The 229,886-nt window shown below is 64.4% G+C and carries 203 protein-coding genes, 5 tRNA genes, 3 rRNA genes and 2 pseudogenes (1 of these 213 only partly in view); 143 read left to right on the top strand and 70 right to left on the bottom strand.

Annotation, left to right across the window (positions count from 1 at the left end):
- Positions 1–31 precede the first annotated feature (31 nt).
- From modA to CUTER_RS04295, 6 genes are read right to left on the bottom strand one after another with little or no spacing between them, the layout of a single operon-like run.
- Entirely contained in the window at positions 32–778 is a 747-nt protein-coding gene (modA, locus tag CUTER_RS04270; protein ID WP_047259372.1) for a molybdate ABC transporter substrate-binding protein, read from the bottom strand.
- Between the two features lie 49 nt (positions 779–827).
- A complete protein-coding gene (gene narI, locus CUTER_RS04275; RefSeq protein ID WP_047259373.1) occupies positions 828–1,610 on the bottom strand; it encodes a respiratory nitrate reductase subunit gamma in 783 nt (260 codons plus the stop codon).
- Positions 1,603–2,322 carry a nitrate reductase molybdenum cofactor assembly chaperone gene (gene narJ, locus CUTER_RS04280; RefSeq protein WP_047259374.1) on the bottom strand — a complete coding sequence of 240 codons (720 nt, stop codon included), beginning with the start codon at positions 2,320–2,322 and terminating at the stop codon, positions 1,603–1,605. The genes narI and narJ overlap by 8 nt, the downstream gene beginning before the upstream one ends.
- The gene (gene narH, locus CUTER_RS04285) at positions 2,319–3,923 is read right to left on the bottom strand and encodes a nitrate reductase subunit beta (protein ID WP_047259375.1); all 1,605 of its coding nucleotides are present in this window, start codon (positions 3,921–3,923) and stop codon (positions 2,319–2,321) included. Before narH ends, narJ begins: the two co-directional genes overlap by 4 nt.
- Positions 3,923–7,636, bottom strand: a complete 3,714-nt coding sequence (locus CUTER_RS04290; protein ID WP_047259376.1) for a nitrate reductase subunit alpha — start codon at positions 7,634–7,636, stop codon at positions 3,923–3,925. The genes narH and CUTER_RS04290 overlap by 1 nt, the downstream gene beginning before the upstream one ends.
- Before the next feature lie 9 nt (positions 7,637–7,645).
- Positions 7,646–8,983 carry a nitrate/nitrite transporter gene (locus CUTER_RS04295; protein ID WP_047259377.1) on the bottom strand — a complete coding sequence of 446 codons (1,338 nt, stop codon included), beginning with the start codon at positions 8,981–8,983 and terminating at the stop codon, positions 7,646–7,648.
- Positions 8,984–9,148: 165 nt separating this feature from the next.
- Here CUTER_RS04295 and CUTER_RS04300 point away from each other — a divergent pair, with 165 nt between their 5' ends.
- Positions 9,149–9,658, top strand: coding sequence for a MogA/MoaB family molybdenum cofactor biosynthesis protein (locus CUTER_RS04300; protein ID WP_047259378.1), 510 nt, complete (start codon positions 9,149–9,151; stop codon positions 9,656–9,658).
- A 45-nt stretch (positions 9,659–9,703) separates the two neighbouring features.
- On the opposite strand, the gene CUTER_RS11040 is transcribed toward CUTER_RS04300, so the two are convergent.
- The 6 genes from CUTER_RS11040 to CUTER_RS04330 all read right to left on the bottom strand — a co-directional run bounded on the left by CUTER_RS11040 (position 9,704) and on the right by CUTER_RS04330 (position 15,850).
- Positions 9,704–10,837, bottom strand: a complete 1,134-nt coding sequence (locus tag CUTER_RS11040; RefSeq protein WP_052844030.1) for an HNH endonuclease signature motif containing protein — start codon at positions 10,835–10,837, stop codon at positions 9,704–9,706.
- 62 nt (positions 10,838–10,899) lie between these two features.
- On the bottom strand, positions 10,900–11,472 hold the full coding sequence (gene mobA, locus CUTER_RS04310; RefSeq protein WP_052844031.1) for a molybdenum cofactor guanylyltransferase: 573 nt from the start codon (positions 11,470–11,472) through the stop codon (positions 10,900–10,902).
- Positions 11,465–11,944 (bottom strand): cyclic pyranopterin monophosphate synthase MoaC, encoded by a 480-nt coding sequence (gene moaC, locus CUTER_RS04315; RefSeq protein WP_047259379.1) that lies wholly within the window; start codon positions 11,942–11,944, stop codon positions 11,465–11,467. Before moaC ends, mobA begins: the two co-directional genes overlap by 8 nt.
- 12 nt (positions 11,945–11,956) lie before the next feature.
- A complete protein-coding gene (locus tag CUTER_RS04320; RefSeq protein ID WP_047259380.1) occupies positions 11,957–13,126 on the bottom strand; it encodes a molybdopterin molybdotransferase MoeA in 1,170 nt (389 codons plus the stop codon).
- Positions 13,127–14,146, bottom strand: a complete 1,020-nt coding sequence (gene moaA / locus CUTER_RS04325; protein ID WP_047259381.1) for a GTP 3',8-cyclase MoaA — start codon at positions 14,144–14,146, stop codon at positions 13,127–13,129. It lies immediately after the preceding gene.
- A gap of 42 nt (positions 14,147–14,188) precedes the next feature.
- Positions 14,189–15,850, bottom strand: coding sequence for a long-chain fatty-acid--CoA ligase (locus CUTER_RS04330; RefSeq protein WP_047259382.1), 1,662 nt, complete (start codon positions 15,848–15,850; stop codon positions 14,189–14,191).
- 243 nt (positions 15,851–16,093) lie between these two features.
- Here CUTER_RS04330 and rho point away from each other — a divergent pair, with 243 nt between their 5' ends.
- From rho to CUTER_RS04420, 18 genes are all read left to right on the top strand, one after another.
- Positions 16,094–17,644, top strand: a complete 1,551-nt coding sequence (gene rho, locus CUTER_RS04335; protein ID WP_236684783.1) for a transcription termination factor Rho — start codon at positions 16,094–16,096, stop codon at positions 17,642–17,644.
- Positions 17,644–18,717, top strand: coding sequence for a peptide chain release factor 1 (prfA, locus tag CUTER_RS04340; RefSeq protein WP_047259384.1), 1,074 nt, complete (start codon positions 17,644–17,646; stop codon positions 18,715–18,717). The genes rho and prfA overlap by 1 nt, the downstream gene beginning before the upstream one ends.
- Positions 18,717–19,523: a peptide chain release factor N(5)-glutamine methyltransferase gene (gene prmC, locus CUTER_RS04345; protein WP_407919177.1), complete on the top strand. Its 807-nt coding sequence runs from the start codon at positions 18,717–18,719 to the stop codon at positions 19,521–19,523. Before prfA ends, prmC begins: the two co-directional genes overlap by 1 nt.
- A gap of 4 nt (positions 19,524–19,527) precedes the next feature.
- Entirely contained in the window at positions 19,528–20,184 is a 657-nt protein-coding gene (locus CUTER_RS04350) for an L-threonylcarbamoyladenylate synthase (RefSeq protein WP_047259386.1), read from the top strand.
- On the top strand, positions 20,181–21,311 hold the full coding sequence (locus tag CUTER_RS04355; RefSeq protein WP_047259387.1) for a glycosyltransferase family 4 protein: 1,131 nt from the start codon (positions 20,181–20,183) through the stop codon (positions 21,309–21,311). The genes CUTER_RS04350 and CUTER_RS04355 overlap by 4 nt, the downstream gene beginning before the upstream one ends.
- A gap of 11 nt (positions 21,312–21,322) precedes the next feature.
- The gene (locus CUTER_RS04360) at positions 21,323–21,739 is read left to right on the top strand and encodes a hypothetical protein (protein WP_082121262.1); all 417 of its coding nucleotides are present in this window, start codon (positions 21,323–21,325) and stop codon (positions 21,737–21,739) included.
- A gap of 355 nt (positions 21,740–22,094) precedes the next feature.
- Positions 22,095–22,892, top strand: a complete 798-nt coding sequence (gene atpB / locus CUTER_RS04365; RefSeq protein WP_047259388.1) for a F0F1 ATP synthase subunit A — start codon at positions 22,095–22,097, stop codon at positions 22,890–22,892.
- A gap of 107 nt (positions 22,893–22,999) precedes the next feature.
- The gene (locus CUTER_RS04370; RefSeq protein WP_047259389.1) at positions 23,000–23,239 is read left to right on the top strand and encodes an ATP synthase F0 subunit C; all 240 of its coding nucleotides are present in this window, start codon (positions 23,000–23,002) and stop codon (positions 23,237–23,239) included.
- A gap of 68 nt (positions 23,240–23,307) precedes the next feature.
- Positions 23,308–23,877: a F0F1 ATP synthase subunit B gene (locus tag CUTER_RS04375; RefSeq protein WP_047259390.1), complete on the top strand. Its 570-nt coding sequence runs from the start codon at positions 23,308–23,310 to the stop codon at positions 23,875–23,877.
- A 5-nt stretch (positions 23,878–23,882) separates the two neighbouring features.
- Positions 23,883–24,698 carry a F0F1 ATP synthase subunit delta gene (locus tag CUTER_RS04380; RefSeq protein ID WP_047259391.1) on the top strand — a complete coding sequence of 272 codons (816 nt, stop codon included), beginning with the start codon at positions 23,883–23,885 and terminating at the stop codon, positions 24,696–24,698.
- Between the two features lie 28 nt (positions 24,699–24,726).
- Complete coding sequence (atpA, locus tag CUTER_RS04385) at positions 24,727–26,400, top strand: F0F1 ATP synthase subunit alpha (protein WP_082121263.1); 1,674 nt, start codon at positions 24,727–24,729, stop codon at positions 26,398–26,400.
- A 56-nt stretch (positions 26,401–26,456) separates the two neighbouring features.
- On the top strand, positions 26,457–27,431 hold the full coding sequence (locus tag CUTER_RS04390; RefSeq protein ID WP_047259393.1) for a F0F1 ATP synthase subunit gamma: 975 nt from the start codon (positions 26,457–26,459) through the stop codon (positions 27,429–27,431).
- Positions 27,432–27,433: 2 nt separating this feature from the next.
- A complete protein-coding gene (gene atpD / locus CUTER_RS04395) occupies positions 27,434–28,879 on the top strand; it encodes a F0F1 ATP synthase subunit beta (protein WP_047259394.1) in 1,446 nt (481 codons plus the stop codon).
- 11 nt (positions 28,880–28,890) lie between these two features.
- Positions 28,891–29,265: a F0F1 ATP synthase subunit epsilon gene (locus CUTER_RS04400; protein WP_047259395.1), complete on the top strand. Its 375-nt coding sequence runs from the start codon at positions 28,891–28,893 to the stop codon at positions 29,263–29,265.
- A 140-nt stretch (positions 29,266–29,405) separates the two neighbouring features.
- Positions 29,406–29,867, top strand: coding sequence for a DUF2550 family protein (locus tag CUTER_RS04405; RefSeq protein ID WP_047259396.1), 462 nt, complete (start codon positions 29,406–29,408; stop codon positions 29,865–29,867).
- A gap of 10 nt (positions 29,868–29,877) precedes the next feature.
- Positions 29,878–30,570: an endonuclease NucS gene (gene nucS / locus CUTER_RS04410; protein WP_047259397.1), complete on the top strand. Its 693-nt coding sequence runs from the start codon at positions 29,878–29,880 to the stop codon at positions 30,568–30,570.
- An 8-nt stretch (positions 30,571–30,578) separates the two neighbouring features.
- A complete protein-coding gene (locus CUTER_RS04415; RefSeq protein ID WP_047259398.1) occupies positions 30,579–30,833 on the top strand; it encodes an LIM domain-containing protein in 255 nt (84 codons plus the stop codon).
- Positions 30,834–30,843: 10 nt separating this feature from the next.
- Positions 30,844–31,152 carry a thiamine-binding protein gene (locus CUTER_RS04420; protein ID WP_047259399.1) on the top strand — a complete coding sequence of 103 codons (309 nt, stop codon included), beginning with the start codon at positions 30,844–30,846 and terminating at the stop codon, positions 31,150–31,152.
- Here the strand turns inward: CUTER_RS04420 and CUTER_RS04425 are convergent.
- From CUTER_RS04425 to CUTER_RS04435, 3 genes are read right to left on the bottom strand one after another with little or no spacing between them, the layout of a single operon-like run.
- Positions 31,149–32,324, bottom strand: coding sequence for a metallophosphoesterase family protein (locus CUTER_RS04425; RefSeq protein ID WP_047259400.1), 1,176 nt, complete (start codon positions 32,322–32,324; stop codon positions 31,149–31,151). The two genes, CUTER_RS04420 and CUTER_RS04425, sit on opposite strands and share 4 nt — an antisense overlap.
- A gap of 41 nt (positions 32,325–32,365) precedes the next feature.
- Positions 32,366–34,534 (bottom strand): 1,4-alpha-glucan branching protein GlgB, encoded by a 2,169-nt coding sequence (glgB, locus tag CUTER_RS04430; RefSeq protein ID WP_047259401.1) that lies wholly within the window; start codon positions 34,532–34,534, stop codon positions 32,366–32,368.
- Between the two features lie 54 nt (positions 34,535–34,588).
- Positions 34,589–36,589, bottom strand: a complete 2,001-nt coding sequence (locus CUTER_RS04435) for a maltotransferase domain-containing protein (protein ID WP_047259402.1) — start codon at positions 36,587–36,589, stop codon at positions 34,589–34,591.
- Positions 36,590–36,685: 96 nt separating this feature from the next.
- Here CUTER_RS04435 and CUTER_RS04440 point away from each other — a divergent pair, with 96 nt between their 5' ends.
- Genes CUTER_RS04440 through CUTER_RS04450 form a run of 3 tightly spaced genes read left to right on the top strand, consistent with a single transcriptional unit; the run spans position 36,686 to position 39,458 of the window.
- Entirely contained in the window at positions 36,686–37,504 is an 819-nt protein-coding gene (locus tag CUTER_RS04440; protein ID WP_236684764.1) for an ABC transporter ATP-binding protein, read from the top strand.
- Positions 37,505–37,513: 9 nt separating this feature from the next.
- Positions 37,514–38,377: an NUDIX hydrolase gene (locus tag CUTER_RS04445; RefSeq protein WP_047259403.1), complete on the top strand. Its 864-nt coding sequence runs from the start codon at positions 37,514–37,516 to the stop codon at positions 38,375–38,377.
- The gene (locus tag CUTER_RS04450) at positions 38,358–39,458 is read left to right on the top strand and encodes a THUMP-like domain-containing protein (RefSeq protein ID WP_047259404.1); all 1,101 of its coding nucleotides are present in this window, start codon (positions 38,358–38,360) and stop codon (positions 39,456–39,458) included. Before CUTER_RS04445 ends, CUTER_RS04450 begins: the two co-directional genes overlap by 20 nt.
- Here CUTER_RS04450 and CUTER_RS04455 read toward each other — a convergent pair.
- From CUTER_RS04455 to pflB, 3 genes and pseudogenes are all read right to left on the bottom strand, one after another.
- Positions 39,448–41,292: a purple acid phosphatase family protein gene (locus tag CUTER_RS04455; protein WP_047259405.1), complete on the bottom strand. Its 1,845-nt coding sequence runs from the start codon at positions 41,290–41,292 to the stop codon at positions 39,448–39,450. The genes CUTER_RS04450 and CUTER_RS04455 overlap by 11 nt on opposite strands.
- 117 nt (positions 41,293–41,409) lie before the next feature.
- Complete coding sequence (pflA, locus tag CUTER_RS04460; protein WP_047259406.1) at positions 41,410–42,276, bottom strand: pyruvate formate-lyase-activating protein; 867 nt, start codon at positions 42,274–42,276, stop codon at positions 41,410–41,412.
- Positions 42,277–42,367: 91 nt separating this feature from the next.
- Positions 42,368–44,716, bottom strand: a pseudogene (pflB, locus tag CUTER_RS04470) (formate C-acetyltransferase).
- Positions 44,717–44,978: 262 nt separating this feature from the next.
- Here pflB and CUTER_RS04475 point away from each other — a divergent pair.
- The 3 genes from CUTER_RS04475 to CUTER_RS04485 are packed head-to-tail and all read left to right on the top strand — an operon-like array spanning position 44,979 to position 47,856.
- The gene (locus tag CUTER_RS04475; protein ID WP_047259409.1) at positions 44,979–45,770 is read left to right on the top strand and encodes an electron transfer flavoprotein subunit beta/FixA family protein; all 792 of its coding nucleotides are present in this window, start codon (positions 44,979–44,981) and stop codon (positions 45,768–45,770) included.
- A gap of 25 nt (positions 45,771–45,795) precedes the next feature.
- Positions 45,796–46,743: an electron transfer flavoprotein subunit alpha/FixB family protein gene (locus CUTER_RS04480; RefSeq protein ID WP_047259410.1), complete on the top strand. Its 948-nt coding sequence runs from the start codon at positions 45,796–45,798 to the stop codon at positions 46,741–46,743.
- Positions 46,744–47,856 carry a cysteine desulfurase family protein gene (locus tag CUTER_RS04485; RefSeq protein WP_047259411.1) on the top strand — a complete coding sequence of 371 codons (1,113 nt, stop codon included), beginning with the start codon at positions 46,744–46,746 and terminating at the stop codon, positions 47,854–47,856.
- On the opposite strand, the gene CUTER_RS04490 is transcribed toward CUTER_RS04485, so the two are convergent.
- The gene (locus tag CUTER_RS04490) at positions 47,853–48,641 is read right to left on the bottom strand and encodes a spermidine synthase (RefSeq protein ID WP_047259412.1); all 789 of its coding nucleotides are present in this window, start codon (positions 48,639–48,641) and stop codon (positions 47,853–47,855) included. The two genes, CUTER_RS04485 and CUTER_RS04490, sit on opposite strands and share 4 nt — an antisense overlap.
- Positions 48,642–48,713: 72 nt before the next feature.
- Here CUTER_RS04490 and mnmA point away from each other — a divergent pair, with 72 nt between their 5' ends.
- The 3 genes from mnmA to CUTER_RS04505 all read left to right on the top strand — a co-directional run bounded on the left by mnmA (position 48,714) and on the right by CUTER_RS04505 (position 52,029).
- A complete protein-coding gene (gene mnmA, locus CUTER_RS04495) occupies positions 48,714–49,796 on the top strand; it encodes a tRNA 2-thiouridine(34) synthase MnmA (RefSeq protein ID WP_047259413.1) in 1,083 nt (360 codons plus the stop codon).
- Positions 49,793–50,737, top strand: coding sequence for a uroporphyrinogen decarboxylase/cobalamine-independent methonine synthase family protein (locus tag CUTER_RS04500; RefSeq protein ID WP_047259414.1), 945 nt, complete (start codon positions 49,793–49,795; stop codon positions 50,735–50,737). The genes mnmA and CUTER_RS04500 overlap by 4 nt, the downstream gene beginning before the upstream one ends.
- A gap of 161 nt (positions 50,738–50,898) precedes the next feature.
- Entirely contained in the window at positions 50,899–52,029 is a 1,131-nt protein-coding gene (locus CUTER_RS04505; protein ID WP_144412256.1) for an HNH endonuclease signature motif containing protein, read from the top strand.
- Here the strand turns inward: CUTER_RS04505 and CUTER_RS04510 are convergent.
- Entirely contained in the window at positions 52,016–52,687 is a 672-nt protein-coding gene (locus CUTER_RS04510; protein ID WP_047259416.1) for a 3'-5' exonuclease, read from the bottom strand. The genes CUTER_RS04505 and CUTER_RS04510 overlap by 14 nt on opposite strands.
- Positions 52,688–52,725: 38 nt before the next feature.
- On the opposite strand from CUTER_RS04510, the gene ligA reads away from it, so the two are divergent.
- Positions 52,726–54,774 (top strand): NAD-dependent DNA ligase LigA, encoded by a 2,049-nt coding sequence (gene ligA, locus CUTER_RS04515; RefSeq protein ID WP_047259417.1) that lies wholly within the window; start codon positions 52,726–52,728, stop codon positions 54,772–54,774.
- Here ligA and CUTER_RS04520 read toward each other — a convergent pair.
- Positions 54,749–55,399, bottom strand: coding sequence for an ACT domain-containing protein (locus CUTER_RS04520; RefSeq protein WP_047259418.1), 651 nt, complete (start codon positions 55,397–55,399; stop codon positions 54,749–54,751). The two genes, ligA and CUTER_RS04520, sit on opposite strands and share 26 nt — an antisense overlap.
- A 130-nt stretch (positions 55,400–55,529) precedes the next feature.
- Here CUTER_RS04520 and gatC point away from each other — a divergent pair, with 130 nt between their 5' ends.
- The 9 genes from gatC (at position 55,530) to mgrA (ending at position 66,634) form a co-directional block, all read left to right on the top strand.
- Entirely contained in the window at positions 55,530–55,829 is a 300-nt protein-coding gene (gene gatC, locus CUTER_RS04525; RefSeq protein WP_047259419.1) for an Asp-tRNA(Asn)/Glu-tRNA(Gln) amidotransferase subunit GatC, read from the top strand.
- Positions 55,829–57,316, top strand: coding sequence for an Asp-tRNA(Asn)/Glu-tRNA(Gln) amidotransferase subunit GatA (gene gatA, locus CUTER_RS04530; RefSeq protein ID WP_047259420.1), 1,488 nt, complete (start codon positions 55,829–55,831; stop codon positions 57,314–57,316). Before gatC ends, gatA begins: the two co-directional genes overlap by 1 nt.
- Positions 57,317–57,403: 87 nt before the next feature.
- A complete protein-coding gene (locus CUTER_RS04535; RefSeq protein ID WP_047259421.1) occupies positions 57,404–58,513 on the top strand; it encodes a malic enzyme protein in 1,110 nt (369 codons plus the stop codon).
- Positions 58,514–58,570: 57 nt separating this feature from the next.
- Positions 58,571–60,190 (top strand): ABC transporter transmembrane domain-containing protein, encoded by a 1,620-nt coding sequence (locus tag CUTER_RS04540; protein ID WP_047260607.1) that lies wholly within the window; start codon positions 58,571–58,573, stop codon positions 60,188–60,190.
- An 11-nt stretch (positions 60,191–60,201) separates the two neighbouring features.
- Positions 60,202–61,017, top strand: coding sequence for a siderophore-interacting protein (locus tag CUTER_RS04545; protein ID WP_047259422.1), 816 nt, complete (start codon positions 60,202–60,204; stop codon positions 61,015–61,017).
- A gap of 5 nt (positions 61,018–61,022) precedes the next feature.
- Positions 61,023–62,339 carry an MFS transporter gene (locus tag CUTER_RS04550; RefSeq protein ID WP_047259423.1) on the top strand — a complete coding sequence of 439 codons (1,317 nt, stop codon included), beginning with the start codon at positions 61,023–61,025 and terminating at the stop codon, positions 62,337–62,339.
- A 10-nt stretch (positions 62,340–62,349) separates the two neighbouring features.
- Positions 62,350–63,381, top strand: coding sequence for a 6-phosphofructokinase (locus CUTER_RS04555; RefSeq protein ID WP_047259424.1), 1,032 nt, complete (start codon positions 62,350–62,352; stop codon positions 63,379–63,381).
- Between the two features lie 625 nt (positions 63,382–64,006).
- Positions 64,007–65,512, top strand: coding sequence for an Asp-tRNA(Asn)/Glu-tRNA(Gln) amidotransferase subunit GatB (gene gatB / locus CUTER_RS04560; RefSeq protein WP_047259425.1), 1,506 nt, complete (start codon positions 64,007–64,009; stop codon positions 65,510–65,512).
- Positions 65,513–65,548: 36 nt separating this feature from the next.
- The gene (mgrA, locus tag CUTER_RS04565; protein ID WP_144412257.1) at positions 65,549–66,634 is read left to right on the top strand and encodes an L-glyceraldehyde 3-phosphate reductase; all 1,086 of its coding nucleotides are present in this window, start codon (positions 65,549–65,551) and stop codon (positions 66,632–66,634) included.
- Here mgrA and CUTER_RS04570 read toward each other — a convergent pair.
- The 3 genes from CUTER_RS04570 to CUTER_RS04580 are packed head-to-tail and all read right to left on the bottom strand — an operon-like array spanning position 66,631 to position 68,836.
- Positions 66,631–67,107, bottom strand: a complete 477-nt coding sequence (locus tag CUTER_RS04570; protein ID WP_047259427.1) for a MarR family winged helix-turn-helix transcriptional regulator — start codon at positions 67,105–67,107, stop codon at positions 66,631–66,633. The genes mgrA and CUTER_RS04570 overlap by 4 nt on opposite strands.
- Positions 67,108–67,126: 19 nt before the next feature.
- A complete protein-coding gene (locus CUTER_RS04575) occupies positions 67,127–67,741 on the bottom strand; it encodes a LysE/ArgO family amino acid transporter (RefSeq protein WP_201775050.1) in 615 nt (204 codons plus the stop codon).
- 21 nt (positions 67,742–67,762) lie between these two features.
- On the bottom strand, positions 67,763–68,836 hold the full coding sequence (locus CUTER_RS04580; protein WP_047259428.1) for a glutathione S-transferase family protein: 1,074 nt from the start codon (positions 68,834–68,836) through the stop codon (positions 67,763–67,765).
- 162 nt (positions 68,837–68,998) lie between these two features.
- On the opposite strand from CUTER_RS04580, the gene CUTER_RS04585 reads away from it, so the two are divergent.
- From CUTER_RS04585 to CUTER_RS11265, 4 genes are all read left to right on the top strand, one after another.
- Positions 68,999–69,661 carry an HNH endonuclease family protein gene (locus tag CUTER_RS04585; RefSeq protein ID WP_236684765.1) on the top strand — a complete coding sequence of 221 codons (663 nt, stop codon included), beginning with the start codon at positions 68,999–69,001 and terminating at the stop codon, positions 69,659–69,661.
- A gap of 3 nt (positions 69,662–69,664) precedes the next feature.
- Positions 69,665–70,435 carry a DoxX family protein gene (locus CUTER_RS04590; RefSeq protein WP_047259429.1) on the top strand — a complete coding sequence of 257 codons (771 nt, stop codon included), beginning with the start codon at positions 69,665–69,667 and terminating at the stop codon, positions 70,433–70,435.
- A gap of 135 nt (positions 70,436–70,570) precedes the next feature.
- The gene (locus tag CUTER_RS04595) at positions 70,571–70,888 is read left to right on the top strand and encodes a hypothetical protein (protein WP_144412258.1); all 318 of its coding nucleotides are present in this window, start codon (positions 70,571–70,573) and stop codon (positions 70,886–70,888) included.
- Positions 70,881–71,216 carry a transcriptional regulator gene (locus tag CUTER_RS11265; RefSeq protein ID WP_082121268.1) on the top strand — a complete coding sequence of 112 codons (336 nt, stop codon included), beginning with the start codon at positions 70,881–70,883 and terminating at the stop codon, positions 71,214–71,216. The genes CUTER_RS04595 and CUTER_RS11265 overlap by 8 nt, the downstream gene beginning before the upstream one ends.
- Here the strand turns inward: CUTER_RS11265 and CUTER_RS04600 are convergent.
- A complete protein-coding gene (locus CUTER_RS04600) occupies positions 71,119–72,417 on the bottom strand; it encodes a glycosyltransferase 87 family protein (protein WP_047259431.1) in 1,299 nt (432 codons plus the stop codon). The two genes, CUTER_RS11265 and CUTER_RS04600, sit on opposite strands and share 98 nt — an antisense overlap.
- 100 nt (positions 72,418–72,517) lie before the next feature.
- Between CUTER_RS04600 and dhaK the strand changes: the two genes are divergently transcribed.
- The 3 genes from dhaK to dhaM are packed head-to-tail and all read left to right on the top strand — an operon-like array spanning position 72,518 to position 74,814.
- Entirely contained in the window at positions 72,518–73,510 is a 993-nt protein-coding gene (gene dhaK / locus CUTER_RS04605) for a dihydroxyacetone kinase subunit DhaK (protein WP_047259432.1), read from the top strand.
- A 24-nt stretch (positions 73,511–73,534) separates the two neighbouring features.
- A complete protein-coding gene (gene dhaL, locus CUTER_RS04610; protein WP_201775051.1) occupies positions 73,535–74,170 on the top strand; it encodes a dihydroxyacetone kinase subunit DhaL in 636 nt (211 codons plus the stop codon).
- Entirely contained in the window at positions 74,167–74,814 is a 648-nt protein-coding gene (gene dhaM / locus CUTER_RS04615) for a dihydroxyacetone kinase phosphoryl donor subunit DhaM (RefSeq protein WP_047259434.1), read from the top strand. The genes dhaL and dhaM overlap by 4 nt, the downstream gene beginning before the upstream one ends.
- Here dhaM and ilvD read toward each other — a convergent pair.
- The 3 genes from ilvD to CUTER_RS04630 are packed head-to-tail and all read right to left on the bottom strand — an operon-like array spanning position 74,811 to position 78,572.
- Positions 74,811–76,631, bottom strand: coding sequence for a dihydroxy-acid dehydratase (gene ilvD / locus CUTER_RS04620; protein ID WP_201775052.1), 1,821 nt, complete (start codon positions 76,629–76,631; stop codon positions 74,811–74,813). The genes dhaM and ilvD overlap by 4 nt on opposite strands.
- Positions 76,632–76,645: 14 nt before the next feature.
- Complete coding sequence (locus CUTER_RS04625) at positions 76,646–77,137, bottom strand: PH domain-containing protein (RefSeq protein ID WP_047259436.1); 492 nt, start codon at positions 77,135–77,137, stop codon at positions 76,646–76,648.
- 22 nt (positions 77,138–77,159) lie between these two features.
- Positions 77,160–78,572: a mechanosensitive ion channel family protein gene (locus CUTER_RS04630; protein ID WP_052844033.1), complete on the bottom strand. Its 1,413-nt coding sequence runs from the start codon at positions 78,570–78,572 to the stop codon at positions 77,160–77,162.
- A 282-nt stretch (positions 78,573–78,854) separates the two neighbouring features.
- Between CUTER_RS04630 and CUTER_RS04635 the strand changes: the two genes are divergently transcribed.
- The 11 genes from CUTER_RS04635 to CUTER_RS04685 all read left to right on the top strand — a co-directional run bounded on the left by CUTER_RS04635 (position 78,855) and on the right by CUTER_RS04685 (position 92,864).
- A complete protein-coding gene (locus CUTER_RS04635) occupies positions 78,855–80,726 on the top strand; it encodes an acetolactate synthase large subunit (protein ID WP_047259437.1) in 1,872 nt (623 codons plus the stop codon).
- Positions 80,727–80,737: 11 nt separating this feature from the next.
- Complete coding sequence (ilvN, locus tag CUTER_RS04640) at positions 80,738–81,247, top strand: acetolactate synthase small subunit (RefSeq protein WP_047259438.1); 510 nt, start codon at positions 80,738–80,740, stop codon at positions 81,245–81,247.
- Positions 81,248–81,366: 119 nt separating this feature from the next.
- Positions 81,367–82,383, top strand: a complete 1,017-nt coding sequence (ilvC, locus tag CUTER_RS04645; protein ID WP_047259439.1) for a ketol-acid reductoisomerase — start codon at positions 81,367–81,369, stop codon at positions 82,381–82,383.
- Positions 82,384–82,463: 80 nt separating this feature from the next.
- On the top strand, positions 82,464–84,254 hold the full coding sequence (locus CUTER_RS04650; RefSeq protein WP_047259440.1) for a DUF262 domain-containing protein: 1,791 nt from the start codon (positions 82,464–82,466) through the stop codon (positions 84,252–84,254).
- Entirely contained in the window at positions 84,241–85,113 is an 873-nt protein-coding gene (locus CUTER_RS04655) for a hypothetical protein (protein WP_047259441.1), read from the top strand. The genes CUTER_RS04650 and CUTER_RS04655 overlap by 14 nt, the downstream gene beginning before the upstream one ends.
- Before the next feature lie 76 nt (positions 85,114–85,189).
- Positions 85,190–86,782, top strand: coding sequence for a phosphoglycerate dehydrogenase (gene serA / locus CUTER_RS04660; RefSeq protein WP_047259442.1), 1,593 nt, complete (start codon positions 85,190–85,192; stop codon positions 86,780–86,782).
- Positions 86,783–86,905: 123 nt separating this feature from the next.
- Positions 86,906–89,179, top strand: coding sequence for a carbon starvation CstA family protein (locus CUTER_RS04665; RefSeq protein WP_047259443.1), 2,274 nt, complete (start codon positions 86,906–86,908; stop codon positions 89,177–89,179).
- Positions 89,179–89,361: a YbdD/YjiX family protein gene (locus tag CUTER_RS04670; RefSeq protein ID WP_047259444.1), complete on the top strand. Its 183-nt coding sequence runs from the start codon at positions 89,179–89,181 to the stop codon at positions 89,359–89,361. The genes CUTER_RS04665 and CUTER_RS04670 overlap by 1 nt, the downstream gene beginning before the upstream one ends.
- A gap of 82 nt (positions 89,362–89,443) precedes the next feature.
- Positions 89,444–90,469, top strand: a complete 1,026-nt coding sequence (locus tag CUTER_RS04675) for a 3-isopropylmalate dehydrogenase (RefSeq protein ID WP_047259445.1) — start codon at positions 89,444–89,446, stop codon at positions 90,467–90,469.
- A gap of 13 nt (positions 90,470–90,482) precedes the next feature.
- Positions 90,483–92,060: a hypothetical protein gene (locus CUTER_RS04680; RefSeq protein WP_047259446.1), complete on the top strand. Its 1,578-nt coding sequence runs from the start codon at positions 90,483–90,485 to the stop codon at positions 92,058–92,060.
- Between the two features lie 54 nt (positions 92,061–92,114).
- Positions 92,115–92,864 (top strand): fumarylacetoacetate hydrolase family protein, encoded by a 750-nt coding sequence (locus tag CUTER_RS04685; RefSeq protein ID WP_047259447.1) that lies wholly within the window; start codon positions 92,115–92,117, stop codon positions 92,862–92,864.
- A 71-nt stretch (positions 92,865–92,935) separates the two neighbouring features.
- Here the strand turns inward: CUTER_RS04685 and CUTER_RS04690 are convergent, their stop codons facing one another.
- The gene (locus tag CUTER_RS04690) at positions 92,936–94,048 is read right to left on the bottom strand and encodes an isochorismate synthase (RefSeq protein ID WP_047259448.1); all 1,113 of its coding nucleotides are present in this window, start codon (positions 94,046–94,048) and stop codon (positions 92,936–92,938) included.
- A gap of 86 nt (positions 94,049–94,134) precedes the next feature.
- Here CUTER_RS04690 and gltX point away from each other — a divergent pair, with 86 nt between their 5' ends.
- Positions 94,135–95,616, top strand: a complete 1,482-nt coding sequence (gene gltX, locus CUTER_RS04695) for a glutamate--tRNA ligase (protein WP_082121269.1) — start codon at positions 94,135–94,137, stop codon at positions 95,614–95,616.
- Here gltX and CUTER_RS04700 read toward each other — a convergent pair.
- The 4 genes from CUTER_RS04700 to CUTER_RS04715 are packed head-to-tail and all read right to left on the bottom strand — an operon-like array spanning position 95,613 to position 99,147.
- Positions 95,613–96,236 carry a response regulator transcription factor gene (locus CUTER_RS04700; RefSeq protein ID WP_047259450.1) on the bottom strand — a complete coding sequence of 208 codons (624 nt, stop codon included), beginning with the start codon at positions 96,234–96,236 and terminating at the stop codon, positions 95,613–95,615. The two genes, gltX and CUTER_RS04700, sit on opposite strands and share 4 nt — an antisense overlap.
- The gene (locus tag CUTER_RS04705; protein WP_047259451.1) at positions 96,223–97,392 is read right to left on the bottom strand and encodes a sensor histidine kinase; all 1,170 of its coding nucleotides are present in this window, start codon (positions 97,390–97,392) and stop codon (positions 96,223–96,225) included. Before CUTER_RS04705 ends, CUTER_RS04700 begins: the two co-directional genes overlap by 14 nt.
- Positions 97,393–97,421: 29 nt before the next feature.
- The gene (locus CUTER_RS04710; RefSeq protein ID WP_047259452.1) at positions 97,422–98,231 is read right to left on the bottom strand and encodes an ABC transporter permease; all 810 of its coding nucleotides are present in this window, start codon (positions 98,229–98,231) and stop codon (positions 97,422–97,424) included.
- A gap of 4 nt (positions 98,232–98,235) precedes the next feature.
- Complete coding sequence (locus CUTER_RS04715) at positions 98,236–99,147, bottom strand: ABC transporter ATP-binding protein (RefSeq protein WP_047259453.1); 912 nt, start codon at positions 99,145–99,147, stop codon at positions 98,236–98,238.
- Between the two features lie 182 nt (positions 99,148–99,329).
- Between CUTER_RS04715 and CUTER_RS04720 the strand changes: the two genes are divergently transcribed.
- The 3 genes from CUTER_RS04720 to mmuM all read left to right on the top strand — a co-directional run bounded on the left by CUTER_RS04720 (position 99,330) and on the right by mmuM (position 100,449).
- Positions 99,330–99,401 (top strand) — tRNA-Gln (locus CUTER_RS04720).
- Between the two features lie 21 nt (positions 99,402–99,422).
- Positions 99,423–99,495 (top strand) — tRNA-Glu (locus CUTER_RS04725).
- A 78-nt stretch (positions 99,496–99,573) separates the two neighbouring features.
- Complete coding sequence (mmuM, locus tag CUTER_RS04730) at positions 99,574–100,449, top strand: homocysteine S-methyltransferase (RefSeq protein WP_047259454.1); 876 nt, start codon at positions 99,574–99,576, stop codon at positions 100,447–100,449.
- Here mmuM and CUTER_RS04735 read toward each other — a convergent pair.
- Complete coding sequence (locus CUTER_RS04735; protein WP_047259455.1) at positions 100,409–101,800, bottom strand: amino acid permease; 1,392 nt, start codon at positions 101,798–101,800, stop codon at positions 100,409–100,411. The genes mmuM and CUTER_RS04735 overlap by 41 nt on opposite strands.
- A 133-nt stretch (positions 101,801–101,933) precedes the next feature.
- Here CUTER_RS04735 and CUTER_RS04740 point away from each other — a divergent pair.
- Positions 101,934–102,006: transfer RNA gene (locus CUTER_RS04740), tRNA-Glu, on the top strand.
- Between the two features lie 501 nt (positions 102,007–102,507).
- Here CUTER_RS04740 and CUTER_RS04745 read toward each other — a convergent pair.
- Positions 102,508–103,206 (bottom strand): IclR family transcriptional regulator, encoded by a 699-nt coding sequence (locus CUTER_RS04745; protein ID WP_144412259.1) that lies wholly within the window; start codon positions 103,204–103,206, stop codon positions 102,508–102,510.
- A gap of 84 nt (positions 103,207–103,290) precedes the next feature.
- On the opposite strand from CUTER_RS04745, the gene leuC reads away from it, so the two are divergent.
- On the top strand, positions 103,291–104,718 hold the full coding sequence (gene leuC / locus CUTER_RS04750) for a 3-isopropylmalate dehydratase large subunit (protein WP_047259457.1): 1,428 nt from the start codon (positions 103,291–103,293) through the stop codon (positions 104,716–104,718).
- 18 nt (positions 104,719–104,736) lie between these two features.
- The gene (gene leuD, locus CUTER_RS04755) at positions 104,737–105,327 is read left to right on the top strand and encodes a 3-isopropylmalate dehydratase small subunit (RefSeq protein ID WP_047259458.1); all 591 of its coding nucleotides are present in this window, start codon (positions 104,737–104,739) and stop codon (positions 105,325–105,327) included.
- 7 nt (positions 105,328–105,334) lie between these two features.
- Here the strand turns inward: leuD and CUTER_RS04760 are convergent, their stop codons facing one another.
- Positions 105,335–106,345: an NUDIX hydrolase gene (locus tag CUTER_RS04760; RefSeq protein ID WP_047259459.1), complete on the bottom strand. Its 1,011-nt coding sequence runs from the start codon at positions 106,343–106,345 to the stop codon at positions 105,335–105,337.
- A gap of 117 nt (positions 106,346–106,462) precedes the next feature.
- Here CUTER_RS04760 and CUTER_RS04765 point away from each other — a divergent pair, with 117 nt between their 5' ends.
- The gene (locus CUTER_RS04765) at positions 106,463–107,461 is read left to right on the top strand and encodes an NAD(P)H-dependent glycerol-3-phosphate dehydrogenase (RefSeq protein ID WP_047259460.1); all 999 of its coding nucleotides are present in this window, start codon (positions 106,463–106,465) and stop codon (positions 107,459–107,461) included.
- Between the two features lie 19 nt (positions 107,462–107,480).
- Positions 107,481–108,563 (top strand): D-alanine--D-alanine ligase family protein, encoded by a 1,083-nt coding sequence (locus CUTER_RS04770; RefSeq protein WP_047259461.1) that lies wholly within the window; start codon positions 107,481–107,483, stop codon positions 108,561–108,563.
- Here CUTER_RS04770 and CUTER_RS04775 read toward each other — a convergent pair.
- Positions 108,560–109,525, bottom strand: a complete 966-nt coding sequence (locus CUTER_RS04775; RefSeq protein ID WP_047259462.1) for a DUF3515 domain-containing protein — start codon at positions 109,523–109,525, stop codon at positions 108,560–108,562. The genes CUTER_RS04770 and CUTER_RS04775 overlap by 4 nt on opposite strands.
- 33 nt (positions 109,526–109,558) lie before the next feature.
- Between CUTER_RS04775 and CUTER_RS04780 the strand changes: the two genes are divergently transcribed.
- From CUTER_RS04780 to CUTER_RS04825, 10 genes are all read left to right on the top strand, one after another.
- Positions 109,559–110,521, top strand: a complete 963-nt coding sequence (locus CUTER_RS04780; protein WP_236684766.1) for a thiamine-phosphate kinase — start codon at positions 109,559–109,561, stop codon at positions 110,519–110,521.
- A gap of 5 nt (positions 110,522–110,526) precedes the next feature.
- The gene (locus CUTER_RS04785) at positions 110,527–111,195 is read left to right on the top strand and encodes a uracil-DNA glycosylase (protein ID WP_047259464.1); all 669 of its coding nucleotides are present in this window, start codon (positions 110,527–110,529) and stop codon (positions 111,193–111,195) included.
- The gene (locus CUTER_RS04790; RefSeq protein WP_047259465.1) at positions 111,188–112,732 is read left to right on the top strand and encodes a DAK2 domain-containing protein; all 1,545 of its coding nucleotides are present in this window, start codon (positions 111,188–111,190) and stop codon (positions 112,730–112,732) included. Before CUTER_RS04785 ends, CUTER_RS04790 begins: the two co-directional genes overlap by 8 nt.
- Complete coding sequence (locus tag CUTER_RS04795; RefSeq protein ID WP_047259466.1) at positions 112,733–114,844, top strand: ATP-dependent DNA helicase RecG; 2,112 nt, start codon at positions 112,733–112,735, stop codon at positions 114,842–114,844.
- Between the two features lie 28 nt (positions 114,845–114,872).
- Complete coding sequence (locus CUTER_RS04800) at positions 114,873–115,082, top strand: biotin/lipoyl-containing protein (RefSeq protein ID WP_047260611.1); 210 nt, start codon at positions 114,873–114,875, stop codon at positions 115,080–115,082.
- Complete coding sequence (gene rsmD / locus CUTER_RS04805) at positions 115,079–115,651, top strand: 16S rRNA (guanine(966)-N(2))-methyltransferase RsmD (RefSeq protein WP_047259467.1); 573 nt, start codon at positions 115,079–115,081, stop codon at positions 115,649–115,651. Before CUTER_RS04800 ends, rsmD begins: the two co-directional genes overlap by 4 nt.
- A gap of 26 nt (positions 115,652–115,677) precedes the next feature.
- Positions 115,678–116,157: a pantetheine-phosphate adenylyltransferase gene (gene coaD / locus CUTER_RS04810; protein WP_047259468.1), complete on the top strand. Its 480-nt coding sequence runs from the start codon at positions 115,678–115,680 to the stop codon at positions 116,155–116,157.
- Positions 116,158–116,372: 215 nt separating this feature from the next.
- On the top strand, positions 116,373–116,636 hold the full coding sequence (locus CUTER_RS12050; protein ID WP_047259469.1) for a MauE/DoxX family redox-associated membrane protein: 264 nt from the start codon (positions 116,373–116,375) through the stop codon (positions 116,634–116,636).
- Positions 116,637–116,736: 100 nt separating this feature from the next.
- Entirely contained in the window at positions 116,737–118,065 is a 1,329-nt protein-coding gene (locus CUTER_RS04820; RefSeq protein ID WP_236684767.1) for an ISL3 family transposase, read from the top strand.
- A 45-nt stretch (positions 118,066–118,110) separates the two neighbouring features.
- The gene (locus tag CUTER_RS04825) at positions 118,111–118,320 is read left to right on the top strand and encodes a hypothetical protein (RefSeq protein ID WP_047259470.1); all 210 of its coding nucleotides are present in this window, start codon (positions 118,111–118,113) and stop codon (positions 118,318–118,320) included.
- 10 nt (positions 118,321–118,330) lie between these two features.
- Here the strand turns inward: CUTER_RS04825 and CUTER_RS04830 are convergent, their stop codons facing one another.
- From CUTER_RS04830 to CUTER_RS11875, 4 genes are all read right to left on the bottom strand, one after another.
- Positions 118,331–119,098, bottom strand: a complete 768-nt coding sequence (locus CUTER_RS04830; protein ID WP_047259471.1) for an amino acid ABC transporter ATP-binding protein — start codon at positions 119,096–119,098, stop codon at positions 118,331–118,333.
- Between the two features lie 14 nt (positions 119,099–119,112).
- A complete protein-coding gene (locus CUTER_RS04835) occupies positions 119,113–120,039 on the bottom strand; it encodes an amino acid ABC transporter permease (RefSeq protein WP_047259472.1) in 927 nt (308 codons plus the stop codon).
- A 5-nt stretch (positions 120,040–120,044) separates the two neighbouring features.
- The gene (locus tag CUTER_RS04840; protein ID WP_144412335.1) at positions 120,045–120,923 is read right to left on the bottom strand and encodes an ABC transporter substrate-binding protein; all 879 of its coding nucleotides are present in this window, start codon (positions 120,921–120,923) and stop codon (positions 120,045–120,047) included.
- Positions 120,924–121,164: 241 nt separating this feature from the next.
- A complete protein-coding gene (locus CUTER_RS11875; RefSeq protein ID WP_047259474.1) occupies positions 121,165–122,280 on the bottom strand; it encodes a prolipoprotein diacylglyceryl transferase in 1,116 nt (371 codons plus the stop codon).
- Between the two features lie 717 nt (positions 122,281–122,997).
- On the opposite strand from CUTER_RS11875, the pseudogene CUTER_RS11820 reads away from it, so the two are divergent.
- Positions 122,998–123,451: pseudogene (locus tag CUTER_RS11820) on the top strand (transposase); the annotation flags it as partial.
- A 158-nt stretch (positions 123,452–123,609) separates the two neighbouring features.
- Here the strand turns inward: CUTER_RS11820 and CUTER_RS04850 are convergent.
- Positions 123,610–125,823: a hypothetical protein gene (locus CUTER_RS04850; protein WP_144412261.1), complete on the bottom strand. Its 2,214-nt coding sequence runs from the start codon at positions 125,821–125,823 to the stop codon at positions 123,610–123,612.
- Positions 125,824–126,176: 353 nt separating this feature from the next.
- A tRNA-Leu gene (locus CUTER_RS04855) sits at positions 126,177–126,250 on the bottom strand.
- Positions 126,251–126,357: 107 nt separating this feature from the next.
- Here CUTER_RS04855 and polA point away from each other — a divergent pair.
- Together polA and CUTER_RS04865 are read left to right on the top strand one after the other, a co-directional pair.
- A complete protein-coding gene (polA, locus tag CUTER_RS04860) occupies positions 126,358–129,018 on the top strand; it encodes a DNA polymerase I (RefSeq protein WP_047259476.1) in 2,661 nt (886 codons plus the stop codon).
- A 149-nt stretch (positions 129,019–129,167) separates the two neighbouring features.
- A complete protein-coding gene (locus CUTER_RS04865; RefSeq protein ID WP_047260613.1) occupies positions 129,168–129,905 on the top strand; it encodes a DUF2786 domain-containing protein in 738 nt (245 codons plus the stop codon).
- Here CUTER_RS04865 and CUTER_RS04870 read toward each other — a convergent pair.
- A complete protein-coding gene (locus CUTER_RS04870) occupies positions 129,902–130,681 on the bottom strand; it encodes a class I SAM-dependent methyltransferase (protein ID WP_047259477.1) in 780 nt (259 codons plus the stop codon). The two genes, CUTER_RS04865 and CUTER_RS04870, sit on opposite strands and share 4 nt — an antisense overlap.
- A 223-nt stretch (positions 130,682–130,904) precedes the next feature.
- Between CUTER_RS04870 and rpsA the strand changes: the two genes are divergently transcribed.
- Positions 130,905–132,356 (top strand): 30S ribosomal protein S1, encoded by a 1,452-nt coding sequence (gene rpsA / locus CUTER_RS04875; RefSeq protein ID WP_047259478.1) that lies wholly within the window; start codon positions 130,905–130,907, stop codon positions 132,354–132,356.
- Positions 132,357–132,452: 96 nt separating this feature from the next.
- Positions 132,453–133,049 (top strand): dephospho-CoA kinase, encoded by a 597-nt coding sequence (gene coaE, locus CUTER_RS04880; RefSeq protein ID WP_047259479.1) that lies wholly within the window; start codon positions 132,453–132,455, stop codon positions 133,047–133,049.
- Positions 133,050–133,167: 118 nt separating this feature from the next.
- Here coaE and CUTER_RS04885 read toward each other — a convergent pair whose 3' ends face one another.
- Complete coding sequence (locus CUTER_RS04885) at positions 133,168–134,034, bottom strand: hypothetical protein (protein WP_047259480.1); 867 nt, start codon at positions 134,032–134,034, stop codon at positions 133,168–133,170.
- Between the two features lie 263 nt (positions 134,035–134,297).
- On the opposite strand from CUTER_RS04885, the gene uvrB reads away from it, so the two are divergent.
- From uvrB to CUTER_RS04900, 3 genes are all read left to right on the top strand, one after another.
- Entirely contained in the window at positions 134,298–136,400 is a 2,103-nt protein-coding gene (uvrB, locus tag CUTER_RS04890) for an excinuclease ABC subunit UvrB (RefSeq protein ID WP_047259481.1), read from the top strand.
- 79 nt (positions 136,401–136,479) lie between these two features.
- On the top strand, positions 136,480–136,935 hold the full coding sequence (locus CUTER_RS04895; protein WP_047259482.1) for a universal stress protein: 456 nt from the start codon (positions 136,480–136,482) through the stop codon (positions 136,933–136,935).
- Positions 136,936–136,995: 60 nt separating this feature from the next.
- Positions 136,996–137,439 (top strand): universal stress protein, encoded by a 444-nt coding sequence (locus CUTER_RS04900; RefSeq protein WP_047259483.1) that lies wholly within the window; start codon positions 136,996–136,998, stop codon positions 137,437–137,439.
- Positions 137,440–137,448: 9 nt separating this feature from the next.
- On the opposite strand, the gene CUTER_RS04905 is transcribed toward CUTER_RS04900, so the two are convergent.
- The 3 genes from CUTER_RS04905 to CUTER_RS04915 all read right to left on the bottom strand — a co-directional run bounded on the left by CUTER_RS04905 (position 137,449) and on the right by CUTER_RS04915 (position 141,465).
- Positions 137,449–139,659 carry a HelD family protein gene (locus CUTER_RS04905; protein WP_047259484.1) on the bottom strand — a complete coding sequence of 737 codons (2,211 nt, stop codon included), beginning with the start codon at positions 139,657–139,659 and terminating at the stop codon, positions 137,449–137,451.
- A 149-nt stretch (positions 139,660–139,808) separates the two neighbouring features.
- Positions 139,809–140,786 carry a DoxX family protein gene (locus CUTER_RS04910; RefSeq protein ID WP_047259485.1) on the bottom strand — a complete coding sequence of 326 codons (978 nt, stop codon included), beginning with the start codon at positions 140,784–140,786 and terminating at the stop codon, positions 139,809–139,811.
- A 70-nt stretch (positions 140,787–140,856) separates the two neighbouring features.
- On the bottom strand, positions 140,857–141,465 hold the full coding sequence (locus CUTER_RS04915) for an MBL fold metallo-hydrolase (protein ID WP_047259486.1): 609 nt from the start codon (positions 141,463–141,465) through the stop codon (positions 140,857–140,859).
- A 100-nt stretch (positions 141,466–141,565) separates the two neighbouring features.
- Here CUTER_RS04915 and uvrA point away from each other — a divergent pair, with 100 nt between their 5' ends.
- The 23 genes from uvrA (at position 141,566) to tyrS (ending at position 166,201) form a co-directional block, all read left to right on the top strand.
- Complete coding sequence (gene uvrA / locus CUTER_RS04920; RefSeq protein ID WP_047259487.1) at positions 141,566–144,418, top strand: excinuclease ABC subunit UvrA; 2,853 nt, start codon at positions 141,566–141,568, stop codon at positions 144,416–144,418.
- A 4-nt stretch (positions 144,419–144,422) separates the two neighbouring features.
- Positions 144,423–145,301 (top strand): serine hydrolase, encoded by an 879-nt coding sequence (locus tag CUTER_RS04925; RefSeq protein WP_144412263.1) that lies wholly within the window; start codon positions 144,423–144,425, stop codon positions 145,299–145,301.
- Between the two features lie 298 nt (positions 145,302–145,599).
- Entirely contained in the window at positions 145,600–146,124 is a 525-nt protein-coding gene (gene infC / locus CUTER_RS04930; protein WP_082121272.1) for a translation initiation factor IF-3, read from the top strand.
- 48 nt (positions 146,125–146,172) lie between these two features.
- Positions 146,173–146,367 (top strand): 50S ribosomal protein L35, encoded by a 195-nt coding sequence (gene rpmI / locus CUTER_RS04935; protein WP_047259489.1) that lies wholly within the window; start codon positions 146,173–146,175, stop codon positions 146,365–146,367.
- 74 nt (positions 146,368–146,441) lie between these two features.
- The gene (rplT, locus tag CUTER_RS04940) at positions 146,442–146,825 is read left to right on the top strand and encodes a 50S ribosomal protein L20 (RefSeq protein ID WP_047259490.1); all 384 of its coding nucleotides are present in this window, start codon (positions 146,442–146,444) and stop codon (positions 146,823–146,825) included.
- Positions 146,826–147,074: 249 nt separating this feature from the next.
- Positions 147,075–147,320: a TM2 domain-containing protein gene (locus tag CUTER_RS12055; protein ID WP_407919178.1), complete on the top strand. Its 246-nt coding sequence runs from the start codon at positions 147,075–147,077 to the stop codon at positions 147,318–147,320.
- Positions 147,321–147,383: 63 nt separating this feature from the next.
- Positions 147,384–148,205 (top strand): TrmH family RNA methyltransferase, encoded by an 822-nt coding sequence (locus CUTER_RS04945; protein WP_047259491.1) that lies wholly within the window; start codon positions 147,384–147,386, stop codon positions 148,203–148,205.
- A 102-nt stretch (positions 148,206–148,307) separates the two neighbouring features.
- Entirely contained in the window at positions 148,308–149,354 is a 1,047-nt protein-coding gene (pheS, locus tag CUTER_RS04950) for a phenylalanine--tRNA ligase subunit alpha (protein ID WP_047259492.1), read from the top strand.
- Between the two features lie 24 nt (positions 149,355–149,378).
- Positions 149,379–151,898, top strand: coding sequence for a phenylalanine--tRNA ligase subunit beta (pheT, locus tag CUTER_RS04955; RefSeq protein WP_047259493.1), 2,520 nt, complete (start codon positions 149,379–149,381; stop codon positions 151,896–151,898).
- Between the two features lie 138 nt (positions 151,899–152,036).
- Entirely contained in the window at positions 152,037–152,507 is a 471-nt protein-coding gene (locus CUTER_RS04960; RefSeq protein WP_047259494.1) for a hypothetical protein, read from the top strand.
- A gap of 48 nt (positions 152,508–152,555) precedes the next feature.
- Entirely contained in the window at positions 152,556–153,599 is a 1,044-nt protein-coding gene (gene argC, locus CUTER_RS04965; protein ID WP_047259495.1) for an N-acetyl-gamma-glutamyl-phosphate reductase, read from the top strand.
- A gap of 84 nt (positions 153,600–153,683) precedes the next feature.
- The gene (argJ, locus tag CUTER_RS04970) at positions 153,684–154,835 is read left to right on the top strand and encodes a bifunctional glutamate N-acetyltransferase/amino-acid acetyltransferase ArgJ (RefSeq protein ID WP_047259496.1); all 1,152 of its coding nucleotides are present in this window, start codon (positions 153,684–153,686) and stop codon (positions 154,833–154,835) included.
- Positions 154,836–154,902: 67 nt separating this feature from the next.
- Positions 154,903–155,814 carry an acetylglutamate kinase gene (gene argB / locus CUTER_RS04975; protein ID WP_047260615.1) on the top strand — a complete coding sequence of 304 codons (912 nt, stop codon included), beginning with the start codon at positions 154,903–154,905 and terminating at the stop codon, positions 155,812–155,814.
- Complete coding sequence (locus CUTER_RS04980) at positions 155,814–157,010, top strand: acetylornithine transaminase (protein WP_047259497.1); 1,197 nt, start codon at positions 155,814–155,816, stop codon at positions 157,008–157,010. Before argB ends, CUTER_RS04980 begins: the two co-directional genes overlap by 1 nt.
- Before the next feature lie 22 nt (positions 157,011–157,032).
- Positions 157,033–157,995, top strand: coding sequence for an ornithine carbamoyltransferase (argF, locus tag CUTER_RS04985; RefSeq protein ID WP_047259498.1), 963 nt, complete (start codon positions 157,033–157,035; stop codon positions 157,993–157,995).
- Positions 157,996–158,034: 39 nt separating this feature from the next.
- A complete protein-coding gene (locus CUTER_RS04990; protein WP_047259499.1) occupies positions 158,035–158,538 on the top strand; it encodes an arginine repressor in 504 nt (167 codons plus the stop codon).
- Positions 158,539–158,587: 49 nt separating this feature from the next.
- Complete coding sequence (locus CUTER_RS04995; RefSeq protein ID WP_047259500.1) at positions 158,588–159,793, top strand: argininosuccinate synthase; 1,206 nt, start codon at positions 158,588–158,590, stop codon at positions 159,791–159,793.
- A gap of 47 nt (positions 159,794–159,840) precedes the next feature.
- Positions 159,841–161,292 (top strand): argininosuccinate lyase, encoded by a 1,452-nt coding sequence (gene argH, locus CUTER_RS05000; RefSeq protein WP_047259501.1) that lies wholly within the window; start codon positions 159,841–159,843, stop codon positions 161,290–161,292.
- A gap of 45 nt (positions 161,293–161,337) precedes the next feature.
- On the top strand, positions 161,338–162,492 hold the full coding sequence (locus CUTER_RS05005) for a hypothetical protein (protein WP_047259502.1): 1,155 nt from the start codon (positions 161,338–161,340) through the stop codon (positions 162,490–162,492).
- On the top strand, positions 162,492–164,087 hold the full coding sequence (locus CUTER_RS05010) for a vWA domain-containing protein (protein WP_047259503.1): 1,596 nt from the start codon (positions 162,492–162,494) through the stop codon (positions 164,085–164,087). The genes CUTER_RS05005 and CUTER_RS05010 overlap by 1 nt, the downstream gene beginning before the upstream one ends.
- Positions 164,074–164,715: a hypothetical protein gene (locus CUTER_RS05015; RefSeq protein WP_047259504.1), complete on the top strand. Its 642-nt coding sequence runs from the start codon at positions 164,074–164,076 to the stop codon at positions 164,713–164,715. The genes CUTER_RS05010 and CUTER_RS05015 overlap by 14 nt, the downstream gene beginning before the upstream one ends.
- Positions 164,716–164,725: 10 nt before the next feature.
- On the top strand, positions 164,726–164,926 hold the full coding sequence (locus CUTER_RS05020) for a Trm112 family protein (RefSeq protein ID WP_047259505.1): 201 nt from the start codon (positions 164,726–164,728) through the stop codon (positions 164,924–164,926).
- 3 nt (positions 164,927–164,929) lie between these two features.
- The gene (tyrS, locus tag CUTER_RS05025; protein ID WP_047259506.1) at positions 164,930–166,201 is read left to right on the top strand and encodes a tyrosine--tRNA ligase; all 1,272 of its coding nucleotides are present in this window, start codon (positions 164,930–164,932) and stop codon (positions 166,199–166,201) included.
- 77 nt (positions 166,202–166,278) lie between these two features.
- On the opposite strand, the gene CUTER_RS05030 is transcribed toward tyrS, so the two are convergent.
- Together CUTER_RS05030 and CUTER_RS11590 are read right to left on the bottom strand one after the other, a co-directional pair.
- Positions 166,279–167,046 (bottom strand): DeoR/GlpR family DNA-binding transcription regulator, encoded by a 768-nt coding sequence (locus CUTER_RS05030; RefSeq protein WP_047259507.1) that lies wholly within the window; start codon positions 167,044–167,046, stop codon positions 166,279–166,281.
- 257 nt (positions 167,047–167,303) lie between these two features.
- Positions 167,304–167,726 carry a hypothetical protein gene (locus CUTER_RS11590; protein ID WP_144412264.1) on the bottom strand — a complete coding sequence of 141 codons (423 nt, stop codon included), beginning with the start codon at positions 167,724–167,726 and terminating at the stop codon, positions 167,304–167,306.
- An 8-nt stretch (positions 167,727–167,734) separates the two neighbouring features.
- Between CUTER_RS11590 and CUTER_RS05035 the strand changes: the two genes are divergently transcribed.
- From CUTER_RS05035 to der, 22 genes are all read left to right on the top strand, one after another.
- A 16S ribosomal RNA gene (locus CUTER_RS05035) occupies positions 167,735–169,264 on the top strand.
- A gap of 430 nt (positions 169,265–169,694) precedes the next feature.
- A 23S ribosomal RNA gene (locus CUTER_RS05040) occupies positions 169,695–172,770 on the top strand.
- A 137-nt stretch (positions 172,771–172,907) separates the two neighbouring features.
- Positions 172,908–173,026: ribosomal RNA gene (gene rrf, locus CUTER_RS05045) — 5S ribosomal RNA — on the top strand.
- Together the 16S, 23S and 5S rRNA genes form the textbook arrangement of a ribosomal RNA operon.
- Positions 173,027–176,605: 3,579 nt before the next feature.
- Positions 176,606–178,171 carry an ABC transporter substrate-binding protein gene (locus tag CUTER_RS05055; protein WP_047259509.1) on the top strand — a complete coding sequence of 522 codons (1,566 nt, stop codon included), beginning with the start codon at positions 176,606–176,608 and terminating at the stop codon, positions 178,169–178,171.
- Positions 178,172–178,209: 38 nt separating this feature from the next.
- A complete protein-coding gene (locus CUTER_RS05060) occupies positions 178,210–179,157 on the top strand; it encodes an ABC transporter permease (protein WP_047259510.1) in 948 nt (315 codons plus the stop codon).
- Between the two features lie 5 nt (positions 179,158–179,162).
- Entirely contained in the window at positions 179,163–181,253 is a 2,091-nt protein-coding gene (locus CUTER_RS05065) for a dipeptide/oligopeptide/nickel ABC transporter permease/ATP-binding protein (protein WP_047259511.1), read from the top strand.
- Positions 181,246–182,049, top strand: coding sequence for an ABC transporter ATP-binding protein (locus tag CUTER_RS05070; protein WP_047259512.1), 804 nt, complete (start codon positions 181,246–181,248; stop codon positions 182,047–182,049). The genes CUTER_RS05065 and CUTER_RS05070 overlap by 8 nt, the downstream gene beginning before the upstream one ends.
- 120 nt (positions 182,050–182,169) lie before the next feature.
- Positions 182,170–183,243 carry a tetratricopeptide repeat protein gene (locus CUTER_RS11285; protein ID WP_082121274.1) on the top strand — a complete coding sequence of 358 codons (1,074 nt, stop codon included), beginning with the start codon at positions 182,170–182,172 and terminating at the stop codon, positions 183,241–183,243.
- A 16-nt stretch (positions 183,244–183,259) separates the two neighbouring features.
- Positions 183,260–184,246 carry an HAD-IIA family hydrolase gene (locus CUTER_RS05080; RefSeq protein WP_047259514.1) on the top strand — a complete coding sequence of 329 codons (987 nt, stop codon included), beginning with the start codon at positions 183,260–183,262 and terminating at the stop codon, positions 184,244–184,246.
- A gap of 10 nt (positions 184,247–184,256) precedes the next feature.
- The gene (locus CUTER_RS11595; RefSeq protein ID WP_236684768.1) at positions 184,257–184,436 is read left to right on the top strand and encodes a hypothetical protein; all 180 of its coding nucleotides are present in this window, start codon (positions 184,257–184,259) and stop codon (positions 184,434–184,436) included.
- 3 nt (positions 184,437–184,439) lie between these two features.
- Positions 184,440–185,264, top strand: coding sequence for a TlyA family RNA methyltransferase (locus CUTER_RS05085; RefSeq protein WP_047259515.1), 825 nt, complete (start codon positions 184,440–184,442; stop codon positions 185,262–185,264).
- 29 nt (positions 185,265–185,293) lie between these two features.
- On the top strand, positions 185,294–186,181 hold the full coding sequence (locus CUTER_RS05090; RefSeq protein ID WP_047260616.1) for an NAD kinase: 888 nt from the start codon (positions 185,294–185,296) through the stop codon (positions 186,179–186,181).
- 9 nt (positions 186,182–186,190) lie between these two features.
- Entirely contained in the window at positions 186,191–187,915 is a 1,725-nt protein-coding gene (recN, locus tag CUTER_RS05095; protein WP_047259516.1) for a DNA repair protein RecN, read from the top strand.
- A 48-nt stretch (positions 187,916–187,963) separates the two neighbouring features.
- A complete protein-coding gene (steA, locus tag CUTER_RS05100; protein ID WP_047259517.1) occupies positions 187,964–189,178 on the top strand; it encodes a putative cytokinetic ring protein SteA in 1,215 nt (404 codons plus the stop codon).
- Positions 189,175–190,125 carry a copper transporter gene (locus CUTER_RS05105; RefSeq protein WP_047259518.1) on the top strand — a complete coding sequence of 317 codons (951 nt, stop codon included), beginning with the start codon at positions 189,175–189,177 and terminating at the stop codon, positions 190,123–190,125. Before steA ends, CUTER_RS05105 begins: the two co-directional genes overlap by 4 nt.
- A complete protein-coding gene (locus CUTER_RS05110) occupies positions 190,122–190,784 on the top strand; it encodes an NUDIX domain-containing protein (RefSeq protein ID WP_047259519.1) in 663 nt (220 codons plus the stop codon). Before CUTER_RS05105 ends, CUTER_RS05110 begins: the two co-directional genes overlap by 4 nt.
- Before the next feature lie 5 nt (positions 190,785–190,789).
- The gene (gene xerD, locus CUTER_RS05115) at positions 190,790–191,713 is read left to right on the top strand and encodes a site-specific tyrosine recombinase XerD (RefSeq protein WP_047259520.1); all 924 of its coding nucleotides are present in this window, start codon (positions 190,790–190,792) and stop codon (positions 191,711–191,713) included.
- Between the two features lie 98 nt (positions 191,714–191,811).
- The gene (locus CUTER_RS05120; protein ID WP_047260617.1) at positions 191,812–192,675 is read left to right on the top strand and encodes a ParA family protein; all 864 of its coding nucleotides are present in this window, start codon (positions 191,812–191,814) and stop codon (positions 192,673–192,675) included.
- A gap of 12 nt (positions 192,676–192,687) precedes the next feature.
- Positions 192,688–193,494, top strand: a complete 807-nt coding sequence (locus tag CUTER_RS05125; RefSeq protein WP_047259521.1) for a segregation and condensation protein A — start codon at positions 192,688–192,690, stop codon at positions 193,492–193,494.
- Positions 193,495–193,505: 11 nt separating this feature from the next.
- Positions 193,506–194,051 carry an SMC-Scp complex subunit ScpB gene (gene scpB, locus CUTER_RS05130; RefSeq protein WP_047259522.1) on the top strand — a complete coding sequence of 182 codons (546 nt, stop codon included), beginning with the start codon at positions 193,506–193,508 and terminating at the stop codon, positions 194,049–194,051.
- 75 nt (positions 194,052–194,126) lie between these two features.
- On the top strand, positions 194,127–195,047 hold the full coding sequence (locus CUTER_RS05135) for a pseudouridine synthase (protein WP_047259523.1): 921 nt from the start codon (positions 194,127–194,129) through the stop codon (positions 195,045–195,047).
- Positions 195,047–197,161: a bifunctional cytidylate kinase/GTPase Der gene (gene der / locus CUTER_RS05140; RefSeq protein WP_047259524.1), complete on the top strand. Its 2,115-nt coding sequence runs from the start codon at positions 195,047–195,049 to the stop codon at positions 197,159–197,161. The genes CUTER_RS05135 and der overlap by 1 nt, the downstream gene beginning before the upstream one ends.
- A gap of 15 nt (positions 197,162–197,176) precedes the next feature.
- Here der and CUTER_RS05145 read toward each other — a convergent pair whose 3' ends face one another.
- Positions 197,177–197,959: a class I SAM-dependent methyltransferase gene (locus CUTER_RS05145; protein WP_047259525.1), complete on the bottom strand. Its 783-nt coding sequence runs from the start codon at positions 197,957–197,959 to the stop codon at positions 197,177–197,179.
- A 35-nt stretch (positions 197,960–197,994) separates the two neighbouring features.
- Between CUTER_RS05145 and CUTER_RS05150 the strand changes: the two genes are divergently transcribed.
- The 4 genes from CUTER_RS05150 (at position 197,995) to CUTER_RS05165 (ending at position 202,744) form a co-directional block, all read left to right on the top strand.
- Positions 197,995–199,428, top strand: a complete 1,434-nt coding sequence (locus CUTER_RS05150) for an ABC transporter transmembrane domain-containing protein (protein ID WP_047259526.1) — start codon at positions 197,995–197,997, stop codon at positions 199,426–199,428.
- Positions 199,421–201,169 (top strand): ABC transporter ATP-binding protein, encoded by a 1,749-nt coding sequence (locus CUTER_RS05155; protein WP_047260618.1) that lies wholly within the window; start codon positions 199,421–199,423, stop codon positions 201,167–201,169. The genes CUTER_RS05150 and CUTER_RS05155 overlap by 8 nt, the downstream gene beginning before the upstream one ends.
- Positions 201,170–201,255: 86 nt before the next feature.
- Positions 201,256–201,714 carry a hypothetical protein gene (locus CUTER_RS05160; protein ID WP_144412267.1) on the top strand — a complete coding sequence of 153 codons (459 nt, stop codon included), beginning with the start codon at positions 201,256–201,258 and terminating at the stop codon, positions 201,712–201,714.
- 46 nt (positions 201,715–201,760) lie between these two features.
- Complete coding sequence (locus CUTER_RS05165; RefSeq protein WP_047259528.1) at positions 201,761–202,744, top strand: diacylglycerol/lipid kinase family protein; 984 nt, start codon at positions 201,761–201,763, stop codon at positions 202,742–202,744.
- A 127-nt stretch (positions 202,745–202,871) separates the two neighbouring features.
- On the opposite strand, the gene CUTER_RS05170 is transcribed toward CUTER_RS05165, so the two are convergent.
- Together CUTER_RS05170 and CUTER_RS05175 are read right to left on the bottom strand one after the other, a co-directional pair.
- A tRNA-Pro gene (locus tag CUTER_RS05170) sits at positions 202,872–202,945 on the bottom strand.
- A gap of 83 nt (positions 202,946–203,028) precedes the next feature.
- Positions 203,029–203,442 carry a YchJ family protein gene (locus CUTER_RS05175; RefSeq protein WP_047259529.1) on the bottom strand — a complete coding sequence of 138 codons (414 nt, stop codon included), beginning with the start codon at positions 203,440–203,442 and terminating at the stop codon, positions 203,029–203,031.
- 269 nt (positions 203,443–203,711) lie between these two features.
- Between CUTER_RS05175 and CUTER_RS05180 the strand changes: the two genes are divergently transcribed.
- The 6 genes from CUTER_RS05180 (at position 203,712) to CUTER_RS05205 (ending at position 208,899) form a co-directional block, all read left to right on the top strand.
- A complete protein-coding gene (locus CUTER_RS05180; protein ID WP_047259530.1) occupies positions 203,712–203,936 on the top strand; it encodes a hypothetical protein in 225 nt (74 codons plus the stop codon).
- A 78-nt stretch (positions 203,937–204,014) separates the two neighbouring features.
- Complete coding sequence (gene secA2, locus CUTER_RS05185; RefSeq protein WP_047259531.1) at positions 204,015–206,285, top strand: accessory Sec system translocase SecA2; 2,271 nt, start codon at positions 204,015–204,017, stop codon at positions 206,283–206,285.
- 117 nt (positions 206,286–206,402) lie between these two features.
- The gene (odhI, locus tag CUTER_RS05190) at positions 206,403–206,825 is read left to right on the top strand and encodes an oxoglutarate dehydrogenase inhibitor Odhl (RefSeq protein ID WP_047259532.1); all 423 of its coding nucleotides are present in this window, start codon (positions 206,403–206,405) and stop codon (positions 206,823–206,825) included.
- A 75-nt stretch (positions 206,826–206,900) separates the two neighbouring features.
- The gene (ftsR, locus tag CUTER_RS05195; RefSeq protein ID WP_236684769.1) at positions 206,901–207,632 is read left to right on the top strand and encodes a transcriptional regulator FtsR; all 732 of its coding nucleotides are present in this window, start codon (positions 206,901–206,903) and stop codon (positions 207,630–207,632) included.
- A gap of 34 nt (positions 207,633–207,666) precedes the next feature.
- A complete protein-coding gene (locus CUTER_RS05200) occupies positions 207,667–208,215 on the top strand; it encodes a bifunctional nuclease family protein (protein WP_047259533.1) in 549 nt (182 codons plus the stop codon).
- Positions 208,216–208,356: 141 nt separating this feature from the next.
- A complete protein-coding gene (locus CUTER_RS05205; RefSeq protein WP_047259534.1) occupies positions 208,357–208,899 on the top strand; it encodes a MerR family transcriptional regulator in 543 nt (180 codons plus the stop codon).
- On the opposite strand, the gene CUTER_RS05210 is transcribed toward CUTER_RS05205, so the two are convergent.
- The 4 genes from CUTER_RS05210 to gndA all read right to left on the bottom strand — a co-directional run bounded on the left by CUTER_RS05210 (position 208,896) and on the right by gndA (position 213,523).
- Positions 208,896–209,723, bottom strand: a complete 828-nt coding sequence (locus CUTER_RS05210) for a hypothetical protein (protein ID WP_144412268.1) — start codon at positions 209,721–209,723, stop codon at positions 208,896–208,898. The two genes, CUTER_RS05205 and CUTER_RS05210, sit on opposite strands and share 4 nt — an antisense overlap.
- Before the next feature lie 40 nt (positions 209,724–209,763).
- Entirely contained in the window at positions 209,764–210,621 is an 858-nt protein-coding gene (locus CUTER_RS05215) for a hypothetical protein (RefSeq protein ID WP_047259536.1), read from the bottom strand.
- Complete coding sequence (locus tag CUTER_RS05220) at positions 210,618–211,931, bottom strand: DEAD/DEAH box helicase (RefSeq protein WP_047259537.1); 1,314 nt, start codon at positions 211,929–211,931, stop codon at positions 210,618–210,620. Before CUTER_RS05220 ends, CUTER_RS05215 begins: the two co-directional genes overlap by 4 nt.
- A gap of 131 nt (positions 211,932–212,062) precedes the next feature.
- Positions 212,063–213,523 carry an NADP-dependent phosphogluconate dehydrogenase gene (gndA, locus tag CUTER_RS05225; protein ID WP_047260620.1) on the bottom strand — a complete coding sequence of 487 codons (1,461 nt, stop codon included), beginning with the start codon at positions 213,521–213,523 and terminating at the stop codon, positions 212,063–212,065.
- A gap of 140 nt (positions 213,524–213,663) precedes the next feature.
- On the opposite strand from gndA, the gene CUTER_RS05230 reads away from it, so the two are divergent.
- Positions 213,664–214,122 (top strand): PaaI family thioesterase, encoded by a 459-nt coding sequence (locus tag CUTER_RS05230; RefSeq protein ID WP_052844040.1) that lies wholly within the window; start codon positions 213,664–213,666, stop codon positions 214,120–214,122.
- A 9-nt stretch (positions 214,123–214,131) separates the two neighbouring features.
- Here the strand turns inward: CUTER_RS05230 and CUTER_RS05235 are convergent, their stop codons facing one another.
- Positions 214,132–215,193, bottom strand: coding sequence for a magnesium and cobalt transport protein CorA (locus CUTER_RS05235; RefSeq protein WP_047259538.1), 1,062 nt, complete (start codon positions 215,191–215,193; stop codon positions 214,132–214,134).
- A gap of 64 nt (positions 215,194–215,257) precedes the next feature.
- Between CUTER_RS05235 and CUTER_RS05240 the strand changes: the two genes are divergently transcribed.
- The gene (locus CUTER_RS05240; protein WP_047259539.1) at positions 215,258–215,845 is read left to right on the top strand and encodes a class I SAM-dependent DNA methyltransferase; all 588 of its coding nucleotides are present in this window, start codon (positions 215,258–215,260) and stop codon (positions 215,843–215,845) included.
- Here the strand turns inward: CUTER_RS05240 and CUTER_RS05245 are convergent, their stop codons facing one another.
- Complete coding sequence (locus tag CUTER_RS05245; RefSeq protein ID WP_047259540.1) at positions 215,846–217,240, bottom strand: NAD(P)/FAD-dependent oxidoreductase; 1,395 nt, start codon at positions 217,238–217,240, stop codon at positions 215,846–215,848.
- 134 nt (positions 217,241–217,374) lie between these two features.
- Between CUTER_RS05245 and CUTER_RS05250 the strand changes: the two genes are divergently transcribed.
- Positions 217,375–218,664: an SAM-dependent methyltransferase gene (locus CUTER_RS05250; RefSeq protein WP_047259541.1), complete on the top strand. Its 1,290-nt coding sequence runs from the start codon at positions 217,375–217,377 to the stop codon at positions 218,662–218,664.
- A gap of 21 nt (positions 218,665–218,685) precedes the next feature.
- Here the strand turns inward: CUTER_RS05250 and CUTER_RS05255 are convergent, their stop codons facing one another.
- From CUTER_RS05255 to CUTER_RS11295, 3 genes are all read right to left on the bottom strand, one after another.
- The gene (locus CUTER_RS05255; protein WP_047259542.1) at positions 218,686–220,056 is read right to left on the bottom strand and encodes an MFS transporter; all 1,371 of its coding nucleotides are present in this window, start codon (positions 220,054–220,056) and stop codon (positions 218,686–218,688) included.
- Positions 220,057–220,281: 225 nt separating this feature from the next.
- Positions 220,282–220,977 carry a YceI family protein gene (locus tag CUTER_RS05260; protein WP_047259543.1) on the bottom strand — a complete coding sequence of 232 codons (696 nt, stop codon included), beginning with the start codon at positions 220,975–220,977 and terminating at the stop codon, positions 220,282–220,284.
- 5 nt (positions 220,978–220,982) lie between these two features.
- A complete protein-coding gene (locus CUTER_RS11295; RefSeq protein WP_082121276.1) occupies positions 220,983–221,306 on the bottom strand; it encodes a hypothetical protein in 324 nt (107 codons plus the stop codon).
- Between the two features lie 105 nt (positions 221,307–221,411).
- Here CUTER_RS11295 and CUTER_RS05265 point away from each other — a divergent pair, with 105 nt between their 5' ends.
- Positions 221,412–221,792 carry an RNA polymerase-binding protein RbpA gene (locus CUTER_RS05265; protein WP_082121277.1) on the top strand — a complete coding sequence of 127 codons (381 nt, stop codon included), beginning with the start codon at positions 221,412–221,414 and terminating at the stop codon, positions 221,790–221,792.
- Between the two features lie 12 nt (positions 221,793–221,804).
- Here the strand turns inward: CUTER_RS05265 and CUTER_RS05270 are convergent, their stop codons facing one another.
- Genes CUTER_RS05270 through CUTER_RS05285 form a run of 4 tightly spaced genes read right to left on the bottom strand, consistent with a single transcriptional unit; the run spans position 221,805 to position 225,973 of the window.
- Complete coding sequence (locus CUTER_RS05270) at positions 221,805–222,800, bottom strand: polyprenol monophosphomannose synthase (RefSeq protein WP_082121278.1); 996 nt, start codon at positions 222,798–222,800, stop codon at positions 221,805–221,807.
- 25 nt (positions 222,801–222,825) lie between these two features.
- On the bottom strand, positions 222,826–224,313 hold the full coding sequence (gene lnt / locus CUTER_RS05275; RefSeq protein WP_047259545.1) for an apolipoprotein N-acyltransferase: 1,488 nt from the start codon (positions 224,311–224,313) through the stop codon (positions 222,826–222,828).
- Positions 224,314–224,317: 4 nt separating this feature from the next.
- The gene (locus tag CUTER_RS05280) at positions 224,318–224,764 is read right to left on the bottom strand and encodes an FxsA family protein (protein WP_047259546.1); all 447 of its coding nucleotides are present in this window, start codon (positions 224,762–224,764) and stop codon (positions 224,318–224,320) included.
- A 24-nt stretch (positions 224,765–224,788) separates the two neighbouring features.
- Positions 224,789–225,973, bottom strand: coding sequence for a lipase family protein (locus CUTER_RS05285; RefSeq protein ID WP_052844042.1), 1,185 nt, complete (start codon positions 225,971–225,973; stop codon positions 224,789–224,791).
- 54 nt (positions 225,974–226,027) lie between these two features.
- Between CUTER_RS05285 and CUTER_RS05290 the strand changes: the two genes are divergently transcribed.
- Positions 226,028–226,714 carry a hypothetical protein gene (locus tag CUTER_RS05290; protein WP_052844043.1) on the top strand — a complete coding sequence of 229 codons (687 nt, stop codon included), beginning with the start codon at positions 226,028–226,030 and terminating at the stop codon, positions 226,712–226,714.
- Here the strand turns inward: CUTER_RS05290 and CUTER_RS05295 are convergent.
- The 4 genes in view from CUTER_RS05295 to CUTER_RS05310 are tightly spaced (at most 10 nt apart) and all read right to left on the bottom strand, a layout consistent with a single transcriptional unit that may run on beyond the window.
- A complete protein-coding gene (locus CUTER_RS05295; RefSeq protein ID WP_047259547.1) occupies positions 226,711–227,418 on the bottom strand; it encodes an SDR family NAD(P)-dependent oxidoreductase in 708 nt (235 codons plus the stop codon). The two genes, CUTER_RS05290 and CUTER_RS05295, sit on opposite strands and share 4 nt — an antisense overlap.
- Positions 227,415–228,188, bottom strand: a complete 774-nt coding sequence (ygiD, locus tag CUTER_RS05300; RefSeq protein WP_047259548.1) for a 4,5-DOPA-extradiol-dioxygenase — start codon at positions 228,186–228,188, stop codon at positions 227,415–227,417. Before ygiD ends, CUTER_RS05295 begins: the two co-directional genes overlap by 4 nt.
- Before the next feature lie 8 nt (positions 228,189–228,196).
- Positions 228,197–229,255 (bottom strand): M24 family metallopeptidase, encoded by a 1,059-nt coding sequence (locus CUTER_RS05305; RefSeq protein WP_047259549.1) that lies wholly within the window; start codon positions 229,253–229,255, stop codon positions 228,197–228,199.
- A 10-nt stretch (positions 229,256–229,265) separates the two neighbouring features.
- Positions 229,266–229,886: the final stretch of a DEAD/DEAH box helicase gene (locus tag CUTER_RS05310; RefSeq protein WP_047259550.1), read on the bottom strand. 2,022 nt of this gene lie beyond the right edge of the window; the window shows 621 of its 2,643 coding nt (coding positions 2,023–2,643); its start codon lies off the right edge, out of view; its stop codon occupies positions 229,266–229,268.

The following is a 229,886-nucleotide window of genomic DNA, read 5'->3' on the forward strand; positions in this document are numbered from 1 at the left end:
GCAGGCGGCCAGGCGGGCCGCAGCTGGGACATCAGACGGCCGGGGCGAACCCGGCGTCAGTGAGCGCATCGCGCAGCTCAGCGGAGGTGAGGACCGCCAGGACTCGTTCGGCGGCCTCGGGGTGCGCCGCGTTCGTCGTCACCGCCGCCCACACCTGCGTCGGATACTCCTTGGCGCCCGGGATGTCGACGGCGTCGACCACTTCCGACAGCGCAACCGCGTCGGTGCGATAGACCAAACCCGCGTCGGCCTCGCCATTAGCCACCTTCCCGGCCACATCGGCCACCCGCGCCTCCCACGACGCCGGATTGAGCTGAACCCCGGCCTGATCGGCCAGCTGGCGGGCCAGGACGCCGCAGGGCACCGACGGGTCACACGCCACTACGGTCAGATCCGAGCGCTCCTCAAGGTCGGCGAGCCCGGCGACGCCGGCCGGATTGCCCTCGGCGACGATAATGACCATAGAGTTCGACGCCACTGACACCGGGTCGACGACGCTACCGTCGGCGACCGCCCGGTCCATCGTCGCGGTGTCGGCGGTGATGAGAAGATCAGCCGGGGCGCCCTCCCGCAGCTGGCTGACCAGCGCCCCGGAACCGTCGTTATTGAACACGAGGTCAACGCCGCCGGCGAGTTCGACGATCCGGTCGTTGAGCACCCGGGTCGACGACGCCCCGAAGACCGTCACCCCCGTTGCGTCGCCAGCACCGCCACAGCCAGTCAGAACGACGGCGGCGGCCGACAGGGCGGCCCCAGCCTTGATTGCGCGATCCACCATGAACCCCTTCGTGAGCAGTCGATAACCCCTCAGCTTACCCGGGGTATGGTCACGCCCCGCGAGACGGCGCCTCCCCGCGCGACAGCTGCTCCGTGCGAGAACGGATCGGCTCCCACGCGTCCGGCATGCGCTGCACACCCCGGGACGTGTCCCGGGACCGGTAGACCACGTAGGGCCGCGACACATAACCCACCGGGGCGGAGAAGGCGTGGACCAAACGCGTCCACGGCCACACCGCCAACAAGGTGAAACCGGCGATGACGTGCATCTTGAACGCCACCGGCACGTCGGCCATCAGCTCCGGCTGTGGGTTGAACACGAACAGCTGCCGCAGCCACGGCGAGATAGTCTCCCGATAGTCGTAGCCGTGCGCCCCGCCAAACACCTGGTGGATCACCGTGGCCGCGAAACCGGTCAGGATCGCGCCGCACAGGAACACGTACATCACCTTGTCGGAGCGTGACGTCGACAAAAACACCGAGCGCTTGACCACCCGTCGGTACAGCAACCCGATCAGGCCCAACACCGCCGCAACGCCGGCCACCGTGCCCGGAATGGTTGCCAGCAGGTGATAAGCGTGATCGTTGATGCCCACCGCCCGGGTCCACGACTTCGGAAACGCCAGCCCCATGAGGTGGCCGACGACGACGAAAAGCATGCCGTAGTGGAACAGGGGGGAGGACAGCCGCAGAAGCTTCGACTCGTAAATCTGTGAGGAATGGGTGGTCCAGCCGAATTGGTCGGTACGCCACCGCCATATGACGCCGACGAGGAACGCTGCGCTTGCCAGCCACGGAAACGCAACCCAGAGGAACAACTCGAGATTAAACATGGTGATCGCCTTTCAACATGGGTGGATACGCCGTGCGAATCGGGTCGGGCAGCGGGATACCGAGCTGCTCGACGCCCACCACCTCGGCGGGTGGACCGGCGGTGATAAGAGTGACGTAGCGGTCGACGGTCGAGGCATCAATCTCCGGGAGAACCATCGCCACCGCCCGGACGACGTGAGCGTAGGCAGAGCCCACCGCGTCGAGCGCGCTTTTCAGCACCTCCACGCCCTCTCGGTGAGCGGCCACGAGTTCAACCGCGGCCTCGTGGTGAGCGTCGTCGGCGAGCGCGAGCGCCTCCAGCACGACGCACAGGTGATCCGGCAGCTCCTCCGAGATCTCGACAATGCCTAGATCCCGCAAGCGGTCACGGAAAGCTAGGATGGCGGCACCGCGCTTGCGGGTATCACCCGCCAGATAATAGGAAAGAAACAGACAACACCGTCGACGCTGGTCGAAGGTTTCCACATAGTGGGCGGCCAACTCCCGCGCCGACAGGGCATGGGTGGCCGCGAAGAAGGCCTCGAACTCGGCCCGCACCGCCGCCGGCAGCGTGTGCAGCTGCTCCGATACCGCCTCGAAGCGCGCCGGTGCCTCCTCCGGATCCGGGTAGGCCAGCAGCAACGCCGCGGCCATCGCCGTCACCCGGCGCTGCTCGATGCTGACCTCCACCGGGGCCGTCACCTCGGCGACGGCGGCACCTAGGGGTCTCATAAGCGCTCCTGTGGGAACATCGCCTCCGGGCGTTCGCCCTGCCACGACAGCAGCGAGACCTTACCGCTAGCGGGTGCCGAGGTGCCGCACCCGGACGAACAGGCCTCCGGGGCGCCGATGCCGAGATCCGGGAAGGAATCCAGGGCCTTGTGGGGTTCCTGGTCGCCAAAAGGATCCAGGGAGGCAATACCTCGCGGGGTCTCCGGGGACGTCGTGGGGATCACGTAACGGTCGTCGTACTTCGCGATAGCCAGGAGGCGGTACAACCGAGTGATGTCCTTGCCTGTCATGCCGACGGCGGCCGCGATCTCCTCCTGCGGATCCTGGCCCAAGTGAAGGTCGCGCATGTACGACCGCATAGCAACCAGCCGGCGCAGCGAACGCTCCACCGGGGCGGTGTCACCAGCCGTAAACAGACCCGCCAGATACTCCAGGGGAATGCGCATATTCGACAGGGCAGAGAACAGAATCCGGTGATCCTCCCCGTCACCGCCAGCCGCCGTCACCTCGTCGACCACTGGAGACAACGGCGGGATGTACCACACCATCGGCAGCGTTCGGTACTCCGGATGCAGTGGCAGAGCCACCTCGAAGGTGGAGATCAGCTCGTAAATGGGGGACTGCTGGGCGGCGTCCAACCACGACGGCGGGATGCCTTGTGCCAGCGCCTCTCGCTGGACCTGGGGGTCGAAAGGATCGAGCAGAAGGCTGCGCTGCGCCTCATAGAGATCATGCTCATCAGGGGTTGCGGCGGCCTCGGCGACCCGATCCGCGTCGTAAAGCACCACCCCCAGATAGCGCAACCGGCCCACGCAGGTTTCCGAACACACCGTGGGCTGACCCACTTCCAAGCGCGGATAACACAGCGTGCACTTTTCCGCCTTGCCGGACTTGTGGTTGAAGTACACCTTTTTATAAGGGCAGCCTGACACACACATGCGCCACCCTCGGCACTGGTCCTGGGCGACGAGCACGATGCCGTCCTCAGCCCGTTTGTACATCGCGCCCGACGGACACGACGACACGCACGTCGGATTGAGGCAGTGCTCGCAGATGCGGGGCAGATAGAACATGAAAGAGTCCTCGATCTGCTTCTTCACCCGGATGCTCGCCTGGCGCAGCGTCGGGTCCTCATCCAGCGTCTCCGCGGAGCCGCCCAAATTATCATCCCAGTTCGACGACCAAGAAATCGTGTCGATCGGATTACCGTCGATCTGAGACACCGGCCGGGCCGTGGGCTGCGTCGACTGCCCTTTAGGCGCCGAGAGCAGCTTGTCGTACTCGTAGGTCCATGGTTCGTAGTAGTCGGAGATGGTCGGCAGCTTCGGGTTGTGGAAGATGGTGGCGAGCTTCTTAATCCGACCACCCGAGCGAGGAGTGAGTTGCCCGCGGGAATTGAGCGCCCAGCCGCCTTCCCATTTCTCCTGGTCTTCCCAACCCCGGGGGAACCCGACGCCGGGGCGGGTTTCGACGTTGTTGAACCACATGTACTCGGTGCCCTGACGGTTCGTCCACGCCTGCTTGCATGTCACCGAGCAGGTGTGGCACCCAATGCACTTGTCCAGGTTCATGATCATGGCGATCTGCGCCATAACTCGCATTAGAACTGCACCTCCTGAGAGCGGCGACGAATGCGGGTGACCTCGTCGCGGTTATTACCGGTCGGGCCAATGTAATTGAACCCGTAGGTGAGATGGCCGTACCCGGCGGCCACGTGAATCGGCTTAATCATGATCCGGGTGAGCGAATTGTGGGTACCTCCGCGGCGCCCCGTGCGTTCATTCAGCGGCGTTCCCACCGTCCGCTCCTGCGCGTGATTCATGATGAGCGTGCCCTCCGGGATGCGGTGGGAGACAATAGCCCGGGCGGAGACCACACCGTTGCGGTTGTACACCTCCACCCATTCGTTGTCTTTCACCCCAATCTTCTCGGCGTCCTTCTGAGACATCCACACCACTTGGCCGCCGCGGGAAATCGACAGGATATGGAGATTGTCGAAATACTGCGAGTGAATCGACCACTTGTTGTGGGTGGTCAGGTAGCGCACCGTCACCTCCGGATCGCCACCTTCGCCCGTGAGTAGCTCCCCGGGGCGGTGTTCACCGTTGAGGTGAAGCTTGTCCAACGGGGGTCGGTACACCGGAAGCTGCTCGCCGTAATCCATGAACCAATCGTGATCCAGGTAGTAGTGCATCCGGCCGGACAGCGTGTGGAAGGGCTTGTCCCACTCAACGTTGATGGAGAACGCGGTGTAGCGCCGTCCGTCACGCGTGTCGCCCGTCCACTCGGGAGAAGTGAGGATCTTGGTCGGACGTTCCTTAATGGCGTCCCAGTTAATACGCGTGTGTTCGCTGCCCGCCACCAGGGGGGACATATCAACTCCGACTCGCCGACCCTGGTTTCGGAACCCTTCGACGGCAACCTCTCCGTTGGACACCCCGGACAGATGCAGAATCATCTCAATGACCTTGGTGTCTTTATCGAGCCTCGGTCGAGGCCCCACGGCTGTATCGCCGACGCCGTTAATGATCGCCAATTCCTCGCACTGCTTGGCCACGTTGTACGGGGTTCCGTGGACACCAGTGCCCAGTTGCTCAGTCTTGGGACCCAGGTGCTTCCACTTCTCGAACACCTTGGTGTAATCCCGCTCCACGGGGATCAACTTCGCCATGTTCTTGCCCGGGCGGAGCCCCTCCTCGGTGAGGTTGGGGACCACGCCATTGGGCATGCTCAGCTCATCCGGGGAATCATGGCCCAGCGGCGCGGTGATGAGGTCACGTTGAACGCCCAGCCACCGCACCGCCATCTGCGAAAAAGCATCGGCGAGATCACGGAACACCTGGAAATCGGTGCGTGCCTCCCACGGCGGATTAATCGCCGCATTAAAGGAATGGATGAACGGATGCATGTCCGTGGTAGACAAATCATGCTTTTCGTACCACGTGGCGGCCGGCAGCACAATATCCGACACCAGCGTCGTCGACGTATTGCGGAAATCCGTCGTCAACATGAGATCGAGCTTGCCTTGCGGAGCCTCTCGCCACGAGATCGTCGACGGGCGCTCCTCCGGGCTGAGTTCCTCGGCCGTAGCATCGGAATCGACGCCGAGCATGTGCCGGAGGAAAAACTCCGTGCCCTTCGCCGAGGAACCCATGAGATTTGTTCGCCAATTGAGCAGAATCCGCGGCCAATTCTCCGGCGCATCAGGGTCCTCACACGCAAAGCGAAGGCGACCCGACTCCAGCTCCTCGACGACGTAAGACTGAACGTCCAGGCCCTTCTTATCGGCCTCGTCTGCCAGCAGTAGCGGATTCCGGTTGAACTGCGGGTACGACGGCATCCACCCGCGCTTCATCGATTCGATGAGGGTCTCCGACAGCAGTTTGTCGCCCACCGTCCCTCGGTTCGCCAGGGGCGAAGCCAGGCGCGACGCCTTCGAATTGTCATAGCGCCACTGGCACGTCGTCAAGTAGTAGAAGCCGGTGGTGATCATCTGCCGCGCCGGGCGTTGCCAGTCCAGCGCAAAGGCGTACTGGGACCAGCCGTTCATCGGACGCAGCTTTTCTTGGCCCACGTAGTGAGCCCAACCGCCGCCGTTGACACCCTGGGTTCCGCACATCGACGTCAACGCCAAGAACGTGCGGTAGATGGAGTCTGCATGGAAGTAGTGGTTGACACCGGCGCCCATAATGATCTGCGAACGGCCCTGGGAATCCGCGGCGTTCTGGGCAAACTCCCGGGCAATACGAATTGCTGCCTGGGCCGGCACACCCGTGAGGCCCTCCTGCCAGGCCGGAGTGCCGGGAGAGTCGGCGTCGAAGAAGTCCACAGGCCAGTCGCCCGGCAACCCAAGGTCGGGGCGATTGACGCCATAGTGGGCGAGCATGATGTCGAAAACCGTCGTCAGGAGGCGATCGCCCACGCGGCGAACCGGGACGCCGCGCGTGATCACCCCGGCGCCGATCGGGCCGTCACCACCGACGTCCGCCGGGTCGGCATCAAGGTCGAAGCGAGGAAAGAGCACCTCAGCGGTATCGAAGCCGTCAGTCTCCGCGATGGACAACACCGGGCTGACGCCCTCGAGCTTCAGATTCCACTTCCCCTCACCGTCGGGGCCGAAGTGATCGGCGGCCGTTCCGCCCGGGTCAACGACGCCCCCGTCGTGTTCCATGACAAGGAGGCGGTGGGTGGCGTTGGGGGTGGCACGCAGCGCGTCGTCGGAGGCATTCGACGCCGTGTGGAACTTGCCGGGCGTGAACGTGCCGTCGCCGCGATCGTCGAGTTCCACAAGGAAGGCCGCATCCGTGTACTTCTTCATGTAGTTGAGGAAGTAGGGCTCCTGGCGTCCCACATGGAATTCCGACAAGATGACGTGGCCCAGGGCGAAAGCGAGGGCCGCGTCGGTACCCGGATCGATTCGCAACCACTCGTCCGCGTGAACAGTATTGTCCGCAAAGTCCGGTGAAACTACCACCACCTTCGTGCCCCGGTAGCGAGCCTCCACCATGAAGTGAGCATCCGGGGTTCGCGTGACCGGAATATTAGAGCCCCACATCATGAGGTATGAAGAGTTATACCAGTCACCCGATTCGGGAACGTCCGTCTGATCGCCGAAGGTCTGCGGAGACGCCGGCGGAAGATCTGCGTACCAATCGTAGAAGGAAAGGGCCACGCCGCCGATCATCTGCAAGAAGCGAGTACCAGCGCCGTAGGACACCTGACTCATTGCTGGGATGACCGTAAAACCGGCAATCCGATCGGGACCCCACTGGCGCACGGTATACACATGAGCCGCCGCAGCCATTTCGATCGCTTCGGTGTAGTCAATGCGAACGAGACCGCCCTTACCGCGTTGAGAAACGTAGGCGTGACGCTTCTTCGGATCCTCCTGGATGGAACGCCAGGCGAGGACCGGATCGCCGAACTGTTTCTTAGCGGCCCGGTACATGTCCACCAGCACGCCGCGGGCGTAGGGATAACGAATGCGCGTCGGCGAGTAGGTGTACCACGAGAAGGACGCTCCGCGGGGACAACCGCGGGGCTCGTAGTCGGGCATATCCGCCCCCGTCGACGGGTAGTCGACCGCCTGGGATTCCCAGGTGATGACGCCGTCTTTGACGTACACCTTCCAGGAACAGGAACCGGTGCAGTTAACCCCATGGGTCGAACGAACCATCTTGTCGAAGGACCAGCGGTTGCGATAAAAGGCGTCAGCATCGCGGCCGCCGGTAAGAAAGAGCTGCTGCCCGGAGTCGCTGGTTTCTCCGCGTCGAGCGTAGGCGCCCAGCTTAAACAGGGGGTTGGAAACTGTCATGGTGAACTCCTATCCGGGGAACGGGGCGTTAGGCCGGGCGTAGTAGATCCACACCAGGACGGCGGTGACCGCAAAGAACACGACACAACCGATGAAGAAGGTGGTAGGCGCCAACAGGGAGAGCAAGATGCCCATAATGAAGGGGCCGAAGGCACCCATGGCGCCGGTCCATCCGATGACGCCACCAGCTTGGCGCTTCGTGAAGATCATCGGCATCTGCTTGAAGGAACCGGCGTTAACCAGGCCGGAAAATACGCCCATGATCATCATGAGCACGAAGAACCAATAGAAGTCAGAGGTGCTGTCCGGGCGGAGGAACAGCGCGGCAGCTCCCGTGAAAATAGCCATGCCGACCAGGCCAATAAAGGACCAGATGGCGCCTCCGAAGCGGTCGCACAGCGGACCCGACAGGGCCCGGACACCCGCGCCGATGAGCGGGAAAACGAAGGCGAATGCCGCACCCTTGGGCAGCTGGTCTGCCGGCACTGTTTCGGCGAGGGCGGAGGAAGCACCGAAGTTGTCGTTAATGAGTAGAGCCAGGGAGGCGGAGAAGCCCGAAAAAGCGCCAAACCCGGCGACGTACACCAGGGTCATGATCCAGGTATTGCTGTTTCCGAAGATGTCGATCTGCTGGCGGAAGTTCGCCTTGACCGGGACGTCCTTCAACAGTGCGAAAGCCACGACGGCCATAACAATGGACCACGGCACCATGATGATCGCCGGGTTGTGCACGAAGAGGGCCTCCCCGGTCTCAACGTGGCGTTGCGGAGCTACAAAGCCGATGCCGAGGAGGGAGAACCCCATCAGCCAGGGACTGAGCAACTGGATGAAGGACATGCCCATGTTCGACAGGCCGGCCTGCAGGCCGAGGGCGGTGCCTGACTTCTTCTTCGGGAAGAAGTACCCCGTCGAGGGCATGAAACCGGAGAAGACGCCGCCGCCGATGCCCGAAATGAAGGCCAGGGTGAGCAGCCACCAGTAGGGTGTCGTCGGGTCCTGGACGGCGAAGAACCACCCGAACATCGGCAGGACAAAGAGCAACGACGAGACGGAGACCAGCTTGCGGGTTCCGATGATGGGCGGCAGGAACATGAAGACGAGTCGGAGTAGACCGGTCGACAGGCCCGGGATAGCCGTGAGCCAGTAGAGCTGGCCCTTGGTGAGAGAGAAGCCAATCTGGTTCAGCATGGGGGCGATTGCCGATACCAGGAACCAGGTGCAGAAGCCCAGGAACAGGGCGATGGTGGAGATCCACAGGGTGCGCCAGGCGATGCCGGCGTTCCACTTCTGTGGGTCTTCCGGGTCCCAGCCATGGAGCACCCGCTGGGAGGTATCAAGTGACGACATTCAGGTCCTTCCGAGTAACGGGCCACGCCCATCGAGTTTGTATCCTTAGATTTATTTAATCAGTCCGTCACCAGCGGAGTCCACTTTTTCTCCGGAAAAATCCGTGTATAATTACGCAACGAAAGTGTTTGGAAAATCGAGCCCTGCGAAAGGACAGCGAAAAGCATGGTCGATCAATCGTTAGCAAAAAACGAGGCGACCCGAGCCGCCGTCATCGTCTCCTCACACCGCGTCCAAACCGGGGTTAAGCCGAACCACGCCGGCGCACTAGCCAAGGAGATGCTGGCCGCCAGCGGATATGCCGTCGACGAACCCCGCGTCATCGGGGAGGGGCGCGACGACGTGTCCGAAGCTCTCGACCAAGCTCTCGCAACCGGGGCACGCATCATCCTGATCAGCGGGGGCACCGGCTGCGGGCCCACCGACTACACCCCGGAAGTGGCCATGGAACGCATCCACGTACGGCTCACCGGAGTTGAGACCCAGGTGCTCCTCGCCGGCCTCGCGTCCTCCTCGAAGGCCGGCCTGTCCAGAGCCGTCATCGGGTTGACGAGCCGAGAACCCGACGCAACCCTTATCGTCACCGCGCCGAGCTCCGCCGGCGGCGTGCGAGACACCCTCGGCGTCGTCCTGCCGCTCGTCGATAGCATCACCCGTAAGCTGGCAGGCTGCTAAAAACCAGACGCTCGACACAGTTCGTAGCGCCCCCGAAGGCAGTTGCTAGCGCCGGATGAGGGCGGCTGCCGAGTAGTCCTTAATGGGATGATGGTTGGTGTCCGGTGGCCCACCGTCGGGCGGCATCCACACGACCCGTCCCTCAACCCTGGTGACGTGGCCGTAGCGGGGTGCCTCGCGGCGGTCATCGTTTCGACCGTTATGGGTCGGGCAGAGCTTCGTGATGTTATCTACGGATGTCTCACCGCCGGCCGCCCACGCAGTGAGGTGATGATTCTGGCATTGGTCGGCGGGTGTGGAGCATCCAGGCCATTCGCAGACGATGGACTCGGCGTCGGCAAGCACGCCCATTTTCGGAGAGTGGTGCCGCTTGGTCCGATAGAGGTTGACAGGGCCTTCCACCGGATCGTAGAGGCCTACGAGGTGCTCCTCGGATACCAGGTGCTCGACGAGCTGGGCGCCGGTCATCTCAATGCCACCGGTGGTTGCGAGGACGACGTCGTCGCCTTCGCCGCGCAGGACTCGGGCCCAGTCGGGTAGGGATATGACGACTAAGGCGGTAGCCCGGAGCTGGCTGGCGGGTTTGTCGGTCCCGCCGAGGATAAGGGCCTTGAGGGCGTCGAATCGTGCTTGCTCGTAGGTGAGGTTCCGGTCGCGGGCTCGTAGTGAGACGGCCCGTGAATGGACGACGGCGAGCATGCGCTGGATATCGGATTCGGGCCCGGTGGTGGTGAAGGTACGGCACCCTGCGCCGTCGGTGTTTTTGCCTCCCTTGACTCCGCGGAGGCGGTGAGCAGATTCTTCGCTGGGATCTACCTTGCGGTTTTCTTGCCTTACTATCGCAGCGGCGGCGCGCGCGATGTCGTCGACGCTTCCGGTGAGGGCGCAGAGCCGTGCGCGCACACCCCAGGTATCAGCCTTGGGGGACAGCTTGGTCATCTGCTTTTCGATGGCGAGCAGTCCGTGCAATGACATGTGTGCTGCGCGGGCGGTATCGCGGCAGGCGCGTTGCTTGCGCCGTGCCCGGCGGGGACCGGCATAAATGTCTACGAGGCTGCGAAGCCTGACTCGCTGGGAGCGGCTCAGCAGGGTGGCGGGCAGCTCGCCGTGCTCGCTGAGAGAATCAAGAAGACCGATCCCATCTGCGAGGCACTCGTTGAGCTGCGAAGCAACGTTCATGCCTCGGACACTAGAGCACTAGCTTCTGGCGCGGAATACCCCTGTGGATAACTTAAGGGTGGCTAGTCGACAGTGCCGATTTCCCGAAGTTCTTCAAGGGTGTCGTAGTCGGTTTCGTCGCCATTTCCGTCAATTGTGTAAACTGTCTGGCCCTCCAGCAGGGAGCGGGCGGACCGGTCCTGGACGCTGTCGAGATCGCTGATGCGTTGCTGAAGGGCCGGGGTGGACCAGACGGCACACAGGGGTTGGCCGTCGACGCAGGCAGCGTCACCGTCATCGAGGGCGTCGATGAGGTCCGGCACGAGGGCGGCGGAGGCCGGGGCGTCGACGGCGAGGATAGCGGTTGTTGTCGACGGCTGGCCGGCGGCGGCTGCCAGTCCGGCGGCGATGGCGGCAACCGGGCCGGCGAAGGCGGGATCCTCGGCGACAACTTTCACTCCGGGGCGCACGTCGAGACCTCGGGTGGTAACGACGATGACCTGCATGAGGCCGTCGAGCAGCGATACTTCGTCGAGTAGGAGGTCGATGAGCCGTTCTCCGTTGACACGTACGGTGGCCTTGTCGCGCCCGCCCATCCGGCTACCGCGGCCGCCGGCGAGAATAATGACGTCGAGGCCGGGGGTGAAATTAGTCACGGGGCAGCTCCCGGGACCAGTCGCCGGAGCGGCCACCGGACTTGGCAGTGATGCCCTGGCGTCGAATGTAGGCGGAGCGATCCACACCCTTGACCATGTCGATGACGGCGAGGGCGGCGACGGAGACGGCGGTGAGAGCCTCCATTTCGACACCGGTTCGGTCGGCGGTGCGGACGGTGGCGGTGATCGCAATGTGGTCGTCGCGAAGGTCGAGGTCGACTGCGGCGCCGTGGACCCCGATGGTGTGAGCCAGGGGCAGCAGCTCGGGTACCTTCTTGGCGGCGTTGATGCCGGCGATGCGGGCCACGGCGAGGACGTCGCCCTTGGGGACGGTGCCGTCACGGAGGGCAGTCAGGACTTCGGGGGAGCAGGCTACCTCCCCGTAGGCAGTGGCGCTGCGGACGGTGGGGGTCTTGGCGGTGACGTCGACCATGCGGGCGGCGCCGGAGTCATTGAGGTGGGTGAGTTTCATGGTGTTTCTGGGCTATCCGGTGTAGATGACAGGGATGGTGTTGTCGCTGTGGTTAGGCGGAATCAGCGCGAGGCCGGTGGTACCGCCGAGGGAAGCGACCCGGTGGCTCGCGCCATCGCCGAGACGGGCGGTGCCGTCGGACAGGTTGACGATACAGGGGATGATGGTCGTGTGGTGAGGTCGGCGGCGGACTTCCCCTTCGGCGCGAAGGTGCAGGATTTGATGGCGGGGGTCGCGTCCGGCGAGCGCCCGGATGGCGGGTGCGGCATAGAGATGGAAGGAGACGAAGGCGGCGACCGGGTTTCCCGGGAGGCAGACGACGGGCGTGGCGCCGTAGCGGCCGGTCCCCTGCGGGGCGCCGGGGCGCTGTGCAACCTCGCCGAACCAGCAGGTGTCCGAAAGAGCGGCGCGGACCGGGTCGAAGGCGCCGGCGGAGATCCCTCCGGAGGTGATGAGCAGGTCGGCGTTACTCGTGGCTTCAAGGAACTGCGTTGGGTCATCGGGTCGATGGTCGGTCTGCACGTGGGCGGCGCCGGCGTCGGCGGCGAGCTGGGCGAGCATGGGTAGGTTGGAGTTTGGGATCTGACCTGGGCCGAGCGGCGCGCCGGGTGGTGCGAGTTCGTCGCCGGTGGCGATGATCCGTACGCGAGGTGCGGGGTGAGCGAGAACGGTGTCGATGCCGGCGGCGACGGCGGCGGCGATGCGGCCCGCGTCGAGGCGTTGCCCAGCGCGAAGGAGGGGGTGCCCGGCGGGAATGTTGTCTCCGCGGTCCCGGATGTGGGTGCGGTCGCCGGGTAGGTCGCGGATGGTGACGGTGGCGGGTGTCGGCTGGGGCCCGGGTGGAATGTCAGTGAGTTCGACTGGGATAACGCGCTGCCGGCGGTGGTCCTCGGGGACAGGTGCGCCGGTCATGATGCGCACGGCCTGCCCCGGTGCAGCTGAGCGGGGTGGGCTGCCAGCGGGAACGTCGGCGACGACGGTGAGGACGTCGCCAGCCTGGGTGGTGTCGTGGACGAGGAAACCGTCCATGGCGGAGTTTGCGAAGGGCGGGACGGCGAGCACTGCGGAGGCGTCGGTGGCGAGCACGAGGCCGGCGGCGTCAACGGTGCGGTGACGCCGAGCCGGGAGTGCGGGGCCGACGGTGGCAAGGACGCGCGCGAGGTGGTCGTCGATGGTGTCCATTTATCCTCCGATGGCGGACATGGGTCGTTCGGGTTGAAGGAAGCCTTCGTCGTCGATGCCGTGACCAGGCTTCTTGGCCCACATGGCGTTGAGCCAGGCGTCGACGATTGCCTCGTCGTTGGCGCCGTCGCGCAGGAGGTCGCGGAGTGAGAATTCCTCGTGGGCGAAGAGGCAGTTTCGGATGGCGCCGTCGGCGGTCAGCCGGGTCCGGTCGCAGGCTCCGCAGAAGGAGTGGGTGACGCTGGCGATGATGCCGATGGTGCCGCTCAGGCCGTGTCCGGTGACGTTCCACAGGGCGGCAGGCGCCGACCCTCGGGGTTCGGAGGCGGGGGTGAGGGTGAAGGCGCTGCGCAGTTCCCGGAGGATGTCTTCGGCGGTGACCATGTGGGTGCGATCCCATTGGTCCCGGGGGCCAAGGGGCATCTGTTCGATGAAGCGGAGTTGGGCGCCTCGTTGCAGGCAGAAGGCAGCTAGGTCGATGATGTGGTCGGAGTTGATGCCCGGCATGGCGACGGCGTTGATCTTGACGGGGCGCAGCCCGGCGTCGAGTGCGGCGTCGATGCCGGAGATGACGTCGGGGAGACGGTCTCGTCGGGTGAGCTGGGCATAGGTGGCGCGGTCGACGGTGTCGAGGGAGATGTTGACTCGCTGGAGCCCGGCGTCGGCGAGGCCGCTGGCACGCCGGGCGAGCCCGAGGGCGTTGGTGGTCAGCGCGGTGGTGGGGACGCGCCCGTCGTCGGTGCGTAGGGCGGTGGTAGCGGCCACGATCTGCTCAAGTGACTTGCGCAGGAGAGGTTCCCCGCCGGTGAAGCGGACATTTCGGATTCCCAGGCGGGTGACGCCGATGCGGATGAGGCGAATGATCTCTTCGTCGGTGAGGGTGCTCTCCTTCGGCAGCCAGTCGAGACCCTCTGCCGGCATGCAATAGGTGCAACGGAGGTTGCACCGGTCGGTGAGGCTGACCCGAAGGTCGCGGCCGATACGGCCGTAGCGGTCGGTGAGAAGCAGCGGAGGTGTCATTATCCGCTTTAGTTTAGGGATTTTCGGTATCTATTCCAAGCGTCATCGATCGCCCGGGCTGGGAAGGGTGATGACGTCGAGGAGGCCATCGGCGAGATGTTGACGGAGGTCCTTTTTGTCAAACTTGTCGACGCTTGTCTTGGCTATGTGGTCGACGAAGGCCCAATATTCGGGGATCATCCAATTCGGCAGGATGGCACGGAGCTCTGCCCGGATGGCGCGGGCGGTGTCGGCAGTGGGCGGATACCCGGGGTAGGTGACGGCGACGGCGAGGGGGCGTTCGCCCCACTTAACGTGAGGGATGCCGACGACGGCGCATTCTAAGATGGCGTCGGATTCCATGATGACGTTTTCCAGCTGCGCGGAGTAGATCCATTCGCCGCCGGAGCGAATAACGTCGCGGGCCCGGTCGGAGATGGAGAGGAATCCGTCGGAGGTGACGGTGCCGACGTCGCCGGTGCGCAGCCAGCCGTCTTCGGTGAAGCTGGTGGCGCGGGCGGTGTCCGCATCGTCGGGGAGGTAGGACGCGGTGACGAGATTGCCCCGGACTTGAATTTCGCCGGGACGGTACTGGTCTGGGGTGACGATGTCTCCGTCGTTAACGACGCGGTAGTCGAGGGAGGGATCGAATCGGCCTTGGGAGACGCGGTAGGCGGTGCGTTGCTCCCCGGAGGAGCCGGCCGGCGGGCGGGCGACGGTGCCGACGGTGGTGGTTTCGGTCATGCCCCAGACGTGGATGATGTCGACTCCGAAGCTCTCCTCCCAGGTGCGGATGAGCCAGTCGGTGGCGGGGGAGCCGCCGACGAACACCTCGGTGAGGCTCATGCGGTGCGGCGGGTGTTCGAGGTAGTGAACCATGAGCTGGTTCCACAGGGTGGGGACGCCATTGGCTTTGCGGGGTTGGGCGGTGGCGATGATGTCGGCTAGCCGGGGCGCGCTGAGGTCGGCTGCTGGCAGTACCAAGGGGGTGCCGGACATCCAGGCGGCAAAGGGGACGCCCCAGCTCAGCACGTGGTAGATGGGTACGCAGCTGAGAAAGGCCTCGCCGTTTGAGATCCCCAGGGAGTCCGCTGCGCGCAGCGTGAGCGCCTGCAGGTAGAGGGAACGGTGGGAGTAAGCGATCGCCTTCGGTGCTCCCTCGGTGCCGGTGGAGTAGCACAGGGCGGCGGCGGTGTTGTCCGGTAATTCGGGCCAGGCATAGTCCGTGGGGCGACCGTCGAGCAGCGCTTCGTAGGAGAGTGCGGGAACGCCGCCGATGGCGTCGGGGATGCCGTCCGTGCCAGTGATGATGACGGTGCGTAGCTCGGAGGCGTCGGGAATGAATTCGGTAAGTTTGTCGACCAGCCGGGGGTCGACGACGATGACCTCCACGTTGCAGTGGCGGACGATGTGGCGAAGCTGAGCGTCGAGCAGCTGTTTATTGAGGGGCACAAAGACCGCGCCCATCGCCGTGACTGCGAACATGACCTCGAGATGCTCGGCGCTGTTGAACATGAGGGTGCCGACGCGCTGGTCATCGGTGATCCCGAGCTCCTCGCGCAGGGCGTGTGCGAAGGCGGCACTGCGCGACCCGATGGCGCCGAAGGTGGTGGTCTCGGGCTCGATGGTTCTAAAGGTGGTGACCGTCGTGCTGGCGTGCACACGGGAGCCGTAAGACACGATGTGCCCAATGGAGAGGGGGACATCCTGCATGGTCGAGAGCATGCGGTTTACTCTAGCGCGGGTAAATACCGTCGGGGCGTCGGTCGTGCGCTAGACTGGCTCCCGATCGTCGGTGAGTCCGAGCCGAATTACGGCCGCCCCAGGTTCGAGGGCGCTACGAAGATTCGCGGCCCGCGATCGTCAAAGAGCGAACAAACCGTGCGTTGCCCCGTTGCTAGTGAAGAGCCCGGGCCATGCTACGAAAGGATTTCCGTGAGCGATACGGACACCACTGACTTGAGCGCGATGAAGCTCACCGAGCTTCGCGCTCTCGCTGCCAGCCGAGGGCTGAAGGGGATCTCGGGTTTGCGGAAGGGGCAGCTGGTGGCTGCTTTGTCCTCCGGCGCCCCGGTCCGGCAGGAACCGGCCCGAGAGCAGCCGGCCCGACCGGAACCGACCCGGGAAGAACCGCCCCGGGAGGAATCCCCCCGACCGGCCGTAGCCTCCGTAGCCTCGGAAGAAACGACGCCGGCGGAGAAGGCTGAGCACGACCGTGACGGGTCTTCTCGCCCCAACCGGGGGCGGCGCGGCCGCCGTAACCGACGCAACCGTCGAAACCGGGAGCAGCGTGACAACGCCAACGCCGAGCAGCAGAACGGCCACCAGCGCGAACCGGAGCCGGAGGAGCTGGAGTCGGTGGCGGGCATTCTCGACGTGGTCGATAACAATGCCGCGTTCGTCCGCACGACGGGCTACCGCTCGGCACCGTCTGATGTGTTCGTCAACAACAACATGGTGCGTCGCTTTGACCTGCGCTCCGGCGACGCGATCGTTGGCCAGGTCAAGGTCGGCGGGGGTGGACACACCCACGGAAACGGCCGAAACCGCCGGAAGTACAACCAGCTGGTCCGGGTGGATTCGGTCAATGGGATGCACCCGGAGGAAGCCCGAAAGCGCCCCGACTTCCACAAGCTCACCCCGCTGTACCCGAACCAGCGGCTGCGCCTGGAGACCCAGCCCAACATCCTTACGACGCGCGTGATCGACTTGGTCATGCCGATCGGTAAGGGCCAGCGTGCGCTCATCGTCTCGCCGCCTAAGGCTGGTAAGACGACGATTTTGCAGAACATTGCGAACGCGATCGCCACGAATAACCCGGAGTGTTACCTCATGGTGGTGCTCGTCGACGAGCGCCCCGAGGAAGTCACCGACATGCAGCGCTCGGTCAAGGGCGAGGTCATCGCGTCGACCTTCGACCGCCCCCCGGCCGAGCACACTGCCGTCGCCGAGCTCGCCATCGAGCGGGCGAAGCGGCTGGTGGAGATGGGCAAAGACGTCGTCGTCCTGCTCGACTCGATCACGCGACTGGGCCGTGCGTATAACAACTCCTCGCCGGCGTCGGGGCGCATCCTTTCTGGTGGTGTCGACTCGAACGCGTTGTATCCGCCGAAGCGTTTCCTCGGCGCGGCGCGCAACATTGAGCACGGCGGTAGCCTCACGATCATCGCCACCGCCATGGTCGAGACTGGTTCGGCGGGCGATACGGTCATCTTTGAGGAGTTCAAGGGCACCGGCAACGCGGAGCTGAAGCTGGATCGCAAGATCTCGGAGCGTCGGGTGTTCCCGGCCGTCGATGTCAATCCGACGGGTACGCGCAAGGATGAGTTGCTCATGCCGCCGGACGAGTATCGGGTGATGCACAAGCTGCGCCGTATTCTCTCCGCGCTGGATTCGCAGGCGGCGATTGATCTGCTCATCAAGCAGCTGAAGAAGACGAGGTCGAATGGCGAGTTCTTGATGCAGGTGGCGTCGAGCGCTCCCATGGCCGCCGATAAGGATGTCGAGGAGTACCTGTAATGGCGAAGGAAGTTTCTCTGGTCGACGACTACGTCGCCGAGTACCAGGGCATCGAGGCTCAGATGGGCGACCCGGAGGTGGCCGCTGATCAGCACCTGTTCCGCAAGCTGTCGAAGCGTTATTCGGAGTTGCAGCCGATCATCCGGGCGAACACCGAGCTCACCCGGGCCCAGGAGGACCTCGAAGTAGCCCGCGAGATGGCCTACGAGGATCACGACTTCCAACCCGAGGTGGAGCGCCTAGAGCAGGAGACCGTCGAGCTGGAAGAGAAGCTGGCGGATCTGCTGGCTCCGCGGGATGAGCGCGACGGCGACGACATCATCATGGAGATCAAGGCCGGCGCCGGCGGCGAGGAGGCTGCCCTGTTCGCCGGTGACCTCGCGAAGATGTATCAGAAGTACGCCGAGAAGCGGGGCTTCACGTGGGATGTGCTGGGCCTGTCGGAGTCGGACCTGGGCGGAGTCAAGGATATGACTGTGTCCATCAAGGCGAAGACCCCCTCGCGTGATGGGGTGTGGAGTTTCTTGAAGTTTGAGGGCGGTGTGCACCGCGTGCAGCGCATCCCGGTTACGGAGTCGCAGGGCCGGATCCAGACGTCCGCCGCCGGCGTGTTGGTGTACCCGGAGCCCGACGAGGTGGGCAGCGTAGAGATCGACGACAAGGACATCCGCGTCGACGTTTACCGGTCCTCCGGTAAGGGCGGACAGGGCGTTAACACGACGGACTCTGCGGTGCGTATCACCCACCTGCCGACGGGCCTGGTGGTGACCTGTCAGAAGGAGCGCTCCCAGATCCAGAACAAGGCCCGCGCGCTGCAGGTGCTGCAGGCCCGGCTGGATCAGATGGCGGCTGAGGCCGCGGATGCGGAGGCCGCCGAGGGGCGTGCCGCGCAGGTTCGGACCATGGACCGTTCGGAGCGCATCCGCACCTACAACTGGCCGGAGAATCGCATCAGCGATCACCGCATCAACTACAAGGCGAACAACCTCGATACGGTCCTGGGCGGGGCGATGGATGATCTCATCACCGCGCTGCAGGCGGCGGAGCGAGCCGAGCGGCTAGAGGCGGAGTGATCCTCCGCGACGCGCTCGCCGCGGGTGCGGCCCGACTAGCCGCGGCGGGGTGCCCGTCGCCGGAGGTCGACGCCCGCTTGCTCGCGGCGCATCTGTTGGGCGTCCCGGCACTGTCGATGGACCGGTGGGGACCGGCACCTGCCGGATTCGATGAGCTGATCGAGCGTCGCGTGGCCCGGGAACCGTTGCAGCACATTACGGGCAGCGCCGCCTTCGGCCACCTGGATCTCGCGGTAGGCCCGGGTGTCTTCATCCCCCGTCCGGAGACGGAGCTGCTCGCCGACTGGGCGGTGACGCACGCGAAGCGTCGGGCTGCGCCTGTAGTCGTTGACTTGTGCACCGGCAGCGGAGCCATCGCCCAATACGTGGCCTCGATGTGCCCGGATGCCACGGTGGTGGGGGTGGACGCCTCGGCGTCGGCGTTGGAATTCGCTCGGCGTAATGCGCCGGATGTCACGCTGGTTCAGGCAGATGTCAGGGAACTGATCCTCCCCGAGCTGCACGGCCGGGTGGATGTGGTGGTTTCTAACCCGCCTTATGTGCCGCTTGACGACGGCCTGGAGCCGGAGGTGTACCACGATCCCCCGGAGGCCGTCTTTTCCGGGGCCGATGGCATGGACCTCATCCGGGCGTTTATGCCTTTGGTGGTGGCGCTGGCGGCCCCCGGCGCGGTGGTGGGCGTCGAACACGATGACTCTACGTCGGCGGCGGTGGTTGATACCTTCCGCGACGCCGGCTTGGTCAATGTGGAGGCCATGACTGACCTGGCGGGTCGTCCCCGTTTTGTCACCGCGGCTAAAGTGTAGCCCCATGAGCAAGATTTACTCCATGGCCGATCCCACCTCGCGACAGCAGGGCATCGCGGCGGCCGTCGAGGCTGTTCGCGCCGGCCGCTTGGTGGTGCTGCCGACCGATACGGTGTACGGCCTTGGGTGCGACGCGTTTGACAACGAGGCTGTGGCGAAGCTGCTCGCCACGAAGCGCCGCGGTCCGGACATGCCGGTCCCCGTGCTGGTCGGATCGTGGACCACCATCCAGGGGCTTACTCAGGGCTTGAGCGAGGACACGAAAACGCTGGTTGAGGCTTTTTGGCCGGGTGGGTTGTCGCTCGTCGTTCCGGAGGCGCCGAGCCTGCCGTGGAACCTGGGAGACACCCGTTCGACGGTGATGCTGCGGATGCCACTGCACCCGGTGGCTATCGAGCTGCTCCGGGAGGTGGGGCCGATGGCGGTGTCTTCGGCCAACATATCGGGTCAGCCGGCTCCGACGACGGCGACGGATGCCAAGCAGCAGCTGGGACGCGCTGTGTCCGTGTATCTGGATGGCGGGACGGCTGAGATCGGCGAGGCATCGACGATCGTGGACATGTCCGGGCCACGTCCGGTCATCCTGCGAGAAGGAGCGATTACCGCCGAGCGCATCGGGGAGGTTCTGCGGGTTCCGGCGGAGGACCTGCGGCGCCGATGACCCCGGTGGGGCTTCCTCTGCGTGAGCTGGCAGTAGTCATCCTCGTGGGGGCTGCGGTGACTTTCGTGTTAACCGGAGTCGTGCGGGTGGCGGCAATCCGCAGTGGCTTCGTCGCCGAAATCCGCCAGCGCGATGTGCACACCCAACCGACGCCGCGGCTGGGTGGCGTCGCTATGTTTACGGGCTTCGGCGCGGCCGTCTTCCTGGCCAACCAGCTACCGGCGTTAACCCGGGGCTTCATGCCCGTCACCCCGGAGATGACGGCGGTGATTGCCGCCGCCTTTGTCATCGTGGTGGTGGGCATCGTCGATGACCTCGTGGAACTATCGGCCCCGGTGAAGCTGGTGGGCCAGGTGGTTGCGGCAGTGCTGATGTCTCTGCTGGGGTTGTCCTGGTCGCTGCTGTTTGTGCCCTGGGGTGGCGGTACCACTGTGGTACTGGACCAGGCCTATTCGGTGCTCGTCACCACGGTGGTCACGGTGACCTTGATGAACGCGGTGAACTTCATCGACGGCCTCGACGGGTTGGCGGCCGGGGTGGGAATGGTCGCCGGCGGGGCCATTCTGGTCTACGCCCTCACGGTCTTGCATGACCTTGGTGGCGCGGTGAGCGCTTATCCGCCGGCCCTTATCGCCGCTGGTCTGGTCGGGGTGTGCGCCGGTTTCCTGCCGCATAACTTTGAGCCCGCGAGGATCTTTATGGGCGACTCGGGCTCGATGCTCATCGGGTTGCTCCTGGCGGCGTCAGCGACGAGCGCCTCGGGCAAGATCGACCTGTCGCTGTACGGCGCAGTGGATCTCATCGCGCTGATTAGCCCCCTGCTCGTCGTAGCGGCGGCGGTATTCGTGCCGGTGCTGGATCTCTCGATGGCGGTGGCGCGACGGGTGGCCAGGGGCGCGAGTCCCTTCACGGCGGATCGACAGCACCTTCACCACCGGTTGTTGGCGATCGGCCATAGCCACCGTCGAACTGTGCTCATCCTCTATTCGTGGGTGTCCGCGGTGGCTTTCGGCGCAGTGAGTTTTTCCATCGTCGCACCCCGCTGGGCACTGGCGGCGACGGTCGCGGCCCTGGTATGCGCCGGAGTGTTCACGGCGCGTCGAAGCTCGCCGCCACGGCTACGGTAGGCTTTCTGGGTGTGACTTCGCAGTACAGTGACCACACTCGCCCCCTTAACCGAGCGCTTCGTTTCGGCACCCTGGCCCTAGGGGTCATCGTGGTGGTGTCGCTGGCTGGTTGGGGCTATGCCCGGGATCTTCCTGGTATCTGGGGAGTTGTGATCGGGGCGGCGATCGGCGGGAGCTTCGTGCTGACGACGGCTCTGAGCGTGCGCCTGACGGCCCACTCCACGCCGGCGAATACGATGGCCGTGGTCTTGGGCAGCTGGCTGTTGAAGATAGTTGTGCTCATCGTGGTCTTGGTCATCCTTCGGCCCTTGGCCTTCTACGACACGTTGGCGCTGTTCAGCACGGTCGTTGCGGTGTTGGTGGTGGTTCTCGCCGGGGAAGTGTGGGGCATCGTCACCACCAATGTCACATTCACGGGATCGGATTAGTCGTGATCTCCTCCTTCGTGATTACCTCTGTCGGGGGTATGTGACGAAGAGTACATTGTCATTTTTCGGGCGTTCGACGCCGGGTTGTCGCAGGTAGGCGCTTCTGGGTGGGCAGGGGACAGGCTCGGGCAGCATCCTCAGCGGGGGAACTTTTTAGGCAACTGATAAGGTTCTACTCGGGTCCGGCGTCGTCCCACGAGGTGGGAGCGTGGTGCCCCTGCCACCGCGAGCGCAGATGTGCGACGGAGTCCGCTGCGGTGGTGGTGAGAGTATTGAGACGTCCATCGCACCGCGTGCGCAATCCGTGTTCGCGGCCCGAGAACGGGAGAGAACGCTGAGCGTTACAACCTTGGCCATGAAGGGGCACTTCCATGCCCCCGAATTGGATCCTGAATTTTTCCCGGGGCAAACCTATGACCAGATGCTGTTGGAAGACTTTGCCAACGGCTGGTTCGCACTCGATCGGATTATGCTCGTCCGCCTGTTTATGGCGGCCGTGCTCCTGATCGTCTTCATGGTCGCCTTCCGCAACCCCAAGTTGGTTCCGAAGGGCTTCCAAAACGTCGCTGAGATCGCGGTCGACTTCGTCCGCATCAACATCGCAGAGGACATCCTCGGAAAGAAGGAAGGCCGGCGGTTCCTGCCGCTGCTCGCCACCATCTTCTTCTCCGTGCTGTTCATGAACGTCGCGACGATCATCCCCTTCCTGAACATCTCGCCTAACTCGCGTATCGGCATGCCGATCGTGCTGGCGGTTGCCGGGTATGTGGCGATGGTCTACGCCGGCGCTCAGCGATACGGGTTCGGCAAGTTCGTGAAGTCCTCTGTGGTCATTCCGAATCTGCCGCCGCTGCTGCACCTCCTGGTGGTGCCGATCGAGTTCTTCTCGACCTTCATCCTGCGTCCGGTCACCTTGGCTCTTCGTCTTATGGCGAACTTCCTGGCTGGCCACATCATCCTGGTCCTGCTGTACTCTGCCACGAACTTCTTCTTCTGGCAGCTCAATGCATGGACCTCGTTGTCCGGGTTGACCATTGTGGCGGCGATTCTGTTCACCGTGTACGAGATCATCGTGATCTTCCTGCAGGCGTACATCTTCGCCCTGCTGGTGGCGGTGTACATCGAACTGTCCTTGCACGCCGACTCGCACTGACGCACCCCGCGCGAACCACGCGGTCAATTGAATACCCCTCCATCAACACTCACCGCTAGACCGAACGAACCTACTGCGGACTAGCACCAAGAAAGGGAACGACTTCCATGAACGAGATCATCCTGGCTCAGGCAGCAGAGACCTCCGTCACCGGCCTCGGAGCCGTCGGCTACGGCATCGCCACCATCGGCCCGGGCCTCGGCATTGGCATCCTCGTCGGCAAGACCGTTGAGGCCATGGCTCGCCAGCCCGAGATGGCCGGCCAGCTGCGTACCACCATGTTCCTGGGTATCGCCTTCGTCGAGGCCCTCGCGCTCATCGGCCTGGTTGCTGGCTTCCTGTTCTAAACCAAGAGCGGACTATCAACCCTTGAGGGTGGCGTCCGCGTTACCCTCAAACGAGACTGGAGAGACTCATGACGAACGTCTTTTACTTGCTTGCGGCGGAGGGGGAGTCCCTGCCTCTTGAGGGAGGCAACTCCATCCTCCTGCCCAAGACCTACGACATCGTCTGGTCCATCATTCCGTTCCTGGTCATCCTGATCGTCTTCTGGAAGTACGTACTTCCGAAGTTTCAGGAGGTCCTGACCGAGCGTGAGGACCGGATCAAGGGCGGCATTCAGCGCGCCGAGGCCGCCCAGGCCGAGGCCAAAGCCGCACTTGAGAAGTACAACGCGCAGCTCGCCGAGGCCCGCAACGAGGCAGCCGAGATCCGTGAACAGGCCCGCGTCAAGGGCAAGGAGATCGAGGCTGAGGCTCGCGCCAATGCCGAGGCAGAGTCCAAGCGCATCATCGAGTCCGGCGAGAAAGCTCTGGCGGCGGAGCGGGAACGCGTCGTCGGTGAGCTGCGCGGGGAGCTTGGACAGAACTCGATCAGCCTCGCCGAGAAGATCCTCGGCAAGGAACTCTCGGCCGACGTTAAGCGGACCGAGTCGATCGACTCCTTCCTGTCCGAGCTGGATGCCATCGCCCCGGCCGGAAAGTGAGCGACATGCACGCAGCAAGCCGTGAGGCACTACAAACAGTTGCCAGCAAGGTAGACGAACTGGTCACCGGCGACCACGCCGTGGTCCTGGGGGCGCAAACCGGCATCGAGCTCTTCGAGGTTGTCGGGCTGCTCGACGAGGATCGCGCCCTACGGGTCGCCGTGTCTGATCCGGCGGCCACCGCGCAGCAGCGTGCGGGGATTGCCGACGCTCTCTTCGGCGGGAAGGTCTCCGACCCGACGGCGTCTCTACTCCGCGCTGCGTCCACCGAGCAGTGGTCGAGCAGCAACGAGTTCCGCCGCGGACTGGTTCTGTGCGGTCGCCGCGCGTTGCTGCGCGCCGCCGAAGCCCAGGGACAACTCGAAGCCGTCGAAGACGAGCTGTTCGCGCTGTCGCGCCTGCTCGATCGGGAAGGGGAGCTCACCCAGCTCCTCTCCGACCGCACCGCGGCGTCGAGCGCGAAGCGTGGCCTGTTGGCGAACGTGCTCTACGGGAAGGTCACCATGTTCACCGAGGCGCTCGCGCTGCAGGTGATCGGCCGCCCCGAACGTAACCCGATCGACGACCTGGCCGCTATCGCGGCTCAGGCCGCCGAACTGCGGGGACGTACCGTCGCCCACGTCGTCTCCTCGGGAGCACTGAATGATGGCCAGCAAGCGGCACTAGCCGAGAAGCTGGGACGTATTTACGGCCGGGAGATGGCCATCCACACCGAGGTTGACCCCAGCCTCCTCGGAGGGGTGACCATCCGTGTCGGCGACGAGATCATTGACGGTTCTACCCGGGGCAAGCTGACCCGGATGCGTGCCGCGCTCGCGTAGCCAACATCGGCCACAGTTGAAGTAAGTAATGCTGGAAAATACAACCGAGAGCAGGAAGAACATGGCGGAGCTGACGATCTCCTCCGATGAGATCCGTAGCGCGATAGCGAACTACACCTCGAGCTACTCCGCGGAGGCCTCCCGTGAGGAGGTCGGCGTGGTCATTTCGGCGGCTGACGGTATTGCCCAGGTTTCGGGCCTGCCGTCTGCGATGGCGAATGAGCTGCTTGAGTTCCCCAATGGCGTCATTGGCGTCGCGCAGAACCTCGACACCGACACGATCGGTGCCGTTATCCTCGGCAACTTCGAGACCATTACCGAAGGCCAGGAAGTCAAGCGGACGGGCGAAGTCCTGTCCGTGCCCGTGGGCGAGGAGTTCCTCGGCCGCGTGATTAACCCGCTGGGCCAGCCGATCGACGGCCTGGGGCCCATTAACGCCGAGGAAGAGCGCCCGCTGGAGCTGCAGGCTGCCGGCGTGCTCGACCGTCAGCCGGTGGAGGAGTCCCTCCAGACCGGCATTAAGGCCATCGATGCGATGACGCCGATCGGTCGCGGTCAGCGCCAGCTCATCATTGGCGACCGCAAGACCGGCAAGACCGCGGTCTGCATTGATACCATCCTCAACCAGAAGCGTGCCTGGGAGACCGGTGACCCGGCGCAGCAAGTCCGCTGCATCTACGTCGCCATCGGCCAGAAGGGCTCGACGATTGCTGGCGTTCGCCACACCCTGGAACAGCAGGGGGCGTTGGAGTACACCACCATCGTGGCGGCCCCGGCGTCGGATTCGGCAGGCTTCAAGTGGCTCGCGCCCTTCGCCGGCGCGGCCCTGGGCCAGCACTGGATGTACCAGGGCAAGCACGTCCTGGTAATTTACGATGACCTCACCAAGCAAGCGGAGGCCTACCGTGCCATCTCGCTGCTGCTGCGCCGCCCGCCGGGACGTGAGGCGTACCCGGGCGACGTCTTCTACTTGCACTCCCGCCTGCTGGAGCGTGCGGCGAAGCTCAACGACGAGCTGGGTGCCGGCTCGATGACGGCTCTGCCCATCATCGAGACGAAGGCGAATGACGTCTCCGCCTTCATCCCGACCAACGTGATCTCCATCACCGACGGCCAGTGCTTCCTCCAGTCGGACCTGTTCAACAACGGCGTCCGACCGGCTATCGACGTGGGCGTGTCGGTGTCCCGCGTCGGTGGCGCCGCCCAGACGAAGGGCATGAAGAAGGTCGCCGGTAACCTCCGACTCTCCCTGGCGGCCTACCGCGACCTTGAGGCCTTCGCGACCTTCGCGTCGGACCTTGATCCGGTTTCCAAGCGTCAGCTGGACCGCGGCGCTCGCCTCGTCGAGCTGCTTAAGCAGTCCGAGAACTCCCCGCAGGCCGTCGAGTTCCAGATCGTCTCGATCTGGCTGGCCGACCAAGGCGTGTTCGACATCGTCCCGGTCGAGGACGTCCGTCGCTACGAGTTCGAGTCCCAGGAGTACTTCCGGGGTGCTGTTCCGGAGGTCTACGAGCAGATTGCCGGTGGCAAGGTGCTCTCCGACGAGTCCAAGGAAGCCCTGCTCAAGGCCAACGACGACTTCGCGCACACGTTCACCACCTCTACCGGCGAGTCCCTTTTCGGGGATGTCGACGCCACCGAGGAGGACAGCGTCCGCAAGACCAAGCTCACTGTTTCCCGTAAGACGGCCAAGAAGGACTAGGTATTCGTACCCCTGCCATCACCGTCTAGATCAACAAGAAGGGAGGACAGTGAACAATGGCTACACTTCGCGAAACTCGCGACCGTATTCGGTCCGTTAACTCGACGAAGAAGATCACCAAGGCGCAGGAACTCATTGCGACGTCGCGCATTACCAAGGCGCAACAGCGCGTGGAAGCCGCCTCGCCCTATGCTCATGAGCTGACGGACGTCGTCGCGCGCGTGGCTGGTGCCACCTCGCTCGATCACCCCATGCTCCAAGAGCGCAAGAATGCCAAGGTTGCGGCCATCCTCGTGGTGACCTCCGACCGGGGCATGTGCGGTGGCTACAACCACAACGTGCTCAAGGCCGCCGCCGAGCTGGAGGAAATGCTCAAGGACAAAGGCCTTGAGGTGGTGCGTTTCGTCACCGGCAAGAAGGGCGTTTCCTACTACAAGTTCCGTGACATCGAGGTTGCGGGCTCGTGGACGGGTTTCTCCGAAAACCCCGAGTGGGACATCACCCATGACCCCCGTAACCACCTCATTCGTGGCTTTATGGCCGGCAGTGCGGGCAAGGCCAAGTGGCGCCCGGGGCTCGACGCCCCGGAGGGCGAACCGGTGCCCGGTTTCGATCAGGTTCACGTGGTTTACACCGAGTTCGAGTCGATGCTGACTCAGACTCCCCGGGTCCAGCAATTGCTGCCGGTGCAGGCGGTCTACGAGGACCAGGAGTACAGCGTCGAGTCGGTCACCCAGTCGGGTGGCGACATCAACCCGGATCTGGCTTTCGAACCCGACGCGGAGACCCTGATGAAGGCGCTCATGCCTAACTACGTGTCACGCGTCGTGTATTCGATGTTCCTGGACGCCGCAGCGAGCGAATCGGCCGCCCGTCGTACCGCTATGAAGAGCGCGACCGACAACGCCACGGAACTGGTCAACGACCTCACCCGAGTCGCCAACCAGGCCCGGCAGGCCCAGATCACTCAGGAAATCACAGAGATCATCGGTGGCGCTGGCGCGCTGTCCGATAGCGGAGAAAGAGACTAACTATGACTACAGCTCTGTCTGAGCGCACGGAAGAGCGCACCGGCTCCGCCGGGCGTATCGTGCGCGTCATCGGTGCCGTCGTCGACGTGGAATTCCCGCGCGGCGAGCTGCCGGCACTGTACAACGCCCTCGAGGTGAAGGTGGACCTCAAGGAGATCGCTCGCACGATCGTCCTGGAGACCGCCCAGTTCCTCGGCGACAACTTGGTGCGCGCCATCGCCATGGCCCCCACCGACGGCCTGGTCCGCGGCGCGGAGGTGCTGGACACCGGCAAGCCGATCTCGGTTCCGGTCGGCGATGTGGTTAAGGGCCACGTGTTTAACGCTCTTGGCGAATGCCTCGACGAGCCGGGCCTCGGCCGCGACGGCGAGCAGTGGGGCATCCACCGCGAGCCCCCGGCGTTCAAGGACCTCGAAGGCAAGACCGAGATCCTCGAGACCGGTATTAAGGTCATCGACCTGCTGACCCCGTACGTCAAGGGCGGCAAGATCGGCCTCTTCGGCGGCGCCGGCGTGGGCAAGACGGTGCTCATCCAGGAGATGATTACCCGTATTGCCCGTGAGTTCTCGGGCACGTCGGTCTTCGCCGGCGTGGGCGAGCGCACCCGTGAGGGCACCGACCTCTTCCTTGAGATGGAGGAGATGGGCGTTCTTCCGGATACCGCGCTGGTGTTCGGCCAGATGGACGAGCCGCCGGGAGTGCGTATGCGCGTCGCTCTGTCGGGTCTGACCATGGCGGAGTATTTCCGCGATGTGCAGAACCAGGACGTGCTGCTGTTCATCGACAACATCTTCCGCTTCACCCAGGCCGGTTCCGAGGTGTCGACGCTGCTGGGCCGCATGCCGTCCGCGGTGGGCTACCAGCCGACCCTGGCCGACGAGATGGGCGTGCTCCAGGAGCGCATTACCTCCACCAAGGGCCGCTCCATCACGTCGCTGCAGGCCGTCTACGTCCCGGCAGATGACTACACCGACCCGGCGCCGGCGACGACCTTTGCCCACTTGGACGCCACCACGGAGCTGGACCGTTCGATCGCCTCGAAGGGTATCTACCCGGCGGTGAACCCGCTGACCTCCACGTCGCGCATTCTAGAGCCGGGCATCGTCGGCGAGCGTCACTACGAGGTTGCCCAGCGCGTCATCGGTATTCTGCAGAAGAACAAGGAGCTGCAGGACATCATCGCCATCCTGGGCATGGACGAGCTGGGCGAGGAGGACAAGCTCACCGTTCAGCGCGCCCGCCGCATCCAGCGGTTCCTGGGCCAGAACTTCTTCGTTGCGCAGAAGTTCACCGGTGACGAGGGCTCCTACGTGCCGCTGTCGGAGACCATTGAGGCCTTCGAGCGCATTTGCAACGGCGAGTTCGACCACTACCCGGAGCAGGCCTTCAGCAACCTCGGTGGCTTGGACGACGTCGAGGCCGCGTACAAGAAGCTCTCTGAGAAGTAAGGGATACCGCCATGTCTAGCATCACCACGCAGCTGGTCGCAGTGGACCGTACGCTGTGGTCTGGTGAAGCCAAGCTGGTCACCGCCCAGACCACTGAGGGCGAGATCGGTGTCCTGCCCGGCCACCAGCCGCTGCTCGGCCAGTTGGTCGACAACGGCATCGTGACCATCACTCCCGACGACGGCAGCGAGAAGCTCGTCGCCGCCGTGCAGAGTGGCTTCCTGTCCGTGTCCACGGACAAGATCACAGTCCTTGCCGAGCGGGCCGAATGGGCTTCGGAGATCAATGAGTCCGAAGCGCAGGAGAAGCTGTCTAGCTCGGATCCGAAGGAGAAGGCACGGGCGGAGGCGGCGCTCAAGGCGCTTCGCCGCGATCGTGCTTCCTAGGCCGATAAAGGTAGCCTAGGTCACACTCTTTGGGGCCGCCTCACGGAATCACCGTGGAGGCGGCCCCTCATTTTTCCCCCTTCCATGAGGGACTCATTAAAATATTCTGTTAATACCCATGGACAGTAAGGGGAGTGTGCGTGAGATTCGCTATCGTGCTCGTCGTAGGTCTCGTGCTGGTTGCGGTTGCTCTCGCCGCGTGGCGCTTCCTCATCGTCCGCTCGCAGGGGACCGGCGGCTTGTTTCGCACCTCCTCCACTGGGGTCTGGGGAACCTGGCACTACGCCCTGCTGCGCTACAGCGGGGACGAGCTCCTCATCTACCGGCTCACCTCGCTGCTGCCGGCGGCCGATATTGTCCTGCACCGCACGTTCCTATCCATCAAGAGCCACCGGCGCCCCCAGTCCGGCGAGTTGGATGTCATTGACCCTGACACCGTCTTGATCACCATCGAGCATGGTCAACGCCAGTACGAATTCGCGCTCGAGCATCACGCCGCCAAGGCGATCATCGCCTGGGTGGAATCCGCGCCCTCGGAGCGCCAGGAGCGACGAGACCATCGAGCCCTCCTCATGAAGGCCAGGCGTCAGCGCGGGCGTTAGGCTGGTTCGCATGCGTCTTGTCATTGCTCGTTGTAGCGTCGATTATGTGGGCCGGCTTCAGGCACACCTCCCGCTGGCCAAGCGCCTCATTCTGGTCAAGGCCGACGGTTCGGTGTCCATTCACGCCGACGACCGCGCCTACAAGCCACTGAACTGGATGACGCCGCCGTGCACCCTGACGGAACAACCCATCACGGACCTCGACGGGGAGGATACCGGCGAGTCCTTGTGGATCGTGGAGAACCCGAAGGGCGAGCAGCTGCGCATTACTCTCAGCGAGGTTGAGGTGGATACCTCCGTGGAGCTGGGTGTCGATCCGGGGTTGGTCAAGGACGGCGTCGAAGCCCACTTGCAGGAGTTGCTGGCCGAGCACATCACGACGCTGGGCTCCGGCTACACCCTGGTGCGGAGGGAATTCCCGACGGCTATTGGGCCAGTCGATATCCTGGCCCGCGACGCCGCCGGCCGTGCCGTCGCCGTGGAGGTGAAGCGACGCGGCGGTATCGACGGGGTCGAGCAGCTCACCCGCTATCTTGAGCTGCTCAATCGCGATGACCTCCTCAAGCCGGTAGTAGGAGTTTTCGCGGCGCAGGAGATTAAACCGCAGGCGAGGACGCTGGCGGAGGACCGGGGAATCAGGTGCATCACCCTGGACTACGACGATTTGCGCGGCATCGAGTCCGCCGAGCTGCGGCTCTTCTAGGTGATGTAATGGGACGGAAAAACCGGCGACAGCGCCCCGAGCTACGCCAGCTCCCGGCCGACGGTTCCTCCTTCTACGGCACCCAGCGTGACGGGGACCTGCTGTACCGCCACATGGGATCAGCCCGGGCGGTGAAGTACTACGTCTGCCCGGGGTGCAACCAGAATATCCCACCGGGCATCGCTCACATCGTGGCATGGGAGGACGGCAGAGCCGACTTCCGACGGCATTGGCACCGCGCCTGCTTCGAGCGGAGACGCTAGGCTCAGGGCCATGATTGTTGCATTCTCCGTGGCCCCCACCGTGACTGAATCCCCGACCGCCGAGATGGCCGACGCGGTCGCCCGGGCCGTGAAGATCGTTCGGGAATCGGGCTTGCCGAACGAGACGACGGCCATGTTCACCACCCTGGAGGGGGAGTGGGACGAGGTTTTTGATGTGATTAAGCGGGCCACCGCTGCCGTGGAGGCGGTGAGCCCGCGGGTGTCGCTCGTCGTCAAGGCGGACATTCGCCCCGGCCGGACCGACATGTTGCACCAGAAGGTGCGTTCCCTGGAGGAAGCCCTCCAGGAGCTGGGCTAGTTCACTGGCTGCACGTAATCCGGGAAGGGCAGCGGCGCCTTGAGTGGCTGCTTGATCGGGTTCATGTCCAGGCCCATGTCCTTGGCGAAGACGACCGAGGTGTCCGTGTAGACGCGCTCGGTCTTTTCGTCGAGGTTGAAAATCCGGGCCCCGCGCAGCGTGTGCATGTCCCAGGTGCCATCGCGCAGTCCGTAGGGGCCGAAGCCGGTGCCGGGGCAGTAGCCGAGCTCAACGCCGAAGTAGTTGCCCATGTACGAGTTGATGTGGTCGTGGCCGCAGTAGATGCCGAGGACGTCGCCGCGCTCACGGACAGCGGAGTAGATCCCGGAGTTGATAAGGCCGGTGTAGCAGTCCTCATTCTTGACGCCGATGACCCCGAAGCGCTCGTCGGGGCCGGTTCCCTCGGAGGAGAACTGCTGCCCGAACCACATGTGGTGGTGCTCATAGGTCGGGATGTGGAAGAACATGAGGCCCGGAACCTTGGTGCCGTAGGTTTGCTCTGTCTGCTCGGAGAGGGTGCGGTACCAGTCGATCTGCTGCGGGCGCAGCCAGTCGTAACCCATCATGTCCTTGATTTCCTGCCCGCCGGGATTCTCGGGAGCATAACGGCCGGAGTCGAAGAGCCACACGGCGAACTTCGGGGTACCGGCGGTGCCGTTGACGAGGAGCAGGCCATCGGAGTCACCATAGGTGTCGGTGGCGGCCGGGTTGAGGTTGTGCTTGTACTGGCGGACGAACTCCACCATCTGCGGCTCGTACACGCCCGTGCCGGCGTCCTCGGTGGAGTCTTCGTCGTGGTTGCCGAAGGTGATGGCCCAGGGGATTCCGCGCTCCTCCATGGGCAGCACGACGTTGTTAATGGCCTGGTAGACCTCGGTATTGTTCGTCGGCCCGGAGGAGATGACGTCACCGTTGATGACGACGAAATCCGGCTTCTGCTCGTCGAGTACCTTGCGCTGGAATTCGATAGTGCGTTGGTCGGTCAGGTGATCGTCCTGCGTGTCGTTGAACTGGATAATCCGGAAGGTTCCGTCGTCGCCGAAGCGAAGGCTCGGGGCGGCGGAAGCAGAAGCGGAGGGGTCAATGGGGGCGTTTGCGTTGGCTGCCAGGGGAGCGGCGGCGGCGAGGCCGACGGTCCCGGCAAGAAGATTGCGGCGGGAGAAGGTGGTCACGCTCGGAACGTAGCACGCTTCTCCTCCCGCCGCAGTGCGAGCTAGACCGCCTTATACCACTGGACGGACATGGCCGGCAGGTCGATGGTCAGGGCGTTCTCCTGGCCATCCCACTCCTGTTCCGCAGCCGTCACCTTGGTGGGCAGCGGGTTGCCGGCACCGGCGTAGGCGCCGTCGTCGGAGTTGAGGATGAGCTCCCAGTCCTTCCGCGGAACGCCAAGGGTGTAGCTAGTGTGCGTGGCCCCGGAGAGGTTGATGACCGCGAGCACGGCCTCGCCCTCGTCGGACCAACGGATGAAGGCCAGCACGTTGTGCTCGTAGTCGTCGCCCTTGATCCACTGGAACCCGGCCGGGGTGTTGTCCTGGGAGAACAACGCCGGCTCGGCCCGGTAGAGCTTGTTGAGGTCGCGGACGAAACTCTGGATACCGACGTGGAACTCGTGGCCCCAGCCTTCGAGGTTGGACCAGTCGATGGAGTAGGCCTCGCTCCATTCACCGGTCTGCCCGAACTCCTGGCCCATGAACATGAGGTTCTTGCCGGGGTGGGAGTACATGTAGCCGAAGAGGGTGCGCAGACCGGCGGCCTTGTTCCAATCATCGCCCGGCATCCGACCCCACAGGGAGCCCTTGCCGTGGACCACTTCGTCGTGGCTGAAGGGAAGGATGTACTTCTCGGAGAAGGCGTAGACCATCGAGAAGGTGATCTCGTTGTGGTGGTAGGAGCGGTGAATCGGGTCGAGCTTGAAGTACTCCAGGGTGTCGTTCATCCACCCCATGTTCCACTTCATGGAGAAGCCGAGGCCGTTGTCGGAGGTCAGCGCGGTCACGCCCGGCCACGAAGTGGACTCCTCGGCGATCGTGAGAACGCCAGGGTGCTCACGGTGGACAGTAGCGTTGACTTCCTGGAGGAAACGCACCGCGTCGAGGTTCTCCCGGCCTCCGAATTCGTTCGGCAGCCACTCGCCGTCGTTGCGGGAGTAATCCAGGTACAGCATGGACGCGACGGCGTCGACGCGCAGGCCGTCGATGTGGAACTCTTCGAGCCAGTAGAGGGCGTTAGCGACGAGGAAGTTGCGCACTTCGTTGCGACCGAAGTTGAAGACGTACGTGCCCCAGTCCTTCTGCTCGCCGCGGCGCCAGTCCGGGTGCTCGTAGCACGCAGTGCCGTCGAAGCGGGCGAGGGCCCAATCATCCTTGGGGAAGTGTGCCGGGACCCAGTCCACAATGACGCCGACGCCGGCGGCGTGGAAAGCATCGACGAGGGCGCGGAACTCGTCCGGCGTGCCCCAGCGCGCCGACGGCGCGTAGTAGCCGGAGACCTGGTAGCCCCAGGAACCACCGAAGGGGTGCTCCGCCGGGGGCATGAATTCGACGTGGGTGAAGCCGTTGTCCACCACGTAGTCGACGAGCTCCTTAGCGAGGTCGCGGTAGCCGTAGCCCATCTTCCAGGACCCCAGGTGTACCTCGTAGACGCTCACCGGGGCGTCGATGTTGTTGCGCTCGTCGCGGGTGCTCAGCCACTCGGCGTCGCCCCACTCGTAGGCGGATTCGCCGGCGACGACGGACACGGTCTCCGGCGGCGCCTTCGTGGCCTTGGCCAGCGGGTCGGCCTTGTCGATGCGGTGGCCTTCCTGGGTGTGGATAGCGAACTTGTAGCTCTCGCCGGCTTCGATCCCGGGGATGAACAGCTCCCAGATACCCGAGGATCCGAGAGAACGCATGGGGTACTGGTTGGGGTTCCAAGCGCAGAAGTCGCCAATCACCGCGACACCGGCGGCGTTGGGAGCCCACACCGCAAAGGACGTACCAGAGACGGTTCCCAGTTCGGTCTCGTAGGACCGGGTGTTGGCGCCGAGAACCTCCCAGAGGCGCTCGTGCCGGCCCTCGGAGATGAGGTAGAGGTCGAACTCCCCGAGCGTCGGCAGGAAGCGGTACGGGTCCGCGACCAGGCTGGTTGCCTCCGGGTAGCGGACGTTGAACCGGTAGTCGGGAGCGTAGGTGTCCTCAAGCTCGGCGACGAAGATGTCGTCTCCGATGGGGGTCATGTCCACGTAGGAACCATGAATAAGCAGCTCGACGCGTTCCGCACCCAGCTGACGGGTGCGGACCACGGATCCGCTTGTGGTGGGGTGCCACCCATAGATGTCGTGCGGGGCGTGGTGGCGACAGTGAACAAGGCGGGTTCGGTCGTCTTGATTGATGTGGGTCATACCTCCGACGGTACCCGCGGAGGTGCCCCCCGGGGTTGGTTTTCGAAAAAGTGACTAACCCCGATACTCCGTCATATCGCGCCAGGCCAGTTGCTCGCGACGGTCTTCGGCCACCGGCGGGAGGACGAAGATGTGAGCGACGTCGGCCCGCGGCTCCAGGCGCACGTAGTTGTGCTCGCCCCACGTGTACTGGGCGCCGGTGATGAGGTCGCGGACACCGAAGTAGCCCGGCTTGCGGCCGATGGCGTCGAAGTCGATGTGGACCGTGCCCTCCTGCGGCCAGTAGGAATCCAGGTTCACGACGACGAGGATCGTGTCACCGGTGATCGGGTCTACCTTGGAGTAGGCGAGGATCTGGTCGTTGTCCACCTCGTGGAACCGTAGGGTGCGCAGCTGCTGCAGCGCCGGATGGTCTCGGCGAATCTGGTTGAGCAGGGTGATATACGGCTCCAGGGAATCCCCGTTGGCGAGCGCGGCGTCGTAGTCGCGGTAGCGGATCTGGTACTTCTCGGAGTCCAGGTACTCTTCGCTGCCCGGGGCCACCGGCACGTGTTCGAAGAGTTCGTAGCCGGAGTACACCCCCCAAAGGGGGGAAAGCGTGGCGGCGAGGGCTGCCCGAAGAGCAAACATCGCCCGCCCACCGGTCTGCAGGGACTCGTGGAGAATGTCCGGAGTGTTGACGAAGAGGTTGGGGCGGGAGACATCAGCGGCATCGCGGATCATCTCGCCGAATTCGATGAGATCCTCCTTCGACGTCTTCCACGTGAAGTACGTGTAGGACTGGGAGAACCCGGCCTTGGCAAGACCGAACAGGCGTGCCTGACGGGTGAAGGCCTCGGCGAGGAAGATGACCTCCGGGTGATTCTCGTGGATCTTGGCGATGAGCCAGTGCCAGAAGTTCGCCGGCTTGGTGTGCGGGTTGTCGACGCGGAAGGTGTGGACCCCGTTGTCGATCCAGAACTCGACCACGCGCAGGACCTCGTTGTAGATGCCTTCCGGGTCGTTATCGAAGTTGATCGGGTAAATGTCCTGGTACTTCTTCGGCGGGTTTTCCGCGTAGGCGATGGTACCGTCGGCGAGAACCGTGAAGAACTCCGGGTGCTCAGCGGCCCACGGGTGGTCCGGGGCGGCCTGGAGCGCAAAGTCGAGGGCCACCTCAAGGCCCAGTTCCTCGGCGCGGGCGATCATCGCCCGGAAGTCGTCCATGGTGCCCAGGCGCGGATGGGTGGCGTCGTGCCCACCGTCGGCGGAACCGATGGCCCACGGCGAGCCGACGTCCTCCGGATCCGGGGTGAGAGTGTTGTTGCGGCCCTTGCGGTTGATCTCGCCGATGGGGTGGATGGGCGGGAAGTACACGGTGTCGAAGCCCATCCGGGCGACGCGCTCCAGCGCGACGGCGGTGGTAGCGAAGGTGCCGTGCTCACCCTCGGCGCCGGTGGAGCGGGGGAAGAGCTCGTACCAGGAGCTGAAGCCGGCCTTGGCGCGCTCTACCTTGACCTCGTGGACCTCGCCCTCCACGAGGAGGTCGCGCAGCGGGAATTCGGCGAGCAGCTCGGCGACGTCGGCGCTGAGGCCCACTTCAAGCCGGGCGTTGAGATCGAGGGCGTCGTTGCGCAGGTCTTCCGCGGCCCCGAGCAGAAGGGGACGCTCGCTGGCGGGAACGCCCTTGGCGGCTCGCTCGAACAGGGAGGCGCCGTGCAGCAGGTCGTTGGACATGTCGACGGCAGATTGGCCGGCGTCACGCTTCTTGACGACCGCGTTGCGCCAGGTGGCGACGACGTCGGACCAGGCGTCGATCCGGAAGGACCACAGGCCCACCTCGTCGGGAACGAACACGGCGTGGACATTATCCGGGATGTAGCGTTCCGGCTGCATGAGGATCCGCTCGACTGCCCCGGCGGGGGAGAACACGTTGAGGGTGGCGGCTATCGCATCGTGACCCTCGCGCCAGACGAGCGCGGAGACGGGCACAACCTCGCCGACGACGGCCTTTGACGGCAGCGCGCGGTGAGATACGACGGGGCGGACATCATCGATACCGAGACGACCGATCATGGTTTTTCCCTTTCCTAGAGCATGGGGGTGTGCCCCCAAGATTATCCCAGCTGTGTCACATCCACCGGGATTCTAATTTTCAGTCACAATGGTGGGGTGAGCACTGAAGCACAAGCACTGATCGATTTCCAAGGCGTTTCCCTGCGGCGCGACGGCGCCGTCCTCGTGGGGCCGCTCGACTGGCAGGTGCTGCCGGGTCAGCGATGGATCATCGTCGGGCCGAATGGCGCCGGCAAGACCTCCCTAGTCCGCATCGCCGCCGCAGAGGAATACCCCAGCACCGGCGAAGCCACCATCCTCGGAGAACGCCTCGGCAAGACCGACATGCGGGATCTGCGCACCTTGATCGGCATGTCCTCGGCCGCGTTGGCGCACCGCATCCCGGAGGATGAAAAGGTCGGCGACCTGGTCATCTCGGCCAGCTACGCGGTCTTGGGACGGTGGTTGGAGGATTACGACGAGGTTGACGAGCACCAGGCCGTGGCGATCCTTGAACAGGTGGGGGCCCTGCACCTGGTGGACCGACGGTGGGGCACGCTCTCCGAGGGCGAGCGCAAGCGGGTGCTTATCGCTAGGGCGATGATGGTGAACCCGGAGCTGCTCATCCTCGACGAGCCAAGCGCCGGCCTGGACCTCGGCGGCCGTGAGGACCTGGTCGCCTACCTGTCGGAATTGGCGAACGATGAGGACGCCCCCGCCATCGTCATGATTACCCACCATGTCGAGGAGATTCCCGCGGGCTTCACCCACGCCATGCTGCTCGACGAAGGCGGCGTCGTTGCCCAAGGCCCCATCGAAGAGGTGCTCACGAGCGAGCATCTCACGGCGACGTTCCACCAGCCCATCGAGCTCTCACGCGTTGGGGACCGCTACTTCGCCCGTCGTCGCGCACGCCGAGGCGCCCACCGCAAGTAGGTGTCGGATATGGCGTCCGGGGCGTTGTCGAGCGATGCCGGAGACAGGATCGACCACACCGATCTCACCGGTTACCACGGCGGCCGGCTGGCCGCGACGGTGATCCTCCTCCGCGACGGCGCAACCGGATTGGAAGTGTGGGTTCAAGAACGGGTTACCACCATGCCCAACTACCCCGGGGTGACCGTGTTCCCGGGAGGCGGGGTGGACCAGCGCGACTTCCCCGCCCGTTCCTGGGACTCCGGTTCGCTGTGGTCTGGCCCCTCCGTTGTTTCCCTGGCCCGACGCCTGGGCACTACGAAGTACAAGGCCCACGCCCTCATGTTCGCTGCGGTACGCGAGCTGTATGAAGAAGCGGGCACGCTGTTGGTGACCGACGCCGCCGGTGATCTCCTCTCGGACGCCTCCGAACTGCACGAAGAGCGCGAAATGCTCATCACCCACCGCCGGTCACTGACCGAGGTCTTGCAGCGCCACCACCTCCGGGTACGAAGCGACCTGCTTTTGCCGTCGGCACGCTGGGTCGGTCAGTCCGAGAACGGCACCTGGTTTGACACCTTTTCCTTCGTTTCCCGCCTTCCCGTCGGACAAAGCCCGGACGGGTTCACCTCAGAGGCCGACGACGCCAACTGGTTCTCCCCTCAACTGCTCATCGACGGTTGGCGGGCGGGCCTCGTCCGATTGGTGTTACCCACGTGGGCGCAGTTGTCCCAGCTGACGCGCTATGACAGCGTCGACGAGGTGCTCGCCGCGGCCCGCAACGCGGATCTCAACCCGGTGATCGGGGAGCCGGTGGAGCCGGACTATCATGAGTTTTTCGCCCATACCCCGGAGGATAGGATCGGTAACTACCGTGGCTTTTACAGCCGATGAGCTGGACTTTGTGCTGCGGAACGAGGTGAACCCGGATGGCTTTGCCCTCACTAAGCGGGCGGCCTTCGACGACGCCCGACTCGCCCGCGAGCGCTACGGGGCCTTCGGCCGCGCGGCCCTGGAACTGCTCACCGCCCGCGCCGCGGGGAAGGTGCCGGACAACTGGTTGGTGGATTCGGAAGCCGCCCAACAGGCCACCCCGCCGCCGGTAGCCGCCGAGCGGGCGGCGCGCCTGGCCGGGTACCCCATCCACGACGTCACGTGCTCGGTGGGCACGGAGGGACGTTTCATCGACGGCCCGTGGATTGGCAGTGACCTGGATCCGATCAGGGTGCGGATGGCCGCCCACAATCTGCCGGGCCGGCTCGTCCTGCGCGCCGACGCACTCCACCCCGTGTCCCGGGGGTGCGTCATCGTAGCGGATCCTGCGCGACGCTCGGGCGGGCGTCGCCTGAAGGACACGATCCCGCCGCTTCCCGACCTCTTCGCCGCGTGGCCCGACACCGAGATGGCGATTAAGTGCGCGCCGGGCATTGACTACTCCGGATTCGACGGCGCGGTGGTGGTGTCGAGCGTCGACGGCGGGGTCAAGGAAACGTGCCTGTACACGCCGGGGCTGGCACGGCCCGGGGTCCGCCGCGAGGCGATCATCCATCGGGAAGGTCGCTGCGATCGGCTCGACGACACGCTGCCGGACGACGTTCCCGCCGCTGCTCCGGGGCGTTACATCCTCGATCCGGATGGAGCCATCGTGCGCGCCGGGCTGGTGCGGCACTTCGCAGCCCGGGAAGGACTGTGGCAGCTCGACGAGCGGATCGCCTACCTCACCGGCGACACCATCCCCTCCGGGTATTCCGGCTTCGAGTTCCGCGAGCAGGTTCCCCTCAAGCGCTTGCGCTCGGCCTTGGCTAGACACGACGCCGGGCGCGCGGAGATCCTGGTGCGCGGGGTCGACGTCGACCCCGACGCATTGCGCGCCCGGCTGAAGCTCCGCGGATCAACGGCCGTCACCATCGTCTGCACCCGGATTGGGCGCGACGGCGTAGCCCTCATCTGCGGACCGCGGGAGTTTACTCCTTAACGATGCCGTAGGAGCTGTGCTTGGAGACCGTCCGCTCCTCGCCGCCGTGGAGGTCGCCCTCGACGAGGTAGAAGTCGATCTGGAACCGGCTCTCATCGAAGGTGTACACCGCGAAGGTCTGCACCTCGGACTGGCGGTAGTTGGAGTGCTTGTAGTCGAACTTCGGGGACTTCTCGGGCTGCTCGGCAACGTCGAACAGGCCGTTCCACTCCTCGACGTCGGCGTCGGTCATCCAGTCCAGCTTCGGGCGAACCTTGTGGACGTGGTCGGCGCCCTTCTGGTAAATCGCATCGTAGGTTTTCGTGCCGGAAGTGTTCGGGATGACGTACGTGACGCCCTTGGGGTTGACGTGGTACTCAACGCCGTCGATCTCGCGCTTCTCGGTCTCCTCCACGTCACCGTAGGAGAAGTCGTCCGGGGTGTAGACGAGGGACTTGGTGCGGGTCAGGTTGTGATCGTGGCCCTGGAGGACGACGTCGACGCCGAGCTCGTCGGCTAGTTTGACGAAATCTTCACGGGTGACCTGAACGTCCTCGTCCTGGAGAGAGTGGTAGGACGCGGAGTACACCGGCTTGTGATAGGCCATGATGATCCAGTCGGCGCCGTTCTCGCGCGCCTTGGCGATGTCGGCCTTGGCCCACTCCATTTGGGTCTTGCCGATGGCGCCGCCCTCGGGGTTGTCCTCGGACTCCTCGTTGTCGTTGGTGTTAAGCACCACGAAGTGTGCGCCCGAGTGGTCGAAGGAGTAATAGGAGCCGCCGGAGATGGCGTCGTTGGTAACGGGCACGTTGGTGTGCTCGTTGAAGGCGGTCTCGTCGCTGGTATCGAGGAAGCGGAGGCCGTATTCGTCGTGATTGCCCGGGGCGTACGCGTGCGGCAGGTTCATGTTCTGCTCGCGGGACATGTCAAGGTTGTCCACCCACTCGTCTTCCACCTGGGCGGTTTCGACGAAGTCGCCGGTGTGCAGCGCGAAGTCGGCGTCGGGGGCGACCTCCATGGCGTGAGCCAAGGTGTCCGCGCCGTAGGCGGCTTCGTTGTTGACGTTGGCGTTCCAATACGCGTTCTGGGTGTCGGTGTACTGGATGAACTGGGTCTTCTCACTGCCCTCGGCGGCAGTGCGGAAGGAACCGGTCTCGGTCAGGCCTTCGGCCTCGCTGCCCAGCTGGTAGTAGTACTGCGTGTCCGGGGCCAGGCCAGTGGCCTCGGCCTTATAGACGTGTTCCGTGACGTCCTGCAGCTCCAGGTACGCCAGCTCGGAGCCATCAGAAGTCCACTTGGTGTTGTCGCGAGTGATCTGCTCGTCGGTGAAGTAGCCTTTGACTTCCTCGGGCTTGCCGTTGTCGTCGAGGAGGAACTCGCCTTCGTCGTCGGTGGTGACGGCGGCGTAGATGTAGAAGCCGTCCTTGTCGCGCTCAACATACTCGGAGGTGACTTCCTCGACCTTTGCCGGGAACTCCTTCGCCTGAGACATGTCCTTGTTGGTGGATACACGGACGATGCCGTCATCGAACTTGTCGGTCGTGTACCAGTTGAAGTTCATCTGGGTGGCCGGGTCCTCGGAGATGGACATCGACACGCGGTTCGGCTCGTTATTCGGCTCGACGGGCGCGACTTCCGGCTTCTCGTCCTGAAGGGTGATGAGGTCGAGGCCATTCTTTTCGCCGTAGACCGGATCCACCTCCGACTTTTCGGAGGCGGAAGCGGCGGTGGCGGAGGTGGACGCGGCGGAGGAGGAAGCGGGTGCGGACTGCTCGGTATTGCAGGCAGTGAGAACGGTAGCGGAGGCGGCCAGTGCGAGGATCGCCTTCATTGACTTCTTAGACCACAACGTCATTAGATCATTCCTGTTCAATAGCAATTTACTGGACAGTTTCTGATTGTGGCCTAAGAAGATGACGTGACCCCTTCGCCTAGATGACTACCGGGTGAATATTCGGTGTTGGATGTTCATCTAGGTAGCGATCGCGTTAATTCCGTGGGCTTTAAAGATGTCAACGACATGGTGGACGCTCTCGCGGGTCGGCGGGAGCACGCCGTCAAGCTCATACTCCATACCCAGGGTGTGCCACTTATCGGCGCCCATGTTGTGGAAGGGAAGGACCTCCAGGCGTTCGACGTTCGGCCACCGAGAAACGATCTGCGCGACCTTTTCCACGTTCTCGTCGGAATCCGTCAGGCCGGGAACGAGCACGAAGCGGACCCACACTCGCTTATTCAGGGCCGAAAGACGATCGCCGAAGGCGATGGTCGGTGCCAGGTCCCGGGACGTAACGCGGCGGTACAGCTCCTCGTCGCCCGACTTGACGTCGAGCAGCACCATGTCGATGTTCTCCAGATCCTCGTCCGTCAGCCGAGACCCAAGGTAACCGGAGGTATCGATGCACGTGTGCACGCCCATCTCGTGTGCCCCGGCGAGAATGCGTCGGGTGAACTCGATCTGGAACAAGGGCTCGCCGCCGGAAATGGTCAGGCCGCCATTGGAGGCCTTGAAGACGGGCTGCATACGCTTAATGCGCTTAAGGACGTCCTCGACCTTCTCGACCGTGCCCTCTTTCATGCCCATTGTGTCTGGGTTGTGGCAATACAGGCAGCGCAATGGGCAGCCCGACATGAAGATAGTCATCCGGGTACCCGGCCCATCGACGGCGGTGACCATCTCCCAGGAGTGCACGAGGCCGGCGGAGCCGGACCGCCGGGCGGCGAGGAGGTCGGTGCGGGAGGCTTCAAATTCCGGCGAGCCTAAGCCGATCGCCGCGCCCCGATGGCGAATGCCGTCGCTGGGGGCGATGGTCACGCTACCGGTGACACCATCAGCCATGATGTTCCTTTCACTTTCTTGATGAAGTCTTAATATGCCAAGCGCCGCGCAGCCCGCAAGGGCCCGCGGCGTTGGTGCGAGGGTTGGACTCTTATGCCTTCTGGTGGAAGGTGCGGTCCAGGACGTCGAGCTGCTGCTCGCGGGTGAGCTTGACGAAGTTCACGGCGTAGCCGGAGACGCGAACGGTGAGGTTCGGGTACTTCTCCGGGTGCTCCATGGCGTCCTTGAGGGTGTCCTCCTCAAGAACATTGATGTTGGCGTGGTACAGGCCAGACTCCATGTTGTTCGCGGAACGGTTGGCCTTCATCGAAGCGAGACGCTCGTCGAAAGTCTTGGTAGCCATGGGTTATTCTCCTTCTTCTTCCATGATGAAACCGGCGTCGAGAACGCCGACGAGGTTGGTGACCTGCTCGTCCTTGGAACGGCCCAGGCCAGTCGGGGTGATGGTGTTGGTCAAGGAGATGCCGTCGAGGGCATCCTTGTAGTCGAGCTTGCCGACGGAGAGCATGGAGGCAACCATGCCGTGGGTGTCGGCACCGTTCTCCGGGTTTGCGCCCGGGCTGAACGGGGTTCCAGCCTGGTGACCGGACGGGAACGCGCCGGTCGCCTTGCCGTACACCACGTTGGACGTGATGGTCAGGACAGACTGGGTCGGGATGGCGTCGCGGTACATCGGGATGGCCTTGATCTTCTCCATCACGGTGTGAACGATGGTCGCAGCGATATCATCGGCACGGTCATCGTCGTTACCGTAGCGGGGGAAGTCACCTTCGGTGACGTAGTCCACTACCAGTCCGGTCTCGTCACGCACCGGGGTGACGGTGGCGTACTTGATGGCGGACAGGGAGTCTGCCACGATCGACAGACCGGCGATACCGCAGCCCATAGTACGCACGATGTTGGAATCGTGCAGCGCCATCTCGATCGCCTCGTAGGCGTAGCGGTCATGGCAGTAGTGGATGATGTTGAGGGCTTCGACGTAGGTTCCGACAACCCAGTCCAGCATGTCCTCGTACTTCTGCCAGACTTCGTCGAAGTCCAGCGGGCCGTCGCCCTGGACGGGCTGGAACTCGCCCTCGCCGGTGATCTGCTTGCCGGTCACCTCGTCGCGGCCGCCATTGATGGCGTACAGCAGCGACTTTGCGGCATTGACGCGGGCGCCGAAGAACTGCATCTGCTTGCCCACGCGCATGGGGGAGACGCAGCAGGCGATGGCGGCGTCGTCGCCCCACTGGCCGCGGATCTGCTCGTCGGACTCGTACTGAATGGACGAGGTCTCGATGGAGATCGCGGCGCAGAACTCCTTGTAGCCTTCCGGAAGCTGCGGATCCCAGAAGATGGTGATGTTCGGCTCCGGGGCGGGGCCCAGGTTGCGCAGGGTCTGCAGCAGACGGAAGGAGGTCTTGGTGACCTGCGGGCGACCGTCGGAGGAGAAGCCGGCGTCAGACCAGGTGGCCCAGTAGGGGTCACCCGAGAAGATCTGGTCGTAATCCTCGGTGCGCAGGAAGCGGACGATGCGCAGCTTGATGACGAGGGAGTCGATGATCTCCTGGGCATCGGTCTCGGTGAGGACACCGTTCGCGAGATCGCGCTCAAAGTAGATGTCGAAGAACGGGGAGAGGCGGCCGATGGACATGGCAGCACCGTCCTGGGACTTCACCGCGCCGAGGTAGGCGAAGTAGGTCCACTGAACGGCCTCATGGGCGTTGGCGGCCGGACGGGAGATGTCGAAGCCGTAGGACTCCGCCATCTTCTTCAGCTTCTTGAGGGCCTTGATCTGCTCGGAGTGCTCCTCGCGGTAGCGGGCCCAGTGCTCAGAGAAGCCCTCGGCGGCCGGAGCGTTCTTGGCAGCTTCCTTGTCCTCGATGAGCCGGTCGACGCCGTAGAGGGCGACGCGACGGTAGTCGCCGATGATGCGGCCGCGACCGTAGGCGTCCGGCAGGCCGGTGATGATGTGCGAGGAGCGGGCCGCACGGATGCGCGGGGTGTAGATGTCGAAGACCGCATCGTTGTGGGTCTTGCGGTAGCGGGTGAAGATCTTCTGGACGTCTTCGTTGACTTCCTTGCCCGCCTCGCCGATCGCCTGGCGGACCATGCGCCAGCCGCCGTTCGGCATCATCGCACGCTTGAGCGGGGTGTCGGTCTGGAGGCCGACGATGACGTTGTCGTCCTCGCTAATGAAGCCGGGCGCGAAGGCATCGATATCGCTGGGGATGTCGGTGTCGACGTCGTAGACGCGACGCTGGCGCTCGACGGAGAGATAGTTCTTTTCCAGGTGGTCCCACACGCGAAGAGTCTTCTCGGTGGGGCCGGAGAGGAAGGACGCGTCGCCGGTGTAAGGCGTGTAGTTGCGCTGAATGAAGTCGCGCACGTCGACGGACGTCGTCCAGTCTCCCGATTCGAAGCCTTCCCAGGCGTCGATCTGAATGGCTTGGGTCACAATGCCTACCTTCGTTGATCGATTAAGTTCGCCGCCATGTGGTAATGGCGCGTACGTCGATCAGTCTAGTAACCGGACCGTGAAGTTCCCACTTCCATTGGTAATCCCTTTTAAAATTGCCCCCTCATAGGGGGTAGGAGTGTGACCTGTCGAACAATAATAGACACATTTGGGCGCTCGCTACAGTATGGTAGCCCGACCTAGTAGCATGGTGTAGCTCTGAATTATCCACCAAAAGTTTGCTAGGAAAGGTGACAGCCTCATGCCCACCGCAGTAGTGCTCGTCAAGCACGTTCCGGACACCTGGTCCGTGAAAACCCTCGAAGCGGATCACACCCTGGACCGAGTTTCCGTGGATGCCGTCATTGACGAAGTCAACGAATACGCCATGGAGCAGGCTCTGCGCCTGAAAGATGCCGACCCGTCCCTGACCGTGGTGGCGGCGACGATGGGCCAGGCTAGTGCCGACGAAGCCCTTCGCAAGGCCCTGGCGATGGGAGCTGACGACGCAGTGCGTCTCAGCGATGAAGGCCTCGCCGGCTCCGACGCGATCGCGACTGCGTGGGCCCTGACGAATCTCCTGTCCACTATCGACGACGTTCAGCTCGTCATCACCGGCGCGCAGTCCTCGGACGGCGAAACCGGGCTGGTGCCCGGGCTCCTGGCCGAGTATCGGCAGGTACCGGCCTTGACCGGGGTACACAGCCTGCGGATTGACGGCTCCGACGTGGTGGGCGTCCGCGATGACCAGCGAGGCACCTGGGAGCTTAAGGCCGCGCTGCCCGCATTGGTGTCCGTTACTGATAAGGCGGATAAGCCGCGCTACCCGAACTTTAAGCGGATGAAGGCGGCCAAGGCCCACGAGATTACGGTCCGAGACCTCGCCGGCATCGGAGTGGACCCGGCCCAGGTGGGCTTGGCGGCCTCAGCTACCCGAGTCACCGCGGCGACCGTCCTCCCGGAGCGTACGGCCGGCGACATTATTAATGGCACCAACGCCGAGCAGGCAGCGGTCCAGATCGCCGATTTCCTCGCCGCCAAAGGCCTGATCTAACTCCGAACAGAAAGGAACACAACTGATGTCTCACGTATACGTTCTCGTTGAACACGACGGTGAGAAGCTCCTCGACGTCACGGGGGAACTCATCACGGCCGCCCGGAGCTTGGGCGTTGTATCGGCCGTCGTCGTCGGCGCTTCGGCGCAACCCTTCGCCGCCGAGCTTGCTGCTCTGGGCGCGGAGCAGATTATCGACGCTACCGCGCCGGATTACGCTACTCGTTTCCTGCTGCCGGAGGTCGATGCCCTGCACGCCCTGGGGGCTGCGAACCCGGCGCCCATCGTGGTAGCCGCCACCCCCACCGGCAATGAAATCGCCGGGCGCCTCGGGGCCCGCCTGGCCTCCGGCATCCTCGCCGATGTGGTGGCGATTCACCCGGATCGCAGCGCCACCCACCGTCTCTTCGGCGGCACCGTGGAGACCGTCGCCGTCGTCGGCGGTACCTGCCCGATCTACACCTTGCGACCGGGTGCCGTCGCCGTCGATCCCCGTCCCGCCGCGGGTGCCGTCGCCGAGATGGCACTGCCGGCCGCCACCGCGCGCGATGTCAGCGTTGTCTCCTTCACCCCCGCCGAGCGTGGTGACCGCCCCCCGCTGGGCAGCGCGAAGGTCGTCGTCGCCGGCGGGCGCGGAGTGGGTTCGGCGCAGGCCTTCGCCGACGTCGTCGAGCCGCTGGCCGACGCGCTCGGCGCCGCTGTGGGAGCAACCCGCGACGCTGTCGACGAGGGCTACTACGCCGCCGCCATGCAGATCGGGCAGACGGGTGAGACCGTTTCTCCCGACCTGTACATCGGCCTCGGTATTTCCGGCGCTATTCAGCACCTGTCCGGGATGCAGACGGCGGGCACCATCGTCGTGGTGAACCAGGACCAGGACGAACCTTTCTTCAAGATCGCGGATTTGGGGGTAGTTGGCGACCTCCACGACATCGCCCCCGCGCTGACCGCCGAGCTGGCGAAGCGGGCCTAAATGTCCTATTTCGATCACGCTGCGACGACTCCGATCCGGCAAGTCGCGATAGACGCCTGGTTGGAATACGCGGGCGCTTTCAACCCGGGATCGGCGTATAGCTCGGGGCGTCGAGCCCGCTCCGTCCTCGACGACGCCCGCGAGCGCATCGCCTCGCTCATGGGGGCGGAGCCCATTGAGGTGATCATCACCGCCTCCGGCACGGAGGCCGACAACCTCGCCGTCCAAGGCCTCTTCCGGGCTAGCCCCCGCGCACGGATCGTGACCACCGCGATCGAGCATCCCGCGGTCGGGGAGACGGTGCGGGCCCTGACCGACGACGTCGACATCCTGCCCGTCGGACGAAGCGGGCACATCACCGACCTGTCCGCCCTCGACACTCCGGCCGCTGTGGCCGCAGTCATGCTGGCGAATAACGAGACCGGAGCCATTCAGCCCGTCGAGGAGATTGTCGAGCGGGCTACCGCTGTGGGGACCCCCGTTCACGTCGACGCCGTCCAGGCCGTGGCCAAGGTGCCGATCGATTTTCACTCACTGGGAGCGACCACGCTGGCCAGTTCCGCGCACAAGTACGGCGGCCCCCGCGGGGTGGGTTTCCTCTTGGCGAAACGCTCACCGGCGCCGTCGGCGGTGCTCCACGGCGGCGGTCAGGAGCGCGGCGTGCGCCCCGGGACCGTTGACGTTGCCTCCGCCGCGGCGATGGCCGCCGCACTCACCGAGGCGATCGCGGAGCGAGAGGCGGAAAACGCTCGCGTATCGACGTTGCGGGAGCGGCTGGTGGCCGGTATACGCGCGGCCGTTGACGATGTCATTATCAACACCGTCGAACCAGCTCTGCCCGGACACGCGCACCTGTCCTTCCCGGGTGCGGATGGCGACAGTCTTATTATGCTGCTCGACGCCGCGGGGATCGAAGCCTCGACCGGGTCTGCCTGTCACGCCGGCGTCAATCGCATGTCGCACGTGCTGGAGGCCATGGGCGTCGGACCTGCGGAGGGCCTGGGCTCACTCCGGCTGACTCTGGGGCCCGCGACTCGGGAGGAAGATATCGCCGAGCTGGTGGCGGTACTTCCTGGCATCGTCGACCGGGCGCGGGCGGCAGGCCAGCGTTAGCTGGTCAACCAGCCAGGGTCCGCTACTCGGGCGGGGACGGCACCTCCTAGGAGGCGGCGGCGAAGCTCGTCGGTCAAGTCTAACGGCTTGTTGCTAGCGAGGAAGATGACGTTGCCATAACGTCGGCCCTTGAGCATCGGAGGGTCGGCGATGGCGTCGACGTGTGCGAATACTCGGCGCAGCGCTCGCGCCTCGGCCCTCGCCTCGGCGAGCCCGGCATGGGATCCGCAATTCGCCACGTAGAGGCCGCCGTCGACCAATGCCGCCGAGGCCGCCCGATTGAAGTCCTCGGTGCTCAGGTCCGCAGGCGTCGTCGCCCCGGCGAACACGTCGCGGACCATGACCTCCCGGCTGGCCGGATACATTCCGCGGGTGACCTCCCCGGCCTCGCCGACCCGGATCTTCACCCGAGGTGCACGGGGAATATCGAACTGCTCGCGAGCCAATTGGGCGAGACGGCCATCGATCTCCACCACCGTGTTGCGTGAAGAGGGCCATAATGCTGCGAAATAGCGCGCAAGGGTGCAGCCGGCGCCGCCTAGGTGAGTCAACCGGATCCGCTTGGTATCAAAGCGCCGTTCGGCGATGTCTTCAACGGCCCACGCAATCCAGCGCATGTATTCAAATTCCAACTCCAGCGGCTTGCCGGGCACGATGTGGGAGCTCAGCGCGCCATTGACCTCCAGGATGTACCCATCGCCTCGGAATTCGTCGCGGCGAATCTCGGCGGTACCGGTATCGATGTCGTAACGCCCCTCGCTGGGCAGCGGATTCTGTGCGGCCATGGAATCCATCTTGTCACGGGCCGCGATGGGTGAGGTTGGTTGCACCCGCCAGGCTCGCTTAGGGTGGGACGCATGCGAGTTCTGGCGGCAATGAGTGGCGGTGTCGATTCTTCCGTGGCTGCGGCACGTCTGGTCGACGCCGGCCACGACGTCGTTGGCGTTCACCTGGCCTTGAGCCAAGACGCCCAGCAGACCCGGCAGTCGGCCCGGGGGTGCTGCTCTCTGGAAGACTCCGCTGATGCCCGACGGGTATGCGACAAACTCGGGATTCCCTTTTACGTCTGGGACTTCTCCGACCGCTTCCGTGAGGAGGTCATCGGGGACTTCATCGATTCCTACGCCCGCGGCGAGACCCCCAATCCCTGCCTCCGTTGCAACGAGAAGATCAAGTTCGCCGCCTTACTTGACCGAGCCTTGGCGTTGGGATTCGACGCGGTGGCAACCGGGCATTACGCGGTCGTCGACGACGATGGGTATCTCCGCCGCAGCCCTGATCACCTCAAGGACCAGTCCTACGTCCTCGGGGTCCTGGAGGCGCACGAGTTGGCACATTGCCTGTTTCCGGTGGGGGACACGCCGAAGCCGCAGATCAGGCAAGAGGCCCGCGCTCACGGCCTGGCAACGGCGTCGAAGCCAGACTCCTACGACATCTGCTTCATTCCGGATGGGAACACGCAGGCCTTCCTGGGGCGCTCAATCGGGTTGCGGCCAGGGATGATTGTCGATTCTGACGGTACGGAGCTACGTCCGCATGACGGCGCCTTTAACTTCACGATTGGCCAGCGCAAAGGCCTTGATATTAAGGTCCCGGCAGCTGACGGCCGACCCCGCTACGTCACCGGGATCGACGCCGCGACTGGCACCGTTACCGTCGGGCCGCGCGAGGCGCTGCGAGTTCGCAGCATCCGCGCCGACCGCCTCAAGCGGCTCCATCCGGCGATGAGAGGAGCTTTCGACTGCCAGGTGCAGGTCCGCGCCCACGGTTCCGTCGTGGATTGCACGGCGAACATCGACGGTGACACTGTGGTGCTCTCTCTCCATGAGCCTCTCGACGGCGTCGCTCCCGGCCAGGCCGCGGTGCTTTATTTGCCCTGCGATGACGGTGTGGGCGATATCGTTCTCGGCTCCGGTACCATCTGCGAGACCGCCGCGTGAGTCGCGCGTACGGCTTGGGTCCGTGGCCCGGCAACGACGTCCTAGAGGCCGCCGACGTCATCGTCAGCGAGACTGGTGACCTGCCCCACCTACCTCTTATCGGCGGCGATGCGGTCGGACGTACCGGAGCGATGCTGCCGTTAGCGCTGGATCGCTCAACCCGGGCCTGGCAGCTATGCGCGCGGCCGCAGCGAGCCGGGCGCCGGGAAGTGGATCGCCTGCTTCGCGACCTCGACGTGTGTGAGGCCATGTGGGGGACACGCGAGCTGGTCAAGATCCAAGCGGTCGGCCCGTGGACTTTGGTTGCGGCGATGGAGCTTCCGAACGGTCATCGGGTGATCACCGACCCCGGTGCGACGCGTGAGGTGGCTGAGGCGCTCGTGGAGGGAATACGTGAGCTGGCGGCTTCAGTACGACGGCGGTTCCAGGCGGCAACGATGGTTCAGGTGGATGAGCCACTGCTCGCTGAAGTGATGTCCGGGTCCCTGGCAGGGGTGACCCGTTTCGAGACCATCCGATCGGTGCCAGATGCGGCCGAACGACTCCGCGAAGTGGTCGACGGTGTCGGCACCGTCGTCGCGGAGGTGACGCTCGGAGTCCGAAGCTCCGATGCACCCTGGCAGGCGATCATCGATTCCGGCGTGAGCGGCGTTGTGTTCGATTCCTGTGAGGTGCGTGGAACTCAGGTGCTAGATGCAGTGGCGGCGATGCTGTCAGCGGGAGTGCGCCCGTCATTGGCGATGACATCTTCCGATGCGCGGGCTGAAGCGATCCGCTTAGCTCGATTTTTTGACGAGTTGTCGCTGCCTCGTACGTTATTGACCGGGACAGATGTGCACGCCGGCGATGTTCGAAGGCTCGGTGCTGCTCAGGTGGGCCGGCGGTACGCGGCAGCGCGCGAGTGTGCTGCAATCCTGGAGCGCGACGCCGGGGATCTGTGATTTCTATCACAATGGGATGCGAAATCCTGTTCGGGTAGCTATTCTGGGGTTATCGAACAGATAATCGAGGTATCTCAGGGGGAAGTGCCGTGACAGGGCAACTCGACTACGTGCAACGACTACGGGACTATCGGTCCGCACATGATGGGGCATATTTCAGCGTGAATTCCGCCGACCCGGCGGCCGTGCAATACCGTGCCATGAAGGCCGCATCCAACAGCTTCTGGGCGGCGCACATGCCCTCGTTGGAGGACGACATCGAGCTGGTGATAGCGGATCTTCACCGGGTCACCGGATTGACCGCGCGCGCCATCGAAGGAGCGCTGTTCGGGTTCCTCCGGTTGGCCGAAATGCCGTGTCTGAGTCTGGTCCAGGAGGACACACAGGTCTTAGACCGGACCTACGTCGCTGCCATCGACGAATGTCTCTGCCTGGTGACCGATGCGGCAGTGCTCGCCGAGATTGACTATCGCTTAGCCCGCTACCTCACTGCCCGGACTCCCAACCAGGACTTTCCATCGGTGTCGCGCGTGCGTCGTCGCATTCGGGAGATCATCCGTCAGTTGCTGCCCGACGAGTCCGAGAAGGATCCGCCAGACTCTCCCGCTGAGCCCAAGGTGTGGGTGAATCATCAGGATGACGGAACTAGTCTGGTGGAGATCATCCTGCCTACCGACCGTGCAGTGGAGTTCGACGAGCTCCTGCGCACTCGTGCCCGAGCTCTCGGGGGCAGCAAAATCGACGCCTTTCTCGATATCCTCGCTTCCACCACCGTCACCTCGGTCACGCTGAATGTGTATCGCGCCCACGACGTCCCGGACGCACCGGCCTTCATTTTCGGTGCCGGCTGGCTCAACGCCGCTGTGTCGCGCCGTCTAGCGGAGCGGGTCACCAAGGTCCGCGACATGGACGAGGTCGCGGACAAGACCTCCCGGGCTTATCACACGCCCGACGACATCCGCGCTTATGTAACTGGAAGAGATGGGACGTGCCGGATGCCCGGCCACAACCGTCGGGCGGACACCTGTCAGATGGACCACGTGGCTGAGTTCGACGCGGGTGGCCGGACTCGAGCCAGCAACATCGAGTCCCTCTGTCAACGGCATCACAATATGAAGACCGATGGCCGGGTCATGACGGTGATGTTCGAGGACGGCGTCATCCTGTGGCTCTTCGCTGACGGGCGATGGGAGACCACGGAGCCGGAAGGACCGCTCGCTCCGCGGCAACGCCGGTGGGTGAGGACCTTTGGTCAGCGGATGGCCGGCCGACGGGCGCCTAGCTTTGCATAGGCCAGGCCGTAGAGACCCGGGAGGCGTCCTTACCGTGGGACGTAAGGTACTTCCGCATGCTTTCGGCGAGTTCGTAGAATCCAACAGCCTGGAACTCCATGAGTTCGTCCATGCTTAGCTCAGCGAGCTCGGGGTACTCCCGGACCAGCTTCCACGCCACTCGGGCAGCGGCTAGGGCATCGGCCGTGGCTTCGTGAGCGTTGTCGAGGCCAACGCCGTAGTGGCGTGAGACATCGCTCAGCGTCCGGCGGCCTTTGCGGTAGCGATCCTTGATCCGGTCCACGGTGAACGGATCAAAGACCGGTCCCGTGACGGTGAAATCGCCTGTCAACTGCCGCAGCACCGTGAGATCATAAGGAGCGTTGTAGACGACGAGCACAAAACCGGCCTCCCACCCCGTTTGGATGCGCTCCACCGTCTCCGCCAGAACCTCGTCGTGGGGGCGGCCTTCCGCGCGTGCCTTCTCAGTGCTGATGCCGTGGACCGCTGTGGCCTCCGCCGGGATCTCCACACCCGGGTCGGCGAGCATCTCGATCTTCTCGGTGTGGCTCCCGTTGATGGTCACCAGAGCGCTCGTGACGATGCGGGCCTCTTTGGGGTCGGCTGAAGTGGTTTCCAGATCGAAGGAGAGCATGCGCGAGGCATCGAAATTGGTCATGCGAATCAGCGTAGTGCGCCTCGCTACACTGGGGTCGCGTGACTGACATTCGCGCTACGTGGGAACGCCTCGCTGAGGACGTCCGCCGCCACAGAGCGGCCTACTATGCCGGCGAGCCCAGCATCCCGGACGCCGACTTCGACATTCTCTTCCGGCAGCTCATGGACCTGGAAGCCGCCCACCCTGAGCTAGCAGTACCTGACAGCCCCACCCAGCAAGTGGGGGCACCGTCGCCTGAAGAGTCGACTTTCGAAAACGTCGAACACCTCGAACGCATGATGAGCCTCGACAACGTGTTCAGCGCAGAGGAGCTGGCCGACTGGCTCCTGCGCACCCCGGCTGAGGCCTACGTCACCGAGCTTAAGGTAGATGGGGTCTCCATCGATCTGGTCTACCGCGATGGTGAGCTGGTCCGCGCCGCCACGCGGGGCGACGGTCGGGTCGGCGAGGACATTACCGCCAACGCACGGGTCATCACCGACATACCGCACCGGTTGGTGGGGTCACCGCCGCCATTGCTGGAGGTTCGTGGGGAGGTGTACATTCGCCCGGAGGACTTCCCGGGCATCAACGCCCAGCGAGTGGAGTCAGGTAAGCCGGCTTTCGCCAACCCCCGCAATACCGCTGCTGGAGGTCTCCGGCAGAAGTCCACCGCCGATGTCCGAGCCCGAAAACTACACTTTGTTGCGCACGGCCTCGGAGCCCGGGAAGGGTTTGAGGCCACCAGTCAGCACGCCGCCTACGACGCTCTGGCGTCCTTCGGCCTTCCGGTCTCGCCGTACACGGAGCTGGTATCAACCGTCGAGGACGTCCAACGCAAAGTAGCGTACTGGGCGGATCATCGGCACGACGCCGAATTCGAGATGGACGGGGTAGTCATCAAGGTCGATGACCTGGCGGCCCAACGCGGCTATGGTGCGACGTCACGGGCTCCGCGCTGGGCGATTGCCTACAAGTACCCGCCGGAGGAAGTGACCACCAAGCTCAAGGACATTCAGGTCAGCGTCGGCCGTACTGGTCGCGTCACGCCCTTCGCCATGCTAGAGCCGGTGTTCGTTTCCGGATCGACGGTGTCCATGGCCACGCTTCATAATCCCACCGAGGTGAAGCGAAAGGGGGTCTTCATCGGGGACACGGTCGTCGTGCGAAAAGCGGGGGAGATCATCCCGGAGATCCTCGGGCCGGTGGCGGAGCTACGGGACGGCACGGAGGTAGAGTTCGTCTTCCCCGCTGAATGCCCCAGCTGTGGTGCCACTTTGGCGCCGCAGAAGGAGGGGGATGCGGATTGGCGTTGCCCCAACACGCGTTCGTGTCCCGCCCAGTTGTCGGCGCGGCTGGAGTATCTAGCCGGCCGCGGCGCCTTCGACATCGAGGCCCTGGGGGAGAAGGGTGCCCGGGACTTGATCGCTGCAGGAGTCCTTGTGGATGAGGCGGGCCTGTTCGATCTCACGGAGGAGGATCTCCTGGCCTCGTCGGTGTACACGCGGCGGAAGTCCGCCAAGAAAGAAGACGAGGGTCGGCTCGTCGTCAACGAGGCCGGGCGCAAGCTTCTCGCCAACCTGGAACAGGCCAAACAGGTGGAGCTATGGCGGGTCATCGTCGCATTGTCGATCCGCCACGTGGGACCATCGGCGGCGCGGGCGCTTGCCACACGCTATGGTTCCCTCGCCGCGGCGCGCGACGCCGACGTCGAAGACCTGGCAGGGACCGACGGGGTGGGGCGGGTGATTGCCGAGAGCTTCAAGCATTGGTTCGACGTCGACTGGCACCGGGAAATCGTTCGCCGATGGGCCGCAGCGGGGGTTCGGATGGAGGAAGACTCCACGACTCGCGTCGAGCAGACGCTGACGGGGCTGACGATCGTTGTGACCGGCACCCTGGAGGGCTTCACGCGTGACGGCGCGAAGGAAGCGATCGTCGAACGCGGCGGCAAAGCAACCGGCTCGGTGTCTAAGAAGACGGATTACGTCGTGGTGGGTGCCAACGCCGGATCGAAGGAGCAGAAGGCCCGCGACCTCGGGATCCCCATTCTTGACGAGGCCGCGTTCGGAGAGTTACTCGCTAGCGGCGCAGTAGCCGGCCGGTAATGAGGGCGAGGTTTCCCAAGTGGGTGACCTCGGAGGACAGGAAGTCCGGCCCGCCGACGCGGCCGATAACGAGGACATAATCGGTATCGGCTAGCGGGCAGGCGGCCAGAGCGGTGTCCAAGACGGCCCAGGATTCGGGGATCCACGCTTCCGTCTCCGGGTGGAGGATGCGGGCAGTGCTCACCGCAATGTCCTCGGGCACCGTCCCATCCTCCTCCGGTGCGGCGGCCGAGGCGGCGACGCGAGAGACCGGCCCTCGGGTGTCGAGGATGATCGCCCACGAGGCGGTAACCGTGTGGGGGAAGGCGGCAACCGCGTCGTCGAGCACCCGTGAGGTGGCGATACCAGCCAGCATCTCAATTTGTCCGCGGCGGTCGACCCTCCCCGAGAAGGGACGGATGGAGTCCACCTCCGCGCCGGGAACGGAGTCGACGGCGGTGATTAGCGTGTCTGCCATGGCGGGCTTGGGTAAATCGACCACGATGTCGTCCGTGACCGTGCCGTGCGGACTGGTTTCGACGATGTCCACCGATTGGATGTTGGCGCCCACCATTCCGAGAGCCTCGGCGAGAGCGCCGAGGTTGCCGGGCTCGTCAGGAAGTTGAACTCGAAGCAGGTAAGACATGACACCTCACAGAGGTAGTTGTTTTGTGCTCCTCGCCAGTCTACCCGGCCCGGGATTGGCGAAGACTGTGCAGTACGATATGGCAGACAGTAGATAGTACAACCGACTACGCGCAAAGGAATTGGTTACTGTGCCTGAGATCACGCGTGATGAGGTGGCTCACCTCGCGAAACTCTCCCGGCTCGCGCTGAGCGACGAGGAGTTAACCCACTACGCCGAGCAAATCGACCAGATCGTCGCGACCGTGTCGGCCGTGCAGAACGTCGACACAGCGGGCATTACCCCGATGAGCCACCCGCACGCCATTCCGGCGCAGATGCGCGAGGACGTCGTCGTGCCGCGACTCACCGCCGAACAGGCTCTTGACCAGGCTCCGGCCTCGGATGAGCAGCGTTTCACCGTTCCGCAGATCCTGGGAGAGGGAGAGTAATGACCACCTACACCACCCCGGAGTCCGGTCTCACCTCGATGACCGCCGCCGACCTCGCCACGAAGATCCACTCCCGGGAAGTCAGCTCCCGGGAGGTTGTCCAGGCGCACCTAGACCGGATCGCTGAGGTTGATGACACCATCGGCGCGTTCCTCCACGTCGGTCCGGAACAGGCGCTGGCCGCGGCTGATGCCGTCGACGCCTCTCTCGCCGCTGGCGAGGCGCCGGCATCGCCGCTGGCCGGCGTCCCGCTGGCGCTGAAAGACCTGTTCACCACCACCGACGCCCCGACCACGGCGGCGTCGAAGATGCTGGAAGGCTACCTGAGCCCGTACGACGCGACTCTGACCACCAAGCTCCGCGAGGCGGGCATTCCCATTCTGGGTAAGACCAACCTCGACGAGTTTGCGATGGGATCCTCCACCGAAAATTCGGCCTACCAGGTCACCCGCAACCCCTACGACCTGGATAAGACGCCGGGCGGCTCCGGCGGTGGCTCCTCGGCGGCACTGGCCTCGGGGCAGGCCCCGTTGGCTATCGGCACCGACACCGGCGGCTCCATTCGCCAGCCGGCCGCGTTGACGGGCACGGTCGGCGTGAAGCCCACGTACGGCACCGTGTCCCGCTACGGTCTCATCGCTTGTGCCTCCTCGCTGGACCAGGGCGGGCCAACGGCGCGCACAGTGCTAGACACGGCGCTGCTCCACGAAGTAATCGCGGGCTATGACCCCATGGACGCTACCAGCGTGAATCGGCCGGTCGCGCCGGTCGTTGAGGCGGCCCGGGAGGGCTCGCGAGGCGACCTCACCGGCGTGCGCATTGGCTTGGTCAAGCAGTTTGACCGAGACGGCTGGCAGCCGGGCGTGCTCGAGCGCTACCACGCGGCGGTGGAAACCCTCGTCGAGGCTGGCGCGGAGACCGTCGAGGTGGACTGCCCTCACTTCGACGATGCACTGGCCGCGTACTACCTCATCCTGCCCTGTGAGGTGAGCTCCAACCTGGCTCGCTTCGACGGCATGCGCTACGGCCTGCGCGTGGGCGACGACGGCACCCACTCCGCCGAGCAGGTCATGAGCCTGTCGCGCTCCGCGGGCTTCGGCCCCGAGGTGAAGCGTCGCATCATGCTCGGTACCTATGCGCTCAGCGTCGGCTACTACGACGCCTACTACCTCCAGGCCCAGCGCGTTCGTAGCCTCATCGCGCAGGACTTCGCCGCCGCCTTCGCTAAGGCGGACGTCCTGGTGTCTCCGACGACGCCGACCACCGCCTTCAACCTGGGCGAGCGTGGCGACGACCCGTTGGCCATGTACAACTTCGACCTGGCGACGCTGCCGCTGAACCTGGCGGGGCTGTGCGGCATGAGCGTGCCGAGCGGCCTAGCTGCGGATACGGGGCTGCCGACGGGTCTTCAGATCATGGCGCCGGCCTTCCAGGACGATCGACTCTACCGCGTCGGCGCGGCCTACGAGGCGCGTATGCAAGATTAAAAAAGTCTCACGAAGCGTTCATGGTCATTTCATTGCCGCCACCGATACTGGGTAGAGACAGCCCGTACGTCGGAAAGGAATTACGATATGACCATGACAATGGACGCCCCTCTCAACGAGGCTGCCACCGGACCGCGTCGGACGCTGCCGCTGCCCGGTCGGATTCAATTCTCCTATAACACTCGCTTCACTTCCGCGAAGGTGGCGGCCAATCCGCAGGCCTACCATCTCGTTGCCGGTGAGGACGTCGTCCCGACCCCGGGTGACATCGTCATCGCAAAGGTGACGGAGATCCGTAATCACCGGCGTGTGGAGACGGAAGTGTCCCGCAAGGCCATCCTCTACCGGGAGGCCCTCGTTGCCCTGGCCTACGGCAACCGCTATGCCGCCGATCAGTTTTTGGCGCACGTTCCGGACTCGCTGGAGAATTGCCACCTCGTCGCCGCGGGCGGCATCGCCGGTACGGTGACCGAGGTCCACTCCAAGCTGGCTGGTCCGACGTCTATCGAGCCGCTTGGCCTGCTTGCCACGGATGACGGGGTTGTCAACCTCATCCAGGATGCGCCGCTCAAGAACCTCCCGGTGGGAGAGGTGGCCTTCGAGCGCCCGGAGGTGCGCGCCATCCTCGGCACCTCGATGAACTCCGGCAAGTCCACCGTCATGAGCTGCACGGTCAACGGCTTGACGAAGTCCGGCCTCAAGGTTGGCGCCGGCAAGATTACCGGCACGGGTGCCGGCAACGACCGGATGCACTACTTCGACGCCGGCGCTCACGAGGTGGTGGACTTCACCGACTTCGGCTACGGCACTACGTTCAAGCTCGACTTTGAGGCGATTCGTGCGCTAACCCTCAACATGATCGAGGTCCTGGGTCGCAATAACGATATTGTTCTGGTGGAGATCGCCGACGGTGTTTATCAGGAAGAAACCGCACGCCTGCTGCGCGACGAGCTCTTCCACAGCAGCGTGGATACGGTGGCGTTTGCTGCCGTCGACGCGCTCGGTGCCCGCGCGGGCGTGCACGAACTGCTCGACGCTGGTCTCAATGTGTCGTGTGCTTCGGGCGTGCTGACCTCGTCGCCGCTGGCGACGGCGGAGGCGGCGGCCGTGCTGCGCCCCGTCGGTGTGCCGGTGATCGGGACCTTCGAGCTGACGCAGCCGGAGGTTGCTACTGGCATCGGTGTTCGAGTCGGTTAGTCGATGCCACTAAAATTCCTCACGGTCCCGAACCGGGTCGACGATCCCATCCGCCAGATGCCCACGGTCTGGGCTGGGGAGCGGCGCGGTCAACTCGTCACCCTCGTGGTGCTGGGCCTGCTTGAAGCAGTCCTTGCTGTCTTGCTGTCGTTGCAGGTTGAGGCTCTTCTCACCCCGCCTCGGGACACGGACTGGTGGGACATCGCCTCTGTCGTTGGGTTCATCGGGGGCATTCTCGCCTCCCGGTGGCTGGAGCGAGTCGTGGCGGAAGCCTTGGGGCAGGGTTACGTGTACGAACAGCGCCATCGCTTGCTCATGTCGGCGATCGGCAGCGTGGAGTACTCGGGTTCGCTCGGGGTGACTGTGACACGAGCGTCGAACGACCTCTCGGCGGTGCGTAACTGGATCGCCTTGGGGATCGTGCCGCTGTTGACCGGCGCGCCCCTAATACTTGTCATCCTCGGTGCGCTGTTTGCGCTCGATCTCCAGATTGGGATGGCGGTGTCCATCCCGCTGGCCGTCGTGCTGCTGCTCATTCCGCTGCTTTCGCGGCTCACCTTGCAACGAGCCCGCGAGCTGCGCCGCCAGCGCGGCCGGATGTCAGCCCGCATCGCGGACACCGTGATGGCGGGGGAGTCCGTGCGCGCTTCTGGGGCGGTGCAGCGCGAGATCAACGCCCTGGATAGGCACTCGCAGCGGGTGGCGGACGCGGCAGTGGACCGGGCGTGGGTGTCGGGGTTTACCCGCTCCCTCACGGCGACGGCGACCTCCGCGTGCACGATCGCGGTGGTGCTGGTGTCCGTCCTGGGCTACACCGATACCGCCTCCGTGGCGTCGACGATGCTCCTGCTGGGAATCCTCACGACACCGCTGACGGATCTAGGCCGGGTAGTGGAGTACCGCCAGAATTTCCGTGCCGCTGCCCGGACGTTGGCGCCGGTGCTCACAGACGCGGACGAGTTCAAACGTGAGGAGCGGCGCCGAGCCAAGGGGTGGACCGGCATGAGCGGCAACGGTGAAGTGGAGATTAAGGGTCTTCAGGTGGCGGGGAGGCTCCTTCCGGACCTTCACGCGATTCCCGGTGATCGGGTGCTGCTCACGGCCACCGACCCGCATCAGCTGCGTGCCACCGTCGCGACTCTGGCGTCGCTCTTCGAAGAGGACGTCGTTCACGTCGACGGCGCCGACCTCGGTCAGGCGCCCGGCAAGTACCGCCGCGAGCTGTTCGGTGTCGCCTCGGAAGCGGTGCCCATCGAACGCGGCAGTGTGCATCGGCTGGCGAGCTTCCGGGCCCCGGGGGCGTCTGAGGACGAGATCAAGGGCGTGCTCGACATCGTCGGGCTTAAGCCGGTGCTCGACGCCGACGAGAAGGGGCTAGCCCGGCAGCTGAAGAACGACGGCCAGCCGTGGACCACGAGTCAGGTCATGCAGCTCAAGGTGGCGCGCGCGATTCTGCGCGACCCGCCGTTGCTGGTCCTTGAGGGAGTGGACAACATCCTTGACGACGACTCTGTGGAGTTGCTGCGTGAGCACCTCATGTACTTCCCTGGCGTCGTGTTGATGGTGACGCCGAAGCCGGAGCGATTGGTCGGCTCGTGGCAGGAGTGGGACGTCGATGGCGTCGAGGTTGCTTATGATCCGCAAGCAGGCAAGGAGGGCCTCGACGAGGACGAGTAGTATGGTTAGGCATGTCTAAGAAGAACCGCCCTACTCATCTCGCGACCGTGACCTCTCGCGCCGAAATCGCGCCCAATATGGTGCGTCTCGGCCTCAACGTGCCGACGCTGATCGGCGCGGACTTGGCGTTTACTGATCACTACATCAAGCTCCTGTTCGTCCCCGAGAATGCGAGCTATTCCTGGCCCTTCACCCTCGCCGAGGTGCGAGACAACTACCCGCGCGAGGAGTGGCCGATCCGCCGCACCTACACCCTGCGCCGGGCGGACCCGACCACCGGAGACGTTGAAGTCGACTTCGTCATTCACGGCGAGGAAGGCGTTGCGGGGCCCTGGGCTCGAACCGCCAAGCCCGGCGACCTCATTGCCTTCGCCGGTCCTGGCGGCGCGTGGGCGCCCGGTGATTATCCGCACTTTGTTCTCGTCGGCGATGAAACCGCCAGCCCCGCCATTGCCGCCGCCCTGGAGCGCCTACCCGTTGGGGCCACGGCGGACGTGTTCGTGGAGGTCGAATCCGCGGATCACCACATCCCCATGCCCGAGACCGCAGAGATCACGTGGGTGTACCGTGAGGGCGCCACCCCGGGAACCATGTTGGCGCGCGCCGTTCGGGCAGCCGGAGTCCCCGAGGTCCGCACGGGATGGTTTGTGCATGGCGTAGCCGAGATGATCAAGGATCTGCGTCGTTTCCTTTTCGTCGAGGAGAAGGTGGCCCGATCCGACGTGTCAATCTCCGGCTACTGGCGCCTGGGCATGACGGAGGACGGCTGGCAGTCCTCCAAGCGAGAGTTCGTCCGGACGATGGAGGACGACGAAGCGCTACGATAGCAATCATGTCAACAAAATCTCCTTCGCCGTGGTTGACACTGGCGGCGCTGAGCCTTGGCTTCTTCATGGCCCTCCTCGACCAGTCGACAGTGGCGGTGGTTCTTCCCGCCGTCGCCGAGGACCTCGGGGTGAGTTACGCCGACGCGGCGTGGGTTTCGAGCGCCTACCTGCTCGCGATTGTCGCCCCCATGCTGGTGACGGGCCGGCTGGGCGATCGCTACGGAGCGAAACGGATGTTTCTGATCGGCTGTAGCGTCTTTGTTCTCGCGGCCGTCGGTGCCGCGGTGTCACCGACCCTGCCGATCATCATCGGCTTCCGTTTCATTCAGGGGCTGGGCGCGGCAATGCTCATGCCCCAGACGATGGCGGTGATTAACCAGGTCTTCCCAGCTAGCAAGCGCGGAACCGCGTATGGGCTGTGGGGTGTGGTCGGTGCCGTCGCCAGCCTCCTGGGGCCGGTGCTATCCGGCGTGCTGGTGGAGAACATCGGCTGGCGCTCGGTGTTTCTGCTCAACGTACCGGTGGGAATTGTCGCCGTGTTGCTGGGCACGCGTTGGGTTCCCACATTGCCCACGCAAGCGGTGCGTATCGAATTCGTCTCCGTTGTCTTGTGCTTCCTCGGGCTCATCGCTGTTGTGTCGGGCATCCAGCAGGGACTGAACTGGGTCTGGTTGCTCATCGGGCTCGTGGTCCTGTGGCTGTTTGTTCGCCGGCAGCACGGACCGGATGCCCTCATGCCGCTCCGGCTGTTCCGCTCCCGGAACTTCTGCGTGGGCATGGGCACGCTGCTGCTCATGGGCGTCCTGTCCTCGACGGTGCTGTTGCCGCTAATGAATTGGCTCATTGTTGACCGGTCAATGGCCGCCGATCAGGCCGGCTTCATCTCCGCTCCAATGGCGCTGACCGGCCTGGTCTTTGGGCCCCTCTGCGGGATGCTCTCGGACAAAGTTCAGCCGAAGGTCATGCACCTCATCGGGTTCGGTGGCGTCGCTCTAGCCATGGCCGGCTTCGCCTGGGTCATGTCCGCCGATGGCGCCCTCTGGGGAATCGGCATCCTCGTGGCGTTGTACGGGGTGGCTCAGTCCTTCATCTGGTCGGCGAACGCGGCGGCATCGCTGGCGGACATTGACTCGGAAGACTCCGGGGTGGCCGCCGGCGTGTACAACGTGGCGCGCCAGTTCGGCGGGGTGATTGGCGTCGCGTCGATCGGTGCGGCTGTCGCGGGTGGCGGAAACCTGGTGGCAGTGGTGATCCTGGCAACAGTGGCAGTAGTTGCGGCCGGTTGCTCGCTTGCGTTCACGCAACGGCCGGCAACGCGATAAGCTGACAGGTATGCGCCTTGCAACCTTGACCTCCGGCGGCGACTGCCCCGGGCTAAATGCAGTGATCCGAAGCATCGTACGAACCGCCAGTTCCGAGTATGGATCAACGGTCGTCGGCTACCAGGACGGATGGGTCGGCTTGCTCGAGGATCGCCGGGTGGATCTCTACGACGACGAAGAGATCGACCGCATCCTCCTGCGCGGCGGCACCATCCTGGGCACTGGCCGGCTTCACCCGGACAACTTTAAGGCGGGGATTGACCGCATTAAAGAGAACCTAGCGGACGCGGGCATCGACGCCCTCATCCCGATCGGCGGCGAAGGCACTCTCAAGGGTGCCAAGTTCCTCTCGGACAACGGCATCCCCGTGGTCGGTGTGCCGAAGACCATTGACAACGACGTCAACGGCACCGACTACACCTTCGGCTTCGACACCGCTGTGTCGGTGGCGACCGACGCCATCGACCGCCTGCACACCACCGCGGAGTCCCACGACCGCGTCATGATCGTCGAGGTCATGGGGCGCCACGTGGGCTGGATCGCGCTCCACGCCGGCATGGCCGGCGGCGCCCACTACACCGTCATCCCCGAGGTCCCCTTCGACATCAACGACATCGTCAAGGCGATGCAGCGCCGCTTCCAGATGGGCGAGAAGTACGGCATCATCGTCGTCGCCGAAGGCGCCCTACCGAAGGAAGGCACCATGCAGGTCGAGGAAGGCGAGGTGGACCAGTTCGGCCACAAGACCTTCACCGGCATGGGCCAGCAGATCGCCAACGAGATCAAGCGCCGCGTCGGCCAGGACGTCCGCACCACGGTGCTCGGGCACATTCAGCGCGGCGGCACCCCGACCGCTTATGACCGCGTGCTCGCCACTCGGTACGGTGCCACCGCCGCCATGGCCGCGCACACCGGCCAGTTCGGAACGTGCGTCGCGCTCCACGGCGAGGACATCTCGGTGATCCCGCTGGAGGAGGCCGTCGGCAAGCTCAAGACCGTGCCGCTGCGGCGTTACGAGCGTGCCCAGGCCATGTTCGGCTAGTCTCTGCCGCGCCGCCTGGCCCGGCGCGGTGATAGCATTTCATGCATGACTATCACATTCCGGGCACTCGCTGCCCTTCTCGCCCTGAGCTCGTCAGCGGTGCTGACCGGCTGCTCTGGGGGGGGCAATGCCGCCCCGACGTCAACCGTTGTCCTGACCACGACAGTTAACCCGGCTCCTAGCGATACCGCCGAGGCGGCGTCGGGGGCTGCACAGGCTCAGCAAGCAGCCACAACGTTAACGCCGGTCAGATCGGAGGCAATTGCGGTGTCTCCGCCGAGGGTGTGACGATCATAGCAGAGGCTGCTACGTCCTGCGAGTTTGCCGCGGCTATCTACGACGCGGCGCTGGCGGCAACCTACACTATGTGGAGGCCGGATCCCACGGTGACGTCAATTCCCGTCGCACATATTTCTGCGTACAGTCCGGTGACCGGGAAGACGTATAGCCTCATGTGCACTCCTGGTAGCGACCGTCAACGGGTCTCCTGCTACCAAGAGAACGATCGAAGCGTTGGCGCCTACTTTCCTCGCCCCATGTCGAATCTCATCACCATTCAATAATCCCCGTCGTCTCGCCTAGCCTGAAACCGGCGGCCACGGGCTGTTGTCTAGAATGATGAACCATGACTGCCGCTAGCTATGATCTTCTGGATTACGACGAGGTCCTGGAAAAGTACGACCCGGTGATGGGCTTGGAGGTTCACGTCGAGCTGTCCACCAACTCGAAGATGTTCTCCACGTCGTCGGCCCGGTTCGGCGATGAGCCGAACTCCAACGTCGACCCGACCAGCCTGGGCTTGCCCGGCGCCCTCCCGGTCGTCAACGCGACCGGCGTCGAATACGCCATCAAGATCGGCCTGGCGCTGAACTGCTCCATCGCTGAATCTTCCCGCTTCGCCCGCAAGAACTACTTCTATCCGGATCAGCCGAAGAACTACCAGATCTCGCAGTACGACGAGCCCATTGCGTTCGACGGCTACCTCGACGTCGTACTGGAGGACGGCACCGAGTGGCGCGTGGAGATCGAACGCGCACACATGGAGGAAGACACCGGCAAGCTCACGCACCTCGGCGGCGTCGACGGCCGCATCCACGGCGCGACGGCCTCGCTGGTCGACTGCAACCGCGCCGGCGTGCCCCTCATCGAGATCGTTACCAAGCCCATCGAGGGCGCCGGTGCCCGTGCCCCGGAGGTGGCGAAGGCCTACGTGGGGGCCCTGCGTGAACTCGTCGCGGCCCTGGGCGTGTCCGACGCCCGCATGGATCAGGGCTCTATGCGCTGCGACGCCAACCTGTCCTTGCGTCCGATCGGACAGGAGAAGTTCGGCACCCGCACCGAGACGAAGAACATCAACTCGCTGCGCTCCGTCGAGCAGGCCATCCGCTTCGAGATGATGCGGCAGGCCGCCGTGCTGGAGGAAGGCGGAGAGATCGTCCAGGAGACGCGGCACTACCAGGAGACGGACGGCACTACGTCGAAGGGCCGGCCCAAGGAGACCTCCGAGGATTACCGTTACTTCAACGACCCGGACCTCCCGCCGGTGATCGCCCCGCGCGAGTGGGTGGAGCAGATTCGGGCCACGCTTCCGGAACTGCCGTGGCTGCGGCGTGCTCGGATCCAGCAGGAGTGGCAGCTGTCGGATGAGGAGATGCGCGACCTCGTCAATGCCGGGGCGCTCGATCTCATCGTGTCTACGGTCGAGGCCGGGGCTTCCGCCGACGAGGCCCGCGCCTGGTGGGTCTCTTACCTCGCCGGCAAGGCCAATGAGCAGGGCGTTGAGCTCGGCGAGCTGCCGATCAGCCCGGAGCAGGTAGCCCGCGTCATTGCGCTGGTGCGGGAGGGCAAGCTCACCACCAAGATGGGGCGCAGCGCGGTCGATGGGGTTCTCGCCGGTGAAGGTGGCGTCGATGAGGTCGTCGCTAGCAGGGGTCTTGAGGTGGTGCGTGACGACGGTGCCATCGAGGCCGCCGTCGACGAGGCTCTGGCTGCCAACCCCGACATCGTGGAGAAGTACCGGGCCGGTAACACCAAGGTCACGGGTGCCATCGTCGGCGCCGTGATGAAGGCAACGCGCGGTAAGGCAGACCCGAAGCAGGTTAACCAGCTCATCGCCAAGAAGCTGAGCTAACTGACGCTGGTCACGGGCACTGGCATAATGGCGACTATGAGCTACACCATTGAGCCTTTGCCTGTGTACACCCCGTCTCCTGAGCGTTACGCCGATATGTCCTATCGGCGGGTGGGGCGATCCGGACTGAAGCTGCCTCCAATATCCCTCGGGCTCTGGCATAACTTCGGCGACGATCGCCCCCTAGCCACCCAGAAAGAGATCATCCGTCGCGCCTTCGACCGCGGTGTCACCCACTTCGACCTTGCCAACAACTACGGGCCTACGCCGGGCGCGGCCGAGAAGAACTTCGGCCGGATCCTCCGCGAGGACTTCCACGGCTATCGCGACGAGATGGTCATCTCTACCAAGGCGGGATGGAACATGTGGGCCGGCCCGTATGGTTTTGGCGGCTCGCGGAAATACCTGATGAGTTCGCTGGACCAGTCCCTGGAGCGTCTCGGGGTGGACTATGTGGACATCTTCTACCACCACCGGCCCGATCCGGACACTCCACTGGAGGAGACCCTCTACGCTCTGCGCGACATCGTCGCCAGCGGCAAAGCCCTCTACGTGGGCATTTCCTCCTACGGCCCGGAGCTGACCGGGGAAGCCGCGGACATAATGGCCGAGGAGGGATGCCCGCTGCTTATCCACCAGCCGAGCTACTCGCTGGTTAACCGGTGGATCGAACAGCCGGGGGAGGACGGCACGAGTGTGCTCGACGAGTGTGCCGAACACGGCCTGGGTGTAATCGCCTTCTCCCCGCTGGCACAAGGCCTGCTCACAGACCGCTACCTTGACGGCATCCCGGAAGATTCCCGGGCGGGTATCGGGAAGATGAATAATGATTTCCTCAATGAGGACAACGTGGCGATGGCGCGGCGTCTCAACGAGGTGGCCCAGCGCCGGGGACAGACGTTGGCCCAACTCGCTCTCGCCTGGGTGCTGCGCGACCAGGGAGCCAATACGGTGACGTCCACGGTGATCGGTGCGTCGAGCGTGGCTCAACTGGACTCCAACCTTGATGCCCTCGGCAACCTGGATTTCAGCGCCGAGGAGCTGGCGGAGATCGACGCCATCGCCCACGACGCCGGCATCAACCAGTGGGCGGGCGCGACCGAGTCGAAGCGTCGTGGCTAAGCGCGAGGCATCTGGGGTTGATCGAGCCGGCTAAGAATCTTGGCGAGGATCCGCCCCAGCGCTCGTGTTTCCGCTTCGTCTAACTGATCGAAGACGAGGGAAAGGACCTGCTCGACGTGCCCGGGCGCGGCGGAGGAGATGAAGGCACGGCCCGCGTCGGTGAGGCAAGCAATGTTAGTGCGACGGTCCGTCGACGAGGTTCGGCGCACCGCCCACCCGCGGGATTCAAGTCGATTAAGGACATGGGAGAGCCTCGACGGTGTCATATCGGCGACGGCGGCGAGTTCGCTCATCGTCAATTCCTCGTTGGCGGCCATGGATAGCTGCGCGAGAGTGAAGTAATCGTAAAGATTGACACCCTCATCGCGCTTGAGTTGCTCGTCCAGCCGCTTCGGCAGTAGCTCGGTAACGGACCACAAGCCAAGCCACGTCGACGTCTGCTCCGGGGTAAGCCAGCGGGGGGAAGTGCTCATGGGAAAAGGTTACCGTGGCCTACATCAGCGCCACGCGCACGGCAAGGACGAGGAGCATGACCGCGATGACTCCTTTAAGCACCCGCCACACCGACGGCTTGCTCAGTGGTCCGGACAGCGCAGCCGCCCCATAGCCGAGGAGTGGGAACCAGAGCGCGCTGGCGATCATCGCCCCAATCAGGAAATACCAACGCTGCGGCAGAGGATATTGGTTGGCGATAGAGCCGGCGATGACGAGGGTGTCAAGGAATGCTGCCGGGTTGAGGAAGGTGACGGCGAGGATCGTGCGCACCGGCCCGACCCATCCGCGGGCGGCGTCGCGCAGCTCCTGGGCGGCGTCGAGGGCCGCAGATTTGGGCCACAACGCTTCCCGCACGGACTGCGCAGCCAGCGCTAGTAGGAAGAACACGCCGAGCCAGCGCAGGACCTCCAAGGCCCAGGGGAAAGCGAGAACGAGACCGCTGACCCCCAGGGTGCCGGCGACGTAGAGCACGACGTCCCCGAGGATGCACGTGATGACGATGATGCCCACCGAGCGTCGCCGAATCCCGTAGTTGATGACCATGAGGTTCTGCGGCCCGATAGCCACGATGAGCGATGCGCCCAGCATCAAACCGGCGAGTAGGACCTTCACGCCGGCCAGACTACCCCCGTGCTACTTCTGGAAGTCCTGCGGGTGCTTCACTTTGTCCGTCTCCGGTACGGGGCCGGGCAGAGTGACGCCCTCAGCGAAGGGGGAGCCGCCGAGGCGGTCGCGGTCGTGCGGCGTGGCCAGGTCGCTGAGATCGGGGCCGACGGGGACGATGCGCGTCGGGTTCACGTCGGAGTGCGTGTAGTAGTAGTGTTCCTTGATCTCCTGGAAGTCGGTCGTGTCGCCGAAGCCCGGGATCTGGAAGAGTTCCTTGAGGTAATTGTGCAGATTGGGCATCTGGGAGATGCGATTGCGGGAGCACTTGAAGTGACCAACGTAGACCGCATCGAAGCGCACAAGCGTCGGGTAGAGGTAGATGTCCGCTAGGGTGAGATGATCGCCAACGAGGTAGCGGTGGGTGGACAGGTGATCTTCCAACCAGTCAAGCGCCTTCCACAGGCGGTGGTAGGCGGACTCGTAGGCCTCCTGGGAACCAGCGAAGCCACACCGGTAGACGCCATTGTTGACCTCCTTGAACAACCAGGCGCCGAGGGTGTCGATCTCCTCGCGCAGGGCCTCCGGATAGAGATCGGGGGCGCCCTCGCGGTGGTGTTCGCTCCACTGCGTTTGGAAGTCGATGGGAATCGTGGGGAAGTTGTTGGTGACCACCTTGGCGGTCTCCACTTCGACGATAGCCGGCACCGTGATGCCCTTCGGGTAGTCGGGGAAGCGGTTGAAGTACGCCTCCTGAAGCCGGTGGATTCCGGTAACCGGGTCCTTCTCATCGGGGTCAAGGTCGAACACCCACGAGCGCCAGTCATGCGTCGGACCGGCGAGGCCGAGGGAGATCACGTCCTCCAGACCAAGGAGTCGGCGGGTGATGATGGTGCGGTGCGCCCACGGGCAGGCGCGGGCACCAAGGAGTCGGTAACGCCCGGCTTCGACGGGCCAGTGGAAGGTACCGTCCTCCTGGGCCTGGGGTGAGCTGCCCGGTTCGACGTCGGACACGATGCGGTCGGTGATGTAGCTGGTGTCGCGGACGAATTCGCCGTCCGGGGAGGCGTTCTTTGCGTCGCCGTCCCAATCCTTCTTGGTCATGAGGTCTCCTTAGCCGGTATTGTTTATACGTCAACAAGCTTAGGTGATGGGTATTCGAACGTCAACCATCGTTGGTGTCAGGGTACCGGCCTATGATTTCGAGGCGTTATGAAGAAAAGCTGTGTTGCCCTCGTTGCACTGTGTTGCCTCCTTGCCGCCTGCGTGGCTCCGAACACCTTAAAACTGCCGGATTTTGAGCTGCCAAGTCTTGCCGTGCCGGATCTTGAGCTGCCAGAGGTTGGCGGGCACGCGCAGTTGCTGGCGGAGTTGCGCGTGCAGCCGGACGCCTGGGCCGAAGGCTATGACCGCGATCTCTTCGGTCAGCGCTGGAGCGACGATGTGCGTGTGGCTGGCGGGCACAATGGCTGCGACACGCGCAACGATATCCTCCGTCGAGATCTGAACCCGGCGCATGTGCGGCCCGGGACCTATGGCTGCCTCGTGGAGTGGGGAACGTTGGCTGATCCCTACACGGGCGCCATTATCGACTTCGAGCGCGGTGACGGCCAGGTAGAGATTGATCACGTCGTGCCGCTGGCCGACGCGTGGGCGAAGGGGGCATCGCAGTGGGATGAGCTGACCCGACGCGACTTCGCCAACGATCCCCGCAACCTCCTCGCGGTAAGTGCGGAGGCGAACCGCTCGAAGAGCGCGTCCGATGCGGCCGAGTGGCAGCCTCCCCATGCTGATTTCGCCTGTCGTTATGCGCAGCTTCAGGTTGAGGTCAAGCATGCCTACGGTCTCGCCGTCACTCCGGGGGAACTTGCAGCACTGACGCGCGGCCTCGCCAGCTGCCTGGCCCCGGGTGATCCCGCTACGCTGTGACCTATGAGTGAGAACCCGCAGCGCCCGGATCGGGCTGACGACCTCGGACCCATCGTGCCCACCTATGACGAAACCTCGACGAGAATCTACGACCGGGTCGGCCGGGCCGCTCCGCAGGAGATCAAGCCCACCGACGCCGCCGAGGCCGAGACGACGGTGTTCGCGGCGCCCACCTACGTCCTCGACGATCCCATCGAGGCCGAGCCGGCGCAGCTCGATCGCTACGAAGCGCGGGACAGCCGCGAGGACGGCGCCGACGCTCGGCGCGGGACGATCGACTTCGGCTTGCTCTTGCTGCGTGTGCTCCTGGGAGGCTGGCTCGTCCTGGCGGCCCTGACTACCTTTTTCCGGCTTGACGGCGGCCAGGGCTTGCAAGGGCTGGAGGAGGAATTGTCCTTCCTGCCGGCGGCGCACATCATGGCTATCGCGGTGCCGACCACTCAGCTCGCCGCAGGGCTCTTCCTCATCTTTGGGCTGCTCACCCCGGTGGCCGCAGCTCTGGCACTTGTCGTTAACGCCGTCTATGGCGCCATCCAGGTGCTGTCTATAGGGGAGTGGCACAATCCGCTGGCCATGGGCGAGGCTTCCTTATTCTGGTTCGCCATGGTGGGGCTTTCCGTGGTGGTGCTCTTCACGGGCCCCGGGCTGTATTCGCTCGATTTCGGGCGTGGCTGGGCCCGGCGCCCGCTCGCTTCGTCGTGGGTGTTCTTCTTTATCGCAGCCGTGATTATTGGTCTGGCGTACTGGTTCGGGGCGCGGCCACTGGCGGTCTAACCCTTGCTTTCCATTTTGGAAAGTATTAAAGTTGCCAGTGTGGAAAGCAAGGATGCTCGGCAGATACTAGCGGAGCTCGATGAGCTCACGGAACAGTCACAACAGCGAAGCTTTGAAGCCCTACTGCTATCGGCCATGGTCGCCATATCGGCCTTCAGTGCGGTGCTGTGGCGGGAGCAGACGCCCGTGCTGCTCGCCATCTTCGGAGCGTGCGTCGTCCTGGCGATCGCTTGCGGGATCGCCTCCCGGAAGCGGGGAGTGAGAGCCTCCACTCGGCAACCGGTGCGCCCCGACCCCGCCCTGAACTTTGGGTCCGTCATCCCCCTCATCGCGGCGTACGCCGTGTGGTGGCTGGCGCCGCTGTGGCCAGCCACGTGGTGGGCAGGCCTAGCCTGGGCCGCGCTCGGCGGCGGAGCCTGCTACCTGCTGTCCCGAAAGGCCTACCGTGGCTGAACTTGATCCCGTCATCCACCCCATCGTGCGGCTCAAGATCTGTGCCGTTCTCGCCGCCGCCGGCGCTACCCAAGGCGAGGTGAATAAGGAAATGCGCTTCAGCCACCTGAAGAAAACCCTCGGCGTCAGCGACGCCACCCTATCGAAACAACTCGGATACCTCGAAAAGGCCGGCTACGTTACCCGCCAGCGCGAGTGGGGCTCCACTCGTGCAAAGGACCAGGTGTGGGTCACGCTGACGGCGTCGGGGCTGCAGGCGTTTGAGGGGCATCGAGCGGCGCTACGAGAGATCGCTGGCCTCGAAGGCTCAGAGCCAGCGCAACCATAAACGCCAGGCCCAGCCACACGTAGTCGGAGACCAGAATCGTCTGCCACCACTGAAGGGCCCACAGGTCAATCTGGTCACCAAACCACCACTTTGGCGGCTTCGTCACCAGTAACACGGCCCACACCCCGAGCACCGCCACGAGGGCTCGGGGGACCGGCTTCACGGCTAGCGCGCGGAACGCGAATACCGGAAGCACGAAGACCAGCCACACCCAGTGATGCGACCAAGAAACTGGGGACACGAGCAGCATGATGACGGCGTTGACCAACACGGCGTCGAGCTCCCGGCCGCGACGAAGCAGCGCCACCATGAGCCACCCACCGAGGCCGATGGTGATAAGCACGAGCACCAGCCAGATCGTGGTAGTCAGGGTGTCATGAGACACCACGGCAGCGCCATCCGGGGCGAAGCGCATAATCATGCCCTTGTAGGAGGAGTTGGACTGATACGTCGTGTCCACCCCGATGTCCGAGGAGGTTCCCATTCCCAGAAGGGTGGAAAAGTAGAACTCGACCGTGGCATCAAAGCGAACCAGCGCGGCGAGCAGCGTGCACACCACCGCCGAGGCCGCCGTTACCAGCAAGGACCGAATGTCTCGCCGAATCAAAAAGTACAGCCCGAATGCCAACGGGGTCAGTTTGATTGCCGCAGCAATGCCGACGAGGATTCCCTGGGGGAGGACACGCCGCTGCCGTGGGATAAGGTCCCACATCACGAGCGCCATGAGCACGATGTTGATCTGGGCGAAGCCGTTGTTGAGGTCGACTGGTTCGAAGGTGAGCACGAGTGACCAGGTGACGGCGGCGGCAGCCCAGCGGGTCAGCGCGGAGGAGTGAGGGAGCAACACCGGTGCGATGAGCCTCAGGCAGGCCAGAATGAGCCCGTTCGACATGGCGATCATGATGTTGCCCGCGAGATCGTTGTCCATCCACCCCGGAGTGGTCAGCGGCACCATGACCAGGGCGCCGAACGGGGGATAGATGAAGGGCAGCGCTATGTCCCCGGCGAACATCGGAACCGAGTACATCTCACCTCCGGAGAGGAACGCGCGCACGCCCTCCCGGTAAATGATCATGTCAAGGGGGAAGTCGGTCACGCCAATGTGGCGGGCGGTTTGGCCCAGGCCGGCCAGCAAGCCAGCGAGGGTGGCCAAGAGCGCCAGAAGGCGGCGGAAATCGGGGGAAGAATCTGTCGTGCTCATACTAACGAGTAAGCCTAGGCGAGCAGAACCTGTGCCGTAAGCCGAGCCACCGGATTAGGCTTCAAGAGGAAGCAGCACCGTCGCGTCAAGGAGCCTCTCCATGGTCAAAAAACTGGTCAATGACCCCCATTCCTTTGTAGAAGACTCGCTGCGGGGATTCGCCCGCGCCCATGCCGATCTGGTCGCCGTGGAATCGAACATCGTCATCCGGCGGACGCCGAAGCCCGAAGGGAAAGTAGGCATCATCTCCGGCGGAGGTTCGGGACATGAGCCGCTGCACGCCGGCTTCGTGGGCGTCGGGATGCTCGACGCCGCGGTTCCCGGCGCGGTGTTCACCTCGCCGACGCCGGATCCCATCCTCGCCGCTACCACGGCCGCCGACCACGGTGCGGGCGTGGTCTACCTCGTCAAGAACTACACCGGCGACGTGCTCAACTTTGACACCGCTGCCGAGCTGTCCGAACTATCAGGCATTGAGGTCCGGCAGGTGTTGATTGACGACGACGTCGCCGTGGAAGACTCGCTCTACACGGCCGGTCGGCGCGGAGTGGCCGGCACCTTCCTGGTGGAGAAGGTCGTAGGAGCCTCCGCCGAGCGGGGCGACAGCCTCGATGAGGTGGTTGCGATCGCCGAGCGCGCGGTCGCCAACGTGGCAACGATGGGCTTGGCGCTGGCCCCCTGCACCGTCCCGCACGCGGAGCGCGCCTCCTTCGACCTGGCCGACGACGAGATTGAGTTGGGCGTCGGCATCCACGGGGAACCAGGGCGTCGCACCGCCCCGATGGCGACGGCCGACGAACTCACCGACCAGCTCTTTGACGCCGTCCAGGAGGAACTCGCGCTCACTGCAGGCGAACGCGTCGTCGTGCTCGTTAACGGCCTGGGAGCCACCCCACTCGCTGAGCTATACATCGTGTTCGCGCGGGTGGCGCAGCGACTCGACGAGCTAGGGGTGCAGCTGGTCCGCTCCCACGTCGGCGACGTCGTGACGAGCCTCGACATGGCGGGAGTATCGGTGACGCTCCTGCGGGTCGACGACGAGTTGCTCGATCTCTACGACGCCCCCGCCTGCACCCCGGCGTTTCGCCGCTAACCCCGTAAACCAAGGAGAAAAGTGATGATCGACACGACCTGGGCCATCGACTGGCTCGACCGCTGCGCTGATGTGCTCCACGACCGGCGCGCCGAACTGACCGAATTGGATCGCGCCATCGGCGACGCCGACCACGGCGAAAACCTGGACCGAGGATTCCAGGCTGTTCGCGGGCGCCTGGACCCGGGGGAGTTCGACACCCCGGGGCAGGTCCTCATGATGGCGGCGAAGACGCTCATTTCGACCGTCGGAGGCGCCTCCGGGCCGCTCTACGGCACCGCACTGCTACGAGCAGCGAAGGCCGCGCCGGGGGACGAGCTCGACGCCGCGGGTGTCGCCGCGCTGCTGGCCGCCGCCTGCCAGGGCATCCAGAGCCGCGGCAAGGCCGAGCGTGGAGAGAAAACGATGGTCGATGCGTGGGGGCCCGCCGCCGACGCCGCAGTCGGGGCAGAATCGGCCGTCGCCGCCCTGCGTGCTGCCGCCGATGCCGCCGAACGCGGGGCGGAGGAAACCACCGGGATGCGCGCCACCAAGGGCCGTGCCTCCTACCTCGGGGAGCGTTCAGTCGGGCACAAGGACCCGGGAGCCGCCTCGACGGCGCTCATCCTCCGCGCCGCAGCGGACGCTGCCGCCGACGCCGCAGGGAGGGACGCCTCGTGAGCGTTGCGCTGGTACTCGTGTCCCACTCCGCGGAGCTGGCGAGGGGATTGGCCGAGCTGTGCCAGCAGATGGCCCCGGACGTCGCTATCTCCCCGGTCGGTGGCGATAGCGACGGGGGCTTGGGCACCTCCTATGACGCCATCGACGCCGCGGTGAGAACGCAGCTCGATGCTGGATACGAGGTGCTCGTCATGACCGACCTCGGGTCGGCCACCATGACCGTCGAGGTCGTGCTCGATGACTACAGCGAAGGGGTACGCCTCGCCGACGCGCCCTTCGTGGAGGGAAGCGTGGCGGCCGCCGTGGCGGCTCAACAAGGATCGGATCTCGCCGGTGTCGAGTCGGCCGCGGTGTCCTCGATCGAGGCGTTTCGTCCCCCGGCGGCCGCGGCCGTCGCCGAGGATGCCTACCAGCGGACCGTCGTCGTGCGTGACGCGGATGGATTGCATGCCCGGCCCGCCGCGGTCATCGCGGAGATGGCGGCCGCGGCCGAGGATGGGGTCCAGCTCAACGGGGTTGACGCTGAGTCGGCCCTGCTCATCATGACCCTGGGGTTGCTGGCTGGCGATGAGGTGACCGTCTCCGGTGCGGACCGCGAGGTGGTGGACCGGATCGCGGAGGCGATCGCCGCTGGTATCGACTAGTCGATCTGCCGGACGGCACCCTTATCCGCGGAGGTGGCCATCTTCGCGTAGGCGCGCAGAGCCTTAGACACAGTCCGCTCTCGCTGCGGCGTCCAGGGCTGGTCGCTGGCTTCCATGGCGGCGCGGCGCCGGTCGAGCTCGGCGTCGTCGACGTCGAGGGAGAGCAGACGCTGATGGACATCGATGGTGATCTGGTCGCCGTTTTCGATCAGGCCGATCAACCCGCCGTGGGCGGCCTCTGGGGAAATGTGGCCGACGGACAGGCCCGAGGTGCCGCCGGAAAAACGGCCGTCGGTGATAAGACCGCACTTCTTACCGAGGCCTGCGCCCTTGAGGAAGGACGTCGGGTGCAGCATCTCCTGCATGCCGGGCCCGCCCGCCGGGCCTTCGTAGCGGATGACGACAACCTCACCCTCGCGAACCTCGCGCTTGAGGATCATGGACACGGCGGCCTCCTGGGAGTCCACCACGCGAGCCGGGCCGCTGAAGCGCCACTGCTCCTTCGGCACGCCGGCGGCCTTGACGATCGCGCCGTCGGGTGCGAGATTGCCGCGCAGGACCACGAGTCCGCCGTCGGAAGAGTAAGCGTTGGCCACGGAGCGGATGACGCCGTTGGCGTCGTCGAGGTCGAGTTCCTTCCACCGGGAGTCCTGCGAGAACATCTCCGTCGTGCGGGCGCCGCCCGGGGCCGCGTGGAAGAGTCGGGTGGCATCGTCGGTGGCGTGACCGCCGCGCACGTCGAAGTCCTCGAGCCAGGCTTTCAGGCTCGGGTAGGAGACGGAATGGACGTCATCGTGGAGCTTGCCGGCGCGGTACAGCTCGCCGAGGATGGCCGGGATGCCGCCGGCCCGGTGGACGTCTTCGATATGGGCGGGGCCGTTGGGGGCCACCTTGGTGATGCAGGGAGTGACCCGCGAGATCTCGTCGATGTCCGTGAGATCGAAGTCCACCTCGCCCTCCTGTGCGGCCGCGAGGATGTGCAGGACCGTGTTGGAGGATCCGCCCATGGCCATGTCGAGGGCCATGGCGTTGCGGAAGGCGCTCTTGGTCGCCACCGAGCGGGGCAGGACCGAAGCGTCCTCCTCGCCGTAGTATCGTTGGCACATGTCCATGATGGTTTGGCCAGCCTGCTCGAAGAGGCGCCGGCGGTCCACGTGGGTGGCCAGGGTGGTGCCATTGCCCGGAAGGGACAGCCCCAACGCCTCGGTGAGGCAGTTCATGGAATTGGCCGTGAACATGCCGGAGCACGAGCCGCAGGTGGGGCAAGCGACGGATTCGAGGGCGTCGAGCTCCTCGTCGCTAACCGCCTCGTTGGAAGAGTCAATCATGACGTCGATCAAGTCCAGGCGCTTGTCATCGAGGCGGCCAGCTTCCATCGGACCACCAGAGACGAAAATGGCCGGGATGTTCAGCCGCAGTGCCGCGTTGAGCATGCCTGGGGTGATCTTGTCGCAGTTAGAGATGCACACCATCGCGTCCGCAGTGTGGGCGTTGACCATGTATTCGACGCTGTCGGCGATGATTTCGCGGCTGGGCAGGGAGTACAACATGCCGCCGTGACCCATGGCGATGCCGTCGTCGACGGCGATGGTGTTGAACTCCTTGGGCACGCCACCTGCGGCGCGCACGGCCTCGGCAACGACGCTGCCGACGTCCTTGAGGCCCACATGCCCCGGGACGAACTGCGTGTACGAGTTCACAATCGCGATGATCGGCTTGCCGAACTCATGGTCCTGGGTTCCGGTGGCGCGCCACAGGGCGCGGGCGCCGGCAGCCTGGCGGCCGACGGTCGTCACTGCTGAGCGAAGCGGAAACACGATGGGGAGCTCCTTTACGTGCGGTTTTGGTCTGTCGAATCGAGGTGCTCGTGATACTGGTCTTGCGTCATGAGGACGCTGTGTCCCTCTCGATCGATGACCTCCACCTTACCGTCGGCCGCTTCCGCGGCCGCCGTCACCACGTCCGGAATCCGCCCGCCCGACGCTTCCGACAACGCGGGTAGGCGGCTGAAGGTGATTCCGGGAAGCGCGAAGCGGGAGCCGTCCGTGGCGGTGGCCAGGGCCGTCGACCGGACGAAGGCGATACCTGCGAGCTCAGTCCAGGGCAATGAGCGACTCCGTCGGAAGGCGTAGCGGGTGGATAGGCCCGACTCATCCACCGTGGTGCGCGCTCGCAGCGCCCAGTAGGCGAAGAGTGCCGGCGCGAGGAGAAGCCACCACAGCTTGGCGGGGGCCCAGCCAATAATGATGATCGCGATCATCGCGAGCACGGCGGCGGCGAGCAGGTTCCCGCGATCGGGGCGGAAGGTTACTGCGGTTTTCATGGTTGACCACAGTAGCGGATTGCTAGAACGGCAAGGGCGACGCCGGGGTCGTCGTGGTGGAGGTGAGGGAATCCCTGGTCGGTTCGGCATCGGCGGGCGGGGCCTCAGAGCTGTTGGGCGTCGTCGGAGCCGGAGTTGAGGCCGGCGTCGTCGGCGGCACAGGTTCGGGGCTGGGCTGTGGTTCAGGCGTGGGGGACGTCACCGGCTCAGACGACTCGACGGTGGACTCCGTGGGCTCGACGGTCGTCAGGCCGAACACGGGGGGAGCGAGGATGCCGGAGATTTGTCGGCCATCCTCCACTTCGACGCTGATGACGAGGATGCGCACGAGCAGCAGCGCGGCGAAGGTGAGCAGCAGCCAGACCGTCGAGGTTCGGACTTGGCGCAACGATGAGACGATGGCTCGGTGCCAGGGGACCGGGGTGGTATCCGGCTTCGGAGCCTGTAGCGCCTCCGGCGCGGCGGCCGGGTCTTCTTCGGCGCGGTGGCGGCCGGAGTTGTTGGATTCCGCGCGCGGTGGTGGGGCGACGGCGTGGAACTGCTGGGTCGGGGCCGGGCGGGTGATGGTTTCCCGGACGTGGCCGGTGGCTGTGGTAGCGGAGCCGTACTCCTCCCAGAACTCTTCAAGGATCGCCAGCCGAACCGCGCGTTCGACCATCCACTGGCTGCCGGCGGTGACCTGGATCATGAAGCGCATGTCCACCGTCCAGGGCATGCCGACGGTGGTGGGTGGATTGACGGCCGTCGCGGGCTGGACGATGAGCTCGTCGCGCAGCTCGGCAGCGATGTCCGGGGCGAGCAGTGCTCGACGGGTGGCCTGCTCGGCGCGTTCGGCGGCCTCCTGAGGGCTTCGGGAGCCCAGCAGGGGCACCTGCATGACGACGACGGCGCGGGACCAGTAGTTCGACGCGTTGATGCACACCCGGGCCACGGAATTGGGGATGGTCACCGTTTCCTCCGCCAGCGTGCGAATGGTCGTAGCGCGCATGGTGATGGAAATCACAGTGCCTTCCACCTTGACGCCACTGCCCTCGAAGCGAACCCAGTCGCCGACACCGTATTGCTTCTCCGAGAGGACAAAGAAGCCGGCCAGGAAGTCCGCGATGATGGACTGGGCGCCGAAACCGACAGCAGCCGACACGACGGTGGCGGGGATAGCCGCCCCGGCGAGCGAGAATCCGATCTGCTGGAGAAAGGCCAGCGTGAGAACGAAGTAGAGGATGATCTGGGCGACGTAGATGCCTACCCCGGCGAAGGCGAGGGAGGATTTGGACTCATCCTCGTCCTGTGAATAGGTCACAGACTCCTTGACCACTCGCTCGGCGAAGCGGCCCGCGCGGGGGATGAGCAGCGCCAACATGATGATGAGCGCGAGGTTGATGCCCGTGGACGCCAGCCAGGACCACACGAGGTGGAGGATGTAGCTTGCCAACATGGTCAACAGCTTAAGGGGGCGGCCTGTGAAAAAGTTGGGGGTGTGCTGCCTAACACTGCCGTCCGAGGTGTAATGTGTGGTGCATGATCATCGAGCTAATTCTTGTAGTACCCACTCGGCGCTTGCCGTAGGGGCGACTACCTGAACTCGCTCACCTCGATAAGCGCCCTCGCCAGCACCCACCCTTAGTGCTGAGACGAGGGCATTGTCATTACCTAGGCCGACCAACTCTAGGAACCCCGATCACGACCGTCAGACACGTAAGTTAAGGAGCTTGAGACCGTGGCACCTTCCACCACGCCCACTCCGGCTGATGCCGCCGCTGCACAGCCTCAGCAGTCCACCACGGAGCGCATGAACGGCGCACAGGCCGTCGTTCGATCGTTGGAAAACCTGGGAACCGACGTGGTGTTCGGTCTCCCCGGCGGCGCGGTGCTTCCGCTGTACGACGCCCTGTATGAGTCGACCACGTTGCGCCACGTCCTCGTTCGCCACGAGCAGGGTGCCGGCCACGCAGCCGAAGGGTACGCGCTGGCCTCGGGCCGGGTGGGCGTGTGCATCGCCACCTCCGGGCCGGGGGCAACGAACCTGGTGACGGCCATCGCCGACGCGCAGTTGGATTCCGTCCCCATGGTGGCTATCACTGGCCAGGTCGGTCGGGGGCTGTTGGGGACCGACGCGTTCCAGGAGGCCGATACCCGCGGCGTCACCATGCCCATCACGAAGCACAACATGATGGTCACGGACGCCAGCCAGATTCCCGCCACCATCGCCGAGGCCTTCCACATCGCCGGCACGGGCCGCCCGGGCCCGGTCGTTGTCGACATTCCCAAGGACATCCAGAACGCCGAGTTCGAGTTCAGCTGGCCGCCGGAGCTGAACCTGCCCGGATATAAGCCAGTGACGTCGCCGCATTCGCGGCAGATCGCCCAGGCCGTGAAGATGATTCAGGCGGCCGAGCGCCCGGTGCTCTACATCGGCGGCGGTGTCATCAAGGCCAACGCTTCCGCCGAGCTGCGTGCCTTCGCCGAATACGCCAACATTCCCGTCGTCACCACGCTCATGGCCCTGGGTGCTTTCCCGGATTCGCACGAATTGCACATGGGTATGCCGGGTATGCACGGCACCGTTCCGGCGGTTGCGGCCATGCAGAAGTCGGACCTGCTCATCACCATTGGCGCCCGCTTTGACGATCGAGTCACCGGCGAGACGGAGTCCTTCGCCCCGGACGCCAAGGTCATCCACGCCGACGTCGACCCGGCGGAGATCGGCAAGATCCGCGCCGTCGACGTGCCCATCGTCGGCGACGCGAAGCGGGTCCTGCACACGCTCGACGCCAATTATCGAGCCGCGACCGCCGACGGGGCTCCGTCGCACGCGACGTGGCTGCGTTACCTCGCCGGCCTCAAGGAGCGGTTCCCGCGGGGCTATGAGGAGCAGCCGGATGGCCAGCTCAGCCCGCAGCGCGTCATCGAAACCCTGTCGAAGGAGGTCGGCCCCGACGCCATCTATGTGGCCGGTGTCGGCCAGCACCAGATGTGGGCGGCGCAGTTCGTCGATTTCGAGCACCCCCGCACCTGGCTCAACTCCGGCGGCCTGGGGACCATGGGCTACGCGGTTCCCGCGGCGCTCGGCGCTAAGGCGGCAATGCCGGAGAAGGAAGTCTGGGCGATCGACGGCGATGGCTGCTTCCAGATGACCAACCAGGAGCTGACGACGGCGGCAGTTGAGGGGCTGCCCGTCAAGGTGGCGCTCATCAACAACGGCAACCTGGGCATGGTCCGGCAGTGGCAGACGCTGTTCTACGACGGCCATTACTCGCACACGAAGCTGCGCAACCAAGGCGAGTACGTTCCGGACTTTGTCCGCTTGTCCGAGGGCTTGGGGTGCGCGGCCATCCGCGTGACGAAGGAAGAGGAGATCCTGCCGGCGATCCGTCAGGCCCGGGAGATCAATGACCGGCCCGTCGTCATCGATTTCATCGTCGGCGAGGACGCCCAGGTGTGGCCCATGATCGCCGCCGGGTCGTCGAACTCGGACATCGAGTACGCCCGCGGGCTGCGCCCGGACTTCGACGAGGACTCCGCCGGGGCCTCGCCCGAAGAGATCGATGACGCCCTCGGCGAAGCCATGAACCAGGCAGCAGAGAAGTAAAGGAGAAACCCATGACTGACATCACCCGACACATTCTCTCTGTCCAGGTCGAGGACGTCGACGGCATCATCTCTCGGGTCACGGCCATGTTCACCCGCCGCAGCTTCAACCTCGTGTCGCTGGTGACGGCGAAGACGGAGAACCCGGACCTGCAGCGGCTGACGATCGTCGTGGACGCCGACGACCACTCGATTGAGCAGATCACCAAGCAGCTCAACAAGCTCATTCAGGTCATCAAGGTCGTCCGCCTCGACGACGATAACACCATCGCGCGGGCCCTCATGCTCGTGAAAGTCAACGCGAACAACGCGAACCGGCCGCAGGTCGTGGACGCGGCCAACATCTTCCGCGCCCGGGTCGTGGATGTTGCGCCGGACTCGGTCGTCATTGAGGCCACGGGTTCGCCGGAGAAGCTGCGCGCGCTGCTCGACGTGTTGGAGAGCTTCGGCATCCGTGAGCTGGTCCGCTCCGGTCTCGTGGCGCTCAACCGCGGGCCTAAGACGATGGCCCCGTCACGCTAAACTGTCCACATGGTGAGATAATTTGCGAGGATTGTCTCACCTGATGGATGACTTGTGTGACGATGTGTGGCACAATGGACGAACAATACTCAATCTCAGCGAAAGGTACGACCACAAACATGGCTATTGAGGTTTTCTACGACAACGACGCCGATCTCTCCATCATCCAGGGCAAGAAGGTCGCCGTCATCGGCTACGGCTCCCAGGGGCATGCCCACGCCAAGAACCTGCGCGACTCCGGCGTCGAGGTCGTCATCGGCCTGCGCGAGGGCTCGAAGTCCGCGGCGAAGGCGGCCGAGGCCGGCTTCGAGGTGAAGTCCAATGCGGAGGCCGCCAAGTGGGCCAACGTCATCATGATCCTCGCCCCGGACACCACCCAGGCCGAGCTCTTTGCTGAGGAGATCGAACCGAACTTGGAGCCGGGCGACGCCCTGTTCTTCGCACACGGCCTCAACATCCACTTCGGCAAGATCAAGCCCGCCGAGGACATCATCGTGGCGATGGCCGCCCCGAAGGGCCCGGGTCACCTCGTCCGCCGCACCTACGTTGACGGCAAGGGCGTCCCGGCGCTCATCGCCGTCGCGCAGGACCCGCAGGGCAACGCGAAGGATCTGGCGCTGTCCTACGCCGCCGGCCTCGGTGCCGCCCGCGCAGGTGTCATCTACACCACCTTCAAGGAAGAGACCGAGACCGACCTCTTCGGCGAGCAGGCCGTGCTCTGTGGTGGTCTGGAGAAGCTCATCTCCACCGGCTTCGAGGTCCTCACCGAGGCGGGCTACGCGCCCGAGATGGCCTACTTCGAGGTGCTGCACGAGATGAAGCTCATTGTGGACCTGGTCTACGAGGGCGGCATCGCCAACATGAACTACTCCATCTCCGAGACCGCCGAGCTCGGCGGCTACGAGGCCGGCCCCCGGGTCATCACCGAGGACACCAAGAAGGCCATGCAGGACGTCCTCAAGGACATCCAGGACGGTTCCTTCGTCGAGCGCATGTTCTCCGACGTCGCCGCTGGTCAGCCGCGCATGAAGGCCTACCGTGAGGAGATCGCCGCTCACCCGATTGAGGAGACCGGCGCGAAGATGCGCGACATGATGAGCTGGGTCAAGGTTGACGCCCGCTCCGAAACTGCTTAGGCGCATTCCCAACCATCGCCTGAACCGCCCCCTGCCACGCCGAAGTGGCAGGGGGCGGTTGCGTGGCTACACTAACGGTCATGGCCTTTACCACGCCCAGCTATTACCTGTCGGAACTGTTTGACCGCATCGACCGCGGTGAGCTTCAGCTACCCGACTTTCAACGCAGTTACGGGTGGGATGTAGACAAGATCCGCAACCTGGTCGTCACGGTCCTCCGTGGGTACCCGGTGGGCGCCATGATGGCGCTCGATACTCGTGATGAGCCGGTCCGTTTCCGGTCCCGTCCCCTGACCGGCGCCCCGGCTACCGATAGTGCCCCCGGCATCATGCTGCTCGACGGTCAGCAGCGTCTGACGAGCCTCTACCTCTGCTTCCAAGGCAGCGGGTTGGTCGACACGGTGGACTTCCGCGCCAAGCGCATCCGCCGCCGCTTCTTCGTCAACGTGACCACCGCCGTCTCCGAGGACGTGCTGCCGGACGAAGCCGTGTTCACGGTGGATGAGGATGGCTATGTCACGTCGCACTTTGGCCCGGCGATCGACTACCCGCTGGCCACGCGCGAGCAGCAGGTGGCTGCGGGGTGTGTGCCTGTGGATTCGCTGCTCGGCCAGGAGGGGGCGAACCTCCTCTTCGACATCGCGGTGGACGCCGACGCCGAGGTGCGCGAGGCCATCAAGGTCTTCCACCACCGGATCGTGGCACCGCTGGCCGGTTATTCCATCCCGATGATCCGCCTGTCGCGCGAGACAGCGCAGACCGGCATCGGCGCGATCTTCGCCCACGCGAACTCCCCGGGCCTGGAATTCGATATCTTCGAGCTGCTCACTGCGGTCTTCGCCGTGGAGGATCCCTCCTTCTCCCTGGCCAGCGCCTACGAGGAGATCGTTGCCCCGATGCGCGAGGTGCCGGTGCTTGCCGGGGTTGACCGCACCCAGTTCCTGAAGGCGCTCACCTTGGTCGTCACCGCCCGTCGCGGCGTGCCCGGTGCGCTGCGGGAGGACATCTTGACCATGAGCCTGTCTGACTGGCACGAGCAGGCCTCGGTCGTGGTCCAAGGCTTCCTGCGGGCGGCGCAGTTCCTGACCAAACGGTGCATCTTCACCGCCGACCAGGTTCCCTACATTTCCCAGCTCGTGCCGCTGGCCGCGTGCCTGGCGCTGCTCGACGACGCCGAGGGCCAGCTGTCGCGCCAGGAGATGGAGGACCGGCTCAATCTGTGGTTCTGGTCCGGCGTGTTCGGGGAGCTCTACGGATCCTCCGCCGTGACCATTCGCTCGGCTCGCGACGTCGACGAGCTGTGCACGTGGCTGCTGGTCAGCGACGCGGAAACCCCGAAGACGGTGCGCGATGCTCGCTTCGCGGAGTCACGGCTGTTCTCGGTGGTGCCGGATTCCGGCGTGTGGCGCGGTATCTTCGCACTGCTCATGGCGCGCGGTGCCCTCGATTGGCGCACGGGCAAGCCCTTTAGTGCGGAGACGGTGGAGGAACTCCAGCCCGGTTTCGAAACGATCTTCCCGCTGGCGTGGTGCCAGCGCCACGGAGTTGATTCCGTGCTGGCGGAGTCGGTGCTCAACCGCACCCCGATGAGCAAGCGCACCGAGGCGGTTCTCGGTGGCTACGACCCCACCCGCTACTTGCCGCGAGTGCAGTCGAAGTCGGTCATGGAGGACGATGAGTTCGACGCGGTGCTCGCCTCCCATGAGCTCGACCCGGAGTTGTTGCACCGCTCGCGGGCGGCGGAGACCTTCGAGGAGCGGCGCCGGCGCCTCGTCGGCATGGTGGAGTACGCCATTGACCGCCCGGTAATCCGCGACGTCGATGAGTCTAACTTTGCGGCCGGTTCCGAAGGGCCGAATGCGTTCGGATAGAGCGCGTCGAGCCGGGTTGGCCGTCGCCCTCGTGGCGGCGGCATGCGTCGGCTGTGCCTCAGCCGACGACGGCCCCCTGTCCCCAGCCGAGCTCGCCGTGGTCAACCGCGACCGGCACGTGGATCCAGCCTTCCCCCGTCACCCGGTGGTGGTGGGGGACGTCACTGGCTTGGAAACCTCGCGGCTGTTGTTCGACACGTCGGTGTCGGCGATCGTCGCGGAAAACGATCCGGCCGCGAAGCTGCGGGCGGCCTCTTTGGCCGTCTTCGCGCACTCGCCGATGTTGGTGTATGAGCGTCACCGTCACGCGGACATCATCACAGAGCTGCGACGCCTGGGGGCGTTGCGCATCGTGCTCGTTGGCGAAGTGGGGATCGCTGAATCTTCAGGCACCCCGACGGTGTTTCGAGACCCCGGTGGCCTTGACGCCCTGGGGGACATGACGGCCTTTCGTTTCACCGAGCGCGTCATTGACGATCCGCAGGAAGCCGTAACTGCATTGATCGATCTGGACGGGCGCGAGCCGATTCTCCTACGCACCTCGTGGGACGAGGTCAGCACCGATCCGAACTCCCGCGTTCGGCCGTTGCCGGTCCAGACCCGACGCGACGGCCTCAACTCCCCGGTAGCCATCGCGACGGTGGATACCCCGTTAGCCTCGATCGCTAACGCTCGGGCGTACGGGGCGAAAGTGCGGTTGGTCGACGGAGTGGATCCGCGCGCGTCGTGGACGACTTTCGAAGCGACCGTCGGCTTAAGTGATCAACCCCTGTTGGCCCTGGGCAGGGATTTCGGTACCGACGAACACCTAGCAGCGGCGATCGCCGAAGCAGAGGCGGCGGTGGGGGTACGTCGCTAGCCCCAATCGTGGAAGCGACCGGCGCCGTGTGGTTGGATACCAGGTATTGGATACCGCTATAGAAATTCCAGGAGGGATGATTCCCGTGTCCAAGCCCGTCGTGTTGATCGCCGACAAACTCTCTCAGTCCACCGTTGATGCCCTGGGACAAGGCGTGGAAGTGCGCTGGGTTGACGGTCCCAACCGCGCCGAGCTGCTCGCCGCGGTACCCGAGGCCGACGCCCTGCTCGTCCGTTCGGCGACCACCGTCGACGAGGAGGTCCTCGCGCAGGCGTCGAAACTCAAGATCGTCGGCCGGGCGGGGGTGGGACTCGACAACGTAGACATCGACGCCGCCACCGAGCGGGGCGTCATGGTCGTCAACGCACCCACCTCGAACATCCACTCCGCGTGCGAACACGCCGTCACCTTGCTGCTGGCCACCGCCCGCCAGATCCCGGCGGCGGACAAGACGCTGCGAGCAGGGCAGTGGAAGCGCTCCGCCTTCAAAGGCGTGGAGATCTTTGGCAAAACCGTGGGCATCGTCGGCTTCGGCCACATCGGGCAGCTGTTCGCCCAGCGCTTGCGTGCTTTCGAAACGCAGATCATCGCCCACGATCCCTACGCCAACCCGGCCCGGGCCGCCCAACTGGGCGTCGAGCTGGTGAGCCTGCCGGAGCTGATGGAGCGCTCCGACTTCGTGACCATCCACCTTCCCAAGACGAAGGAGACGGCCGGCATGTTCGGGGCAGAATTGCTGGCGAAGTCCAAGCCCGGACAGATCATTGTCAACGCCGCGCGCGGCGGCCTGGTCGACGAGCAGGCGCTTGCCGATGCGATTAAGGCCGGGCGGATCCGGGGAGCTGGTTTCGACGTCTACGCCACGGAGCCGTGCACCGATTCGCCGCTATTCGGCCTCGACGAGGTAGTCGTTACGCCCCACCTCGGAGCGTCCACCGCGGAGGCGCAGGATCGAGCCGGCACCGATGTCGCCGCGTCCGTGCTCAAGGCGTTAGCGGGGGAGTTTGTCCCGGACGCGGTGAACGTCGTCGGCGGCCCGGTCGGCGAAGAGGTGTCTCTCTGGCTCAACCTTGTGCGCAAGCTCGGGCTCATGGCGGGTTCGCTGCTGCACGGCGCCCCCGACACCCTGGAGGTGCAGGCGCGAGGCGAGCTGTCGAGCGAGGACGTCTCCGTGCTGGGGCTCGCGGCCGTGCGTGGCCTCTTCCAGAGCGTGACCGCGGAACCGGTCACCTTCGTCAATGCGCCGCAGATCGCCGCGGACCGCGGATTGACCTACCGGACGTCGACGGCGGCCGAATCCGTCTCCCACCGGTCCGCGGTGGAGGTCCGGGTCATCGCGGCTGACGGTGAGGCGGTGTCCGTGGTCGGTGCCCTGACCGGGCTCAACCGCCTGGAGAAGATCGTCCGCCTCGGCGGTCGGGGTCTTGACATGCGGGCGATCGGGATCAATCTGCTGCTTAGCTACGACGACGTGCCCGGTGCGCTGGGCAAGGCGGGATCGATCATCGGCGAGCAGGGTATCAACATCGACGCGGCGGCCCTGTCGCAGACGCCGGATGGGGCCGGTGCCACGCTCATCCTGCGGGTGGAGCGGGAGCTACCCGAAGACGTCGTCGCTCGCATTGCAGAAGCCCTCTCCGCAGAGGCTGTTCAAATCGATCTGGATTAAACGGTTGAGTAGCGGAGGAATATCCGGTTAGCTGGCTGGCTATTTGCTGTGGAATAGTAAGGGGGCTGGTTAACGGGCATTACCGTGATGCCCGCCGAATCGAGTAATCGAGGAGACCCCTCTATGACTATTGCTAACCCCCCGCGCCCGGTGGGCGACCGGGGGCGGGAACCCGACGTCGAGTACACCGTCGTCGACGGCGTCGAGCACCCCGTCGCCGTCCGACCGCAGCGGATAATCGGTACGGGAGAAAAAATCTTCCTGGCCGTCGCCGCTATTCTCGCTGCCGCGGGATGGGCTGCCATCGCCCTGGGCCGCGGCGAGACCATCAGCTCCGTGTGGCTGGTGTTCGCCGCAGTCGGTTCCTACATCATCGGCTATTCCCTCTACGCCCGGCTCATCGAATACAACGTCGTCAAGCCGCGTAACACCCGGGCGACGCCGGCCGAGTACGTCAACGACGGCAAGGACTACGTTCCGACCGATCGTCGCGTCCTTTTCGGCCACCACTTCGCCGCCATCGCCGGTGCCGGCCCGCTCGTCGGCCCCGTCATGGCTGCCCAGATGGGCTACCTGCCGGGCACGCTGTGGATCGTCCTCGGCGTGATTTTCGCCGGCGCGGTCCAGGATTACCTGGTGCTGTGGGTGTCTACCCGGCGCCGTGGCCGCTCGCTGGGCCAGATGATCCGCGACGAGATGGGACGCATCGGCGGAACCGCCGGCATTCTGGCCACCCTGGCGATCATGATTATCATCATCGCCGTGCTGGCGCTCATCATCGTCAACGCGTTGGCGGAGAGCCCGTGGGGCGTGTTCTCCATCGCCATGACCATTCCGATCGCGCTGTTCATGGGCCTGTACCTGCGCTACTTGCGCCCGGGCCGGGTCAGCGAGGTGTCCGTTATTGGCGTCGTGCTGCTGCTGGCGTCGATCATCGGCGGCGGCTGGGTGTCCTCCACGGAGTGGGGCATTGCGGTATTCACCCTGAGCAAGGAAGCCCTGGCGGTGTGCATCATCGCGTACGGCATCATCGCCGCCATCCTGCCGGTGTGGCTGTTGCTGGCGCCGCGTGACTACCTGTCTACCTTCATGAAGATCGGTGTCATTGCCCTGCTCGCCATCGCCATTCTGGTGGAGCGGCCCGATGTGCAGATGCCGTCCGTCACCGTCTTCGCCACCTCCGGTGGCGGCCCGGTGTTCTCCGGTAGCCTGTTCCCCTTCCTCTTCATCACTATCGCCTGTGGTGCGTTGTCGGGCTTCCACGCCCTGATCTCCTCGGGTACCACTCCTAAGCTCATTGAGAAGGAATCCCACATGCGTGCCATCGGCTACGGCGGCATGCTCATGGAGTCCTTCGTGGCCGTCATGGCGCTCATCACGGCCGTGGTTATCGATCGCCACATGTACTTTGCGATGAACGCCCCGGCCGCGCTGACCGGCGGCACCGCCCAGGGTGCGGCCGAGTTCGTGGCCGGCCTGCACCTGCCGGGTGATCCGGTGACGGCAGCCGAGCTCGACGCCGCGGCGGCGGCCGTCGGCGAGCACACCATCGTCTCCCGCACCGGCGGTGCGCCGACGCTCGCCTTCGGCATGAGCCAGATCATGACGGACATCACCGGCAACGCGGCCCTGCAGTCCTTCTGGTACCACTTCGCCATCATGTTTGAGGCACTGTTCATCCTCACCACCGTCGACGCTGGCACCCGCGTCGCCCGGTTCATGATGACCGACGCCCTGTCGAACGTCCCGGGCCTCGGTAAGTTCGCCGACACCAACTGGCGGCTGGGTTCGTGGATCGCCACCCTCGCGGTGTGCGCGCTGTGGGGAGCGATCCTCATCATGGGCGTCACCGACCCGCTGGGCGGCATCAACGTGCTCTTCCCGCTGTTCGGCATCGCCAACCAGCTCCTTGCCGCCATGGCGCTGGCCCTGGTCATGGTCATTGTTGTCAAGAAGGGCTACTACCGGTGGGCCTGGATCCCCGGCGTGCCCTTGGTGTGGGATCTCATCGTCACCATGACGGCCTCCTGGCAGAAGATTTTCCATTCCGATCCCTCCATTGGTTACTGGGCGCAGCACGCCCGCTTCAAGGAGGCCGCACAGCAAGGGTTGGAGTCCTTCGGCTCCGCATCGAGCCCGGAGGCGATCGACGCCGTGGTGCGTAACACGTTCATCCAGGGCTGCCTGTCCATCCTGTTCGCGGTGCTGGTGCTCGTGGTGGTCGGCACGGCGGTCGTCGTGTGCCTGCAGGCGATTCGCCAAGGCGACGTCGACGACAGCGAGGATGACGAACACCCGTCGACGCTGTTCCTTCCCGTCGGGATGATGGCCACCCCGCGCGAGAAGGAGGTCATGAAGGCCTACGGTATCGACCCCGTGAGCACGGGAGGCCACTAGTGGTTGCCGCGCTCAAGTCGGTGCTCTGGTACGTCCGTGAGCTCATGGGCGACCATGACTACGAGAAGTACTGCGCTCATCTGCGAGAGCACCACCCGGGGGCGCCGGTACCGACCGAGCGCGAGTACTGGCGGGCGCGCTACGCCGAACAAGACGCGAACCCGGGGGCGCGCTGCTGCTAATACCGCCGATGACAGGTGGGGTCCTTGAGCAGGCCGCTGCTACACTACCGATATCCGGTTAGTGAGAAAGGAATCCCGCAACATGAAACTTGCTGTCATTGGCGGCGACGGCATCGGCCCCGAGGTCACCGCTGAGGCGCTGAAGGTCCTGCGCGCCGTTCGAGACGACATCGAGGTCACCGAGTTCGACCTCGGTGCCCAGCGTTACCTCGCCACGGGCGACCTGCTCACCGACGAGGATCTGGCCGCGCTCAAGGAGCACGACGCCATCCTGCTCGGCGCCGTCGGGCTGCCCGGCGCTGTCCCCCCTGGAGTGCTCGAGCGAGAACTGCTGCTCAAGCTGCGCTTCAGCCTTGACCACCACGTCAACCTGCGCCCCAGCAAGCTGTACCCACGGGCACACTCGCCGCTGAAGAATCCGGGGGAGATCGACTTCGTCGTCGTCCGCGAGGGCACCGAAGGGCTGTACGCCGGCAACGGCGGCTCCCTGCGCGCCGGGACTCCGCACGAGGTGGCCAGTGAGGTGTCGCAGAACACCCGCTTCGGCGCCGAACGAGTGGTGCGTGATGCCTTCGAGCGCGCCATGTCCCGGCGCAAGCACCTCACGCTTGTGCACAAAAAGAACGTGCTGGTCCACGCCGGCGACCTGTGGCAGCGCACCGTCGACGAGGTAGCTGCCGATTACCCCGAGGTCACCGTTGACTACAACCACATCGATGCAGCCACGATCTACATGGTGACCGACCCGTCGCGCTACGATGTCATCGTCACCGACAACCTCTTCGGCGATATCCTCACGGACCTCGCGGGCGCGGTCACCGGAGGCATCGGACTGGCTGCCTCGGGCAACATCGACGCCACGCGCACCAACCCGTCCATGTTTGAGCCAGTTCATGGCTCGGCGCCGGACATCGCCGGCCAGGGCATCGCCGATCCGACGGCCGCCATCCTTTCCGCGGCACTGCTGCTGCGCCACCTGGGCGACGATGATAACGCCGAACGCATCGAGACCGCCGTGGCCGAGCACGTCGCCCAGCGGGGGGAGGGGCCCCTCAACACCGTGGAGATTGGCGACCAAATCGCGGCCATGCTGGCACCGGCTCTGTAACCTGTAGAGCATTATGAAGCTCACACGAATTGTTGCCCTGGCGACCGCCGCGTCGCTCGGCCTTACTCTGGCATCCTGTTCCGACGCCCCGAGCGGCGGCTCCGCGCTCAAGACCTCTGGGCCGGAGGCGATCGCCGACGGCGACAATTCCGGCCTGGCAGTCTCCCAGCGCTTGTTTGACAGCGCCGACACCATCGTCGTCGCCGCCGCGGACCCTGCCGCCCAGCGCGCCGCCGCGGAGCAGGCGATCGCCGACGGCGCCCCGATGCTCGTGGCCACCGGCAGCAACGGCGCACAGATCGTCGAGGAAGCCACCCGCCTGGGGGCGAAAACCATCAAGACGGCGGGTTCCGTCGCCGGCCTGGAGGGAACCGACGCGACAATCGAGCAGATCGAGGTTCCGGCCTACACGCCGGCAACACACCAGCCCGTGCTCGACCCCGGCCCCATCGACGCCCACACGGCCATCGACCTGGAGACCTCTCCCAACCCGGAGGATAACGAGTCGGCGAGCCCGGAGGCGCAGCTGACCACGGATATCGCTGCCCTGGAATCGGACGCGAAGGACTCCATGCCGCCGTTCTTCGCCACAGCCGGCACCGCCGCCGCCTCGGTGGCCACCGCGAAGGCCGCCGGCGCCGACGTTCAACTGCTGAGCTACCCGGATCCCCGCGTGACCTCCGAGTCGATGAAGCTCGCCGCCGAAGGCGACACCATTGCACTCGGTGACGAATTCGGTGACACCGCCCGCTACGCCGCGGCCGTGGACATGGCGGACAACGGCGAACTCCCGGGCGGTGGCGGACTCGTATTCCCCGGCCGGCGCATGATCGCCTACTACGGTCATCCCTCCGGCGACGCCCTCGGGGTCATGGGCAGCCTGCCGCCGGCCGAGGCCGCCCAGGCGGTCAGCGACTTGGCCGCCGAATACCAGCAGTATGAGACGCAGCCCGTCATTCCCGCCTTCGAGGTCATCGTGACGGTGGCGTCGGAGTTCCCCGGCGAAGACGGCGACTACTCCAACTCCGTGCCCACGGACTTCGCGATGGAAGACTACGTCGCCTATATCGACGCCATCACCGAAGCCGGCGGCTACGCGGTCATCGACCTGCAGCCGGGCCGGGCGTCGCTGCTGCAGCAGGCCCAGCTGCATGAGGAGCTCCTCAAGCGGCCGAACGTCGGCCTAGCGTTGGACCCGGAGTGGAAGCTCGGTCCCGACGAGTTGCCGATGACCAACATCGGCCACGTCGAGGCCGCCGAGGTCAATGAGGTGGCCGACTGGCTGGCCCAGTTCACGCGGGAGAACAACCTGCCGCAGAAGGCGCTGGTGCTGCACCAGTTCCAGTGGCAGATGATCCGCGACCGCGAGCAGGTCAACACCGACCACCCGGAGCTCGCCTTCGTCCTGCACGCCGACGGCCACGGCTCCCCGGACCTGAAGTTCGAAACCTGGAACGTCCTGCAGGACGGCCTAGAGGGTGAGTGGTTCATGGCGTGGAAGAACTTCATCGACGAAGACACCCCCACCTTCACCCCGGAGGAGACCTTCAACTGGGTGGATCCGCGCCCCTGGTTCGTGTCCTACCAGTAGCCGAACCCGCGACCGGCCGCCGGGGGTAGCGCGGCGGCCGGTTACCATGTCTCCATGCGCTTTGCTCGAATTGCTGCCCCCGAGGGGCTGACCTTCGCCGTCGTCGACGGCGACGACGTGAAACAGATCGCCGGCACCCCGTTCACCGAGCCGGACTATACGGGCCGCTCGTGGGAGCTCTCGCAGGTGCGCCTACTTGCGCCGACGCTGCCGTCGAAGGTCATCATCGTTGACCATAACCGCGCCGACGGCGGCTCGCTGCCCGGGGTTATGACCCTGAAGCCGGCAACGGCCGTGGTGGGACCCGGGATGCCCATCAAGATCCCCGACTTCGCCACCGACGTCGAATGCTCAGGGGGGCTGGCGCTCGTTATCGGCCGACCCTGCAAGAATGTCAAGGCGCAGGACTGGAAAACAGTGGTTAGGGGCGCGACCATCGGCAACGACGTCACCTCCCGCGACCTGCTAGCCGTTGATGGCGACGCCACCCGCGCCAAGGGCAGTGACACGTTCTGCCCGCTTGGACCGTGGATCGACACGGACCTTAGTGCCCTCGGCCTCGACGATGCGCAGGTCACACTCCGACGCACCCGCGACGGCGCTACCACCGCTGCAACCGCCACGCCGCTCGGTGCGGACTTCGGCCAGATCATCGAGTATGTCACTGCGTCCATGACGCTGCTTCCCGGCGATGTGGTGTGCGTTGGCTCGTCGGCGGGTGCCACATCGGTTGAGCCGGGGGACACGGTGACGGTGGAGATTCCCGGCCTTGGCACCCTGACCAACCCGGTGCAGAAGGGTTAGCTGGGTAGCGGGGCCTCGAAATCAAACTTTTAAAGTTTGATAGCGCAACGGGGCCCATTAGGGCCAAACTTTTAAAGATCCAGAGAACGCAGGATGGTACGCAGCTTTGCTGAGGTTTCAGCGAGCTCCTCGTCCGCATCCGAGTCTGCGACGATGCCCCCGCCCGCCCAGGCGCGCGCACTCCGGCCGTCCCCGGCAACCTCTGCGCAGCGGATGGCCACCATGTACTCGCCGTCGCCGGTGTTGTCGCACCAGCCCACGGCGCCGGCATAGAAGGAGCGGTCGCTCTCGGCGGTTTGGATGAGGGCCTCTGCGGCGTCAGTCGGGGTGCCGCACACCGCCGGTGTGGGGTAGATGCGCAGCGCCAGTTCCAGCGCAGTGGTCGCCGGGTTCGCCAGCTCGCCGACAATCGGGGTCGCCAGGTGCCACATCTCGTTCGTCTTCGTCAGCTCTGGAACTGCCGGGGCGTCGAGCCGGGAGCACAGCGGCCCCAGCGCCGCACGCAGGTGTTCCACGACGTACTGGTGCTCGGAGAGATCCTTGGCTGACTCGGCGAGGAGATAACCGGCCTCGGCGTCGCGAGCGGGGTCCTCGTGACGCGGAGCGGAGCCGGCCAGGGGATAGGCGGAGATGACGCTTCCGTGGCGGCGGACCAGCACTTCCGGGGAGGATCCGACGAGCATGTGGCCGTCAAGACCCGCAGGGGTGAGATCGGCGATAAAGCCATCGCGGTTGTTCGAGCGGTCAATGAGCCGTGCCGCGACGAGCAGAGGGTCCACCGGCGGGTCGAAGGCGATGTTCACCGCCCGCGCGAGCACAACTTTGTCGAGCTTGGAGTTGCGGATCGTTTCAATGGCCGCCTCGATGCGTCGAAGATGCTCGTGTTCGGCGGGGTCCACGTGCTCGATGCGCGCACTCAGCCGGGCGCCCGGTCCGAAGCGATAGTAGGAGTGCGGTTCCAGCGGGCCGGATTCGCGGATGATCTTCTTCGGCACCGTTAGTGCGGCCGGTGCTGAACGCTCGAAGGGCAGCGCCCCGACCACCATGGGGACATCGCCGTCGTGCAGTGCATCCGCGGCCGCCCACGGGTCGGTGAAAGTCTTGCGCGCACCTTGGGTGCGAACCGATCCGTGTGCCCGGGAGAGCAAGAAGTCCGGGGCGGTGGTAGGGCGACGAGCAGACATGGGAATCCACTTTAGTTCCTGGATCGATAACTGCCGACTTTCCCCTGCACGCAGCGTGCCGACCGGTGCCGTCTACTATAAGGACCATGACTCACAGCGATGTACGCGTACGATTCTGCCCTTCCCCGACTGGTACCCCGCACGTCGGGATGGTGCGCACGGCTCTCTTCAACTGGGGCTACGCTCGCCACACTGGCGGCCAGCTCATTTTCCGCATCGAGGATACCGACGCTGCCCGGGACTCCGAGGACTCGTATCAGGCGATCATCGACTCGCTGACCTGGCTGGGGCTCGACTGGGATGAAGGCGTGGTGACGGGCGGACCGCACGAGCCCTACCGCCAGTCGCAGCGGATGGACATCTACGCGGACGTGCTCACCAAGCTCATCGACGCCGGGGAGGTCTATCCCGCCTACTCCACCGCGGAGGAGGTCTCCCAGCGTCACCGCGACGCCGGTCGTGACCCGCAGCTGGGATATGACAACTTCGACCGGGACCTCACCCAGGAGCAGATCGACGCCTACGAGGCCGAGGGCCGCAAGCCCGTGTGGCGCCTGCGGATGCCGGATAAGGTCTGGCGCTGGCACGACCTGGTTCGCGGGGACATGGAGATTCGTCCCGAGACCCAGCCGGATTACGTCGTGGCCCGCTCCACCGGCGCGCCGCTGTACACGCTGGTCAATCCCGTCGACGACTGCCTGATGGGCATCACCCACGTCCTGCGCGGCGAGGACCTGCTGTCCTCCACGCCCCGGCAGATCGCGCTCTACGAGGCCCTTCAGCGCATCGGTATCGCTACCTTCACTCCGCAGTTCGGCCACCTGCCCTTCGTCATGGGTGAGGGCAACAAGAAGCTGTCCAAGCGCGACCCGGAGTCGAACCTCTTCAACCACCGCGACGCCGGGATCATCCCCGAAGGCATGCTCAACTATCTGGCGCTGCTGGGGTGGTCGCTTTCTTCCGACCAGGACATCTTCGGCGTCGACGAGTTCATCGCCGCCTTTGACGTGAAGGACGTCCTCGGTAATCCGGCGCGCTTCGACGAGAAGAAGCTGCTGGCCATCAACGCCGACCACATTCGGTTGCTGGAGCCGACGGATTTCCGCCACCGCCTGCGCGACTACTTCACCGACTACACCGACTTCCCCGTGGACTACCCGGAGGAGAAGTTCGCCCTAGCCGCCGAGCTCGTCCAGACTCGCATCAAGACCCTCGGCGACGCCTACGGTTTGCTGAAGTTCCTGGTCACCGAGGATGAGGAGCTGAAGCTCAACGACAAGGCCGCCCGCAAGAACCTCAAGGAAGACGCGGTTCAGCCGCTCGATGAGGCCATTGCCGCTTTGGAGGCTCTGCGCGACTGGCGGACCGCGGACATCGAGAAGGCCCTGTCCGAGGCGCTCATCGAGCGCCTGGAGCTCAAGCCCCGTAAGGCCTACGGAGCCCTGCGGGTGGCCATTTCCGGCGAGCAGGTCTCCCCGCCGCTGTTTGAGTCCATGGAGTTGCTCGGTCGCGAATCCACCCTGGCGCGCCTGAGGGCTGCCCGGGAGCTCACCCCCTGGGTGGCCTAGAGCCAGCCGTTGTCCCGGGCGGTCGAGGCCGCCTCGAAGCGGTTCGCACTGTTGGTCTTGGCGATGATGGCGGAGAAGTGGTTGCGGACCGTGCCCTGGGTGAGGTGAAGACTGTGGGCAATATCCGCCGTCGACGCGCCCGCTAGGACTAAACGGCAAATGATCTCTTCGCGGGGGCTGAGCGGTGAATCCGGGGTGAACAGGGACTCCTCTGCGACCGTCGGGTCGATGACCCGCAAGCCCCGCGCGACTCGCCGAATGGCCTCCGCGAGCTGGTCAGGAGGCGTGTCTTTGACGACGAAACCGGTGGCCCCGGACGCCAACGCCCGACGGAGATAACCCGGGCGACCAAAGGTCGTGACGATGATGGTGGCAGTTGTCAGTCCTGCCGCCGTTAGTGCCGCGCAGGCGGCGATGCCGTCGACATCGGGCATCTCGATGTCGAGTAGGGCGACGTCGACGAGGTGGGTACGAGCGAGCTCGACTACGTCGGCGCCGGTGCCGGTTTGGGCAACGACCACCATGTCCTTCTCCGTGCCGAGGAGGGCCGCGAGGGCACCGCGGACGAGTGCTTGATCGTCGGCGATGAGGATCCTGATGGGTGGGTCAGCGGTCGGCACGGTCAACCTCCATGGGGACGGCGTCGCGAGTGAGGGTGACGAGGATGCGCGCCCCGCCTAGCTCGCTGGTGGATAGGTGCAGCGCCCCGCCAGCGTCGTGCACGCGCCGGGCCAGCCCGCCCAAGCCGCTGGGTAGCGCGAGTGGGTCGAGGAGTATCGAGGGCGGGAAACCGACGCCGTCGTCGTCGATCTGCAGCTTGTGGGTGGAGCATTGAACAACGACTCGGGCGGCCGCGGAGTGGCGCAGGATGTTCGTCGTCGCCTCCTTAAGAACCCAGGTGAAGAGTTGGGCGTTGCCGCCGGAGACGGCGCCGACACTGTCAGCATCGGGCAGGTCTGCGGAGATCCCGGCAGTGCTCAGGCCGCGGGCAGCGGCTTCGACCTCGCCGGCAAAATCCGGGCTACGCATCCGCGTGACCGTCGACCGAGCCTCTGCCAAAGCGGTGCGCGACAGCGACGCAATGTGGTCAATCTCGCGGCGAGCGGCATCGGGATCGACGGCGACCAGCCGGGAGGCGAGCTCAGCCTTGAGATTCATAACGGTGAGGGTGTGCCCCAACAGATCGTGAATGTCCCGGGCTATGGTCTCGCGCTCGCGGACGAGTTGAAGCTCCTCGCGGGCGTGGCGGGTAGTCTCCTCCAACCGGGAAAAGACGCTGAGCAGCCAGACGAAAGCCGGCCAGAACACCAGGACGATGAAGTAACTGAGCAGGTAGCGGTCATCAAAAGCCCAGGCTGCTGCGAAGACACCCTCGGCCGTCACGGCGACAAGAATACCGCCGGTCCGGTTAGAGAAGCCGAAGGCGAGGTGACTGGCTACGAAGGGGAAGTAAACGATAGACCACTGGTGCAGGAGTGGAATCGCGCTGAGCGCCGAGGCGCTGAGCACAAAAATGGTCAGCACCTGTCGATGCCGCTCCGGCCACCCGCGAGGATAATAATCCGCCGAGCCCACGATGAACCAGAAGAGCGCACCGAAGGCCGCGGCGTGGACGAGGATCGCCACCCGGTGAGGCCAGGCGTTGGCGGGGTTGGCAATGGTCGGGGTCACGGCCGCGATGAGGAAGACCAACCACACCGAGTTGCTCAGCGCAGCGCGGTGATCGAAGCCGCGGAAGGGGCGGCTGAAGGCGCCGCTAAGCGGCGAGGCGGACATGGGGCCTCCTTTCGCTGCTGTGGTCAATGCTAGGCGCGGGCCTTCTCCCTGCGGCTAAGAAGCACAAAGGCGGCGATAAAGATCACAGCCCAGACGATGGTGCTAATCACCGCCGCTGTGAGATCCGAACGGCTCGTGGGCTCGGAATCATGCAGGACAGGCATGTCTTGAAGAATCGGGTGCCGGGCGAGCAGGCTTGGCCCCCACAGCGGGGTGAGGCGTGCGAGGCTCAACCAGCTATCGGGGATCGGGACGAAAAGGTTGCCGGCGAAGGCCAAGAAAGCGACACTAGAGCTCACCACGCCGACGGTGGACGGCCGTGGGGCCAGCGCAGAGGCGGCCATCCCGAGGAAGCCGAAAGGAACGGAGCACACACAGCAGATGAGGTAGGTCACCGCCCAGTGCCGAGCAGGCATCTCAACGCCGGTGGCCGCTCCAGCGAGAAACACCGCCGTGATCGGCAGGATAACCCGGTGCGCGGCGCTGACCACCTCGGTGATGAGGATCTGTGAAGCACTAAGCGGCGTCAACGCCAATTGGCGTCCCCAACCGGTGAGGCGGTCAACCACCTCCAGGGCGCCGCCGGAGACCACTGAGGTGACGCCGCCGTAGAGGGCCATTCCCACCATGAGATAGGCGGCCAGATTCCCGCCGGGTAGCTCAAGGTCGGTCCCGTCGTTGGCGGCGGAGATGAAGAAGTAGAACAACACCGGCAAGCCGATGCTGAAGAAGAGTGTTCCGTAGTCGCTGAGGATGCGGCGCTGGCAGTAGCCGCAGTAGGCCAGAGTCCGGCGAAAGGCACTGCGCTCGGCGGTGAGTGCGGGGGTGGGAGTGGTCATGGGTTTAAGCCTTCCTGCTGGTGAGGGTGAAAAAGACGTCGTCGAGCCCGGCGGTGGCTATGCGCAGGCGTCGCGCCGGGGTGGTTGTGAGCAGAGTGCGGGCCACCGAGTCGGCATCCGTGCAGGTCACCGATATCTCTTCGCCGGCCCGGCGGAGATCCGACACTCCCGGAAGGAGGGCAATCTCGGCGTCGAAGGTGGGCGGGATGTCCGCGTCCAGCACGCTGTGGTTCGTCAACCGCTGGATCTCGGCAACGGGGCCGTCGGCGATGATGCGGCCTTCGGCGAGCAGAACGACGCGCTGGGCGTAGTGCTCCGCCTCCTCTAGGTAGTGGGTGCTGAAGATCACCGTCGTGCCGTGGCGTGCCTCCTCGCTCAGGGCGCCCCAGAATTGACGGCGTTTGACCGGGTCCATGCCGGCCGTAGGCTCGTCGAGAACGATGATCTGTGGTGCCCCCAGCGTCGCCAGGGCGAAGCGGAGGCGCTGCTGTTCACCGCCGGAGCAGCGGGCAATCTTTCGCCGGCGCAGGTCTGTCAGCCCGTGGCGATGAAGGTGCTCTTCCACCGGCCGGTGCCGTGGATAGGTGGCGGCGACGAGGCGGAGGGTGTTGTCGACGGTGAGCTCGCCGAGCAGGCCACCGGTCTGAAGGACCGCGCCGATGAGCGCGTCGTTGATCGCCTCCGCTGGGCTACGCCCGAGGACCGTCACCGTCCCGGAGGTGGGGCGGGTGAGTCCGAGAATCATGTCGATGGCGGTGGACTTTCCAGCGCCGTTCGGTCCGAGGACCGCGACGATCTCGCCGCGCTCGATGGTCAGGGTGACGTCGTCGACGGCGTTGAGGACGCCGGATTCGGCGGTGGCGGAGCGGAACTGTTTGGTCAATCCGGTCAGCGCGATGGCAGGTGTGGAGCTCATACCTTGAGCTAACCGCCTCATCACGGGGGAGACCCATGGCGAGGATCACGGGTTCCCGATGACATTTGTCAGGGCGGAGAAAGCTCCCAAAAGGCGGCGTACGCTGCGGACTTGTGGCCGTTACGCGGTTGTGGTTATAGTATTCCTCGTTCACAGCGCGGGTGACCGCCTGGAGAGAACAATGGCCTATGGTGTAATTGGCAACACTACGGTTTCTGGTACCGTCATTCTAGGTTCGAGTCCTGGTAGGCCAGCTGCGGAGTTTTCTTCGCTGCGCCCCGTTCGTCTAGCGGCCTAGGACGTCGGCCTCTCACGCCGGTAACACGGGTTCAAATCCCGTACGGGGTACGAATAAGACGAGGCAGTCACTCTTCCCGAGTGGCTGCCTCGTTTTCTTATGTCCGCCGCTTAGTAGACTTTGTTGCCATGAGCAGTTTTCTTCAGGCACTGGCAGACGGCACGCCCATCACCCTTGACGGCGGCCTCGGGACCCACCTCGCCGCTCGCGGAAACGACGTCACCGGCCAGCTGTGGTCAGCCGCCATCCTGCGCTCCAACCCGGACGAGGTCCGGGCAGCTCACGCGGATTTCTTCGCTGCTGGCGCTGACGTCGCAACGACGTGCTCGTATCAGGTGACCTTCGACGCCGTGGGCGAGGAGGCCGAGGAGTTGTTGCGTCGCAGCGTCGCCCTCGCCGCGCAAGCGCGAACCCGGCCAGGCCAGTGGATCGCCGCCTCGATCGGGCCCTACGGCGCGGGACCAGGTGCGGGTACGGAGTACGACGGCGCCTACGGCCTCAGCGTCGCCGAGCTGGCCGCCTGGCACCGACGGCGCATCGAGGTCCTTTCCGACACGGAGGCCGACGTGCTCTGGGCCGAGACCGTGCCGAGCATTCTGGAAGTGCAGGCACTTGTCGCCGAGCTGGGCCGCGTGCCGAAGCCGGCGGTGCTCTCCGTCACGGTCGACAGCGCCGGGATGCGTGACGGCACTTCGTTAACGGATCTGGCGGAGGTGGTCTCGACAGCGTCGAACCTGGTGGCCGTGGGGGTCAATTGCAGCAGTGCGGAGGACGCTTTGGCGGCAGTACGTCAGTTGGACCGCGTGCTCGACCTGCCGCTGGCCGCCTACCCGAACAGCGGTGAAGTGTGGGACCACGAGGCGCGGTCGTGGCACCGAGCTGACGATGACGCCCGCGGGTTGCTGGAGTGCGCAGGGGAGCTGCGATCCGCTGGAGTGCGGCTGCTTGGCGGCTGCTGCCGGGTTACGCCTCGGGAGATCGCCGTCCTCGCCGGTCAATCGTGACGTAGTGCACGCCCCAGCACACCAGCACGAAGGGGATACCGAAGTAAAGCGCGGCGACCTGGTTGGGATCGAAGGCGACGGCGACGAGCGAGAGGGAACACGCCACGAGGGCGACGATGGGCACCACCGGGTAGCCGGGGGTGGAGTAGCTCAACGTGGTGGGATCGATCGTGGCTCGCAGCCTCATCTGAGAGACGATAATGACCATCCACACAGCCACGACCGCGAAGCCAGCGATGGACACCAGCGCCAGATACACGGCTCCGGGGGAGACCACGCTGGACACGAGGGCGATGAGGCCGCCGGCCAGCGAGACCGAGAGCGCAAGCAGGGGCACGCCCTGGGCAGTGGTACGACCGAAGGCGGCGGGCAGCTGCCCAGCCCGGGCCATCGAGTACATGAGCCGAGAGCAGGCGTAGAGGCCGCTATTGCCGGCCGAGAGCAGGGCGACGATGATGACCACCGCCATGATGTCGCCGGCGTAGGGGATGCCGACCAGGTCGAAAACGAGCACGAAGGGGCTGTTTTCGACGGATTCGTCGCCACCAATTTCCTTCAGGCGGTCAAAGGGGATGAGTGCCGCGATGACGAAGATAGCGCCGACGAAGAACACCACCAGACGCAGTAGCGTCGCCTTGAGCGCTCGGGGAATGGTGGTGTGGGGATCGCGAGTCTCCCCAGCGGCGATGGCAATGAGCTCGGTGCCGGAGAACGCGTAGAACACCGCGAGGATGGTGATGAACACTCCGGAGGCGCCGGTGGGGAAGAGACCGTCGTCCGTGACAAAGTTACTCAGGCCGGTAGCCTCCCGAGGGCCGAGGCCGGCGATGGCCGCGAAGCCGACGACGATGAGCACAACGATGGCGGCGACCTTGATGAGAGACAGCCAGAACTCCGTTTCGCCGAAGCCGCGGACGCTCACCGCGTTAATGGCGAAGAGAACGCCGGCAAACACGAGGCAAAACACCCACACCTCGACGTCGGGGAACCAGCGCTGCATGAGCAGCCCGGAGGCGGTCAGCTCCGATCCGAGGGCGGCAACCCAGCACAGCCAGTACAGCCACGCAGTGGTGAAGCCGGCGGCCGGGCTGATGGCGCGGTAGGCGTAGACGTGGAAGCCGCCGGATTCGGGGTATTGCACGGCCAGCTCCCCGAGGCACGCCATCACCATCCAGGCGATGAGCGCGCCGACGAGGTAGGCGATAACTGTGCCTAGGGGACCCGCTTGGGTGATCGTGTAACCGGAACTGATGAAGAGCCCGGAGCCGATCACGCCGCCGAGGGCGAGCATCACCAGGTGTCGCGCGCCGAGGCTACGGTGAACGTCGGTGTGGGAAGTATCGGAGGTCATGCCGAGATACTCTAGGCTATCTGTGCGCTCTCACCAGCTGATTTGCGGCGCGGCGCGGTGTTGTTTTAATATTCTTCGAGTCCGCAGCGAGAGCGAATACGGACAGTCTACAGATAAGCTGTAGGTGGTTCTTGCCCCGTTCGTCTAGCGGCCTAGGACGTCGGCCTCTCACGCCGGTAACACGGGTTCAAATCCCGTACGGGGTACAAAGTATAAACGCCCGCTTCCTCCGAAATAGAGGGAGTGGGCGTTTCTCTACCCCATACCAGTCTTCTCTTGTGGGGTGTCGTCCTGCGCTTTTGCGGGATTCGAGGGGAAGACCAGTGGTCGCTTACGGCAGTCACTTTTCTGGGAAAAGATCGGCGTATAGGCTCGGTGTTAACGAAAGAAATGATGCAAAGCCTGATCATTTCGGACGTTGTTACAAGAACTTGATAAAGCCTACCGCGTCTAGGGCCTAGGCCGGGTGCCATAGCGGCACTGCCGCAATCCTCGACGCGGTCTCGAAGACCGTGGCCGTCGCGTCGGATATCGCCCTCGGGCTCCACTGTGAAACCGCGGACGTTATTACGGGTGAGCACTAACCCGGATAACGATACGTTCGCCGATTGTCCGGATGGACAGCCGACGTGACGGTCTCTGGCTCTAAGCCCCGGCCGGCGCCTGCCCGGCCGGGGCTTAGGTGGTTCCTGGGGTGGCGACGACGCCTAGATAATGCTCGAAAGGTGGGCGGCGGCGTCGAGAAGTCGGTTGCCCCAACGCCCGATGGGGCTGGGGCGCAGCCGATCGGCCGGCCCGGAGATGGACAGGACGGCGACGACCGCTCCGGTGGAATCGCGAACCGGGGCGGAGAGACTGGCGAGTCCGGGTTCGCGTTCCGCGACCGACTCGGCAATATCGTTGCGGCGAACCTCCTCGATGTCTTCGGCGGTGAAGGCGGCGCGGGTGAGGATGTCGTCGACGATGTCGTCTTCGGTGAAAGCGAGGACAACCTTGGCCGCCGATCCGTGGGTGAGTGGGAGGCGGGATCCGACGGGCACGGTATTGCGCAACCCGGTGGGTGGCTCCGCGGCGGCTACGCAGGTGCGCGACTGGCCGGTCTGTTGGTATAGCTGGACGGATTCGCCGGTGATCTCTACGAGTTCCTGCATGGTCGGTTTGGCGGCGTCGATGAGCGAGCTGCCGAGGATGCCGAAGCCAGTGCCGAGCTGCCACCACCCTTCCGGGGTGCGGGAGAGGAGCTCGTGAACTTCCAGGGCGCTGGCCAGCCGGTGGACGGTGGCCCGGGGAAGGTCGGTGGCGTCGCAGAGCTGGGCGAGGCTCAGCGGTCCTTGGGCGCAGGCGTGCATAATGGCGACGGCCCGGTCGAGAACCTTAATCCCGGATTCTGCGCTATACTGTCTCATACTGCGGATCATATCATCCCAACGCATGGGATGGAGGTCCGGGCGTACACGCCATTAGACCAAGACCAGAACAGGGAAACGAACATGACGACTGAGAAGACCAGGCTCACGCTCGCCGAAAAGGTGTGGCGTGACCATGTCATCGCCGCCGGAGAGAACGGGCAACCCGATCTCATCTATATCGACTTCCAGCTCCTGCACGAGGTTACCAGCCCCCAGGCCTTCGACGGCCTCCGGCTGGCCGGACGCAGCATGCGTCGTCCCGACCTGCACCTGGCCACCGAAGACCACAACGTTCCCACCGAAGGCATCGCCACCGGATCGTTGCTGGAGATCAAGGAGCAGACTTCTCGCACCCAGGTTGAAACCCTGCGTAAGAACTGCGCCGAATTCGGTGTTCGCCTGCACTCCATGGGCGACGAACAACAGGGCATCGTCCACCAGGTAGGCCCGCAGCTCGGCATCACCCAGCCGGGCATGACCATTGTTTGCGGCGACTCACACACCTCCACCCACGGCGCGTTTGGCGCCATGGCGTTCGGCATCGGCACCTCCGAGGTGGAGCACGTCATGGCCACCCAGACGCTGTCGCTCAAACCCTTCAAGACCATGGCCGTCGAGATCACCGGCACGCTGCGTGAGGACGTCACAGCCAAGGACATCATCCTCGCGGTCATCGCCAAGATCGGCACCGGAGGTGGGCAGGGCCACGTCATCGAGTATCGAGGCGAGGCGATCGAGAAGCTGTCGATGGATGCCCGCATGACCATCTGCAACATGTCCATCGAGGCCGGCGCCCGCGCCGGGATGATCGCGCCGGACCAGACTACGTTCGACTACATCGCCGGCCGGGAGTTCGCCCCCAAGGGCGCGGACTTCGACGCCGCGGTGGCCTATTGGAAGACGCTGCCCACGGACGAAGGCGCCGAATTCGACACCGTCGTCACCCTCGACGCCGACGAGCTCACCCCCTTCGTCACCTGGGGAACTAATCCGGGGCAGGGCGTCGCCCTCGGCGCGACCGTGCCGGACCCGGAATCCTTCGGAGATGAATCCGCGAAGGCAGCCGCCGAGAAGGCCCTGGCCTACATGGACCTCACACCGGGCACCCCCATGCGTGACATCGCCATTGACACCGTCTTCCTCGGCTCCTGTACCAACGCACGCATCGAGGACCTGCGCGCCGCGGCTGAAGTAGTCAAGGGCCGCAGTATCGCCGAGGGCACCCGCATGCTCGTGGTCCCCAGTTCGACGATGGTCAAGCAGCAGGCCGAGCGGGAAGGTCTGGACAAGATCTTCACCGACTTCGGAGCGCAGTGGCGCACCGCCGGCTGCTCCATGTGCCTGGGCATGAACCCCGACCAACTTGCGCCGGGGGAGCGCTCTGCGTCGACGTCGAACCGTAACTTCGAAGGCCGGCAGGGCCCTGGCGGGCGCACCCACCTGGTCAGCCCGCTGGTGGCTGCCGCCACCGCCGTCGCTGGTCATCTCGCCGCCCCGCAGGACCTCTAGGAAGTAGGAAACACAACCATGGAGAAATTCACCACCCACACCGGCGTCGGCGTCCCGCTGCGGGCCTCGAATGTCGACACTGACCAGATCATCCCCGCGGTGTTCCTCAAGCGCGTCTCCCGGACCGGCTTCGATGACGGCCTCTTCGCCAACTGGCGCCGAAGCGAATCCTTCGTCCTCAATCAGGACGCGTTCAAGGACGGATCCGTGCTCTTCGCCGGGCCGGACTTCGGAACCGGGTCCTCCCGCGAGCACGCCGTGTGGGCCCTCATGGACTACGGATTCAAGGTGGTCCTGTCTCCCCGGTTCGCGGATATTTTCCGCGGCAACGCCGGCAAGGCAGGGCTGGTGGCCGGGATCCTGCCCGAGTCCGACGTCGAGCTCATCTGGAAGCAGCTGGAGGCCAACCCCGGTATGGCCGTCACCGTGTCCCTGGCGGATAAGACGGTCCAGGTCGGTGAGAGCCTCTACCGCTTTGAGATTGACGACTACACCCAGTGGCGGCTCATGGAGGGCCTCGACGACATCGGTCTGACCCTGCGCAAGGACGCCGACATCGCCGCCTTTGAGCAGGCACGGCCCACGTTCAAGCCGGCCGTGAAGCGCTAGCTTCCTGCTAGACCACCGGTAGCGGCGACGCGAGATAATCCGCGCCGGTGAGCTGCTCGTTGTTGAACGACAGCACCCACACGCTGGCCTTCTTCGCGGTGATCTCATCGATGGGCAGCCGGCCGTTCTCGGACAGCCAGGCGATCATCCCGGGAATGGTGTCTCCTTGGGAGCAGATCACGGACACGCCGCCCTCCGCGACGACGTCGGTGAAGGCCTGCTTGGCGGCGTCGGTGTCCTCCAACCAGGACTCGTCGCCGAAGTCGGCGTCGACGGTCACCGTCATCCCCAGCTCGTCGGCGAGCGGGGCGAGGGTGGTCTGGCATCGGTCAGGCAGCGCGGAGTACAACCGCTGCGGCTTGAACGCCTCCAGCAGAGGCACGAGCATCTCTGCCTGGCGGCGGCCCTTCTTGTCCAGCGGGCGCAGATTATCGTCTCCGGTGAAGGAACCCCGCTCGTGCGCCCGGGCGTGCCGAACGTAGAGGACCCGGGAGGTGGCCGGCAGTCGGAATCGCTTCTCCGCCTTGCGCAGCACCTGCCGATCCACCTCGTAGCTGAGCAACTCCACGGCCTCGTCGATGGGTAGCCAGCGCAGCTCGTCGACCTCGTCGTTGGGGGTAAACGTGCCGCCGAGCACCCGGCCGGTCCAGTAGTACACGACCTTCGTGCGGTCGCCGACGGGGTACATCACCTTGCCGAGCAGCTTGCCGAGGACAACCTCGTACCCGGTCTCCTCGGAGATTTCGCGGATCGCGGTGGACACGATGGACTCGGCCGGGTCCACCTTGCCCTTGGCGAGCGACCAGTCGTCGTAGTGAGGACGGTGGATAACGCCGACCTCGACGGTGGAAAGATCCGCAAGATCACCGCGCCACAGCACCGCTCCCGCGGCGAGGGTGGGTCGACGCACCCCGTCTGCCGGGTCGCGTGGAATCTTCTGGAGCCTGCCCGTCATTGCCAACGTGTTGCCTCGATCCTTGTCCACCTCGTGCGGCGTGCGGGACTTCTTCTTGGCCATGGCGCTCCTTGTGCGAACTGCTCGACGGTTTCGTTCGGGTTATCTCGAACGATACCGGCTGTCACTACACTGATCGTCGAACACTCCGGTGAAGACGCGAAAGGTTGGTCGCTAGAGATGGTGAACGTAGCAGTGATGGGCGCGGGCTCGTGGGGGACCACCTTGGCTAAGGTATTCGCCGACGCCGGCAATTCGGTGAGCCTGTGGGCCCGGCGCGACGACCTCGCCGACACCATCACCCACACCCATGAAAACCCCCGCTACTTGCCCGGGATCGCGCTGCCGGCGGCGTTGCGGGCATCCACGGACACTGCGGCGGTGCTAGGCGACGCGGACATCGTCGTCCTGGCGGTGCCGAGCCAGACCGTGCGCGACAATCTTGCCTCGTGGCGGTCGCAGATTCCCGCCGAGGCCACCATCGTTTCCATCGCCAAGGGTGTGGAAAAGGCCACCCTGCTCCGCATGAGCCAGGTCATCGAGGAGGTCACCGGTGTGGGCGCTGAACGCATCGTCGTCCTCTCGGGCCCGAACCTCGCGCGGGAGATCGCCGCGGAGCAGCCGGCCGCCACCGTCATGGCCTGCGTGGACGTCGAGCGCGCGCGGTGCGTGCAGCACGCGGCCGCTACCTCCTATTTGCGGCCGTACACGAACACCGACGTCGTGGGCGTCGAACTTGGCGGAGCGTGCAAGAACGTCATCGCCCTCGCCTGCGGCATGGCCTCCGGCATGGGATTGGGCGATAACACCCTGGCTAGCGTCATTACCCGAGGCCTGGCGGAGATAACCCGGCTTGGGGTGGCACTGGGCGCGGACCCGCGCACTTTTGCCGGTCTCGCCGGCTTGGGTGATCTGGTGGCGACGTGCATGTCCCCGCTCTCGCGTAATCGGAGCTTTGGTGCTCGCCTCGGCGCCGGCGCGAGCCTTAAGGAGGCGGCTCAGGCCACGAACGGGCAGGTGGCGGAGGGCGTGATCTCGTCGAAGTCGATCGCCCTGCTCGCCGCGGAACACGGCGTGGATATGCCGATCACTCGCGAGGTGGTGGCCGTGTGTCATGAGGGCGTCGGCGTCGACGAAGCTATCGCCCGGCTCATGGGGCGCACCAAAAAAGCGGAGTAGCCCGGGTAGCATAACGATCGTGACTAATTCGACGAACTCCGACCGCATTCGCGTCGCCGTCATCTACGGCGGGCGCAGCTCAGAGCACTCCATTTCGTGCATTTCCGCCGGCGCCGTCATCGGCCACCTTGACCCGCAACGCTACGAGGTGATTCCCGTGGGCATCACCCGCGAGGGCGCGTGGACCGTCGGCGAAGCCGACCCGGCCGTCACCGACAGTGCCGATGGCCTACCCGAAGTGGGCCTTAAGGAGGAGGTTGCGCTGTCGCTCAACCCCGCTCGGCGCGGCGAGTTCATCCGCGTCGCCTCCGGCGAACCCTACGCCGTAGCCGACGTCATCCTGCCGATCCTTCATGGTCCCTTCGGTGAGGACGGCACCATTCAGGGGCTCTTCGAGATCGCGGGGGTGCCCTACGTCGGCCCCGGCGTGTTGGCTTCCGCCGTGGGCATGGATAAGGAGTACACGAAGAAGCTGGCCTCCGCCGCGGGCCTGCGCGTCGCGCCGGAGGCGGTGCTTGCCGAAGGCGACGAATTCAGCCAGGACGAGCGCGACCGCCTCGGTCTGCCGCTGTTCGTCAAGCCGGCCAATGGTGGGTCCTCGATCGGCATCTCCAAGGTGGAGCGCGCGGAGGACATCGACGAGGCCATTGCGGAGGCTCGTAAGTATGACACCAAGGTCATCGTCGAGTCCATGATCCACGGCGTCGAGGTTGAGGTGGGCGTGCTGCAGTTCCCCGATGGGCGGCTGCTGGCCAGCCCGCCGGCACAGCTCAACGGCACCGAGGACTCCGACGAGGGCTTCTACGGCTTCGAAACCAAATACCTTGAGGACGTGGTGTCCGCCACGATCCCTGCCGACCTGCCGGCAGACACGATCAAGGACCTGCAGGAGATGGCGGTGCGCACCTTCAAGGCCATGGACTGTAAGGGGTTGGCGCGGGTGGACTTCTTCGTTGCCGCCGACGGCCCGGTCCTTAACGAGATCAACACCATGCCCGGGTTCACCCCGATCTCGATGTACCCGCAGGTGTTCAATGCGGCTGGTATCGCCTACGCGGAACTGCTCGATACTCTCATCCACACCGCGCTGGCGCGCGGTTAGTTCGCCGCCGGGTCGTCGGGGATCGCCGCAACGATGGCGGCGGTGAGTTCCGGTAGGGCCTGCCCCGCGGCGGCCTGCGGGGCGGAGACGGCTACGATGGCCTCGCGTCCCAACGCGTACCACTCGGATGCGGTGGAGCCGTTGACCAGCCGGTCGTTTTCGAACCAGGCGACCTCGTCGATCTGGGTGATCCGCTCGCCCGGGGCGTAGTTCGACGGCCCCGCCGCCCCGCACCGCGCGACGATCGGTTCGTAGCCCTCCCGGGTCCACACCACGGTGCCCGTGTCAGGGTCACTGACAAGGCGCTGGTATTGCTCGGCGAGGCCGTCGGGGGCGGCGCCGACGAAGGCGGCGCACACCTCGGACTGGCCGGACCGGCCGGGCTGGTCGGCCATGGTGAGATCGGCCAGCGGAACCGGGTACGGCTGCGGATCAGCGGCCGGCAGATCAGCAACCGCCGCGCTGACGTCGCTGAGCGGGTGTTCAGCGCCGAGCAACCCGGCGGCATCCGCGCTCACCGCTACCGTGGGTTGACGGTTGACCGCGAACCATGTCGACAGCGTCGAATCCGGGGTGGCGTCGGCTACCCGCAGCCATTCGACGCCGTCGATCTCGCGGGTCTGCGAGTACGCCGTGTATTGCAGGGGCAGGTCGATGCCGCACCGCAGCGTCACCCGCTCCTGGGAGGTGCTGTGCCAGACCGCCACCCCGGGCGGGACCGGTTCGGCGATGGTGGCCCGCTCGTGTCCGAGGACCTCCGCGGGCAACGCGTCGGCGAGTGCGAGACACTCGGGGGAGCCGGCGTCCGGCGCCGGCAGTGCGGCGACGGCGACCGGGGCGTGGAGCGCGCGCTCGACGACCATCTTCGCGCCAATAAGTGTGCCGAGTACCAACAGGATCGCCAACCCAAGGCTGACGTAGATCGGTGTCCGATTAAATTGAACAGCGGTACTCGAACTCATGTCTCGAAAGTCTAATGAAAGGCCCACCTGCTCGTGAACCAACCCGCACCCGCTCACCCCACGGTCGGTGACGTCGGGGAACATGCCGTCATCCGGGAGATTACGTCGGCCGCCCCGAGTAGCCGCAACGGCGACGACGCCGCCGTCCTCCTGCCCTCCGCCCCCAACTCGCGAGTGGTGGCCACCACCGACATGCTCGTCGAGGGCCGGCATTTTAACCGGGCGTGGTCAACCCCGGAGGAGGTCGGCATCAAGGCGGTCACCGCCAACTTCGCCGACATCGAGGCGATGGGGGCGCGCCCCATCAGCGCACTGCTCGGGCTATCTCTGCCGGCGGACACCCCGTTGTCCTTCGTCCGGGGGCTGGCCGCCGGCATTCACGAGCAGGTACAGAAGTACTCCGCGGAACTCATCGGCGGTGACATCACCGGCGGCAGTAGCCTGGTCATCTCCGTGACGGCCATCGGGTCCCTCGGCGGAAATCTCCCTGAGCTTTCCCTCCATCGAGCCAAGCCAGGCCAACGCCTGGTCGTTCACGGCCGCCTAGGGTATTCGGCGGCCGGGCTCGCGCTGCTTAAGCGCTACGGCCGCGACGGTGTACCGCACCGCTTCGCCGAGCTGGTATCGGCTCACTGTGCGCCCCAGCTCACCCCGGGCCGAGGAGTCATCGCCCGCGCAACGGGAGCCACGTGTATGACCGACAATTCGGATGGCCTCGTCGTGGATCTGTCGACGATCGCTCGGCGGTCCTCGGTAGGCATTGACGTCTCCGCGGAGGCGATCGCCCCGGACTCACTTCTCGTCGACGCCGGCCGTGAACTCGGCGTCGACCCGTGGCAGTGGGTGCTCGGCGGGGGCGAGGACCACTCACTTTTGGCGACAACGGTCCATGACGCGCCCAGTGGTTTTCGTACGATAGGAAGAACAGTCCGCGGAAGTGGTGTCACCATCGACGGTGCCGCGCCTTCCTACAACTCCGGGTGGGTGAGCTTCTAACAACCATGGCGCTTCCAGTACATCAGTCCTGGCAACCGGTGCTCGCGCCGGTGGAGGATCGCGTGCATGCCCTCGGCGACTTTCTACGCAGCGAACCCTCTTACCTGCCGGCCGGACGGGATATTCTCCGGGCTTTTCAAGATCCCTTCGACGCGGTGAAGGTGCTCATCGTCGGGCAAGACCCGTACCCCACGCCCGGGCACCCCATGGGGCTGAGCTTTTCCACGCAGCCCGGCGTGGCCCCACCGCGATCGCTGGTCAATATCTACCGGGAGCTGCACGAGGACCTCGGGATTGCGCCGAGGACGGACGGCGACCTCACCGGCTGGGCCAGCCAGGGCGTGCTCCTACTTAACCGCGTGCTCACCGTGCGTCCCGGTGAACCCGCCTCCCACCGTGGCCGCGGATGGGAAGAGGTCACCGAGTGTGCCATCCGAGCACTGGCGAACCGAGACGCGCCGCTAGTGGCGATCCTGTGGGGGCGCCAGGCGCAAAGCGCCGCCCAGTTTTTGGGCGACATCCCGCGTATCGAATCAGCACACCCCTCGCCGCTGTCCGCCTCGCGCGGATTCTTCGGCTCCCGGCCATTTAGCCGGGCCAACGACGCCCTCGTTGCGCAAGGCGCCGCTCCCGTGGACTGGGCCGCCGGCCCGGAACGGGGGCAGCATGGTTAACGATGCCTATGTTCGGCTCGACGGGCGGGGTTTGTTCGGCTGGGCGCGCCGGGCCGCCGACCAGCTGGCTACTCGCCGCGCCGAGATCAATGCCCTCAATGTCTTCCCCGTCCCGGATGCCGACACCGGTTCCAACCTCGCCCACACTATCGCCTCTGCCGTCGACGAAGCCGCCGGCCTGCCGGAGAACCTGTGGGACGATTTCACCACCGTCGCCCAGGCTTTGGCCCGCGGCGCCATCCGAGGAGCCCGCGGGAACTCGGGGGTGGTGCTCTCGCAGATTCTGCGTGGAGTGGCGGAGGCGGAAACGGATGACGGTTTCGACGGCGCGGCTCTAGCGGAGAGCCTGCGCATCGCCGTCAGCCTCATCGACGCTGCCATCGTCGACCCGGTGGAAGGCACCGTCGTCACGGTGGTCCGCGCCACGGCTGTCGCCGCCACCGAGGCCGCAGCCAGCGACTCCAGCCTCGACTATGTCCTCGCCGCCGCGGTCGCGGCCGCCCGTACCGCGTTGAGCAATACGCCCTCGCAACTCGAGGCCTTGCGCACCGCCGGGGTAGTCGACGCCGGAGGGGCAGGGTTCGTTGTCCTCCTCGAAGCCCTGGCAACCCAAGTGGGCGCGGAGCTGGGGGACAGCGAACGCTATAGCGCCGGCGCTCCCGATCTCACCCTCGCCGCCGGTACGGATCCGGAACTTGAGGTGATGTTCCTCTTCACCGCCGACGGGGCTGCCATCGACGCTTTGGAGACAGAGTTCACCGGTCGGGGGACCTCCCTGCTCATCGCTCGTGGCGACGGTGAAGCAACAGTCCACATCCACACCCACGTGGCCGGGGCCGTCATCGAGCGCGCCTTCGCCTTGGGCGCCGTCAGTGACTTACGCATCGAGGTGCTGCCCGGATTGCCCCACGTCGACCGGCCGGAGCGGGTGCTCGTCGCCCTCACCCCGCCCGGGTCGGTGGCGACGCTGTATCGGACGGTCGGGGCGCAGGTCGTGGAAGTAGACGCCACCACCATGAGCAGCACCGACATTGTCGGTTCCGTCCTCACCGAGATCCGCCGCAGTCGCGCCGGGGAAGTCATCCTGCTGCCCAATGGGATGCTGCGCCGACGGGAACTCGTCGCCGTAGACAACGCCACCCACGCCTTCGACCAAGCCATCACCCTTGTGCCCACCCGGCGGGTCGTCTCCGGAATCGCGGCGCTGGCCTTACACGAACCCAAGGAGCCACTGGCAACAGCGGCGTACACCATGATGGAAGCCGCCGCCGCCATGCGCACAGCCACCGTCGCCGAGGACCTCACCGTCCGCGCAGAGGGCAACACCTGGACGTCGGATACCCTCCTGGCGGCCGTCACCTCGGCCAGCCGACGGCTCCTCGACGGCGGGGGCGAACTCGTCACCCTCATCACCGCCGAGGCCCTGGCCGCCGAACAGCTCGACGCTTTGGAACACGAACTCGGCGTGGACGTCGTCCACTACGACGGCACCGGGCTGACTAGCGCGGGCCTGCTCGCGGAGATCGGAGTGGAATAGATGCTGGGCTGGCGAGACGACCGGGCATTAGCCGATGTGCTGCCGGCTAGAGAAGCAACTGCGCTGAAGAAGGCTTTCGGCTACACCCACTGCTGGGAACTACTCGAACACTTTCCTCGCCGCTACGTCCGCCACGGCGACGCCTCCAGCCTGTTGCAGGCCGATGACGGTGACGTGGTTTCCGTCATCGCGACCGTCGTCGGCCACAGCGTCTATCACCGAGGTCCGAAGAAAACCGTCTACCGCTTCCAGCTCGTCGAGGAATCCGGGCATCCCATCGACGCCTCATTCTTCAACGGTCACTACGCCGGCCGCGCCCTCGCCGACGGCTCCGTTGCCGCCTTCACAGGGAAGGTGACGTTCTACCGTGGCCAACCCCAGCTGCAGCACCCGGACTTCTTCGTCATCCGCGGCCCCGGCGCCGGCCAGCAGGGCACTGGATCCCTCAAGGCCTTAAGCACGTACGGCAGGCTGCGCGACATCCTCAACGACCACCACTACCTGCCCGTCTACCCTGCGACCTCGACGATCACCACGTGGCGGATCATGGGCGCCGTCATCGAAGTCCTCGACTCCCTCCCGGCGATCCCCGAACCGCTGGGCACACCACCTGCCGGCCTGCCCTCCTTGGACCAGGCGGTGCGCCTCATCCATCAGCCGGACCGCCGCGGCCCCGACGGCCCCCTCACTCGACTCAAATACAATGAGGCTCTCTCGCTAGCCCTGGTCATGGCGCTGCGGCGTGCCGACCACGCCGAACGTCGCGCGCCCAGCCTCCCGCCCGTCGACGCCGGGCAACGTGCCCAGCTGCTTGGCTCCCTGCCTTACTCGCTCACCGAGGGACAACACCACGTCCTCGGCCACATCAGCGACGACCTCGCCGGTACTGTCCCCATGAGCCGGCTGCTCCAAGGAGAGGTCGGCTCAGGCAAAACCGTCGTCGCGCTGCTTGCCATGCTGCAGGCCGTCGACGCCGGCGCGCAATGCGCCATGCTCGTGCCCACCGAGGTCCTGGCCATCCAGCATGCACGTTCACTGACCAGTCAACTGCTCGCCGCCGGTTGCACCGCCACCGTCGTGGCACTCACCGGATCTATGCCCACGGCAGCAAAACGCCAGGCGCTGCTCGATATCGTCTCCGGCCAAGTCGACATCGTGATCGGAACCCACGCACTCATCCAAGAAACGGTGGAGTTCTTCGATCTCGGGCTCGTCGTGGTCGACGAACAGCACCGATTCGGCGTCGAACAGCGTGACCAGCTACGCACGAAGGGCCGGGAAGGAAAGACCCCGCACCTGCTCGTCATGACCGCCACCCCCATCCCACGCACCATCGCCATGACCGTCTTTGGGGACCTGGCCGTATCGACCCTGCGGGAACTGCCGGGTGGGCGGAAACCGATCCAATCCTCCGTCGTGCCGGAAAGCCGGCCGGCGTGGACGCGCCGGGCCTACGAGCGCATCGCCGAGGAGGTCGCCGACGGTCACCAGGCCTACGTGGTGTGCCCCCGCATCGACGGCGAGGGAGGGGTGCTCGAAACCTACGAGTACCTCTCCACGGTCCGCTACCCGGATCTGCGGGTGGGGTTGCTCCACGGCCGGCTGCGTGGGGAGGACAAGGACGCGGTCATGAAGGCCTTCGCAGCCGGGGAGATCGACATACTTGTAGCCACGACTGTCATCGAGGTCGGCGTGGACGTCGCCAACGCCACCGTCATGCTCATCCGCGAGGCGGAAAACTTCGGAGTGAGCCAGCTGCACCAGCTACGAGGACGCGTTGGCCGAGGCGGGCATGCGTCGCTGTGCCTTCTACACACGCTGGCCGACGACGCCAGCCCTGCATTCGCCCGAGTGTCCGCGGTGGCCGCGACGTCGGATGGTTTCGAGCTGGCCACGGTGGATCTCGCCCACCGGCAAGAAGGCGACATCCTCGGCACCTCGCAGTCCGGGCGGGAGAAATCGGTGAAGCTGCTGAGCCTGATCGATGACTACTTGCTCATTGAACGTGCCAACGCCGACGCGGCCGCACTCGTCGAGCGAGATCGGGATCTCGCGAAGCGCCTGGCTGCGGAGATCGCCGAGAACGAACGCGAGTACCTCAACAAAAGCTAGGCGGAAGGTTGTCGCTAACATGAGCGGCATGAAAATCCATGCGCCTTTTGCCGGAATAGTTCGGTACCACGTCGCTCCTGGTCAACAGGTGGCCGCCGGCGATACCCTCGCCACGGTGGAAGCCATCAAGCTTGAGGCCTCAGTGCCGGCCCCGGGGCCGGGGACAGTGGGCGAGGTGTTCCGTGCTGATTTCTCGGATGTCCTCGGCGGCGACGAGTTGTTGGAGTTGGGCCAGTGACGCGCATCATTGCCGGGGAGGCGCGCGGGCGCACCATTGCTGTGCCGCCGACGGGCACCAGGCCGACGTCCGACCGCGCCCGCGAGGGGCTCTTCTCCTCCCTTCAGGTGCGATTCGGCTTCCTTGATGCCGTGGTGCTCGACCTCTTCGCCGGTTCGGGAGCCCTCGGCCTAGAGGCCGCCAGTAGGGGAGCGGCCACGGTACATTTGGTCGATGACGACGCCACCGCCTGCGAGATCATGCGCCGCAACGCGGCCATCGTGAAGCACGACGACGTCCACATCCACCAGCTCAAGGCATCCGCCTACCTGGCGCAGGCCCCGCACGACTACTTCGACATGGTGCTCATTGACCCGCCCTATGCGCTGGCGGACGCATCCGTGGTGGACATGCTTGATGCCCTGCAGCCGTGCTTGCGCGACGGCGCGGCCGTCGTGGTGGAACGCCACCGGGATTCCCCGGAAACGGACTGGCCGGCGGCGTTTACCCCCACGGGGCAAAAGCTGAAGAAGCGAACCTATGGCATCGCGCGGATGGACATGGCAACATTTGAGCGAATGGACCGCTAACCCAACCCTGTAAAAGGAGCGTCACCATGTACAAGGCTGTCTGCCCCGGGTCCTTCGACCCTGTGACCAATGGGCACCTGTCTATCTTCCGTCGGGCCGCGCCTCTGTTCGACGAGGTCACCGTGCTTGTCACCGGCAACCCCAACAAGAAGTCGGGGTTGTTTAGTGTGGAGGAACGCGTGGAACTCATCCGGGAGGTCACGGCAGACATCACCAACCTGCGAGTTGATAGCTGGTCTGGCCTGCTCGTGGACTACACGACCGCCCATGGCGTGCAAGCGCTGGTTAAAGGGCTGCGGTCCTCTCTCGACTTCGACTACGAGCAGCCTATGGCTCAGGTTAACCGCCGCCTCACTGGCGTGGAGACGCTGTTCCTCATGACTGACGAGCAATACGGCTACGTTTCCAGTTCCCTGTGCAAGGAAGTGGTGCGCTTCGGGGGAGACGTCTCTGGCCTGGTGCCCGCGACGGTGCACGAGGCCATGAAGGCGAAGTACGCGGGGTAGGGTGGGGCGGTGAGGTGCTCACAGGTTATAAGTGATGAAAGTCACGATTAGCGTTCCTTGTGGGATTTGCCGGGGGATAGTGTAGGGGCAGGAAGAGGCTCTACGGGCGCAAATCAAACAGGAAAGAGCGGTGCGCGATCTTGTCGTTATATTTCTCGGATATGATGTGTTTGGCCTTATTCTCGACAATTCTTCGCTGTAGCTCTTAGGCAAAAATGCTAGGCGGCATCGCGGTGAGCCAGTCGGTCCTGCGTGATTACGGCGTCCGGCAGCCTTTTCTCAACCGATCTGTGGCCGCACTATTGCCCTTCTGGGAGCTGCTGTTGGCGATCGGGTTACTGGTTCCGGTTTTAAACGGTCCTGCTAAGGTTTCCTGCTCCGTGCTCTTTGCGCTCTACGCAGTCATGCAGGCGGGAACTTTGCTGAGGGGGAAATCTGTCGTAGTAGATTTCTGGCTCTTCGCGTTTGAGTGTGGGTGAGTGTCTCATCCCGGGGTGGGTGTCGTGCACACAATAAGGGCCGAGGCCCTAGCAGGATAGGGGATACCACTCACCAATCCTGAAACGAAGGCCTCGACCCATGTCCGATCCTACAACCAACCCCCAGCAGGCCATCAACCGTGACCCCGCCGGTTACTGTAAGCGATGCGACGACCTCGTCGGGCTAGACGCAATGCACGTCCTTAGCGTCCACGACCGCGACGAGTACCGGGAAATCACGGTCGAATCCGATCCCACACCACGGGCGTGCCCCGACTGTCACGGCCCAGGCGCCGCCCATGGGCGGGTACCCGTAACGCTGGTAGACATTCCCTCTTTCGGTAGGCCGGTGAGGATCTGCTGGCTCAAGCGCCGGTATACCTGCCCCGCACCCGGCTGTGCACGCACGACCTTCGTCGAGCACAATCCCACGGTTGCGCTGCCACGCCAGCGCATAACGGTGCGCGTGGTCGCCTGGGCGTTAGAACAACTACGCCGGGAGCACGCCACCATTAATTCCCTTGCCCGGCAGTTATCAACTGCCTGGTCCACCGTATGGAAGCCGGTCAAGGCTGCTCTTGAGGCCTTAGCTGCTGACCCCACACGCTTCGACGGGGTCAGCGCACTAGGAGTAGATGAGCACATCTGGCACCACACATGCCGCAGCAAACGCGGCCCGAAGGAATTTACGGGGATGGTGGATCTTAGCCGCGATGACCACGGCAAGGTCAAAGCTAGGCTTGTTGACCTGGTGCCAGGACGCTCAGCCAGCGTGCTCGCTGGCTGGCTACGGCAACGAGGGGAGGGTTTTCGTTCCCGGGTGGATATCGCCGCGTTGGATCCGTTCGCCGGGTACAAGCGAGCCATTGATGACACCCTCGACGACGCCACCGCCGTGTTGGATGCTTTCCATGTCGTCAAGCTGGCGGTCACTGCTGTCGATGATGTCCGACGCAGGTTGTGGCAACATATCACCGGCTATCGCGGCAGAAGCGGAGATCCGTTGTACGGCATTCGTACCATTGTGCGTTGTGATCCTCGTCGGCTCACTGAGCGTCAGTGGCAACGCTTTGATGCGGCTATCGCCGCCGATCCGCGTCACGAGGAGTTGTTTATTGCCTGGCAGGCGGCGCATGCCCTGCGGGCGGCGTATCACGAACCGGACATGGCTGCAGGCCGGCGAGCGGCGTGTGAAGCGTTGCGGAGTCTGCCGTCATGTCCGATACCGGAGATGGCCCGGTTAGGCAGAACGTTGCGTAGGTGGAAGGATGCCTTTTTGGCGTACTGGGACACCGCGCGCAGTAACAATGGTGGCACGGAAGCGATCAATGGGCTGATCGAGCTTCATCGCCGCCTGGCAAGAGGGTTTCGCAACCGTGACAACTACCGTCTACGGATGCTGTTGATCGCCGGGGGGCTACGCCTGTGACCCACACTCAAACACGAAGAGCCAGATTTCTGGGGAGCTGTCTTGATGAATGGTACCAAGGCCGCTTTTCTGGTGCTGCCGTTGGATGGATTCGTTGATTGGCAGCACGCCCGGCTCAAGCCCCCTTTTATTGCCCTCTCGTTGGTGGTTCTATCGACTTTTTTCATTGAGGCCACAAAATACTTCTTCACTGATGCCTTGCGGGAGCGTGAGCCGATAGTGGCGAAAAGGGGTGCGCCGGTTTTTCAGGTCTAAAAGGACGCTGCTACAGGATTGACGCCAAGAACTCCTGCGTGCGGGGCTGCTGGGGGTTGGAAATGACCTGCTCGGGGGTACCTGCCTCCACCACGACGCCGCCGTCCATGAACACAACCTGATCGCTGACCTCCCGGGCAAAACCCATCTCGTGGGTGACCACCAGCATCGTCATTCCCTGCGCCGCCAACGACCGCATGACCCCGAGCACCTCGCCGACCAGCTCCGGGTCGAGGGCAGAGGTAGGCTCATCAAACAGCATGAGCTTGGGCTTCATCGCGACCGCCCGGGCGATAGCAACGCGCTGCTGCTGACCGCCGGAAAGCTGATTCGGGTAGGCATCTGCCTTGTGCTCCAAACCCACTAGGGCCAACAGCTCTCGGGCGTGGGCGCGGGCGGCCTCGGGGTCTTCCTTCTTCACCTGAATCGGCGCCTCGATGATGTTCTCGATGACCGTGCGGTGCGGGAAGAGGTTGAAGGACTGAAACACCATGCCGATATCGGCACGCTGCCGGGCCGCTTCGCGCTCGGAGATCTCATGGAGCACGCCATCCTTCTCCTTGTAGCCGATGAGCTCGCCGTCGACGTAGAGCCGGCCGGCGGTCACCTTTTCGAGGTGGTTGACGCAGCGCAGAAAAGTCGACTTACCCGAGCCGGATGGGCCGATAAGGCAGGTGACCGACCCTTTGGGGACGGTGAGGTCGATGCCCTTGAGGACGTCGAGCCGCCCGAAAGACTTCCAGACCTGCTGCGCTTCGATCATGGGCTGATCATTCATGACGCTAGTCCTTTCTAGTGGCTGTCCGTCACGCGGACATTGCGGGGGATGGTGCCCTCGGCGTCGGCCAAGGCAGCGAGTTGGCGGGAAGTTAGCTCGCGGGTGGCGCCGCGCTCGAAGTACTTCTCCAGGTAGTACTGCGCCACCATGAGCAGCGACGTGATGGCCAGGTACCAGGTGGCAGCGACGATGAGCAGGGGCACCGGTTCAAACAAGGCCGCCGAGATGTCAATGGAGCGACCATAGAGTTCATGGGTGTAGGGAATGGCCACGACAAGAGAGGTGGTCTTGAGCATGGAGATGAGCTCGTTGCCTGTCGGCGGAATGATAATCCGCATCGCTTGCGGCAGTACGGTTCGACGCATCGTCATCCACCAGCCCATGCCCAATGCCTTCGACGCCTCCAGCTGTCCCTCAGGAACCGAGGAGATGCCTGAGCGAACGATTTCCGCCATGTACGCTGCCTCGTTCATGCCCAGACCGACGAAAGCCAGGACGAAGGCATTCGACAATACGCCTTCGAGGGAAATATTCGCCACACCAACGTTAATCGACTGATAAATAGCCCCCAGCAGGCCCCAGAACACCAGCTGAACGTACACCGGCGTGCCTCGGAAGATCCACAGATAACCCCAGGCAATTGCCCGTAAAACCGGATTCGGCGACATTCTGAGCACCGCGAGGATCGCTCCGCCTACTACGCCGATGAGCATGGCCAAGACGGTAATGGCCAGCGTGTGCAAGGCAGCAAGAGCCACGCGGGTATCCAACAGGTAGGCACGGTAGGTGTCCCACCCGTAGGCCTCCCGTCCGAGAGCATCAATGATAAACAACCCAGCGATGAGAGCGAGCGCAATGGCAAAGACCCAGCGCCATGGGTGGCGAAGCGGCTTAGCCTTAATCAGTTCAGGCTTGGGCTCGGCAGTTGTGTGTGTAGTCATGCTAGTTATGACACCCCTTCCACGGGTTCTTCGTTAATGAGGGCCTCATCCACCAAGCCTTCGGTGATACCCCACTGCTCGAGGATGCGTGCATAGTCTCCGGTATCGATGAGATGCTGGAGGGCCGCGGCAACGGCCGGGCCCATCGCGGAGTCCTTGTTTACCGCCATGCCGTACGGAGCTGCCTGGGAGATATCGCCCACCAGCTCGAGGCGGCCGTCGGAACGCTCAACCGCCCAGGCCGTCACCGGGGAGTCCGCGGAGAAAGCATCCGCACGGCCGATCAAGGCGGCCAGGGCCGCGTTGTCCGAGGTGTCGTAAGACAGGACGGTAATCTCCTCCTGGCCTGAGTCGATGCACTCCTGGGCCTTGGGCCGAACATCGTCAGTGTCTGAGACCGTGGTTCGCTGAACCGAAATGCTCAATCCACACGGATCAGAGGGAGTAGCATCGCCACCGGCGGGACGTGCCCACTGGATTCCGGCGTAGAGGAAGTCCACGAAATCGAAGTTTTGACGGCGCTCGTCGGTGTCCGTAAAACCCGAGATTCCCATGTCCACCGTACCGGCCTGCACCGACGGAAGAATGAGGGAAAAGTCCTGTTCGACTGCCTGGTATTCCAATCCCATGACGCTAGCTATGGCCGCGCCTAGGTCCATCTCCATGCCGATGACGTTTCCCTGAGAATCCTTGAACTCAAAGGGGGCAAAGGGAGGGTTGGTGCCGGCGGTCAGGACTCCGTCCGCGGCCACCTCCTCGGGCACCATAGCAGCGATCTCTGGAACCTCGGCGGGCAGGATTGGCTTCCACCCTTCTGGGGTACCGCCCTCAGTATTCGTCACACAGGCGGTCAGGTTGGTGGCTGCCAGCGCAGCGACCCCCATCACGCCTAGTGCACGCCTGTTCATTCGCATGGGATAACCGTACAAGAAAATACGGTAGAGTGCATAATTTGCAGTTTTGGATGAGGTGCGTGCTGTGGGTCAGCGACCAAGGTTCCCGCTAGACGCTCGCGCATCCGAAAAGGCTCGCCTCCGACCCTAGAACGGATCGGAGGCGAGCCTCGAGTAGGGGAGACCAGGTGACCTGGCCTCTGGGGCTATGGCCTAGAGCAGCCGGTGAAGGCTACTTGGCAGGGCCAGCGAAGAACCACGCGGCGATGCCCACAGAGGAGCCGACAACCACCGCGGAGTCGTCGTCCGTGCTCGACAGCTGCTCATCTGCGGCATCGGGCGCGGGCTGGGCCGGCGTTTCCGGAGCGGCCGGCGTGAACAGATCGACCAACGCGGCGAAGAATGCCCGGACAGCCGACACGAAGGCATCCAGGACCGAGTTCGACGAGGTCTGATCAGCCACCGAGGCACCCGGGGCCGGGGCCGGAGCCGGATCCTCCGGCTTGGTCTCTTCCGGCTTGGTCTCTTCCGGCTTGGTCTCTTCCGGCTTGGACTCCTCCGGCTTGGACTCCTCCGGCTTGGACTCCTCCGGCTTGGTCTCCTCCGGCTTGGACTCTTCCGGCTTGGACTCTTCCGGCTTGGACTCTTCCGGCTTGGTCTCCTCCGGCTTGGTCTCCTCCGGCTTGGTCTCTTCCGGCTTGGTCTCTTCCGGCTTGGTCTCCTCCGGCTTGGTCTCCTCCGGCTTGGTCTCCTCCGGCCTGGTCTCTTCCGGCTTGGTCTCCTCCGGCCTGGTCTCTTCCGGGAACTCATCGATGAAGTCGTCGATGGTGGCCTCGGTAGTAGCCGCTGCGTCCAGATTGGGCTCAGTTACGAAGCCATCGGGGAGCTCACCGGTCTCAACGTCGTTGCTGGTTTCGGTGGGGCCGTTGAGCGGGTCGAGGTCGTCGAATTCGAGCTCGGGCAGGTGGAAGCCGCCGAGGGATTCATCGTTGGAGGCGACGACGTCGTTGCTGGTTTCGGTGGGGCCGTTGAGCGGGTCGAGGTCGTCGAAGTCGAGCTCGGGCAGGTGGAAGCCGCCGAGGGATTCGTCGTTGGAGGCGACGACGTCGTTGCTGGCTGCAGGCGTTCCTGTAGCAGCGTCAGTGGCGGGCGGCTCGGCAACGGCACCCGGAACAGGCGTAAAGCCAGGTCCTTCGGTAGCCGACGCGTACGGCAACCCGGTGGAGAGAGCCGCTGCGACGGCTGCGCTCAGAGCGATGGATCGCCTCAACGAGGGTGTGTTGAGGCCCGACATGGCCAGGGTGGCGGCATTGAATCGCCGGTTTGAGGACTTGGTGGTCTTCCCCATATCTGCAACTCCAAAGACTAGGTGAACGTTTCCTGTGCAGATTATCAGGAAAATCTTAGGAAAGTGGCGGGAAGCTACCAAGCTACCCCCGAAATATCCACGTATGTCGAGGAGACCAGCGGGGGGGGGGGGCTTCTTCCTTTGAATAAAAATAAGACAGCCCAGGTAAGTGCCCGAATCAGGGGTGTAGGGGCGTGGACTGGGGGTTAAAAGGCGAGGTGGTCCACCATTTCTAACCTTCTATAGGTTTTCCAGAGGTGAAGGTGTAGGTGGCCCAAAAGTTGGAAACCTTGCCGGGTCTCGCGGTCGCGGGCTGGATGGTGTGTGGGGTGGCCTTCGGCGGGCCTCTGGGTCCTTCTGGCTAAATTGCCGCCCTTGCCTGCGTCTATTAGATTTACTGCACTCAATCTGTGAGGAAACTAAGAAAGATGCTTAGACAGCCTAACGTATTGGCGTTTACTTATAAAAATTGCGAGCTTGCGAGACGCTCCTGACTCCATTTGTGGGAGGCTTCGCGTCCCCGTAAACCAAGAATGGCGCAGCGGTTGACTGGCTCAGGCTGCCGCAGTTGTGGGACTGCGAAGAAGCGAAGAGTCCTCACGCTCTGGGTCGTTGACAGCGGAGCAGGCGAGTGTTGATGGACCCGCGTTAGCGGCATGTACTCATGGAGGGACTATGGTTGCGCCGCTCCTAGGCGCAACCTCGGTAAGGTGAGGGGATCCGTTGTATAAGAACCGGCGGGCGTTGCTCACCCGGATGGATTTTCTGACAGAGACGCAACACCAGCGCCTGGATTATCTGTGGAGTGTGGATGAAGGCTATGTGGGGTTTGAGGTGACCTGGCAGGTCTACCAGCAGATCATTGCCGCGTATGAGCACAAGGACAAACGTACTGGTCGAGCGATGATGGCTACGGTGTTGGAGTCGATTCGTAGCCGGGTGCCGAAGGGGTTGGCGGAGGTAGCCCAGTTGGGTCGAAGCCTGTGGCGCCGCAGAGACGACATCCTGGCGTTTTTTCGATCACCGTGCGTCCAACGGCCCGGTGGAGGCGATCAATGGTCGGTTGGAGCACTTACGTGGTATCGCCCTAGGTTTCCGGAATCTGGATCACTACATCTTGCGGTGCTTGTTGCACTCCGGTGGGCTGAAGGACCGCATCCACGCACTCTAAAACCGGAAGAGCCGGAAAACTCGCCCAGGCTTCGAAGAGCCTAGACGAGCTCTCAAGGGGTTGGCTGTCAAGCAGCTCAGCCAAGCAGCGGCACCCTCCCCGAAAGCGAACTGTCTACACCATGCTGGGTTCGCATATCGGAGAGGCCGACACAGAAACTATCGGGTTACGTTCCCCTCATGATCATCGGCACCGTTGCCACTCACGAACCATGCAGAGCTACCGAAAGACGACCCGAGTGCATAGGTGACGTCGTCCGAAGTGGCCGGCTTCGCAGGCTTCACGGGAGCTGACTCGTGTGCAGCTGGCGTCAGCAGGTTACCGATCGATTCGATGACGCCGCCGAAAAACGACGCCGAGCTACCGAGGATCGATCCGAGCACGCCCTTGCTAGAACCAACCGCGTCGGACGCGCTGCTTGCGGACGACAACCCCGGTGCCGCGGGCTCAGCCGGTTTGGCGGGTTCGGCCGGCTTCATCGGATGCTCGTCGGACGTGTCCGACGCCGCTGAACTACCGAGACTTGCGATGGTCTCAAAGACCTTGGAGAAAGCACCGCCCGGAGCAGAGCTGGAGCCGAGAAGATCCGAGAAAATCGAGCCATCGTTGGGCAAGCTCGACGACGGGTTGGTGTCATCGTCATCGTCGCTGTCACCAGGCTCCGGCGTGTTTGTCGGGTCGCCAAGAGCGTCGATGTCGGTGGCGTCGTTGTCATCTCCTTCATCATCGATTCCGTCGATTTCAGTGACCGTGCCGTCGACGCTGACCTCAGCGTCAGGATTATCGATGAATCCTTCACCGCCCTCGGGGAGGTTGTCGATGTCGGTCTCTTCAACCGGGCTACCCGGATGATCTGTCTCGTCACCGAGAGCGTCGATATCGGTGGCGTCGCTATCGTCGTCGGCTGCGCCGGTCTCATCGGCCTCCGTGCCGGTCAGATCCTGATCGACGGTGGGCATGAGCTCATCGACCCACGACGCGACGACGTCACCGCCGGTTTCGATGAAGTCGTCCATGGTGGCGTCATCGGTGGCAGCCGGGTCCGGGTTGGGTTCGGTGTCGAAGCCTGCCGGGTCGCCGGTTTCGACGGTGCCGCCGGTTTCGATGAAGTCGTCCATGGTGGCGTCATCGGTGGCGGCCGGGTCCGGGTTGGGTTCGGTGTCGAAGCCTGCCGGGTCGCCGGTTTCGACGTCACCGCCGGTTTCGATGAAGTCGTCGATGGTGGCGTCGTCGGTGGCGGCCGGGTCCGGGTTGGGTTCGGTGTCGAAGCCTGCCGGGTCGCCGGTTTCGACGTCACCGCGGTCTGGGACCGTGTCGCCATCGGAGTCTCTCTGGACGGTAATAGTCACGGAGTCCCGGTTCTTGGAGCCATCAGGATTCTCGGTAATGATCTCAACAGTGAAGTCGCGAATGTCGTCGGTATCTCCCCAGTTATCGACCTTGGGGATGCCCGTAATGACACCGTTCTCCAGCGTCACGCCAGGGGGCAGTTGGCCTTCGATCTGTGGATTCTCGCCTTCGATGACGGTGCTGCCAAGCGGCTGCCCATCGACCACGAGGAGATCTCCGACGCGGTCATCTGCTGTGTCTTCTGGGACAACGAGGGAGTCGCTGATGCTCGGCAGCTCGACGGTTGCGCCTGTATCAGTGGTTACGGTTTCGAAGGGTGCGTACTCCTCGAAGTGCTTCTTAATGTCGGGGTACGCGGCGAAAGTGTTCTCATCACCGACCATGAGGGGCTGGAAGACAACGTCCTGAGACTGGTCAGGGTAGGTGATGGTAATGGGGACGATGCGGAACGATCCCTCGAAGCGATCTGTGTTTCCACCTCGGATTCCGAATTCGACCGCGCCAGTAGTCGGGTCGATGGCAGGCGGGACGTTAGCCGTGATGCCGGCGCCAAGCCAACCGTTCGTCTGCCCGGCTGGGTCCAGCGCTCCTCCCTTCCAGTAGTTAACATCCTCGAAGTCGAAGGCGTAGGGCTGAAGCACGTCGCGGTTCCACGGCTTTGCCTTCGCTAGGGAGAAGGTGGTTCCTGCGGGGAACGTGTTGGGATCGAATCCCGGGCTCGTGTGGCGGTTAACAGAGAGGAAACTGCCTTCGTTCCGTGGGAAATAGAAGATTGGGCTCACCGGTCGCGCGGTGGTGTACTCGGCCCAACTCACTCCAGACGGTTTTGCCGAATCCTGGATGTACGCGGCTGCCGTCGGCAGTGCGCCGTCGGGCCCTACAACTGCGAGGCCGCCGCCAAGGATCGTTGCGGTGGCGGCGCTGAGAGTGAGGGTCCGCCTCAACGTTGGTGTGTTGAGTCCTGCCAGTGCCAGGGTGGCGGCATTGGGCTGGCGATTCGGTAGCTTTCCGGGCTTACCCATGGGATGAACTCCAATAGCTAGATGAGGGTGTCCTCGGCAGGCTATCAGGATTTCCTCAGGGTTAGCCTGGGAAAATGCTTTTATCCCCCAGAACTATCGATCTTCGCCCTGCTAAATCGCGGGGGGGGGGGCGCTCTAGCTGAATAAAAATAATACGCCTGGACAGCTGTCCGTATCGGGGGGCGGTGGGTGGATGAACTATCGCTTGCGGGCTTGCAGCTTCCGGTAGTGGCTGCGGCAGGGGGGCTGCGGCAGGGGGCTGCCAGCGTGGCCGAAAGGCTCTGGCGTGACTGTGCGCCTAGATTGCCCTGTTCAAGCAAACAGGCCCGGGATGACTCCCCGGGCCTGAGGTGTGCCCCAGGTGAGACTCGAACTCACACTGGACGGGTTTTGAATCCGTTGCCTCTGCCAATTGGGCTACTGGGGCATTGCGTGCGTCGGCGCGCTAGCCACCTAAGTGTAGACCAAGGCAACCGTGAAGCGGAAAACGCCCCGTCGAGGCGGGGACCTGTCCGCCAAGTACACTCGTCGCCTGTGAGCACTTCTTCGAACGGACCACGGCGTTTGTTACTGATAGATGGCCATTCCATGGCCTTCCGGGCCTTCTATGCCCTCCCGGCGGACAACTTCTCCACCGTCGGGGGCCAGCACACGAACGCGGTCTACGGATTCCTGTCCATGCTTGCGAGCATCCTCGCCGATGAGCGACCGGACCAGATCGCGGTGGCCTTCGACGTGGGGCGCCAGACCTTCCGCACGGAAATGTTCCCGGAGTACAAGGCTCAGCGGGAGGCCGCACCGGAGGAGTTTAAGGGGCAGGTGGGCCTTATTGATGAAGTCTTGCATGCCTTGGGGATCACCACCTTGCAGGTGCCCAACTTCGAGGCTGACGACATCATCGCTACCCTGGCAACGGCGGCGAAGAAGCTCGACTACGAGATCCTCATCGTGACTGGTGACCGGGATTATCTTCAGCTCGTCGACGATAAGACCACGGTGCTCTACCCCATGCGTGGGGTGTCCACCTTGCACCGGTTCACGCCTGCCGCCGTCGAGGAAAAGTATGATCTCACTCCTGCTCAGTACCCGGACTTCGCCGCGTTGAGAGGTGACCCGTCGGACAATCTTCCCAACGTTCCCGGCGTGGGGGAGAAGACCGCCACGAAGTGGATCAAGCAGTATGGGACCCTGGAGCAACTGATCGAGCAGGCAGCGGAACTCAAGGGCAAGGCTGGCGCCAATTTCCGCGAGCGCATCGAACAGGTCCGTATGAACCGCCACCTCACGCAAATGATTACGGATATGGATCTGCCTGTCGGCCCCGAGGAGCTGGACTTTAAGCCGGCCCATGCCGCGGACGTCGCCGAGCGCTTCGACGCTTTGGAGTTTGGCGCGAATCTCCGGGAGAAGGTGCTGTCCGTGATCCCGGTGGAGGGCGCGATGGCCGACGAAGCTGTCGTCGAGCTCGCGGAGATCGTCGTCGACGAGGACCCGCTCGACGCGTGGCTTGAGCGGCGCCGAGGGCAGGCCCTAGCTGTGTATGTGGTGGGTGACGCGCGGCCGGGTCGTGGCGATGCCCGCGCCATCGGGATCGTCGATGATGCCCGTCACGGCGTGTCTCGCGAGCTCGCCGAATTGACCCCCGAGGAAGACGCGGCCGTCGTCTCCTGGCTCGAATCTGAAGATCCCAAGCTTCTCCACGAGGCGAAAGCGGCCTACCACATGCTGCGCGGACGCGGCATCGAGCTCGCCGGAGTGGCCCATGACACCGCCCTGGCGGCGTACCTCCTGCGGCCTGGCCAGCGGACGTATGCGCTGGGGGATATCTACCAGCGTCACCTGCAGCGGCGCTTGGTAGAGCCGGATGGGCAGCTCTCCCTGCTGGACGAGGCACCGTTGACCGATTCTGCCGCGGCGATCGCTGAACTCGCCGAGGAGTTGACCCGGCAGCTACAGGACATAGCCAGTTACGAGCTCTACGCAGACCTGGAACTGCCGTTGGTGACCATCCTCGCCCGGATGGAGCACGCCGGTATCGCCGTCGATGCGGGGATCATCGAGGAACAGCGGGATGACTTCAGCGCGAAGGTGGCCGACGTCGAAGCTCAGGCCCGCCGCCTCGTCGAGGAGCCGGAGCTGAATCTGTCCAGCCCAAAGCAGCTGCAGGAGGTGCTCTTCGGGAAGCTGGACCTGCCGAAGACAAAGAAGACGAAAACCGGCTACTCAACGGCAGCCAAGGAGATTGAGCAGCTGGCAGCGAAGCATCCGCACGAGTTCCTTACGCTGTTGCTCGCCCACCGCGAGTACCAGAAGATGAAGACTACCCTCGACGGCCTGCTCAAGACCGTGCAGGACGACGGCCGCATCCACACCACGTTCAACCAGACCGTGGCGTCGACTGGGCGGCTGTCCTCCACCGAGCCGAACCTACAGAACATTCCGGTACGTACCGAAGCCGGCCGACGCATCCGTTCCGCCTTCACGGTGGGGCAAGGCTATGAGGAGTTGATTACCGCTGACTACTCGCAGATCGAGATGCGAGTAATGGCCCACGTGTCCGGGGACCCGGGCCTTATCGAGGCCTACCAGCAGGGAGAGGATCTGCATAACTACGTCGGCGCCAAGGTGTTCGACGTGCCCATCGATGAGGTGACTCCCGAGCTTCGTCGCCGGGTCAAAGCCATGAGCTACGGGTTGGCTTACGGCTTGAGTGCCTTCGGGTTGTCCCAACAGCTGTCCATCTCCGCGGGCGAGGCCAAGGGCATTATGAAGAGCTACTTCGAGCGCTTCGGCGGTGTGCGACGCTACCTCGACGACGTCGTCGAGCAGGCCCGAAAGGACGGCTACACCGCTACCGTGTTCGGCCGCCGCCGGTATCTGCCCGAACTGAACTCCGACAGCCGGCTGGCTCGGGACAACGCCGAACGAGCCGCCCTCAACGCCCCGATTCAGGGCACGGCCGCGGACATCATCAAGGTAGCGATGATCCGCGTCGACCGGGCATTTCGGCAGGCGAACCTGCATTCCCGGGTGCTGTTGCAGGTCCATGACGAACTCGTCGTCGAGGTGGCAGCTGGCGAGCGGGACCAGGTGCTGAAGATCCTGCGTCGGGAGATGGATGGCGCCATCACGCTGACCGTGCCGCTGGAAGTGTCCGCCGGCGTAGGGCGGAATTGGGACGAGGCAGCGCACTGACGCAGAAGCAAGCTGGCCGCGCCAGCTCGCCCGGCTTTTGTGGATAACCTGCGTTGTCCACAGCGGCGATGCTGGCCGCCATCGTCGATGCTGGGCGGCGTGTCACAGTACAGGTGACAGCCTTTGAGACCAACCAGGAAGGTAAGCCCTTGTCCACCACCTCAGCTCATGACATTGCATCGAAAGTAGCCAAGCTGCTTGCGAAGGCCGCAGACACCGACGGCACCCCCGAATCCGAGGTTTACTATGCCAAGGCCTTCGATCTGATGGCCCGCTACGGCATAGACGAGGCCTCGCTATCCGAGGGAGACCGGTCAGACATGATCCAGGTGCGCATCGATTTTCGCGGCGCCTATACCGACATGCAGCGCGAGCTGTTGGCGTCGTTGGTTCATGGGTTGCGGTGCGCGTACGTGTATCACAGCGCCTACCGTTCCAACAGGGTGGAAAGCGCCACGGTGTACGGCCAACGACGCAACGTCGAACGTGTGCACATGCTGCTGGGGGTACTCAGCCCGACGATGCTTGCCCTGGCCTTAGACCACCACGGGGACCCCTCCATGGGGATTTCCACGGTATCCGCCCGGCGTTCGTTCATGCTCGGCTTCAGCCGTGGAATCTACCGCCGCATTCACGCCGCAGAGCACAACGTCGCCGAACAGACTCTCGGCTCCGGCGCAGAACTCGCCCTGCTCGACGAGAGCGACCAGGCAGCCGAGTTCATGCGACGCCTGCTGGAGGAGGAGGGCATCGTCACCCGAATCGCGCGGCCCTCGCGTCGTACCTTGTCGGCCGAAGCATATTACGACGGGGAATCCGCCGCAGAGGGTGCTGATATCGGCCAGAGCAGGATCCGCGGGACTCGGGCGCTCAACGCCGCGGGTTAGGAGCCGTCCGCGCGGGTGCGGAAGATGATCGTGCCCGGAAACAGCCGACCTCGAAGCGGTGACCACTGCCCCCACGTCTCGGTGAGCTCCGCCGGCCACTCGGGTTCGACGACCCCCTCAAGGCGGAAACCGGCGGCAGTCAGCGCCGTGATCCAATCGGAGAAGGTCCGGTGATACTCGGAGTAGGTCAGCTGGCCGGAGGCGTCGTGCTCCTCATAGACCCGGTCGAAGTAGGAGTAGGTGGCCGTTAACCCCGCTGGCCCGGGGTCATCGGGAAACACCCACCGCATCGGGTGGTTCACGGAGAAGACGAAGGCGGCGCCGGGGCGAAGGACCCGTCGGATTTCGCGGAGTGCCGAGGTGGCATCGGGCAAGAAGGGCAGTGCCCCGAAGGCGGAGAACGCGACGTCGAACTTGGCGTCGGAGAAGGGGAGATGAAGGGCGTCGCCCTGTACCAGCGCGGCTTCCGTGGCGGGAGCATGTCGGAGCATTTCTCGGGAAAGGTCGATCCCGGCGACCAACCGTGCCGTGGAGTGTTGGGCGAGCCACCGAGCGCAACCGGCAGATCCGCAGCCGATCTCCAGCACGCGGGCACCCCTCACGTCGCCGAGGAGCCGGGCCTCGGCCTCGTCGAGCATTTCCGGGCACCAGTAGAATCCGTCGACGTAGTGGGCGTGGTCGCGGTGATAGCGGTCGGCGTCGTCGTCCCAGTGGCGCCGGTGTGCTTGCGCGGCCGCGGTGGCGCTGGTGTGGTCGGCTGGGAGGGAAGTGCCCATTGGGGCTCCTTATATCTGGCGTGAGCAATGAATGACCAGCGCAAATACATTTGCGTCGGCGCGGGTGATGCGGTAGTGTTGGTCCAGCGTGTCGCGTTGTCGATGCAGCTGTGCCGGATAGGAGGGTGCGGTTGCACTCGGTGCGGGATCGGACCGTCTGGATCATCCGAGAGACACGTTACTGTCCATTTACGATCTCCTATATTTCCGGAGCACACTACATATGCCCACTTCTAACACCCCTCAGGTTGCCATCAACGACATTGGCACCGCTGAGGACTTCCTCGCCGCCGTCGACGCGACGATCAAGTACTTCAACGACGGTGACATCGTCACCGGCTCCGTTGTCAAGGTCGACCACGACGAGGTCCTGCTCGACATCGGTTACAAGACCGAGGGCGTCATCCCGTCCCGCGAGCTGTCCATCAAGCACGACGTTGACCCCGACGAGGTCGTCGAGGTCGGCGACGAGGTTGACGCTCTGGTCCTGACCAAGGAGGACAAGGAAGGCCGCCTCATCCTGTCCAAGAAGCGCGCCCAGTACGAGCGCGCCTGGGGCAACATCGAGGAGCTGCAGGAGAAGGACGAGCCGGTCACCGGCACCGTCATCGAGGTCGTCAAGGGCGGCCTGATCCTGGACATCGGCCTCCGCGGCTTCCTGCCCGCTTCCCTGGTCGAGATGCGTCGCGTCCGCGACCTGGAGCCGTACATCGGCCAGCAGCTCGAAGCCAAGATCATTGAGCTGGATAAGCACCGCAACAATGTGGTTCTTTCCCGCCGTGCGTGGCTCGAGCAGACCCAGTCCGAGGTCCGCTCCGAGTTCCTCCACCAGCTGCAGAAGGGCCAGGTCCGCAAGGGCGTCGTGTCCTCCATCGTCAACTTCGGCGCCTTCGTCGATCTCGGCGGTGTCGACGGCCTGGTTCACGTTTCCGAGCTGTCCTGGAAGCACATCGACCACCCGTCCGAGGTTGTCACCGTTGGCGATGAGGTCACCGTTGAGGTCCTCGACGTCGATCTCGACCGCGAGCGCGTGTCCCTGTCGCTGAAGGCCACCCAGGAAGATCCGTGGCGCGTCTTCGCCCGCACCCACGCCGTGGGTCAGATTGTTCCGGGCAAGGTCACCAAGCTTGTCCCGTTCGGCGCCTTCGTCCGCGTCGAAGAGGGCATCGAGGGCCTGGTTCACATCTCCGAGCTGGCCCAGCGCCACGTGGATGTCCCGGACCAGATCGTCAACGTCAACGAAGAGGTCATGGTCAAGGTCATCGACATCGACCTGGATCGCCGCCGCATCTCCCTGTCGCTCAAGCAGGCCGACGAGGACTTCTCCGAGGAATTCGATCCGTCCCGCTATGGCATGGCCGATTCCTACGACGATCAGGGCAACTACATCTTCCCGGAAGGCTTCGACCCGGAGACCAACGAGTGGATGGAAGGCTTCGACGAGCAGCGCACCGCGTGGGAGGCTCGTTACGCCGAGGCCGAGCGCCGCTACCAGGCACACGCCGCCCAGATCGAACGCCACCGCGCCGCGGCTGCCGAGGCTGCTGCCGCCCCGGCCAACTACTCCTCCGACTCTGAGGATGCTGCTCCGGCATCCGAGCCGGTCGAGCAGGCTGGTTCCCTGGCGTCCGACGAGCAGCTCGCCGCTCTGCGCGAGAAGCTGGCCGGTAACTAGGCCCTAGTCGGGAGCTCTTCCCGAACACGTCGGCCCCGCCCCAACCGTTGTGGTTGAGGCGGGGCTTCGTCGTGAGCAGCTCTACACTGTGTATCCATGAAGAGGATTGGACTCACAGGCGGAATCGGTAGTGGGAAATCGACCGTGGCCGGGCTCCTCGGTGCCGCGGGATTGCCCATCGTGGATGCGGACAAGATCGCGCGGACGGTCGTCGAACCGGGGCAGCCGGCCCTTGGCGACCTCGTCGACGCCTTCGGTGAGGCCATCCTGGAACCTACCGGACGGCTCAATCGGGCCGAGCTGGCCCGTCGAGCCTTCGCGTCGACGGCCGGTACGCAAACCCTCAACGCCATCACCCACCCGCGTATTAGGGCGGAAGCCAACCGGCAATTCGCCGAGGCGGAGGCGCGAGGCGCCGACGCCGCCGTTTACGACATGCCACTGCTCGTCGAACTGGGAGCGGATAAGGAAATGGACCTGGTCATCGTCGTCGATGTGGCCCCCGAGATTCGCGTGGCGCGACTCGTGGAACACCGAGGCCTGGACGCCGAGGATGCACGGCGTCGCATCGCCGCTCAGATCGACGACGCCGCCCGTCGAGCCGCAGCCGACATCGTCATCGACAACTCCGGATCGCTCGAGGATCTCACGGCCCAGGTCGACGGCGTGCTCGCCCGGATCGCGGCCCTCTAGCCCGCCTCTTTTCGCCCTTCGCTGTCACCGGCGCTGTCGCTCTTCGCCGAGGATGTCTTCCGGTGACAGCCAAGGGCGAAAGCCGGTCCCGCCTTACGCCTCCAACGCCACCGCCGGGCTACATCAGGCTGTGATTCCACTCCCATGCGCTCTGCCCGGCCGGGTACCCCGGATGCCAGTTGCGCAGCGGGCGCCTGGCCCGAACCCACGCAACGGCCTGCTTCACCGCGCTGATCACAGCATGGAGATTCCAGCGGAGGCAGGAATCCGTGAACCTCAGCACGAGCCAGCCGTGCACCATGCCGGAGTTACTCTTCCACCGGTCCGAGACGAAGGAATCGGAGTCGAGGTGGTACTTGTGCGAGTCAATCTCAATGGCGATCCGCCATCGTTTGAGCAGAATGTCGTAGCAGTAGGGGCCAACGTATTCGTTGAGCCGGACCGCGAACCCTTCGGCGATGAGTTCTTTGGCCATATTCGACTCAAGCTTGCTGCGCGCACCGATGGGTGTGCGCTCGACGGCGCTCCGTAGCCACCTCGGTATCCGGCCCATGCGCGCTAGATCGACGTTCAATCGACGCCGCGCTCCCTTGCCCGAGTAGTGCTTCTCCACGAGGCGTTGTGCCAGTCGCGGAGTTTTGACGGCCGCCCACAGCGGCTCGACGACCGCGATTCCGTCCACCGAAGTGCGCGATGGCCCCCTCGAATGCGTGATGGAAAAGCCCAGTCCACGGATGGTTCGGGCCCCTTCCGCTCGGATGGGAAATGTCAGCGGCAGCCCCAGGTGGAGTGCAGCCGCAGACTCGCCGGTGAGGACCGCGTCGGGGTAAGCGGTGGTGATAGCGCGTGCGACCTCCTCGGGCGTGTAGCGGTCGACGTAGAGTCCACGAATAAGCCGGAAGAGCTGTTTGCCGGCGATCAATCGTGCCGTCCGGTACTTCGATATGCCCTGGTCGCGGAGTTGTTCGGTCGTGTAAGTAGCCATGAGCCGGACCCTAACGATGACGTGGCGACCTCGGCGCCAGCGTCGTGCAGCGCCTGTGGACAATCCGGCACCAGTCGTCGTGCTGTGGAAAACTCCGCGCATTCGCCCTTCGCTGTCACCGCGGTGCGCACGCCTCGAAACAACCCCCATCCGGTGACAGCGAAGGGCGAATACGCCCGGACGGGGCTCCTCCGAAGCCGCCGAAGCAGCCCGATCTCGAACCGCCGATACCGACGCCTTGACGGGCTCGTTATTGTGGGGCTATGGCATTCCCGGCTGAACACCCCGTCATCCCGCACTCTGACTTTCGTCCCGTTGGCGAGGTGGAGCGAAGCGCCGACGCCTTCGAGGTCGTCAGCGAGTTCCAGCCGTCAGGCGATCAACCCAAGGCCATCGCGGAGCTGGCGGAGCGGTTGAGTCGTGGTGAAGAGGATGTTGTGTTGCTCGGCGCTACCGGTACCGGTAAGTCGGCGACGGCGGCGTGGCTCATCGAGAAGATGCAGCGGCCCACGCTAGTCATGGCGCCGAATAAGACGTTGGCGGCTCAGTTGGCGAACGAGTTGCGCTCGTTGCTACCGAATAACGCGGTCGAGTACTTCGTGAGCTATTACGACTACTACCAGCCCGAAGCCTACATCGCGCAGACCGATACCTACATTGAAAAGGATTCGTCGATCAACGAGGACGTGGAACGCTTGCGGCATTCGGCGACGTCGGCGTTGCTGTCGCGGCGTGACGTCGTCGTGGTCAGCTCGGTGTCCTGCATCTATGGCCTCGGCACCCCGCAGTCCTACTTGGATAGGTCGGTGGTGTTGCGCATAGACGAGGAGATCGACCGAGATCGTTTTCTCAGGCTGCTGGTGGATATTCAGTACGAGCGCAACGACTACGCCTTTAAGCGGGGCACCTTCCGGGTGAAGGGCGACACGGTCGATATCATCCCGGCGTACGAGGAGGTGGCGGTGCGCATCGAGTTCTTCGGCGATGACATCGACGCGCTCTACTACATTCACCCACTCACTGGCGAGGTCATCCGGCAGGTGGACGAGCTGCGTATTTTTCCGGCCACCCACTACGTCGCCAGTGAGGAACGCATGGCTAAGGCCATCGAGGCGATCAAGGAAGAGCTGGCGGAGCGGCTGGAAGATCTGGAGAATCGCGGTAAGCTGCTGGAGGCGCAGCGCTTGCGGATGCGCACAGAGTACGACATCGAGATGATCGAACAGGTGGGCTTCTGTTCGGGCATTGAGAATTATTCGCGGCACATGGACGGCCGCGAGGCGGGTTCCGCACCGGCGACCCTCATCGATTACTTCCCGGAGGATTTCCTCACCATCATCGACGAGTCCCACGTCACCGTGCCGCAGGTGGGTGGGATGTTCGAAGGGGACATGTCGCGCAAACGCAACCTCGTCGAGCACGGATTCCGGCTGCCGAGTGCGTTGGATAACCGCCCGCTGACCTTTGAAGAATTCGAGCAGCGCGTCGGCCAAACCGTGTATATGTCCGCTACGCCTGGCGATTACGAGTTGGCGGCAGCTGGCGGAGAGTTCGTCGAGCAGGTCATCCGGCCGACCGGGCTCGTCGATCCGAAGGTGGACGTTAGGCCCACGAAGGGCCAGATCGACGACCTCATCGATGAGATTCGCACGCGAACGGACAGAAACGAACGTGTCTTGGTGACGACGCTGACCAAGCGGATGGCCGAAGACCTCACCGATTACCTTCTCGAACACGGGGTGCGCGTGCGCTACCTGCACTCGGATATCGACACGCTCCAGCGCGTCGAACTGCTGCGGCAGCTCAGGCTGGGGGAGTACGACGTCCTGGTCGGCATCAACCTTCTGCGTGAGGGCCTCGACCTGCCCGAGGTGTCGCTGGTGGCTATCCTCGACGCCGATAAGGAGGGCTTCCTGCGCTCGACGAAGTCGCTCATCCAGACCATCGGCCGCGCGGCGCGCAACGTATCCGGCGAGGTCATCATGTATGCCGACAAGGTCACCGAATCGATGCAGTACGCCATCGAGGAGACGGAGCGACGACGGGAAAAGCAACTCGCCTATAACAAGGAGCACGGCATCGACCCGCAGCCGCTGCGCAAGAAGATCGCGGACATCCTCGACCAGGTGTACGACACCACCGACGACGGCCCCGCCAGTACACGAGCCAAGGGGGACGTCGCCGTCGTAGAGAAGCGGGATACCTCGTCGATGGCGGCCGATGAACTTGAAGGACTCATTGCGGACCTGACAGCCCAGATGCGAGCCGCCGCGCAGGAGCTCAAGTTCGAACTTGCCGGCCGGTTGCGCGACGAGATCATCGCGGTGAAGAAAGAGTTACGAGGTGTGAAAGAGGCAGGTATTTGAGCCACTGTGCTATCAAAGTAGAGGGAACTCGATGGAGTTCCAGGCTTAGTTGAAATCCTGCTTGAAGGGGTCGTTAATCGTGTACAGCTACAAGACCATCGTCGTCGGTACCGACGGTTCGGATACCTCCCTCGTCGCCGTTCGTCACGCCGCCTCCATGGCACGCGTCTACGACGCCGCGTTGGTGCTCGTCTGCGCCTACCACGGCACCACCCACACGCTTCTCAACTCCCCGAACCGGGATATCTCTGCTCTTCCGGTCGTCAGCGAGTCCCGTGCCGAGGAGTACCTCACCGACGCGAAGGTCATCGCCGAAGAAGAAGGCGTGACCAACATCAAGCTTGAGGCTCGCGCCGCCACCGCTGTCAACGCCCTCATGCACGCGGTCGACGATAACGACGCTGACGCGCTCGTCATCGGCAACAAGGGGATGAACACCATCACCGGTCGGGTCTTTGGCAACATTCCCACCGAGATCGCCCGCCGCGCCAAGGTTGACGTGGTTCTCGTTAACACTCAGGAGACCCGCGCCTAACGCCGGAATTGCTATACTCGGGCGAACTATCAATCGGCCGGAGAAATCGTAGGGGCAGTGATGAGTGATCAGTACAGCACGGTCGTGGTGGGCAGCGACGGCTCTAAGTCCTCGATGCTTGCCGTCGAGCGGGCCGCCCAGATCGCCTCGGCCTTTTCTGCCCGGCTGGTCATCGGCTGCGCCTACTACGAAACCGAGGCGGAGGCCGACGCGGTCCCGCGGCGGGACTCGGTGCTCATCGTGGGGGCGGACGTCGCCCAGGCGAACCTCGACCGCTCAGCTGAGTACGCCCGGACTGTCGGAACCTGTGAAGTGTCCACGGCCTTGCGCCAGGGCACGCCGGTTCAGGCGCTGATGGCCATCGTCAAGGACGTTGGCGCGGATCTTCTCGTCGTCGGTAATCGCGGTATCAACTCGCTGACGGGTCGTCTGCTTGGTTCCGTGCCGGCGGACGTCGCCCGGCAGTCCGATTGCGACGTCATGATCGTTCACACCGTGAACTAGCGACGGTCGCTATGGCTGAGGCCAGTCGCCGATGACGGTGAGCGTCCGCGTGGCTCGCGTGACTGCCACGTAGAGGTCCTGCCATCCCTGGGGAGACGCCTCGACGATGTCCGCCGGTTCCTCGACGATGACGTGGTCAAATTCCAGCCCCTTGATGTCGCCGACGGTGGCGGCGTCGATCACCCGACAGCTGCCCGCCCCGAGGTCCGTCGGAACAGGACTGCCGGTGGGCAGCCATGTGACGTCCTCTCCGGTGGATCGGATCGCGAGGGCAGGGGTAGCCGAGGGGTCGATGATGGTCAAGAGTTCGTTGGCCACCTCCATGATCTCGGCGGGGGTGCGGTAGTTCACCGTGAGTTCGTGACGGCGGAAGCGCCCACCGACGAAGGGCTCGAGGGCAACCTCCCAGGAGTCCGTGCCCGCCGGGGCTCCGGTCTGCGCGGTGTCGCCCACCACGGTCATCCAGCGTCCGGGGCAACGGCGGAAGATCATCCGCCACTCCATCGGGGTGAGCTCTTGGGCTTCGTCGACGATCACATGGCCGTAGGCCCATTCGTGGTCGGCGGCGGCCCGTTCGGCGGTGGATCGATGATCCCGCACCTCCTGCCGCTGGGCTAGGTGCTGGGCGTCGATGACGTCCGCGGCGGAGAGGATCTCGGCCTCGAATTGATCGTCGTCGTTGTCGGTGGAGTCCGAGGAGCTGAGGATGTCGATGGCGTTTTCCGCGTCTGCGAGCTCCTGGCTCCACGAGTCGTCTTCCGGGCTGGCCTCGTCCTCGTGGAGCTCTGCCGGCGATGCGCCGATGAGGACGAATAACTCGTCCAGTAGGGCTGCGTCGGACGCCGCCCAGCCAAGGCCGGGCTCGCGGTAGAGGGCGTGGCGGGTGGCGTCGTCGTAGTCTGCGGCTACGTCGTCGATGAATTCCGCTGAGGATAACAGTTCCTCGAGGACCTGTGCCGGGGTGAGGAAGGGCCACAGCGCATCGATGAGAGCCTCGACGCTCGGCTCTTCGGCGAGATCGTCGTGAAGCTGGTCGATATCCGCGTCGCTGAGCAGGTTCCGGCCTCCGAGCGGATCGGCTCCGATCCGCTCACCGAGCTCTCGGGCCAGCGCCTCGGTGAGATGCTCCGCGAACAGCCCTCGGGCGTCGTTGTGAGCTTTGCGCGAACGCCGAGCTCGGGTCCGGGCGGCCTTAATCATGTCAGGTGTGGCGTCGAGTTCGATGGATCCGCTGCGCACCCGCATGGAATTCTCGGGGACACGCTGATAGCGCCTAACCGCTTCGCGCAGGATAGTGACCATCTCTGCCGACCCCTTAACTTCCCGAGCCAGCAGAGACTCGTCGCGGCTGGGACGAACACCGGGGTAAAGCTCGCCCACCGTGGACAGGACCACGCCGGTCTCGCCCAGCTCCGGCAGCACCCGTGAAATGTAGTCCAAGAAAGTGCTATTCGGGCCGACGATGAGCACGCCGGTCTTGGCGAGTTGATCGCGGTACGTGTAGAGCAGATAGGCCACCCGGTGCAGAGCGACGGCGGTCTTGCCGGTACCCGGCCCGCCCTGCACCACCATGACGCCGCGGTGAGGGTCGCGGATGATTTCATCCTGCTCTCGCTGGATGGTCTCGACGATGGACTGCATCCGGCCCGTGCGAGGCTGCGACAACGCGTGGTGGAGGGCACTTTCGCTGCCGACTCCGGCGCGTTCGCTGGCGTCGACGTCAGCAGAGAGGGCCTCATCGTCGATGCGGGTCACGGTGCGCCCGGAGGTACGGATGTGACGGCGCAGCCGCACGCCCTCTGGCTGCGCCGTGGTCGCGAGGTAGAACGGCCGGGCCATGGGAGCCCGCCAATCGATGAGTAAGGAGCGGTAGTTGTCCGCGCGGTCGTCGAGCCCCATGCGGCCGATGTAGCGACGATCTACCCCCGGTTGACCCGGTACGGGGTTTTCCACGATGTGCGAGGCCACGTCGATCCGGCCGAAGACGAGACCGAGTTGGGCCACGGCCAGGCGGTCGAGCTTGGTGTTGAGACCGTGGTACTCGGTCTCGCGGCGGATGAGGGCCTCGACGTTGTCCGGGTTGCCCGGCTCATCAACCTCCAGCTGCACCTGCCGTAGACGTTCGTTGGCCCGGGCCACTTCTTCGTCGAGGCGGGCGAATAGACCATCGACGTAGGCCTGTTCCGCTGCGATGGCTGACTCGTCATCTTTTCGCGTCATGGTGCTCGGGACACCCTCCTTAGGCGGTAAACGAATCCTCTAGTGTAGCAATTCCCGCTTGCCGATTCCCGCCGCGCTTGCGAAAGCCACCGCCCGGCGCCATCCGTAGTGGGAGGCGCCGGGCGGTGGCGGAGGAAGGACTTCTGTTCCTACTTGATGTTCGCAGCTGCCTTGTCGACCAGCTTGGCCGCGCGGTCTTGCAGCTTCGAGGCCTGCTTCTGCGCGCGCTTTCCGGCGCGACCGGACTTCTTCTCAGCGTCGGCAGCGGCGGCACGAGCCCGCTTCTGAGCCTTCTCGGCAGCCTTCGCAGCACGAGTCCGGGCGACCTTAGCCTCGGACTTTGCCTGCTCGACGAAGCCTTCGCCCTGCTTGAGGAGGGTCTCTCCCTGCTTGCGGGCCTGTTCGGCCCACTGCGGGGCGTTATCGGCGGCCTTCTGTGCGGCGTCCTTGCCCTGCTCAACCAGGGCGCCGGCGGTCACGGCGGCGGTCGCAGCTACCGCCTGGGCCTTGTCCTTCCAGTCATCCTTGTTCTCGTCCACGTACTCGGCGACCTGGGCGGAAGCCTTCTTCGCGGCTTCCTGGGTCTGCTCGGCCTTCTCCGACAGCCACTCAGAGGCCTGGGACATCGCGGTTTCGGTTTGGCTCTGCGTGGGCAGCGCCGCCTGGACGGCCTGCGAGGCGTCCTTGGCCGCGCGGCCGGCACGCCATCGCAGACCCGGCTTGCCGGCGGTGTCCATGGTGGTGATGCCCAGCCCGCCGAGCAGCGCGATGTCGGTGAGGAAGCCCTGGCGGCGGGCGGTGCGCTCCTCGGAGTCTTCGGCGTCCCAGAAGGCGTGGCGGCCAACGATCGTGGGGATAGCGGTGAGAACCAGCAGGCCGGCGCTCAAGCGAGGAGCCTTGCCGAGGGCGAGCAGGGAACCGGCGCCAACCTTGGTGCCACCAACAACCCGGGCAGCCAACGCCGGGGAGGCGGGAATATACGAGGCGTAGGCGGCCGGAATGACCTTGCGGGCGGCCTTGATCGCGGACTCGGCGGAGTCCTTGTGAGCGTCGGTGTTGATGAGGGTATCGACGCCGTCGGCAATGTATACGGAGGCGAGCATCGGCCGGGCAATCGTGCGGATCATAAGTGTTACAGTCTCCTTAAATTCTTTAACGCGCAACTACAACCACTGTAGCGCGGGGTGGTGGGACCGGCTACCAGCGGCGCTGGAGCCACTCGTCGAGGTGCGGGCGCTGCGCTCCCAACGTCGTGGATTCGCCATGGCCGGGGTGGACCACGGACTCGTCACGATAGACGTCGAAGAGCCGCTCCGTGACGTCGGTAAACAACCGGACGAAGTCGCCCTCACTCGCCGTCTTCCCCAGGCCGCCGGGGAAAAGGCTATCGCCGACGAACAGATGCGGGATCCCGCCCATCCGAACGGCGAGGCCTGCGCCGCCGGGCGTATGACCGCGGAGCACGAACGCAGGCAATTCGTGGCCGGCAAACTCCACGATGTCACCTTGATCGAGCTGGACATCCACGGGTGCCGGCAGTGCCGGAGTATCGAGGAAGGAAGCGATGTGGATAGCGCCGGTGCGGTCAAGCACCTCGGGCAGGGCCCGGACATGGTCCGAATGGCGGTGGGTGGTCAACACCATCGTGATGGTTACCCCCGTGCGTTCTGCGAGGGCGAGGATGGCGTCGGCGTCGTCGGCAGCGTCAATGAGCAGGCCCTCGTGCTGGTCGTGAAGCAGGTAGACGTTATTATCCATCTCCGAGACGGAGATCTGAGCGAGTTGCAATTCCTCGTGCGCAGTCATGGTCCCTCATTGTAACTACGCCGGCTCTCCGTGGCGCGACCCCGTTTTCGATGGTATGTTCGGCTTTCGGATCTGGGACGGATGATGAAAGGCGGCTGACGTGGCAGACCGAATTACCGTGCGTGGGGCGCGGGAGCACAATCTCAAGGGCGTAGACGTCGTGCTGCCTCGGGACAAGATGGTGGCCTTTACTGGCCTGTCGGGTTCGGGCAAGTCTTCCCTCGCTTTTGACACCATCTTTGCGGAAGGGCAGCGACGCTACGTGGAGTCCTTAAGCTCCTACGCGCGTATGTTCCTCGGGCAGATGGATAAGCCGGATGTCGACTACATTGATGGGCTCTCCCCGGCGGTGTCCATCGACCAGAAGTCGACGAACCGAAACCCTCGTTCCACCGTCGGCACGATCACCGAGATCTATGACTACTTGCGTCTGCTCTACGCCCGCGCGGGTACTGCGCACTGTCCGGTGTGCGATGCGATTATTGACCGGCAGACTCCGCAGCAGATCGTCGACCAGGTTCTTACCGAGGCGGAGCGCACGAAGTTCCAGGTGCTAGCGCCCGTCGTCCGGACCAGGAAGGGGGAGTTCGTTGATCTGTTCGCCGATCTGGCCGCCCAGGGCTACTCGCGCGTCAAGGTGGACGGGGAGATGTACCAGCTCAGCGACCCGCCCACGCTGAAGAAGCAGATCAAGCACACCATCGACGTCGTTGTCGATCGCCTCACTGTGAAGGCGAGCCAGAAGCAGCGGCTCACCGACTCGGTAGAGACTGCACTGAAGCTGGCGGACGGCCTGGTCACCATTGACTGGGTGGAACGCGACGCCACCGATCCGCGTCGCAGCGTGATGTATTCGGAAAAGATGGCCTGCCCGAACGGGCATCCGCTCGACATCGACGAGTACGAGCCGCGCGCCTTTTCCTTCAACTCTCCCTACGGCGCCTGCCCGGTTTGCGAGGGCATCGGAACCCGCAACGAGGTCGACATCGACCTCCTCATCCCGGACCCGGACGCCCCCGTCAACGCGGCCGTGCAACCATGGACCAGTTCGCCCAACCGGGAGTACTTTGCCAAGCTAGTCGAGGGACTGGCCCACGCGATGGGTTTTTCTCCCACCACGCCTGTGTCCGCACTGAAGAAGAAGGAGCGAGATGCCTTCCTCAACGGTTCCGACATTGAAGTGCGCGTGCGGTACAAGAACCGCTTCGGCCGGATGCGCAATTGGAGCGCACCGTTTGAGGGCGTGCGCGGGTGGATCAACCGCAAGCTGGAACAGTCTGAGTCCGAGCACGCCAAGGAGCGGTTCCTCGCCTATACCCGCCTCGTGGACTGCCCTAGCTGCCACGGCACTCGGCTGAAGCCGGAAATCCTAGCGGTGCGCATCGAAGGCGCCGACGGGCGCGACCTTTCCATCGCCGAGCTGACCGGGCTGTCCATTGAGGAAGCCTCGGCGTTCCTCGCAGACTTGAAGCTAGGGCAGCGCCAGGCCATCATCGCGGCCGCAGTGCTGCGGGAGATCCAAGCACGTCTGCAGTTCCTTGTTGATGTGGGCCTGACGTATCTCACCCTCAACCGTGCTGCCGGCACGCTTTCTGGTGGGGAAGCGCAGCGCATCCGGCTGGCCACTCAGATCGGTTCCGGGCTGGCGGGAGTGCTCTACGTGCTGGACGAGCCGTCCATCGGCCTGCACCAGCGCGATAATCAGCGCCTGATCGCCACGCTGAAGAAGCTGCGCGACTTGGGCAACACGCTCATCGTCGTCGAACATGATGAGGAGACCATTCGCGAGGCCGATTGGTTGGTCGATATTGGCCCTCGGGCCGGCGAGTACGGCGGTGAGGTGGTCTACCAGGGCGAGCCAGCCGGGATCCTTGACGCGGCAGACTCACTCACGGGCGACTACCTGGCCGGTCGCAAGGTGTTGGCAGTACCGGAGCGTCGCCGCGATATCGACCCGAAGCGGGTGCTCAAGGTAGTCGGCGCCCGTGAGAACAACCTCCGGGGCATCGATGTCACTATTCCCCTCGGAGTGTTCGTGTGCGTGACCGGCGTGTCGGGCTCGGGCAAGTCGACGCTCATTAACCAGATCCTGGCGAAGAACCTGCAAAACACCCTCAACCGGGCACGGCAGGTCCCCGGCCGCGCGAAGCGCGTTGAAGGCATGGAGCATCTGGACAAGCTCATTCAGATCGATCAGTCGCCCATCGGCCGGACGCCGCGTTCCAATCCAGCCACCTACACCGGGGTTTTCGACAAGATTCGCACTCTCTTTGCCGAGACCCAGGAGGCGAAAGTACGCGGATACAAAGCCGGCCGGTTCTCCTTCAACGTCAAGGGCGGCCGCTGCGAGGCGTGTCAAGGCGACGGGACTCTAAAGATCGAGATGAACTTCCTGCCGGACGTCTACGTCCCCTGCGAGGTGTGCGGCGGTGCCCGTTACAACCGGGAGACGCTGCAGGTCACCTACAAGGGGAAGAACATCTCCGAAGTTCTCGACATGCCCATCTCCGAGGCTGCCGAGTTCTTCGAACCCGTCTCCGCCATTCACCGTTACCTCAACACGCTGACTGAGGTTGGCCTGGGCTACGTGCGCCTCGGGCAAGCGGCCACCACGCTTTCTGGTGGCGAGGCCCAGCGAGTCAAGCTGGCGTCGGAGCTTCATAAGCGCTCCAAGGGGCGGACGATCTATATCCTCGACGAGCCGACGACGGGCCTGCACTTCGAGGACATTCGTAAGCTTATGCTGGTGATCCAGTCCCTGGTGGATAAAGGGAACTCGGTGGTCATTATTGAGCACAACCTCGACGTCATCAAGGCCGCCGACTGGGTGGTGGACATGGGGCCGGAGGGCGGTTCTGGCGGTGGAACCGTCGTCGCGGAAGGCACCCCCGAGGACGTGGCCACGGTCGCGGAGTCTCACACCGGCCGCTTCCTGCAGTCTCTGTTGGGGTAGGACGATGCCCCACCTGCTGCGAAGGCTGAGCGTTGCCATCTCGATGGTGAGTGCGCTGGCGGCCGGATGCGCGGCGCATTCCGATCCGGGCCGCACGGCCACCAACGTCGCTGCGCCGTCGAGCTCGACGCCGCGACCGGCCGTCGACGACGCGTTGGTTCAGCTGGTCGCCCGGGTGGAAGGCGACCTCGGAGGCCAGGTGGGCGTAGCTATCGCCGACGGTCAACATGTCGCTCACGCTGGGCTCAGTGGGGACAGCCCCGTGTGGTCGACGATCAAGGTTCCCATCGCCATCGCGGCCCTTGAGAAGGCTCGGGAATCCGGGCAACAAACCGGCTGGTTGGAGGCGCTCGCCCGGCAGGCGATCACCATTTCCGACAACGATGCGGCGACTGCCCTATGGCAGTCTCTGGGGACGACGGCGGAGTCGGCGACCGCCGTCGAGACGCTGGTCGGGGAGCTGGGAGGCGACATCAACGTCACCGACGCATTAGCAGGTAGGCCCGGTGCGCCCTTCGGCCGGGCGCGGTGGCCGCTGACCGATCAGGCACAGTTCGCCGCTCAGCTGCCGTGCTCAGCGCCGGCTAGGCGGGTATATGAACTTATGGGAGACATCGATCCGAGTCAGCGCGACGGGTTCGGTCACGTTCGCGGCGCCCACTTCAAGGGCGGCTGGAACGCCGACGCCGAGCTGGGCGCCTACACCTACCGCCAGTTCGGCACTCTCGCCGGTCCGCATGGTCCGGTGGGGGTGGCGGTCATCGTCCACCCGGAGGTGAGTTCTCACGTGGGTGCGGTGGAGCTCCTCGACGCGATGGCGAAGGGCGTGGCGGAGATCGTCGACGACGGCGACTTCGTCGGGTGCCGCCCCGCCGCCGGATGATTTGGCCTTTCCCGGGTGTGCTGCTAGCATGTTGACCACTACCGCCCGAGGATTCTTCTCCAGGAACGCTCGGGTCGCAAGCGGAGATTATCCCACCTCATCCCGCCTCTAGCGTGCTAGCGGTTGGGTACAGGTCAAAGGTATAACGGTCACTCATTGTGGCTGTGAAGCCTGGTATAGCTCCCGCGTGGTATGTCGGACGACATGCCAGCGGGTTTTTCTATGCCGCAGGGATCGCCTCATGTAAAAGCTTTCGACGTCGGTAGCGAATCACTAGCTTTCTATCTGAGGAGTCCACATCAGCGCTGAAGCTCGCATTAATGAGCGTATCCGAGTTCCGGAGGTCCGTCTGATCGGTCCGTCCGGCGAGCAGGTGGGCGTCGTTCGTACCGATGACGCTCGCAAGGTCGCCTATGAGGCAGACCTCGATCTCGTCGAGGTTGCTCCTAACGCGAAGCCGCCGGTCGCCAAGATCATGGACTACGGCAAGTACAAGTACGAGCAGGCCCAAAAGGCCCGCGAAGCCCGTAAGAACCAGCAGCAAACTGTGGTCAAGGAGCAGAAGTTCCGCCCCAAGATCGATGATCACGATTACGAGACCAAAAAGGGTAACGTGATTCGCTTCCTGGAGAAGGGCAACAAGGTCAAGGTCACGATCATGTTCCGCGGTCGCGAGCAGTCCCGGCCGGAGCTCGGGTATCGGCTCCTGGAACGGCTTGCAGGCGAGGTTGCCGACTACGGCATCATCGAGAATCGTCCGAAGCAGGACGGCCGCAACATGACGATGGTCCTCGGCCCTGTTCGCAACAAGGGTAAGAAGTAGCAGTTCACACGTTCACCTAAGAAATCCGTCGATTAAGGAATTTCCCCGATGAAGCAGAAGACCCACAAGGGCACCGCCAAGCGCATCAAGGTCACCGGCAAGGGCAAGCTGCGCCGCGAGCAGGCGGGCAAGCGCCACCTGATGGAGGCCATGTCCTCCAAGCGTCGCCGCAACCTCAAGGGCACCGTCGACGTCGCCAAGGCGGACACCAAGCGCGTCAAGCGCCTTCTTGGCCAGGGCTAGGCCACCGCAGCCAGCCTGACGTCCGTTTCACCTCATTAATTCATCCCCGATTTCTCTCATAAGGAAGTATCTCGATGGCACGTGTTAAGCGTTCCGTAAACGCCAAGAAGAAGCGCCGCACTATCCTCAAGGCCGCTAAGGGCTACCGCGGCCAGCGCTCCCGCCTGTACCGCAAGGCGAAGGAGCAGTGGCTGCACTCCATGACTTACGCGTACCGCGATCGCCGTGCCCGTAAGTCCGAGTTCCGCAAGCTGTGGATCCAGCGCATCAACGCCGCCGCCCGTCTCAACGGCATCACCTACAACCGTCTTATCCACGGTCTGCGCCTGGCCGAGATCGAGGTGGATCGCAAGATCCTCGCCGATCTCGCTGTGAACGACTTCGCTGCCTTCTCCGCCCTGTGCGAGGCTGCTAAGGCCGCCCTGCCGGAGGACGTCAACGCGCCGAAGGCCGCCTAGCTTATTCTGAGGCGACAACTTTACTCCCCCTAGCTGCTGCGGTGGCTAGGGGGAGTTGTGCGTTGTCCGTAGTTCGAGCGGTTGTGGCGGCGCATTAGGATGACGACCGTTGCTTAACCCAGAAAGTACAACGCGCTGACCAACTCTTCCAATGGCATCGGGGACAAGAACCCCTATGGCGACCCGCTGCAGGCGCATGCCTATGGCCAGCCCAATCCGCCGGTGGGCTACCCGGCCGCTGCGCCCACTGTGCCCTTCATCCAGCCGAAGTCGAGGCTGATCGCGCTGGTCCTGTGTTTCTTTCTGGGGTCTCTCGGCATTCACCACTTCTATGTGGGTAACAAGTCCGCGGGCTTCGGCATGCTGGCGCTGAGCGTGGTGGGCTGGGTGACTGCCATCGTGCTCATCGGGTTCGCCTTTTTGGGCGATTGTAGGACTGTGGTCGTTCGTGGACCTTGTTCTCATTGCCCTGGGCATCGGCTACTTCGCTGCTGACAGCCGTGGCGTGGAGTTGACCTGGTAACTTAGTTCGCCCGCGCGGGAACTATTCTCAAGACCATGAGTCTCGATTTCTCCTCGCCTTTCACCGAGCGCACACCGCGCATCGTCAACGCCGCCAAGTTGCATCGCGCTAAGGATCGGCGCAAGGCGGGACGATTCCTGGTTGAAGGCCCGAACGCCGTCGACGCCGCCGTGGCCACCTCCGCGGCGACGGACCTCTTTGTGACCGAGTCGGCCGCGGCCCGTTTTAACGATATTCTCACCGCCGCCGGATACCTCGACATCTACGTTCACCCCATTGACGACAAGGCAGCCCGGCATCTGTCGGATACGGTGACCACGACGGGCCTGTTTGCGGTGTGCCGGCCCGTATTGTGGAGCGTCGGGCAGGCCCTGGGTCGTGCTCCGAAGCTGGTGAGCGTCCCCGTCGAGACCGCCGATCCCGGTAACGCTGGAACGCTCATCAGGGTGTCCGACGCTATGGGCGCCGACGCGGTGGTGTTCGCCGGAGAGAGCGTGGATCCGCAGTCGAGCAAGACGGCCCGAGCGTCGGCCGGGTCGTTGTTCCATGTTCCGGTGGCCCGAGAGCAGAATGCCAAGGATGTCCTGGGCCAGCTTCGCGCTAAAGGCCTGACTATTTTAGCTACGGCGGCTGACGGGGAGGTGGATCTGGAGAACGCCGGTGAGCTGTTGGCCCAGCCGACCGCCTGGCTCTTCGGCAACGAAGCGCACGGTTTGGGGGAGAAGTATCTCGCCGCGGCGGACCATCGGGTACGGATCCCCATTCGCGGGCGCGCGGAGTCCCTCAATGTGGCCACCGCGGCCGGGATCTGCCTGTATGAGTCGGCGAAGGCGCAAGCGAGGGCCGTCGAAGCGTAGCTCGCGGCGCTCAAGCCCGGCCACCGCCGCCCAGCCACGGGTGCTTCACTAGACTGTGGCTACACTTGTACCGTTTTTAAGTACGTGGAGAAGGGAACAACTGTGACTGACAGCGCTCAGGTGGAGCTCACGGAGGCGTCGCTCGGCAGTGTCGCGGACGCGGCCATTGCCAGCTTCGATGCGGCGGGGAGCACGGAAGAGCTGAAGGCGGCCCGCCGAACCCACCTGGGGGAGGAGTCCGTCATCGCGAAGGCTCGCCAGGCCATCGGCACGTTGCCGAAGAACGAGCGCAAGGACGCTGGACGCTTCGTCAACATGGCCCGTGGCCGAGTGGAGAAGCACTACGCGCAGACCCTTGCTGCCCTTGAGGAGCGGGAGAAGCAGGCCCGGCTCGTCGCGGAACGCGTCGACGTCACGGTGCCGACCACCCGCCGGCAGACCGGCGCCATGCATCCGATCACCACCTTGAAGGAGCAGATTGCGGATATCTTCCTTGCCATGGGCTGGGAGATCGCCGAAGGCCCCGAGGTGGAAGCCGAGTACTTTAACTTCGATGCTTTGAACTTCAAGCCGGATCATCCGGCACGCACGCTGCAGGACACTTTCCACATCGGCGCGGAGGATTCCCGCCAGGTGCTGCGCACCCACACCTCGCCGGTGCAGGTTCGCACGCTGTTGGAACGCGACGTCCCGGTGTATATCGCCTGCCCGGGGCGGGTGTTTCGCACCGACGAGCTCGACGCCACGCACACCCCGGTGTTCCATCAGGTAGAAGGTCTGGCGGTGGACAAGGGTTTGACCATGGCGCACCTCAAGGGCACGCTCGACCACCTGGCCAAGGTGCTTTTCGGACCCGAAACCACCACCCGCATGCGCACGAACTACTTCCCGTTTACCGAGCCCAGCGCTGAGGTTGACGTCTGGTTCCCCAATAAGAAGGGCGGCGCCGGCTGGATCGAGTGGGGCGGTTGCGGCATGGTGAATCCGAATGTGCTGCGCGCGGTGGGCATCGACCCGGAAGAGTACTCCGGCTTCGCCTTCGGCATGGGCTTGGAGCGTACGCTGCAGTTCCGCAATGGGCTCACCGATATGCGCGACATGGTCGAAGGCGACGTTCGTTTCACCCTGCCGTTCGGCGTGCAGGCCTAGAAGTTCAACCCGGAAGGAACACCCATGTACATTGCACAGAATTGGCTCACCGGGCTGCTTCGCGGCATGGATCCGGCGCAGGCGCAGTGGTCCGTCAGCGCTGCGGAGCTCGACGCCGGATTCGTTCGCGTTGGTTTCGAAACTGAAGGCTACGCACCGATCCCGAGTTCTACCGGAGATATCGTCCTGGGCCGAGTGGAGCACATCGAAGAGCTCACCGGCTTTAAGAAGCCGATCCGTTACTGCCAGGTCAACGTCGGCGATGCTAATGGGACGGGCGAGTTGCAGGGTATTATCTGCGGCGCGCGTAATTTCGCGCTCGGTGACACCGTCGTCGTCGCACTGCCGGGTGCTGAACTGCCAGGCGGATTCAAGATCGCGGCCCGGAAGACCTACGACCACATCTCCAACGGCATGATGTGTTCGGCGGCGGAGCTGGGGCTGGCTACCAAGCAGAACTCGGGCATCATCATCCTGGAAGAGACGGTCGGGCATCCCGGCGAGGACGCTCGTGAGATCCTTGGGCTGGATGACACTGTCTTTGACGTCAACATCACCCCGGATCGTGGCTATGCGCTGTCTGCCCGTGGCCTGTCCCGCGAGATCGCTAGCGCGTTTGATCTCGTTTACCGCGATGTCGCTGAGGATCCTTCGCTCGCTGGGATTGACCTCACCGTCGTGCCTGAGCCGACGGGCGACGCCCTCGCCGTCGAGGTCAAGGAGGAGACGAATGCCCGCCGCTTTGGCATACGCAAGGTCACTGACATTGACCCGCAGGCACAGTCGCCTTTCTGGCTCCAGCGTGAGCTCATGTTGCTCGGCTCCCGCCCGGTTAATGCAGCTACCGACGTCACCAACTACATCATGTTCCTGCTGGGCACGCCGATGCACGCTTTCGACGCCGGCGTTATCTCCGGCGGGCTAACCGTGCGTAATGCCGTGTCCGGAGAGAGCTTCGAAACCCTCGATCATGTGCAGCGCACCCTCAGCGACGAGGACGTTGTCATCTGTGACGAGGCCGGTATTCAGTCCCTGGCTGGGGTTATGGGTGGCACCACGTCGGAGATCTCCGAGACCACCACGGACGTGTACTTCGAGGCCGCGGTGTGGGATCCGCGAGCGGTGGCGCGCACGTGCCGTCGCCATAAGATCAGCTCGGAGTCCTCGCGGCGCTTCGAGCGGGGCGTGGATGCTGCACTCGTGGAGACCGCCCTGGACTACGCGTGCGCGCTGCTCGTCGCCATCGCCGGCGGCACGGTAGAGCCGGTGCGCAGCCTCGTCGGCGATCCCACCCTGGCCGATCCGATTCGCCTGCACGTGGACCACCCGGCGAAGCTGATCGGGGTGCCCTACGACCGCGATACCGTCCAGCGCCGCCTGGCTGAAATTGGCGCCCGCGTCGTAGAAGCCGGCGACGGCGTGGTGTCTGTCACGCCCCCGACGTGGCGCACGGACATCACCATGCCGGAGGATCTCATCGAGGAAATCGTCCGGTTGGAGGGCCTTGACCAGGTTCCCAGTGTGCTTCCCACTCCGCGTGGCGGTACCGGGTTGACCGCACGGCAGCGTCGTACTCGGGCCATTGGTCACGCTCTGGCCTACGGCGGGTACGCAGAGATCCTGCCGACGCCGTTCATGGCGTCGTCAGTGCTCGATGATTGGGGCCTCGCCGCCGACGATTCTCGCCGCGGTGTCGTCTCCGTCCGTAACCCCTTGGACAGCGACTATGCGGTGCTGGGCACCACGTTGCTGCCGTCGATGCTGGAGGCGCTGGCCCGTAACGTCGCTCGTGGCCGGACAGATGTGACCCTCTACGGCCTCCAGCAGGTGGCCTTCCAGCGTTCCGAGCGTAGCCCGATGCCGGATGTGAGCCAGCGGCCGTCGGATGAGACGGTTGCTCAGCTCATCGACACATTGCCCGAGCAGCCTTTGCACGTGGCGACCGTGGCTGCCGGTGAGGTGGACCACACCGGGCCGTGGGGCGCTGGCCGCGCCTACACGTGGGCCGACGCGGTCGAGTCCGCCCGGATCGTCGCCCGCGCCGCTGGCGTAGAGCTCGACGTGGCGGCCGGCGACCAGCTGCCGTGGCACCCGGGCCGGTGTGCGCAGTTGCTCGTCGACGGCGTGGTGGTCGGTTACGCCGGCGAACTGCACCCGCAGATCCTCGCCGACGCTCACCTGCCGGAACGCACCTGCGCGATGGAGCTCAACGTCGATGCTCTGCCCTATGACGCGGTTCTTCCGGCGCCGGTGTTGTCGGCGTTCCCGGCCCTGCACCAGGACATTGCGCTGGTGGTGGACGAGGCCGTACCGGCCGAGGAGGTTCGCCGGGTAGTTGCCGAGGCCGCTGGGGAGCTTGTTGAGTCGGTCGAGCTCTTCGACGTCTTCCGCGGTGAGCAGCTGGGAGAGGGAAAGAAGTCCCTGGCCTTGAAGCTGCTCTTCCGGGCTGCTGACCGGACGCTGACGGACGATGAGGCTTCCGAACGTCGTCTGGTAGCTGCAGAGGCAGTGCGCGAACGCTTCGGCGCGGAGATGCGCGCCTAGCCGGTGCAAATCTCGGCCCGGGTCGGAATGTAACGGACGGGCCACAGCTTCGTTGCGACATGGTTGAGAGTCTTTCCTGCTGGTTGTTATCTCCAATAAACTCAGAGGTGATAACCAGTTCAAGGGAAGGATCGGATCATGTGGACGCGGAAGAGGGCCCTCGCCGGAGCGGCTGCGAGCGTGATGGTGGCATCGTCGATCATCGCCGCGCCGCTTTCTGTGGCGGCGGAGTCCGGGGTTCTCTACGTCCGGACGGATTCGCCGGTGCAATGCGAGGTTCGGCCCGGCGTCGACGGGCTAAAGATTGTCTGCACCTCTCCAACAGATGAGGCCTACGAGGCTATGCCGACGTGCGCGAAGGAAGATGGGGTTCCGGGAGTTCTCCTGGCCGAGGGGCGCTCGGACGTAGTGTGTTGGAACAAGGAACCTACTGCGGCGGAGAAGGTGCTGCTGCCCGGTGAGACCGTGGTGATGAATCACTACCTACTGTGGGCGGACAATGCCGGGGGACTGCATGTAGCGACGGACGTGGGGGAGTATGGCTACGTGGGTCCGGCCGGGGCGGCGGACTACGCTCCGGGTGGTATCAACTTCACCGGAAGTGCATAAAGTACGCAATCTTGCATAATGTGCGCTTGGGCCTGCTAGGCTCAAGCCATGACCATCTCAGTAGCCATCGCGGGTGCCACCGGATATGCAGGCGGAGAAATCCTTCGCCTGCTGCTCGGGCACCCGAAGTTTCTGTCGGGGGAATTGTCGATCGGGGCATTGACGGGGGCGTCGAACGCCGGTAGTCGAGTGGGTGATCTCATGCCACACCTGCCGCAGCTGGCCGATCGGATTATCGAGGACACTAACGTCGACACTCTGAGTGGGCACGACGTCGTGTTCCTCGGGCTTCCCCACGGGCACTCCGCGGCTATCGGCCGAGCGCTCGGCGAGGACACCGTGGTCATCGACTGTGCCGCTGATTTTCGGCTGCGCGACGCCGCCGAGTGGGAAAGCTACTACGGGTTGCCGCACCCGGGGAGCTGGCCTTACGGAATTCCGGAGATGCCGGGACATCGTGAGCAACTGAGCGGGGCGCGTCGGATTGCGGTGCCGGGATGTTTCCCGACGGGCGCCACCCTGGCATTGCTACCCGCCGTGGCAGCCGGGCTCATTGAGCCGGACGTGGCGATCACGTCCGTCACCGGGGTGTCGGGAGCAGGGAAGAAGGCATCGGTGGCAATGCTGGGGGCGGAGACGATGGGCAGTCTCAAGGCCTATAACACTGCTGGGCGGCACCGGCATACCCCGGAGATTGAGCAGAACCTCGGCGAGGTGTCTACCGTGCCCGTAACGGTGAGCTTCACCCCGGTTTTGGCGCCGTTGCCACGAGGGATCCTCACCACTGCCACCGCCCGTGTGGCTCGTGCGGTGACTCAGGAAGAGGTATCCGAGGTATATGAAGCCTTCTACCGAGACGAGCCCTTCGTTGCGGTGCTGGCGCCGGGGCAGCAGCCCCAGACACAGAACGTGGTGGGTAGCAACATGTGTCACGTGCAGGCGGAGGTCGACGTCCGCTCCCACCGTCTGCTGGCCACCTCGGCCATTGACAACCTCACCAAGGGCACCGGCGGCGCTGCCGTGCAGTGCATGAACCTGGCTCTTGGCTGGCCGGAGACGAGCGGTCTAGCGCGGGCGGGTGTGACTCCTTAACAGCACCGGGGTGCATAAATTCCAAATATGTGAATCTTGTGATAATGTGCACTCTCATACTGTTAAGACTCAAGGAGGTCCGCCGTGTCCATCACTGCCCCGCAAGGCTTCATTGCCGCCGCCGGCGCCGCCGGCATTAAGCCGTCCGGAAAGTCGGACCTCGCCCTCGTAGTGAACACTGGCCCGCACCACCACGCCGCAGCCACGTTCACCCGTAACAAGATTGTGGCCTCCCCGGTGAAGCTGACCCGCCGCCACATCGCCGACGGTTCCCTTAGCGCGGTCCTGTACAACTCCGGCAACGCCAACGCCTGCAATGGCGCTCAGGGCGACCATGACGCCGCCGAATCCGCTACCCTCGTCGCCGCTGAGCTTGGGTGTGAGGTTTCGGACGTGGCAGTGTGCTCTACCGGGCTCATCGGGGAACCGCTACCGATGGATAAGCTCCGCGCAGCCATCCCCGGGGTTGCCGGCGGGCTTGGCCCCCATGGCGCGGCCGCCGCCGAAGCGATCCTCACCACCGACACCGTGGCCAAGGAGGTCCTCGTCGACGGCGACGGCTTCCTCCTCGGCGGGATGGGCAAGGGTGTGGGAATGATGGCGCCGTCGCTGGCGACCATGCTTGTGTGCCTCACCACGGATGCTGTCGCCAGCCCCCACGCCCTAAACCAGGCCCTCCTCAAGGCCGTGGGGGTAACCTTCAACACCCTCGACATCGACGGATCGACCTCGACGAACGACACGGTGATCATCCTTGCCAGCGGCGCCTCCGGGGTTATGCCCGAGCAGGAGGAATTAGACCGCGTGGTCCTCGCCGCGTGCGAGAACCTGGCTGCGCAGATGCAGGCGGATGCCGAAGGCGTCACCAAGCGAGTCACCATCACCGTGGAGGGCGCCCGCACCGACGCTGACGCCCTGAATGCCGCGAGAGTTTTGGGGCGCGACAACCTTTTCAAGTGCGCCATGTTCGGTTCCGATCCCAACTGGGGCCGCGTTCTGGCCGCCATCGGCATGGCCGAGGCTGAGTTGGACCCGGATGGCATCGACGTCTACTTCAATGACGAGGCGGTCTGCCTCGGCTCGGCCGGCACCCCCAACGCCCGCTCGGTCGATCTCTCCGGCACCGATATCGCCGTGCGCGTGAACCTCGGTACCGGTGGCGCCGGCACCGCCGTGGTGCGCACGACCGACCTTTCCCACGCCTACGTCGAGATCAACTCCGCCTACTCCAGCTAGCACTGACCGGAAAAGAGCCACCGTGAACGCTTCCTCACACCACATCGTTCAGCATCTCACGAGCGAGATGCGGGCCCACGTCCTCGCTGAGGCGCTGCCCTGGCTGCAGCACTTCCGAGACAAGATTGTCGTGGTGAAATATGGCGGAAACGCCATGGTCGACGAGAAGCTCAAGGCGGCTTTCGCTGCCGATATGGTGTTCCTGCGTACCGTCGGCGCGAAACCGGTGGTGGTCCACGGCGGGGGCCCGCAGATCAGCTCCATGCTCAAGCGGTTGGGGATCGACGGCGAGTTCCAAGGCGGCTTCCGCGTCACCACGCCGGAGGTTATGGACGTCGTGCGCATGGTGTTGCTGGGGCAGGTCGGCCGCGAGTTGGTCAACCTCATGAATACCTACGGGCCCTATGCCGTCGGTTGCTCTGGAGAGGACGCCAATCTCTTTCAGGCGCGCAAACGCTACGTTGAGGTGGGCGGGACACCGACGGACATCGGCCTGGTCGGCGACATCGTCGGCGTGAACCCGGAGAGCATCGAATCCCTCATAGCTGCCGGCCGGGTGCCCGTCATCTGCGGTATCGCACCGGATGAGGACGGCCAAGTCTATAACATCAACGCCGACACGGCGGCCGCCGCTATCGCTACCGGACTGGGCGCTGAACGCTTGGTCATGCTCACCAACATCGAAGGCCTGTACACCGATTGGCCGAACCGCGACTCTCTGGTGTCCAAAATCGAGGCCTCTGAGCTGGCCAAGCTCGTTCCGGGACTGGACTCCGGCATGATCCCCAAGATGGAAGCATGCCTGTCGGCGGTTAACTCCGGCGTCAAGGCGGCCCACGTTATCGATGGGCGCATACCGCATTCCGTGCTGCTGGAGCTGTTGACGATGGGCGGCATCGGCACCATGGTGCTGCCAGACCACTATGACCGCGCGAACTACCCGCTCGGCACCGTGTTCAGGAAGGACGACGAAGACTAATGAACCCCGCACCCACCGCGCACGCCCAGTGGCCGGAGGTCATGATGAACACCTACGGGCACCCGCGGCTGAGCATCGTCGACGCGTCTGGATCGACGCTCATCGGTAGCGACGGCGCTACCTACCTCGATCTCCTGGCAGGTATTGCCGTCAACAGCCTCGGGTATGGTCACCCGGCCATCGTCGAGGCGGTCACCCAGCAGGTGTCCTCCTTCGCGCACGTGTCGAACCTCTTCGTCTCCGCACCGGCGGTCGCCGTGGCGGCCCAACTCAAGGAGCGCCTCGGCGCCGGGGAAAGCACCCGTGTCTTCTTTGGCAATTCCGGAGCCGAGGCCAACGAGGCCGCGTTCAAGCTTGCCCGCTTGACTGGCCGGCGGCGGATCCTCGCTGCGGAGCATGGCTTCCACGGCCGCACGATGGGCGCCCTAGCGCTGACTGGCCAACCCGCCAAGCGGGCGGCCTTCGAACCGATGCCCGCTGGAGTGGAGTTCTTTCCTTATGGAGACATCGACTCCCTGCACGCCCTGGTCGCCGAAGCGGCCGAGGACGTCGCCGCGATCATCCTCGAACCCATCCAGGGCGAAACCGGCGTCATCCCGGCCCCGGCCGGGTTCCTGGCCGACGTTCGCCGCCTGTGCGACGCGAACGGCATCCTCATGATCGTCGACGAAGTGCAAACCGGCGTGGGACGCACCGGCACGTTCTTCGCCCACCAGGCAGAACCCGGCGTCATCCCAGACGTTGTCACCATGGCCAAGGGGCTCGGCGGTGGTCTGCCCATCGGTGCCTGCGTGGCCACCGGTCGGGCAGCGTCACTCTTTACTCCCGGCTCCCACGGCACCACCTTTGGCGGCAACCCGGTCGCCTGCGCCGCCGCGACGGCGGTGCTCAGCGTCGTCGACGAGCAGTTCTGCTCCGACGTCGCTACCAAGGGGCGCCGATGGGCGCAGCAGCTACGCGAGATCGACGGCGTGACCGACGTCCGCGGACGCGGCCTCATGCTCGGCCTCGTTCTGGATACCCCGTGCGCGAAGCAGGCCGTACACGCAGGCTTGGACCACGGCGTCATCCTCAACGCACCGGCAGACAACGTCCTCAGGCTCACCCCGCCGTTGGTTATCACCGCCGCTGAGCTCGACGAGGCGACCGCCAGAATCGCCGCCACCCTGCACGACGTTCGTCCCCTAAACGCCTAGTCACGAGAGGTTTTCCCACGTTATGACCGTCATCAACAACGTTCGCCACTTCTTGGCCGACGATGACCTCACCCCCGCTGAACAGGCAGAAGTGCTCACCCTCGCTGCCGAGCTTAAGAAGGCGCCACTGAGCCGTCGTCCTCTCGAAGGTCCGCAGTCCGTGGCCGTGCTCTTCGACAAGACGTCAACGCGCACTCGCTTCTCCTTCGAAGCTCTCATCGCCCATCTTGGCGGGCACCCCATCGTCGTCGACTCCGGCTCCTCACAGCTGGGCAAGGGTGAGACCATTCAGGACACCGGAGCGGTACTGTCGCGCTACGTCAAGGCCATCGTGTGGCGAACCTATGCCCAGCGCAATCTGACCGACCTGGCGGAGACGGCCACTGTCCCCATCATCAATGCGCTGACCGACGATTTGCACCCCTGCCAAATCCTCGCTGACCTGCAGACCTGCGTGGAAAACCTGTGCCCAGAACAGGGCCCGGCTGGCCTGGTGGGGCGCAAGGCCGTCTACCTCGGCGACGGCGATAACAACATGGCCAACTCTTACATGCTCGGCTTCGCCACTGCCGGGATGGATATCTCCATCATTGCCCCGGCTGGTTTCCACCCCCGCGCCGAGTTCGTCGAGCGAGCCCGGGCCCGTGGCGCCCTCACCGGCGCGACGGTGACCGTTACCGCCGACGTGGCCGAGGTCGCCGGCGCCGACGTCGTCATCACCGACACGTGGGTGTCCATGGGGCAGGAGAACGACGGCAAGGACCGCCGCACCCCGTTTATGCCTTACCAAGTCACCGAGGAGATCATGCAGCGCGCCGGCGCGCAGGCAATCTTCCTGCACTGCCTGCCGGCCTACCGGGGCAACGAGGTCACAGCGGAGGTTATTGACGGCCCGGCCTCCCGAGTGTTCGACGAGGCCGAAAACCGCCTGCACGCGCAGAAGGCCCTCCTGGTCTGGCTGCTGGCCAACCAGCCGTCGTCCTAGCCCCGTCCCGCCGCGCCCCTCAAGAGGAGAGCACCCGCCATGGCCACCACCGTCACCAGAGCAGCCCGTCAGGGCACGATCACCGAGATCCTCCACCACGAGCGCATATCCTCCCAAGCGGAGTTGCTCGACCGCCTGCGCGACGCCGGCATCGCCGTCACCCAAGCCACGCTGTCTCGTGACCTCGACGAGTTGGGCGCCCGGAAGGTCCGGCCCGGAGACGGGCCGCCTTTCTACACTCTCAGCCCGGAGGAAGCCGCGATGGCCGCATTGGGTGTCCGTGAGCGGCTGCGCCGTCACCTCGACGAGCTCGTCGTCGCCGTCGACAGTTCCTATAACACTGCCGTGGTGCGCACTCCACCGGGGGCGGCCCAGTTCTTGGCAAGCCACATTGACCGCGCCGGGCTTGAAGAAGTCGTCGGCTGCATCGCCGGCGATGACACCATCTTCCTGCTGGCGCGGGAGCCGATGTCGGGGCATGACCTGGCCGTTTCCCTGGCCCCGAAGGGAACGACCCCGCGGCTACGGGGCAGTAGCGAATAACTGTAGTATTTCATCCGATTGCACCGAAGATCCTTAAAGGAGAATTTTCATGACTGCACGCGTCGTGCTTGCCTACTCGGGTGGGCTGGACACCACCGTTGCCATCTCGTACTTGGCGAAGATGACCGGCGGTGAAGTCGTTGCCGTGTCCCTGGACCTGGGGCAGGGCGGAGAGGACATGGAGTCTGTCCGCCAGCGCGCCCTCGACGCCGGCGCAGTGGAATCCGTCGTTGTCGACGCCCGCGAGGAATTCGCCAACGACTACTGCGTGCCCACCATCAAGGCCAACGGCCTGTACATGGGGCAGTACCCGCTGGTCTCCGCGATTTCCCGCCCGCTGATCACCAAGCACCTCGTTCAGGCTGCGAAGGACCACGGCGGAACCCACGTCTCCCACGGATGCACCGGCAAGGGCAATGACCAGGTCCGCTTCGAGGTGTCCTTCATGAGCCTCGCGCCCGAGCTGGAAATCATCGCCCCGGCGCGCGACTACGCCTGGACCCGCGACAAGGCCATTGCCTTCGCTGAGGAAAACAACATCCCGATCGAGCAGTCGAAGTCCTCGCCGTTCTCCATCGACCAGAACGTGTTCGGCCGCGCGGTGGAAACCGGCTTCCTGGAGGACCTGTGGAACCCGCCGACCAAGGACCTCTACGCATACACCGAGGACCCGGCCCTGGGCAACGCCCCGGACGAGATCATCATCTCCTTCGAAGCCGGCGTCCCGGTGGCCATCGACGGCCGCAAGGTGACCCCGCTGGAAGCCATCGAGGAGCTCAACCGCCGCGCTGGCGCCCAGGGCATCGGCCGGCTGGACATGGTGGAGGACCGCCTGGTGGGCATCAAGTCCCGTGAGGTCTACGAGGCGCCGGGCGCCGTCGCCCTCATCACCGCCCACAAGGCCCTCGAAGACGTCACCCTGGAGCGTGAGCAGGCCCGTTACAAGCGGCTCATTGACGCTCGCTGGTCCGAGGAGGTCTACGACGGCCTGTGGTACGGCCCGCTCAAGCGCTCCCTGGACGCGTTCATCGAGGACACTCAGGCTCACGTCACCGGCGATATTCGGATGGTGCTGCACGCCGGCAAGGCCGTCGTCAACGGCCGCCGCTCCGAGCAGTCCCTCTACGACTTCAACCTGGCTACCTACGACACCGGCGACACCTTCGACCAGACCCTGGCCAAGGGCTTCGTCCAGCTCCACGGTCTGTCCTCCAAGATCGCTAACCGCCGCGACCGCCAGTTCGGCGAATCCTAACCGGCATCTCCACCAGTCACCCGTCGAAGTCAGGAAGGCTCTCGTCCATGTCCACCTTTGAAAAGCACGCCACCAATGACGGTGCCCTGTGGGGCGGCCGCTTCGCCGGGGGCCCCTCCGAGGCCATGTTTGCGTTGAGCGTCTCCACCCATTTCGACTGGGTGCTCGCGCCGTACGACGTTCTAGCGTCGCAGGCGCACGCGAAGGTGCTGCATGGCGCTGGACTGCTCAGCGACGATGACCTCGCCACCATGCTTGACGGGCTGGAACGCCTGGGCGACGATGTCGCCAGCGGTGCCTTCACTCCCGCCCCCGGGGATGAGGACGTTCACGGGGCGATGGAGCGAGGCCTCATCGAGCGCGTCGGACCCGAGGTCGGCGGCCGGCTCCGCGCTGGGCGCTCCCGGAATGACCAGGTGGCTACACTGTTTCGGATGTGGCTGCGCGACGCCATCCGCGACACCGCCGCCGATATCACGGACCTTATCGACGCGCTCGCAACCCAGGCTAAGCAGCACCCGGACGCGATCATGCCGGGTAAGACGCACTCGCAAGCCGCGCAACCGATCCTGCTGGCCCACGAGCTGCTGGGCCACGCCCACCCGCTGCTGCGGGACTGCGAGCGACTCCGTGACCTGGATAAGCGTCTCGCCGTGTCGCCCTACGGATCGGGTGCTCTGGCCGGTTCTTCGCTCGCCCTCGACCCGGAGGCTATCGCTGAGGAGCTCGGCTTCGATTCGGCGTGTGACAACTCCTTGGACGGCACCGCGTCCCGTGACTTTGCCGCCGAGGCAGCCTATGTGCTAGCACAGACCGCGGTGGATATGTCGCGGTTGGCGGAGGAGATCATCTATTGGGTGACTCCGGAATTCGGCTACGCGACGCTTGACGACGCCTGGTCGACGGGGTCGTCGATCATGCCGCAGAAGAAGAACCCGGACATCGCCGAGCTCACACGTGGCAAGACCGGCCGGCTTATCGGCAATCTTGCCGGGCTGCTCGCCACCCTCAAGGCGATGCCCCTGGCTTACAACCGCGACCTTCAGGAGGACAAGGAGCCGGTCATCGATTCGGTGGCCCAGTTGCGCCTGCTCCTGCCAGCCATGACCGGCCTGGTGGCTACGTTGACGTTTAACCCCGAACGGCTGCTGGAGCTGGCCCCGGCGGGATACACGCTGGCTACTGACCTGGCTGAGTGGATGGTTCGGCACGGAGTTCCCTTCCGAGAGGCACACGAAGCCTCGGGTTCGGCGGTGCGGATCGCCGAGGCCCGCGGGGTGGGTCTCGACGAACTGACCGACGAAGAACTGCGCAGCGTCGACGCCCGGCTCACCCCCGACGTCCGCGAGGTGCTCACCGTGGAGGGGGCCGTATCCTCCCGTGCAACCCGGGGCGGCACCGCCGGTGTCCGGGTAGCGGAGCAACGCGACCGCGTCGTAGCCGCGGCGGCCGAGCATCGTCGCTGGGCGCAGGCCCCTGTTCGTCCGTCCAAGAAATAGCCCGAGTACCGAGCGAAAAGGCTGCTGCCCGTTTACTGTTAAGGCATGAACTCGCAGCAGCGCGAAGGCCGAGGTTCGTGCGTTTCGATCCTGATCGGGGTCATCCTCATCGCTGTCGCGGTAGCCGCCATTGTGTTCGGCACCGGGCAGCGTTTTTTACCTTTCTCGAAGCACTCGTCCCCGCTCGGTGACGATGACGTCGTCCAAGGGATTATCGGTTCGGAAAAAGCCCCTTTCTTCGACGACCCGCGGGTCGTCGATGCCTTGGCCGATGAGGGCCTGAGGGTGGAATTTACTACCGCCGGATCCCGCAGCATGGCGGAGAAAGACCTGGCAAACTACGACTTCGCGTTTCCATCGTCGTCCCCGACCGCGGATAGGATCAGCGAGGCCATGCCGGATAACCTCGGCTCGGTCACCCCGTTCTACTCGCCCATGGCGGTAGCGACCTTTGAACCGATCCTGCAGGCCCTTCAGGGCGCTGGAGCGGCCCGGCGCGAGGGCGAGCATTGGTACATCGACGTCGCCGCCTTCATGGAACTCAACGCCGCGCGCACACGCTGGCGCGACGTGGCGCCCGACTATCCCAATCCCCGCATCGTTCAGATAGCCTCCACCGACGTCCGCAGCTCCAATTCCGCAGCGATGTACCTGGCCATCGTGTCGTGGGTCGCCAACGGCGGAGCGGTGCCAGGATCGGGGGAGGTTCTGGCGACCGTGGACCGGGTGCGCCCACTGTTCGTCGAGCAGGGGTATACGGAACGATCCTCCGCAGGTCCCTTCGGCGATTACCTATCTCAGGGCATCGGCTCGAAACCGATGGTCATGGTGTATGAAGCCCAGTTCCTGGGGGAGGCGATGAGCAAGGATTCCCGCATCCGTGAGGACATGGTGCTGGCTTATCCGGATCCCACGGTGCATAGCAACCACACCCTCGTCGCGCTGACTGAATCGGGGCGGAGGCTAGCCGACGTGCTCAATGACGATCCGGAATTGCAGCAGCTCGCGGCCGAGCATGGATTCCGGCCCCATGACCCGGCTCTCTTCGCCGAGGTACTGGGCAAGAAGGGCGTCGAGCCGCCGCCAGAGTTCTTGCCAGCGGTGGATCCGCCGGCCTTTGCCACGTTGGAGAAACTTATTGAGGGGGTCGGCATGCACTACGCGACGGCGGCCCCGCCTGAGGAAGGGGAGCAGCAGTGATGACCCGACGACTGGTTGCATTGTGGTTGGTTATCGTCGGCAGCGTGCTCGTTGCCTGCGGTGGCACCACCGACGCCATCGACTCCGCCATCGACTCGGCGAGGGGTGGCCCTGCCAGTCCTGGGGGCACGCTGAAAATCGTCGCCGCCACCGAATTGACCGATCTTAAAGAGGTCATCGAAGGAGAAGCCGCCCGGGACCTGGGCTTTGATATCGTCATGGAGTTCCCCGGCGGAACACTGAAGAATTCCCAGCTTCTCAAGGACGGCCAACTGGGCGACGCTGGCGCCACCTGGTTTGCCACGAATCGGTACGTCGACCTCATCGGGGCCCGCGATGCACTCGCCGACGAGTACTCCACCGCCACCTCACCCGTCGCCTTCGGCATCTCCGAAGCGAAGGCTCGCGAGCTTGGTTGGGTAAACCAGGCCCCGACCTGGCTGGAGATCGCCGATGCCGCCGAAGGCGGGCGGTTCACTTTCGGTATGACCGATCCCAGCGAGTCCAACTCGGGGTTCTCGGCGCTGGTCTCCGTGGCTACCGCCATAGCCGATACCGGGGCCGCGCTTACCGTCGCCGACATCCAGCGAATCGCCCCCAACTTGCAGCGCTTCTTTGCCGGCCAGACTATGTCCTCCGGGTCTTCCGGATGGTTGGCCGAGACCTTCCTCACCGAGCCTGGGCGCGTCGACGCGATCATCAACTACGAATCAGTGCTGCACAGCATGCGTGAGTCCGGAGCGGACATTCACGTCATTGTCCCTAGCGATGGTGTGGTCTCCGCTGACTACCCGCTGTCGACGATTGCCGGTCCGGACAATGCGGAGGACCGGCAGCGCGTCGAGCTCCTGGCCAATTGGATTGCCGATCACCCCGACGTCGTCGCGGACAGCTACCGGCGCCCCATCGACCCGAAAGCACACCTGGCCGAAGGGCTGAGCACTCAGACGCTCATCGAACTGCCTACCCCCGGCGATAGCGCGGTCACTGAGGCGCTACTGGCGGCGTACCAGCACCAGCTGCGCAAACCCGGCGACACGGCGTATGTTCTGGACACCTCGGGATCTATGTCCGGCGAGCGCATGGCGGCCTTGCAGGCGACGATGCAGTCGCTCATCGACGGCACTGCCGCCACTGCGACCGCCAAAGTGGGACTGCGGGAGCGAGAATCCGTCGTCCTGCTGCCCTTTGCCGATACCCCGGCCCAGCCCACGGCCGTCACCATTGGCGCCGATGGAGCAGGTCGCGCTGATCTGGCATCGGCCGTCGCCAGCCTTGTTGCCTACGGCGACACCGCGCTCTACGACACCCTGGAGCTGGCCTACGAGCACGTCTCCGCCGATGGGTCGACCATTCCCTCGATTGTGCTCATGAGCGACGGCGAGGTCACCGTCGGAGACGGCCTGGCGGAGTTTGAACAATTCCACGCCCAGCTACCACCGGCGCAGCAACAGATCCCGGTCTTCGTCATCCTCTACGGCGAAAGTAACGCCGCGGAAATGAACCGCATCGCGGAGCTGACCGGCGGAAAGGTCTTCGACGCGCTCAACGGAGACTTAGCCCAGGCATTTGGGGAGATCCGTGGATACCAATAAAAAGACCAGGTTCTTTACCTCCCGGCGCAACCTCGTCGGCATGCTCCTCGCCATCGGCGTCATCGTCGCCCATCTCATCCTTGGGTTGGGCTCGCTGTGGTTTATCGCCGCTGCCGCCGCCTATGGCGCCGGAGTGGCTCTTACTCCGCCTGCACAGCAGCAGCGCCCACAGGCACTGCCACCCGCCGGCCCGGCCGAACTGCACCAGAAATTCATGAGCATTGAGCGCAGCCTCTACGGTCGGGCACTGCCGGATCCCATCGCAATCCAGCTGCGACGCATCCGAGAGGAACTCACCCGGCTCCTCCCACGCTGGGAGGACCTGGCAGATGTCCCGGAGCGGCGCGAGGCGCTGCGAGGGATCATCCAGGTACATTTGCCGACAATCACCGAGGGCTACCTGCGGGTCCCCAACCCGAACGATCCCCGGGCCGTCGCTCAGGTCGACGACGCCCTGGCCCTGCTCGTCAACTACCTCGAAGAGACGAATCAGGCCATCGTCGATAACACTCTCATGGATCTGGAGGACGCAACCCGCGCGACACAGCTCCAATTCGGTCCGACCTCGCTGCCGGGCGTTGCTTTGATTGTTCCGCCCGATGACGAGCCAGGTCCGCCGCAGCGCTAGAGTTGAAACCATGACTCTTGACCCGCAATTGCTTGAGGTGTTGGTGTGCCCGCAGGATCATGGTCCGCTGCGATATCTGGACCAGCAGCAGGTACTTGTCAATGACCGGCTCGGCATTGCGTATCGGATCGACGACGGAATTCCCGTCATGCTCATCGACGAAGCCCAACCGTGGCCGGCCAACGCCGCGGACACCGATCAGGAGGATTAATTCATGAACATCATCGACGAGCTCCAGTGGCGTGGGCTCATTAACCAGTCCACGGACCTCGACGCCTTGCGCGAAGCCTGCGAAAACCCCATTACCCTGTACTGCGGCTTCGACCCCACGGGTAATTCGCTTCACGCCGGGCACCTGGTGCCGATGATCATGCTGCGCCGGTTCCAGGAGTTCGGCCACCGGCCGCTGACCCTGGCAGGCGGGGCGACCGGACTGATCGGCGATCCGCGCGACGTCGGCGAGCGGTCCATGCTCTCTGAGGATGTGATGGTCGACAACCTCGCTGCCATCCAGCAGCAGTTGCGGTCCTTCGTGGACTTCGACGACGCCCGGCCCAACCATGCGGTGATGGTCAACAACGCCGACTGGGTGAACCAGATGAACGTCATCGAATTCCTCCGTGACGTGGGCAAGAATTTCTCCTTGAACACGATGCTCGACCGGGACACCGTCAAGCGACGCCTGGAGAGCGATGGTATCTCCTACACCGAGTTCTCCTACATGCTTCTGCAGGCGAACGACTACGTCCACCTGCACCGCACCTACGACTGCGTACTGCAGATCGGCGGTGGCGACCAGTGGGGCAACATCGTCTCCGGCGTGGACCTCAACCGCCGAGTTAACTCGGCGAAGGTCCACGGCATGACCGTGCCGTTGGTCACCGATGCCGAAGGCAACAAGTTCGGCAAGTCTACCGGTGGCGGAAAGCTCTGGCTGGATCCCGAGCAGACCTCCCCTTACGCCTGGTACCAATACTTCATCAACGCAGGCGACTCGGTGGTCATCAACTACCTCAAGTGGTTTACCTTCCTCACCCAGGAAGAGATCGCCGAGTACGAGACGGCCGTAGCCGAACGCCCCTTCAAGCGCGAGGCCCAGCGTCGACTTGCCCAGGAGATGACGACCCTGGTCCACGGGTCCGAGGCGACCGCGGCCGTCGAACTGGCCTCACAGGCACTGTTTGGCAAGGCGCAGCTCAGCGACCTTGACGAGAAAACTCTCGCGTCCGCGCTCTCGGAAACCTCCGTTTATGAGGTGAAGGCGGGGGAGCAGGCAAGCATCGTTGACATCCTCGTGGGAGCCGGCCTGGCGAAGTCCAAGGGCGAGGCTCGTCGCTCCATCAAGGAAGGCGGCGCCTACGTCAACAACGAGCGCGTGTCCGACGAGGAATGGACGCCGCAGCCGGAGAACCTACTGCATAACCGCTGGCTGGTTCTACGCAAGGGCAAGAAGAATTTTGCCGGGGTGCGGTTCGACGCCTCCTAGCCGACGGCTTGCCTTGGTCGGGGGCTAAGACCGGGGCAAGGGCTAGGAAGCAGCGATGCTGTACCCGTTGCTTTGTTCTAATCGGTTGAAGCCACGATGACCTCGACGCCCAACGCGTCGAGGGAGTCGCAGAGTTCTTCCGGAGTGCCGTCATCCGTAATCACCGTGTCGACTTCCGGCCATGATGCGAACTGAGACAAGCCCCTAAGCTGCCACTTTGAGGAATCAATGACAGCGACGACGCGTCGAGCCGTGCGGATCAAGCCCCGGTTCGTCTCCGCCTCGTTGAGATTCGGAGTCATCAAACCCCGCTGAAGATGAGCGCCGTGGGCTCCGATAAACAGCGTGTTGACGTTGAGATCCGACAGAGTGGCATTGGCAACCGAGCCGACTAGAGCGCCGGTGGGGGTCCGTTGCCCGCCAGTCAGGATCACCGAGGGGCCATTCTCACCTTCGTAGAGTTGGTCGGCGACGAACAAGGAATTCGTGACGACGGTGAGGTCGCGAACGTCGCGAATTCTTTCAGCCACCGCAGTGCACGTGGAACCGCCGGAGAAGGCGATCGTCATCCCCGAATGAACCAGCTCTGCGGCAGCAGAGGCGATAGCTTCCTTCTGGGCACGATTGAGCAGCTGTTTGATCTCATACTTGGGCTCGCCTGAGAAGTCGATGGAGGTGGCACCTCCATGAACTTTGATGAGAGACCGAGCCTGCGCCAGATCGTAGAGGTCCCTCCGGATGGTCATAGGTGAGACATCGAGTTGAGCCGCTAGCTCCGAGGTCTGAACGGTCCCCTTCGAGCGCAGCTCTCCAAGAATCCATTTGTGCCTTTCGGTAGCCAGCATCCGGTAGCTCCTTTCCTGGTAGATCAACCTTCCCACCAGTCTATCGGGTGAACGTTACTGCTGAGACAGATGGTGAGGAACGTGACTGACTAGCGATCGATTCGGGGTAGTTGCCGCGAAAGATGCCTTCTGGCCTGGGGTTTTGTGTTGTTGGTGGGGTGTGTGTAGATTCTTGGGAGTCGCCGAGGCTGCTGGTTGTTGCTGGTTGGTTTCGGTGGTGGGGATGGTCTGGTTTTGACTTCTGTGTGGGGTTGTTGCTAGGGTGTCTTCTTGCTGCTTGGGTGGCTGGCCTGTTGTGGGTTGGTTGTGTGGGTGGCGTGTGTTGTGTGAGAACTCAATAGTGTGTCAACTACTTGAATTTTTTTGTTGTCACTGTCCAGTATCACTGGCCTGTTGTGGGTTGGTGGTGTGGGTGATGGTTGCTGGTTGTGGTTGCGTGTGCCCGGCACCTTGGTTCCCTGCTGTTGGCGGGGGTGGGGTGTTGTGCGTGGGTGATTGATGGCTGGTGATTGTTGCCTTCCCTTTGCTGCTTTGTTGTGGTGGGGGTTGGTTGTTGCGTGGTTGTGGTGGTTTTTCCTCGTCGGATGTGCCTGGCTGCGTGATGTAATCAGTGGTTGTTTTTTGTTCATGTAATTTTTTGGATTTTTTGTCAGTGTTTGGGCTCTTTCGCCTTGAAACATGATTGTTTTTTGTGGAGAGTTTGATCCTGGCTCAGGATGAACGCTGGCGGCGTGCTTAACACATGCAAGTCGAACGGAAAGGCCCTGCTTGCAGGGTGCTCGAGTGGCGAACGGGTGAGTAACACGTGAGTGATCTGCCTTGTACTTCGGGATAAGCTTGGGAAACTGGGTCTAATACCGGATAGGACCATGCTGTTGGGTGTGGTGGAAAGATGTTTTTTGGTGCAAGATGAGCTCGCGGCCTATCAGCTTGTTGGTGGGGTAATGGCCTACCAAGGCGTCGACGGGTAGCCGGCCTGAGAGGGTGTACGGCCACATTGGGACTGAGATACGGCCCAGACTCCTACGGGAGGCAGCAGTGGGGAATATTGCACAATGGGCGCAAGCCTGATGCAGCGACGCCGCGTGGGGGATGACGGCCTTCGGGTTGTAAACTCCTTTCGCTAGGGACGAAGCCTTTTGGGGTGACGGTACCTGGAGAAGAAGCACCGGCTAACTACGTGCCAGCAGCCGCGGTAATACGTAGGGTGCGAGCGTTGTCCGGAATTACTGGGCGTAAAGAGCTCGTAGGTGGTTTGTCGCGTCACGTGTGAAATTCTGTGGCTTAACCATGGTCGTGCATGTGATACGGGCAATACTTGAGTGCTGTAGGGGAGACTGGAATTCCTGGTGTAGCGGTGAAATGCGCAGATATCAGGAGGAACACCGATGGCGAAGGCAGGTCTCTGGGCAGTTACTGACGCTGAGGAGCGAAAGCATGGGTAGCGAACCGGATTAGATACCCGGGTAGTCCATGCTGTAAACGGTGGGCGCTAGGTGTGAGGATCTTTTCACGATTTTTGTGCCGTAGCTAACGCATTAAGCGCCCCGCCTGGGGAGTACGGCCGCAAGGCTAAAACTCAAAGGAATTGACGGGGGCCCGCACAAGCGGCGGAGCATGTGGATTAATTCGATGCAACGCGAAGAACCTTACCTGGGCTTGACATGCACTGGATCGGCGCAGAGATGTGTTTTCCCTTTGTGGCTGGTGTACAGGTGGTGCATGGTTGTCGTCAGCTCGTGTCGTGAGATGTTGGGTTAAGTCCCGCAACGAGCGCAACCCTTGTCTTATGTTGCCAGCACGTGATGGTGGGGACTCATGAGAGACTGCCGGGGTTAACTCGGAGGAAGGTGGGGATGACGTCAAATCATCATGCCCCTTATGTCCAGGGCTTCACACATGCTACAATGGTCGGTACACTGCGTTGCGATATCGTGAGGTGGAGCTAATCGCGTAAAGCCGGTCGTAGTTCGGATTGGGGTCTGCAACTCGACCCCATGAAGTCGGAGTCGCTAGTAATCGTAGATCAGCAATGCTGCGGTGAATACGTTCCCGGGCCTTGTACACACCGCCCGTCACGTCATGAAAGTTGGTAACACCCGAAGCCCATGGCCTAACCACCGTTTGGTGGGGGGAGTGGTCGAAGGTGGGATCGGCGATTGGGACGAAGTCGTAACAAGGTAGCCGTACCGGAAGGTGCGGCTGGATCACCTCCTTTCTAAGGAGTTTAGTTAATTTTTTTCTCGCCCCTGAAGGTTGCCTGGTTGGGTGCCTGGGGGGCAGGGGGTTGGTTGATGGTGTCACTATTGGTGGTGGTGCCGCGCTGGCCTGGTTGTTATTTTTTGGCGTGTGAAGACACGTGACGAGTCATGGTTGGTGGCTTTTCACCCTGGTGGGTGGTGGCAGTGAAAAGTTTTTTTAAGTGGTTGGTGCATTGTTGGGTGTCTGGGACAGCACTGTTGTTCCTTTTAGCATCTTAGGCTGGCGGTCATCGCGTACGTTGTGTGTGGTGGTTGTTGTCTGGGGTGTGGTGTTGTGTGAGAACTGTATAGTGGACGCGATATTTTTTTCGCCCTCATGTGTGTGTGCATGTGGGGGTGGGCAATTTTTTCTGTTTGTTCTTAGTGTTTTTTGCTTGTGTGTGTGTTGTGTTTGTTCGTTTATGGGCACACGGTGGATGCCTGGGCATGTTGAGCCGATGAAGGACGTGTGAGTCTGCGTTAAGCCTTGGGGAGTTGGCAACTAAGCGTTGATCCGAGGATGTCCGAATGGGGTAACCCTGCACGCGTTGTGGTGTGTAACCGCCAGGTGAATGTATAGTCTGGTTGGGGGTGACGCGGGGAAGTGAAACATCTCAGTACCCGTAGGAAGAGAAAATAATAATGATTCTGCTAGTAGTGGCGAGCGAACGTGGATGAGGCTAAAGCATGTGCGTGTGATACCTGGGTAGGGGTTGCGTGTGTGTTGTTGTGGGGTGTGTGCGTGTGGCGGCTACCTGACGCTGCGCGGTGTGTGCGATGTGAGTGGAAGTGGTCTGGAGTGGCCTGCCGTAGAGGGTGATGAGTCCCGTACATGGTTGCATCGTTATCATGCTGTTGTGCATGTCCCCGAGTAGCAGTGGGCTCGTGGAATCTGCTGTGAATCTGCCGGGACCACCCGGTAAGCCTAAATACTTGACATGACCGATAGTGGATGTAGTACCGTGAGGGAATGGTGAAAAGTACCCCGGGAGGGGAGTGAAATAGTTCCTGAAACCGTGTGTTTACAATCCGTCAGAGCCTTGCTTGTGTGGGGCGATGGCGTGCCTTTTGAAGAATGAGCCTGCGAGTCAGCGGCATGTCGCGAGGTTAACCCGTGTGGGGTAGTCGTAGCGAAAGCGAATCCTAATTGGGTGTTGTAGTGGCATGTTCTGGACCCGAAGCGGGGTGATCTACCCATGGCCAGTGTGAAGCAGCTGTAAGAGGTTGTGGAGGCGCGAACCCACTTAGGTTGAAAACTGAGGGGATGAGTTGTGGGTAGGGGTGAAAGGCTAATCAAACTCCGTGATAGCTGGTTCTCCCCGAAATGCATTTAGGTGCAGCGTTGTGTGTGCTTGCCGGAGGTAGAGCTACTGGTTGGTTGAGCGGGACTACAATCTTAGTGATGTCAGCCAAACTCCGAATGCCGGTGAAGTGTAGCATGGCAGTGAGACTGTGGGGGATAAGCTTCATAGTCGAGAGGGAAACAGCCCAGATCGTCGGCTAAGGCCCCTAAGGGTGTACTAAGTGGAAAAGGATGTGTGATCGCGATGACAGCCAGGAGGTTGGCTTAGAAGCAGCCATCCTTGAAAGAGTGCGTAATAGCTCACTGGTCGAGTGGTTGTGCGCCGACAATGTAGTGGGGCTCAAGTACACCGCCGAAGCCACGGCAACCAACGTTGGTTGGTTGGGTAGGGGAGCGTCGTGCACGTGTGTGAAGCATTACTGTGAGGTGGTGTGGAGTGTGTGCGAGTGAGAATGCAGGCATGAGTAACGAGTGTAAGGTGAGAATCCTTACCGCCGGATGACTAAGGGTTCCTGGGTCAAGTTCGTCTTCCCAGGGTGAGTCGGGGCCTAAGGCGAGGCCGACAGGCGTAGTCGATGGATAACCAGTTGATATTCTGGTACCCGTATATGCGCGACCAATGATGAATCGGTGATACTAACCACCCTGAACACTATCCTGAGTGTCTTCGGATACTTCGGGTGTGTGTGAGGGGTGGGGCCTGAGCTGGTAGTAGTCAAGTGATGGGGTGACGCAGTGTGGTAGCCGCGCCAGGTGTTGGTTTCTGGTGTAAGCGTTCGAGGTTGTGGTGTTGGTGAAATCCGCACCGCGTGTTGACTGAGGCGTGATGCGTAGCCCCTTTGGGGTGATGGTGGTGATCTAGTGCTGTCGAGAAAAGCCTCTAGCGATGTGTGTGTACGGCCCGTACCCTAAACCGACACAGGTGGTCAGGTAGAGAATACTAAGGCGGTCGGGTGAACTGTGGTTAAGGAACTCGGCAAATTAGCCCCGTAACTTCGGGAGAAGGGGTGCCACTGCTGGTGAAAGCTGGTGGTGGTCGCAGTGGATAGAGGGAAGCGACTGTTTATCAAAAACATAGGTCTGTGCGAAGACGTGTAAGTTGATGTATACGGACTGACGCCTGCCCGGTGCTGGAAGGTTAAGAGGACCGGTTAGTGCACTTTGGTGTGCGAAGCTGAGAATTTAAGCCCCAGTAAACGGCGGTGGTAACTATAACCATCCTAAGGTAGCGAAATTCCTTGTCGGGTAAGTTCCGACCTGCACGAATGGCGTAACGACTTCCCTGCTGTCTCAACCACAGGCCCGGTGAAATTGCAGTACGAGTAAAGATGCTCGTTTCGCGCGGCAGGACGAAAAGACCCCGGGACCTTTACTATAGCTTGGTATTGGTGTTTGGTTCGGTTTGTGTAGGATAGGTGGGAGACTGTGAAGCTGTCACGCTAGTGGTGGTGGAGTCGTTGTTGAAATACCACTCTGGTCGGATTGGATACCTTAACCTTGGCCCATGATCTGGGTTGGGGACAGTGCCTGGTGGGTAGTTTAACTGGGGCGGTTGCCTCCTAAATGGTAACGGAGGCGCCCAAAGGTTTCCTCAGCTTGGTTGGTAATCAGGTGGTGAGTGTAAGTGCACAAGGGAGCTTGACTGTGAGAGTGACGGCTCGAGCAGGGACGAAAGTCGGGACTAGTGATCCGGCACCTACTTGTGGATGTGGTGTCGCTCAACGGATAAAAGGTACCCCGGGGATAACAGGCTGATCTTCCCCAAGAGTCCATATCGACGGGATGGTTTGGCACCTCGATGTCGGCTCGTCGCATCCTGGGGCTGGAGTAGGTCCCAAGGGTTGGGCTGTTCGCCCATTAAAGCGGCACGCGAGCTGGGTTCAGAACGTCGTGAGACAGTTCGGTCTCTATCCGCCGCGCGCGTGGAAACTTGAAGAAGGCTGTCCCTAGTACGAGAGGACCGGGATGGACGTACCTCTGGTGTGCCAGTTATCTTGCCTTGGGTAGGGCTGGTTGGCTACGTACGGGAGGGATAACCGCTGAAAGCATCTAAGCGGGAAGCCTGTTTTGAGATGAGGTTTCTTTTGAGGTTCCCTAGTGATGATGGGGTTGATAGGCCAGGGTTGTAAGCATTGTGAGGTGTTGAGGCGACTGGTACTAATTGACCGACTACAAACATGATGTGTTTGCCGCAAGCAAGAGTATGTGCACGTGGAACAGTGTGCAGGAAAAATTTGATTGATGTCGCGTTCGTTATGCAGTGTCTGGCACGGCACCAGGCCACCGTTGGGTGGTTGTGTGTTGTGTTGGTTGGTTGTGTCGGTGGTTGATGACGGTGAGGAAACGCCCGGTCCCCTTTTCGAACCCGGAAGCTAAGCTCATTCGTGCTGATGGTACTGCACTCGGGAGGGTGTGGGAGAGTAGGTTGCTGCCGATACTTTAACTTCATGATTGGTGGTGGGTGATACCAGCCCTCGTGGCTCCCCGTGTGGGGGTTGGGGGGGTGGTGTCACCCACCACCTTTTTGTTTGCGTGTGTGGGGGTTGTTGCGGGTAATCCCCGGGTCGCTGGGGGTGGTTCCGGCGGAGTGTGGGAGCCTTGGGGGTGGTGGTTTTCGTGCCACTCGGCCCAGGGTTCCGGCGAGACCCCACGGGGCCTTGGGGGTCGGGGTTGCTCCTTGATTTTGTGGGGCGGCTACACGTGTAGCCGGTATCGTCGTAGGCTTGAGACATTCGTCCGCGCCGATGCTTACTGGGTGATTCCTGTGATCGGCTATGCCGGGCATAGTCGGCAGTGTATCGGCGCTGCTAGCAACGTCCCGGACTGTCGGCGACGCCGACGAGCCCGTGCCGGGGACTGGAACCGGAGTCGGGTGGGGACGTGTTTCGCCCTTCAGGCCCACCGACACCGCCGAAGTCTGCAGCAGCGACCTCTCGGTGACAGCGAAGGGCGAAACCCGGCTACACGTGTAGCCACTATGAATACCGCTTTATGGAGCCGGCGGTTCCGGGCATAGTCGGCAGTGCAGTGTCGCTTCTAGGAACGTCCCGGACTGTCGGCGACGCCGACGAGCCCGTGCGGGGGACTGGAACCGGAGTCGGGTGGGGACGTGTTTCGCCCTTCAGGCCCACCGACACCGCCGAAGTCTGCAGCAGCGACCTCTCGGTGACAGCGAAGGGCGAAACCCGGCTACACGTGTAGCCACTATGAATACCGCTTTATGGAGCCGGCGGTTCCGGGCATAGTCGGCAGTGCAGTGTCGCTTCTAGGAACGTCCCGGACTGTTGGCGACGCCGACGAGCCCGTGCTCGGGTCCGACTCCGGGCTCGGGTGGAGGCCGAGTCGCCCTTCAGGCTCACCGGAGCCGCCGGTTTCTGCTTGAGCCACCTCTCGGTGACAGTGAAGGGCGAAACCTATCGGCTACACGTGTAGCCACTATGAACAACGCTTTATGGAACCGGCGGTTCCGGGCATAGTCGGCAGTGCAGTGTCGCTTCTAGCAACGTCCCGGACTGTTGGCGACGCCGACGAGCTCGTGCTCTGGTCCGACGCTGGGGTTGAGCGGGACGTGATTCGCCCTTCAGGCCTACCGAAGGCGCCGAATTCCTGCAGAAGCGACCTTCCTGTGACAGCGAAGGGCGAAACCGGGCTACACGTGTAGCCCCCAACAAGGTCTCTGCCACCCAGATCCGCTGAGGGTCGCTGTTGCTCAGCAGCGAACTGCTCCGGATGCGACGAGGGGTTTGATGGAACGAGGTTTCTCACCCCGCAGGGGATTGTGGATGCGGTGTTGGATTTTGCTGATGCTCACCCAGACCAGGTGGCGGGGGAATGCGATTAGTAGGGAAATGGCCTGCCACGTAGGACTAGCAGACACGGAGTGCCTAGTATCCCCGGAGGCACTAGGCACCCACCCGCCTACAGCGTCGACGTGGTCGTCGCCGTCGGCGGTATCCGGAGTGACCACCCCCGCCACCACAGGACATGGCACGCCGATGACCTCCCCGGGTCGGGTGTTGGTCAATGGGCGCAGTATTGATGCTGGTGGGTTGTCTCCGGCGGCGAGGATGCTAACGAGTGGTGTTCCTCGTGTGGGTGGGCCGTTGACGAATGGTACGGGGGTGATTGGTCGTGGGGTGACCCGGGCGAGAGGCGCTAGGGCTGGTGGTGGCGCTGGTCGGGTTGGTGGATCGTGGGCGTCGCCGAATGAGGCGAACCATGGTGGTGTGGGGTCGGAACGCGCCCCGTCTGCCCTGTATTACTCGGGCGGTTCGGGTTCGGGCTATGGTACTCCTGCTGACCCGGATGGCTCGTCGCCGGCCGGCTCCCCGGCATCAGGCTCCGCAGCATCTTCGTTCTCTTCGCCGATGTTCGGTGGCATGGGCGCTGGGGCGGGCCGTGGGCAGCGGAAGAGGCGGCCCTCAGCTGCGTTTTTAGCTGACGAGAGCTGGGGATTTAGTGTGTTTCGCTGCCGGGGCTGTGGCCGCGAAGAGTGGCACCGGTAGGGCGAAGGCGGCTGCGGCGGCGAGGAGCAACACGGTGGCTGCACCACCGAACAGAGCGGCCGGGCTCCATCGGCGATCTGACCTTTTCGTGGACCTCGTTGCGGCTCGATGGTACTTGGAATGCTCCCGTGGCGGTGGGCCCTTACCTAGATAAACCAAAACCGGATCAGCACACCCCGAGAAGGCTGGTCCGGCTTGGCTGAGCTTTCCGCTCGAAAAGAACGTTAGCGCGGTTGCTGAGGTTCTGCAGCACAACTAGGACAAAATCACATTCACACCGAAATGTGACCGATTCCGGCGATGGGGGAGCGGCTCCAGCAGGAGTGACCGCTGCCTAGTACCTCAACCTCACCAGGCGACTTTCAATCCCATCACGCTAGCACTGGGGCAACGCCGCTAAGGAAAGAGGGCTCATCGAGCGGCTACAGGATGGAGAGAAGCTTGGCGACCTCTGCAAGCGGATCCGCTCGGGTCGAGATCGCGTCGAGGCCGTGCCAAACCTAAGGCAGAGATGCGGGCGTCGAGGGCGATCGGAGCCTCACCGAGAGGAGGGCACCGGGGTGCTTGGCAGGGGCCGTCGGTCACGTCCGCGGTAGATGCGGACTGGCACGTCCGCGGTGGTGACGATAACCCCTCGCCGCGTCGACACCGTGGAAAAGAGAGCCGGACCAGCACACCCCGAGAAGGCTGGTCCGGCTCTGAACGGGTTCTCCGTTCATGAGGAACAATAATGCCTCGTCGGTTATTTAGCAGCTCGAACGGCAAAAGATCACATTTTCACTGGAATGTGACGAGATCTGCAGTGTGAAGGCGTCGGCGTGCGACTGCTGGGCTGGTGTTGGCGCAGACAGCAAGGAGTCGCGCTCGATGGGGCGGAAGCGTCAGTAGGGATGGAAGCGGTCTTTCCATCACGGAGAAGCGCTACGGTTGCAGCATCTCGCCGGCGGTGCTTGCAGCGACGAAAAACCGGACCAGCGCCCCCCGAGTATGCTGGTCCGGTTCCCGCGAGCGCCTTGCGCTCTCACCGAGGATGATAGCTGTGCTGCAGGGTTTCCGCAGTGTGAAGAAGACAATGTCACTTTTCTCTCGCTGTGTGACGTAGTCGGGGACTGTCGCTGTCACCTCTACCGAGGCTATCGCCGGGAGCGCTCGCCGGTGGCTGCCTCCCACCGGAGGCGGGCTGCGGATGTTCACGAGGCGGCTCATCGGCACTATCCGTAAGTATGACTATCTGGTATTGCCCACCGTCAAGACTTCTGGTTCAAATCTTGCACTACAAGCGCTTGGATGTGGAGTTTGTCACATCAGATGTCCTATCGCCGCCCGGACATCGTCCGTTGTTCACATTTGTGAAACCACCCCCGAGCGGGGGGCTTTGTTCTAGTTAGGACTCCTAACGTCTGATGTCCTATATCCTAGAGTCAGTTAACGGAAGGTAACTAAGACGTTTTTCGTCCGTCGAGCCGGTTCCTCGGCTCGGAAACTTTTTAACCCGAGAAAGGGGTTGTCCCATGAAGTTCCAACGTAGCCGCCTCATCGCGTCCCTGGCCGCCGCGAGCCTTCTGCTCACCGCCTGTGGCGGAGGCAGTGGCAGCAGCACGGGTGACAGCGGTTCGACCGGCGGTGGCGATTCCGAGATCAACCTGGGTGTCGCCTACGAGACCACCAACTACGACCCGTCGTCCACCTCGTCCGCGCTGGCAATGGGCACGAACTGGCACGTCATGGAGGGTCTCTACGAGCTGAACATGAACGACTACTCGGTGCGTCCGGCGCTGGCCGCTGGCGACCCGACCGAGGTCTCTGACACCGAGCTGGAGATCGCCCTGCGCCCCGAGGCCAAGTTCTCCGACGGCACTCCGGTCACGTCGGCTGACGTCGTCGAGTCCTTCAACCGGGCCATGGCTGAGGGCAACCTCTACGCCTCCTTCCTGAGCTTCGTCGACTCTGTCGAGGCGAAGGATGACAACACGGTTACCGTCAAGCTGGCGCAGCCCTTCTCGCTGGCCAAGGAGCGGTTGGCGATCGTGAAGATCGTCCCGGCTTCCTCTACCAAGGAGGAAATGACCTCGATGCCGATCGGTACCGGCCCGTGGAAGTACGAGGCCATCACCGATGCCAACATCACCGCCGTGCCGAATGAGTTCTACAACGGCGACGACGCCTACGCCGCGAAGGCGGACAAGATGGTGTGGGACATCATCAAGGATGACACCGCCCGCACCACCGCGGCCACCTCGGGCACCATCGACATCATGGAGGCTGTCAACGCAGACAACGCCCCGCTGCTTGAAGCCGCTGGCTTCACTGTGGAGGAGGTTGATGGCTTCAACCTGCCGTTCCTGCTCTTCAACACCACCAAGGCGCCTTTCGACAAGCCTGAGGTTCGCCAGGCCTTCTTCTACGCCATCGACACTCAGAAGCTCATCGACAACAACATGTCGGGCAAGGCCGTGGCCGCCACCTCCTTCCTCCCGGAGAGCCACCCGAACTACCACAAGGCAGCTAACGTCTTCACCCACGACCCGGAGAAGGCCAAGAAGCTGCTGGCGGATAACGACGTCAAGGATCTGTCCGTCACCCTGCTGACGACCGATCACCCGTGGATCTCCGATATGGCTCCGCAGATCAAGGCTGATCTCGAGGCCGTCGGCATCAAGGTCAACATCCAGTCCGAGGCGTCTCAGTCCCTCTACGCCAACAACCTCGACGTGGAGAAGCCCACCTTCGACCTGGCACTGGCCCCGGGCGACCCGTCGGTGTTCGGTAACGACCCGGCCCTCCTCGTCGACTGGTGGTACGGCGACAACGTCTGGACCACCCAGCGCACCTTCTGGCAGGAATCCGATCCGGAGGCCTGGGAGAAGCTCAACACCTTGATGAAGGAGTCCACCTCGCTGGAGGGCGATGCCCAGCAGGAGAAGTGGAACGAGGCCATGGACCTCATCTCCCAGGAGGTTCCGCTGTACCCGCTGTTCCACCGCACCATGATCACTGGCTACAACGCCAATGAGATTGAAGGCTTCGAGCCCATCGGCACCACGGGTCTGTGGACCCTGGGAACGTCGACCAAGTAACTACTAACCGCCACCGCGTCTTATAAGGAGAGTTTCTGATGAACACACTCATCCGACTCGTCGGCCGCAGGCTCGTCGCACTGCCGCTGATGGTCCTGGGTGTGACTTTCCTGGTGTTTGTTCTCATGAGTCTCTCGCCGATCGACCCGGCTTACGCCGCGCTCGGTGAGAACGCCACGGCCGAGGCTCTCGCAGCCTACCGTGAATCTCATGGTCTGAACGATCCCTGGATTGTCCAATTCGGCGCTTACGTCGTCGGCCTTCTCCAAGGTGATCTCGGCACCTATGGTGTTGGTGATGACTCTGTGGCTGAGAAGGTTTTCACCGCGCTGCCGGTGACCATGCAGCTGACCTTCATCGGCCTCATCATTGCAGTGATCTTCGCCTTCCCGTTCGGCGTGCTTGCCGCGCTCTACCGTGATCGTTGGCCGGATCAGATTATCCGTATTATCTCGGTGGCGTGCTTGGCCACCCCGTCCTTCTGGCTCGCCATTCTGCTTGTTCTGGTTTTCATGGGCAAGCTGCCAGTCGCCGGCGCGTTGCCTGCCTTCTCCGAAGATCCGGGCGGATGGTTGGCACGCATGATCCTCCCGGCCTTCGCTCTGGCTGTCCCAGTTATCGGTCAGATGACACGCATCGTGCGTACCTCCATGGTCGAGGAACTTGATAACGACTACGTTCGTACCGCGCTCGGTGCCGGTGTGCCGAAGCATATCGTGATCTCTCGAAACGTCCTCCGCAATGCGCTGATTACGCCGGTCACGGTGCTCGGTCTGCGCGTCGGCTACCTCATGGGTGGTGCGGTGGTCATCGAGATCATCTTCAACCTTCCCGGCATGGGCCGGGTGCTCATCGACGGCATCACCCAGAACTGGGTCACCGTGGTGCAGGGTGCCACGCTAGTCGTGGCGGTTGCCTTCATCGTGGTGAACATCGTCGTCGATCTGCTCTACATCCTCATCAACCCGCGGATTCGGGCGGTGTAACGATCATGTCAACCAATGCAGAGAAACTAACTAAGGTCACTGCGCCGCGGGCCCGTTTCCAGGGCTTCCGACGGATGACCCTCGGCGCCCAAATCTCCCTGGTGGTCCTGGCGCTGATTACCCTGTCCGCGGTCTTCGCGCCGCTGCTGGCGCCGCACGATCCGACTGCCATCGACATCAAGGGCCTGCCGCCGTCAGGGCAGTACTGGTTCGGCACGGACAACCTCGGCCGTGACGTCTTCTCCCGACTGCTCTACGGTGGTCGCTACTCGCTGACGGTGGGCTTGCTCGCCACCGGCATGGCCTTGGCGATCGGTGCTGTTCTCGGCTCCATCGCAGCGGTGGCCAACAAGGCGGTCGCCGAAGTTATCATGCGCGTGCTGGACGTCATCATGTCCATCCCGGGCATTGCCCTGGCAGCTGTCGCCGTCGTGGTCTTCCGTGACCCGGCTCACCCGGAGCGGATGCTCGGCGTCATCATCATGGCGATCGGTTTCGTCTACATCCCGCAGCTGACCCGCATCGTTCGGGCGAACGTGCTCTCCGAGTACGGCGAGGATTACGTCAACGCCGTGGTCGTCTCCGGCGCCCGGGCCCCGTGGATCCTTATCAAGCACGTGACTCGTAACTGCGCCGCCCCGGTGCTGGTGTTCGCCACGGTGCTCGTGGCCGACGCCATCATCCTGGAAGCATCCCTAACCTTCATCGGCGCCGGCCTGCAGGAGCCGACCCCCACCTGGGGCAACATCCTGTCGGCCGCGCAGCAGGGTGTGCTCCGCGGTGAATGGTGGCAGGCGCTCTTCCCAGGCCTGGCCATCATGATTACCGTGCTGTGCCTGAACGTCTTGTCGGAAGGCATCACCGACGCCATGGTCGCGGCTCCGGCCGCCACGCCGGTGCCGGAGAACGAGGCTGCAGCCGCCCGCGAGGCCGACAAGCTGCTGGCTGATCCGGTTACTGCCTACGCTGCGCAGCACGACGCCCTCGTGGCTCGCCTCGACCGCCTCCGCGAGGTGGAAGGCGCGCGCACCGACCGGCACTACCCGGCGCCTGGTACGACCCCGCTCCTTGAGGTCAAGGACCTGTGCATCTCCTTCCCGCGCCACGGCGACGTCAATGTGGTCGACCACGTTTCCTTCTCGGTTGCCCCGGGTGAAACGATGGGCCTGGTGGGTGAGTCCGGCTGTGGTAAGTCCATCACCGCCTTCGCGGTCATGGGCCTGCTCGATCCCCGCGCTCACATCACTGGCCAGGCGCTGTACAAGGGTGAAGACTTGCTCGCCATGCCGGCGGAGAAGCGTCGTTCCCTGCTGGGCCACGAGATGGCCATGATCTACCAGGATGCGCTGTCGGCGCTGAACCCGTCGATGCTCATCAAGGCCCAGATGAAGCAGCTCACCTCTCGCGGCGGCACCCGCTCGGCGGAGGAACTGCTGGAGCTGGTGGGTCTGGATCCCAAGCGGACGCTGGACTCGTACCCGCATGAGCTCTCTGGCGGCCAGCGCCAGCGCGTGCTCATCGCTATGGCCCTGACCAGGGACCCGGCTCTCATCATCGCCGACGAGCCGACGACGGCCCTGGACGTGACAGTGCAGAAGCAGGTCATCGACCTCATCAACCGACTGCAGCGCGAACTGGGCTTTGCCATGGTGTTCGTGTCCCACGACCTGGCCCTGGTTGCCGAGGTCGCCCACTCCATCACGGTGATGTACGCCGGCCAGATCGTCGAGCAGGCCTCCACCCGGGAGCTGCTCACCGATCCCCGGCACGAGTACACCCGCGGCCTGCTGGGCGCGGTGCTCTCCATCGAGGCGGGCACGGCGGATAACACCGAGCGCCTGCACCAGGTTCCCGGCACCGTGCCGTCGCCGAAGGACTTCCCTCCGGGCGACCGCTTCGCTCCGCGTTCGTCTCACCCCTCGGTGGGTCTGCAAACCAAGCCGGTCATGCGCACGGTGCCCAACACGTGGCACGTGTGGGCGGACCTGCCCGACGAGCTGCACTACGCTGCCGAACTCGAGCGAGCAGGCAAGCTCCAGGACACCAACCTCAGCGATGCCGAGTATGCAACTCTAAGCGAGGCCAACCATGTCTAACTCCACTTCACCCATCATTCAGCTCGACGACATCAAGGTCCACTACCGGTCCCGTACCGGTCCGATCTTGCGGCCGAACATCGTCAAGGCCGTCGACGGCGTCAGCCTAGCCCTCAACCCCGGGGAAACGATCGGCATCGTCGGCGAGTCCGGTTGCGGCAAGTCGACCACGGCCAACGTGATGTGTGGGCTGCGCCGTCCCACCGGCGGCCGCGTGCTGTTCCGCGGCGAGGACGTCACCAAGCGCTCGGCAGCCGACCGGAAGAAGATGGGCCGCGTCGTCTCGGTCGTGTTCCAGGATCCGGCGACGGCACTCAACGCCCGCATGACCGTGTCCGACCAGCTCAAGGACCCGCTCAAGGTCCATGGCATCGGATCGGCCGCGGATCACGAGGAGCGCGTCCACGAACTGATTAAGGTCGTCGGCCTGCCGGAGTCCGCACTCGGTGCCCTTCCGGGTCAGCTTTCGGGCGGTCAGCGCCAGCGTGTTGCCATCGCTCGCGCATTGGCACTGAAGCCGGACGCGATCATCGCCGATGAGCCGACGTCAGCGCTCGACGTGTCCGTGCGCGCCCAGATCCTCAACCTCCTCACGGAGTTGAAGCACAATCTGGGTCTGTCCATGGTGTTCATCTCCCACGACATTCAGACGGTTCGATACATCTCTGACCGGATCATCGTGATGTACAAGGGCAAGATCATGGAGCAGGGCACCGCCGCCGAGATCTTCAACAACCCGACCGACGCCTACACCAAGAAGCTCTTGGGCGCTGCTCCGTCCCTGTTGCACACCTAGAGCTGTCAGCTACCTACCCCGCCGCCGACGCCGCGTCGTTCCCGCTCATGCGGGTTCGTGGCCGTCACGGCGGGGTAGTAGTGTTTAAGTCGCGTAACTCTCCCGCGAGAAAGGCTCTGCATGTCTGAAGATTCTGGTTCCCGGCGCGACTCCTCCCGGCGCAGCGGGCAGGGTGGCTACCGTGGCAAGGGCGGCAATGGTGGCCGTCGTGGTCAGGGGTCGGGACGGCCCTACCGCGGTGGGCGTGGAGGAGAACAAGGCTCCGAACGACGTGGTGGTCGCGGTTACGGCCGCGGGTCTGAACGCGACAGCAACCAGCGGGACAGCCAGGGTGGTCAAGGCCGGGATCGGCGCGAGTCACGTCGGCGGGATGACGCCGGCTACGCTCCGTCGGGCCGGAAATCCGGGGGCCGTCGTCACGCGCAGCGCGGCGGGCGCGACCGCAATCTCCGGGAGAATCGGAGCTATGGTCCTAGCCGACCCGGCTACCGTGAAGAGCGGATGGAGCTGCGGTCCAAGGAGCCGGCTCTGCCGGATAACCTTGACGTCAAGGAGCTGGATCCGATGATTCGCCAGGACCTGCGGGTGCTGTCGAAGGATAATGCGGAGGCCGTCGCCAAGCACATGCTCGCCGCGATGGAATTCCTGGAGGAGGACCCCGAGCGGGCGCTTCAGCATGCCCGAGCGGCGAAGAATCGTGGCGGTCGCGTCGCCGTCGCGCGCGAGGTCAACGGTATCGCCGCTTACCACGCCGGGGAATGGAAGGAAGCCTTGTCGGAGCTCCGGGCGGCGCGACGGATGAGCGGTGGCCCCGGTCTGCTGGCAGTCATGGCGGACTGCGAGCGCGGATTGGGTCGGCCGGAGAAGGCGATCGAGATGGCCCGCACCGATGAGGCCCGTAGCTTGGATGCGGATTCGCGAGTAGAGCTGGGGATTGTCGTCGCTGGCGCCCGGCGTGATCTGGAGCAGTTCGACGCCGCCGTCGTCACGCTGGAGCGTTTCGAGCCGTCGACGGACGGCACGTCCGAGACCGATCTGCGGTTGGCCTACGCCTACGCGGATGCGCTCGTCGCCGCTGGCCGGCCGTCGGAAGCCCGGCCGTTCTTCGTCCACGTCGCTGAGTGTGACCTCGACGATGTTACCGATGCCGCACTGCGCATCGCCGAACTCGACAACCTCGCCCACGAGGATTAGAAAGGGCCCTTTGACCATGGCACTCATTGACCGCTACGACAGCTTGCTTCTCGATCTTGACGGGACCGTGTGGGAAGGCGGCCGCGCTATTGCGGGCGCTGTGGAGGCGATCACGGGCAGCGGACTGCCGGCGATGTACATCACTAATAACGCGTCCCGAGCCCCGCAGGTGGTGGCGGACATGCTAGGCGACATCGGGCTAAATACCCGTGCCGAACAGGTGCTGACCTCGGCGCAGGCGGCAATCGGGATGGTGCGTGAGCAATGCCCGGACGCGTCCACCGTTTATGTGGTGGGCAGTGAGTCCTTTAAGGACCTGGCACGGGAAGCCGGATACACGCTCGTCGAGTCCGCCGACGACCACCCGGAGGTGGTGCTGCATGGGCATAACCCGGCCACCGGCTGGGCGGAGCTGACGGAGGCGGCCTTGTCGATTCGGCAAGGAGCGGTGTACTTGGCTTCCAACATGGACACCACGCTGCCGATTGAGCGCGGCTTGGCTGTCGGCAACGGGTCGATGATTGCGGCAGTGGTATCGGCGACGGGGGTCCACCCGGCGTCGGCGGGTAAGCCGGAGCCGACGATGTTCCGCCAGGCTGCCGCGGCCATCAAGTCGAAGCGGCCGCTGACCGTCGGTGACCGCCTTAACACCGATATCCAGGGTGGCGTGGCCGCCGGCATGGACGCGCTGCATGTCCTGACCGGTGTGTCCGGGCCGTTGGCGTTGGTGACCGCCCCGGCGAATCAGCGACCGACCTTCGTTGCCGAGGACATGAGTGCTCTGTTCTCCGATCCGGAGGATCTGCGCCCTGGTGAGCAGGGCGGTTTCCGCGCCCGGCGAGAGGGTAACCGGGTGGTGCTGTCCGGCGGGGCGGACGAGTCGACCCCGCTGCAGGCACTACGCACCGCGTTGGCGGCCGCGTGGTCGATGACCGAGCCGGCCGAGGGCGTGGACACGGAATCCGAGTATGCCGCCAGGGCCGTGCGCGGCTGGACGGCCTAACGCGGTGGCGGTGACACCTCGGCCGCGGGACCCGCGCGAATCGCTCGTGACGCCCGCAGAGTTGGCGGCGCGGATGGCCGAGGTGCTTGACCCAGTGGCTGCGGACGCCGCTGAGGAGGCTGCCCAGCTCGAAGCCGCCCACACAATACTGAGCGACGTGCTGTACAACACTGCGAAGGAGTCTTCCTAAACCATGCCACCAGCCAGAAGGCGGCTCGATGCAGAGCTGGTTCGCCGGAAAATCGCCCGCTCTCGGGAGCATGCTGTCGAGATGATTAAGGACGGCCGGGTCAGCGTCGGCGGGTTCCCGGCGAAGAAGCCGGCGAGCGTCGTCGAACCCGAAGCCTCCATCAGGGTGACCGAGTCCGCGGATGGTGAGTGGGCGTCGCGCGGGGCTCATAAGCTGATCGGCGCGCTTGACGCCTTCGCGCCGCAGGGCTTGAGCCTGGCGGGGCGGCGAGTGTTGGACGCGGGGGCGTCTACGGGCGGTTTCACGGATGTGGCGCTGCGGCGCGAGGCCCGCGAGGTCGTGGCAGTCGACGTCGGCTATGGTCAACTTATCTGGCGGTTGCAAAATGACGACCGCGTCCGGGTTTATGACCGGACCAACGTCAGAAATCTCACCCCGGAAATGATCGGCGGCCCGTGCGACGCCATGGTGGGGGACCTATCGTTTATCTCCCTGCGGTTAACACTGCCGGCGATTCTTGGTTGTTTAACCCCCGGTGCGGACCTGTTGCCGATGGTCAAGCCCCAGTTCGAAGTAGGAAAGGATCGGCTCGGCTCCGGCGGGGTGGTGCGCAGCCCTGCGCTGCGCGAGGAGGTGACGACGGCGGTTGCAGAGTACGCTGCGACGCTGGGTGCGAGCTGTCGGGGGGTCGTCGCCTCGCCGCTACCCGGGCCCAGCGGCAACGTGGAGTACTTCCTGTGGTTGGTTAAGGATGACGCGGCGTCGGCCCCGGCGCCGGAAACGCTCAGGGAGATGGTGCGCCGGGCGGTGAAGGAGGGACCACAGTGACACACGCTGAGCAGCAGCGACGGATTCTCATGGTGCCGCACACCGGGCGTGCCGAGAACATTGCCGCGGCGGAGCGGGCGGCACAGTTGCTCCACGAAGCCGGGATAGGGGTGCGAGTGCTCACAGAGCACGACCCGCAGCCCCTCGACGACAGCCCGGTGTTGCGCGCCATCGCCCGCGTCGGTCATACCGCTGACGCTGCGGAGGGCTGCGAGCTCGTCCTTGTGCTCGGCGGTGACGGCACTTTTCTACGCGCGGCGGATGTTGCCCGTGCCCAGGACCTGCCGGTGCTGGGCATTAACCTCGGCCACGTCGGCTTCCTGGCGGAGTGGGAGGCCGACTCGATGGACTTCGCCGTAGGCCGAGTCATCAACCGGGATTATCGGGTTGTGGACCGGATGACGATCGATGTTCGCGTCGTCGATTCCGAAAACAATGCCGTCGGGGCAGGGTGGGCGCTCAACGAGGTCAGCGTGGAAAACCTCAATCGCCGGGGTGTGCTCGACGCCATTTTGGAAGTCGATGGCCGGCCGGTGAGCTCCTTTGGCTGCGATGGCGTGCTCGTCTCGACGCCGACTGGGTCCACGGCCTACGCCTTTTCCGCCGGCGGACCGGTGCTGTGGCCGGAGCTGGACGCGATCTTGGTCGTTCCCAATAACGCTCACGCTCTGTTCACGAAGCCGCTGGTGGTATCCCCAGCGTCGACGGTCGCGATCGAGTCCCAAGCCGGCGCCTCCGAGGCGGTGGTCGTGCAGGACGGCTTCCGGACCATCACGCTGCCGCCGGGATCCCGCGTGGAGGTCACCCGCGGCGCCCGGCCCGTGCGGTGGGTGCGGCTCGACGACCGCCCGTTCACGGACCGCCTGGTCAGCAAGCTGCGGTTGCCCGTGGCGGGGTGGCGCGGCCCGAAAGGCTAGCATGAGGTCATGCTCACCGACCTCTCGATAGAGAACCTCGGCGTTATCGTCTCCGCGCGGATCGAACTATCTCCCGGGCTGACCGTGCTCACCGGCGAAACCGGTGCCGGAAAGACCATGGTGGTTACCGGCCTACGGCTGCTCAGCGGCGGCCGGGCCGACGCCTCCCGGGTCCGCAGCGGCGCGAAGAAAGCCGTGGTGGAAGGGCATTTCGACGTTTCCGAGGTGGGGGAGGCCACCAGGCAGGAGGTAGCTGAGAGCGTCGCCGCGACGGGCGGGGAGACGGACGAAAACGGGGAGTACCTTGCCGCCCGGTCGGTCAATGCCACGGGACGCTCCCGGGCCTACGTGGGAGGCCGGGCGGCGTCGGCTGCAGCCCTGGCCACGGTGACGGCGCCGCTGTTGACGATCCACGGTCAAAACGATCAGCTGAGGCTGCTAGGACCGGGGCAGCAACGTGCCGCGCTCGACCGCTTTGACCCGGCGATTGGCCCGTTGCTTGCTCGCTACCGTGAGGATTACCGTACCTGGCGCACGGCGAGCACCGAGTTAGAAAACCGCACCACGAAGCGCCGCGAGTTGGCGCAGGAAGCCGACCGGCTGGCCTTCGCCATCAAGGAGATTGACACCGTGGACCCGGTGGCTGGCGAGGAAGAGGACGTGCTCACCGCCATTCGCCGGCTCCAGGACGTCGACGAACTCCGCGCCGCCGCAACGAGCGCTTTGGTGCGCATCGACGGCCCCGAAGAGCTCGGGGGCATGTCTGAGGAGGAGCCGGCGTCGACGCTGGTTGCCCAGGCAGCGGAGGCGTTGGCGGCCACCCGCGACGACGCGCTCACCGCACTGGGCGTTGAGCTGCGTGACATCGCTAGCCGACTCTCCGGTGTCAGCGCCGAGCTCGGCGCCTACGTGGCGGACCTTCCAGTGGATCCGGAGGAGCTCGACACCTTGCTGCAGCGGCAGCAGAGCCTGAAGTCGCTCACTCGCAAGTACGCCGCGGACATCGCCGGGGTCCTGGCGTGGCGGGCGAAGGCGGCCCGCAAGTTGAGCCGGCTCGATGTCTCCACTGAGGCGCTCGAAGAGTTGAGCCGCCACGTCGCCGCCGCGAAAGAAGCGATGGTCGCCTCGGCGGGAGAGCTTAGTGCCGCCCGACGCTCTGCAGCCGTGACCCTCTCGCAGGCCGTGACCGAGGAACTACGTGGGTTGTCCATGCCGCAGGCCCGGATCGATGTCGCCGTCGAGCCGCGCGATTTCGGGCCGGACGGGTGCGACGACGTCGAGCTTCGCCTGGCCCCCAACGCCACTAGTGAATCCAGGCCCATCGCGACGGCAGCGTCCGGCGGTGAGCTGTCGCGGGTCATGCTGGCCCTCGAAGTAATCCTGTCCGCTGGGAACACGGGGACGACGATGGTATTCGACGAGGTCGACGCCGGCGTCGGCGGTCGGGCAGCGGTAGAGATCGGGCGCCGGCTCGCCCGGCTGGCCACGGACAATCAGGTCATTGTTGTCACCCACTTGCCGCAGGTGGCGGCCTACGCCGATACCCATCTGCACGTGGCGAAGAATGTCGGGGCTGACGCCGTCACCTCCGGTGTGGTCGAACTCACCGATGAGGAGCGGGTGGAGGAGCTATCCCGGATGCTGGCCGGCCTCGACGACACCGAGACGGGCCGGGCCCATGCCGCTGAGCTCTTTGAGAAGGCCCGCGGCGAGGTGCGCGGCTGGCGCATGTAGGCGGCGCGCCGTCACCACTTGCCGGCCACGGCGGGGGAGAATACGGCCATGAGTTCATCCACCGCCGCGAGCGTTCACGCTGACGATCCGCAGTCGAGCACCATCACCGGCACCCTCCGGGATTGCACACCGGGCGGGAAGGGGCGGCGCAAGCTGTCCGAGGGCGACATCGCAGTCGTCGACGCCGCCGACATCAGCCGCCGGGAGGCTCAGTTCCTGGCGGATCGACGCCCGGCCGCGGTGGTCAATATTGGAGAGTTCGCCACGGGGGCGCTGCCCAATTTTGGGCCGTTGATGCTGCTCGACGCCGGAGTGGTGCTCTTTGAAGGCGCCGGGCCTGAGCTACGGGGAGCATTTCGCGACGGCGCCCGAAAAGGCGCGGTGACCGAGCACGGGCACGTATTCAACGGCAAGAACAAGGTGGCGTCGGCCGAGCCGGTCACCCGGGAGGATAGCGAGCGGCTGTACGACGAGGGGCGCATCACGCTTATCGAACAGCTGGAAGCCACCTCCGGTAATACCGTCGAGTTCGTTACCTCCGAGGCCCCGCTGTTCGTCGACGGTCTCGGCGTGCCGGAGCTGGTTGAGGATTTCGGCGGGCGCAAGGTTCTCATCGTGGCGCCCGGCGTAGAGGGCACCGATTACCTGCGCCGCCTGCGCAATTTCATCCGCGAATACGAACCGGTCATCATCGGCGTCGGTACGGCCGCCGACGACGTGTTGGAGGCGGGCTACTCCCTCGATTTCGTGGTGGGTAACCCGCAGGGGATGAGCGCGCCGGCGTTGCGCAGCGGTGCCAGGGTCATTCTGCCGGCGGATCCGGATGGGACCGCAGCCGGCCTGGAGCGCATCCAAGATCTAGGCGTGGGCGCGATGACCTTCCCGGCGGCGGTGACCAACGAAACGGATCTGGCGATTCTGTTGGCGAGCTTCAACGATGCGGACCTCATCGTCCTGGCCGGGGAGCCGCTGCTGCTTCACGACGTGTTCGCCCGCCACCCGCAGGCCGGCCCGTCGACGATCCTCACCCACCTGCAGGCCAGCCCCCGGCTGATCCACGCCGATGCCATTGTCAAGCTCTATGCCATCAACTCGGGTCCGTCGTTGGGCTGGCTTTGGGCACTGCTGGGAATCATCGTCGCGGTGGCGACGGTGCTGGCCGTGGTGGGTTTTGGCGGTGACGATACCTTCGTCAACAACCTCATCAACACGTGGAACTCCGTGGCCCTGTGGTTCCAGAATCTGATCGGGGTCCGGAAGTGAGCCGTCGGGCGGGGCGCGCCCCGCTGCTTATTGCCGGTCTCGGCTTCGGGGTGGCTCTAGGCACGGCCCTCGGCGCGTTCGTGCTCGCTCCCACAATGCCTGACGCGGCGGGCTCAGCGCAGCCCACCGCGCCGACAGCCCAACCCGCCGAGGCCTCTTCCGGCGCGAAGGAGATCGTGGCCGCCTGGGGCCCACGGGTCGTGGCCGATACGCTCGTCGGCCGGCCGGTCATCATCATGGCATCGCCGGGCGCGAATGACGCTGATGTCGCGGCGCTGGCCGACGCCCTCCACCGTGCCGGGGCGATCGACGCCGGGCGCATCGACGTCACAGACTCGCTCTTCGCTACCAGCGGAGCGGATGCCCTGCGCACCATCGCGGCTGAAACACTCCCGGCTGGGGCAAGCCTGAGCGAGGGCAGCCTTGATTCCGGAACCCACGCCGGAGAGTTGCTGGGTAGTGCGCTGCTGCTCGGCCCGGCCGACGCCGCACCGCTGGCCACGACCGAGGAACGAGCGCTTGTGCTGAGCACTCTGCGCGACGCGGGGATGCTGAGCTACGAGGAAGGCACCATTCGTCCGGCACAGGCCGTAGTGTTCGTCGGCGGCGAATCGGCGGACCCGGCGGTGGTGGAGTCCATGGCCCGCTTTGTCGAAGCACTGCGTGGACGCGGCGCAGGCGTCGTCGTGGCGGCCAGTGGTGACGCGGACGGTAGCGACACGGACGGTGCCGGCGTGGCGGACACACTGGCTGCGGCCGGCTCCCCGGTGAGCACTGTCGATACTGTGGCGGACCCGTGGTCGCCGAGTTCCGTTGTGCTCGCGGTTGCTGAACAGATCTCGGGCGCGTCGGGGCACTATGGTCGAGGAGAGGGCGTGACGGGCCTGGTTCCGGCCGCACCAGATCGCCCGGAGACGAACTCTTTCGGAGGAGAGCAGCAGCGATGAGCCACGAGCAGCACGAGTTCACGGTGGTGGACTCCGAACTACTATTGGAAACCCCCATTCTGGCCATGCGGCGTGATCGCATCGTCATGCCCGGCGGGACCGTCGCGCCCCGTGAAGTAGTGGAGCACTTCGGTGCGGTGGCGATCGCGGCCGTCGACGAGCACAATCGTCTAGCGATGATTCGGCAGTATCGGCACTCGGTAGCGCAGCGACTGTTGGAACTGCCCGCCGGTCTGCTCGATATCGCCGACGAAGACCCACTCATTGGGGCGAAGCGCGAACTGCACGAAGAGGCCGGAATCAAGGCTCAAGACTGGATGGTCATCGCGGATGTGCTCAACTCGCCTGGCTATTGCGATGAGGTGTGCCGGGTGTATCTGGCCACTGGTCTCACGAACGTCGGCCGCCCCGCGGAATCGGATGACGATGAGGAAGCGGACCTCAGTTTCGAATGGGTCGACCTGGCCGAGGCGCGCCGGATGGTCGTCGCCGGCGAGATTCTCAATTCCATCACGATCTCCGGCGTGTTCGCCGCCTCGGAGGTGATGAGCGGGCGCGTTCAGGGACGTCCGGCGGATTGCTCCTTTGACCTGCGACCCACCGCCCTGCCGAACCGGCGGAAGCAGGCGGGCATCTGCCCCGACATGAAGAAGCTGTAGCGGCTGTGGCAGTAGCCATATCTGACCTGGCGCGTTCCTGGATCAGCCATTTGGCGGTGGAGCGTGGCGTGAGCCAGAACACGTTAAGCAACTACCGCCGCGACGTGAGGCGGTACCTGTCCTGGCTCAATGAAGTAAATATCACAGACTTGACTCAGGTGAAGGCGTCCGACCTTGAGGCCTACGTGCAGGACCTGCGAACCGGACGGTTCGGGCCGTCTCCGCTGGCGGCGTCGTCGGCCGCCCGGGCGCTCGTGGTGGCCCGCGGGCTGCACCGCTTCGCCCTCGACGAGGGCGTCATCGACGTCGACGTGGCAGCGGACGTAGCTCCGCCCGCCGGCGGTCAGCACCTGCCGGATACCCTCAGCATCGACGAGGTCGCCGCGCTGCTCGACGCGATACCCACTGGCGAGACAGCGACGCCCACCGACCTGCGGGATCGAGCCGTCCTCGAACTGCTCTACGGCACCGGGGCGCGAGTTTCCGAGGTGCTGGCGCTCACGATGGACCACACCGCGTCGCTATCCGAAGGGATGGTGACCCTGGATGGCAAGGGGGGTAAGCAGCGATTAGTCCCCGTAGGCTCGGCAGCCCGCGACGCCGTCGAGGCCTACCTGGTGCGCGCCCGCCCAGTGCTTAGCCGAGGAAAGACGCATGCGCTCTTCCTTAACAAGCGCGGTGGGCATCTCTCGCGGCAGAGCACGTGGGCCATCATTAAGACCGCCGCCGAACGGGCGGGGATCGACAAAGACATCTCGCCGCATACGCTGCGGCACAGCTACGGCACCCATCTGCTTGAAGGCGGGGCGGATGTGCGCACTGTCCAGGAGCTGTTAGGTCATGCCTCGGTGACTACCACCCAGATTTACACGCACATCACCGCGGACAACCTGCGGCAGGTGTGGCACGAAGCGCACCCACGAGCCTGAGCGGCCGGAGGTCGGCTGCCACCCCGGTCGGTGTAGGGTTAGACGAGAAGCGTTGGCAGGCGAGATGTCCGCCGCAAGTCAAGGGAGAGGACGTGACCATGAGCGATAGCGGGCTGGACAAGGAACCCGAGGTGGGCCTGACCGGCCGCCCGGTTCGTTCCCACCCACAGCCCGCCCCGCTGAACTCTCACGGGCCGGCGAAGATCATCTCCATGGTCAACCAAAAAGGTGGCGTCGGTAAGACGACCACCACCATCAACCTGGGTGCCTGCCTCGCTGAGCAGGGCCGCAAGGTGCTGCTGGTTGACTTCGATCCGCAAGGCGCGCTCTCCGCGGGCCTAGGAGTACCCAACGATGAAGACTGCCTGACGGTCTACGACCTCATGCTCGACAACACGACCACGATTCACGCCGCCATCCAGCCGACGCGCGTGCCCAACCTCGATGTGGTCCCCGCCAATATTGACCTCTCCGCCGCGGAGATCCAGCTCGTCAACGAGGTCGGCCGCGAGAACACCCTCGGTCGCGCGCTGCGTCCAGTTCAGCGCGAGTATGACTACATCGTCATTGACTGCGGACCTCAGCTGGGCCTGCTAGCGGTTAACGCCCTGGCGTGTTCCCATGGCGTCATCATCCCGATGGAGTGTGAGTACTTCGCGCTGCGTGGACTGGCGCTACTGACGGACACCATCGAGAAGGTGCGCGACCGCATCAACTTCAGCCTGGAGATTATCGGGATCCTGGTGACCATGTACGACCGGCGCACCAGCCACTCGCGGGACGTGATGAGCCGTGTTGTGGACGTCTTCGATGAGGTCGTGTTCGATACCGTCATTACCCGGACGGTGCGTTTCCCCGAAACGTCCGTGGCGGGAGAACCTATCACAACGTGGGCGCCCACGTCCCAAGGCGCCCAGCAGTATCGCGACCTCGCCCTTGAGGTGCTGGAGCGTACCTCCTAGGCCGGATCCTTAGTGACGGACTCGTTACAGCCCGAGATCACCGGGTTTCGCGTTGCCCTGAATAACTTCGAGGGCCCCTTTGACCTGTTGCTTCAGCTGATCGGGGCAAAGAAGCTCGACGTCACCGACGTAGCATTGAGCGAGGTCACCGACGAGTTCATCTCGTATACTCGTGCGCTGAGCCGCACCGACGCGCTGGAGGAGACCACCGAGTTCCTCGTCGTCGCCGCCACTCTCCTTGATCTCAAGGCCGCCCGGTTGCTGCCTCGTGGCGAGGTGGTCGACGCCGATGACCTCGTGATCCTGGAATCGCGCGATCTGCTGTTCGCCCGCCTGTTGCAGTACAAGGCTTATAAGCAGGTGGCTGATCTCTTTGCCCAGTGGCAGCGTAGCGCCCGTCGCCGTTACCCGCGGGCTGTGGCTATGGAACCGCGATTTGCCAGCCTGCTGCCGCCGGTGACGCTGGGGCATACAGCGGACTCCTTCGCCGAGGTGGCCGCCGCGGTCTTTCGGCCCCGTCCGCCGGACGAAGTGGCGACCGGCCATCTCCACACCGTGGCGGTGAGCGTGCCCGAACAAGCTGGCCGAATCCTCGACATCCTGCGCACGGTGGGGGCCCATAGCTGGTTGGGTTTTCCGGCGCTGACCCGTGAATGCACGACGAGCATGGAGGTAGTCGGTCGCTTCCTAGCGGTGCTGGAGCTGTACAAGGCGCGCGCCGTCGACACGCAGCAGGACCAACCACTGGGCGAGCTTGCGGTTGCCTGGACGGGTGTTGACGTTGACCCCTCCGTGGTAGCTGCTGCTAACTGGGACTAGCCTCAAGCGCCATGGATCTCATTTCCCAGCTGCGCTCCCGCATCGAGTCCATTCTGCTGGTCATCGACGCGCCGGTGAGTGCCGAAGCGCTCGCCCGCACGCTCGGCGCCGAGGTCAGCGTCGTACGCGACACACTCCGGGCTACGGCGCGCGAACTCGATGACCGCGGCTCCGGCATGGACCTTCGAGAAAATGCTGAGGGCTGGCGGCTGTACACGCGGCGGGAGAACGCGGACGCCGTGGAGGCGTTCCTCCTCGACGGCACGCAGCCGCGCCTGTCGCGCGCGGCGCTGGAGACCCTGGCTGTCATCGCTTATCGGCAGCCGGTCACCCGCGCGCAGGTTGCCGCCGTGCGTGGCGTCAATGTCGACGGCGTGGTTCGCACCCTCACTCTGCGAGGGTTGATTAAGGAGGCTGAGCCGGAGCCGTCTACCTTGGCGCATCGCTACGAGACAACGGAGTTGTTCTTGGAACTGTTGGGAATCGACTCGCTCGCGCGCCTGCCGGAGTTGGCGCCGTTGCTACCAGGGGTGGAGGCAATCGACGAGGAGTTCTAACCCGGGTTGCGCTACGCTGGGATTGATTTTTATCATCGTAGTTTTTGCCCCCTGACTGAAAAGGACACGTTGATCGTGACCCCTCCCGCTCGCCGAGACGGCACACCGGAGCAGCCGCGCAAGAAGCGCGCCAGCGACATCCTGCTCTCCGACGCCAAGCCCGCCAAGAAACAAAACGTCACCCCCGAGGACCATCCGCTGCACGACAACTGGTGGGACGACGACGCCCCCGCCCGGAAAGCCGGTTCCACAACCGGAGCCGACGAAGGCGAACGCCTGCAGAAAGTGCTAGCCCGCGCGGGAGTGGCCTCGCGTCGCCGCTCGGAAATGCTCATCGACGAAGGCCGCGTAGAGGTCAACGGGCGCGTCGTCACCGTGCAAGGAATGCGAGTCAACCCGCTGGTGGACATCGTGCGAGTGGACGGCGTGCGGGTCAACGTCAATGAGGAGAACCAGTACTTCATTCTCAACAAGCCCCGAGGAGTGCTGTCAACGATGATCGACGAGGAAGGCCGCCCGTGCGTCGGGGACCTCATCGCCGACCGGGTGTCCAGCGGCAATCGGCTCTTCCACGTCGGCCGTCTCGACGCCGACACCGAAGGCCTGTTGCTCCTTACCAATGATGGCGAGCTGGCCAACCGTCTCACCCACCCGAAGTACGAGGTGACCAAGACCTATCTGGCTACGGTGCTGGGCGAGGCGTCGAAGAAGCTGGTCACCGCCCTGCGCAACGGAATTGAGCTGGACGACGGACTAGCAAAGGCCGACTACGTGCAGATCGTGGACAAGAATAACGGCTACTCCCTCATCCGGGTTGAGCTCCACGAGGGGCGTAAGCACATTGTGCGCCGGATGCTCAAGGAGGCCGGCTACCCGGTCCAGCGGCTGGTGCGCACCAAGATTCACACCGTGCAGCTGGGTGACCAGAAGCCGGGACACCTGCGTGCCCTCAATGACTCCGAGCTGACTTCTCTGTACAAGGCGGTGGGCCTGTAATGAACGATCAGACCGTGGCTAATCTCCCGGATGGCGGGCTGCTGCTCGCCGTCGACGGCCCGTCCGGCACGGGTAAGTCCACCACTTGCCGCGCCGTGGCCAAGGCACTTGACGCCAAGTACATCGACACGGGTGCGATGTACCGGGTCGCCACCCTCGCGGTGCTGCGGGCCGGCATCGACCCTGCGGACACCGACGCCGTCATCGCGGCGACGGCCGATCTCCCACTGACGGTCAACGATGATCCCGACGCCACCGACGTCATCCTCGGCGGCGAGGACGTCTCCGCGGAAATCCGTGGGCCGGAAGTGACCAGCGCCGTGTCCGCAGTGTCAGCGATCCCGCAGGTGCGGGAGAACCTTGTGGCCCTTCAACGCGACCTGGCCTACTCGGCCCACCGCGCCGTCGTCGAGGGACGCGACATCGGGACCGTGGTGCTCAGTGAGGCGCCAGCCAAAGCTTTCCTCACCGCCGACGCGGAGGTCCGCGCTCAGCGTCGCTACGATCAGGACGTGGCCGCCGGCCGCGACGTTTCCTTCGAGGAGGTGCTGGCGGCCGTCGTCCGCCGCGACGAGCTGGACTCCTCGCGTGCGACGAGCCCGCTGCGGCCCGCCGAGGACGCCGTGGTCATCGATACCTCCTCGATGGGCCCTGAGGAGGTCCAGCAGGCGCTGATCGACCTGGTTGCGGAGTCGGCCTACGAGGATTCGGACTACGACGACGCCGACGACTACTCGGACACCGAATGGGCGGAAGTGGAGCATCAGCTCGGCATCGAGCGCCCGGACATGATTACCGAGGCACTGCCCACGGTGGCGATCGTCGGCCGGCCCAACGTCGGCAAGTCCACCCTCGTTAACCGCTTCATCGCCCGCCGCGAAGCGGTGGTGGAGGACTTCCCCGGGGTTACCCGGGACCGCATTTCCTACATCACCGACTGGGGCGGACGGCGCTTCTGGGTGCAAGACACCGGCGGCTGGGATCCGAACACCAAGGGCATCCACGCGGCGATCGCCCGGCAGGCGGAGGCCGCTATGGTCGAGGCGGACGTCATCGTCATGGTCGTGGACACCACCGTCGGTGTCACCGAGACGGACGCTGTCATGGCCAACAACCTTAAGCGGGCCGAGCAACCGGTCATCCTCGTCGCCAACAAGTTTGAATCCGACAGCCAGTACGCGGACATGGCCGAGTTCTATGCCCTCGGTCTCGGCGACCCCTGGCCGGTGTCGGCGCTGCACGGCCGCGGGGGAGCGGACGTCCTCGACGAGATCCTCGCCGCCTTTCCCGAGGTCCCCCGGGCGACCTCCATCACCGACGGCCCGCGTCGCGTCGCGCTCGTGGGCCGGCCGAACGTGGGTAAGTCCTCGCTGCTCAACAAGTTCGCCCGGGAGGAACGCTCGGTGGTCGACAACGTCGCGGGAACGACGGTAGACCCGGTCGACTCCATCATTGAGCTTGACGAACAGACATGGCGTTTCGTGGACACCGCCGGGCTGCGCAAGAAGGTCAAGACCGCGAGCGGCCATGAGTACTACGCGAGCCTGCGTACCCAAAATGCCATCGACGCCGCCGAGGTGTGCGTTGTGCTCGTCGACTCCTCTCAGCCGATCTCGGAGCAGGACCAGCGTGTGCTGTCCATGGTGCTCGACGCCGGCAAGGCCGTCGTCCTCGCCTTCAACAAGTGGGACCTCATGGACGAGAACCGCCGGTACTACTTCGACCGCGAGTTTGAAGAGACCATGAGCCACGTGCCGTGGGTCACTCGTGTGAACATCTCGGCGAAGACCGGCCGCGCCCTGCAGAAGCTGGAGCCGGCGATGATCGAGGCCCTGGAGAGCTGGGACCAGCGCATCTCCACCGGTCAGCTCAACAATTGGCTGCGGGAAGCCATCGCCGCGAATCCGCCGCCGATGAACAACAATCGACTGCCCAAGGTGCTCTTTGCCACCCAGGTTTCGACTCGCCCTCCGACAATCGTGCTGTTTACCACCGGGTTTTTGGATGCGGGTTACCGCCGCTATCTGGAACGGAAGTTCCGCGAACGCTTCGGCTTCCACGGCACGCCGGTGCGCATCGCGGTGCGGGTGCGCGAACGCCGATCCCGCCCGTAGCCAGCCTGCAGGCGGCTAGGAGACGCGTTCGAGAACGAACGCGTCCGTGCGATAGGGCAGAGCGAGGAGCTGGTCGGGGTGAAACCTTAACCGCTCGTACAGGTACCAGGCGAGGTTATCGCTCACCCGTTGCCGAATCGCCTCCCGGGAGCGCAGCCAGTAGGACCGGGTTTGCGCCAGGAGAAAAAGGTCCTCTGCGCGAAGGTGCTGCGCCCACCGCAGCCGTCGCTCATCGACCATCGCCCACGGGCCGGCGATGTCGGGGACGAAGCCCTCGGCGTGAATATCGCCGGAGTGCATGATTCGCGCTAACCGCAGTACCCACGGGTGGGAGACGTCGAGGGTATTCCATACCAGCACCACCCGGCCGCCGGCACGCACCACCCGGTGAAGCTCCCGAGACGCCGCCGGCACGTCCACCCAGTGCCACGTTTGGGCAATCGTTGCGGCGTCGACGCTGCCCGCCGCCAAGGCGGTCGCCTCCGCCGTGGCGCGCCACGCCGGGATGCCGTGGACGTGACTTAGGACCCGTGTCATATCTGGCGAGGGGTCCACGGCAACGACGTCGTGGCCGCGGTCGCGCAACGCGGTGGTGAGCTTGCCGGTTCCGGCGCCGATGTCAACCACGCGCCGAAACCCCGCGACGAGGTCCCCGACCTCTTTGGGGTAGCCCGGGCGCACTGAGTCATAGACGTCGGCCCCCGCAGCGAACGCTTGGGCGCTGTGCCAGCGGTGGGCGGCGTCGTGGAAAGTGGGGGCGTGTTTGGCGGAGGGCGGCCGGTAATTCTGCGTCTGCATCACCACTGAGGGTACGTCCACTACACTTTTCTGCCATGCCCGGCCTCCCCGAACCCACCGATTCCCGCTGGCTGCTCAAAACGGTGCTGTCGCGCCCGCGGCTGACCGTCCCCGCCGCCGCCTGCATCGCTATCGGATTCGTGTGTAACGGCCTGATCCCCGTGCTCGTTGGTCGGGCGATTGATCGCGGCATCGCCACCGGCGACGCCCGGGTGGTACTCGGCTACGGCGCCGCCATTGGCCTGACCTACCTCACGAATGTGTCGCTGACGTGGTTCGGGCGCACGTGGACGCAGAAGGCCATTCTCACGGCGGGACACGACATCCGCATGGCCGTGACGGATCGGATCCATCACCCTCGCGGTCTCGCCGGACAACGACGCACCGCCGGGGAGCTTTTGTCCATCGCCTCCACAGACACGAACCGGGTTGCCAGCGCGGTGTTTATGACCGTGCTGCCGGTGGCGGAGCTGACCGCGATCATCTACGCCTCAGCGATGACTATGACCATGCACGTACCCCTCGGGATCGGAGTGCTCATCGGCGGCCCCATCACCGTCATCATCGCTCTGCGCGCCGCCGCGCCGCTGCGTCGGGCGTCGTCTCGCCGCCAGCGAGCCCTCGCAGATGCCTCGTCGATGGCTACCGACGTGGTCAAGGGGCTACGCATCCTCAAAGGCTTGGGAGCAATTGTCACGGTGCGCTCCCGCTATCAGTACGCCTCACATTCCGCTTACCAGGCGACGGTAGGAGCCAACGCGGCCCAGGCTCGCCTCAACGCCGTCACGGAGATCGTGGGCTCCTTGTATATCATCCTCATCGCCCTCGCCGCCGCGCTGCTCGCCGTGCACGGTCAGCTCACCCTCGGGGAATTGGTGACCGCCATCGGCCTCACGCAGTTCATCATCCACCCCATGACGATGTTCGGTCGCAACCTCGCCTCCCGGTGGGCCCCGGCGCAGGCATCGGCGGAGAGGGTCACCGACGTCCTCGCCGCCGACTACCGGCTTCCCGAGGAATCGACACCGATTCCGCAGCTGCCACCCGGGCTCACCGTCGTGCCGGAGGTGCCTACGGAACTCCTCACTGCGCCTCGTGAACGAGTACTCGTCGTCCCCCACACAGCAGACCTCTTCGACGGCACCGTTGCGGAGAATATTCACCCGGACCGACCTACGGCGCGCCGGGCTCTCCACGTCGCCGCGGCGGCCGACATCCCGGGAGGGCTCGACAAGCAGGTGGGGGAGTCCGGGTCCCTGCTCTCCGGTGGGCAGCGTCAGCGTGTGGCCTTGGCCCGGGCGGTGGCCGCCGACGCGGACATCCTCGTCCTCACCGACCCCACTACCGCGGTGGATTCGGTGACGGAACAGCGCATCGTCGACAACATCGTTCGCCATCGTGGTGCACGGCCAACGGTGGTCGTCACCTCCTCTCCGGCGTGGCTCGCAGCGGGTGGTCGCCATGAGTAGCCAACGCTTCCCCGTGGCCACCTTCGCAGAAGTGCGCCGCACGGTCAGCGAGATTCTCCGCCGCCACCGCCACGCCCGGGTGATCACCACGGCTGCGGTCGTGCTCATGAGCGTCGGAGCGTTGCTTAACGTGGCCGTGCCGCTGCAGCTCGGTTGGCTCGTCGACACCGTCGCCGCCGGCGCCGAGGAGGCCGTGGGGCGAATCGCTGTGGGGCTCATCGCCGCGGCAGCAGGGGCCGCCGTTGCGTCGGCCATCGGGTTTTACGTGCTCTCGCGGCTGAGCGAGCGGGTCATCGCCGATCTTCGCGAGGAGATGGTCGGCACCGCGCTGGGACTACCGGTGCACCGGGTGGAAGAGGCAGGCACCGGGGATCTCGTCTCCCGGGCCACGGACGACGTCGCCGAGGTCTCCACCGCGATTACCGAGACATTGCCCGCGCTGGCGGCCGCCGCCTTCACCCTCAGCGCGACGGGAGTGGCACTCGTCGGGCTGCAGTGGCAATTCCTGATCATCCCGGCGGTCACCGCGCCGCTCTACGTACTTATGGGGCGGGCGTACCTTCGTCGGGCCCCGGTCCGCTATGCCGCGGAGCGCGCCGCCATGGCGGACCGTGCCCGACAAGTGCTTGAGGCTATCCATGGCCGTCACACCATCAGAGCCTTCGCCATGGAGGATGCCACCCGCCGCAAGGTCGCGGCATCCTCGCAGGCAGTCGTCGACCATGGCCTGTCCGCCCGCCGCACCATGATTGCCCTGCAATGCCAGGTGACTGGTGTGGACTTCGTGAACGTCACTCTGGGGCTCGGGGTGGGATACGTGTGCGTAGCCCGGGGAGACCTCTCCGTCGGCGCGGCGACGGCGGCCATGTTCATGCTGCTGCGCCTGCGCGGACCGGTCGCCCAAATTATGCGCGTGCTGGACAGCTTCCAGTCCGGGTATGCGTCGCTGACCCGCATCGTCGGCGTGATCGCGCATCCCCCGAAGGCACAGCCGGACTCCGGGGCGCCCGCCGCCCGCGGGGAGGTAGCAGTCACCGACGCCACCCTGTCTTATGGTGACGTCGTGGCCGTCGATGGCGTGAGCCTGAACATCCCAGTCGGCGGTAGCGTCGCCCTGGTGGGAGCGTCCGGAGCGGGGAAATCGAGCCTCGCCGCCTTGCTCGCCGGGTGGCGACTGCCGGATAGTGGCCACGTGCGCGTCGACGGCGTCAACGTTTCCGAGTTCTCCGACGAGGAACGGGTTGGGCGCATTGCCATGGTGTCGCAAGAGGTTCACGTTTTCTCAGGCACTTTGCGCGACGACCTCTTACTCGCCGCGCCGTCGGCCACTGACTCCGAGCTGCTCGACGCTCTCGACGCGGTCGGAGCCGGCTGGGCGCGCGAGCTACCGAAAGGGCTCGACACCGTGGTCGGCTCTCGGGGGCGCCAGCTCGTGCCCGTGCAGGCTCAACAGTTAGCTCTCGCGCGTATGCTGCTGCTGGACCCGGCGTTCGTCATCCTCGACGAAGCCACTGCGGAATCCGGCTCCGCCAGCGCCGGGTGCCTTGAACACGCGGCCGACGTTGTCACCGCCGGGCGCACGGCACTCATCGTGGCACACCGGTTAGACCAAGCCGAGGCAGCAGACCGTGTGGTGGTCATGGAGGACGGGCGCATCGTGGAGCACGGACCGCACCGGGAGCTAGTGGCCGCCGGCGGCCGATATTCGGAGATGTGGCGCGCCTGGTCCGCCGGCCGGTGACCGCACCAGTCTCAGTTCGGTGGACCGGCTAACCCTTTTGGGGCAATGCACCATAATGGTGCGTAATTGTGGCGTAAGGTTGCTGTATGAGTGAAATGATTCCACCGAGTCCCGAAGGGCTACTCATCCGCAGTACCCGCGAAAATCTCGTCCCTCGCCTTTCCATCCGTGCGGCCGCGTCCGTAGCCGGCATCAGCGAATCCCGCTGGCGTCAGATCGAAAAGGGCAGCCAACGCGCCGCCGGCGCGGACGTGCCTGCCATCGCGAGCGATGAACTCCTCGGCACCATGGCCCATGTCGTCGAACTCACGCCGGAAGACCTCCAGGCCGTGGGTCGCGCCGGGGCGGCGAAATACCTGGCTCAGCTCAACGCTATCGAACGCGACCGCAACCGCATGGACGTCGACCTCAGCGACGTTCCTTCCGAGGCCCTCATTGCCGAATTGGCGCGCCGACTCAGCGTGCAGTGGGATGGGGCGCCTGGCGGTCCGCCGACCACACCGCTACTCAAGGTTGTATCCCGGCGCGCCCCGCGTCAGGAGTAATGGATCTCCCTGCACCTTGACTCATCGAGGCGCTAAGATGCGACTTATGGATACATCCTCATCGTCGCGATGCCAAGCCGTCATCGTCTACAACCCGGTCAAGGTAGAGCAGGAAGAGCTGCAGGCGATGATCGCGCCCGTGGCCGAGGAACACGGCTGGGAGGTGTCCTGGGTCGAAACGGAGGAGGATAGCCCCGGCGCACAGCAAGCCAGTGAGGCCGCCGAGGGTGGCGCCGAGATGGTAATTGCCTGCGGCGGCGACGGCACTGTTCGCTCCGTTGCCGAAGGTCTGAAGGGCACCGACGCCGCGCTGGGCATCTTCCCGCAGGGCACGGGCAACCTGCTGGCCCGGAACTTAGGTCTGCCGCTGGATCTCGATGAGGCGGTGAAGGTGGCCTTCACCGGCACGGAGCGGGTGATCGACTTCGGCCGGGCGGATATCACCCGGCCCGACGGCAACGAAGAGAGCCTGATGTTCACCGTCATGGCGGGCGTGGGCATCGACGCGCAGATGATCGTCAACACCGACGATGATCTGAAGAAGAAGGCGGGTGTCTTCGCCTACGCGGTGGCAGTAGCGAAGTCTCTTGGCGGCGGTCAGCGGCTCAAAGTCGAGCACGCGTTAGATGATAAGGCCCCGAAGAAGTCTCGAGCACACTCCGTCATTGCGGGTAACTGCGGTGAGCTCGTCGGCGCCGTCGAGCTGATTCCCGACGCGGAGCCGGACGATGGCCTGCTCGACATCGTGGTGCTGCGCCCCAAGGGCGTCATTGGCTGGCTGCCGATTGTGGGACGCATCGTCGGCCAGATGATCCTCAAGACCTACCGTCAGATGCGCGGCATCTCGAACCGGGAGGGAGGCAAGGTGCGAGATATGCGCTCCATGCGCTACCTCACGGGCAAAAAGTTCTGGGCGAAGCTCAACCGGCCGGAGGAGTTCGAGGTGGATGGCGACACGGTCGGCGAAGTCACCGAATTCACCATCAGCCTGGAAAACGCGTCGTTGAAGGTTCGCGTACCCGCCGAATAGGAGGACTGCCGCGGCCGCGCCGGGTGGGAGCTCGGCGCGGTGCACGCGGCGCGGCCGTGGGATGGCTATAAACGATCAACGCCGGTGACCGTCACTGTTATGTGACCGCCACCGGCGTTGAAACCTGTCGGGCTAACAGGATTTGAACCTGCGACCCCTACACCCCCAGTGTAGTGCGCTACCAAACTGCGCCATAGCCCGTCCGCTGCGCCTGATGCGCAACACCGAACATGTTACAGCACTGTTAGTTATGTACTGAATCGCCTGGTAGTAAGAGGATTTTCCTAAGACACGTCGCCGTCGACGTAGTACCACACGCCGTCCGAACCTCGCTCGAAGCGCGAGCGTTCCCGCTGGCTGCCCACCGACGTGCCCTTGTAAAACGCTTCGAATTCGACCACCCCGGCGGAGTCGAAGGGGCCACCGGCGACAGTGTCGTGAATATCCAGTCGGTAGAAGCGGATGGGGGAGTCACTCAGGTCGAGCCGTTCCGGCCGGGACAGAGGATGCCACGTGCGCAGGAGGTACTCGGCATCGCCGACGACGAAGGCGCTAAAGCGCGAACGCATGAGCGCCACTGCCGTCGGCGCCGGCTTGCGCGTCGACCCGTGATAAACCCCACAGCACTCGCTGTACGTCAAACCCGTGCCGCAGGGGCAGCGCTTCGAGGCGGGAAAGGTGGACTCAATCAGCGGCATGGGTGTCTTCGGTCCTTTCGTGCTGACGCGGTGGTGACCTTGGTGATCCTATACGCGGTGATACTTTCGGCTCACGTTTGCCGGATGTGCTTGAAGACCTCCAGCCGGCGCCTTAGGTTGGGTGATGGACGTGCCCCAGCGCAGACTCCCGCGATAAGGCTGGCGTGGAAGGCCACACCGACTCCGGATCCGCTAGCATCGACGGCGGTTACGCCTTCGAGTGCCAGAAATAACCCCTTAGGGGCATCCGCTTACTGAGAGGAGATCCGGTGAACCGCACCCACGTCGTCGTCATTGTCGGGATCATGATGACGCTCGTCGTCACGATCCTCGTTCTCATTGGCACGCAGCGGTATATGAATGCTCAGGAAATCGAGCTGCTCGTCGAATCCGCTCACGCAGCCGGCGAAGAGTATCAACTCACTGTTCACAACTTCGTTACTTTGGACTACAGCTTCGAAACCCTCACCGGACCAGAACAGGGAGCATCCTAACCTGGTTCTGGATTCGAGGTTAGAGTGGAGTCTTCACGTTATTATTTCGCCCTAGCTAGGTAAGGACATCACAATCCCGTGGGAGCATTTAACTGGTTCTGGAAGGCGATGGGCGCGCAGTCGGAGCGCAACGACGCCTCGTCGAAGAAGATCGTCGCCGGCTCGGAAGAGCGAGCCGTAGAGCTGGCTGCGCTCGACGATGCCGCGCTCGCCGCCCGAGCGCGTGGCGTGGTGCGCGACGGCCGCATCATCGACAAGGTGGAATTCCTTGCGGTGCTGTCGGTAGCCTCGGCGCGCACCGTGGGCCTGAGCCCCTTTAACTCACAGCTACAGGCGGTGCTGCGCCTGCTGGAGGGCGACGTCATCCACATGGCCACCGGTGAGGGTAAAACCCTGGTGGGGGCCATGTCTGCTACTGGTTTCGCTCTCACCGGCCAGCGCGTCCACGTCATGACCGTCAACAATTACCTGGCGGCGCGCGATGCGGAGTGGATGCGGCCGTTGGTGTCTTTCTTTGGGCTCAGCGTCGCTGCTGTGACCGAAAAGCTCTCTGCCGAGGAACGTCGCCGCGCGTACGGCGCCGACATTGTGTACGCGCCGGTAGCCGAGATCGGCTTCGACGTCCTGCGCGACGGCCAGGCGACGTCTCGTGCTGACGAGGTGCTCTCCCCGGCCGAGGTGGCGCTCGTCGACGAAGCGGATTCGGTGCTCGTCGACGAGGCCTTGGTGCCGCTGGTGCTGGCCGGTTCCGTCAAGGGGCAGCAGTCCACCGGGGAGATAACCGCCGCCGTCGCTCAGCTTGAGGAGGGGCGTCATTACCGGATCGATTCTGACCGGCGCAATGTCTTCCTTACCGATGCTGGCGCCCACGCCCTCGAACGCGCGCTGGGTGTGGATTCGCTCTACGGCGACGAAGCTCTGGGCAATATTCTCGTGCGCGTCAACCTCGCTCTGCATGCGAAGGCGCTGCTTATCCGCGATGTTCACTATCTTGTCGCCGACGGCAAAGTCGCACTCATCGACGCCTCGCGGGGGCGGGTGGCTGATCTACAGCGGTGGCCGGACGGTCTCCACGCAGCGGTGGAGGCAAAGGAAGGGCTGAGTGTCTCCGATGGTGGGCGGATCCTGGACCAGATCACGCTCCAGGCCCTCATGGGTCGCTACCCGTCCGTGTGCGGCATGACCGGCACCGCGGTGGAGGCCGTGGATCAGCTGCGGGAGTTTTATGACCTCCGGGTGTCGGTGATCGACCGTCACAAGCCGTTGCAGCGGGTGGATGAACCCGACCGCGTCTACGCCACCGCGGGGGAGAAGAACGCCGCAATTGTTCACGCCATCGTTGAGATTCATGCGACTGGGCAGCCCGTGCTCATCGGCACCCATGACGTAGCCGAGAGTGAGCTCCTTACCGATGCCCTCGCCGATCACGGCATCGCCTGCCAGGTGCTCAACGCGAAGAACGACGAAGAGGAGGCGGGAATCATCGCCCGGGCTGGGGAACGCGGTCGGGTGACCGTCTCTACCCAGATGGCTGGTCGCGGCACAGACATCCGCCTCGGCGAAGGAGTCGCGGAACTCGGCGGATTGGTGGTGATCGCCACGTCGCGGCACCGCTCGTCGCGCCTCGACAACCAGCTGCGAGGCCGCGCCGGCCGGCAGGGCGACCCGGGCCGGACACTGACTTTCGTCTCCCTCGACGACGATGTCGTGCGCACCGGTGGCGGCGACACTGCCTTTAGCGCCGTCCCGGACGAGCACGGCCTCATCGATTCTGCGAAGGCTCGGGAGTTCGTCGAACACTGCCAGCGGGTCACTGAGGGGCAGCTGCTGACGATCCATGCGCAAACCTGGAAGTACAACAAGCTCTTGGCAGATCAGCGCGAGATCATCGGAACCCGCCGCGACAATCTCCTGGACACTGACCGCGCGCTGGCGGAGCTGCGGGAGCGCGCGGGTCAGCGCGCGCAGAAACTGGCGCACCTCGACGAGCATGTGCTTGCCGACGCCGCCCGTCAGATCATGCTTTTCCATCTCGATGACGAGTGGGCCGAACACCTGGCGATCATGGACGACGTCCGTGAGTCCATTCACTTGCGGGCCATCGCCAAGGAAACTCCCATTGACGAGTTCCACCGCATAGCGATCCGGGAGTTTAAGGACTTAGCGCAGCGCGCCGTGGATCGGGCGGTGGAGACGTTCCAGACCGTCGACATCGACGCGGAGGGCGCCCACCTCGGCGACGGTGGCCTAGCCCGGCCGTCGGCGACGTGGACCTATATGGTGTCTGACAATCCGCTAGCCGGCGGCGGAAATGGGGCGCTGTCAACGATGGAGAGCTTCTTTAGCTAGGTTGCCGTCACCCCCGCCCAGCGCACGGATAGCTGGGAATTGCCTCGCTGACGGTGAGGATCCGGTCCGGGTCGCTATGATGGGAATAGCCATTTTTACACGTATTGGAGGACATTGATGAGTGACAACATTGGCGCTCCCGAGGCCCAGGTGGAGACCACATCGGTCTTCCGTTCCGACCTGCTCAAGGAAGCAGACCAGGCTGCCACCGTGGCGCCGAAGGACAACGGCAGCGAGGTCCCTCAGGGGCAGGCGCTGCTCGTGGTCAAGCGGGGGCCCAATGCCGGTGCCCGGTTCCTGTTGGACCAGGCGGTGACCACGGCGGGCCGCCACCCGGAGGCGGACATCTTCCTCGATGATGTGACCGTGTCCCGGCGCCACGCCGAGTTCCGGATCAGCGAAGGAACGTTTGAAGTCGTGGACGTCGGATCGCTTAATGGCACCTACGTGAATCGCGAGCCGCGTAACTCTCAGCTGCTGAGCAGCGGCGATGAGGTCCAGATCGGCAAGTTCCGGCTGGTTTTCCTGGCCGCTAAGTAACCTCCTCCCAGTATTGACCCGGCCCGGGCCGCCCTGCCCGGCGCCGTGCCTGACCGTGAAGTGATAGCGAGAATCGTGAGTAGTGTAGCCCGTCGCCCTGAGCCTCAGCGCCCGGTATCGTCAGCCAAGACGATGTCCATCGGCAAGGCGCTGGAGCGATTGACCCCGGAATTTCCCGATATCACGGTGTCGAAGATCCGATATCTGGAAACCGAGGGACTAATTACCCCGCAACGCACCGCCTCCGGGTACCGTCGCTACACCGACGGTGACGTGGAGCGTCTGCGCTACATACTTATTGAGCAGCGGGACAACTACCTTCCGCTGAAAGTTATCCGTGAGCACCTCGAAGCCATGGAGAACGGCGAGCTGGCGGTCCTTTCGGTAGTACCGGAACCCTCGGCCGTGGCGACTCCGGCACTGCCACCAACGAGTGCTGCGCGGCTCACAATGGGCGATATAGCCGACCGGATCGGGCGGGACATCGACGAGGTCGCAGAGCTCGTCGACGCGCATCTGCTGGTGCCTGACGATGCTGGGTTGTTTACCGCGGATGACGTGGCGGTGGCCTCCGCCTCGCTGACGTTGACCGATCAGGGCTTCGCCATGAGCAATCTCAAGCGGCTCCTTACCGCCTCGCAACGGCAGGCCGACATGATTGCGCAGGTGGCGGCGCCTGCTGGAACGTCCGGTACGTATACCTCGCGCGCCCAGGCACTCGAGACCAGCCGGCAACTGTCCACGCAGGTGGTCGCGCTACACGCGGCGTTGCTTGCCCAGGCGATCCGCGCTGAGTTTGAGCGGTAGGCAGACAGAGCTTTTCGAGGAGGAAACTGTCCCCATGGCAGAGGACAAGAGCGCGGTGCGCGTGTTGGGGGTGCGCCAGCTGGGCCCAGAGAGGTTCCCGTGCGTGGTATTGGAGTGGATTGGACGAGGCCGCGTGTTGCCGGTATGGGTTTCTGTGGTCGACGCGGTGGAGATCGCGTCACTGGTCTCTGGCCAGGCCCCTGATCGCCCGTCGACGGCACAGGTCCTCGCGGACGTGCTCACCCGGCTCGCCGGCGGCGTCGACGAGCTCAGCATTCTCAGCAACGTTGACGGCCTCATGGTGGCTCAGATCCGCACCGGCGGGGGCGAGGCGCTCGACGCCCGCCCGTCGGACGTGCTCAAACTTGCGGTGCTGCTCGACAGCGAGGTGCTCGTGGACCAAGAGATGCTCGCCGAGTTTTCGTTGTCGATTCCCGAGGAGGAATTGGCAGAATATCTTGATGTTTCCGTGGAACCGCCGGCAGATGCCATGGCCGAGGGCAGTGCGGATAACGCGGATGAGGAGTTGGCGGACATGCTCCGGCAGTTGGATGAGCGCGATATGCCAGGTGACGAACAGTAGTTTCTGGTTTAATCTTCAACAACAGGTTAAAATGTTAGGCGTGTCGGCCAAACACTGGCCACGCGACGGTTACGCTTGTGTGAGATAGCGGCGCTCGTCGCGCCCCCATACCGTCGCCCCCATTAACCGGAAGAGACCACCGTGAACTCACAACAGCCCCAAGCGATACAGGAAACCCTCTTCGACATCGGACCCGGCGAAGAAGTCGGCTACCGAGTGCCCATCGCCTGCCAGGTGGCGGGAATCACCTACCGTCAGCTGGACTACTGGGCCCGCACGGATTTGGTCAAACCCTCCATTCGAGGCGCCCACGGTTCCGGTTCGCAGCGGCTGTATTCCTTCCGGGACATCCTCGTCCTGAAGATCGTTAAACGCCTGCTTGATGCGGGGATTTCGCTGCAGAACATCCGCCTGGCGGTGGAGAAGCTGCGCAACCGTGGCGTCAACGATATTGCGGAGATCACGCTCGTCTCCGATGGCGCCACCGTCTATGAGCTGCGCTCCGCCGACGAGGTCATCGACCTGCTCGGCGGCGGGCAAGGAGTGTTCGGGATTGCAGTGCCCGGAATCGTGAGGGAGCTGACGGGAACCATCGCGTCTTTTCCGGCTGAGCGGGTAGACCTCGAGAGCGAGCGGGCCGCTATCGATGAGCTGGCCGCTCGTCGCGCCCGCAAGTCCTCCTAGGCGTCCCGGCTCCCCGGGGGCGAGGGGGACGACGGGGGTGCTTCGGGGGAGGCAAGGCCGGCTGCTCGCCGCAAGGCCGGGCCGATCGGTGCCCCCGCAGGAAGTTGCTGGTAGCTTTCGGCGGCGGCCGCCAAACCCGGCGGGATGGGGGCTTCGCCCACGTGGATGATGGCCACGGCGACCGTGTCGGTCTCGACGGTTGCCGAGGTAGCGTCGGCGTACCCGCTAGTAATGACGACAACGCGAGCGGGGTGACCCGAACGGATCGCCTGCGCGTCGGCCACCTCAACTGCCGTGGTGATGGCTTGCGGCAGGAGGGGTTGGGCGTCGAAGACCAAGCCGGCCAGCAGCTGAGGGGCTACCGGTTGCTCCGCAGTTGCGAAGTCGCGCAGCAGGGTCCAGCTACCGCCGGAATTGGAGGTTCCGGCCGCCACGGCCGTGCCCGCGTTGGCCAGGGAGCGCATCGTTTCGGTGAGGTCGGTCAGCCCGTGTCCCTGGTGTGCGGTGGCGGCGAGTCCGGGGGAGCGGTCGAGGAGAAAGAGCGTATTCGACGCGGCCGACGCCGGGAACGCGTTGGTGAACGTCGACGAGCTGGTGGTGGGGGCTGTGGTGTGCGGTACCACGTCCGGCACGGTTTGAAGGGACGCTAAGGAGAGGTCGAAGCGTTCCCCGAGCCACCAGGCGAAGCTGCCGAGAAGAAGCAGATAGACCGCTGCGGCCCCAGCGAGACGGTGGCTCTTTCGGCGCCCGCGGCGCACCTGGCTGGCTTGGCTGGCTCCGCGGACGTCGGTGCTGCGGGCAGGAGCGGTGGCGTGCTTTCCCATCGTCATACCCTCTTCGTGATCGTGCGTGGCGGTTTGACGTTTATTCTATCGTCGCCGCTGCAAGGATCCGGCGTAGGCGGTCCCGGATTGCCTCACCTTGCCGGGCCAGCTCGCGCTGGCGCCGCACATACTCGGCCTTACCTTCGGCTGTTTCGATGGCGACGACGCCGAGACCGTAGCTGCGGCAGTCATACGGCGAGGCCTCCATGTCCAGCCGACGGCACTCCACGGCGAGGTCGAAGGCGGCGAGCAGGAGCTCACCGGGAACGAGGGGACCCATTTTGAGACACCACTTGTAGAGGTCCATGGTGGCGTGCAGGCAGCCGCATTGCTCATGCTCAGTCTGGGTGCCGCGCGTGAGAACGGTGAGGTTAAGCGGTCGGGCCGCTGGAGTGAAGAAGCGGTAAGCATCGAAGTGAGTGCAGCGCAGCCGGTGCGCGTCGACGACCGCGTCGGTGCCGGCATGGCCTAGGCGCAGCGGCAGGTCGTGGCGCGGTTGATCGGTCCGGTAGACCATGGCCCATTCGTGCAGACCGAAGCAATCGAAACGAGCCGGCTGGTTCCGTGCCGCTGCCAGCAGGGAATCGATGCCGGCCAGCATCGTGTGATGCTTGGCGACATAACTCGTGGAGTCGCAATAGACGGCGCCGCCGTCGCTGCGGTAGCCAGCCCAGCCACGGTGCGGGCTCGTCTGCCCGGGGTCGGCAAGGGTGATGCCGAGCCCCGGATGCCAGCGCCGAAGATGGGACACGCGAACGGGGTAGTAGTCGAAGAGAAAGTCCCACACCGGGTGTGTGAGACCGCGTGACCGCCGGTGCTGCCGGGCGGAGACGCGTTCGTCGATAGCTGCCTCGTGCGCCTGCTGGCGCTCGCGCCACTGGGCGGGCTGCAGCATCATGAGCGACGACGCCCCCGTCCGCTGCCACGCGGCCGGGCAATCGGCTGCTTCGTATTACGCGCCGAACGCCCAGACTTGGCCGACTTGGCCGACTTGGGGTTCTTCTTCGGCTTAGCTGGTTGACCGGGCGGCGGCAGGGGAGCGCCCGTGACCTTCTGGGCACCGGTGATCGTGGCGAGCTCAGGCGAGTCCGGAGTGACCTCGACCACGGTGGACGTGACGTTGGCCTTGCGCATGAGTGCGGCGACGGCGTCACGCTGCTCGGGCTGAACGAGGGTGACGACGGTGCCGCTGGTCCCGGCTCGGGCGGTGCGCCCTGCTCGGTGGACGTAGGCCTTGTGCTCAGCGGGCGGGTCGATGTGGACGACGAGGGAGACGTCGCCGATATCGATGCCGCGGGCGGCGATGTCGGTGGCCACCAGCACGGGGACGGAGCCGTCGGCGAAGCCTTCGATGGCGCGGGTCCGCGCGCCCTGAGACTTATCCCCGTGCAAGCCCATCGCGTTGATGCCGATACGACGCAGCTTCTTCACCTGCCGGTCAACGCGGTGCTTCGCCCGCATGAACATGATGGTCTTGCCTTCTCGGCCGGCGATCCGAGCCACAGTCTCCGTGTGGGTCTCCCGGTCGGCCACGAGCAGCTGAACGTGACGCATCGTGTCGACGACGGCCTGGGCCGGCGCGGTCGAATGCGTCACCGGGCGGTGCAGATAACGGTTGACGATCTTGTCCACGTCACCGTCGAGGGTGGCGGAGAACAACAGGCGCTGGCCCTTCTTGGGGGTGCGATCGAGCAGCTTGATGACCTGCGGGATGAATCCCATATCGGCCATGTGATCGGCCTCGTCGAGGACGGTGATGCGGACATCGTCGAGGCTGAGGTAGCCCTGGTTGATGAGGTCCTGGGCGCGTCCCGGAGTGGCGACGAGCAGGTCCACCCGCCGCGATAGGGCCCGGATGTGGTTGTTAATGTTGACGCCGCCGACCACATCCGCGACGGTCAGGCCGAGGCTGGCAGCGGGCTCGTCGAGGCGCTGGCGAATCTGCATGGTCAGTTCGCGGGTGGGGGAAAGGATCAACCCGCGCGGGGCCCCAGGGGAGGCAGGACCCAGCTCACTGAGGCGCACCAGGGTGGGCAGCCCGAAGGCGAAGGTCTTTCCCGAACCTGTGGGCCCGCGGCCGAGGACGTCGCGCCCGGCGAGGACGTCCGGGATGGTCGCCTCCTGGATGGGAAACGCCTCCCGCATGCCCTGGTTTGAGAGCACGTGAACAAGGGGGACGGGAAGGCCGAGCTCGGCGAAGGAAGTCATTCGGGCTAGTGTAGCCGAGGCCTGTCGACGCGGCGAGCTTGATCCAAGAAATCTTGATCCAAGAAATAAGGCCCTGGTTCATGAGAGAACCAGGGCCTGTGTGTCCGCCTTCTACGGGAGGCGGGCGGAGACTAGCTCAGCGTCGTCTCGGAGCGGTCACCGGACCACTCGGTGTGGAAGGTGCCTTCCTTGTCGATGCGCTTGTAGGTGTGCGCACCGAAGAAGTCACGCTGGCCCTGGACGATGGCCGCCGGCAGGCGCTCAGCCCGCAGGGAGTCGTAGTACGCCAGGGAGGAGGTGAACACCGGGGCGCCGAGGCCGAGCTGGGTCGAGTAGACGACCACGTTGCGCCAGGCATCCATCAGGTCGGCGAGCTCGCCGTTGAAGTACGGATCCAGCAGCAGGGACTCCAGCTCCGGGTTGTTGTCGTAGGCTTCCTTGATGCGCTCCAGGAAGACGGCGCGGATGATGCAGCCGGCGCGCCAGATCATGGCCATGTCGCCCGGGTTGATGCCCCAGTCGTGCTCGATGGAGCCGGCCTTGACCTCGTCGAAGCCCTGCGCGTAAGCAACGAGCTTGGAGGCGTAGAGGGCCTTGCGGACCTCCTCGACGAACTCGGCCTTCTCCACGCCGAGGTCCTCGAAGGACTTCAGAGCGCCGGTCGGCAGGTTGCCCTGGGCGGCCTTGCGCTGGGAGAGCGAGGAGGACAGGGCGCGGGCGAAGACAGCCTCGCCGATGCCGGTGGTCGGCACGCCCAGGTCCAGGGCCTCCTTGACGGTCCAGCGGCCGGTGCCCTTCTGGCCAGCAGCATCGAGGATGACGTCGACGAGCGGCTTGCCCGTCTCGGCGTCGACCTGGCGCAGCACCTCAGCGGTGATTTCAATGAGGAAGGAGTTGAGGTCGCCGGCGTTCCATTCGGTGAATACGTCAGCGATCTCGGCCGGGGTCAGGCCGGCGCCGAAGCGCAGCAGCTGGTAGGCCTCGCCGATGACCTGCATATCGGCGTATTCGATGCCGTTGTGAACCATCTTGACGAAGTGGCCAGCACCATCCGGGCCGACGTGGGTGACACAGGGGGTGCCGTCCTCGGCGCGAGCGGCGATGGACTCGAACAGCGGGCCGAGAGCCTCCCAGGACTCCTTCGGGCCGCCCGGCATGATCGACGGGCCCTTGAGGGCGCCCTCTTCGCCGCCGGAGATGCCGGCGCCGACGAAGTGCTGGTTCCGCGACGCGATCTCGGCCTCGCGGCGGATCGTGTCGGTGAACAGGGCGTTGCCGCCGTCGATGATGATGTCGCCTTCGTCCATAGCCTCAGACAGCTGCTCAATAACAGCGTCAGTGGCCTTACCGGCCTGCACCATGATGATGGCGCGGCGCGGCTTCTCCAGGGAAGCAACGAACTCTTCGACGGTCTCGCCGGCAACGAAGTCGCCAGTTTCGCCGAAGTCAGCCATGAACTGCTCGGTCTTGGCGAAGGTACGGTTGAAGACGGCCACCTTGTGGCCGCGGGAGGCGAAGTTCCGGGCGAGGTTGGAGCCCATAACGGCCAGGCCAACGACGCCAATCTGCGCAAGGTTCTGATCAGTGGTCATAACCCACAGCATACGTGGTCATAGGAGCAGAGTCACGGAAATATCACGCATAGATGTGATTATCCAGAAGAAATTCCTGGCAACAAACGGCCAACCTGACAAAACCGCTCCGTGGCCAGGACTGGGTACGCTGAACCGCTATGGACACCGCGAAGGAACACGCACTACTGCTTGAGCTCATCGCCCGCGCCGCTGTGGCGCCATTGGGGGAGCACGACCTGGCCGAACTCAACGCTCGAAACGTCGGGTTCGACCGAACACTCGGGCTTCGCTACACCCGGGTAGGAGCCGACGGGGTGACCTGCGAACTCGACGTCACCGAGGCACACCTCCAGCCGGCTGGCATCGTCAACGGCGGGGTCTACGCAGCGCTGGCTGAGTCGGCGGCCTCCTTGGCCGGCATGGTCGCCGCCGGAGCTCCCGTGGTGGGGGTTACTAACTCCACGGATTTTATTGCTGCGACGGGTTCCGGAACTCTGCGCGCTGTCGCCACCCCCGTTCAACTCGGGCGTCGTACTCAACTGTGGTCAGTTGAGGTCACTCGCAACGGCAAGCTGCTATCGCGGACGACGCTACGCACCATGCCAGCACGAACCTAGCACCGGGGCCTAAAGCCACTTATTCCGACGGAACCACCACGCCATCACGACGATCAAGGCCGCGATGATCGCCAATACCACGTAATAGCCGTAGCGCGATCCGAGCTCCGGCATGTGCTCGAAGTTCATGCCGTAAATGCCGGCGATGAGCGTCGGAACCGCCGCCATGCCGACAAAAGCGGATATGGCGCGCATGTCTTGATTCTGCTGGAGGGTCACTTTGGCGACCGAGGCGTCGAGCAAAGCGGTGAGCCGCTCGTCGAAACCGTCGACGTCGTCGCGAACGCGCATTTCGTTATCAAGGACGTCCCGGAAGTACTGGCGCACGCGTTTGGGAATAATGTCCTTGTGGTTCTTGATGAGATTCGACAGCGCCGTCGCCAGCGGATCCGTGGAGTGGCGCATCTCGAGGATCTCTCGCTTAAACAGGTAAATGCGATCGATGCTGAAATCTGATCCCGGGGTGAAGACCTCCTCCTCGAGCTCGTCCACCTCAAGCTCTAGCAGGTTGGTGATCTTGAGGTACTGGTCCACCAGCCCGTCTGCCACCCGATATGCCACGGCGGACGGACCTTCCGAGTAGAGTTCCGGATCCGCATCGATGTCCGACAACAGGTCGGGCACCGCGGCGCCGTGGCGAACCGTGATGATGAAGTCCGCCCCGAGCAGCATCTGAACCTCACCTGTGCCGATCACGTCACGGGTGTTGGTGACCTTCTCATCGTCGGTGAAGTGGACCGAGCGAACGACAAGGAACAACTGGTCGTCGTAGCGCTCAACCTTCGGGCGCTGGTGGGCGGACACAGCGTCCTCCACGATGAGTTCGTGGATGCCGAATTGGTCGGCGATGCGCAGCATCTGGGTCTCATTCGGCTCGTGCAGGCCCAGCCACACATAGCCACGCCCTCCGCCGGCCACCTGCTCGCGGAGGTGGGTGCGCGCCGACGCGATGCTGAACTCGCCCGGAAGCCGCCGCCCATCGATGATGAGTTTGCAATGGTCAATGCAGCGCTCCAGCGGAACGCTCAACCGTGAACCACGTTCCGGCATGGATGCATCTCCACCAGCCATCTCCTGGCCCCTTTCTCGTGTCAAAGCGGGGAATGTCCGCCGGCTCCTTCCTATACTGGGCGTCATGCCAACGTGGAAAGAAATCAGCGACGCAAACCCCAACCACTCAGAAAACTACGCTAGGCGCTGGAAGATGTTGCAATCTCAAGGCAACGACATCTACGGGGAAGCCCGGTTGGTTGACGCGATGGCCGGGCGCGGGTCGACGATCCTTGACGCCGGCTGCGGCACCGGCCGCCTCGGCGCGTACCTCATCAAGCAGGGGCACACTGTGGTGGGCACTGACATCGATCCGGTGCTCATCGAGCACGCTAAGCGCGACGTCCCCGAGGCCCGCTTCTACGTCGGCGACCTCAGCGCCGACGAGATCCCGGTGACGGACGTGGACATTGCGGTGAGTGCCGGCAACGTCATGGGGTTTCTCGCACCCGACGGCCGCGACGCGGCGCTGGCCAACATCTTCCGCAGCCTCAAGCCCAAAGGGCGGGCCGTCATTGGCTTCGGCGCTGGCCGCGGGTGGGGGTTTGACGACTTCCTCGACACCGCTCGCCGCGCCGGATTCGCTGTCGATGCCGTCTTCGAGAGCTGGGACCTCAACCCCTTCACCGAGGAGTCTACGTTCCTCGTCGCCCTGCTCTCTAAGCCGGCCTAGTTACTGCTCCTCCTCGGCTTCGACCTCGCGGCGCGAGTCGACGGGCGTCTCCGAGGGGGCTGCGTAGTCGAGCTGGGTGCGGGCCACGTACTGCTGCCACGTCGTGGCCAGGTTCGTCCGGGTGGGGGAGACGGAGTTGATGCCCCAGTTGATCGCCGAGACCATGCGGTTGCGGAAGCCGACGAGGAACATGATGTGGACGGTCAGCCACAGGACCCAGCCGATGAAACCGGTGACCTCCACCTTGCCGATCTTGGCGACGCCGGAGAAGCGGGAGATGATGGCCATGGAGCCCTTGTCGAAGTACTCGAAGTCCGGCCGCTCCTCGGGGGTCTGCTCGCCGTCGGCCTCCTTCGCGATCTGCTGCGCGGCGTACTGACCGCCCTGGATAGCCGTCTGGGCCACGCCCGGCAGGCGATCGAGGGACATCATGTCGCCGATGACGAACACGTTCTTATCGTTGCCGACCGTGAGGTCGCGGTTGACCTCCACCTTGCCGGCGCGGTCAACAGTGGCGCCTGCCTGATCGGCGATGATCTTGCCCAGTGAGGAGGCCTGCACGCCAGCCGACCAGATCTTCGTCTTGGACTTGATGGTGTGCACCGAGTCGTCCTTCGTGGACTTGTACGTGACCGCGTCGGCGGTGACATCCGTGACCAGGGCGTTGAGTTTGACCGTCACGCCGAGCTTCTCCAGTTGGCGCTGGGCATTCCGGCCCAGGCGCTTGCCGAACGGTGGCAGCACCTGCGAGGCGCCGTCCATAAGGATAATTTTGGCGGATTCCGGCCGGAACTGGGTGAACTCGCCCTTGAGCGTGCGATTGGCCATCTCGGCGATCTGGCCGGCGATCTCGACGCCGGTCGGGCCTGCGCCAACGACGACGAAGGTTAGCAGCGCCTCGCGCTCTGCCGGGTCGTCGGTGATTTCGGCGCGCTCGAAGGCGCCGACGAGCCGGGCGCGGATCTCCAGCGCGTCGTCGATGGTCTTCATGCCCGGGGCGAACTCGGCAAAGTGGTCGTTGCCGAAGTAAGACTGGCTCGCACCCGCGGAGACGATGAGCGAATCGTAGGAGTACGAGCGGTCGTAGTGGCCCAGGCGGGTATGGACGAGCTTGGCGTCGAGATCGATGTCGACGACCTCACCCTTGACGACCTCGACATTGTCCTGCTTGCGCAGCACCTGACGAGTCTGGGGTGCGATCTCTCCGGAGGAGAGGATGCCGGTGGCCACCTGATAGAGCAAGGGCTGGAAGAGGTGGTGGTTGGTCCGGTCGATCAAGGTGACGTCGACGTTTGCGTGGTCGAGTTCCTTGGCAGCAAACACACCGCCGAAGCCGGAGCCGATGATAACGACGTGGTGGCGGCCGCCTTCCGGACGGTAAATGTTCTCGGTCATGCAGAGATCACGCTTTCATATGAGGGCAGGCTTAGTGAAGAAAACGTGGTTCAGTGTAGCGAGTTTAGTTGCCCCGTGCGTGGTCCGGAGTGCCTAACCGGTGGTCGTAGCCACAAATACTAGTATTTTTGCACATGACAGCTGAGCACCTCCGCGTCATCGACGCCGATTTGTGGCCCACCGTGGCCTACCCGGTGCGCATACCCGTCGTCGGCGCACTTGCCGCTCGGGCCGCGGAGGCGCACTTCGCCTCCGCACTGCGTAAAGCCGGTCTTGAAGCGGGGGCGCAGGGTGATCTGTGTATCTTGCACGACGAGCTTTTCGACCGGCTGGCGGCCTCCGGATGGACGGGTTTCGCCGAGTCCTACCTGGCCGGTGAGTGGACGACGCCGGACCTCACCGCGGTGCTCACCGCCTTAGTGTCTTCAGGTTTCAAGCCCCGTACGCCGAAACCTCCGGCGAAAATCGACGATTCAGGCGTGGGGGAGATCCCGCCGGACCTCGTGGCCCTGTATGCGGGCGACGGCATGAGCACGTTCGGGGCGGTATTCTCCTCCGCCGTGCCGACGACGGTCCGCACTGCCGTTCCCAGCTACCTGCCGGGCAAAGACCACGGGCGCAACACGCACCTCGTGGACGTGCGTCGACTCAGTGAGCCACGCAGCGTCGAGCGGGAGGACGTCGGTGATGGGCAACGGCGAAGCGTCGAACTGCTCCTCGACGCCGCCCGGGTGCGCTCCGGGTCCCGGGTACTGGACTTTCCGGCATCCGGCGGTGCGGTGGCAATCGCGGCGAGTCGTCGGGGCGCGACCGTGGACTCCATGACGGGGGATGTGGACATGGCCCGCGCAATGCGCGCTCGACTGCGCGACGCGGCGGCGATGAGCTCGGTGAACGTCGTCGTCAGGGACTCGGTGCTATCTGGGGCTCCCGACTGGCACGAGCGCTACGACGCCATCGTCTCTATGGAGCGGCTGGAGACGGTCAGCCGCGCTCAGCGCGTGGCCATGCTGCGCGGGATGGACCGATTGCTGGAAGTCGGTGGCCGGGCAGCCATCCAGATGATGGTTGCTACCGACGAGCTGTCCTCCGCCGGGGCGTGCAGTCTCCGGGTGCTTAATCACTACATTTACAGCGGGATCGGTTTCCCGACCGTTGACGACGTCTACCGCCTGGTGGACCGAAATACTCGTCTGCGCGTAGTAGGGCAGACCCACCTCGGTGCTCACGCTAGCCGTGGCTACCGTTTCGAAGCCGAGAGCTTTGCCGCGCATACACGAGAGGCGGCGGCCGCCGGCTTCGATGCCGTCTACCGCCGCCTCTGGGCCTATCAATTCGCGCTGCGAGAAGCCCTCATGAATCTCGGCATGCTCGACTGCGTGCAATTCGAGCTCACCCACCGCCATCGGGGCGGGCGCCGCTAGGGCCGCTAGATCTACAGGCCGCTAGATCTGGGTCATGTCGTCGTCCTTCGTCTCCCGGATAAGCGCCACCGCGATGAGCGACACGACAGAGACCACGACCAAGTACAGACCCACCGCGTGGACACCCCGGGAATTCGCCAGGGCGGTTGCGATGAACGGGGCGACGGACGCGCCAAGGATGGACGAGACGTTGTACGCAATGCCCGACCCGGTGTAGCGAACATTAGTGGGGAAGAGCTCCGGCAGCACCGCCGCCATGGGACCGAAGATCATGCCCATGAGGAACATACCGATGCCGAGGAAGGCCATGACGGAGCTGATCGTGGCCTCACCCGGGGTGAGGAAATAGGAGAAGGTGAAGCCGAAGGCAATGATGGCGATGGTGGTGGCGCCCAGGGTGGGCCGCCGGCCGACGGTGTCAGCCAGGCGCGAGGCCACGGGGATGCCCAGGATGAAGGCGAAGATAGTCACCAGCTGAACCTGAAGGAAGTGGAGGTAGTCGATGCCCAGGCCGGCGGACTTCTCGGGATCAGCGATGCCGAAGGAGAGGATCCACGTCGTGACGATGTAGAACAGCGTGTAGGTTCCGACCATGATGAAGGTTCCGGAGAACAGGCCGCGCCAGGAGGTGCGGAACACCTCGCCCAGCGGCGAGCTGACCTTCTTGCCGCTCTTGAGCGCCTCGGTGAACACCGGGGTTTCCTCCAAGCGGAAGCGGACGTACAGGCCGATGATGACCATGACCGCGGAGAGCAGGAAGGGAACTCGCCAGCCCCAGGTCATGAAGGGACCAGAGGTATCACCGAGTTCATAGCCTAGCGTGGCGACGAGAACGAGGAACAGGCCGTTGGCCAGCAGGAACCCGAAGGGGGCGCCGAACTGCGGCCACATCGCCGCCTGGGCACGCTTGCCGGGTTGGGCGTATTCGCTGGACAGCAACGCGGCGCCGGACCATTCACCGCCAAGGCCCAGGCCCTGGCAGAAGCGCATGAGCGACAGCAGTGCCGGGGCGAAGATTCCCACCTGCGCGTAGGTGGGCAGCAGGCCGATGATGAAGGTGGCGATGCCCATGGTGAGCAAAGCGCCGACGAGCGTCGCCTTGCGTCCCACGCGGTCACCGAAGTGGCCGAAGAAGATGGAGCCAAGCGGCCGGGCGATGAAGGCCAGCCCGAACGTGGCGAAGGACTGCAGCAGCGCCACGGTGGGATTGTCGGTCTCCGCGAAGAACACAAAGGGGAACACTGCCACGGCAGCCGTGGCGTAAGCATAGAAGTCGTAGAACTCGACGGTGGTGCCGATGGTGGACGCGAAGTTGACCCGGACGCGGTCGCGGCGGGTGAATTCTCTCGACGCGTCAGTCTTCGGTGCGTCGGAGCGGAGCGTGGTGGACACGGCAACCCCTTCATTTTCTAGGCAATAGGGACCGGGACAGTTTAAGGTCTCATCTTGCGGACGCCAAATCTCAGTCAATGGGAGGCTGTGGGGAGGGTTGTTGATCGCGTGAAGGGAGGCGGGATCAGCATTATCTGACATAATGTACATTATCGGACAATTTTAGAGCGTGGTCACGAGATGGAAACATCTCTGTGACGCAACGCCTACACGGCTGCTACACGGCTATTGCTTGACGAACGACAGACGAATATTGAGAACGCCCTCGTCGGCAATCTTCGCGGCGATCATCTCCGGTGAGATGACGCCAAAGTCGTTGCGGTTGATCGTCGGCGTGCCGGCGACGACGATCCGGTCCCCGTCGCGCAGTGCATCGAACTCGCCCGTGATCTCGTTAGTGTGGCCCTTAATGGTCAGGTCGCCCGTCAACGTCACCTTCGCCACCGTCGCGTCTTCCGGAACGTGCGATACATCCACCGGCTCGGTGAGCGTGAAGCTGGCCGTCGGATGCTGATCCGTCTCGAAGAGCTTGCGCCGGACGTTAACGTCGCGGACCTCGCGGTCGGAATCGATGCCCGTCATGTCGACGACGATTTCACCCTCGGTGACCACGCCGCCAGCAACCTCGATGTGCCCCTGGAGGTCCTGCGTGGAGCCGGACGTGCGCCGCTGATCCCCAGGCAACAATTCATCGAAGGTAAAGCCCACCGAGGAGGTATTCGGCGGCGTGCCGGAATCGAGTACCCAGGAACCGTCGACGGCTGTTGTTGCCGGCTTCGCCTTGGCGGCCTCGAGGCCCCCGGTCTGAACACCGGGGCTGGCGATCGCCGCCCACAGCACCGGGACCACGGCGAAAAGCCCGAGGGCAATGATAAGGACGGAAACAGCGCCGATGACTATCTTGGGGTTCACTTTGCTCATGGGTCCTACCTTAATTTCTCGATGCGTCGAGCCAGGGCCACCAATTCCCACGCCAAAGCCGTAATGTCCGAGGCGGGTGCGCCCTCCGAGGAAGCGGTGGCAATATCTTCTGCGGCGCAACGCAGTGTGAAGAGGTTGTCTCGCAACCTGCTGGCTTTCTCCGGTGACATAACGACTGCGGCTTCTGGGATCTCCGTGCCCGCGAGGCGGCGTCTATTCTCATAGGCACGTTGACGGCAGGATCGGCGGCAGTACTTTCGGGGGCGACCAGGCCCATCGTGGATGAACTCTCGCCCACACCACTCACAGGTCTGCTGTTGCACTCGCACGGCCTCTACCCTATCGGTGGAAAACACTGAGGAACAAAAGGTTGCCCCTGGTCGTTATACTGGTGCAGTTGATGACCGCAAGAAAACGGAAAGGGTTGGTTCGGTATGGCTGATCGCGTGCTCAGGGGTAGCCGGATGGGGGCTGTGAGCTACGAGACGGATCGTGACCACGACCTGGCCCCGCGCCAAATGGTCAAGTACCGTACGCCGGACGGCGATATCTTCGATGTTCCCTTCGCGGACGACGCCGAGATCCCCGAGGAATGGCTGTGCAAGAACGGCCAGGTTGGCACCCTCGTCGAGGGCGAAGGTGTGGAATCGAAGCCGCAGAAGCCGCCGCGGACGCACTGGGACATGCTGCGGGAACGGCGCACCATCGAGGAGCTCGATGTGCTCCTCGAAGAGCGCCTGGAGCTGCTGCGCAAGCGCCGGCGCAACGCCGCCCGCCTGCTCAAGGAGCAGCAGGAAGAGCAGCAGAAGTCCTAGCGCCCGCCTGCTCTAGTGGCGCCGGCGCCCGGCCTCGTGCTTGATGAGGCCGGTGACTTCCTTGGCGAGGTCACCCGCGTACTCCCCCGCCTGACGGGCTTTCGCCGACAGGTTCTTCGCCCCGGAGCCGCGGAACTCGTGGCGCAGCAAGCGGGTGGCCTCCCGGGTGGCGTTAACAACGTTGTCCCGGGAAGCCCGGGCGCGGGAGCGAGCCTTGCTGAGCTCCGAGGTGCGGTACTGATGTCCGATAAGCCCGCTGAGCTCCCGGTACATGTCCTTGGCCTGCTGAGTGCGGTGGGCCACTCCCCACTTGGTGACCTCCACCAGCGAGTCCTTGACGAAAGATCCGTCGAGCTTTGACTCGCCGAACTCCCGCTCCGTGAAGGTGATCGGGACCTCGCGGACGTCGAAGCCAGCCTGGTAGGCGCGGAAGGCAAAGTCAACCTGGAAGATATAGCCGGCGTTCGACAACTCGTCGAGGTCCAGGGTCTCCAGCACCTCGCGGCGGATCGCGCGGTACCCGGCGGTCATATCGCGCAGACCGGTGCCGAGAGCCACCCCGATGTACAGGTTGCCCAGGCGGGACAACAGGAAGCGCTTGCGCGGCCAGTTGACCACCTCTCCGCCGTCGATGTAGCGAGAGCCGATGACCACGTCGGCATCGTCGTCGATCTCGGCGAGCAGCAGCGGCAACTGCTCAGGGGCGTGGGAGCCGTCGGCATCCATTTCCACCAGCACCTGGTAGCCCTTCTCCAGTCCCCAGCGGAAGCCCGCCAGGTAGGCGCCTAGCAGCCCGTCCTTCGTCGTGCGGTGCAGCACGTGAATGGCGTCGTTCTCGGCCGCGAAACCGTCGGCCAGGTCACCGGTGCCGTCGGGCGAATTGTCGTCGACCACCAGCAGGTGCACCTCAGGGGTGGCCTCGGTGATGCGGCGGACCATGAGGGGAAGATTCTCGGCCTCGTTATAGGTAGGGACAATAACGAGGGTGGAGTCAGAGGGCTTGGTCATGGGCACGCTTTCTTCAATCTGGTTGTCACTCACCCCGACGGGTGGATCGTCGATTCATCGCCAACGCGAGCAGCGTCACGACGACTCCCATCATAGACAGCCCCCATTGGATGGATGAACCAAACCGCGCCGAGAGCGTGACGGAATCCCGCAGCGGCAGGGTTTCGAGGAGCGTTGCCGATTCGAAGATTTCCGTGTCCTGGCTCACGGAGCCATCCGGGTGCACGATCGCGGATACACCCGACGTGGCGGCGACGATCACCGCGCGGTCGAACTCGATGGCTCGCATCCGGCTCATCGCCAATTGTTGGTAGGTCATGTCCGAGAAGCCGAAGGTGGCATTGTTCGTTGGTGTAGTGAGGATCTGGGCTCCGTTGAGGACGGCCGTGCGATAGGCGGCGTCGACGATCACCTCGTAGCACGTAGCGACACCGAGGGTGACGCCGTCCATGACGACGGTGAAATTGCCGTCGCCGGGGCTGAAGTTGCTGGCGAGGTCCACCAGATCTGTGATTGAGGCGAAAAACTCTCGCATCGGCATGTATTCGCCGAACGGCTGGAGAAACACCTTCCGGTGGTAGTCCCCCGCCCCGTGCTCAGCGTCGATGACCTGCATCGTGTTGTAGTAACCGTGGGAGTCCTCGGTGATGGTGCCTACCAAAATCGGAGCCTCAATGGCCGCCGAGGCACCGTGGATCTCCTCATAAGCGAGTGGGTCCTTAAAAGGATTAACGTCCGAGGAGTTCTCCGGCCAGATGACGATGTCCGGCCGGGCGCCACTGGCCGCCAATTCCCGGGTGGCCCGGACGTGATTCGCGAGCACGGCCCGGCGCTGGGCGTTGAAGTCCAAGCCGAGGCGAGGAACATTGCCCTGGATAGCGGCGGCCTCTACCATGCCGACGTCCGCGGGGGCGGTGGCCGCAGTCACCGCCCCGGTGGCCACCGATGCTCCCAGCACCGTGACGGCCACGATGGCCCCCAGCACCCGGGTGCCGCGCGCCAGCACGATCGCCGCCAGCGCACAGCCCGCCAGGGCGGTCGCCGCCGTCACCAGGGCGGGACCGCCGACGCTCGCGAGTGCAGCCAGCGGGCCATCGATCTGCCCCCAGGCCAGGCGTACCCACGCAAATCCGCCGAAAGGCACCGAAGAACGTAGGTGCTCGACCGCCACGTACAGCAACGGGAACACGAGAAAACCGAAACGCCAGCGGGCGATAGCCACTCCGCCGATACCGGTGAGGATCGCGTACAGCGCGCAGGAGACGGCGAGCGCCACGTAGGGGAAGGTGCCGACCAACTCCCCGATCCACGGCAACGCGAAGAGATACATCGTCACACCGTGGACAAAACCGAGCAGGGCACCACGGCGCAGCGATGGCTCCCGCCAAGACACAGCACCGTAGAGTCCCGCGATGCCGAGGATGCCGGCGGGCCACCAGCCGAGTGGCTCGTAGGAGGTATACGCGAGCCACCCCGACACGGCGGCCAAGAGAAGCTGGACCGGAAGAACCATGGGGCTAGAAGCGACCGTCGTCGTCGATGACCTCGCCGGTGAAGCTGCCGAAGCGCGTGGAGCGCTGGGCCATGGGCGAGTGCTCGTACATCCGCGCTCCCATCACCTCGATGCGCTGGGTGAGCTTGCCGGCGGCGAAGCCGCGCAGCACGGCCCGGGTCGGCGGGAAGATGACGATGAGCCCGGCCAGTCCGGTGAGGAAACCGGGGATGGCCTCCAGCGCGGTGCCGGCCATGAGCAGGCCAATGTCATTGGCGGTCGTCAGGCCCCCGCGCTGGCCCCGGCTAGCGGCCTTAGCCACCGACACCATCTGGCTGAAGCCCAGCAGGGTTCCCAACACCATCCAGCCGATGAGTGCGAGGATTGCCCAGCCGACACCGATGAGCTGCGCGATGCCGTAAAAAGACAGGGCTTCAAGGACTACGAGACCGAGGAATATCGCCAAACGCATGGCCGCTACCCTACCGCACCGGCGTTAGGTGCTCACCTGCTGCAGCAGCCACTGGGCGTCGCGGGTAAAGCCCTGAAAGTAAGGGACGAAGTGGTTGACCGCCGTCCGGCCGTAGACCTGAAAAAGGGGGCGGATCTCCCAGTTGGCGCTTGGCCAGGCGTCGTGCAGCCGGCTGAGCATAGGAAACGGAATGATGTCGTCGTGGCGGCTGGCCCACAAGCGCACGGGGGCGTCGACGTCTCGCTTGCCGAGGCGCCGGCGTTCGATCTCCGCTGCGGTGTGTGGGAGGGATTCGAGCACGTCGGTGACACGTCGCCCGGAGCGGGTCCAACGCCTCGTTGATCGCCACCCGCTATCGCGGATGGTGCCGATAACGCACGTCGAGAGGATCCGGGATAGTTTCTCCTTGCCGTAGTCACTAAGAGTGTCGTCGATCTCCTGACGGATCGTTGGCGAGGTGGCCATGAGACCGGCGATGGTGTAGCCGATGACGGAGGTGATTGAGGAACCGTCGACGTGGCGGGCGACGTCGAGCAGGTCCGATGGCGGCGCCCCGACGACGGCGGCGCGAGGGCGCTCGTCGAGCCGGTCCTCGACATAGGCGGCGGTCGCTCCCCCGCCCTGGGAGTAGCCCCACAGCCCCAGCTGGCCGGCGCTGCCGAGTTGGCGGGCGGCTGCGACGGCGTGGGACAAGGTCAGCGCGGCGGATTGGTGATCGCAGTAGAGCTGAATCTGGGTGACGGGGTCGCGTGGATAGTCAATAGCGATGACATCCGCGCCGGCGTGGAGGAACCAGTGAATGACCGGCTGCTCGTAGGCGGCGATGAGGTCATGCCGATTGTGCCAATGCACGCCGACCTCGGCGGCGTGGGAGGGATCGCAGTGCGGTGCCACCCCGTACGTGCTCGGCGCGAAGGCGATAAGCGGGCCGTTGTGCCTCGTGCGATAGTGCACCGCCGAGCCGACGTGCCGTCGCCCGTGGGCGTCGACGCTGACAAAATGAATCCGCTGGGCCGCCACCTGCTGAGGTAGGCCTACCGGCTCGACGTTGCGCCGGGCGAGCACGGTGCCGACCGCGGCGCCGGCCGGTAGCGCGGGTGCGTACGGCAGTGGGGTCTCGTGGCGCAGCAGCCCGGTCACGGCGCCCGTGGCGAAAGGCCCGAAGGATTTCGCGAGCCGCCGAAAGGATCCGCTGCGGTATGTGGTCATGCGCCCGAAGCTTAATCGTCATGGCGGCGGGAAGGAAGGATAAACTGTGGCGCCATGACCGACGACGCCTGCCTTCCCCGCCCCCACTACGTTCCCGGACCCAGCTTCAGCGCCGAGGCGTGGGCGTCGCTGGCGGCCGCTGCCGCCGAGGGAGACGGCGTGGTTTATGTCACCAACGCCGGGGCGCTCGTCGTGCGCACGGCGGCGCCCGTGGCGAAGAGTTGTGAGCGCGAGGACCTCGTTCCAGCCGACGACGAGGACGCTTCCTCCACCGGTCCGGAGCTGGTGGGATGGGAGGATCGCGCCGACGGGCTCGTTGACGTGGGCTTCATTCCCCCGCTCGGGATGGTGAGCGCGAAGGTCGCCCAGCTCGTCGCGGTGCTTGAGGCGCCGGTGAGCGTGACTGCCTCACGCGGCCTCATCCTTCACGGGCTGCAACCCGGTCACGCTGAGGCGGCCGTGCGCGTCCTAGCGCCCTTGGGAGTGAGTTTCGACGCGGACACGCCCTGGACGCGGGTGAGCGCGTGCGTGGGGCGACGCGGATGCGCCGCTGCCCGCTCAGACGTGCATGCCGACGCCGCGGAGCTGGCGCGTGTTGGCGGCTCGGAGCGTACGCACGTCGTCGGCTGTGAGCTGGCGTGCGGGCGCCCGTCGGTCGCGCACGTGGAGTACGCGGCCACCGGCGAGGGCGATTACGAGGTCACCACCCGTTCCGCGGGGCGTGGCCGCGTAGACCTTTAGCGCGGCACCTTCCGCCACAGCGGACGCGGCACGAGGCGCATAGCGGCGGCAACGGCGGCGAGGACGGGTGGTACCCAGAACGTGCCGGGTGTACCCGCGTTGAGGCGGCGGGCGACGGCGTCGGCCACGTCGCCGGGGCGCACCGACAGCGGCGCAGGCTTCATCCCCTCGGTCATCGAGCCGATGACGAAACCAGGGCGGGCGACATACAGCTTGAGTTCACTGCCGTGGAGCCGGTCGGCGAGCCCCTGGCAGAACGCATCCAGTCCGGCTTTGGCGGAGCCGTATACGTAGTTCGGCCGGCGCGCCCGCCAGCCGGCGATGGAGCTAAACGCGACGATGGCGCCGCGGTCGAGGTGATCGGCCAGCACCGTAAGCATGGACACTTGCGCGAGATAATCGACGGCGGCGATCTCCGCAGCGTGGTGCTCATCGTGCTCGGCTCTCGCCTGATCGCCGAGGATTCCAAAGGCGACAATGGCGATGTCGATGGGGCCGGCGAGGCGTTCGGCCTCTTCAACTAGCCGCCGGTGCCCAGAGACGTCGGTGGCCTCGAATTCGAGGCGGTGTACCGAGCGGGCCGAGGGAAATGCAGGGATCCGGGATGGGTCGCGCGCAGCGAGGACGAGGTCGGCGTCGCCGGCGAGGCGCCGGGTCAGCTCAACCCCAATGTCGCTGGTGGCGCCAATCAGCAAGATGCTCATGCGCTAATACGGTACCCCGTCATCGACAGCGAGCCCATGGTGCGGCGATCGTTGAAGACGTCCACGTGCGGATCCTCCAGAGCGGCCTGCACGCCCGCGACGTAGGCCAGGGGCAGGAAATGATCCGGGGTCGGAACAGCCCGGGAGTAGGCGTCATGATCCATTAGCGCGGTCAGGCGCTCGGGGTCCTCGCGCATGATCTCGGCGGCGGCGAGATCGAAGTCATCGGCCCAACCGAAGCCAGTGTCGCCGGCGTGCCACTGCACCATGGACAGGTTGTGGACGACGTTGCCCGAACCGACGATGAGGACGTTGTGTTCCTTGGCAAGCCGCGCCAGCCGGGTACCGAGGGCGACGTGCTCCTCGAAGGGTTTGGTGGCGTCGATGGAGAGCTGGAGCACCGGGATGGTGGCCTCCGGGAACATGTGCTTGAGCACGCTCCACGTACCGTGGTCGAGACCCCAGTTGTGGTCGGATTGGACGAGGGTCGGCTTAGCGATGTCCTTGACGAGCTCGGAGATCTCCGGGTCGCCCGGTGCGGCGTACTCGATGGCGGAGAGCTCGGGCGGGAAGCCCCAAAAGTCGTGGATCGTCTTGGGGTTGGTCATGGCGGTCACGCCGGTACCGCGGGTGTACCAGTGCGCGGATACCGACAGGATGGCCCGCGGGGTCATGGACTGCCCGAGCGATGCCCAGGTGCGGGTGTAGTCGTTATCCTCCAGGGCGTTCATGGGGGAACCGTGGCCGACGAAGAGCGCGTGTGTTGTCATGACCGCAACTATAGCGTTGTTGGTTGAAGATTCAACCTTTTCGCGCCGGCGGCTTCGACGAAGACGATGTCCTCGATACGAACACCCCACTGACCAGGCACATACACTCCAGGTTCGATGGAAAACGCCATCCCTTCGGCTAGGGGAAGTTCGTTACCGGCGATGATGAACGGCTCCTCGTGCGTCGACAAGCCGATACCATGCCCGGTGCGGTGAGTGAAGTACTGCCCCCAGCCGGCTTCAGCAATAATCCCCCGGGCGGCGGCGTCAACATCGCAGGCCAACACACCCGGCGCCACGGCAGCGATGCCCGCTTGATAACCAGCGTGAACCGCCTGATAGGCCGCCACGAACTCGGCCGGCGGCTCCCCACCCGGCACCACGTAGGTACGCGTTGAATCCGAGTGGTAGCCGGAATCCAGCGTGCCACCGATGTCCACCACCACCGGGTCCCCAGGTTCCAGCACCCGGTCGGAAAACTCGTGGTGCGGGTTCGCCCCATTGGGCCCCGATCCCACGATGACGAAATCCACAGCGGTGTGCTCGCGCAGGATCAGCTCAGCCAGGTCTTCGGCAACCTCTTTTTCGGTGCGGCCGGCCTGCAACAACCCCGGTGCCTGGGCGTGAACGGCGTCAATGGCCGCACCCGCGCGGGCCAACTCGGCCGCCTCGAAGGGCTCTTTGACCTGGAACAGGCCCGAGGGCAGCGGCGTCGTCTCCCCATCAATGAGGGCCTGCAGCGCCAAGACGTGCAACGCCGTCAGCGAGGAACCCAGGCCCACATCGCCGGCCGGGAGACGATCCGCGACCAGCCGGTAGGGGTCCTCACCGTCGGCCCAGCCCACCTTCGTGACGTCGGCCGCGAACCCGACGATGTCCACCATCGGTGCCACCAAAGTGACGGAATCCGGGGTGATGACCAGGCAGGTCAGCCGCTCGTGGGACGTATTCCAACTCCCCGTGAAATAGGCCAGCTCGGCACCGGTTCCGATGATGACAGCCGCGAGGCCGCTGTCGCGAAGCGTCGCCTGCGCACGAGCGACGCGGGCAGAATAGTCAATACTCATGCCCCTCACCCTACGCGGAAACGGCCACCACTCCCCGACTGATCGCCGCCACTGCCCGGCGAGCATTACGGCGGATTTCATCGCTGTAGCCGGACTGCGCGATTTGCTGCAGCAGGTCATTAACCTGCAGACAGGATCGCACGAAGTCACCCGGGGTCAGCTCGGAGCCGTTACGGGCCGCCGCCGCCAGGCAGTAACCCAGCGGCGCGCCAGCCGCCCACTGATGCACCGCCGTCGCGAACTGCGGCTCCGGCTCCCGGGTGGCCGGGAGCTCGTGGCGCTGCTCGTCGGCCACGAGCTCCGCGTAGATACGCTCCGTGTCCTCCATCGCCGTGACCATCGCGTCCGTCGGCACCTCCACCTCCGGCGCCATGGTCGGTTTACGGTTTTCGAAGGTGCATAAAGACACCACACCCGCCAGCTCGGCCGGGTCCAACCCGTCCCACACTCCTCGCTTGAGGCACTGGGCGACCAATAGGTCCGTGGCAAGGTAAATCCGCGCCAGGCGGTCGCCCTCCTCAGTGACCACCGGCTCCCCAGCTACGATCTCCACGTAGTCCAACTCCGTGAGCAGTGCGAGGATTTTCTCAAAGTCGCGCGCCAGGCTGCCCTGGGCGTGAGCGACCTTGGC

Origin of the sequence: Corynebacterium uterequi (genome assembly GCF_001021065.1) — a bacterium.
Taxonomy (GTDB): Bacteria; Actinomycetota; Actinomycetes; order Mycobacteriales; family Mycobacteriaceae; genus Corynebacterium; species Corynebacterium uterequi.

What these genes read in the sequence shown, in the direction of transcription:
- modA (WP_047259372.1), bottom strand. Translation starts at nt 778, where the DNA reads ATGGTGGATCGCGCAATCAAGGCTGGGGCCGCCCTGTCGGCCGCCGCC.
- narI (WP_047259373.1), bottom strand. Translation starts at nt 1,610, where the DNA reads ATGTTTAATCTCGAGTTGTTCCTCTGGGTTGCGTTTCCGTGGCTGGCA.
- narJ (WP_047259374.1), bottom strand. Translation starts at nt 2,322, where the DNA reads ATGAGACCCCTAGGTGCCGCCGTCGCCGAGGTGACGGCCCCGGTGGAG.
- narH (WP_047259375.1), bottom strand. Translation starts at nt 3,923, where the DNA reads ATGCGAGTTATGGCGCAGATCGCCATGATCATGAACCTGGACAAGTGC.
- CUTER_RS04290 (WP_047259376.1), bottom strand. Translation starts at nt 7,636, where the DNA reads ATGACAGTTTCCAACCCCCTGTTTAAGCTGGGCGCCTACGCTCGACGC.
- CUTER_RS04295 (WP_047259377.1), bottom strand. Translation starts at nt 8,983, where the DNA reads ATGTCGTCACTTGATACCTCCCAGCGGGTGCTCCATGGCTGGGACCCG.
- CUTER_RS04300 (WP_047259378.1), top strand. Translation starts at nt 9,149, where the DNA reads ATGGTCGATCAATCGTTAGCAAAAAACGAGGCGACCCGAGCCGCCGTC.
- CUTER_RS11040 (WP_052844030.1), bottom strand. Translation starts at nt 10,837, where the DNA reads ATGAACGTTGCTTCGCAGCTCAACGAGTGCCTCGCAGATGGGATCGGT.
- moaC (WP_047259379.1), bottom strand. Translation starts at nt 11,944, where the DNA reads ATGAAACTCACCCACCTCAATGACTCCGGCGCCGCCCGCATGGTCGAC.
- CUTER_RS04320 (WP_047259380.1), bottom strand. Translation starts at nt 13,126, where the DNA reads ATGGACACCATCGACGACCACCTCGCGCGCGTCCTTGCCACCGTCGGC.
- moaA (WP_047259381.1), bottom strand. Translation starts at nt 14,146, where the DNA reads ATGACACCTCCGCTGCTTCTCACCGACCGCTACGGCCGTATCGGCCGC.
- CUTER_RS04330 (WP_047259382.1), bottom strand. Translation starts at nt 15,850, where the DNA reads ATGCTCTCGACCATGCAGGATGTCCCCCTCTCCATTGGGCACATCGTG.
- rho (WP_236684783.1), top strand. Translation starts at nt 16,094, where the DNA reads ATGAAGCTCACCGAGCTTCGCGCTCTCGCTGCCAGCCGAGGGCTGAAG.
- prfA (WP_047259384.1), top strand. Translation starts at nt 17,644, where the DNA reads ATGGCGAAGGAAGTTTCTCTGGTCGACGACTACGTCGCCGAGTACCAG.
- CUTER_RS04350 (WP_047259386.1), top strand. Translation starts at nt 19,528, where the DNA reads ATGAGCAAGATTTACTCCATGGCCGATCCCACCTCGCGACAGCAGGGC.
- CUTER_RS04355 (WP_047259387.1), top strand. Translation starts at nt 20,181, where the DNA reads ATGACCCCGGTGGGGCTTCCTCTGCGTGAGCTGGCAGTAGTCATCCTC.
- atpB (WP_047259388.1), top strand. Translation starts at nt 22,095, where the DNA reads ATGAAGGGGCACTTCCATGCCCCCGAATTGGATCCTGAATTTTTCCCG.
- CUTER_RS04370 (WP_047259389.1), top strand. Translation starts at nt 23,000, where the DNA reads ATGAACGAGATCATCCTGGCTCAGGCAGCAGAGACCTCCGTCACCGGC.
- CUTER_RS04375 (WP_047259390.1), top strand. Translation starts at nt 23,308, where the DNA reads ATGACGAACGTCTTTTACTTGCTTGCGGCGGAGGGGGAGTCCCTGCCT.
- CUTER_RS04380 (WP_047259391.1), top strand. Translation starts at nt 23,883, where the DNA reads ATGCACGCAGCAAGCCGTGAGGCACTACAAACAGTTGCCAGCAAGGTA.
- atpA (WP_082121263.1), top strand. Translation starts at nt 24,727, where the DNA reads ATGCTGGAAAATACAACCGAGAGCAGGAAGAACATGGCGGAGCTGACG.
- CUTER_RS04390 (WP_047259393.1), top strand. Translation starts at nt 26,457, where the DNA reads ATGGCTACACTTCGCGAAACTCGCGACCGTATTCGGTCCGTTAACTCG.
- atpD (WP_047259394.1), top strand. Translation starts at nt 27,434, where the DNA reads ATGACTACAGCTCTGTCTGAGCGCACGGAAGAGCGCACCGGCTCCGCC.
- CUTER_RS04400 (WP_047259395.1), top strand. Translation starts at nt 28,891, where the DNA reads ATGTCTAGCATCACCACGCAGCTGGTCGCAGTGGACCGTACGCTGTGG.
- nucS (WP_047259397.1), top strand. Translation starts at nt 29,878, where the DNA reads ATGCGTCTTGTCATTGCTCGTTGTAGCGTCGATTATGTGGGCCGGCTT.
- CUTER_RS04415 (WP_047259398.1), top strand. Translation starts at nt 30,579, where the DNA reads ATGGGACGGAAAAACCGGCGACAGCGCCCCGAGCTACGCCAGCTCCCG.
- CUTER_RS04420 (WP_047259399.1), top strand. Translation starts at nt 30,844, where the DNA reads ATGATTGTTGCATTCTCCGTGGCCCCCACCGTGACTGAATCCCCGACC.
- glgB (WP_047259401.1), bottom strand. Translation starts at nt 34,534, where the DNA reads ATGACCCACATCAATCAAGACGACCGAACCCGCCTTGTTCACTGTCGC.
- CUTER_RS04435 (WP_047259402.1), bottom strand. Translation starts at nt 36,589, where the DNA reads ATGATCGGTCGTCTCGGTATCGATGATGTCCGCCCCGTCGTATCTCAC.
- CUTER_RS04445 (WP_047259403.1), top strand. Translation starts at nt 37,514, where the DNA reads ATGGCGTCCGGGGCGTTGTCGAGCGATGCCGGAGACAGGATCGACCAC.
- CUTER_RS04455 (WP_047259405.1), bottom strand. Translation starts at nt 41,292, where the DNA reads ATGACGTTGTGGTCTAAGAAGTCAATGAAGGCGATCCTCGCACTGGCC.
- pflA (WP_047259406.1), bottom strand. Translation starts at nt 42,276, where the DNA reads ATGGCTGATGGTGTCACCGGTAGCGTGACCATCGCCCCCAGCGACGGC.
- CUTER_RS04475 (WP_047259409.1), top strand. Translation starts at nt 44,979, where the DNA reads ATGCCCACCGCAGTAGTGCTCGTCAAGCACGTTCCGGACACCTGGTCC.
- CUTER_RS04480 (WP_047259410.1), top strand. Translation starts at nt 45,796, where the DNA reads ATGTCTCACGTATACGTTCTCGTTGAACACGACGGTGAGAAGCTCCTC.
- CUTER_RS04485 (WP_047259411.1), top strand. Translation starts at nt 46,744, where the DNA reads ATGTCCTATTTCGATCACGCTGCGACGACTCCGATCCGGCAAGTCGCG.
- CUTER_RS04490 (WP_047259412.1), bottom strand. Translation starts at nt 48,641, where the DNA reads ATGGCCGCACAGAATCCGCTGCCCAGCGAGGGGCGTTACGACATCGAT.
- mnmA (WP_047259413.1), top strand. Translation starts at nt 48,714, where the DNA reads ATGCGAGTTCTGGCGGCAATGAGTGGCGGTGTCGATTCTTCCGTGGCT.
- CUTER_RS04510 (WP_047259416.1), bottom strand. Translation starts at nt 52,687, where the DNA reads ATGACCAATTTCGATGCCTCGCGCATGCTCTCCTTCGATCTGGAAACC.
- CUTER_RS04520 (WP_047259418.1), bottom strand. Translation starts at nt 55,399, where the DNA reads ATGTCTTACCTGCTTCGAGTTCAACTTCCTGACGAGCCCGGCAACCTC.
- gatA (WP_047259420.1), top strand. Translation starts at nt 55,829, where the DNA reads ATGACCACCTACACCACCCCGGAGTCCGGTCTCACCTCGATGACCGCC.
- CUTER_RS04535 (WP_047259421.1), top strand. Translation starts at nt 57,404, where the DNA reads ATGACCATGACAATGGACGCCCCTCTCAACGAGGCTGCCACCGGACCG.
- CUTER_RS04540 (WP_047260607.1), top strand. Translation starts at nt 58,571, where the DNA reads ATGCCCACGGTCTGGGCTGGGGAGCGGCGCGGTCAACTCGTCACCCTC.
- CUTER_RS04545 (WP_047259422.1), top strand. Translation starts at nt 60,202, where the DNA reads ATGTCTAAGAAGAACCGCCCTACTCATCTCGCGACCGTGACCTCTCGC.
- CUTER_RS04550 (WP_047259423.1), top strand. Translation starts at nt 61,023, where the DNA reads ATGTCAACAAAATCTCCTTCGCCGTGGTTGACACTGGCGGCGCTGAGC.
- CUTER_RS04555 (WP_047259424.1), top strand. Translation starts at nt 62,350, where the DNA reads ATGCGCCTTGCAACCTTGACCTCCGGCGGCGACTGCCCCGGGCTAAAT.
- gatB (WP_047259425.1), top strand. Translation starts at nt 64,007, where the DNA reads ATGACTGCCGCTAGCTATGATCTTCTGGATTACGACGAGGTCCTGGAA.
- mgrA (WP_144412257.1), top strand. Translation starts at nt 65,549, where the DNA reads ATGAGCTACACCATTGAGCCTTTGCCTGTGTACACCCCGTCTCCTGAG.
- CUTER_RS04570 (WP_047259427.1), bottom strand. Translation starts at nt 67,107, where the DNA reads ATGAGCACTTCCCCCCGCTGGCTTACCCCGGAGCAGACGTCGACGTGG.
- CUTER_RS04580 (WP_047259428.1), bottom strand. Translation starts at nt 68,836, where the DNA reads ATGACCAAGAAGGATTGGGACGGCGACGCAAAGAACGCCTCCCCGGAC.
- CUTER_RS04590 (WP_047259429.1), top strand. Translation starts at nt 69,665, where the DNA reads ATGAGTGAGAACCCGCAGCGCCCGGATCGGGCTGACGACCTCGGACCC.
- CUTER_RS04595 (WP_144412258.1), top strand. Translation starts at nt 70,571, where the DNA reads ATGGTCGCCATATCGGCCTTCAGTGCGGTGCTGTGGCGGGAGCAGACG.
- CUTER_RS04600 (WP_047259431.1), bottom strand. Translation starts at nt 72,417, where the DNA reads ATGAGCACGACAGATTCTTCCCCCGATTTCCGCCGCCTTCTGGCGCTC.
- dhaK (WP_047259432.1), top strand. Translation starts at nt 72,518, where the DNA reads ATGGTCAAAAAACTGGTCAATGACCCCCATTCCTTTGTAGAAGACTCG.
- dhaL (WP_201775051.1), top strand. Translation starts at nt 73,535, where the DNA reads ATGATCGACACGACCTGGGCCATCGACTGGCTCGACCGCTGCGCTGAT.
- CUTER_RS04625 (WP_047259436.1), bottom strand. Translation starts at nt 77,137, where the DNA reads ATGAAAACCGCAGTAACCTTCCGCCCCGATCGCGGGAACCTGCTCGCC.
- CUTER_RS04630 (WP_052844033.1), bottom strand. Translation starts at nt 78,572, where the DNA reads ATGTTGGCAAGCTACATCCTCCACCTCGTGTGGTCCTGGCTGGCGTCC.
- ilvN (WP_047259438.1), top strand. Translation starts at nt 80,738, where the DNA reads ATGACTGACATCACCCGACACATTCTCTCTGTCCAGGTCGAGGACGTC.
- ilvC (WP_047259439.1), top strand. Translation starts at nt 81,367, where the DNA reads ATGGCTATTGAGGTTTTCTACGACAACGACGCCGATCTCTCCATCATC.
- CUTER_RS04650 (WP_047259440.1), top strand. Translation starts at nt 82,464, where the DNA reads ATGGCCTTTACCACGCCCAGCTATTACCTGTCGGAACTGTTTGACCGC.
- CUTER_RS04655 (WP_047259441.1), top strand. Translation starts at nt 84,241, where the DNA reads ATGCGTTCGGATAGAGCGCGTCGAGCCGGGTTGGCCGTCGCCCTCGTG.
- serA (WP_047259442.1), top strand. Translation starts at nt 85,190, where the DNA reads ATGATTCCCGTGTCCAAGCCCGTCGTGTTGATCGCCGACAAACTCTCT.
- CUTER_RS04665 (WP_047259443.1), top strand. Translation starts at nt 86,906, where the DNA reads ATGACTATTGCTAACCCCCCGCGCCCGGTGGGCGACCGGGGGCGGGAA.
- CUTER_RS04675 (WP_047259445.1), top strand. Translation starts at nt 89,444, where the DNA reads ATGAAACTTGCTGTCATTGGCGGCGACGGCATCGGCCCCGAGGTCACC.
- CUTER_RS04680 (WP_047259446.1), top strand. Translation starts at nt 90,483, where the DNA reads ATGAAGCTCACACGAATTGTTGCCCTGGCGACCGCCGCGTCGCTCGGC.
- CUTER_RS04685 (WP_047259447.1), top strand. Translation starts at nt 92,115, where the DNA reads ATGCGCTTTGCTCGAATTGCTGCCCCCGAGGGGCTGACCTTCGCCGTC.
- CUTER_RS04690 (WP_047259448.1), bottom strand. Translation starts at nt 94,048, where the DNA reads ATGTCTGCTCGTCGCCCTACCACCGCCCCGGACTTCTTGCTCTCCCGG.
- gltX (WP_082121269.1), top strand. Translation starts at nt 94,135, where the DNA reads ATGACTCACAGCGATGTACGCGTACGATTCTGCCCTTCCCCGACTGGT.
- CUTER_RS04705 (WP_047259451.1), bottom strand. Translation starts at nt 97,392, where the DNA reads ATGTCCGCCTCGCCGCTTAGCGGCGCCTTCAGCCGCCCCTTCCGCGGC.
- CUTER_RS04710 (WP_047259452.1), bottom strand. Translation starts at nt 98,231, where the DNA reads ATGACCACTCCCACCCCCGCACTCACCGCCGAGCGCAGTGCCTTTCGC.
- CUTER_RS04715 (WP_047259453.1), bottom strand. Translation starts at nt 99,147, where the DNA reads ATGAGCTCCACACCTGCCATCGCGCTGACCGGATTGACCAAACAGTTC.
- mmuM (WP_047259454.1), top strand. Translation starts at nt 99,574, where the DNA reads ATGAGCAGTTTTCTTCAGGCACTGGCAGACGGCACGCCCATCACCCTT.
- CUTER_RS04735 (WP_047259455.1), bottom strand. Translation starts at nt 101,800, where the DNA reads ATGACCTCCGATACTTCCCACACCGACGTTCACCGTAGCCTCGGCGCG.
- CUTER_RS04745 (WP_144412259.1), bottom strand. Translation starts at nt 103,206, where the DNA reads ATGAGACAGTATAGCGCAGAATCCGGGATTAAGGTTCTCGACCGGGCC.
- leuC (WP_047259457.1), top strand. Translation starts at nt 103,291, where the DNA reads ATGACGACTGAGAAGACCAGGCTCACGCTCGCCGAAAAGGTGTGGCGT.
- leuD (WP_047259458.1), top strand. Translation starts at nt 104,737, where the DNA reads ATGGAGAAATTCACCACCCACACCGGCGTCGGCGTCCCGCTGCGGGCC.
- CUTER_RS04760 (WP_047259459.1), bottom strand. Translation starts at nt 106,345, where the DNA reads ATGGCCAAGAAGAAGTCCCGCACGCCGCACGAGGTGGACAAGGATCGA.
- CUTER_RS04765 (WP_047259460.1), top strand. Translation starts at nt 106,463, where the DNA reads ATGGTGAACGTAGCAGTGATGGGCGCGGGCTCGTGGGGGACCACCTTG.
- CUTER_RS04775 (WP_047259462.1), bottom strand. Translation starts at nt 109,525, where the DNA reads ATGAGTTCGAGTACCGCTGTTCAATTTAATCGGACACCGATCTACGTC.
- CUTER_RS04785 (WP_047259464.1), top strand. Translation starts at nt 110,527, where the DNA reads ATGGCGCTTCCAGTACATCAGTCCTGGCAACCGGTGCTCGCGCCGGTG.
- CUTER_RS04790 (WP_047259465.1), top strand. Translation starts at nt 111,188, where the DNA reads ATGGTTAACGATGCCTATGTTCGGCTCGACGGGCGGGGTTTGTTCGGC.
- CUTER_RS04795 (WP_047259466.1), top strand. Translation starts at nt 112,733, where the DNA reads ATGCTGGGCTGGCGAGACGACCGGGCATTAGCCGATGTGCTGCCGGCT.
- CUTER_RS04800 (WP_047260611.1), top strand. Translation starts at nt 114,873, where the DNA reads ATGAAAATCCATGCGCCTTTTGCCGGAATAGTTCGGTACCACGTCGCT.
- coaD (WP_047259468.1), top strand. Translation starts at nt 115,678, where the DNA reads ATGTACAAGGCTGTCTGCCCCGGGTCCTTCGACCCTGTGACCAATGGG.
- CUTER_RS12050 (WP_047259469.1), top strand. Translation starts at nt 116,373, where the DNA reads ATGCTAGGCGGCATCGCGGTGAGCCAGTCGGTCCTGCGTGATTACGGC.
- CUTER_RS04820 (WP_236684767.1), top strand. Translation starts at nt 116,737, where the DNA reads ATGTCCGATCCTACAACCAACCCCCAGCAGGCCATCAACCGTGACCCC.
- CUTER_RS04825 (WP_047259470.1), top strand. Translation starts at nt 118,111, where the DNA reads ATGAATGGTACCAAGGCCGCTTTTCTGGTGCTGCCGTTGGATGGATTC.
- CUTER_RS04830 (WP_047259471.1), bottom strand. Translation starts at nt 119,098, where the DNA reads ATGAATGATCAGCCCATGATCGAAGCGCAGCAGGTCTGGAAGTCTTTC.
- CUTER_RS04835 (WP_047259472.1), bottom strand. Translation starts at nt 120,039, where the DNA reads ATGACTACACACACAACTGCCGAGCCCAAGCCTGAACTGATTAAGGCT.
- CUTER_RS04840 (WP_144412335.1), bottom strand. Translation starts at nt 120,923, where the DNA reads ATGGGGGTCGCTGCGCTGGCAGCCACCAACCTGACCGCCTGTGTGACG.
- CUTER_RS11875 (WP_047259474.1), bottom strand. Translation starts at nt 122,280, where the DNA reads ATGGGGAAGACCACCAAGTCCTCAAACCGGCGATTCAATGCCGCCACC.
- CUTER_RS04850 (WP_144412261.1), bottom strand. Translation starts at nt 125,823, where the DNA reads ATGGGTAAGCCCGGAAAGCTACCGAATCGCCAGCCCAATGCCGCCACC.
- CUTER_RS04870 (WP_047259477.1), bottom strand. Translation starts at nt 130,681, where the DNA reads ATGGGCACTTCCCTCCCAGCCGACCACACCAGCGCCACCGCGGCCGCG.
- rpsA (WP_047259478.1), top strand. Translation starts at nt 130,905, where the DNA reads ATGCCCACTTCTAACACCCCTCAGGTTGCCATCAACGACATTGGCACC.
- coaE (WP_047259479.1), top strand. Translation starts at nt 132,453, where the DNA reads ATGAAGAGGATTGGACTCACAGGCGGAATCGGTAGTGGGAAATCGACC.
- CUTER_RS04885 (WP_047259480.1), bottom strand. Translation starts at nt 134,034, where the DNA reads ATGGCTACTTACACGACCGAACAACTCCGCGACCAGGGCATATCGAAG.
- uvrB (WP_047259481.1), top strand. Translation starts at nt 134,298, where the DNA reads ATGGCATTCCCGGCTGAACACCCCGTCATCCCGCACTCTGACTTTCGT.
- CUTER_RS04900 (WP_047259483.1), top strand. Translation starts at nt 136,996, where the DNA reads ATGAGTGATCAGTACAGCACGGTCGTGGTGGGCAGCGACGGCTCTAAG.
- CUTER_RS04905 (WP_047259484.1), bottom strand. Translation starts at nt 139,659, where the DNA reads ATGACGCGAAAAGATGACGAGTCAGCCATCGCAGCGGAACAGGCCTAC.
- CUTER_RS04910 (WP_047259485.1), bottom strand. Translation starts at nt 140,786, where the DNA reads ATGATCCGCACGATTGCCCGGCCGATGCTCGCCTCCGTATACATTGCC.
- CUTER_RS04915 (WP_047259486.1), bottom strand. Translation starts at nt 141,465, where the DNA reads ATGACTGCGCACGAGGAATTGCAACTCGCTCAGATCTCCGTCTCGGAG.
- CUTER_RS04925 (WP_144412263.1), top strand. Translation starts at nt 144,423, where the DNA reads ATGCCCCACCTGCTGCGAAGGCTGAGCGTTGCCATCTCGATGGTGAGT.
- rpmI (WP_047259489.1), top strand. Translation starts at nt 146,173, where the DNA reads ATGAAGCAGAAGACCCACAAGGGCACCGCCAAGCGCATCAAGGTCACC.
- rplT (WP_047259490.1), top strand. Translation starts at nt 146,442, where the DNA reads ATGGCACGTGTTAAGCGTTCCGTAAACGCCAAGAAGAAGCGCCGCACT.
- CUTER_RS04945 (WP_047259491.1), top strand. Translation starts at nt 147,384, where the DNA reads ATGAGTCTCGATTTCTCCTCGCCTTTCACCGAGCGCACACCGCGCATC.
- pheT (WP_047259493.1), top strand. Translation starts at nt 149,379, where the DNA reads ATGTACATTGCACAGAATTGGCTCACCGGGCTGCTTCGCGGCATGGAT.
- CUTER_RS04960 (WP_047259494.1), top strand. Translation starts at nt 152,037, where the DNA reads ATGTGGACGCGGAAGAGGGCCCTCGCCGGAGCGGCTGCGAGCGTGATG.
- argC (WP_047259495.1), top strand. Translation starts at nt 152,556, where the DNA reads ATGACCATCTCAGTAGCCATCGCGGGTGCCACCGGATATGCAGGCGGA.
- argB (WP_047260615.1), top strand. Translation starts at nt 154,903, where the DNA reads ATGCGGGCCCACGTCCTCGCTGAGGCGCTGCCCTGGCTGCAGCACTTC.
- CUTER_RS04980 (WP_047259497.1), top strand. Translation starts at nt 155,814, where the DNA reads ATGAACCCCGCACCCACCGCGCACGCCCAGTGGCCGGAGGTCATGATG.
- argF (WP_047259498.1), top strand. Translation starts at nt 157,033, where the DNA reads ATGACCGTCATCAACAACGTTCGCCACTTCTTGGCCGACGATGACCTC.
- CUTER_RS04990 (WP_047259499.1), top strand. Translation starts at nt 158,035, where the DNA reads ATGGCCACCACCGTCACCAGAGCAGCCCGTCAGGGCACGATCACCGAG.
- CUTER_RS04995 (WP_047259500.1), top strand. Translation starts at nt 158,588, where the DNA reads ATGACTGCACGCGTCGTGCTTGCCTACTCGGGTGGGCTGGACACCACC.
- argH (WP_047259501.1), top strand. Translation starts at nt 159,841, where the DNA reads ATGTCCACCTTTGAAAAGCACGCCACCAATGACGGTGCCCTGTGGGGC.
- CUTER_RS05005 (WP_047259502.1), top strand. Translation starts at nt 161,338, where the DNA reads ATGAACTCGCAGCAGCGCGAAGGCCGAGGTTCGTGCGTTTCGATCCTG.
- CUTER_RS05010 (WP_047259503.1), top strand. Translation starts at nt 162,492, where the DNA reads ATGACCCGACGACTGGTTGCATTGTGGTTGGTTATCGTCGGCAGCGTG.
- CUTER_RS05020 (WP_047259505.1), top strand. Translation starts at nt 164,726, where the DNA reads ATGACTCTTGACCCGCAATTGCTTGAGGTGTTGGTGTGCCCGCAGGAT.
- tyrS (WP_047259506.1), top strand. Translation starts at nt 164,930, where the DNA reads ATGAACATCATCGACGAGCTCCAGTGGCGTGGGCTCATTAACCAGTCC.
- CUTER_RS05030 (WP_047259507.1), bottom strand. Translation starts at nt 167,046, where the DNA reads ATGCTGGCTACCGAAAGGCACAAATGGATTCTTGGAGAGCTGCGCTCG.
- CUTER_RS11590 (WP_144412264.1), bottom strand. Translation starts at nt 167,726, where the DNA reads ATGTTTCAAGGCGAAAGAGCCCAAACACTGACAAAAAATCCAAAAAAT.
- CUTER_RS05055 (WP_047259509.1), top strand. Translation starts at nt 176,606, where the DNA reads ATGAAGTTCCAACGTAGCCGCCTCATCGCGTCCCTGGCCGCCGCGAGC.
- CUTER_RS05060 (WP_047259510.1), top strand. Translation starts at nt 178,210, where the DNA reads ATGAACACACTCATCCGACTCGTCGGCCGCAGGCTCGTCGCACTGCCG.
- CUTER_RS05065 (WP_047259511.1), top strand. Translation starts at nt 179,163, where the DNA reads ATGTCAACCAATGCAGAGAAACTAACTAAGGTCACTGCGCCGCGGGCC.
- CUTER_RS05070 (WP_047259512.1), top strand. Translation starts at nt 181,246, where the DNA reads ATGTCTAACTCCACTTCACCCATCATTCAGCTCGACGACATCAAGGTC.
- CUTER_RS11285 (WP_082121274.1), top strand. Translation starts at nt 182,170, where the DNA reads ATGTCTGAAGATTCTGGTTCCCGGCGCGACTCCTCCCGGCGCAGCGGG.
- CUTER_RS05080 (WP_047259514.1), top strand. Translation starts at nt 183,260, where the DNA reads ATGGCACTCATTGACCGCTACGACAGCTTGCTTCTCGATCTTGACGGG.
- CUTER_RS05085 (WP_047259515.1), top strand. Translation starts at nt 184,440, where the DNA reads ATGCCACCAGCCAGAAGGCGGCTCGATGCAGAGCTGGTTCGCCGGAAA.
- CUTER_RS05090 (WP_047260616.1), top strand. Translation starts at nt 185,294, where the DNA reads ATGGTGCCGCACACCGGGCGTGCCGAGAACATTGCCGCGGCGGAGCGG.
- recN (WP_047259516.1), top strand. Translation starts at nt 186,191, where the DNA reads ATGCTCACCGACCTCTCGATAGAGAACCTCGGCGTTATCGTCTCCGCG.
- steA (WP_047259517.1), top strand. Translation starts at nt 187,964, where the DNA reads ATGAGTTCATCCACCGCCGCGAGCGTTCACGCTGACGATCCGCAGTCG.
- CUTER_RS05110 (WP_047259519.1), top strand. Translation starts at nt 190,122, where the DNA reads ATGAGCCACGAGCAGCACGAGTTCACGGTGGTGGACTCCGAACTACTA.
- CUTER_RS05120 (WP_047260617.1), top strand. Translation starts at nt 191,812, where the DNA reads ATGAGCGATAGCGGGCTGGACAAGGAACCCGAGGTGGGCCTGACCGGC.
- scpB (WP_047259522.1), top strand. Translation starts at nt 193,506, where the DNA reads ATGGATCTCATTTCCCAGCTGCGCTCCCGCATCGAGTCCATTCTGCTG.
- der (WP_047259524.1), top strand. Translation starts at nt 195,047, where the DNA reads ATGAACGATCAGACCGTGGCTAATCTCCCGGATGGCGGGCTGCTGCTC.
- CUTER_RS05145 (WP_047259525.1), bottom strand. Translation starts at nt 197,959, where the DNA reads ATGCAGACGCAGAATTACCGGCCGCCCTCCGCCAAACACGCCCCCACT.
- CUTER_RS05150 (WP_047259526.1), top strand. Translation starts at nt 197,995, where the DNA reads ATGCCCGGCCTCCCCGAACCCACCGATTCCCGCTGGCTGCTCAAAACG.
- CUTER_RS05155 (WP_047260618.1), top strand. Translation starts at nt 199,421, where the DNA reads ATGAGTAGCCAACGCTTCCCCGTGGCCACCTTCGCAGAAGTGCGCCGC.
- CUTER_RS05160 (WP_144412267.1), top strand. Translation starts at nt 201,256, where the DNA reads ATGAGTGAAATGATTCCACCGAGTCCCGAAGGGCTACTCATCCGCAGT.
- CUTER_RS05165 (WP_047259528.1), top strand. Translation starts at nt 201,761, where the DNA reads ATGGATACATCCTCATCGTCGCGATGCCAAGCCGTCATCGTCTACAAC.
- CUTER_RS05175 (WP_047259529.1), bottom strand. Translation starts at nt 203,442, where the DNA reads ATGCCGCTGATTGAGTCCACCTTTCCCGCCTCGAAGCGCTGCCCCTGC.
- odhI (WP_047259532.1), top strand. Translation starts at nt 206,403, where the DNA reads ATGAGTGACAACATTGGCGCTCCCGAGGCCCAGGTGGAGACCACATCG.
- CUTER_RS05200 (WP_047259533.1), top strand. Translation starts at nt 207,667, where the DNA reads ATGGCAGAGGACAAGAGCGCGGTGCGCGTGTTGGGGGTGCGCCAGCTG.
- CUTER_RS05210 (WP_144412268.1), bottom strand. Translation starts at nt 209,723, where the DNA reads ATGGGAAAGCACGCCACCGCTCCTGCCCGCAGCACCGACGTCCGCGGA.
- CUTER_RS05215 (WP_047259536.1), bottom strand. Translation starts at nt 210,621, where the DNA reads ATGATGCTGCAGCCCGCCCAGTGGCGCGAGCGCCAGCAGGCGCACGAG.
- CUTER_RS05220 (WP_047259537.1), bottom strand. Translation starts at nt 211,931, where the DNA reads ATGACTTCCTTCGCCGAGCTCGGCCTTCCCGTCCCCCTTGTTCACGTG.
- gndA (WP_047260620.1), bottom strand. Translation starts at nt 213,523, where the DNA reads ATGACCACTGATCAGAACCTTGCGCAGATTGGCGTCGTTGGCCTGGCC.
- CUTER_RS05230 (WP_052844040.1), top strand. Translation starts at nt 213,664, where the DNA reads ATGGACACCGCGAAGGAACACGCACTACTGCTTGAGCTCATCGCCCGC.
- CUTER_RS05235 (WP_047259538.1), bottom strand. Translation starts at nt 215,193, where the DNA reads ATGGCTGGTGGAGATGCATCCATGCCGGAACGTGGTTCACGGTTGAGC.
- CUTER_RS05240 (WP_047259539.1), top strand. Translation starts at nt 215,258, where the DNA reads ATGCCAACGTGGAAAGAAATCAGCGACGCAAACCCCAACCACTCAGAA.
- CUTER_RS05245 (WP_047259540.1), bottom strand. Translation starts at nt 217,240, where the DNA reads ATGACCGAGAACATTTACCGTCCGGAAGGCGGCCGCCACCACGTCGTT.
- CUTER_RS05250 (WP_047259541.1), top strand. Translation starts at nt 217,375, where the DNA reads ATGACAGCTGAGCACCTCCGCGTCATCGACGCCGATTTGTGGCCCACC.
- CUTER_RS05260 (WP_047259543.1), bottom strand. Translation starts at nt 220,977, where the DNA reads ATGAGCAAAGTGAACCCCAAGATAGTCATCGGCGCTGTTTCCGTCCTT.
- CUTER_RS05265 (WP_082121277.1), top strand. Translation starts at nt 221,412, where the DNA reads ATGGCTGATCGCGTGCTCAGGGGTAGCCGGATGGGGGCTGTGAGCTAC.
- CUTER_RS05270 (WP_082121278.1), bottom strand. Translation starts at nt 222,800, where the DNA reads ATGACCAAGCCCTCTGACTCCACCCTCGTTATTGTCCCTACCTATAAC.
- lnt (WP_047259545.1), bottom strand. Translation starts at nt 224,313, where the DNA reads ATGGTTCTTCCGGTCCAGCTTCTCTTGGCCGCCGTGTCGGGGTGGCTC.
- CUTER_RS05280 (WP_047259546.1), bottom strand. Translation starts at nt 224,764, where the DNA reads ATGCGTTTGGCGATATTCCTCGGTCTCGTAGTCCTTGAAGCCCTGTCT.
- CUTER_RS05285 (WP_052844042.1), bottom strand. Translation starts at nt 225,973, where the DNA reads ATGACCACATACCGCAGCGGATCCTTTCGGCGGCTCGCGAAATCCTTC.
- CUTER_RS05290 (WP_052844043.1), top strand. Translation starts at nt 226,028, where the DNA reads ATGACCGACGACGCCTGCCTTCCCCGCCCCCACTACGTTCCCGGACCC.
- CUTER_RS05295 (WP_047259547.1), bottom strand. Translation starts at nt 227,418, where the DNA reads ATGAGCATCTTGCTGATTGGCGCCACCAGCGACATTGGGGTTGAGCTG.
- ygiD (WP_047259548.1), bottom strand. Translation starts at nt 228,188, where the DNA reads ATGACAACACACGCGCTCTTCGTCGGCCACGGTTCCCCCATGAACGCC.
- CUTER_RS05305 (WP_047259549.1), bottom strand. Translation starts at nt 229,255, where the DNA reads ATGAGTATTGACTATTCTGCCCGCGTCGCTCGTGCGCAGGCGACGCTT.